Annotated in this window: 211 protein-coding genes, 7 pseudogenes and 1 other annotated feature (2 of these 219 running past the window's edge); of the genes and pseudogenes, 109 read left to right on the plus strand and 109 right to left on the minus strand. The window is 65.2% G+C overall.

All coding sequences use genetic code 11. From position 1 onward, the window contains the following. From THIARS_RS02490 to THIARS_RS02515, 6 genes are all read right to left on the minus strand, one after another. Positions 1-1499 carry the 5' end (the start) of a transglutaminase family protein gene (locus tag THIARS_RS02490; protein ID WP_094159321.1) on the minus strand. Its footprint begins 1936 nt before the window's first position, so 1499 of the gene's 3435 nt are visible here — the first part of the coding sequence; its start codon is at positions 1497-1499; the stop codon falls past the left edge of the window. A 55-nt stretch (positions 1500-1554) separates the two neighbouring features. Continuing rightward, positions 1555-2505: an alpha-E domain-containing protein gene (locus tag THIARS_RS02495; RefSeq protein WP_094159322.1), complete on the minus strand. Its 951-nt coding sequence runs from the start codon at positions 2503-2505 to the stop codon at positions 1555-1557. Further along, positions 2506-3927 (minus strand): circularly permuted type 2 ATP-grasp protein, encoded by a 1422-nt coding sequence (locus THIARS_RS02500; RefSeq protein WP_094159323.1) that lies wholly within the window; start codon positions 3925-3927, stop codon positions 2506-2508. Positions 3928-4140: 213 nt separating this feature from the next. After that, positions 4141-6429: a primosomal protein N' gene (locus THIARS_RS02505; RefSeq protein ID WP_094159324.1), complete on the minus strand. Its 2289-nt coding sequence runs from the start codon at positions 6427-6429 to the stop codon at positions 4141-4143. Between the two features lie 429 nt (positions 6430-6858). Next, positions 6859-7947 carry a uroporphyrinogen decarboxylase gene (gene hemE, locus THIARS_RS02510; protein WP_094159325.1) on the minus strand — a complete coding sequence of 363 codons (1089 nt, stop codon included), beginning with the start codon at positions 7945-7947 and terminating at the stop codon, positions 6859-6861. A gap of 53 nt (positions 7948-8000) precedes the next feature. Then, positions 8001-8627 carry a hypothetical protein gene (locus THIARS_RS02515; protein ID WP_245845452.1) on the minus strand — a complete coding sequence of 209 codons (627 nt, stop codon included), beginning with the start codon at positions 8625-8627 and terminating at the stop codon, positions 8001-8003. A 156-nt stretch (positions 8628-8783) separates the two neighbouring features. Here THIARS_RS02515 and THIARS_RS02520 point away from each other — a divergent pair, with 156 nt between their 5' ends. The 4 genes from THIARS_RS02520 to THIARS_RS02535 are packed head-to-tail and all read left to right on the plus strand — an operon-like array spanning position 8784 to position 11761. Continuing rightward, the gene (locus tag THIARS_RS02520) at positions 8784-9665 is read left to right on the plus strand and encodes a metal ABC transporter solute-binding protein, Zn/Mn family (protein ID WP_094159326.1); all 882 of its coding nucleotides are present in this window, start codon (positions 8784-8786) and stop codon (positions 9663-9665) included. Continuing rightward, entirely contained in the window at positions 9662-10522 is an 861-nt protein-coding gene (locus tag THIARS_RS02525; protein WP_094159327.1) for a metal ABC transporter ATP-binding protein, read from the plus strand. The genes THIARS_RS02520 and THIARS_RS02525 overlap by 4 nt, the downstream gene beginning before the upstream one ends. Next, positions 10519-11334 carry a metal ABC transporter permease gene (locus THIARS_RS02530; protein WP_094159328.1) on the plus strand — a complete coding sequence of 272 codons (816 nt, stop codon included), beginning with the start codon at positions 10519-10521 and terminating at the stop codon, positions 11332-11334. The genes THIARS_RS02525 and THIARS_RS02530 overlap by 4 nt, the downstream gene beginning before the upstream one ends. Beyond that, positions 11294-11761, plus strand: a complete 468-nt coding sequence (locus THIARS_RS02535) for a Fur family transcriptional regulator (protein WP_094159329.1) — start codon at positions 11294-11296, stop codon at positions 11759-11761. Before THIARS_RS02530 ends, THIARS_RS02535 begins: the two co-directional genes overlap by 41 nt. A 1-nt stretch (position 11762) precedes the next feature. On the opposite strand, the gene THIARS_RS18160 is transcribed toward THIARS_RS02535, so the two are convergent. Together THIARS_RS18160 and THIARS_RS02540 are read right to left on the minus strand one after the other, a co-directional pair. Beyond that, positions 11763-11969 (minus strand): hypothetical protein, encoded by a 207-nt coding sequence (locus THIARS_RS18160; RefSeq protein WP_141202316.1) that lies wholly within the window; start codon positions 11967-11969, stop codon positions 11763-11765. A 39-nt stretch (positions 11970-12008) separates the two neighbouring features. Next, positions 12009-12965, minus strand: a complete 957-nt coding sequence (locus THIARS_RS02540) for a LysR family transcriptional regulator (RefSeq protein WP_094159330.1) — start codon at positions 12963-12965, stop codon at positions 12009-12011. A gap of 283 nt (positions 12966-13248) precedes the next feature. On the opposite strand from THIARS_RS02540, the gene aceB reads away from it, so the two are divergent. Beyond that, a complete protein-coding gene (aceB, locus tag THIARS_RS02545) occupies positions 13249-14835 on the plus strand; it encodes a malate synthase A (RefSeq protein WP_094159331.1) in 1587 nt (528 codons plus the stop codon). Between the two features lie 175 nt (positions 14836-15010). Next, entirely contained in the window at positions 15011-15745 is a 735-nt protein-coding gene (locus THIARS_RS02550) for an SDR family oxidoreductase (protein ID WP_094159332.1), read from the plus strand. Positions 15746-15796: 51 nt separating this feature from the next. Here the strand turns inward: THIARS_RS02550 and THIARS_RS02555 are convergent, their stop codons facing one another. The 6 genes from THIARS_RS02555 to THIARS_RS02580 all read right to left on the minus strand — a co-directional run bounded on the left by THIARS_RS02555 (position 15797) and on the right by THIARS_RS02580 (position 19604). Beyond that, the gene (locus THIARS_RS02555) at positions 15797-15979 is read right to left on the minus strand and encodes a hypothetical protein (RefSeq protein ID WP_094159333.1); all 183 of its coding nucleotides are present in this window, start codon (positions 15977-15979) and stop codon (positions 15797-15799) included. 26 nt (positions 15980-16005) lie between these two features. Then, the gene (gene lipA, locus THIARS_RS02560; RefSeq protein WP_094159334.1) at positions 16006-16965 is read right to left on the minus strand and encodes a lipoyl synthase; all 960 of its coding nucleotides are present in this window, start codon (positions 16963-16965) and stop codon (positions 16006-16008) included. A 22-nt stretch (positions 16966-16987) separates the two neighbouring features. Further along, complete coding sequence (gene lipB / locus THIARS_RS02565) at positions 16988-17761, minus strand: lipoyl(octanoyl) transferase LipB (protein ID WP_094159335.1); 774 nt, start codon at positions 17759-17761, stop codon at positions 16988-16990. A gap of 87 nt (positions 17762-17848) precedes the next feature. Then, positions 17849-18373 carry a peroxiredoxin family protein gene (locus tag THIARS_RS02570; RefSeq protein ID WP_094159336.1) on the minus strand — a complete coding sequence of 175 codons (525 nt, stop codon included), beginning with the start codon at positions 18371-18373 and terminating at the stop codon, positions 17849-17851. A gap of 200 nt (positions 18374-18573) precedes the next feature. Beyond that, complete coding sequence (locus THIARS_RS02575; protein ID WP_094160585.1) at positions 18574-19182, minus strand: phospholipase D family nuclease; 609 nt, start codon at positions 19180-19182, stop codon at positions 18574-18576. 122 nt (positions 19183-19304) lie between these two features. After that, positions 19305-19604, minus strand: a complete 300-nt coding sequence (locus THIARS_RS02580) for an SWIB/MDM2 domain-containing protein (RefSeq protein WP_094159337.1) — start codon at positions 19602-19604, stop codon at positions 19305-19307. Between the two features lie 386 nt (positions 19605-19990). On the opposite strand from THIARS_RS02580, the gene THIARS_RS02585 reads away from it, so the two are divergent. Next, positions 19991-20446, plus strand: a complete 456-nt coding sequence (locus THIARS_RS02585; RefSeq protein WP_094159338.1) for a c-type cytochrome — start codon at positions 19991-19993, stop codon at positions 20444-20446. Positions 20447-20550: 104 nt separating this feature from the next. On the opposite strand, the gene THIARS_RS02590 is transcribed toward THIARS_RS02585, so the two are convergent. The 3 genes from THIARS_RS02590 to THIARS_RS02600 are packed head-to-tail and all read right to left on the minus strand — an operon-like array spanning position 20551 to position 23604. Further along, complete coding sequence (locus THIARS_RS02590) at positions 20551-21414, minus strand: PhzF family phenazine biosynthesis protein (protein ID WP_094159339.1); 864 nt, start codon at positions 21412-21414, stop codon at positions 20551-20553. Beyond that, entirely contained in the window at positions 21389-22606 is a 1218-nt protein-coding gene (locus tag THIARS_RS02595; protein ID WP_094159340.1) for an aminotransferase-like domain-containing protein, read from the minus strand. The genes THIARS_RS02590 and THIARS_RS02595 overlap by 26 nt, the downstream gene beginning before the upstream one ends. Beyond that, positions 22603-23604: a DMT family transporter gene (locus THIARS_RS02600; protein WP_342747717.1), complete on the minus strand. Its 1002-nt coding sequence runs from the start codon at positions 23602-23604 to the stop codon at positions 22603-22605. Before THIARS_RS02600 ends, THIARS_RS02595 begins: the two co-directional genes overlap by 4 nt. Positions 23605-23706: 102 nt before the next feature. On the opposite strand from THIARS_RS02600, the gene THIARS_RS02605 reads away from it, so the two are divergent. Continuing rightward, positions 23707-25164 carry an aminotransferase-like domain-containing protein gene (locus THIARS_RS02605; protein WP_094159342.1) on the plus strand — a complete coding sequence of 486 codons (1458 nt, stop codon included), beginning with the start codon at positions 23707-23709 and terminating at the stop codon, positions 25162-25164. On the opposite strand, the gene THIARS_RS02610 is transcribed toward THIARS_RS02605, so the two are convergent. Then, positions 25161-25697: a DUF3429 family protein gene (locus tag THIARS_RS02610; protein WP_094160586.1), complete on the minus strand. Its 537-nt coding sequence runs from the start codon at positions 25695-25697 to the stop codon at positions 25161-25163. The two genes, THIARS_RS02605 and THIARS_RS02610, sit on opposite strands and share 4 nt — an antisense overlap. A gap of 183 nt (positions 25698-25880) precedes the next feature. Between THIARS_RS02610 and THIARS_RS02615 the strand changes: the two genes are divergently transcribed. From THIARS_RS02615 to THIARS_RS02625, 3 genes and pseudogenes are all read left to right on the plus strand, one after another. Further along, positions 25881-26891, plus strand: coding sequence for a TRAP transporter substrate-binding protein (locus THIARS_RS02615; RefSeq protein ID WP_094159343.1), 1011 nt, complete (start codon positions 25881-25883; stop codon positions 26889-26891). Between the two features lie 79 nt (positions 26892-26970). Next, positions 26971-27534: pseudogene (locus THIARS_RS02620) on the plus strand (TRAP transporter small permease); the annotation flags it as partial. A gap of 152 nt (positions 27535-27686) precedes the next feature. Next, on the plus strand, positions 27687-28973 hold the full coding sequence (locus tag THIARS_RS02625) for a TRAP transporter large permease (RefSeq protein WP_094159345.1): 1287 nt from the start codon (positions 27687-27689) through the stop codon (positions 28971-28973). A 53-nt stretch (positions 28974-29026) separates the two neighbouring features. Here the strand turns inward: THIARS_RS02625 and THIARS_RS02630 are convergent, their stop codons facing one another. From THIARS_RS02630 to trxC, 3 genes are all read right to left on the minus strand, one after another. Further along, positions 29027-29302 carry a hypothetical protein gene (locus THIARS_RS02630; protein WP_094159346.1) on the minus strand — a complete coding sequence of 92 codons (276 nt, stop codon included), beginning with the start codon at positions 29300-29302 and terminating at the stop codon, positions 29027-29029. 203 nt (positions 29303-29505) lie between these two features. Next, the gene (locus tag THIARS_RS02635) at positions 29506-30825 is read right to left on the minus strand and encodes a cytochrome c1 protein (protein ID WP_245845456.1); all 1320 of its coding nucleotides are present in this window, start codon (positions 30823-30825) and stop codon (positions 29506-29508) included. A gap of 189 nt (positions 30826-31014) precedes the next feature. Then, positions 31015-31431 carry a thioredoxin TrxC gene (gene trxC, locus THIARS_RS02640; RefSeq protein WP_094160588.1) on the minus strand — a complete coding sequence of 139 codons (417 nt, stop codon included), beginning with the start codon at positions 31429-31431 and terminating at the stop codon, positions 31015-31017. A gap of 188 nt (positions 31432-31619) precedes the next feature. Here trxC and THIARS_RS02645 point away from each other — a divergent pair, with 188 nt between their 5' ends. Both THIARS_RS02645 and THIARS_RS02650 read left to right on the plus strand, forming a co-directional pair. Continuing rightward, complete coding sequence (locus THIARS_RS02645) at positions 31620-32231, plus strand: carboxymuconolactone decarboxylase family protein (protein ID WP_094159347.1); 612 nt, start codon at positions 31620-31622, stop codon at positions 32229-32231. A 79-nt stretch (positions 32232-32310) separates the two neighbouring features. Next, positions 32311-32844 carry a DUF6790 family protein gene (locus tag THIARS_RS02650; protein WP_141202317.1) on the plus strand — a complete coding sequence of 178 codons (534 nt, stop codon included), beginning with the start codon at positions 32311-32313 and terminating at the stop codon, positions 32842-32844. A gap of 3 nt (positions 32845-32847) precedes the next feature. On the opposite strand, the gene THIARS_RS02655 is transcribed toward THIARS_RS02650, so the two are convergent. The 6 genes from THIARS_RS02655 to THIARS_RS02680 are packed head-to-tail and all read right to left on the minus strand — an operon-like array spanning position 32848 to position 38260. Beyond that, positions 32848-33720, minus strand: coding sequence for a helical backbone metal receptor (locus tag THIARS_RS02655; RefSeq protein WP_094159349.1), 873 nt, complete (start codon positions 33718-33720; stop codon positions 32848-32850). A gap of 29 nt (positions 33721-33749) precedes the next feature. Next, complete coding sequence (locus THIARS_RS02660; RefSeq protein ID WP_094159350.1) at positions 33750-34586, minus strand: SDR family oxidoreductase; 837 nt, start codon at positions 34584-34586, stop codon at positions 33750-33752. 58 nt (positions 34587-34644) lie between these two features. Continuing rightward, positions 34645-35241 (minus strand): LPS export ABC transporter periplasmic protein LptC, encoded by a 597-nt coding sequence (lptC, locus tag THIARS_RS02665; protein ID WP_245845458.1) that lies wholly within the window; start codon positions 35239-35241, stop codon positions 34645-34647. 7 nt (positions 35242-35248) lie between these two features. Continuing rightward, positions 35249-35833 (minus strand): KdsC family phosphatase, encoded by a 585-nt coding sequence (locus THIARS_RS02670; protein WP_094159352.1) that lies wholly within the window; start codon positions 35831-35833, stop codon positions 35249-35251. Further along, the gene (locus tag THIARS_RS02675; RefSeq protein WP_094159353.1) at positions 35833-36831 is read right to left on the minus strand and encodes a KpsF/GutQ family sugar-phosphate isomerase; all 999 of its coding nucleotides are present in this window, start codon (positions 36829-36831) and stop codon (positions 35833-35835) included. The genes THIARS_RS02670 and THIARS_RS02675 overlap by 1 nt, the downstream gene beginning before the upstream one ends. A gap of 52 nt (positions 36832-36883) precedes the next feature. Then, entirely contained in the window at positions 36884-38260 is a 1377-nt protein-coding gene (locus THIARS_RS02680; RefSeq protein ID WP_094159354.1) for an MFS transporter, read from the minus strand. Between the two features lie 89 nt (positions 38261-38349). Between THIARS_RS02680 and pyrE the strand changes: the two genes are divergently transcribed. The 4 genes from pyrE to THIARS_RS02700 all read left to right on the plus strand — a co-directional run bounded on the left by pyrE (position 38350) and on the right by THIARS_RS02700 (position 40900). Beyond that, positions 38350-39045, plus strand: coding sequence for an orotate phosphoribosyltransferase (gene pyrE, locus THIARS_RS02685; RefSeq protein ID WP_094159355.1), 696 nt, complete (start codon positions 38350-38352; stop codon positions 39043-39045). 277 nt (positions 39046-39322) lie between these two features. Next, a complete protein-coding gene (locus tag THIARS_RS02690) occupies positions 39323-39721 on the plus strand; it encodes a BON domain-containing protein (protein ID WP_094159356.1) in 399 nt (132 codons plus the stop codon). A 194-nt stretch (positions 39722-39915) separates the two neighbouring features. Beyond that, complete coding sequence (locus THIARS_RS02695; protein WP_094159357.1) at positions 39916-40206, plus strand: PepSY domain-containing protein; 291 nt, start codon at positions 39916-39918, stop codon at positions 40204-40206. Positions 40207-40399: 193 nt separating this feature from the next. Next, positions 40400-40900 carry a cytochrome b/b6 domain-containing protein gene (locus THIARS_RS02700; RefSeq protein ID WP_245845460.1) on the plus strand — a complete coding sequence of 167 codons (501 nt, stop codon included), beginning with the start codon at positions 40400-40402 and terminating at the stop codon, positions 40898-40900. An 8-nt stretch (positions 40901-40908) separates the two neighbouring features. Here THIARS_RS02700 and THIARS_RS02705 read toward each other — a convergent pair whose 3' ends face one another. Next, entirely contained in the window at positions 40909-41547 is a 639-nt protein-coding gene (locus THIARS_RS02705) for an MBL fold metallo-hydrolase (RefSeq protein WP_094159359.1), read from the minus strand. 320 nt (positions 41548-41867) lie between these two features. On the opposite strand from THIARS_RS02705, the gene THIARS_RS02710 reads away from it, so the two are divergent. From THIARS_RS02710 to THIARS_RS02730, 5 genes and pseudogenes are all read left to right on the plus strand, one after another. Continuing rightward, a complete protein-coding gene (locus THIARS_RS02710) occupies positions 41868-42236 on the plus strand; it encodes a DNA-binding protein (RefSeq protein ID WP_094160589.1) in 369 nt (122 codons plus the stop codon). Between the two features lie 574 nt (positions 42237-42810). Beyond that, complete coding sequence (relB, locus tag THIARS_RS02715; RefSeq protein WP_094159103.1) at positions 42811-43008, plus strand: type II toxin-antitoxin system RelB family antitoxin; 198 nt, start codon at positions 42811-42813, stop codon at positions 43006-43008. Next, a complete protein-coding gene (locus THIARS_RS02720) occupies positions 43005-43265 on the plus strand; it encodes a type II toxin-antitoxin system RelE/ParE family toxin (RefSeq protein ID WP_094159360.1) in 261 nt (86 codons plus the stop codon). The genes relB (THIARS_RS02715) and THIARS_RS02720 overlap by 4 nt, the downstream gene beginning before the upstream one ends. A gap of 179 nt (positions 43266-43444) precedes the next feature. Beyond that, positions 43445-43606, plus strand: a pseudogene (relB, locus tag THIARS_RS19165) (type II toxin-antitoxin system RelB family antitoxin); the annotation flags it as partial. Continuing rightward, positions 43603-43863 (plus strand): type II toxin-antitoxin system RelE/ParE family toxin, encoded by a 261-nt coding sequence (locus THIARS_RS02730; protein ID WP_094159360.1) that lies wholly within the window; start codon positions 43603-43605, stop codon positions 43861-43863. The pseudogene relB (THIARS_RS19165) and the gene THIARS_RS02730, both read left to right, overlap by 4 nt. Positions 43864-44050: 187 nt before the next feature. Here the strand turns inward: THIARS_RS02730 and THIARS_RS02735 are convergent, their stop codons facing one another. The 3 genes from THIARS_RS02735 to THIARS_RS02745 all read right to left on the minus strand — a co-directional run bounded on the left by THIARS_RS02735 (position 44051) and on the right by THIARS_RS02745 (position 45845). Then, positions 44051-44419 carry a hypothetical protein gene (locus THIARS_RS02735; protein ID WP_094159361.1) on the minus strand — a complete coding sequence of 123 codons (369 nt, stop codon included), beginning with the start codon at positions 44417-44419 and terminating at the stop codon, positions 44051-44053. Between the two features lie 288 nt (positions 44420-44707). After that, a complete protein-coding gene (locus tag THIARS_RS02740) occupies positions 44708-45277 on the minus strand; it encodes an HAD domain-containing protein (protein ID WP_245845462.1) in 570 nt (189 codons plus the stop codon). A gap of 100 nt (positions 45278-45377) precedes the next feature. Continuing rightward, positions 45378-45845 (minus strand): HAD domain-containing protein, encoded by a 468-nt coding sequence (locus tag THIARS_RS02745; protein WP_094159362.1) that lies wholly within the window; start codon positions 45843-45845, stop codon positions 45378-45380. 409 nt (positions 45846-46254) lie between these two features. On the opposite strand from THIARS_RS02745, the gene THIARS_RS02750 reads away from it, so the two are divergent. The 3 genes from THIARS_RS02750 (at position 46255) to THIARS_RS02760 (ending at position 48941) form a co-directional block, all read left to right on the plus strand. After that, positions 46255-47418, plus strand: a complete 1164-nt coding sequence (locus tag THIARS_RS02750) for a TniQ family protein (protein WP_094159363.1) — start codon at positions 46255-46257, stop codon at positions 47416-47418. Between the two features lie 142 nt (positions 47419-47560). Then, on the plus strand, positions 47561-48511 hold the full coding sequence (locus tag THIARS_RS02755) for a hypothetical protein (RefSeq protein ID WP_094159364.1): 951 nt from the start codon (positions 47561-47563) through the stop codon (positions 48509-48511). 67 nt (positions 48512-48578) lie between these two features. After that, a complete protein-coding gene (locus THIARS_RS02760) occupies positions 48579-48941 on the plus strand; it encodes a hypothetical protein (protein WP_141202320.1) in 363 nt (120 codons plus the stop codon). 10 nt (positions 48942-48951) lie between these two features. Here THIARS_RS02760 and THIARS_RS02765 read toward each other — a convergent pair. Further along, positions 48952-50177, minus strand: a protein-coding gene (locus THIARS_RS02765) for an IS3 family transposase (RefSeq protein ID WP_094159366.1) whose coding sequence is annotated in 2 segments (ribosomal slippage) — positions 48952-49898 and positions 49898-50177 — 1227 coding nt in all. Because the reading frame shifts where the segments join, the coding sequence is not laid out codon by codon here. Further along, positions 49783-49899: a sequence feature (AL1L pseudoknot), on the minus strand. (Overlaps the previous gene by 117 nt.) On the opposite strand from THIARS_RS02765, the gene THIARS_RS02770 reads away from it, so the two are divergent. The 6 genes from THIARS_RS02770 to THIARS_RS02795 all read left to right on the plus strand — a co-directional run bounded on the left by THIARS_RS02770 (position 50176) and on the right by THIARS_RS02795 (position 57786). Continuing rightward, positions 50176-50982 (plus strand): PDDEXK family nuclease, encoded by an 807-nt coding sequence (locus THIARS_RS02770; RefSeq protein WP_141202321.1) that lies wholly within the window; start codon positions 50176-50178, stop codon positions 50980-50982. The two genes, THIARS_RS02765 and THIARS_RS02770, sit on opposite strands and share 2 nt — an antisense overlap. Further along, on the plus strand, positions 50975-53296 hold the full coding sequence (locus THIARS_RS02775) for a hypothetical protein (protein WP_094159368.1): 2322 nt from the start codon (positions 50975-50977) through the stop codon (positions 53294-53296). Before THIARS_RS02770 ends, THIARS_RS02775 begins: the two co-directional genes overlap by 8 nt. A gap of 5 nt (positions 53297-53301) precedes the next feature. Continuing rightward, positions 53302-54786 (plus strand): ATP-binding protein, encoded by a 1485-nt coding sequence (locus tag THIARS_RS02780; RefSeq protein ID WP_094159369.1) that lies wholly within the window; start codon positions 53302-53304, stop codon positions 54784-54786. Between the two features lie 16 nt (positions 54787-54802). Next, on the plus strand, positions 54803-56137 hold the full coding sequence (locus THIARS_RS02785) for a TniQ family protein (protein WP_186436541.1): 1335 nt from the start codon (positions 54803-54805) through the stop codon (positions 56135-56137). A 293-nt stretch (positions 56138-56430) separates the two neighbouring features. Continuing rightward, positions 56431-56709 (plus strand): hypothetical protein, encoded by a 279-nt coding sequence (locus tag THIARS_RS02790; RefSeq protein ID WP_141202322.1) that lies wholly within the window; start codon positions 56431-56433, stop codon positions 56707-56709. A 30-nt stretch (positions 56710-56739) separates the two neighbouring features. Further along, positions 56740-57786 (plus strand): IS630 family transposase, encoded by a 1047-nt coding sequence (locus THIARS_RS02795; RefSeq protein WP_094159372.1) that lies wholly within the window; start codon positions 56740-56742, stop codon positions 57784-57786. Between the two features lie 182 nt (positions 57787-57968). On the opposite strand, the gene THIARS_RS02800 is transcribed toward THIARS_RS02795, so the two are convergent. Then, entirely contained in the window at positions 57969-58421 is a 453-nt protein-coding gene (locus tag THIARS_RS02800; protein ID WP_094159373.1) for a MarR family winged helix-turn-helix transcriptional regulator, read from the minus strand. A gap of 305 nt (positions 58422-58726) precedes the next feature. Here THIARS_RS02800 and THIARS_RS02805 point away from each other — a divergent pair, with 305 nt between their 5' ends. After that, positions 58727-59761 carry an IS630 family transposase gene (locus tag THIARS_RS02805; protein ID WP_094159374.1) on the plus strand — a complete coding sequence of 345 codons (1035 nt, stop codon included), beginning with the start codon at positions 58727-58729 and terminating at the stop codon, positions 59759-59761. A gap of 45 nt (positions 59762-59806) precedes the next feature. Here THIARS_RS02805 and THIARS_RS02810 read toward each other — a convergent pair whose 3' ends face one another. Beyond that, positions 59807-60187 carry a transposase gene (locus THIARS_RS02810; protein ID WP_079668510.1) on the minus strand — a complete coding sequence of 127 codons (381 nt, stop codon included), beginning with the start codon at positions 60185-60187 and terminating at the stop codon, positions 59807-59809. Between the two features lie 2 nt (positions 60188-60189). Between THIARS_RS02810 and THIARS_RS02815 the strand changes: the two are divergent. Next, positions 60190-61155, plus strand: a pseudogene (locus THIARS_RS02815) (IS5 family transposase); the annotation flags it as partial. Between the two features lie 136 nt (positions 61156-61291). On the opposite strand, the gene THIARS_RS02820 reads toward THIARS_RS02815, so the two are convergent. From THIARS_RS02820 to THIARS_RS02840, 5 genes are read right to left on the minus strand one after another with little or no spacing between them, the layout of a single operon-like run. Further along, on the minus strand, positions 61292-62461 hold the full coding sequence (locus THIARS_RS02820; protein WP_094159375.1) for a Gfo/Idh/MocA family protein: 1170 nt from the start codon (positions 62459-62461) through the stop codon (positions 61292-61294). After that, positions 62458-63429: a PDR/VanB family oxidoreductase gene (locus tag THIARS_RS02825; RefSeq protein ID WP_425444234.1), complete on the minus strand. Its 972-nt coding sequence runs from the start codon at positions 63427-63429 to the stop codon at positions 62458-62460. Before THIARS_RS02825 ends, THIARS_RS02820 begins: the two co-directional genes overlap by 4 nt. Further along, the gene (gene nadC / locus THIARS_RS02830) at positions 63419-64300 is read right to left on the minus strand and encodes a carboxylating nicotinate-nucleotide diphosphorylase (protein WP_094159377.1); all 882 of its coding nucleotides are present in this window, start codon (positions 64298-64300) and stop codon (positions 63419-63421) included. Before nadC ends, THIARS_RS02825 begins: the two co-directional genes overlap by 11 nt. A gap of 48 nt (positions 64301-64348) precedes the next feature. Beyond that, positions 64349-65338, minus strand: coding sequence for a substrate-binding domain-containing protein (locus THIARS_RS02835; protein WP_094160590.1), 990 nt, complete (start codon positions 65336-65338; stop codon positions 64349-64351). A 25-nt stretch (positions 65339-65363) separates the two neighbouring features. Next, the gene (locus THIARS_RS02840; RefSeq protein WP_094159378.1) at positions 65364-66695 is read right to left on the minus strand and encodes a Rieske 2Fe-2S domain-containing protein; all 1332 of its coding nucleotides are present in this window, start codon (positions 66693-66695) and stop codon (positions 65364-65366) included. A gap of 86 nt (positions 66696-66781) precedes the next feature. On the opposite strand from THIARS_RS02840, the gene THIARS_RS18760 reads away from it, so the two are divergent. Next, entirely contained in the window at positions 66782-66985 is a 204-nt protein-coding gene (locus tag THIARS_RS18760; protein WP_141202324.1) for a hemerythrin domain-containing protein, read from the plus strand. Between the two features lie 374 nt (positions 66986-67359). Next, positions 67360-67731 carry a LysR family transcriptional regulator gene (locus THIARS_RS02845; protein WP_094159379.1) on the plus strand — a complete coding sequence of 124 codons (372 nt, stop codon included), beginning with the start codon at positions 67360-67362 and terminating at the stop codon, positions 67729-67731. 3 nt (positions 67732-67734) lie between these two features. Here the strand turns inward: THIARS_RS02845 and THIARS_RS02850 are convergent, their stop codons facing one another. The 8 genes and pseudogenes from THIARS_RS02850 to THIARS_RS18765 all read right to left on the minus strand — a co-directional run bounded on the left by THIARS_RS02850 (position 67735) and on the right by THIARS_RS18765 (position 75190). Continuing rightward, positions 67735-68919, minus strand: coding sequence for a porin (locus THIARS_RS02850; RefSeq protein ID WP_094159380.1), 1185 nt, complete (start codon positions 68917-68919; stop codon positions 67735-67737). Positions 68920-68990: 71 nt separating this feature from the next. Continuing rightward, positions 68991-69791: an ABC transporter ATP-binding protein gene (locus THIARS_RS02855; RefSeq protein WP_245845465.1), complete on the minus strand. Its 801-nt coding sequence runs from the start codon at positions 69789-69791 to the stop codon at positions 68991-68993. Further along, complete coding sequence (locus THIARS_RS02860; RefSeq protein ID WP_094159382.1) at positions 69788-70564, minus strand: ABC transporter ATP-binding protein; 777 nt, start codon at positions 70562-70564, stop codon at positions 69788-69790. The genes THIARS_RS02855 and THIARS_RS02860 overlap by 4 nt, the downstream gene beginning before the upstream one ends. A gap of 2 nt (positions 70565-70566) precedes the next feature. After that, on the minus strand, positions 70567-72465 hold the full coding sequence (locus THIARS_RS02865; RefSeq protein ID WP_094159383.1) for an ABC transporter permease: 1899 nt from the start codon (positions 72463-72465) through the stop codon (positions 70567-70569). A 15-nt stretch (positions 72466-72480) separates the two neighbouring features. Then, positions 72481-73662, minus strand: a complete 1182-nt coding sequence (locus THIARS_RS02870; protein ID WP_094159384.1) for an ABC transporter substrate-binding protein — start codon at positions 73660-73662, stop codon at positions 72481-72483. 336 nt (positions 73663-73998) lie between these two features. After that, positions 73999-74573 (minus strand): annotated as a pseudogene (locus THIARS_RS02875) (hypothetical protein). Next, entirely contained in the window at positions 74546-74824 is a 279-nt protein-coding gene (locus THIARS_RS19225; protein WP_425444218.1) for a hypothetical protein, read from the minus strand. Before THIARS_RS19225 ends, THIARS_RS02875 begins: the two are co-directional and overlap by 28 nt. Further along, on the minus strand, positions 74825-75190 hold the full coding sequence (locus THIARS_RS18765) for a hypothetical protein (RefSeq protein WP_222423021.1): 366 nt from the start codon (positions 75188-75190) through the stop codon (positions 74825-74827). Positions 75191-75224: 34 nt separating this feature from the next. Between THIARS_RS18765 and THIARS_RS02880 the strand changes: the two genes are divergently transcribed. Next, positions 75225-75686, plus strand: coding sequence for a c-type cytochrome (locus tag THIARS_RS02880; RefSeq protein ID WP_222423022.1), 462 nt, complete (start codon positions 75225-75227; stop codon positions 75684-75686). Between the two features lie 71 nt (positions 75687-75757). On the opposite strand, the gene THIARS_RS02885 is transcribed toward THIARS_RS02880, so the two are convergent. Next, positions 75758-76417, minus strand: a complete 660-nt coding sequence (locus THIARS_RS02885) for a peroxiredoxin (protein ID WP_094159386.1) — start codon at positions 76415-76417, stop codon at positions 75758-75760. A 255-nt stretch (positions 76418-76672) separates the two neighbouring features. On the opposite strand from THIARS_RS02885, the gene THIARS_RS02890 reads away from it, so the two are divergent. From THIARS_RS02890 to THIARS_RS02935, 10 genes are all read left to right on the plus strand, one after another. Continuing rightward, on the plus strand, positions 76673-77614 hold the full coding sequence (locus THIARS_RS02890) for a LysR family transcriptional regulator (RefSeq protein WP_094159387.1): 942 nt from the start codon (positions 76673-76675) through the stop codon (positions 77612-77614). Positions 77615-77708: 94 nt separating this feature from the next. Further along, entirely contained in the window at positions 77709-78839 is a 1131-nt protein-coding gene (locus THIARS_RS02895; protein WP_094160591.1) for a 4-oxalomesaconate tautomerase, read from the plus strand. 289 nt (positions 78840-79128) lie between these two features. After that, positions 79129-80154, plus strand: coding sequence for an amidohydrolase family protein (locus THIARS_RS02900; protein ID WP_094159388.1), 1026 nt, complete (start codon positions 79129-79131; stop codon positions 80152-80154). A gap of 42 nt (positions 80155-80196) precedes the next feature. Beyond that, positions 80197-80892: a 4-carboxy-4-hydroxy-2-oxoadipate aldolase/oxaloacetate decarboxylase gene (gene ligK / locus THIARS_RS02905; RefSeq protein WP_094159389.1), complete on the plus strand. Its 696-nt coding sequence runs from the start codon at positions 80197-80199 to the stop codon at positions 80890-80892. 1 nt (position 80893) lies between these two features. Then, complete coding sequence (locus tag THIARS_RS02910) at positions 80894-81844, plus strand: NAD(P)-dependent oxidoreductase (RefSeq protein ID WP_094159390.1); 951 nt, start codon at positions 80894-80896, stop codon at positions 81842-81844. After that, entirely contained in the window at positions 81841-82761 is a 921-nt protein-coding gene (locus THIARS_RS02915; RefSeq protein WP_094159391.1) for an amidohydrolase family protein, read from the plus strand. Before THIARS_RS02910 ends, THIARS_RS02915 begins: the two co-directional genes overlap by 4 nt. A gap of 2 nt (positions 82762-82763) precedes the next feature. Then, on the plus strand, positions 82764-83159 hold the full coding sequence (ligA, locus tag THIARS_RS02920) for a protocatechuate 4,5-dioxygenase subunit alpha (protein WP_094159392.1): 396 nt from the start codon (positions 82764-82766) through the stop codon (positions 83157-83159). Next, complete coding sequence (locus THIARS_RS02925; RefSeq protein WP_094159393.1) at positions 83159-84016, plus strand: class III extradiol dioxygenase subunit beta; 858 nt, start codon at positions 83159-83161, stop codon at positions 84014-84016. Before ligA ends, THIARS_RS02925 begins: the two co-directional genes overlap by 1 nt. Before the next feature lies 1 nt (position 84017). Further along, complete coding sequence (locus THIARS_RS02930; RefSeq protein ID WP_094159394.1) at positions 84018-84983, plus strand: Gfo/Idh/MocA family oxidoreductase; 966 nt, start codon at positions 84018-84020, stop codon at positions 84981-84983. 47 nt (positions 84984-85030) lie between these two features. Beyond that, positions 85031-86044 (plus strand): aldo/keto reductase, encoded by a 1014-nt coding sequence (locus THIARS_RS02935; RefSeq protein ID WP_094159395.1) that lies wholly within the window; start codon positions 85031-85033, stop codon positions 86042-86044. Between the two features lie 54 nt (positions 86045-86098). Here the strand turns inward: THIARS_RS02935 and THIARS_RS18505 are convergent, their stop codons facing one another. Next, entirely contained in the window at positions 86099-86245 is a 147-nt protein-coding gene (locus tag THIARS_RS18505) for a hypothetical protein (protein ID WP_186436636.1), read from the minus strand. Positions 86246-86598: 353 nt separating this feature from the next. Here THIARS_RS18505 and THIARS_RS02940 point away from each other — a divergent pair, with 353 nt between their 5' ends. From THIARS_RS02940 to THIARS_RS02950, 3 genes are all read left to right on the plus strand, one after another. Next, the gene (locus THIARS_RS02940; RefSeq protein ID WP_141202326.1) at positions 86599-87372 is read left to right on the plus strand and encodes a hypothetical protein; all 774 of its coding nucleotides are present in this window, start codon (positions 86599-86601) and stop codon (positions 87370-87372) included. 269 nt (positions 87373-87641) lie between these two features. Next, the gene (locus tag THIARS_RS02945; protein WP_141202327.1) at positions 87642-90464 is read left to right on the plus strand and encodes a sensor domain-containing diguanylate cyclase; all 2823 of its coding nucleotides are present in this window, start codon (positions 87642-87644) and stop codon (positions 90462-90464) included. Further along, complete coding sequence (locus THIARS_RS02950; protein WP_094159398.1) at positions 90449-93697, plus strand: bifunctional diguanylate cyclase/phosphodiesterase; 3249 nt, start codon at positions 90449-90451, stop codon at positions 93695-93697. The genes THIARS_RS02945 and THIARS_RS02950 overlap by 16 nt, the downstream gene beginning before the upstream one ends. Positions 93698-93757: 60 nt before the next feature. Here the strand turns inward: THIARS_RS02950 and THIARS_RS18510 are convergent, their stop codons facing one another. The 6 genes from THIARS_RS18510 to THIARS_RS02975 all read right to left on the minus strand — a co-directional run bounded on the left by THIARS_RS18510 (position 93758) and on the right by THIARS_RS02975 (position 99131). After that, complete coding sequence (locus tag THIARS_RS18510) at positions 93758-93901, minus strand: DUF262 domain-containing protein (protein WP_186436637.1); 144 nt, start codon at positions 93899-93901, stop codon at positions 93758-93760. Positions 93902-93904: 3 nt separating this feature from the next. After that, positions 93905-94168 (minus strand): hypothetical protein, encoded by a 264-nt coding sequence (locus tag THIARS_RS18515; protein WP_186436544.1) that lies wholly within the window; start codon positions 94166-94168, stop codon positions 93905-93907. An 18-nt stretch (positions 94169-94186) separates the two neighbouring features. After that, positions 94187-95368, minus strand: coding sequence for a HoxN/HupN/NixA family nickel/cobalt transporter (locus tag THIARS_RS02960; protein WP_094159400.1), 1182 nt, complete (start codon positions 95366-95368; stop codon positions 94187-94189). A 69-nt stretch (positions 95369-95437) separates the two neighbouring features. After that, entirely contained in the window at positions 95438-96157 is a 720-nt protein-coding gene (gene cybH, locus THIARS_RS02965) for a Ni/Fe-hydrogenase, b-type cytochrome subunit (RefSeq protein ID WP_094159401.1), read from the minus strand. 59 nt (positions 96158-96216) lie between these two features. Further along, the gene (locus tag THIARS_RS02970; protein WP_094159402.1) at positions 96217-98034 is read right to left on the minus strand and encodes a nickel-dependent hydrogenase large subunit; all 1818 of its coding nucleotides are present in this window, start codon (positions 98032-98034) and stop codon (positions 96217-96219) included. Continuing rightward, positions 98031-99131, minus strand: coding sequence for a hydrogenase small subunit (locus THIARS_RS02975; RefSeq protein WP_094159403.1), 1101 nt, complete (start codon positions 99129-99131; stop codon positions 98031-98033). Before THIARS_RS02975 ends, THIARS_RS02970 begins: the two co-directional genes overlap by 4 nt. A gap of 439 nt (positions 99132-99570) precedes the next feature. On the opposite strand from THIARS_RS02975, the gene THIARS_RS02980 reads away from it, so the two are divergent. The 22 genes from THIARS_RS02980 to THIARS_RS03085 all read left to right on the plus strand — a co-directional run bounded on the left by THIARS_RS02980 (position 99571) and on the right by THIARS_RS03085 (position 119462). Beyond that, a complete protein-coding gene (locus THIARS_RS02980; protein ID WP_094159404.1) occupies positions 99571-100272 on the plus strand; it encodes a HyaD/HybD family hydrogenase maturation endopeptidase in 702 nt (233 codons plus the stop codon). A 2-nt stretch (positions 100273-100274) separates the two neighbouring features. Next, positions 100275-100592 (plus strand): HypC/HybG/HupF family hydrogenase formation chaperone, encoded by a 318-nt coding sequence (locus THIARS_RS02985; RefSeq protein ID WP_094159405.1) that lies wholly within the window; start codon positions 100275-100277, stop codon positions 100590-100592. Positions 100593-100615: 23 nt separating this feature from the next. After that, positions 100616-101026, plus strand: coding sequence for a thioredoxin domain-containing protein (locus THIARS_RS02990; RefSeq protein ID WP_094159406.1), 411 nt, complete (start codon positions 100616-100618; stop codon positions 101024-101026). Positions 101027-101036: 10 nt separating this feature from the next. Beyond that, on the plus strand, positions 101037-101900 hold the full coding sequence (locus THIARS_RS02995) for a hydrogenase expression/formation protein (protein ID WP_094159407.1): 864 nt from the start codon (positions 101037-101039) through the stop codon (positions 101898-101900). Then, complete coding sequence (locus THIARS_RS03000) at positions 101897-102118, plus strand: rubredoxin (protein ID WP_094159408.1); 222 nt, start codon at positions 101897-101899, stop codon at positions 102116-102118. Before THIARS_RS02995 ends, THIARS_RS03000 begins: the two co-directional genes overlap by 4 nt. Further along, positions 102115-102618: a [NiFe]-hydrogenase assembly chaperone HybE gene (hybE, locus tag THIARS_RS03005; RefSeq protein ID WP_186436545.1), complete on the plus strand. Its 504-nt coding sequence runs from the start codon at positions 102115-102117 to the stop codon at positions 102616-102618. Before THIARS_RS03000 ends, hybE begins: the two co-directional genes overlap by 4 nt. Positions 102619-102626: 8 nt before the next feature. Further along, positions 102627-103721 (plus strand): nickel-dependent hydrogenase large subunit, encoded by a 1095-nt coding sequence (locus THIARS_RS03010; RefSeq protein ID WP_094159410.1) that lies wholly within the window; start codon positions 102627-102629, stop codon positions 103719-103721. Beyond that, entirely contained in the window at positions 103714-104055 is a 342-nt protein-coding gene (hypA, locus tag THIARS_RS03015; RefSeq protein WP_094159411.1) for a hydrogenase maturation nickel metallochaperone HypA, read from the plus strand. The genes THIARS_RS03010 and hypA overlap by 8 nt, the downstream gene beginning before the upstream one ends. Before the next feature lies 1 nt (position 104056). Further along, the gene (gene hypB, locus THIARS_RS03020; RefSeq protein WP_094159412.1) at positions 104057-105004 is read left to right on the plus strand and encodes a hydrogenase nickel incorporation protein HypB; all 948 of its coding nucleotides are present in this window, start codon (positions 104057-104059) and stop codon (positions 105002-105004) included. 8 nt (positions 105005-105012) lie between these two features. Beyond that, positions 105013-106488, plus strand: a complete 1476-nt coding sequence (locus tag THIARS_RS03025) for a sigma-54-dependent transcriptional regulator (RefSeq protein ID WP_094159413.1) — start codon at positions 105013-105015, stop codon at positions 106486-106488. After that, entirely contained in the window at positions 106481-107845 is a 1365-nt protein-coding gene (locus tag THIARS_RS03030) for a PAS domain-containing sensor histidine kinase (RefSeq protein ID WP_094159414.1), read from the plus strand. The genes THIARS_RS03025 and THIARS_RS03030 overlap by 8 nt, the downstream gene beginning before the upstream one ends. Then, a complete protein-coding gene (locus THIARS_RS03035) occupies positions 107838-108839 on the plus strand; it encodes an NADH-quinone oxidoreductase subunit B family protein (protein ID WP_094159415.1) in 1002 nt (333 codons plus the stop codon). Before THIARS_RS03030 ends, THIARS_RS03035 begins: the two co-directional genes overlap by 8 nt. A gap of 39 nt (positions 108840-108878) precedes the next feature. After that, complete coding sequence (locus THIARS_RS03040) at positions 108879-110318, plus strand: nickel-dependent hydrogenase large subunit (protein WP_094159416.1); 1440 nt, start codon at positions 108879-108881, stop codon at positions 110316-110318. Between the two features lie 9 nt (positions 110319-110327). Beyond that, positions 110328-112643, plus strand: a complete 2316-nt coding sequence (gene hypF, locus THIARS_RS03045; RefSeq protein WP_094159417.1) for a carbamoyltransferase HypF — start codon at positions 110328-110330, stop codon at positions 112641-112643. Position 112644: 1 nt separating this feature from the next. Continuing rightward, entirely contained in the window at positions 112645-112881 is a 237-nt protein-coding gene (locus tag THIARS_RS03050; protein WP_094159418.1) for a HypC/HybG/HupF family hydrogenase formation chaperone, read from the plus strand. After that, complete coding sequence (gene hypD / locus THIARS_RS03055; RefSeq protein ID WP_094159419.1) at positions 112878-114017, plus strand: hydrogenase formation protein HypD; 1140 nt, start codon at positions 112878-112880, stop codon at positions 114015-114017. The genes THIARS_RS03050 and hypD overlap by 4 nt, the downstream gene beginning before the upstream one ends. Further along, positions 114014-115063, plus strand: a complete 1050-nt coding sequence (gene hypE, locus THIARS_RS03060) for a hydrogenase expression/formation protein HypE (RefSeq protein WP_094159420.1) — start codon at positions 114014-114016, stop codon at positions 115061-115063. The genes hypD and hypE overlap by 4 nt, the downstream gene beginning before the upstream one ends. An 8-nt stretch (positions 115064-115071) precedes the next feature. Continuing rightward, complete coding sequence (locus THIARS_RS03065; RefSeq protein ID WP_094159421.1) at positions 115072-116784, plus strand: hydrogenase maturation protein; 1713 nt, start codon at positions 115072-115074, stop codon at positions 116782-116784. A 100-nt stretch (positions 116785-116884) separates the two neighbouring features. After that, the gene (locus tag THIARS_RS03070; protein WP_094159422.1) at positions 116885-117130 is read left to right on the plus strand and encodes a 6-pyruvoyl trahydropterin synthase family protein; all 246 of its coding nucleotides are present in this window, start codon (positions 116885-116887) and stop codon (positions 117128-117130) included. A gap of 249 nt (positions 117131-117379) precedes the next feature. Further along, positions 117380-117694: a BrnT family toxin gene (locus THIARS_RS03075; RefSeq protein WP_094160592.1), complete on the plus strand. Its 315-nt coding sequence runs from the start codon at positions 117380-117382 to the stop codon at positions 117692-117694. Further along, complete coding sequence (locus THIARS_RS03080; protein WP_094159423.1) at positions 117598-117840, plus strand: BrnA antitoxin family protein; 243 nt, start codon at positions 117598-117600, stop codon at positions 117838-117840. Before THIARS_RS03075 ends, THIARS_RS03080 begins: the two co-directional genes overlap by 97 nt. 467 nt (positions 117841-118307) lie before the next feature. Further along, positions 118308-119462: an ATP-binding protein gene (locus THIARS_RS03085; protein ID WP_094159424.1), complete on the plus strand. Its 1155-nt coding sequence runs from the start codon at positions 118308-118310 to the stop codon at positions 119460-119462. Positions 119463-119630: 168 nt separating this feature from the next. Here the strand turns inward: THIARS_RS03085 and THIARS_RS03090 are convergent. The 3 genes and pseudogenes from THIARS_RS03090 to THIARS_RS03100 form a co-directional block, all read right to left on the minus strand. Beyond that, positions 119631-119940 (minus strand): annotated as a pseudogene (locus THIARS_RS03090) (IS5/IS1182 family transposase); the annotation flags it as partial. 1130 nt (positions 119941-121070) lie between these two features. Next, complete coding sequence (locus THIARS_RS03095; RefSeq protein ID WP_094159425.1) at positions 121071-121565, minus strand: DsrE family protein; 495 nt, start codon at positions 121563-121565, stop codon at positions 121071-121073. A gap of 147 nt (positions 121566-121712) precedes the next feature. Continuing rightward, positions 121713-122462, minus strand: a complete 750-nt coding sequence (locus THIARS_RS03100; protein WP_222423023.1) for a haloacid dehalogenase type II — start codon at positions 122460-122462, stop codon at positions 121713-121715. A 92-nt stretch (positions 122463-122554) separates the two neighbouring features. Here THIARS_RS03100 and THIARS_RS03105 point away from each other — a divergent pair, with 92 nt between their 5' ends. Beyond that, positions 122555-123439, plus strand: a complete 885-nt coding sequence (locus THIARS_RS03105) for a LysR family transcriptional regulator (RefSeq protein WP_094159427.1) — start codon at positions 122555-122557, stop codon at positions 123437-123439. A gap of 775 nt (positions 123440-124214) precedes the next feature. On the opposite strand, the gene gyrB is transcribed toward THIARS_RS03105, so the two are convergent. From gyrB to dnaA, 3 genes are all read right to left on the minus strand, one after another. Next, the gene (gene gyrB / locus THIARS_RS03110) at positions 124215-126710 is read right to left on the minus strand and encodes a DNA topoisomerase (ATP-hydrolyzing) subunit B (protein WP_094159428.1); all 2496 of its coding nucleotides are present in this window, start codon (positions 126708-126710) and stop codon (positions 124215-124217) included. Positions 126711-126831: 121 nt separating this feature from the next. After that, the gene (gene dnaN, locus THIARS_RS03115) at positions 126832-127950 is read right to left on the minus strand and encodes a DNA polymerase III subunit beta (RefSeq protein ID WP_094159429.1); all 1119 of its coding nucleotides are present in this window, start codon (positions 127948-127950) and stop codon (positions 126832-126834) included. Between the two features lie 211 nt (positions 127951-128161). After that, positions 128162-129595, minus strand: coding sequence for a chromosomal replication initiator protein DnaA (gene dnaA / locus THIARS_RS03120; protein WP_222423024.1), 1434 nt, complete (start codon positions 129593-129595; stop codon positions 128162-128164). 461 nt (positions 129596-130056) lie between these two features. On the opposite strand from dnaA, the gene rpmH reads away from it, so the two are divergent. The 6 genes from rpmH (at position 130057) to tatA (ending at position 134743) form a co-directional block, all read left to right on the plus strand. Next, positions 130057-130191 carry a 50S ribosomal protein L34 gene (rpmH, locus tag THIARS_RS03125; protein WP_094159431.1) on the plus strand — a complete coding sequence of 45 codons (135 nt, stop codon included), beginning with the start codon at positions 130057-130059 and terminating at the stop codon, positions 130189-130191. A gap of 197 nt (positions 130192-130388) precedes the next feature. Next, entirely contained in the window at positions 130389-130820 is a 432-nt protein-coding gene (locus THIARS_RS03130) for a ribonuclease P protein component (protein WP_186436546.1), read from the plus strand. Further along, on the plus strand, positions 130817-131176 hold the full coding sequence (gene yidD, locus THIARS_RS03135) for a membrane protein insertion efficiency factor YidD (protein WP_094159433.1): 360 nt from the start codon (positions 130817-130819) through the stop codon (positions 131174-131176). Before THIARS_RS03130 ends, yidD begins: the two co-directional genes overlap by 4 nt. Before the next feature lie 69 nt (positions 131177-131245). After that, positions 131246-132919: a membrane protein insertase YidC gene (gene yidC / locus THIARS_RS03140; RefSeq protein ID WP_094159434.1), complete on the plus strand. Its 1674-nt coding sequence runs from the start codon at positions 131246-131248 to the stop codon at positions 132917-132919. Between the two features lie 45 nt (positions 132920-132964). Continuing rightward, positions 132965-134398, plus strand: a complete 1434-nt coding sequence (gene mnmE / locus THIARS_RS03145; protein ID WP_094159435.1) for a tRNA uridine-5-carboxymethylaminomethyl(34) synthesis GTPase MnmE — start codon at positions 132965-132967, stop codon at positions 134396-134398. 87 nt (positions 134399-134485) lie between these two features. After that, a complete protein-coding gene (gene tatA, locus THIARS_RS19230; protein WP_094159436.1) occupies positions 134486-134743 on the plus strand; it encodes a Sec-independent protein translocase subunit TatA in 258 nt (85 codons plus the stop codon). Positions 134744-134785: 42 nt separating this feature from the next. On the opposite strand, the gene THIARS_RS03155 is transcribed toward tatA, so the two are convergent. Then, positions 134786-135793, minus strand: coding sequence for a D-2-hydroxyacid dehydrogenase family protein (locus tag THIARS_RS03155; RefSeq protein ID WP_094160593.1), 1008 nt, complete (start codon positions 135791-135793; stop codon positions 134786-134788). 202 nt (positions 135794-135995) lie between these two features. Here THIARS_RS03155 and THIARS_RS03160 point away from each other — a divergent pair, with 202 nt between their 5' ends. Continuing rightward, positions 135996-136562, plus strand: a complete 567-nt coding sequence (locus THIARS_RS03160; RefSeq protein WP_094159437.1) for an SRPBCC family protein — start codon at positions 135996-135998, stop codon at positions 136560-136562. 87 nt (positions 136563-136649) lie between these two features. Here the strand turns inward: THIARS_RS03160 and THIARS_RS03165 are convergent, their stop codons facing one another. Beyond that, positions 136650-137003 carry an ArsR/SmtB family transcription factor gene (locus THIARS_RS03165; RefSeq protein WP_094159438.1) on the minus strand — a complete coding sequence of 118 codons (354 nt, stop codon included), beginning with the start codon at positions 137001-137003 and terminating at the stop codon, positions 136650-136652. Positions 137004-137258: 255 nt separating this feature from the next. On the opposite strand from THIARS_RS03165, the gene THIARS_RS03170 reads away from it, so the two are divergent. Then, positions 137259-138530 (plus strand): MFS transporter, encoded by a 1272-nt coding sequence (locus THIARS_RS03170; RefSeq protein WP_245845469.1) that lies wholly within the window; start codon positions 137259-137261, stop codon positions 138528-138530. A gap of 9 nt (positions 138531-138539) precedes the next feature. Here THIARS_RS03170 and THIARS_RS03175 read toward each other — a convergent pair whose 3' ends face one another. Beyond that, positions 138540-138824, minus strand: a complete 285-nt coding sequence (locus THIARS_RS03175) for a BTH_I0359 family protein (RefSeq protein ID WP_094160594.1) — start codon at positions 138822-138824, stop codon at positions 138540-138542. A 454-nt stretch (positions 138825-139278) separates the two neighbouring features. Here THIARS_RS03175 and THIARS_RS03180 point away from each other — a divergent pair, with 454 nt between their 5' ends. Continuing rightward, on the plus strand, positions 139279-140928 hold the full coding sequence (locus THIARS_RS03180; protein WP_094159440.1) for an L-lactate permease: 1650 nt from the start codon (positions 139279-139281) through the stop codon (positions 140926-140928). 118 nt (positions 140929-141046) lie between these two features. Continuing rightward, positions 141047-141361, plus strand: coding sequence for a hypothetical protein (locus tag THIARS_RS03185; RefSeq protein ID WP_094159441.1), 315 nt, complete (start codon positions 141047-141049; stop codon positions 141359-141361). 37 nt (positions 141362-141398) lie between these two features. Here the strand turns inward: THIARS_RS03185 and THIARS_RS03190 are convergent, their stop codons facing one another. Then, complete coding sequence (locus THIARS_RS03190; RefSeq protein ID WP_094160595.1) at positions 141399-142403, minus strand: LLM class flavin-dependent oxidoreductase; 1005 nt, start codon at positions 142401-142403, stop codon at positions 141399-141401. 273 nt (positions 142404-142676) lie between these two features. Here THIARS_RS03190 and THIARS_RS19085 point away from each other — a divergent pair. From THIARS_RS19085 to THIARS_RS03205, 3 genes and pseudogenes are all read left to right on the plus strand, one after another. Continuing rightward, positions 142677-143399, plus strand: a pseudogene (locus THIARS_RS19085) (cbb3-type cytochrome c oxidase subunit I); the annotation flags it as partial. 29 nt (positions 143400-143428) lie between these two features. Continuing rightward, positions 143429-144457: pseudogene (locus tag THIARS_RS19090) on the plus strand (cbb3-type cytochrome c oxidase subunit I); the annotation flags it as partial. Positions 144458-144609: 152 nt separating this feature from the next. After that, complete coding sequence (locus THIARS_RS03205) at positions 144610-145245, plus strand: Crp/Fnr family transcriptional regulator (protein WP_186436547.1); 636 nt, start codon at positions 144610-144612, stop codon at positions 145243-145245. A gap of 19 nt (positions 145246-145264) precedes the next feature. Here THIARS_RS03205 and THIARS_RS03210 read toward each other — a convergent pair whose 3' ends face one another. Beyond that, entirely contained in the window at positions 145265-146611 is a 1347-nt protein-coding gene (locus THIARS_RS03210) for a DUF3108 domain-containing protein (RefSeq protein WP_094159443.1), read from the minus strand. Positions 146612-146829: 218 nt separating this feature from the next. On the opposite strand from THIARS_RS03210, the gene THIARS_RS03215 reads away from it, so the two are divergent. The 3 genes from THIARS_RS03215 to THIARS_RS03225 all read left to right on the plus strand — a co-directional run bounded on the left by THIARS_RS03215 (position 146830) and on the right by THIARS_RS03225 (position 150010). Next, complete coding sequence (locus THIARS_RS03215; RefSeq protein WP_094159444.1) at positions 146830-147810, plus strand: fumarylacetoacetate hydrolase family protein; 981 nt, start codon at positions 146830-146832, stop codon at positions 147808-147810. Between the two features lie 124 nt (positions 147811-147934). Beyond that, entirely contained in the window at positions 147935-148621 is a 687-nt protein-coding gene (locus THIARS_RS03220; RefSeq protein WP_094159445.1) for a PhaM family polyhydroxyalkanoate granule multifunctional regulatory protein, read from the plus strand. Positions 148622-148789: 168 nt separating this feature from the next. Beyond that, entirely contained in the window at positions 148790-150010 is a 1221-nt protein-coding gene (locus THIARS_RS03225) for an FIST signal transduction protein (RefSeq protein WP_094159446.1), read from the plus strand. Positions 150011-150027: 17 nt separating this feature from the next. On the opposite strand, the gene THIARS_RS03230 is transcribed toward THIARS_RS03225, so the two are convergent. The 6 genes from THIARS_RS03230 to mnmG form a co-directional block, all read right to left on the minus strand. After that, complete coding sequence (locus THIARS_RS03230; protein WP_186436548.1) at positions 150028-151701, minus strand: sensor domain-containing diguanylate cyclase; 1674 nt, start codon at positions 151699-151701, stop codon at positions 150028-150030. A gap of 365 nt (positions 151702-152066) precedes the next feature. Continuing rightward, positions 152067-152978, minus strand: a complete 912-nt coding sequence (locus tag THIARS_RS03235; RefSeq protein ID WP_094159448.1) for a ParB/RepB/Spo0J family partition protein — start codon at positions 152976-152978, stop codon at positions 152067-152069. Further along, a complete protein-coding gene (locus THIARS_RS03240; protein ID WP_094159449.1) occupies positions 152975-153562 on the minus strand; it encodes an RBBP9/YdeN family alpha/beta hydrolase in 588 nt (195 codons plus the stop codon). The genes THIARS_RS03235 and THIARS_RS03240 overlap by 4 nt, the downstream gene beginning before the upstream one ends. After that, entirely contained in the window at positions 153559-154362 is an 804-nt protein-coding gene (locus tag THIARS_RS03245) for a ParA family protein (RefSeq protein WP_094159450.1), read from the minus strand. Before THIARS_RS03245 ends, THIARS_RS03240 begins: the two co-directional genes overlap by 4 nt. An 8-nt stretch (positions 154363-154370) precedes the next feature. After that, positions 154371-155090 carry a 16S rRNA (guanine(527)-N(7))-methyltransferase RsmG gene (gene rsmG / locus THIARS_RS03250; RefSeq protein WP_094159451.1) on the minus strand — a complete coding sequence of 240 codons (720 nt, stop codon included), beginning with the start codon at positions 155088-155090 and terminating at the stop codon, positions 154371-154373. Between the two features lie 34 nt (positions 155091-155124). After that, positions 155125-157050 (minus strand): tRNA uridine-5-carboxymethylaminomethyl(34) synthesis enzyme MnmG, encoded by a 1926-nt coding sequence (gene mnmG, locus THIARS_RS03255; RefSeq protein ID WP_094159452.1) that lies wholly within the window; start codon positions 157048-157050, stop codon positions 155125-155127. 642 nt (positions 157051-157692) lie between these two features. On the opposite strand from mnmG, the gene THIARS_RS03260 reads away from it, so the two are divergent. After that, entirely contained in the window at positions 157693-158556 is an 864-nt protein-coding gene (locus tag THIARS_RS03260) for an MBL fold metallo-hydrolase (protein WP_245845471.1), read from the plus strand. Between the two features lie 269 nt (positions 158557-158825). On the opposite strand, the gene THIARS_RS03265 is transcribed toward THIARS_RS03260, so the two are convergent. The 3 genes from THIARS_RS03265 to THIARS_RS03275 form a co-directional block, all read right to left on the minus strand. Next, positions 158826-159449 carry a MarC family protein gene (locus tag THIARS_RS03265; RefSeq protein ID WP_094160596.1) on the minus strand — a complete coding sequence of 208 codons (624 nt, stop codon included), beginning with the start codon at positions 159447-159449 and terminating at the stop codon, positions 158826-158828. A 145-nt stretch (positions 159450-159594) separates the two neighbouring features. Then, complete coding sequence (locus THIARS_RS03270; RefSeq protein ID WP_094159454.1) at positions 159595-160554, minus strand: AAA family ATPase; 960 nt, start codon at positions 160552-160554, stop codon at positions 159595-159597. 139 nt (positions 160555-160693) lie between these two features. Next, the gene (locus THIARS_RS03275; RefSeq protein ID WP_094159455.1) at positions 160694-162580 is read right to left on the minus strand and encodes a potassium transporter Kup; all 1887 of its coding nucleotides are present in this window, start codon (positions 162578-162580) and stop codon (positions 160694-160696) included. A 180-nt stretch (positions 162581-162760) separates the two neighbouring features. Between THIARS_RS03275 and hemN the strand changes: the two genes are divergently transcribed. Further along, a complete protein-coding gene (hemN, locus tag THIARS_RS03280) occupies positions 162761-164158 on the plus strand; it encodes an oxygen-independent coproporphyrinogen III oxidase (protein WP_094160597.1) in 1398 nt (465 codons plus the stop codon). On the opposite strand, the gene THIARS_RS03285 is transcribed toward hemN, so the two are convergent. The 10 genes from THIARS_RS03285 to THIARS_RS03330 all read right to left on the minus strand — a co-directional run bounded on the left by THIARS_RS03285 (position 164144) and on the right by THIARS_RS03330 (position 174710). After that, the gene (locus THIARS_RS03285; RefSeq protein ID WP_094159456.1) at positions 164144-164632 is read right to left on the minus strand and encodes an HIT family protein; all 489 of its coding nucleotides are present in this window, start codon (positions 164630-164632) and stop codon (positions 164144-164146) included. The two genes, hemN and THIARS_RS03285, sit on opposite strands and share 15 nt — an antisense overlap. A gap of 14 nt (positions 164633-164646) precedes the next feature. Beyond that, positions 164647-165420: an anti-sigma factor gene (locus THIARS_RS03290; protein WP_186436549.1), complete on the minus strand. Its 774-nt coding sequence runs from the start codon at positions 165418-165420 to the stop codon at positions 164647-164649. Next, positions 165417-165974, minus strand: a complete 558-nt coding sequence (locus THIARS_RS03295) for a sigma-70 family RNA polymerase sigma factor (protein ID WP_094159458.1) — start codon at positions 165972-165974, stop codon at positions 165417-165419. The genes THIARS_RS03290 and THIARS_RS03295 overlap by 4 nt, the downstream gene beginning before the upstream one ends. Before the next feature lie 237 nt (positions 165975-166211). Next, entirely contained in the window at positions 166212-166796 is a 585-nt protein-coding gene (locus THIARS_RS03300) for a ferritin-like domain-containing protein (RefSeq protein ID WP_094159459.1), read from the minus strand. Between the two features lie 110 nt (positions 166797-166906). After that, a complete protein-coding gene (locus THIARS_RS03305) occupies positions 166907-170905 on the minus strand; it encodes a DUF3683 domain-containing protein (protein WP_094160599.1) in 3999 nt (1332 codons plus the stop codon). 119 nt (positions 170906-171024) lie between these two features. Continuing rightward, entirely contained in the window at positions 171025-171510 is a 486-nt protein-coding gene (locus THIARS_RS03310; protein ID WP_094160598.1) for a TlpA disulfide reductase family protein, read from the minus strand. A gap of 100 nt (positions 171511-171610) precedes the next feature. Further along, positions 171611-172159: a copper chaperone PCu(A)C gene (locus tag THIARS_RS03315; protein WP_094159460.1), complete on the minus strand. Its 549-nt coding sequence runs from the start codon at positions 172157-172159 to the stop codon at positions 171611-171613. Positions 172160-172257: 98 nt separating this feature from the next. After that, positions 172258-173316, minus strand: coding sequence for a transporter family protein (locus THIARS_RS03320; protein WP_094159461.1), 1059 nt, complete (start codon positions 173314-173316; stop codon positions 172258-172260). Between the two features lie 116 nt (positions 173317-173432). Next, positions 173433-173840, minus strand: a complete 408-nt coding sequence (locus THIARS_RS03325; RefSeq protein ID WP_094159462.1) for a hypothetical protein — start codon at positions 173838-173840, stop codon at positions 173433-173435. 108 nt (positions 173841-173948) lie between these two features. After that, positions 173949-174710, minus strand: coding sequence for a class I SAM-dependent methyltransferase (locus THIARS_RS03330; RefSeq protein ID WP_094159463.1), 762 nt, complete (start codon positions 174708-174710; stop codon positions 173949-173951). Positions 174711-174862: 152 nt separating this feature from the next. Here THIARS_RS03330 and THIARS_RS03335 point away from each other — a divergent pair, with 152 nt between their 5' ends. The 3 genes from THIARS_RS03335 (at position 174863) to THIARS_RS03345 (ending at position 178255) form a co-directional block, all read left to right on the plus strand. Further along, a complete protein-coding gene (locus tag THIARS_RS03335) occupies positions 174863-175678 on the plus strand; it encodes a helix-turn-helix transcriptional regulator (RefSeq protein WP_094160600.1) in 816 nt (271 codons plus the stop codon). Positions 175679-175749: 71 nt separating this feature from the next. After that, positions 175750-176952: an IS4 family transposase gene (locus THIARS_RS03340; RefSeq protein WP_094159105.1), complete on the plus strand. Its 1203-nt coding sequence runs from the start codon at positions 175750-175752 to the stop codon at positions 176950-176952. 232 nt (positions 176953-177184) lie between these two features. Beyond that, complete coding sequence (locus THIARS_RS03345; RefSeq protein WP_094159464.1) at positions 177185-178255, plus strand: homocysteine S-methyltransferase family protein; 1071 nt, start codon at positions 177185-177187, stop codon at positions 178253-178255. 12 nt (positions 178256-178267) lie between these two features. Here the strand turns inward: THIARS_RS03345 and THIARS_RS03350 are convergent, their stop codons facing one another. The 6 genes from THIARS_RS03350 to THIARS_RS03375 form a co-directional block, all read right to left on the minus strand. After that, entirely contained in the window at positions 178268-178723 is a 456-nt protein-coding gene (locus THIARS_RS03350) for a DMT family transporter (RefSeq protein ID WP_094160601.1), read from the minus strand. 169 nt (positions 178724-178892) lie between these two features. Beyond that, positions 178893-179780: a DMT family transporter gene (locus THIARS_RS03355; protein WP_094159465.1), complete on the minus strand. Its 888-nt coding sequence runs from the start codon at positions 179778-179780 to the stop codon at positions 178893-178895. Next, on the minus strand, positions 179777-180316 hold the full coding sequence (locus THIARS_RS03360) for a methylated-DNA--[protein]-cysteine S-methyltransferase (RefSeq protein WP_094159466.1): 540 nt from the start codon (positions 180314-180316) through the stop codon (positions 179777-179779). Before THIARS_RS03360 ends, THIARS_RS03355 begins: the two co-directional genes overlap by 4 nt. Next, positions 180301-181758 (minus strand): AlkA N-terminal domain-containing protein, encoded by a 1458-nt coding sequence (locus tag THIARS_RS03365; RefSeq protein WP_094159467.1) that lies wholly within the window; start codon positions 181756-181758, stop codon positions 180301-180303. The genes THIARS_RS03360 and THIARS_RS03365 overlap by 16 nt, the downstream gene beginning before the upstream one ends. A gap of 88 nt (positions 181759-181846) precedes the next feature. After that, positions 181847-183634 carry a patatin-like phospholipase family protein gene (locus THIARS_RS03370; protein ID WP_186436552.1) on the minus strand — a complete coding sequence of 596 codons (1788 nt, stop codon included), beginning with the start codon at positions 183632-183634 and terminating at the stop codon, positions 181847-181849. A gap of 211 nt (positions 183635-183845) precedes the next feature. Continuing rightward, positions 183846-184442: a cyclic nucleotide-binding domain-containing protein gene (locus THIARS_RS03375; protein ID WP_186436553.1), complete on the minus strand. Its 597-nt coding sequence runs from the start codon at positions 184440-184442 to the stop codon at positions 183846-183848. A gap of 199 nt (positions 184443-184641) precedes the next feature. Between THIARS_RS03375 and metH the strand changes: the two genes are divergently transcribed. Continuing rightward, positions 184642-187398, plus strand: a complete 2757-nt coding sequence (gene metH / locus THIARS_RS03380; protein ID WP_094159470.1) for a methionine synthase — start codon at positions 184642-184644, stop codon at positions 187396-187398. Between the two features lie 73 nt (positions 187399-187471). On the opposite strand, the gene THIARS_RS03385 is transcribed toward metH, so the two are convergent. The 3 genes from THIARS_RS03385 to THIARS_RS03395 all read right to left on the minus strand — a co-directional run bounded on the left by THIARS_RS03385 (position 187472) and on the right by THIARS_RS03395 (position 193318). Then, positions 187472-190597, minus strand: coding sequence for an efflux RND transporter permease subunit (locus THIARS_RS03385; protein ID WP_094159471.1), 3126 nt, complete (start codon positions 190595-190597; stop codon positions 187472-187474). A 25-nt stretch (positions 190598-190622) separates the two neighbouring features. Further along, positions 190623-191765, minus strand: coding sequence for an efflux RND transporter periplasmic adaptor subunit (locus tag THIARS_RS03390; RefSeq protein ID WP_094159472.1), 1143 nt, complete (start codon positions 191763-191765; stop codon positions 190623-190625). Positions 191766-191869: 104 nt separating this feature from the next. Further along, entirely contained in the window at positions 191870-193318 is a 1449-nt protein-coding gene (locus THIARS_RS03395; protein WP_094160602.1) for an efflux transporter outer membrane subunit, read from the minus strand. A gap of 511 nt (positions 193319-193829) precedes the next feature. Here THIARS_RS03395 and THIARS_RS03400 point away from each other — a divergent pair. Next, positions 193830-194606, plus strand: a complete 777-nt coding sequence (locus THIARS_RS03400) for a glycine zipper 2TM domain-containing protein (protein ID WP_094159473.1) — start codon at positions 193830-193832, stop codon at positions 194604-194606. 32 nt (positions 194607-194638) lie between these two features. Here THIARS_RS03400 and THIARS_RS03405 read toward each other — a convergent pair whose 3' ends face one another. After that, positions 194639-196165 (minus strand): YifB family Mg chelatase-like AAA ATPase, encoded by a 1527-nt coding sequence (locus THIARS_RS03405; protein WP_094159474.1) that lies wholly within the window; start codon positions 196163-196165, stop codon positions 194639-194641. 5 nt (positions 196166-196170) lie between these two features. Beyond that, positions 196171-196440, minus strand: coding sequence for an accessory factor UbiK family protein (locus tag THIARS_RS03410; RefSeq protein WP_094159475.1), 270 nt, complete (start codon positions 196438-196440; stop codon positions 196171-196173). Between the two features lie 408 nt (positions 196441-196848). Between THIARS_RS03410 and THIARS_RS03415 the strand changes: the two genes are divergently transcribed. The 6 genes from THIARS_RS03415 (at position 196849) to THIARS_RS03440 (ending at position 204766) form a co-directional block, all read left to right on the plus strand. Next, on the plus strand, positions 196849-198021 hold the full coding sequence (locus tag THIARS_RS03415; RefSeq protein ID WP_094159476.1) for an outer membrane beta-barrel protein: 1173 nt from the start codon (positions 196849-196851) through the stop codon (positions 198019-198021). Between the two features lie 32 nt (positions 198022-198053). Next, the gene (locus tag THIARS_RS03420) at positions 198054-198392 is read left to right on the plus strand and encodes a P-II family nitrogen regulator (protein ID WP_094159477.1); all 339 of its coding nucleotides are present in this window, start codon (positions 198054-198056) and stop codon (positions 198390-198392) included. Between the two features lie 28 nt (positions 198393-198420). After that, positions 198421-199812, plus strand: a complete 1392-nt coding sequence (locus THIARS_RS03425; RefSeq protein ID WP_094159478.1) for an ammonium transporter — start codon at positions 198421-198423, stop codon at positions 199810-199812. Between the two features lie 216 nt (positions 199813-200028). Next, a complete protein-coding gene (gene gshA / locus THIARS_RS03430; RefSeq protein WP_094159479.1) occupies positions 200029-201321 on the plus strand; it encodes a glutamate--cysteine ligase in 1293 nt (430 codons plus the stop codon). A gap of 30 nt (positions 201322-201351) precedes the next feature. Next, positions 201352-202326, plus strand: coding sequence for a glutathione synthase (gshB, locus tag THIARS_RS03435; RefSeq protein ID WP_094159480.1), 975 nt, complete (start codon positions 201352-201354; stop codon positions 202324-202326). A gap of 130 nt (positions 202327-202456) precedes the next feature. After that, positions 202457-204766 carry a sensor histidine kinase gene (locus tag THIARS_RS03440; protein ID WP_186436554.1) on the plus strand — a complete coding sequence of 770 codons (2310 nt, stop codon included), beginning with the start codon at positions 202457-202459 and terminating at the stop codon, positions 204764-204766. 32 nt (positions 204767-204798) lie between these two features. Here the strand turns inward: THIARS_RS03440 and THIARS_RS03445 are convergent, their stop codons facing one another. Then, a complete protein-coding gene (locus tag THIARS_RS03445; RefSeq protein ID WP_141202328.1) occupies positions 204799-205737 on the minus strand; it encodes a substrate-binding domain-containing protein in 939 nt (312 codons plus the stop codon). A 312-nt stretch (positions 205738-206049) separates the two neighbouring features. Between THIARS_RS03445 and THIARS_RS03450 the strand changes: the two genes are divergently transcribed. Beyond that, positions 206050-207252, plus strand: coding sequence for a THUMP domain-containing class I SAM-dependent RNA methyltransferase (locus tag THIARS_RS03450; RefSeq protein WP_094159483.1), 1203 nt, complete (start codon positions 206050-206052; stop codon positions 207250-207252). Between the two features lie 9 nt (positions 207253-207261). Here THIARS_RS03450 and THIARS_RS03455 read toward each other — a convergent pair whose 3' ends face one another. Next, positions 207262-208038, minus strand: a complete 777-nt coding sequence (locus THIARS_RS03455) for a 5'-methylthioadenosine/adenosylhomocysteine nucleosidase (RefSeq protein WP_094159484.1) — start codon at positions 208036-208038, stop codon at positions 207262-207264. Between the two features lie 33 nt (positions 208039-208071). Continuing rightward, positions 208072-208821: a glycerophosphodiester phosphodiesterase family protein gene (locus THIARS_RS03460; RefSeq protein WP_094159485.1), complete on the minus strand. Its 750-nt coding sequence runs from the start codon at positions 208819-208821 to the stop codon at positions 208072-208074. 379 nt (positions 208822-209200) lie between these two features. Here THIARS_RS03460 and THIARS_RS03465 point away from each other — a divergent pair, with 379 nt between their 5' ends. Further along, positions 209201-210442 (plus strand): molybdopterin-dependent oxidoreductase, encoded by a 1242-nt coding sequence (locus tag THIARS_RS03465; RefSeq protein ID WP_094159486.1) that lies wholly within the window; start codon positions 209201-209203, stop codon positions 210440-210442. A 14-nt stretch (positions 210443-210456) separates the two neighbouring features. Further along, positions 210457-210807, plus strand: a complete 351-nt coding sequence (locus THIARS_RS03470; protein ID WP_094159487.1) for a c-type cytochrome — start codon at positions 210457-210459, stop codon at positions 210805-210807. Between the two features lie 34 nt (positions 210808-210841). Here the strand turns inward: THIARS_RS03470 and THIARS_RS03475 are convergent, their stop codons facing one another. The 3 genes from THIARS_RS03475 to THIARS_RS03485 form a co-directional block, all read right to left on the minus strand. Beyond that, the gene (locus THIARS_RS03475) at positions 210842-211102 is read right to left on the minus strand and encodes a hypothetical protein (RefSeq protein ID WP_094159488.1); all 261 of its coding nucleotides are present in this window, start codon (positions 211100-211102) and stop codon (positions 210842-210844) included. Between the two features lie 70 nt (positions 211103-211172). Then, positions 211173-211811 carry a YbhB/YbcL family Raf kinase inhibitor-like protein gene (locus THIARS_RS03480; RefSeq protein WP_094159489.1) on the minus strand — a complete coding sequence of 213 codons (639 nt, stop codon included), beginning with the start codon at positions 211809-211811 and terminating at the stop codon, positions 211173-211175. A 155-nt stretch (positions 211812-211966) separates the two neighbouring features. Next, positions 211967-212878, minus strand: coding sequence for a cation diffusion facilitator family transporter (locus THIARS_RS03485; RefSeq protein ID WP_094160603.1), 912 nt, complete (start codon positions 212876-212878; stop codon positions 211967-211969). A 203-nt stretch (positions 212879-213081) separates the two neighbouring features. Here THIARS_RS03485 and THIARS_RS03490 point away from each other — a divergent pair, with 203 nt between their 5' ends. The 3 genes from THIARS_RS03490 to THIARS_RS03500 are packed head-to-tail and all read left to right on the plus strand — an operon-like array spanning position 213082 to position 217423. Further along, a complete protein-coding gene (locus THIARS_RS03490; RefSeq protein ID WP_094160604.1) occupies positions 213082-214800 on the plus strand; it encodes an ABC transporter permease in 1719 nt (572 codons plus the stop codon). 19 nt (positions 214801-214819) lie between these two features. Beyond that, a complete protein-coding gene (locus THIARS_RS03495) occupies positions 214820-216214 on the plus strand; it encodes an ABC transporter ATP-binding protein (protein WP_222423025.1) in 1395 nt (464 codons plus the stop codon). A gap of 42 nt (positions 216215-216256) precedes the next feature. Further along, on the plus strand, positions 216257-217423 hold the full coding sequence (locus THIARS_RS03500) for a glycosyltransferase (protein ID WP_094159490.1): 1167 nt from the start codon (positions 216257-216259) through the stop codon (positions 217421-217423). A 78-nt stretch (positions 217424-217501) separates the two neighbouring features. On the opposite strand, the gene THIARS_RS03505 is transcribed toward THIARS_RS03500, so the two are convergent. The 6 genes from THIARS_RS03505 to THIARS_RS03530 all read right to left on the minus strand — a co-directional run bounded on the left by THIARS_RS03505 (position 217502) and on the right by THIARS_RS03530 (position 222960). Then, positions 217502-217762, minus strand: a complete 261-nt coding sequence (locus tag THIARS_RS03505) for a hypothetical protein (RefSeq protein WP_245845473.1) — start codon at positions 217760-217762, stop codon at positions 217502-217504. A gap of 45 nt (positions 217763-217807) precedes the next feature. Further along, the gene (locus THIARS_RS03510) at positions 217808-218113 is read right to left on the minus strand and encodes a MoaD/ThiS family protein (protein WP_094159492.1); all 306 of its coding nucleotides are present in this window, start codon (positions 218111-218113) and stop codon (positions 217808-217810) included. Between the two features lie 32 nt (positions 218114-218145). After that, complete coding sequence (locus THIARS_RS03515) at positions 218146-219429, minus strand: NAD(P)/FAD-dependent oxidoreductase (RefSeq protein WP_094159493.1); 1284 nt, start codon at positions 219427-219429, stop codon at positions 218146-218148. Between the two features lie 82 nt (positions 219430-219511). Then, entirely contained in the window at positions 219512-221359 is a 1848-nt protein-coding gene (locus THIARS_RS03520) for an aldehyde ferredoxin oxidoreductase family protein (protein ID WP_094160606.1), read from the minus strand. Positions 221360-221385: 26 nt separating this feature from the next. Then, entirely contained in the window at positions 221386-221859 is a 474-nt protein-coding gene (locus THIARS_RS03525) for a 4Fe-4S dicluster domain-containing protein (protein ID WP_094160607.1), read from the minus strand. Between the two features lie 273 nt (positions 221860-222132). After that, on the minus strand, positions 222133-222960 hold the full coding sequence (locus tag THIARS_RS03530) for a ferritin-like domain-containing protein (RefSeq protein WP_094159494.1): 828 nt from the start codon (positions 222958-222960) through the stop codon (positions 222133-222135). A gap of 228 nt (positions 222961-223188) precedes the next feature. Here THIARS_RS03530 and THIARS_RS03535 point away from each other — a divergent pair, with 228 nt between their 5' ends. Next, positions 223189-223845: a YiaD family glycine zipper/OmpA-like lipoprotein gene (locus tag THIARS_RS03535; protein ID WP_186436555.1), complete on the plus strand. Its 657-nt coding sequence runs from the start codon at positions 223189-223191 to the stop codon at positions 223843-223845. Between the two features lie 46 nt (positions 223846-223891). On the opposite strand, the gene THIARS_RS03540 is transcribed toward THIARS_RS03535, so the two are convergent. After that, positions 223892-224728, minus strand: coding sequence for a DUF3014 domain-containing protein (locus THIARS_RS03540; RefSeq protein ID WP_094159495.1), 837 nt, complete (start codon positions 224726-224728; stop codon positions 223892-223894). Between the two features lie 244 nt (positions 224729-224972). On the opposite strand from THIARS_RS03540, the gene THIARS_RS03545 reads away from it, so the two are divergent. After that, positions 224973-225011, plus strand: the 5' portion of a protein-coding gene (locus tag THIARS_RS03545; protein WP_094159496.1) for a PhoX family protein. 1920 nt of this gene lie beyond the right edge of the window; 39 of the gene's 1959 nt are visible here — the first part of the coding sequence; it begins with the start codon at positions 224973-224975; its stop codon lies beyond the right edge, outside the window.

A 225011-nucleotide genomic window follows, 5' to 3' on the forward strand; every position in this document is an offset into this window, starting at 1 on the left:
TGAAGCGGAAGCGCGTAGCCGACAGGGGTTTTCAGGCCCTGGTCGAACACCCGTCGAAGCCGGGCGCGTTCGAGCTCGTCGTCCACGTGCGAATCGAAGGGGTCGACGTTCACCGGCAGGCGACGCTCGCGCCACAGGTAATACCAGGTGTCTTCGAAGCCGGCCTGCACGTGCGCCGGGTTCACGCCCAGCGCGTCGACCAGGGCGAGCATGAAGGTGTGGGCGTCATCACTGGTGGCGTTGTCCGGCACGCGTTCGTCGGCGAACAGGGCCGGGTCGTGCCAGCATGGCTGTCCGTCACGTCGCCAGTAGGCGGACAGCGCCCAGCGCGGAAGCTGTTCGCCCGGGTACCACTTGCCTTGGCCGAAGTGCAGAAAACCGCCGGGGCCATAGCGCTTGGCCAAGCGTTGTATCAGTTCGCCAGCGTAGCCGCGTTTGGTGGGGCCTACGGCATCGGTATTCCATTCCGGTGCGTCGCGGTCGGTCACGGCGACGAAGGTCGGCTCACCGCCTTGGGTGAGGCGCACATCGCCCGCTTCCAGATGCTGGTCGACTTGCGCCCCTAGCAGCAGCACGGCCTGCCACTGATCGTCGGTGTAGGGCTTGGTCACGCGCGGGGACTCGTAGATGCGGGTGACGCCCATGTGGTGGCTGAACTCGACTTCGCACTCGTCTATCAGCCCTTCCACAGGCGCGGCGCTGGATGGCTGCGGGGTACAGGCCAGTGGAATATGGCCTTCCCCGGCGAGCAGGCCGGAGGTGGGATCCAGGCCGATCCAGCCGGCGCCTGGCAGGTAGACCTCGCACCAGGCGTGCAAGTCGGTGAAGTCGTGTTCGGCGCCGCCGGGGCCGTCAAGCGATTTCACGTCGGGCGTGAGCTGGATGAGATAGCCAGAGACGAAGCGAGCGGCCAGGCCCAGGTGGCGCAGCACCTGCACCATCAGCCAGCCAGTGTCGCGGCAGGATCCCGAGCACAATTCCAGCGTCTGCTCCGGGGTCTGCACGCCCGGCTCCATGCGAACGAGATAGGCGATGTCGTGCTGCAGGCGCTGATTGACGTCGACCAGGAAGTCGATGGTTCGTCGCGGTGTGATGTCGATGCTGTCGAGCAGAGCCGCCAACAGTGGCGTGCGGGCGACGGTTGCCAGGTAGGGCGTGAGTTCTCCGCGCAACTCGGCGCTGTAGGCGAAGGGGAACTTCTCGGCCTCGGGTTCGAGAAAAAAATCGAACGGGTTGTAGACCGACATCTCGGCCACCAGATCGATCGTGATCTGCAGCAAGGTGGTCTTTTCCGGAAACGTCAGTCGTGCCTGATAGTTGGCAAAAGGGTCCTGTTGCCAATTGATGAAATGCTCGGCCGGGTCGACCCGCTGACTGTAGGACAGAATCGGGGTGCGGCAATGCGGCGCCGGGCGCAAGCGCACCATGTGCGGCGAGAGATTCACGGGCCTGTCGAAACGGTAGGTGGTGGTGTGGCTGAGGGCGACGTGAAGGGCCATGGGGCACCTGTGGAGGGAATCGAGAGGCGGTGAAGCGGGGCTGGCGAGGGCGGCGTCAGGCGGCGAGAAAATCCTGGCTGATGCGTTCGCCGAGGTCGTTGATGCGATCCAGAAAACGCGTGAGCCAGGCGTGCAGTCCGGTGGACATGATCTCGGCCGTGCGCCCGAATTGCAATTCGGCATTGAGCAGGCCGGCTCTGCGCAGGGTTTCGTGCGAACGCGGGTTAGCCACCGCACGCAGATGGGCCGTGGCCTCCGACATGCACGCGGCAAGCGAGCGCGGCATGTCGGGACGCAAGATGAGCAACTCGGCCACGCGTTCGGGGGTGATGGCGTCACGGTAGACCTTGCGGTACACCTCGAAGCCCGACACCGAGCGCAGCACGCTGGACCAGTAATAAAAGTCGTACTCGTGCACGCGTCCGTTGCCGGAGCCATAGAAATCGGACTGTAGCGCGTGGAACTTCACGTCCAGCAGCCGCGCGGTGTTGTCGGCGCGTTCGAGAAAAGTGCCGATGCGCAGGAAGTGGAAGGCTTCGTCTTGCAGCAAGGTTCCCGAGGTGACGCCGCGCGAGAGATGCGAGCGGTTTTTCACCCATTCAAAATACTCGCCTGGATCGCGTTCGAAGCGCCCGTCGAGCAGCGGGCGTTGCGACTCCAGCCAAGTCTGGTTGATGGTTTCCCAGACCTCGGTGGTGATGGTGCCGCGCACGGCGCGTGCGTTCTCGCGCGCCGCGCGCAGATTGCGCTGGATGGACGAGACGTTGCCCATGTCGCGCACCATGAAGTCGAGCACCTTGCCCGCCTCGATTTCGCCGTGCCGCGCGGTGTAGTCGGCGGTAAGTTCGAAGATGCCCAGCAGACCCGTCCAGCCGAGTTGCTCCACCGCACCCGGTTGGGGCAGCAGCGAGGACTGTTGCTGCACGTCGAGCATGCGTGCGGTGTTTTCCGCCCTCTCGGTGTAGCGGGCCATCCAGAACAGGTGATCGGCGGTGCGGCTGAGCATCTAGCGCTCCAAGACCCAGGTGTCTTTGGTCCCGCCGCCCTGCGAGGAGTTGACCACCAGCGAGCCTTCGCCCAGCGCCACGCGGGTCAGCCCGCCCGGCACCAAGGATACGGACTTGCCCGAGAGCACGAAGGGCCGCAGGTCGATATGGCGTGGCGCGATGCCGGCTTCCACCAGAATGGGGCAGGTCGACAGTGCCAACGTGGGTTGAGCGATGTAGCGTTCAGGGTGGATTTCGATCTTCTCGGCGAAGTCTGCGATCTCCGCCTTGCTCGCCGCCGGCCCCACCAGCATGCCGTAGCCGCCCGCGCCGTGCACCTCCTTGACCACCAACTCGGGTAGGTGGTCAAGCACGTAGCGCAAACTCTCGGGTTCGCGGCACAAGTGGGTGGGTACGTTGCTGAGGAGGGGTTCTTGGCCGAGGTAGAACCGGATCATGTCCGGCACGTAGGGGTAGATGGATTTGTCGTCGGCCACGCCGGTACCGATGGCGTTGGCTAGGTTGACGTTGCCGGCTCGGTAGGCCTGCATGAGTCCGGGGCAGCCCAGCGTGGATTCGGGGCGGAACGCCAGCGGGTCGAGAAAGTCGTCGTCGACGCGGCGGTAGATCACGTCCACGCGTTGGGGGCCCTGAGTGGTGCGCATGTAGACGAAATCGTTCTCCACGTACAAGTCTTGGCCTTCCACCAACTCCACACCCATCTGCTGGGCGAGGAAGGCATGCTCGAAGTAGGCGGAGTTGTACATGCCGGGCGTGAGCACGACCACGGTCGGCTCGTTGAGCGCGGGCGGTGCCACGTCACGCAGCTTTTCCAGCAGCAGATCCGGATAGTGCGCCACAGGCGCCACCGCGTGACGCGCGAACAGGTTGGGGAACAAACGCATCATCATGCGGCGGTTTTCCAGCATATAGCTCACGCCTGATGGCACGCGCAGGTTGTCTTCCAGCACGTAGAACTCGCCCTTGCCCTCGGCGCTCTCCGCGCGCACCACGTCAACGCCCGCGATATGCGCATACACCTGCTGGGGCAGGGTGACGCCATGCATCTGAGGCCGGTATTGCGCGTTGTCGAGCACCTGGTCGGGAGGGACCTTGCCGGCACGCAGGATGTCCTGGTCGTGATAAATGTCGTGCAGGAAGTGGTTGAGCGCCGTGACGCGCTGCTTGAGCCCGGCTTCCAGGTGTCGCCATTCGTCGGACGGGATGATGCGCGGAATCATGTCGAACGGAATCAGCCGCTCGGTTCCGGCGTCGTCGCCGTACACGGCGAAGGTGATGCCCACGCGGCGGAAAATGAGCTCGGCCTCCTCGCGCTTGGCTTGCAGCGCAGAAGGCGGCTGTTGCTCCAGCCATTGCGCATAGCCCGCGTAGTGGGCTCGCACGGCGTGATCGGCCGTATGCATTTCGTCGTAGTGGTGCATGGTTCTCGCTCAAGGCCGGCAAAGGCGTCGGTTCTGGACGGTTCCAGCTTGCTTTGCAAAAAACAGGCCAATGTTCGCCCGGTAGGCATGACGGAGGGTCTGCCTTTTGCTTTTTGTTCGACCATCGGTTGTGACAGAGCGCCGTGATACTCGGCCCGCAAGGCCTTCAAGCGTTCGGCCCCATCGCCGTTGCCGCACGTGCTGATGTGTGTGTCAGAATTCGGTCGGATCGACGTCAATGGCCCAGCGCACCCGGGCCTTGGCCTGCACCAAGGCGCTATGCCAGATGGTCAGGAAGTCTTGCAGCATGCTGCGGTTGGGGCCTTCGACCAGGATGTGCTGGCGATGCATGCCGGCCAGGCGCGCCAGGCTGGCCGGCACCGGCGGGTAGACCATCAGGCCGGCCTCGCGGGCCGGCTGCGCGGCCAGTTCGGCGGCCTGGGCGAGAAAGGCTTCCAGCACCTCGGGCTTCTTGTGCTCGGCGCGCAGCAGGGCCTGGAAGGAAAACGGCGGCATGCCGGCGCGCCGGCGCTCGATCAGCTCCTGCGCGGCAAAGCCGGGGTAGTCGTGCGCCACCAGGGCGCGGTAGAGCATGTGTTCAGGGTAGGCGGTCTGCACCAGCATCGCGGGTGCCGTCCCGCCCTCGGCGGCGTCGGCCCGCCCCGCCCGGCCGGCGGCCTGCATGAGTTGGGCGAACAGGCGCTCGGGGGCGCGCAGGTCGTGCGTGAACAGCCCGGCGTCCGGGTTGAGCGCGGCCACCAGGGTCACGCGCTGGAAGTCGTGGCCCTTGGTGATCATCTGCGTGCCGACGAGGATGTCCACCTCGCCCGCGTGCATTTGCGCGAAGCCGCTTTGCGCCGCGCCCTTGCGCCGGGCTGTATCGGCGTCGATGCGGGCGATGCGCGCCTGCGGGAACAGTTCGGCCAGTGCCTCCTCCGCGCGCTGTGTGCCGCGTCCCAGCGGCTGCAGGTCGAGGCTGCCGCATTCGGGGCAGGCGCGCGGGATCGCGGCGCGGTGGCCGCAGTGATGGCAGCGCAGGCTGCGGTCGGTGCGGTGGTAGACCAAGTGGGCATCGCAGTGCGGGCAGTCCGACAGCCAGCCGCAGTCCGGGCAACGGATCACCGGGGCGTAGCCGCGCCGATTGAGGAACAGCAGGCTTTGCTCGCCGCGTGCCAGGCGCGCGGCGATGGCCTCGTGCAGCGCCTGACCGATCAGCCCGCCGGCCCGCAGCAGGGGGTCCTGCCCGGCGTGCAGCAGGCGCACTTCGGGCATGCTGCCGCTGGCGCGGGCGGGCAGTTCCAGCAAGCGGTAGCGGCCGCGCTGCGCGGCGCGCCAGCTTTCCAGCGACGGCGTCGCCGATCCCAGCACCACCGGGATGTCGCGCTGGCGTGCGCGCCACACCGCGAGGTCGCGCGCCGAATAGCGCGCGCCTTCCTGCTGCTTGTAGGAGGCATCGTGTTCCTCGTCGACCACGATGAGGGCCAGGTTTGGCAGCGAGGCCAGCGCCGCCAGGCGCGTGCCCAGCACGATGCGCGCCCGGCCGCTGTGCGCGGCAAGCCAATGGTCGAAGCGCTCGGCCTCGGCCAGGCCGCTGTGCAGCACGGCGAGCATCGCGTCTGGAAAGCGCGCGGCGAAGCGCTGCACGAGCTGGGGCGTGAGGTTGATCTCCGGCGTGAGCACCAGCACCTGCGCTTGCGGATTGCGGGCCAGCGCATGCTGGGCCAGATGCAGGTAGACCTCGGTCTTGCCGCTGCCGGTGACGCCGAACAGCAGGAAGGGCGCGTAGCCGCGCGCCGCGCGCACGGCTTCGACGGCGGCCTGTTGCGCAGCTTGCAGAACGGGCGGACGGGCCGGCGCGCCGGGCTGTTCGGCAGCGCGGCAAGGCTCGGGCACGCGTTCGACCCAGCCCTGCATCTCCCACGCGCGCAGCTGAGCCGCGGCCTTCGGGTGCAGTGCGCGCGCGGCCTGGACGGACAAGCGGGGAGGCGCGCCTTGATCCATGGCCGAGCTTGAGTCAGCCGGCCGTGCCGGGTGGAGTCCGAGCGCCCCGGCCAGGCGCCACAAGGCGGCGTGGCGGGACGACAGGGTCCGCGGCATTTGCTCCCGCCCGGCCGGTGTGAGGCGAAAGGCCGTGCCGGCCTGGCGTTGTCGCCAGTCGGCTACGCGCTTGGCGACGGCCGCGGCGCCGCGCTCGCGCAGCCAGGTCGGCAGCGCCGCGGCCATCAGTTCGCCCAACGGGCGCTGGTAGTAGCCGGCGGCGAACCGCAGCAAGTCCAGCCAGTCGCTTCCAAGCGGCGGCAGGGCGTCGAACACGCCCTCCAGCGGCCGCAGGGCCGAGGCGGCGGTTGCCGAATCCCCTTGCGCCGGGCCCAGCACCACGCCGCAAACGGTTTGCCGGCCTAAGGGGGCGCGCACCAGGCTACCGGGCGGTAGGGGCTCGGCATGCAGGTAATCCAGGGCGTCCCAGAGCGGGGCATCCACCGCGACGCGGAGCAGGGTCATGGTCGGGTTGCGGGACGCGGGCTTCGATCATTCTGAGCAGGGTTTTCCATGACGAGCAGGCGCATCGTTGAAGGTTAAGTGAGCGTTGACTCGCTTGGCCTGTGCGGATTTTTCAATGCCATTCACGTTTGCACAGATGTCAAGCCGGCCTGTGAATAACTTTGTGCATAGTTGGCTGCCGGCACCAATTCAACCCTGTGGATAATCATGTGTATAGAATTTAAGAATCCATTAGACTTCGCTAATAATCCTTAAATATCAACAAGTTGAGGTTGGTATCTTCATGTTCTGCCTGTGATTTGCTTGCTGCGGTGCATGAGGTCGAGAAGTGTGCATAAGCATGCACCGAGCTTGACATCTGGCCCCGATTCGGATGCGGGGGACCCGGCCCGGCACGCCCCGGGTCGCGCCTCGCACCGCGGCGTCGCGTCAGCGGTGCAGACCGCGGCTATGGCGATGCACGGCTTCGACCAGCGCCGCGACATGCTCCGCAGGCGTGAACTGGGAAATGCCGTGCCCGAGATTGAACACATGGCCGACCGCTTCCCCGGGCGCGATGGGGCCGAAGCTGTCGAGCACGGCGCGCGCCTGTTCGGCCACTTGCTGCGGCGGCGCGAACAGGATGCTGGGGTCGAGATTACCCTGCAGCGCCACGCGGTGGCCGACCTGGGCGCGCGCCTGCCCGAGGTTCACGGTCCAGTCCACGCCGAGCGCGTCCGCGCCGCTGTGGCTCATGGCGTCCAGCCACAATCCGCCGCCCTTGGTGAACAGAATGACCGGCACCTTGCGGCCTTCGTGCTCGCGCTTGAGCTGGGCGATGACGCGGCGGCTGTAGGCCAGGGAGAATTCCTGGAACGCGCCGTCGGCCAGCGTGCCGCCCCAGGAGTCGAACACCATCGCCGCTTGCGCGCCGGCGTCGATCTGGGCGTTGAGATAGGCGGCCACGGCATCGGCGTTGACCGCCAGGATGCGGTGCATCAAATCCGGGCGCGAATACAGCAGGGTCTTGGTGGCGCGCCAGTCGTCGCTGCCGCGGCCTTCCACCATGTAGCAGGCCAGGGTCCAGGGGCTGCCGGAAAAACCGATCAGCGGCACGCGCTGGGTGCCATCCTGCACCAGGGCGCGGCGAATCTGGGCCACGGCGTCGAACACGTAGCGCAGCTGGTTCAGGTCCGGCACGCGCAGGGCGAGGATGTCGGCTTCGGTGCGCAGCGGGCGCTCGAAGCGTGGCCCTTCGCCGGCCTCGAAGCGCAGCTCCAGGCCCATGGCGTCGGGCACGGTGAGGATGTCCGAGAACAAGATGGCCGCGTCGAGCGGGAAGCGATCGAGCGGTTGCAGCGTGACTTCGGTGGCGAAATCGGGGTTCTGCGCCAGCCCCAGGAAACTGCCGGCGCGCGCGCGGGTGGCGTTGTACTCAGGCAGGTAGCGCCCGGCCTGGCGCATCAGCCACAGGGGGGTGTAGTCGGTGGGCTGGCGCAGCAGGGCGCGTAGAAAAGTGTCGTTGGCGAGGGCGGTCATCCGGCTATTGTCGCAAACCGCCGCTGCCGCGCCGCGGGGTCGTGCAAGCCGCGTCAGGCGCGCAGGCGGTTGAGCGATTGCAGCTCGTATTGCACGCGCACGCGCGAGTCGTTGATCTTGGCCAGCGTGTCCTCGATGCCCTTGACCGCGCGCCCGGCCGCGGGGGCGTACCAGTAGTGCGTGGTCACCGTGGCGTTGGGCGTGGTGTAGCGGCCCAGCAGGCGCAGGGTTTTGAAGGTTCCGGCGGGAACCTGCACGATGTCCTCGGCCTCCACCGTCACGTCCACCCCGATCTGCGCGTGCAGCTCCCATTCCGGCTGGCTTTGCGTGATGGTTTGCGCCCAGGCCTCGCCCGGGCTCATGGGAAAGCGGAACTGCGGAAAGGCCGGGGTGTAGGTGATGGCTTCGCCGGGCACCATCTCGCGCGAGAGCAGGTCGAACTGGTCGCTGTAAATGTTCTTCAGCCAGGGCGTGTCGGCGGCGTCGCCGTTTTTGACTTCGATCTGGATCCGCCCCGCGTCGAGCATGGCCACCACGCGGCTGCGCATGAGCAGGCCGGCGTCCTTGGCGTCGCTGTCGTCCAGCGTGCGGGTGAGGAACAGCCATTCGTCGCCGACGCGGATGTCGGGTTTGGGCAGCTTGCCGAATGCTGCGGCGAGGCTCGGCGTGGTGGTGTTCATGGTTCGGGGCGTGGGCATGCAGACGCAAGCATAGCTGCTGCGCGCGTGAACCGGCCCTAACGCAACTGGGTTGCGATAAATCTTCCGGCGCGGGTACGATGCCGCTTGCGGGCCAAGCGGCCTGCCCCACGCGACCAACCCTCGATTCAATCCTCCATGCGCAAGAACATCGCGGTTGCAGCCGGCCTCTGGCTGGCCGGCGCCCTGCTCGCCCTGGCCCAGGCGGCACCCATTGCGGTGGTGGCCGCCGAGAGCACCTACGGCGTGATCGCCGAGGCAATCGGCGGGCCGTACGTGCGGGTCACCAGCATCATCCGCAACCCCAATGTCGATCCGCACCAGTTCGAGGCCTCACCGGCCACGGCGCGCACGGTGGCGCGGGCCGCCATCGTCGTGATGAACGGCCTGGGCTATGACGACTGGATGCGCAAGCTGCTCGCCGCCAACCCCGCGCCCGGGCGCGCGGTGGTCGTCGCTGCCGCGCTTGCGCCCGCGCTGGTGATGGCCGATCGCAATCCGCATCTGTTCTACGACCCGCGGGTGGGCAACCTCGTCGCGTCGGGGCTGGCGGCGCTGCTTGCGAAGCGGGACCCGGCTCACGCCGCCGACTTCGCGCGCAATCTGCAGACCTTCGAGCAAGGCACCCTGCAGGTCGAGACGGCCGCGCGGCGCCTGTCGGCCCAGCATCCAAAACTGGCGGTGACCGCCACCGAGCCGGTGTACGGCTACATGCTGCGCCTGCTGGGCTGGCGCAGCGCGGGCGAGGCCTTCCAGTTCAACGTGATGAACGGCACCGAGCCCTCGCCGAGCGTGGTCGCGCGCTACCAGGACGCCCTGCGACAGCGCCGCGTCGCGCTGCTGATCTACAACAAGCAGGTCAGCGAGCCCCTCACCCAGCGCATGCGCGACATCGCCCGCCAGGCGGGGGTGCCCACGGTGGGCGTGGATGAATTCGTGCCGCCCGGCACCGGCTATGCGGCCTGGTTGCTCGACTCGCTGCAGGCGGTGCGGCAGGCCCTGGCGAAGGGTGCGCGATGAACGGGCAACCACAACCCGAGACCTGGGCCGTCGAAGCCAGCGCACTGCGCTGCATGCGCGGCGACCGCGCCGTCATCACGGGGCTGGACCTGCGCATCGCCGAGGGCAGCCTGGTCGGCGTGTTCGGCAGCAACGGTTCGGGCAAGACCACCCTGCTGCAGACGCTGGCGGGCATCCTGGGCGAAGGTGGCGGCACCCTGCGCCTGCTCGGGCGGCCGCTGGCACAGGCGCGCACCGAGGTGGGCTATGTGGCGCAGGCCGTGCCCGAGGGCGCGTATGGGGGCATCGACGCGCGCAGTTTCGTCGGCGCGGCTTGGCGCGGCGAGCGCTGGGGCCTGGGCTGGCGCGACGCCGCGCCGCGCACGCAGGCGGTGGATGCCGCGCTGCAAAGCGTGGACGCCTCGCATCTGGCGGGCCGGCCGATGGAGGCGCTGTCCGGCGGCGAGCGCCAGCGCGTGTGCATCGCCCAGGCGCTGGTCAATCCGGTGCGGCTGTTGCTGCTGGACGAGCCGCTGTCCAACCTCGACCCGCGCGCGCAGCAAGGCGTGTTGGAACTGGTGCGGCGGCTCTGCCGCGAACAGGCCCTGACCGTGCTGCTCACCGCGCACGACATCAACCCCCTGCTGCCGGTGATGGACCGGGTGCTGTACCTGGCGGCCGGGCGCGGGCGCATCGGCACGGTGGACGAGGTCGTCAACGCCGCGTCGCTCTCCGAGCTCTACGGCCTGCCGATGGCGGTGGCGCGGCACGACGGCTATGTGTTCATCCATCCCGCGCGCGGTTTCATGCCCGAGGTGTCGCCGCACTGCGGCCACGGCCACGACCATGCGCACGACCCCCTCGGGGGGGCGCGATGATCCTCGGCCTCGAATACGGTTTCATGCGCCACGCCCTGCTGGCCGGCAGCAGCATCGCCGTGGCCAGCGCGGCCGTGGGCTATTTCGTCACCTTGCGGCGCCAGGCCTTCGCCGCGCACGCGCTGTCGCATGTCGGCTTCACCGGCGCGGCGGGTGCCATCCTGCTGGGCTTGAGCCCGTATCTGGGGTTGTTCGCCTTCACCGTGAGCACCGGCATCGGCCTGTCGCTGGCCGGTGCGCGGCTGCGCCAGCGCGACATCGGCATCGGCATGGTGCTCATGTTCGCGCTCGGCCTGGGCGTGTTGTTCCTCAACCTCTACACCGCCAACGCCCAGGCGGCGATGAGCATCCTGTTCGGCAGCATCGTGGGCATCACGGCATGGCAGGCGGGTTTGTCGGTGGCGGTGGCGTTGGCCTGCCTGCTGGCGCTGGCCGCCATCTTCCGGCCGTTGTGCCTGGCCAGCGTCAATCCCGAGGCGGCGCGTGCGCGCGGCGTGCCGGTGGGGCTGCTCGACCTGTTGTTCCTCGGCCTGGTGGCCGTGACGGTGGCCATCGCCGTGCCGGTGATCGGCGCATTGCTCATCTTCGCCTTTCTCATCGGTCCGGCGGCCGCGGCCCAGGCCCTGGCGCGCAGCCTGGGGCGCGGCGTGCTGCTGGCCATGTTGCTGGGCCTGCTGCTGACCTGGGCGGGGCTGGCGGCGGCCTACTACATCGGCTATCCGGCCAGCACCTGGATCGCCTCGCTCAGTTTCGCGCTGTACGTCGCGGCGCATGTCGCGGGCAAAGGCCGTGGTCAAGGCGCGCCGAATTGAGTCGGCCGACTTGCTGCGCGCGCATGGGCTGCGCGCGACGCCGGCGGCGCTGGCCGTGCTCGCCACGCTCGATGCCAGCTCGGCGCCCCTGACGCACGAGGCCATCGCCGCCCGCCTGCCGCAGACCACGCCCGTGGCCCGGATCGACCGGGTCACGCTGTACCGGGTGCTCGAGCGCATGACTCGTTGCGGCCTGTTGCACCGCTTTCAGGGGCAGGACCGCATCTGGCGCTTCGCCCTCGGCGCCGAGGGCGGACTGGCCGGCATGTTCGAGTGCACCCGCTGCCACAGCGTCGCGCCGCTTCCCGGCGACCCCGCGCTTCCCGGCCTGCTCGCCCAGGTTCAGCGCAAGTTGCGCGACCAGGGCCTGGAGGGCATGGCCGCGGAACTGACCGTGCATGGCCTTTGCAAGGGCTGCAGGACTTGAGTCAAAGATGGCCGGCCGCGGTGCCCGCCAGCCACGACACCACGCTGGCCATCAGAAAGACCAGGAACTTGGTGTTGGTCTCCAGTCCCAGGTTCTCGAACAGGCGCTTGAAGCCCCAGACCGCAAAAGGGTAGGACACGAAAGAAACGACCAGGCCGAACATGGCGACGCGCTTGCGGGATGGGGTGATGGTGCGGATTATGAGCAAGCCGTCCGAGCCAGGCTGTGTGCGCCTGTAACAGCGCGTTCAGGCGCTTCGGGCGGCCACGGCGGGGGGCGTGACCGCCAGCGCTGCGCGCGACCAGGGCCACTGCGCCGGATTGGCGAAGCAGTCCTTCAGGTAGTCGATCCACAATCGCTGGCGCAGCGGCATGTGCTTGCGCTGCGCGAACACGATATGGATGCCCACCGGCGGCGCGGCGAAATCGGCCAGCACTTCCACCAGCCGGCCGGCGGCCAGATCCTCTCCCACTTCCCACATCGAGCGCCAGGCCAGACCATGGCCCTCCAGGCACCATTGATGCAGAACCGCGCCGTCGGTGCAGTCCAGCGCGCCGCTGACGCGCAGGTGCAGGGGTTCGCCGTCGACCTGGAACACCCAGCCGCGCGGCTGGCTGGCCACCGACGAATAGGGCAGGCAGCGATGGCGCTGGAGATCCTGCGGATTTTGCGGCGCGCCGTGGCGGCGGATATAGGCGGGCGAGGCCACGCAGGCGCGGCGGCTTTCCCCCAGGCGCACGCTGACCAGCGACGAATCGGCCAGCGCGCCCACGCGCACGGCGCAGTCGTAGCCCTCGTTGACCAGATCGACCAGGCGGTCCGTCAGGTCGAGCGACAGCGTGACCTCCGGGTTGCGCTGCAGGAATTCCGGCACCAGCGGCGCCACATGTTTGCGGCCGAACCCGGCCGGGGCGGTGATGCGCAGGTGGCCGCTCGCCTTGACCCCGCCCGCGGTGACGCTGGATTCGGCGCTTTGCAGCTCCGCCAGCAGCCGCTGGCAGTCCTCCAGGAAGGAAACGCCCTCGTGCGTGAGGGTGATGCGGCGGGTGGTCCGCACCAGCAGCTTGACGCCCAGGCGCGCTTCGAGCGCGTCGATGCGCCGGCCGATGATGGCTGGGGCCACCCCTTCGGCATGCGCCGCGGCGGTCAGGCTGCCCCGGTTGGCCACGGCGACGAAGGTTTCCATCTGTTTGAGGCGATCCACGGAATCTCCAGGGCTGGTCCAGACCAAACCGGCATTTAGCTAGTGTATTAAAGACGAATTTGGCTTTATTACATGCATGCATGTCAATAGTGATTTGCCCCGGGTTGGCGGCCGCGCGGCCCCAAGGGTCGCGATTCCTCCTAAACTTTGCAGTGCAACATCGGCGCGACGTTTTTTCCCATGCGCTGCCCTTGCCGCGAGGCTGGGCCGAGCAGGGATGGCGTTTCGGTGATTACCGCGCCGCACAATTCCAGACATCGACTGCAATTTCCAGGAGAACCGCATGAAGGCTAGCGATCTGCCACAGGGCATCCGCATCACCGCTTCACACAAGCCCGCGTTCGACATCGTCCTGACGCCCGAGGCACTGGGTTTCGTGGCGCAATTGCACCGTGCCTTTGAACCGCGCCGCCAGGAATTGCTCGCCGCGCGCGTGGCGCGCACCAAACGCCTGGACGCGGGCGAAAAGCCGGACTTCCTGCCGGAAACGAAGGCCATTCGCGAAGGCGACTGGACCATCGCCCCGCTGCCCAAGGCGCTGGAGCGCCGCCGCGTCGAAATCACCGGGCCGGTCGACCGCAAGATGGTCATCAACGCCTTCAACTCCGGCGCCGACAGCTATATGGCCGACTTCGAGGACGCCAACACCCCGGACTGGGACAATCAGATCCAGGGCCAGATCAATCTCTACGAAGCCGTGCGGCGCACGATCAGCCTGGAGCAGAACGGCAAGACCTACCGGCTCAACGACGCCATCGCCACCCTGCAGGTACGCCCCCGCGGCTGGCATCTGGACGAGAAGCACATGCAGGTGGACGGTCAGCGCGTCAGCGGCGCGCTGTTCGACTTCGGCCTGTTCTTGTTCCACAACGCCAAGGAACAGCTCGCGCGCGGCGCCGGCCCCTATTTCTACCTGCCCAAGCTCGAAAGCCACCTCGAGGCGCGGCTGTGGAACGATGTGTTCGTGCTGGCGCAGCGCGAACTGGGCATCCCCCAGGGTTCCATCAAGGCCACGGTGCTGGTCGAGACCATCCTCGCGGCGTTCGAGATGGACGAAATCCTCTACGGACTGCGCGAACACAGCGCCGGCCTCAACGCCGGGCGCTGGGATTACATTTTCAGCGCGATCAAGAAGTTCAAGGTCGACCGCGATTTCTGTCTCGCCGACCGCGCGCAGATCACCATGAACGTGCCGTTCATGCGCGCCTACGGCCTGCTGCTGCTCAAGACCTGCCACAAGCGCAAGGCGCCCGCGATCGGCGGGATGAGCGCGCTCATCCCGATCAAGAACGATCCGGAGAAGAACGCCAAGGCGATGGAGGGCATCCGCGCCGACAAGCGCAGGGACGCCAGCGACGGCTACGACGGCGGCTGGGTGGCCCACCCCGGGCTGGTGCAGCCGGCGATGGAAGAGTTCGTCGCCGTGCTCGGCGACAAGCCCAACCAGATCGTCAAGACCCGCGACGACGTGCACGTGAGCGGGGCCGACCTGCTGAACTTCCAGCCCGAGCAGCCGATCACCGAGGCAGGTCTGCGCAACAACATCAACGTCGGCATCCACTACCTCGGCGCCTGGCTGTCGGGCAGCGGCGCCGTTCCCATTCACAACCTGATGGAAGACGCCGCCACCGCCGAGATTTCGCGCAGCCAGGTCTGGCAGTGGATCCACAGCCCCAAGGGCGTCTTGACCGATGGCCGCAAGGTCAGCGCCGAGCTGGTGCGCGGGTTGATTCCCGAGGAACTGGCCAAGGTCAAGTCCACCGGCGCCGAAGGCCAGTTCGACAAGGCGGCGCAGATTTTCGAGCGCATGGCCACGGGCGAGGCGTTCGTCGAATTCCTCACCTTGCCGCTGTACGAGGAGTTGGGCTGACCCGATACGGGCTCGGCGGGCGTGACGACGGGCAGGGGGCCAGCCGCCGCCTGCGCCTTCGCGTCAGCGGCGTGCGCCGCCCGATAGGATCTCCACCTCGGAAGCGATTCCGGGGTTTTTCTTTTTGTGCCATGCAGGATCGGCACGTTCATCGCACCATTTCCGAGGAGTAGAGATGAAGATTCGCGATCTGTCCGGACAAATTGCCGTCATCACCGGGGCGTCGAGCGGCATTGGCGCCGCCGCCGCGCGGGCGCTGGTTGCCGAGGGCATGCAGGTGGTGCTCGCGGCGCGTTCGGTGACCAAGCTGGAGGCGCTGGCCAAGGAACTCGGGGAACGCGCCCTGGCGGTGCCGACCGATGTCGGCGACGAAGCCCAGGTGCGTCGCTTGTTCGACACCGTGAAGGATCGCTTCGGCGGCCTCGACCTGCTGTTCAACAATGCCGGGGTGGGCTATCACGGCCCTTTGGAGCATGGCAAGACGGCCGAATGGAAGGCGACCATCGACGCCAATCTATGGGGCGTGCTGTTCTGCACGCGCGCGGCCATTCCACTCTTGCGTGGGCGCCCGGGGGCGATGATCAATACCGTGTCCAGCGTGGGCGGGCGGCGGGGCATTGAGGGCTGGGCGGTGTACAACGCCACCAAGTTCGCCGTGGTCGGCATGCACGACGCCTTGCGCAAGGAACTGGGGCCGGAGGGCATCCGGGTCTCGCTGATCGAGCCCGGAGCGGTCTATACCGATTGGGGCTACAACGTGCCGCCGGAACAGATGAAAGCGCGGCGCGATTCGCTCGAGGCGCTGCATGCGGAGGACGTCGCGCAGGCGCTGGTCTATGCTTTTGCCCAGCCCGCGCACGTCAACCCGCAGGAATTGCTGATCCTGCCGACGCGCCAGACCGCGCCCTGAGTGGGCAGTCCGTTTCGGGGGCCGCCGTTGCGCGGGCCCCGGGTCGACGGATCAACTGGCGGGGTTCTGGGTCGGCGCGGCGCCGCTCGCCGGCTGGGTGGCGGAGGACTGTTCTGCTTCGCCAGCCTGGGGCTCGTCGTGCTTGTGAACCTTGCGCTGCAGCTTTTCCTGCTTCTTGCGCTGCTTGGCCAGTTCTTTCTGGCGTTTTTCGTAGGAGTAATTCGGCTTGGCCAATGTCGGTCCTGGTCGGGTTGTGAAAATCAGCCGCTGAAATAGCCGCCGTCGCGGGCTTGCTGGTCAGCGTGATAGCTCGAGCGTACCAGCGGACCGACGGCGGCATGGCGAAATCCCATGGCGCGCGCCTCGCGCTCGAACATCGCAAAGGTTTCGGGCGAGACGTAGCGCGCCACCGGCAGGTGGTGGCCCGAGGGGGCGAGGTATTGGCCGATGGTGAGCATGTCGATCCGGTGGGCGCGCATGTCGCGCAGGGTATCCAGGATTTCGTCGTCGGTTTCGCCCAGGCCGACCATCAGCCCGCTCTTGGTGGGGATGCTGGGATGGCGCGCCTTGAAATCGGCCAGGAGCTTGAGCGAATGGGCGTAATCGGCACCGGGACGCGCCTGCTTGTACAGGCGCGGCACGGTTTCCAGGTTGTGGTTCATCACGTCGGGCAGAGCGGCGGCGAAAATGTCCAGCGCCTTGTCGAGCCGGCCGCGGAAATCCGGCACCAGCACCTCGATTTGCGTCGTGGGTGAGGCGGCGCGCGTGGCCCGGATGCAGTCGACGAAATGCTGGGCACCGCCGTCGCGCAGGTCGTCGCGGTCCACGCTGGTGACCACCACGTAGCGCAGCTTGAGCGCGGCGATCGCCTGGGCGAGGTTGCGCGGTTCGTCGGCGTCGAGCGGGTCGGGGCGGCCATGGCCGACGTCACAGAACGGGCAGCGGCGCGTGCATTTGTCGCCCATGATCATGAAGGTGGCCGTGCCGTGGCCGAAACATTCGCCGATGTTCGGGCAGGAGGCTTCCTCGCAGACGGTGGCGAGCTTGTGCTCGCGCAGCAGGTGCTTGATTTCGTAGAAGCGTGAGGACAGCGCGGCAGCCTTGACGCGAATCCACTCCGGTTTCTTGAGCGCCGGCCCCTCGGCCACGATCTTGATCGGGATGCGTGCGGTCTTGGATTGGCCTTTTTGCTTGAGAGTCGGGTCGAGGGGGGTGCTCATGGCGAGGGTGTGGGGTGTTCAGTCAGCGGCGGTTGGGGCTGGCCGCGGCGAGCATGGCGAGTTCGGTGGCGAAGCACATGCCCACCGCATCGGCGCGCGTGTGCACGCCGATGCCGGCCAGATCCACCGTGTCCAGCCCGGCATAGCCGCAGGGGTTGATGCCGGTGAAGGGCGCAAGGTCCATGTCCACGTTGATGGCCACGCCATGATAGGTGCAGCCGTTGCGCACCTTCAGGCCCAGGGCCGAGATCTTGGCTCCGGCGCGGGTGTGCGGCGCGCCTAGATAGATGCCCGGCGCGCCCGGCCTGCGCACGCCGACCACGCCGAGACGCGCCAGGGTGCGGATGACGGCATCCTCGAGCCGTGTCACGGTTTCGCGCACCATCCAGTGCCGGCGGCGGATGTCCAGCAGCACGTAGGCCACGGCCTGGCCTGGTCCGTGGTAGGTGACTTGCCCGCCGCGATCGCTGCGCACCACCGGAATGCCGCGCGCGTTCAGCACATGCTCGGGTTTTCCGGCCTGGCCCAGGGTGTAGACGGGCCAGTGCTCGACCAGCCAGATTTCGTCGGGGGTGGACGCATCGCGCGCCGCAGTGAAGGCGCGCATCGCATCCCAGGCATGCTGGTAGGGCTGCAGACCCAGATTGCGCAACAGGATCCCGCCGGGCAAGTCCTGCGCGGGCAGTTCGAGGGCCAGATCCAGCGAGGACGGATCCGCGCCGCAACGCGCGAACTCCGCGACTTCGGGGGGGCTGGTTTCGCAAGGCGCCGGCTGCGGGCGGATGATGGCATCCATCCGGCTATCCTAGCGGGTGGCGAGGGTTTTCCCTGATTTCGGGGCAGGAACCCTGCCGGCCATGGGGAATCGCCTGTGTCGGCGGCATCAGGCCTGTTGCGCGAGCAGCTGGCCGATCAGGGTGTGCAGTTCGTTGAAATTCGGTGGGCCGACATACTGCTTGACGATGTGGCCCGACTTGTCGATCAGGAAACTCGTGGGCGTCAGGCGCACGTCGCCGAACGATTTGGCGATGCTGCCGCTGGTGTCCATCGCCACCGGGAACGGCAAGGCGCCCAGCGGGCCGGCCGTGGCGAAATTCTTCACGTAGTCGGGGCGGTCGTAGTTCATCGACACCGCCACGAGGTCGAAGCCCTTGGGCGCGAACTGGTCGAAGGTCTTCACCATCTCCGGCATTTCACCGATGCATGTCGTGCAGCTCGTGGCCCAGAAGTTCACCAGCACCACCTTGCCGCGCAAGTCCTGCGGAGTGAGCGTTTTGCCGTTCAGTAGCGAATAACTGATCTCGGGCGCCTTCGGGTTGCGGCCCAGGGCCTGCCAGGTGAGGTAGCCGGCCAATGCCACGGCAGCCAGGACAATCAAGGCCGACCATTTTTTCAAGGAAGCTTGCATCGCGGTTCCAGCTTGCGCATTTGCGCGTTCGAGAAGGGCATTCTAGGCGCTGGCCGCACTCCTTTGCGGAGCCCGGCAGCAGCACCCGATTCGACGCGGACCGGTCGGAAAAGTTCGCGGCGCCGGTTTCAAGAAAACGCCGGGCCGCTCCCGAGATCTCCATTGGGGGCGGGCTGGGCGCAGCCCTGCCCTGGGGGTGCTCAGAGGCCCTGCGGCACCGGACGCCCAAGGCGCCAGTTGGTGTCCCAGTCGCGCGCATAGGCCTTGGCCACGGCCGGGTCGTTCCACACCACCAGCACGTTCTCGGCGTTGTAGCGGGCGGCGGCCACCGTGTAGTTGTAGCTGCCCGTTTGTACCGTGCGGTCGTCGATCACCATGAACTTGTCGTGGAAGATCGGGTAAGCGTCGATCGCGCGCACCGCCACCCCGGCCAGTTGCAATGCGCCAATGGCGTGCCGGGCATAGCGCCGGTCCTCCTCGAAGTTGGCGCGCCAGTCGACGAGCACCTGTACCGCGACGCCGCGCCTGTGCGCGGCGATCAGCGCTTTCGCCACGGCCGAGGCCGTGAAACCGTAGGCGGCCACGCGGATGCTGTGCCGTGCGCCGGCGATGGCGCCGAGCACCAGTCGCTCGGCGCCGCCGTCCGGCGAGAAGCCCACCGAGATGCCGCTGTGCCGCGCCTGCGGGACCGCAGCAGCAGGCTTCGGCCAGGCTTCAGGCGTGGCGTGCGCGAACTGCGGCGCGCACGGCAGCAGCGCGAGGGCGAGCGCCAGGGCGCGCAATGTCGGGGCGAACGAAGGGACGGGCATGGCGATCAACGGGCGTGGCGGAACCTGGCGCGCCGAAGCGGGCGGTGCAAAAGCACGCAGCCGGCAACGACCTTCATCGATGCCGGCTGCGCGCGACAAGACGCCAGGGTGAGAAAGGGCGCTTATTTCAGGTGCGCATTGAGCAGCTTGGTCATTTCAAACATCGTCACCTGCGGTTTGCCGAACACGGCCTTGAGCTTGTCGTCCGCATTGATCATGCGCTTGTTGGCGGCGTCTTGCAGATTGGCGGCCTTGATGTGCGCCCAGACCTTCTTCACCACCTCGGTGCGCGGCAGCGGGGCTGAGCCCACCACGGCGGCGAGCGCGGCGCTGGGGGTCAGCGGTTTCATGAAGGCGGGGTTGGGCGCGCGTGCTGGTTTGGCGGGGGCCTTCTTGGCTGCGGCCGGTTTTGCAGTTGCCATATTCAAACTCCATCGATTGCTAGGGAGGGGGAGCACTCGGCTTGCGGCCGCTGGTGCTCGTTCGGTGTGCTGGTCGGCACAGGCGGTGCTGGTGAGCCCCGAGCCCGCATCTTAAAGCCCCGCAGCCCGCGGGCAAGCGCAGACGCGCCCGCGCGGCCCAAGTGGGCGTGATGATCCGGCCCCTTGTGGCGCCGACCCCACAGCCCGCGTCGCGTCCGTGCTGGTGCGCGGGCGCCGGGTTTTGCCTACACTCGCAGCGGCTTCGTGCCTTGGTGCATGAGCCCAGCAAGCGGCGGCTTCGGCGTTCGAGGCGAACAGCCGGAACATGCCGCTTGCGCGACGTCTCCCCTGCGTTGTACCCACCCTTCAGACTCAGGAGTTTTCGCATGCGTCAAACCACTCTCGCTCTCGGCCTGGCCGCGGTTTTGCTGACGGCCGCGCCGGCCTATGCCCAGTTCGCCAAGCCCCTGGACGCCGTGAAATATCGCCAGTCCGCCTTCATCATCATGGCCACCAGCTTCGGTCGCCTCGGCGCCATGGTGCAGGGCAAGGCGCCGTTCGACGCCAAGGCCGCGCTGGAAAACGCCAAGATCGTCGAGTTCATGTCTCACCTGCCCTGGCAGGCGTTCCAGCCCGGCACCGATCTGCCGGACTCGCACGCCAAGCCCGAGATCTGGAAGGAAATGGACAAGTTCAAGGCCGACGCCGGCAAGCTGCAGGAGATGACACCCAAGCTCGTGGCCGCCGCACAGACCGGCAAGCTCGACGAGATCAAGGTGGTGTTCGGTCAGACCGCCAAGACCTGCAAGGCCTGCCACGACAGCTTCCGCGAGGAGCTTTGACCGGCAGGGCCTTGTTCTGCCCGGGCGAGGTCGACGTTTCGGCCCGCGCCCAACCACCCCGCGCAGCGCGCAGCGATGCAGCCGCGGACTCGGGGTGGCTGCGATCAAAGGCTCAGCTGCCCCTGCACGACCACCCGCACATCGCCGCCGACCCACACCTGGCCCTGCGCGTCCTGCGCGATATGCACCCGACCGCTGCGGCCCAGGCGTGAGCCTTGCGCGGCGACGTACCGGGCAGGCAGGGCGCCGTTGCCGATCAGCCATTGGGCGAGGCTGGCATTGAGGCTGCCGGTCACGGGGTCTTCGGGAACGCCGAGGTTGGAGACGAAGGCGCGCACCTCGATGGCGGTTTCGGCGCCGGCGCCGTGCGGACCCGCCACGCCGACTTTCACGCCCAGGGCCTTGAGCGTCGAGTGATCGGGGTTCAGCCCGAGCACGGTCTCGGCGGCGTCCAGCCACAGCGTCAGCCAGCGCGGGCCGTTGTCCAGCCAGGCGCTGTCGCGCACCGCGCCGGATTGCAGCCCCAATGCGGCGATGACCTTGCGCAGCAATGGCGCATCGACGGCCTCGCTGCGAAACGGCGGCGCCGCGAAAGCCAGGCGCGTCGCGGCGGTGTTCGCGTTGTCCTCCGGCGCGCGCCGGATCGGCACCAGCCCGATCGCGGATTGCTGCACGATGCGCTGTGCGTCGGCCGGCTTGCCGCCGCGCAGCAGCCACGCTGCGCAGGTGCCGAGGGTGGGATGCCCGGCGAAAGGCAGTTCGCCGCCGGGGGTGAAGATGCGCACCCGGTAGTCGGCGCCGGGCTCGGTGGGTCGCAGCAGGAAGGTGGTTTCCGAGAGATTCAGCCACGACGTGACCTGCTGCATTTGCGCGGCGGAGAGTGCGTCGGCATCGAACACCACCGCCAGCGGGTTGCCGCTGAACGGGCTGGGGGCGAAGACGTCAAGCTGAACGAAGGGCAGGTTCATGGCGCATGGTTTCGTGGATGAGCGCGGCGAGTCGCGCGACCGCGCCGCGGATCGTGGGCGCGTCCACAGTGGAATAGGACAGGCGCAGGGTGTTGCGGGCCGGTGCGCCGACGTTGAAGGTCTCGCCCGGGACATAGGCCACGCCGCGCGCAATGGCCTGCGGCAGCAGGGCCGCAGCATCCAGCTGCGGCGGCAGCGTGACCCAGACGAACAGGCCGCCGTCGGGCTTCGTCCAGGCGATGCCTTCGGGCATGTTCGCGTCGAGGGCACTCAGCATGGCGTCGCGCCGCTCGCGGTAAATCCGGCGCAGGACCGGCAGGCCGCGCTCGATCACGCCGGCGCGCAGGACTTCGGCCACCAGCATCTGGTTGAAGCTCGCCGTGTGCAGGTCGGCGGCCTGCTTGGCCTGCACCAGCTTGTCGATCAGCCCCTGCGGGCCGGCGACCCAGCCCAGGCGCAGGCCGGGGGCGAGCATCTTGGAGAAGGTGCCCAGATGGACGCCCTGGGGCACGCCGCGCGCGATCAACCCCGGCGCGGGCGGGGCGCCGAACCAGAGTTCGCCGTAAGGGTCGTCTTCCACCAGCCAGGCGTCGGCGGCGCGCAGCAGCGCGGCCAGAGCGTCGGCCCGCTCCGGCGCGATGCTGCGCCCGGCCGGGTTGGAGAAGCGCGGCTGGAGATAGGCCATGCGCGCGCCGGGCAGTGCTGCGGCGAGGGCTTCGGGCAGAGGGCCGGAGACGTCGGCCTCGATGCCGACGAATTCGGGGGCGTACAGCGTGAACGCCTGCAGCGCGCCGAGATAGCTCGGCCGCTCCACGACCACGCGGCTGCCGGGGTCGATCAGCACCTTGCCGAGCAGGTCCAGTCCTTGTTGCGAGCCGCTGGTGATCAGCACCTGGTCCGGCGTGAAGTCCATGCCCTGCGCGCGCAGATGTGCCGCGACCCATGCGCGCAGCGGCGCGATGCCCTCGGTCGGCCCATACTGCAGCGCAGCGTGCGACTGTTCGCGCAGCACGCGGTCCGACGCCTCGCGCAGGGCGTCCGCCGGGAAGCTGGCGGCGTCGGGCAGGCCGCCGGCGAGCGACACGACATCGGCGCGGTTCGCCAGCTGCAGCAGATCGTGGATGGCCGAGGTGCGCAAACGCTGCGCGCGTTGGGCGATGGCCGGCAACGGCCGTGCGGAAGGTGGGATCATTGAGGGCTCTCCTCTGGGGTGGAACCAGGCGTGGTTGGCGCGGGCGCAGGATGCACGCGGGCCCGCCGGCCCGCCAGCACGGTGGCCATCACCGCCGCGGCGAACAACAGCGTCGCGCCGTCCAGATGTTCGCCGAGCAGCGCCGCGGCGGCAAGCATGGACAGAAAAGGCTGCAGCAGTTGGATTTGCGAGATGCGCACCGTGCCACCCAGCGCCAGCGCGCGATACCAGGCGAAAAACCCCAGCCACATCGAGATCACGCCGAGATACGCCAGCGCGCCCCAGGCCGAAGCGGCGACCGCATGCTGCGGCCACAGCCACAGCGTGGCCGGCAGGGTCAGCGGCAGGCTGCACACGACCGCCCAGCTGATGACCTGCTCGGCCGGCAGGCTGCCGGCCAGGCGCGCACCCTGCGCATAGCCCCAGCCCCCGGCCAGCATCGCCGCGATCAACAGGATGTCGGCCGGCTGCAGCCGCAAGCCGTGCATGCCAGGTTGCACGACGTGGGCCTGGCGCAGGGCGTAGGCGCACACCAGCACGCTGCCGGCCGCTGCCCAGAACCAGAACGCCTTGCTGGGACGCTGGCGCGCCAGCAAAGCGCCAATCGCGGCGGTGGTCAACGGCAGCAGGCCCAGCATCAGCGAGGCATGCACGGCATCGACCTGGCGCAGCGCGAGGCTGGTCAAAACCGGGAAACCAAACACCACCCCAGCCGCCACTCCCGCGATCGCCGGCCACAGCCGGCGCGACGGCAGCGCCGCGCCGCGCCAGAACAGCCAGGCTGCGGCAAGCAGGCCCGCGATCACGGCGCGCGCCATCGCCACGAACAACGGCGCCAGCTCCGGCATGGCGGGCGTGCCGACCGCCATGCGCGTGGCCGGCAGGCTGAAGGCGAACAGCGCCACGCCGAGCCCGCCCAGGACCCAGGCCCGCATGGGCGTTGCTGAGCGTGCGGCGCCAAACGCGGCGTCATGGACGGCAAGGGGCTCTTGTTTCATGCTGGCGAGGGGCGATGGCATGCCAGCAGCTTAGGCCGCAAGACAGTACAGAACCAATACACTTGAGCAAGCAGAAACTTCAACTGTATTGGTGGAACGACCATGACAGAAACCGAGACGGCGATCTTCCAACCCGGCGCCGCGGGCCGCGGCCAGACCCTGCAGACGCAGATCGCCGCGCGTTTCGCCCAGCAGATTCATGCCCAGCTCTTGGCGCAAGGCAGCCGCCTGCCCTCGGTGCGCGCCTGCGCCCGGCAGCAGGGCGTGAGTCCGCAGACCGTGGTGGCCGCCTACGACCTGCTGCAGGCGCAAGGGCTGGTCGAGGCCAGGCCCAAACGCGGATTCTTCGTGCGCACGCCCAGGCACCAGCCGCCTGTCGCCGCTGCGCAGGCCGGCCCGCCGCCCCTGCCCACCCATGCCACGGCGTTGATGCGCGGCATGTTCGCGCAGATGCATGCCGTCGGTTCGCCGGGATTGCGCGGCATGCCCGGGGCCGGCACCCTGCCTGCGGCCTGGCTGCAGACGCCGGCGCTGACCCAGGCCGTGCGCCGGCTGCTGCGCCGCGACGGGGTCGACGCCATCAGCCTGGAATACGGCCACCCGCAGGGCGACCCGCAGCTGCGCGACGCGCTGTGCCAGTTGCTCGCCGCGCTCGACGTGCGCGCGCAACCGGGCCAGATCATGACCTGCATGGGCGCCACGCAGGCGCTGGACCTGATCACCCGCGCGTTCGCCCGCCCCGGCGACGCGGTGCTGGTGGAACAGCCGGGATGGTCGGCTCAATTCGCGCAGCTCGCCCAGAGCGGGCTGCAACTCCTGCCCGTGCCGCGCGGCGCCGACGGGCCGGATCTGGAACGCGTGGCGCATTGGGCGCGCGTGCGCAAGCCGCGGCTCATGGTGGTGGTGAGCCGGCTGCACAACCCCACGGGCCACAGCATGAGCATGGCCAGCGCGCACCGCCTGCTGCAACTGGCGCGCGAGCATGGCTTCCTGATCGTGGAGGACGATGTGTACGGGCCCTTGTGCGAACAGCCGTCGCCGCTGTTGTCGGCCATGGACGCGCTGGAGCACACCTTGTTCATCAGCGGATTCTCCAAGCTGCTCGCGCCGGGCTGGCGGGTCGGCATGGTGGCCGCCTCGCGCGAGCGTATCGAGCTGCTGACCGATCAGAAGCTGCTTGCCAATCTCACCTCGCCCGTGCTTACCGAGCGCGCCGTGGCCTTCTTGCTGAACCAGGGCGCGTTGCGCCGGCAGGGCCAGCACTTGCGCGAGCGCCTGGCGCGGGCGCGCAAGCAGGCGGTGCGTCTGGCGCTGGAAAGCGGCTGCCGCTTCGAGTCGCCGCCGCAGGGCCTGTTCGGCTGGCTGGACACCGGGGTGGACGCCGATCTGCTGGCCCAGCGCCTGCTGGACCGCGGCTATCTGCTCGCCCCCGGCAGGCTGTTCGACCCGCAGGGCATGTCCACCACCCGCATGCGACTGAACTTTCCGCATGCGCTGGATGCGGCTTTTTGGAAGGCCTATGCGGCCGAGACAGCCGCGCTGCGCAAGTCGCGCGGTTAGCCGCCGAACTGCGCCGAGGCCCATCCGGCGGCCAGGCACAGCACCACCACTGCGGTGAGCCTGGTGCGCAGCACCAGCCAGGCGGCGGCCAGTCGGGTCCAGCGCTCGGCGTCGGGCCAGCCGGCCTGGTGGGCGGCGCGGGCGTAGGCCGGCCACAGCAGGCCGTCCATGGCGCGGGCGAGGATGACGATCAGCGCCAGCGCGAGCAGCCCCCAGGCGCGCGGCATGACCAGGGCGCCCAGCGCCAGCAGCGCGGGCGCCGCGCCCCACAACAGCGCCAGGCGCTGCAATTTCGCGTCGTGCAGCGGCCGCGCCAGAATCATGCCCCAATGCAGCGCACCCAGGAAGCTGACGACAAGCGCGGCATAGGCGCCGAGCATGCCCAGGGCGAAGGGGCGCACCAGGGCGTCGGCCGGGCTGGCCCAGGCCGCGGCGGCCAGCGCCGCGAACGGCAGCAGACCGGCCAGGGCGAGCCCGGTGGTCGGAGCAGGCAGTTCGGCGCCCGAAGGAAAAAGCGGGGAGGGAGTGGACATGGTTTGGCTGGGGCGGCAGGGAATGAGGCAGCGGCGATTGTTCCAGATACGGCGCGCGGAGTCGGGCGATGACATACCCCCGGTAGTGGGAAAGCCCGAGGTGGGGGCGCCGAGGGCCGAAGCTATAGTCACAAAACGAAACACAATGTTCGTTTGCGAAACAACACGTTCACAACCTCCATCATGCCCATCTCACGCCGCCAAATCATCGCCTCCGCACCGCTGCTGCTCGCCCCGGTCTTCGTGCGCGCCCAGCAGCCCATCGTCATCAAGTTCAGCCATGTGGTCGCGCCCAACACGCCCAAGGGCCAGGCCGCCGAATACTTCAAGAAACTCGCCGAGCAGCGCACCCAGGGGCGCGTGAAGGTTGAGGTCTACCCCAACAGCCAGTTGTACAAGGACAAGGAGGAACTCGAGGCCCTGCAGCTCGGCTCGGTGCAGATGCTGGCGCCCTCGCTGGCCAAATTCGGGCCCTTGGGCGCCAAGGAATTCGAGCTGTTCGATCTGCCTTACATCTTTGACAATTACGAGGCGCTGCACAAGATCACTCAAGGGCCGATCGGGCAGGGCCTGCTCAAGAAGTTGGAGAGCAAGGGCATTCTCGGCCTGGCCTATTGGGACAACGGCTTCAAGGACATGAGCGCGAACAAGCCGCTGCGCGACCCCACAGAGGCCAAGGGCCTGAAGATGCGCATCCAGTCGAGCAAGATCCTCGAAATGGAAATGCGCGCCATCGGCGCCATTCCGCAAGTGCTGGCGTTTTCCGAGGTCTATCAGGCGCTGCAGACCGGGGTGGTGGACGGCACGGAAAACCCGCCGTCGAATTTCTACACCCAGAAGTTCTACGAGGTGCAGAAGTTCATGACCCAGACTCAGCATGGCTATCTGGGCTATGCGGTCATCGTCAACCAAAAATTCTGGAGCGGTCTGCCGGCTGACATCCGCAAGGTGCTCGACCAGGCCATGAAGGAAGCCACCGATCATGCCAACGGCCTTGCGAAGAAAGAGAACGACGACGCCGTCGAAGCGGTACGCAAATCGGGCCGCTGCCAGGTGCTGGCGCTGAACGCCCAGGAGCGCGCTGCGTGGAAAAAAGCCATGGTGCCGGTGTATCGTGAAGCGCAGTCGCGCGTGCCCAAGGCGCTGATGGACGAGGTATTCAAGGCCACTGGCTTCGACCCCGAGAAACGCTGACCACAGCCTGAAGCGTCGCCATCCCACACTGCCGCGACCGTGGACACGGTGGCGCGGCAACGCGTTTTCAGGAGCTCCCATGACCCCTGTTTTGCGTATGGCCGGACGCGTGCTCGACCGGCTGGAAGAAGTTCTCATTGCCGCGCTGATGGCCGCGGCGACCTTGCTGATTTTCGTCGCGGTGGTGCACCGCTATCTGGCCGGCATCGCCATCCCCGGCCTGCAGGACTGGCTGCTGCACATCCATCTGAGCTGGGCGCAGGAATTGTGCATCTTCATGTTCGTCTGGATGGCCAAGTTCGGCGCGGCCTATGGCGTGCGCACCGGCATCCACGTGGGCGTGGACGTGCTGGTCAACCGTCTGAAGCCGGAGCAGCGCAAGGCCTTGATCCTGTTCGGCCTGCTGGCGGGTGCCGTGTTCACCGGGGTGATCGCCACGCTGGGCGCCATCATGGTGTGGAATATCGCCCACACCACGCAGGTGTCGGCCGATCTGGAGGTGCCGATGTGGCTCGTCTATCTGGCGATTCCGCTCGGCTCGGGTCTGATGTGCTTTCGCTTCCTGCAGGTGGCCTGGCGCTTCAACCGTGACGGCGAGTTGCCGCGCCACGACCCGGGCCAGGTCGAGGGGCTGGACGAGCCGCTGGACGTCGACTCCAGGGCTGACAACATTCATCCGCACGCGCGCGCACAGACTTTGAACGAGAGCGCGCCGAGCCCGCCGCCGAGCGGCCTCAAGGTTGGGGCGCACCGCCTTGAGGGGCTGGCACATGTGGCGCCGTGCGGGCTCGCGCCATGAGCGCCGCCATCATCTTCGGGCTGCTCATTGCCCTCATGCTCACCGGCATGCCCATTTCCATCGCGCTGGGCCTGACCGTACTTACTTTCCTGTTCACGCTGACCGATGTGCCGATACAGGCCGTGGCGATGAAACTGTTCACGGGGCTCGAAAGCTTCGAGATCATGGCCATCCCGTTCTTCATCCTGGCCGGCAATTTCCTCACCCATGGCGGCGTGGCACGGCGCATGATCGTCTTCGCCGCCAGCATGGTCGGTCATTGGCCGGGTGGACTCGGCCTGGCCGCGGTGCTGGCTTGCGCGCTGTTCGCCGCGGTGTCGGGGTCGAGCCCGGCCACGGTGGTGGCCATCGGTTCGATCCTGATCCCGGCCATGCTCAAGGCTGGCTACCCGCCACGTTTCGGCGCTGGCGTGGTCACTACCTCGGGTGCGCTCGGCATTCTCATTCCGCCGTCCATCGTCATGGTGTTGTATGCGGTGTCCACCAACGCGTCGGTCGGCGCGCTGTTCATGGCCGGCGTGGTGCCCGGCTTGATGCTGGCCACCATGCTGGGTGTGACGACATGGTGGCGGGCTTGGCGCGGCGGGTATCCACGCAGTCCGCGCGCGAGTTGGGCGCAGCGCTGGAAAGCACTGCGCGAAAGCCTCTGGGGCCTGCTGCTCATCGTGCTCGTGCTGGGCGGCATCTACTCCGGCCTGTTCACGCCCACCGAGGCCGCCGCCGTCAGCGCCGTGTATGCCTTCGTGATCGCGGTGTTCGTCTACAGGGACATGAGGCTGCGCGATGTGCCGCGCGTGCTGCTGGCGTCGGCCAATATGAGCGCGATGCTGCTCTACATCATCACCAACGCGGTGCTGTTCTCGTTCCTGATGACGTCCGAGCACATTCCGCAGACGATGGCGCAGTGGCTGCTGGATGCGGGGGTCGGCCCGCTGTTGTTCCTGCTGCTGGTCAACATCCTGCTGCTGGTGGCCGGCAATGTGATGGAGCCCTCGTCGATCACGCTGATCATGGCGCCCATTCTGTTCCCGGTGGCGATGAAGCTTGGCATTGACCCCATCCACTTCGGCATCCTGATGGTGGTGAACATGGAGGTCGGCATGTGCCACCCGCCGGTGGGACTGAACCTCTACGTGGCCAGCGGCATCGCCAAGATGGGCATCACGGAACTGACCCTTGCGGTCTGGCCCTGGCTGCTCACCATGTTGGCCTTTCTCGGTCTGGTGACCTACTGGCCCGCGCTATCGCTGGCGCTTCCCCGCGCGCTGGGCATGCTGCACTGAACACCGGGGCGGCAGGCATGCCGCCCCGGATGTCAGCCGTCAGCTGCCGGCGTTCAGGCGGCCTGCTTGCTGGTGCGCTGGCCGTCGATCCAACGTTCCCCCATGTTCGAGCCGAAGTAGTTCACGAGGTGAAGATGCTCTTGCATGGGGGCGTCGAGTTCAACCAGGTAGACGGCGATGCCGTATTCGCCTTCCTGCCTGGCGTGCTCGACGCGGGCCAGGGTTTCGACGCGGTCTCTGTGGCCGATGGCCACGACATAGCTATGGCGCTCGGGCTCGCCGTGGTGGAAGGCCTGGGCGAAATACAGATCGTTGGGCGTTGAGGACATGATGGTTTCCTTGCTTGCGGAGGGATTCCAGAGGTAGAAGCAAGCGTGTTTCTGTCGCTGGTGTGGGTCTTGTGTCTTGTCGTGACGTTGAGATTGTGCAATGCACCAATCGCTTTGTCACGGAGCTGTGTCATTTCCGCAACCCATTCCATTCGGGCATTCAAGCCCGAATGGAATCGGATGATTTTCATGTGTCGATCACGTTATATAGCGAACCACATGTACAGATAAAGGCTGTTATTGGCGCTGGCATTGAGACTGGTGCCATTGAGCTTGTTATAAGTCGTGTATTGAAGGCCCAGGCGGAGATTCTTTTCCGGGTTCGCCCAGTTTTGCCCGAACGGGTTCCAGTCGAGCTCCCAGACCACGCCATTGCTTTGAACATTGGATCCGAGATATGCCGTGCCATTGACGTTGAAATATTGAATGGTCGCGCCATAGGTGTTGCGAATCCAGTAAGCCACGTTCAAATTCAAGGTTTTCGCAGTATCGCTTGGATAAACCCCGAGTGACTGGTCATAATTCGCCTTCTCCTGCATGTAAAGGCCATTGACCGTGACGCTGTGAACATCGCCATTGATGAACTGGTAGGTCCCGTCGATGCCGAGATCGTTCACACGATCCGTCCCCGAGCTGCCCGTCGCGGAGGGCGGCTTCATGCTCATTCCAATGAGTCCGCCTTCATAGGTACTTTGGCCGACGGTGGTCGAGTAATTGGCTCGCAGGTATGGTGCGTATCCCGTGATCCCCCCGTAGCCGCCATGCAGCAAATTGCCCCAATAGGGTGATAGGGAGTGATAGGCGCCACCTTCGATATACCAATGGTTGTCGATCAGCGTGTAGGCGGTCGTTCCAAGAACGGTACTGCCTAAACCAGCCATCATGGGTGTAAATGGAACACCGCCACTGATCGGACTGGTCATAAACCCATATTGCCATGCGGGCACCGTGTTCCAGACGTCGGAAACGGTCGGGTTGTTGTTCACGGACACGCCAAAAATTCCCGAGGTGCCGCCCAAGGTGTAGTTGTGGGCATAGCGAATATCCGTGTTATCCCACGCCAGGTTGGCCGGTTCCGCGGTTTGCGCGTAGGTGGCTTGCCCCATCATCCCGATGTGGTCGGTCAAGCGTCCAGCGAGAAATATGGAGGCTTGTTGCAGCGCGACGAAATTATCGTTGCCATGCATGCCGTTGTAGAAGGGCGTCTGATCCTCGGTCGTGTGCGTGAAAGACGACACCAACATCGCAGACAACGGGATGTGACTCTTCCCATCGCTGAGGGTGTAGCCGTCGAGCTTGAAGGCGCGGCCGAAGGGCGTCAGTTGCGGCCCGAAGCCGCCGACGTGACAGGCAATACAAGCTTGACCGGTTTGCCGGGCGAAAGCCGGTACGGCTTGGGCCGGGGTGCTCAGCAGGCCGAGGCCCAACAGTGACAGCAAAGTCAAAAAGACGCTGCGCCACCCGCGATGGATCGCCCTGAGCGTGGCGAACAAGCGTGTGAGCGCGGATACGGACGGTTCCATGATGGGTCCTTTCTTGATGGTGTGTACGGGTTTTCCCCGAAACCATTCTCGGACCAGGGTCAAGTAAAAAACTTGACCCGCATCAAACATCGATGACGCCCTATATCAAGCGCGCCCCGTCACGTTGCGACGCAGCAACGCATTGGACGAAAGTTTTCCGCTCCCCGCTGCAGGCGGTGAACCTCGGCGTCAAACTCCGGCCCAGCGCACCAATTCCTGGGCCGGCATCACGCCCGACTGACGCTTGGCTTCTTGGCCGCCGCGGAACATCAGCAGGGTTGGAATGCTGCGGATCCGGTGGCGCACCGAAGCCTGCGGGTTGTCGTCCGAATTCACCTTGGCTAGCACGGCGCGGCCCTTGAGGAGCGCTGCGGCCTGTTCGAACTGCGGCGCCATCATGCGGCAGGGGCCGCACCAGGGCGCCCAGAAATCGACGATCACCGGCAACTCGGACTTGGCGACGAAGCGCTCGAAATGGGCGTCGCTCAACTCCACGGGATGGCCGGTGAACAACGCCTGGTGGCAGCTGCCGCATTGCGGGTCGTGCTGGAGGCGTTCGGGCGGGACGCGGTTGAGGCTGGCGCAATGGGGGCAGACGATGAGCATGATGACTCCAGGGGCAATGTCGGAAGACCTGTGCCGGCTGCGGCTGTCGCGCACCGGCTCAGCAGCAGTTGGGGCTTGCGCGGCGAAGTTCAAGCCGAGGTCGGCGCAGGCGGCTTGCCGTGCGCCGCGCTTGGACTTGGACCGTGCTGCCATTACAGTGTGCGCAAACAGGAAGGAGCACGATCGTCATGCCACGCATCGCCTACACCCCGGCCGATCTGGAGCAGCCCGCGGATCTGGTGGACGCCATTCGCAGCAGGCGCGGCGGCAAGCTGCTGAATCTGGACCGCATGCTGCTCCACAGCCCGGCCTTCGCGCGCGGCTGGAACGGCTTCCTCGGCGCGGTGCGCAGCGAACTGGACCTGGACCCGCTGCTGCGCGAGTTGGCCATCTGTGCCGTGGCGCTGCTCAACCACGCCCAATACGAATTCGCGCACCATGCGCCCGAGTTTCTCGCCGCCGGCGGCACGGCCATGCAACTGGCGGCACTGGCCGATGTGCCGGCCGCGGTGGACGACGCCGTGCTGTTCTCGCCCGCGCAGCGCGTGACCCTGGCGATCGCCTACGAGATGACCCGCCGCGTGAAGGTCAACGAGGCGTATTTCGCCGCGGCGCGCGCCGCGCTGCCCCCGCAGCAGGTGGTCGAGCTGGTGGGCGTCATCGCCACCTACAACATGGTGTCGCGCTTTCTGGTGGCGTTGGGGGTGGACATCGAAACGACGCTCGCCAAGGATCCGGAGGATGGGGGCGGCATCACCCCCGAAGCGCTGGCCGCGCTGCGGCCGGCGGGAAGCGCCTGAGCGGGCCGAGGCGACCGCACTCGGCATTGGGCGTGCGCCCGGCGGATTCACAAACAACCTCGAACAGGAGTCATCGCTCATGGCGTCATTCATCCAAATGGCGTTGGACCATTTCCCCATCACCCTGCTGCTACTGGGTTTCCTGGCCGCATTCGTATCCCTGCTGTCGACGCGGCGACAGCGCAACGCCGAGCGCGTGGCGTCCACCCTCTTGCGCTGGTTCCTGGTGTTCTCCGTCGGGTTGAGCTTTCTGACCAGCTTCGTCATGCACAGTTTTTTCGGCGCCACGGTGGCGCACGCCATCGGCTGGGCGCCCAGCCCGTTCCAGTTCGAGGTGGGCACAGCCAGCCTGGGCTACGCGCTGGTGGCTTTTCTCGCCGCTTTCGGCAGCCTGAGCCTGCGGCTGGCCGCCCTCGTCGGCCCGGCCGCCTTTCTCTGGGGCGGCGCGGCCGGACGTCTGATCCAGGCCCAGCATGTGCCAGCGCAGATCCCTGGCTACCTGGATTCCATGCTCGCCGCCAATCTGTTCATTCCGCTCGTCGGCTTCGTCCTGCTGGCCTGGCAGGCCAAGGCGCAAAGCCGTCGCAGCGTGTTTGCGCGGTCGCGCCTGTAGGCGCTAGCCGAGTGTCCGGGCCAGCGCCGCGAGGCGCGGCAGACTGCGCACGGCGCGGCTGCCGTACCAGGCGCACCATTCGCCATCGATGAGTCTGACCTCGGCGTGCGAGCCGCGCGCATCCAGCAGGCGGCGGACTTCGCCGGCGTGGCTCGGGCCGAAGCGGTAGGGCTCGGTGGACAGCAGCACCAGGTCGACGTCGCGTATCCAGGGCGCATCCCAGCTGAACGCGGGGTAGCGCAAGGCGCCAGGCGCTTGCAGCCCATCGCCGCCGGTGGTCTGCGGCAGCGTCTGCCAGCCCACGCTGGCCAGGGTGCGTGAAATATAGGTGTCGCGCGCCACGGTCATCCAGGGTTCGCGCCAGATCAGGTAAAGCACGCGCCTCGGCGTCCAGGACTGGGTTTGACAGGTCTGCAAGACGGCGCGCAGGGCATCGCCTTGCGCGCGGGCCCGCGCGCGCACGCCGGGCGCGGCTCCGAACACGCCTCCGAGCAAGTCGAACAGCGCCAGGTTGTCGTGCGGATCCTGCGGGTGCGTCACCAACACCTGCGGCACGAATTCGCGCAAGGCCTGCACGGTGTCGCGCGTGTTCTCGTCCACGTTGACCAAGACATGGGTGGGCGCCAGTCGCCGCAGGCGGGCGAGGTTGACGTCCTTGGTGCCGCCGACCTTGGGCACGTCGCGCACGGCGTCTGCAGGGTGCACGCAGAACCCGGTGCGCGCCACGATCTGCGGGCCCAGTCCGAGGTCGAATAAGGTTTCGGTCAGGCTGGGCACCAGGCTGGCGATGCGCGCGTCCTGTCCCGCCGGGGCGAAGGACTGGCCCAGGGCGTCCGTGAAGGCGGGATCCTGGCCGGGGTTTTGCGGTGCGGTCACGATGTGCTCGGGGCGTCGTGCCGCCACCGTCAGGTGCGTGACTTGCGCGGCTTGCGGCCCTGGCCGGCGAGGATGGGGTCGTACCAGGCGCGCGGCAGGACGTGCAGCAGCTTGCTGGCCGCGGCCATCGGCCATGGGATGGTGGCATAGGCGCGGCCGGCGTCGATGGCGCGCAGCGCGCGCCGGGCGAAATCATCGGGCTCGATGATGAAGGGCATGGGGAAGGGGTTGCCTGCGGTCATCGGCGTGGCGATGTAGCCGGGGCTGAGGGTCAGCACCTTCACGCCAGAGCCGCGCAGTTCCACGCGCAGGCTTTCCAGCGAGCTGATGAGGGCGGCCTTGCTCGCGCTGTAGGCGGCATGCCCCGGCAGGCCACGCACTCCGGCGACGCTGGCGATGCCCACCAGCGCACCGCTGCCGCGAGCGCGCATCGGCGCGATGAAGGGCGACAGCGTGGCCAGCGCGCCGAGCCAGTTGATGTCCATCACTTCGCGCGCATGGGCCAGGTCTTCCTGGTGGGACAAGTCCACGCCCTGGCTGATGCCGGCGTTGGCAACGACCACTTGCGGACAACCCCAAGCGTGCAGCAGGGCGCCGGCGTGCTCGCACCACGCGGCGGTTTGCTGCAGGTCGGCGGCAAGCACGCGTATGCGGTCGGGCTCAACCTCCCGCCGCCCCTGGGCGCGCGCGCAGGCCAATGCGGTGTCCTGGAGGGCGTCAGGCCGGCGTCCGACCAGCACCAGGCGCCAGCCGCGCCCGGCATAGGCGCGGGCGAGCGCCGCGCCGATGCCGCTCGAGGCGCCGGTGACGAGCGCGATCGGCGCATGCCCGCTGCGGGATTGTGGGTGGCGTGTTGGAGCTTGCATGCGGGTGGCCTGCTGAAGGTTGGTGCGTGCCGCCGGGTCGGTCTGCGGGCGTGCCGCTTCAAGGGCCCGGCCGCGTCACGCTGCCGCTGACCTTGCCTTGCATCGCGAACGTGCCGTCGAGCCCGTTCATGTCCAGGCTTGCGCCGGAAAACACGGACGTGCCGCGCTGCACCGTGCTGGGCTGGTTGGAGCTGATGCGCTGCGCGTTGGGAAAAATGTTGAGGAAGTTGCTGCGTATCGTGAGCTCGGGCACCCCCGGGGCGATGCGGTGCACGACGGCATCGCCCAGCAATTGCACATTGCTGCCGTCGGCGTTGCTGATGCCGGTCTGCGCCCGCGCGGTGGTCACCACGCCCTGGGGATTGCGGGATTGCAGGTCGGGCCGGGTGATGCGCACGGTGTCGTTGCCGGGAATGTGCTGCATGGCCTGGCCGCTGAGCTGGGCCGTGGGCTGTCCCTGGGCGTCGAAGCTGCGCGTGTGGAAGTCATGCAGGAAATAATCGGGCTTTTGCGGCGGCTCGGCCGTGCTGCCCCCGCCGTGCATGGCGCGCATGGCTTCCTGCGCCACCCACCAGCTGAAGGCCGCCAGCAGCACCATCAGCAGCGGCGGCAGGAAGGCGGAGGCGCGGCGCCAGAGCCGCATCCAGCGTGACATGGCGGCCTCAGTCCCCGGCGATGGCCTGTTCCAGGAGGCCGCGGTATGCGCCTTGCGCCACCAGCAGAAGATCGCACAGCTCGCGCACGGCGCCGAAGCCGGCTGCCGCCTGCGTACGGTAATGCACCCGCGCCAACACTTCGGCGTGGGCCACTGGCGGACACGCGGCGAGATGCGCGCGCACCAGCAGCGGCAGGTCGGGCCAGTCATCGCCGATCACGGCGGCCCGCTCCCAGGGCATGCCCAGATCGCGAAGCATGGTCTCGGCGCCCGGCAGCTTGCTGGAGCGGCCGAGCACGGAGTGTTCCAGCAGGCCGAGTTCGCGCAGACGCGCGCGCAAGGCGGGGCTGTCGCGTCCGGACACGACCACCGGCTGCACGCCACAGGCGGCGAGCAACTTCAGGCCGTGGCCGTCGAGCGTGGAAAAGCGCTTGAGCTGTTCGCCGTCTTCGCCCACCAGCAGGTCGCCCGGGGTGAGCACGCCGTCGACGTCGAGCAGCAGCACGCGAACGTCCTGCGCGCGCAGCAGGATTTCAGGGGCGAAGTTCAGGTGCGGCCGGGTGTCGAAGGGCGTCATGGAAAGCGGGTTCATCAAACCACCTTGGCGGCGAACAGGTCGTGCATGTTGAGCGCGCCGATCGGCTGCTTGTTCGCATCCACCACCAGCATCTGATTGATGCGGTACTGCTCCATCATCTGCACCGCCTCCACCGCCAGCGCGTCGGGGCGAATCGTGCGCGGGTCGGGATGCATGGCCTGACCGGCGGTAAGGGCGCGCAGGTCGACACCGCGTTCGAGCAGGCGGCGCAGGTCGCCATCGGTGATCACGCCTCGCAGCGCGCCGGCGTCGTCCACCACGGCCGTCATGCCCAGGCCCTTGCGGGTCATTTCCAGCAGGGCGGCCGGGAACGGCGCGCTGCCGGCCACGCGCGGCACGGCGTCGCCCACGCGCATGACGTCGGCCACGTGGGTGAGCAGCTTGCGCCCCAGCACGCCGCCGGGATGGGTGCGAGCGAAGTCGTCGGGGCCGAAACCGCGCGCGTCGAGCAGGGCCACGGCGAGGGCGTCGCCCAGCGCGAGCTGGGCCGTGGTGCTGGCGGTGGGCGCGAGATTGAGCGGGCAGGCTTCCTGTTCCACCGCGCAGTCGAGGTGGAGGTCGGCGTGTCGGGCCAGGGTGGAGTCGGCGCGGCCGGTGATGGCGATGAGCTTGGCGCCCAGGCGTTTGACCAGCGGCACGATGCGGGTGAGTTCCTCCACCTCGCCCGAGTTGGACAGGGCGACGAACACGTCGGCGTCGGTCACCATGCCCAGGTCGCCGTGGCTGGCCTCGGCCGGATGCACGAAATAGGCCGGCGTGCCGGTGGAGGCCAGCGTGGCGGCGAGCTTGCGCGCGATATGCCCGCTCTTGCCCATGCCCGACACCACGACCCGCCCGCGGCAGGCCAGAATGCACTGCACGGCCTGGGTGAACGCCACGGCCAGCGGCGGCTGACCGATGCGCTCGGCCAGCGCCAGCACGGCGGCGGCCTCAATCTGCAGGGTGTTGCGGCCCAGCTGCAGGGCTTGTTCGGGGTTGAAAGCGGTGCTCATCGGGCGGCAGTATAGGCAGGCGGGGCAGGCCGCGCCCGGCCGGGGAGGCGTCTCAGGCCGCGGGCGGGGCGTGGGCCCGCTCCTGGGTCTCGACAACCTGGCGCAGCCATACCAGCATCAGGACCCCCGGCGCCGAGGCCAGCACGGTGAACAAATAGAAATGGGGCCAGCCCCAGGCCTCCACCAGATAGCCGGTGGCTGGCCCCACGTAGACCCGGCCCACCGCGGACAGCGCCGACAGCAGAGCGAATTGCGTGGCCGAGAAGCGCGCGTCGCACAGGGCGGAGAGAAACGCGACGAAGGCCGCCGTGCCCATGCCGCCGGTGAAGTTCTCCACGCCGACCGCCGCACCCATCAGCAGCAGGTTGGACGGCAGCACCGACAGCCCCCAATAGGCCAGGTTGGACAGCCCCTGGCCGATGCCGAACCACACCAGCGCGCGCCACAGCCCGAGGCGCGCGAGCAAGGCACCCCCCAGCAGCGCGCCGACGATGGTCGTGGCCAGGCCCATGGTCTTGTACACCAGCCCCACCTCGGCCGGGCTGTAGCCGGCGCCGCGGATCAGGAAGGTGGTGGACAGCGCGCCGGCGAATGCGTCGCCCAGCTTGTACAGCACGATGGCCACCAGCAGCGCCACCGCGCCGCGGCGCGAGAAGAACTCGCGGGCCGGCTCGACCACCGCTGCGCGCAAGCTGCGCGGCGCGGCGACGTGGCCGGGCGTGGGCGGGGCGAACAGCGTGGCCAGCGTCAACGTGGCCATCAGCGCGGCCATCAGCGCATACATGCCGCGCCAGCCGAGGTATTCGGCCGCGAGCCACAAGGCCAGCCCGCCCGACACCAGCATCGCGAGACGGTAACCCAGCACGGCCACCGCCGCGCCCGCGCCGCGCTCCTCGGGCGGCAGCAGGTCGGTCCGGTAGGCGTCGATGACGATGTCCTGCGAGGCCGAGAAAAACGCCACGGCCACCGCCAGCAGCCCCACCGGCAACAGGCGCGCGTCGGCGCTGGAGAGCCCCAGCGTCGCGCCGAAGTGGTCCAAGCCGGGCCAGGCCGCGAGGCCGTCCGACGCGGGAATGCCCACCAGCGCCATTGCGCCCAGGCTGGCGGCGAGCATGGCCTGCATCAGCAGCAGCCAGCCGCGCCGCCGCCCCAGCCAGCGCCACAGGCCGGGTGGGCGGATGCGGTCCATGCCCGGCGCCCAGATGAACTTGAACACATAGGCCTGTCCGATCAGCGTGGCGAAGCCGATGGCCTTCAGGCTGACGCCTTCCACCGTCAGCCAGGCCTGCAGGGTGCCGGCGGTGAGCGCCAGCGGCAGTCCCGACGAGAAGCCCAGCAGCAGCAGCGCCGCCATGCGCCGGTTGCCGAACACCTGGCGCAACAACTGCAAGTTCGGCGTGGTGTCGGAGCGGGCGGGGGCGGCGGGCATCGGCGGACGAAGGCGGCTGGTCGGTTTCCAGGGAAGCCTTAGCATAGCCCCCGGCCGCGCCGCCGCGCGGGTCCAGCCCCTTGCACGCCATGACCGATTCTTCCCCAAACGCGCAGGATTTCGTGCGCTTCGCCGTCGACAGCGGCGTGATCCGCTTCGGCGCCTTCGTCACCAAGGCCGGGCGCGACACGCCTTATTTTTTCAACGCCGGGCTGTTCAACGACGGTGCCAAGCTCGGTCGTCTGGCCGGCTTTTATGCCGACGCCCTGCTGGCCAGCGGCATTGCATTCGACATGCTGTTCGGCCCCGCGTACAAGGGCATCGGCCTGGCCGCGGCGCTGGCCGTGGAGCTGGCCCGGCGCGGGCGCAACGTCGGCTTCGCCTACAACCGCAAGGAAGCCAAGGATCATGGCGAGGGCGGCAGCCTGGTCGGCGCGCCGATGGCCGGGCGGGTGGTGATCGTCGACGACGTCATTTCCGCCGGCACCGCCATCGGCGAGTCGGTGCGCCTGATCCGGCAGGCCGGGGCCGAACCGGTGGCCGTGCTCATCGCGCTCGACCGCCAGGAAAAAGCCGCCATCGCCGGGCAGACCCTGGAGCAGTCCGCCGTGCAGCATGTGCAGGCCCTGCATGGCGTACCGGTGGTGTCCATCGCCAATCTCGACGCCCTGCTCGCCATGCTGGCACGGGCGCAAGATCCCCAGCTCGCGCAGTGGCTGCCTCAAGTGCGCGCCTACCGTGCGCGTTACGGCGTCGGTTCTTCTGCCGCGGATGTGAGGCCTTAGCCGCCAGCGCATTACATGTCGCCATGCGGCGACATGTAGACCTCCATGCATTCAACGCTCTGCGGCCTTGTTCCCGCCGCTTGTCGGGCATGGGCGACGTTTCCGGGCGCAAACCGCGGCATGCAGCCTCCGGCGCGGTCCAAGCAACGCCGGCGGGCGTTGCTTGGACACGCAACCCCTTGATCGGCCTTGGGTTCCGGGCCTCTGGCACGCGCATTGCAAAACGAGGCGGGGCAGCGATGCAGTTGCTGCCCATTCCGACCATCAAGGAGCATGCATGAACACCAACTCCCGCCTCGGCAGAATTCTTCCCGCCACTGGGGCCACCTTGTTTTTATTGGCCATGGGCAGCATGCGCGCCCAAGCCGCCGGACTGCAGGGCGAGACGGAAGCGTCACCAGCCACCGTCACCCAGCCTGAAGCCCCGCCGGAGCGGGCCGCCGCGCACCGCGCCGCCAAGCTCGTGGACGATTCGGTCATCACCGCCAAGGTCAAGACCGTGCTGTTCAGGGACGAGGCGCTCAAGAGCCTCAAGATCCATGTCGAGACCCGCAAAGGCGTCGTGCGCCTGAGCGGGGATGTCGACAATGCGTCCGAGGCGGCCCGCGCCGTGCGTGATGCGCAGGCCGTGAAAGGCGTGAAGCTGGTGATGAGCGATTTGCGCGTGCGGGGTTGACCGGCCGCGCGCCCCGCATTCGCGAGGTAGCCGCGGGCCAGGCATCTCGTCCTGGCTTGGCGGGCTGCCGTGCCGGCGGTTCGCCGAAATGGCGTGAACAGGCCTTAGAGCCCTACAAATTATGGGGGCATCGTTTGGTTACGAATAAGAATGTTTATCATTTGATAACCATACGTTACCAAGGATGACACGCCATGAAGCGCCTCACCGTCTTTTCCGGCCGCCGCGCACTGCTTGCTGCGGCTCTGGGTTTGTGTTCCGCGACGGCCTGGGCCGGTCCGCAGTGCACCCGGGAGCCTGAGTCGAAGTGGATGGACGCGGCCAAGTTCCAGGCCCAACTCAAGCAGCAGGGTTATGTCGTCGCAAAGTTCAAGACCACGGCAGGCCATTGCTACGAAATCTATGGCAAAGACAAAACCGGGGCCAAGGTCGAGATCTACTTCGATCCGGTGCATGGGAAGATCGTGAAAGAGGAGCGCCACTGAGCGCCCTAGGGTCGGCACACGGTTCACCCCGCCCGTGGGGGTCAAGAAAACCTGGGGAGCGACCCGGCGTCTTCTTGAGGGGGCCATCCGATCTCCTCCCGAGATGAAGCGGAAGCAGCAAACCCGAGCCGGGCGAAGCCGCGTTCGAAGCGCGGTTTCCGATGTGCGGCGCCCGGCGTCAAGCGCGGCCCTCGTGCCTTGGCCGATTCGGGTTTATCACTGGGCGCTGGCTGGCAGTTGGACGGCAGCCTGGTTGGTCGAACCGGTCTGGCGTCAGCCGCATCAATGGCTGGGGTATGGTTTGGCGGCGCTGCTGGCGTGGCGTCTGGCCTATGGCGTCATCGGTCCGCGCGAATGGCGTTTCGCGAGCTTCGTCGTGTCCCCGCGCCGGGCGTTGCGTTACGCACGGCAACTGGTGCGAGGCGATGCTCCGCTGAGCCCTGGCTACAACCCACTCGCGGCCTGGGCCATCGTGGCCATGATGAGCCTGCTCGGCGGCGTGGCGCTCAGTGGTCATCTACTGACCCTGGAACGCTTCTGGGGCGATGAAACCCTGGAAAGCCTGCATGCCGGGCTCGTGAATTCGATGTGGCTCCTGGTGGGCCTGCACCTGTCAGGCGTCGCCCTGGCGAGCTTGCGCAGCCGGCAGTGGTTGCCGCTTGCGATGATCACCGGGCGCAGGCGGCCGCATTGAGCGGCGGCTCAGGTGCCGCCGACGAAAGGATTGCTGCGGCGCTCCTCGCCAAAAGTGGACTCGGGGCCGTGGCCCGGGATGAACACGGTGTCGTCCCCCATCGGCCAGAGCTTGTGCGTGATGCTGTCGATCAGTTGCTGGTGGTTGCCGCCCGGAAAGTCGGTGCGGCCGATGGAGCCGGCGAACAGCACGTCCCCCACCCAGCAGCGCCGCGCCTCCGCTTGGTGGAACACCACGTGGCCCGGCGTGTGGCCGGGGCAGTGGCGCACGTCGAAGTGCAGTGTGCCGAGTCGGAGCTGGTCGCCATCGTGCAGCCAGCGGTCCGGCGTGAAGGTTTCGGCGCGAGGAAAACCGAACATCTTGGATTGTTCCGGGAGCGCGTCGATCCAGAACTGGTCGCCGGGGTGCGGGCCGATGATGGGCACGCTCATGCGGCGAGCGACCTCGGCCGCCGCCCCGGCATGATCGATGTGGGCATGCGTGAGCCAGACAGCTTCCAGTCTGACGCCTTCCTGGGCCACGATGCCCAGCACGCGTTCGAGGTCGCCGCCCGGGTCGGTGAGCACCGCTTCGCGCATGGCATCGTCCCAGAGAAGACAACAGTTTTGTGCGAAGGGCGTGACGGGAATGATGCGGTAGCGCAGCATGGATGGGAGAGGAGGTTTGGCATAACAAAGTGTCGAAACCGAGAACAAAGTGTCAAACGACTCCGGTGGCTCCGCCTGCAGGCGGAGAACAAAGTGTTGAAGCGCCTTGTTCGACCAGGGCATTTTGCCTGTCGAGCGCCGCGGATGCCCGATCCCCTCGCTGATGACGAATTCGATACGGCCGTGGGCGGCTGCGCACCCGCGCCGACATCGGTAGAACACACCGCCAGCCGCAGTGCCATCCAATGTTCGAACAGGGTTACGATGTGCGCATACTGTGCGCGATATGTTCGCGCAACGTCCCATCGGGAAACGTCACCATGGCAGCCCTCTCAGCCGATATGCTCGAGTCCCTGCGCGAGCCTGGCACCTCGCGGATCTCCCCCTCGAAGCTCGCAGCCCTTCTGGACATGCAGCAGCAGGATCTGGCCCTCCTCGCGGGCGTCCATCGAAACACCGTACGACTGCACCCGGAGTCGCCCCGCTTACAAGCTGCACTGCGTGACCTGGTGCGGCTGCTATCGGCCGCCTCGGCCGTTCAGCCGGATTTGCAGCGACTCATCTTTTTCATCAAGAATGAACCGGTTCCTGCGTTCAGCTACAAAACGCTGCTGCAGGTCGTTCAGGAGGCCCGGACGGATGACGCGATCGCCTATCTTGAGTCCGTCGCCTCTGGTTTCGTCGGATGAAAGCATGTCAGCTTCGCGTCACCGGCGATGCCTCAGCTGGTCGCGATCCGAACGGCGCGGATTCGATTCCACGTCGAAGCTGTGCGCAAATCCAGCGCACCTTTTGCATCCACGTAGCCACCACTGACTACCTCGAAGTTGAACACGCCCAAGAGCTAGCAACCGAGGACCGTTGATCGGCCTGAGCGGGCGTTGGGCGCAGCCGGTGCCGGCGGCCGCAATGGTGCGGGCAGCGGTCGCCCAGATCACCGGCCCCCCGAGCGGCAGGTTCCAGCGCAGGCGAATTGGTGCTCTCGACCCCAAGCAGTCCTACAGCTCGCCTGGTTCAGTGCAACAAAGCGGGCCGCTACAAGCGAGACACTGGCGACGGGAGTTGCACCTGCGACTGCCGCAGAAACCCGGTTTACCAAGGCCTCGACCTTCGCGCCATTATGTGTCTGTTGCACATACCAACTCAGGAATGTGTGCTCGCGGCTCCTTGACCATGAGGGCCGGCCGTTCGACGTCCACGCCCAAGGCCCTGCACCCGGCAGGCAGATGGCTTCGCAGGCGACTTTGCATTACGCTACCCTCCATGAACACGATTCTCTCCCCGATTGAGTCCGAATTCGGCACCCAGCAGGAAGCCCAGGCGCATGACGCCTGGTTCCGCAGCCGTGTGCTGGAAAGCATGGCCGACACACGACCAGCCGTGCCACATGACCAAGTTGTGGCCGAGACGGAGGCCATCATCCAGGCTGCCGAGCAAAGGCAGTCGGTCCGGCGGCGTTGACGCTGCCCATCCATTGGTCGCAGCAGGCGCGCGCCGACCTGCTCGCGATTGTCCGCTACATCAGCGAGCGCGATCCGGACGCCGCGCGCAGAGTGCGTGACTGCATCGTAAGCGCCGTGGCCACCACGGGCGATCATCCCTACCTGTACAAGCCCGGCAGGATCGCTGGAACGCGCGAGCTCATAGCCCATCCGAACTACATCGTTGTCTACAAGGCCAATCCGGCTGAAGCGCCGAGGCGGCCGATGTTCGCGTGATGCGTGGAAAAACCATGGAAATGGCCGCCCCGAATGCCAGCGAGGTGTCAATTCTGGCCGGAATCTGGCTCCCTGCCCAGAAATTGAGCAGCGGGTGAGCGCCATCATGCGATTCCGAAAGCAGGAGTGCGTGCGTTCATTGGGTTCTTCAACAGACTAAGTGTGNTGAGTCCGAATTCGGCACCCAGCAGGAAGCCCAGGCGCATGACGCCTGGTTCCGCAGCCGTGTGCTGGAAAGCATGGCCGACACACGACCAGCCGTGCCACATGACCAAGTTGTGGCCGAGACGGAGGCCATCATCCAGGCTGCCGAGCAAAGGCAGTCGGTCCGGCGGCGTTGACGCTGCCCATCCATTGGTCGCAGCAGGCGCGCGCCGACCTGCTCGCGATTGTCCGCTACATCAGCGAGCGCGATCCGGACGCCGCGCGCAGAGTGCGTGACTGCATCGTAAGCGCCGTGGCCACCACGGGCGATCATCCCTACCTGTACAAGCCCGGCAGGATCGCTGGAACGCGCGAGCTCATAGCCCATCCGAACTACATCGTTGTCTACAAGGCCAATCCGGCTGAAGCGCCGAGGCGGCCGATGTTCGCGTGATGCGTGGAAAAACCATGGAAATGGCCGCCCCGAATGCCAGCGAGGTGTCAATTCTGGCCGGAATCTGGCTCCCTGCCCAGAAATTGAGCAGCGGGTGAGCGCCATCATGCGATTCCGAAAGCAGGAGTGCGTGCGTTCATTGGGTTCTTCAACAGACTAAGTGTGACCAATGGCTTACGCGCGCACCTCACGAACGCATGGTGGCTTCAAAATCGCGGCTCTGCAGGGGTTGTAGCTCTGCGATGTATTTTTGGAAATTTCGCTCAAAGCTGGTGCCTTTGTCCGCAGGGCGCACGACCGTTCGGAGTTTTTGCACGAGACGCTTGAGGGCTTTCTTGCGCGCTAGCGGGACCACGTTGTAATACGACAGGCGCTCGACGAGTGCTACGGCCTCATCAAGGTGGGGCCCGCGAACGGCGTCAAACGTCGGATCCTCCTGCCCGTACCACACCATCAAGGCGGCGGCACGCACATCGGCGAGTTCAACATTCCCAAGCCCGACACGCGCGACTTTGGCAAACGCGGTGTTGGCTGCGGTCGTATCAACTGCTGCCATCCTAAGCTCCTCTCTCATGCTTTCTAAGATATGGGCTGCTGCCGGTTTCGTAGACACCTTTCCCCTTCTGCGACTGCGGGGTGCAGGACGCCGTCGAAGTCAAGGAACAACGCTGTGTCAGTGTGTGGGGCCATGACTAGCTTTGGATGGCGGCGAACGAGGTGAGTCGTGCTGGCGTTGGAGGCTCCACGGCGGCACTGAGGCGCTGAAGAAATTCCAAGTGCAGGTCGCTGGCGTTTTGAACTTTCATGACATCGTGCGGTGTACGTGTGCAATGCTGAGGCGGCATCAAGCTGTTGATGCGCACATCGCTGCGAGCTTGTCGCGCAATTCAGCGTGCACCGCGGGTTCGCTCAAGCCCGCGTGCTCGTGCGTGTGAACAAGTCGGTCACGGCACCAATCGGGCCAATCTTGCGCGTCGTCATCGAGCGCGAGCCAGTCCCGCGGTTGACGGCGCTGGACGTCATCCCAGACCTGGTACCCGCGCGGCATCGCCGCGAAGGCTTGGGGGTTCATGATGCTGTGATACGTCGCCCCTATCACCCGTGCCCGCAGCGCGGGTGTGAGGCGCTTTGCTGCGCGGCTGTAACTGAACACCCTGACCCACGACGTGCTCAACACGATGCGCACCGCTGGGTATGGAGCCAGCAGGGTCTCAAGCAGCGCCGCATGCTGGAACAGCGAGTAGCCCTCCGGTGCGTCCAGATAGGCCCCTTTCCTGGGATGCCAATGCACGTTTTCGTGATGCAAAACGCCGTCAAAATCAAGATAAAGGACGAGCTCCCCGCGGCCAGTTGGACGTTTCATAGCTTGCATCCCACCGGTTTCATGAGAGAGGTTGGCCCCATCAGAAAACATCGTTCGGGACCGAGGCGATACTGGCTGTTAATGGAAAATACCGTTAGTTAACAAGGATATAGGACATTTTGATTGTCACCCTGAATATAGCCAACTACAGTCATTGCGTCCAGTCGACGTGGAGGCGCAGACGATGGAAGTGAGGCCAGTCTGTTGNCTGACGGCGCTGGACGTCATCCCAGACCTGGTACCCGCGCGGCATCGCCGCAAAATCCTGGGCCCTCATGGTGCTGTGGTACGTGGCGCCAATGACCCGTGCCCGCAGCGCGGGTGTGAGGCGCTTTGCTGCGCGGCTGTAACTGAACACCCTGACCCACGACGTGCTCAACACGATGCGCACCGCTGGGTATGGAGCCAGCAGGGTCTCAAGCAGCGCCGCATGCTGGAACAGCGAGTAGCCCTCCGGTGCGTCCAGATAGGCCCCTTTCCTGGGATGCCAATGCACGTTTTCGTGATGCAAAACGCCGTCAAAATCAAGATAAAGGACGAGCTCCCCGCGGCCAGTTGGACGTTTCATAGCTTGCATCCCACCGGTTTCATGAGAGAGGTTGGCCCCATCAGAAAACATCGTTCGGGACCGAGGCGATACTGGCTGTTAATGGAAAATACCGTTAGTTAACAAGGATATAGGACATTTTGATTGTCACCCTGAATATAGCCAACTACAGTCATTGCGTCCAGTCGACGTGGAGGCGCAGACGATGGAAGTGAGGCCAGTCTGTTGGCGCCGATGCCGATTTGAGCCACATGCCGATCGGCGGCTGGGCCATGGAAAACGAGCTGCGCGCGGCGTCAGGCTTGAATTTCGTCGCGCTCTAACCGGCTCACCGCAGACCCGGCGCATGGCTCAAATCGGCATCGGCGCCAACACAGAAGACCTCCGTTGTTAAGCTAAGCCGCCGCCGCACCAGCGCCGTTCTGACTATCCAGGTGAATATCTCTTGAGAGACAACGGCGCTCGCACGAGGCCGTGAGCCATGATTCCGAACTTTCCTGCAGGCGCCACGATCGGCGCCATCCACGCGTCGTGTGTCCATATGGGACGCTTTGTCTCGGTAGCGAAGTCCGCACCGAACATCTATGGCATGCGTACTGATCCCGCCAATCGATTCGGTCTTATGGCCGATGCGTTTGCGAACACCGCACTCGAAGGCACGATCACGGGCGACGAGCTGATCGAGTGCCATACGGCGCTGCCGATCTTCGGCTCCCTGCTGACGCCCGAGTCTCGCGCCCTGTGGAAAGCAGCTCAACTGGCTGGCGATACGAATGCGTGGATGCGTTACTTTCCGCCGAATACGAGCGGGAATATCTTCGCCGAGACGCCCAGGATGTGCTCGTCCTGCGTGGACGAGGACGTCGCTCGCTTCGGCGTGCCGTACTGGCGGGTGCAGCATCAGTTGTCGTGGGTCGCGTCCTGTCACGATCATGGTCAAGCTCTGCATGACCGATGCGAGGAATGCGGTGCCCCGTTCCCGCACGGCCTCAAGATGCTGATTCCCGGCTCGTCCTGTGTGGCCTGCAAGTCCACCAGGACGCGCCCGCTGGAAGCCGTGACCCCCAGCTCCGGTCGTACGGCCCTGGAGGGAGTGCTTGCGAGGGCCTTCCGCTCGCAAGCGCCGGAGCTGGCCCCTGAGGTGCGGGTCCACCTGCTCCGAGAGGCCTTCGCCGGAAAGGATGCCGCCGCCATCGTGAAGCGCTTCATGGCTTTCTGGAGGGCCAAGGGGATGACAGGCCTGGAGCGGACGCTCGGGTGCGCGATCCCGCAGAAGGGGCTGACGCGGCTGATCGCTTCAGGGGCGGGGCAGGTGCCGGTTGCTGTGCTGTTGTCGTTGGTCACCTTCGCTGCCTTGGAGGTCGGCGAGAAGGGGGTGGCCAAGGCGATCGACTTGGCGCGCGAGCAGGAGGCCCGCCTGCTCAGGGCCGACGCCGACACGCGTCATTCCGACGTCCTCTCCGAGGCCCTGGCGGCGCAAGCTCGGGCGCTGTCGATGCCGCCCGAGGTGGTGGAGTTGTTGCTGCGCGACGATCTGTCTGGTGCCTACATCCTGGTCGGCGGACTCAACGTGGCGTCCATGGTTGATCGGCTGCCTGCGCAGCATCGTTCGGCATTTCGCTTTGCGCTTCGTTCGCAGGGGTGACTATGTCCGGTTCGGCCACGGGATTGGCGTTTGACAAGACCGGATTAGCCGCTAAAATACATGTTTTGACATTCATGTCAACCTTCCAAACCCTCGGTTTTCCGCCCAATCCATGCGCCGCTCAGACGTCTCGCGCAGAGCAATGGAGAGCCTGCTTGCTGAAGGGCAGGCGGCGGCACGGCCCTGGCACCGGATCGGGGCGCTGCTCGACGAGATCGACAAGACACAAGCCTGGCGGGAAAACGCGAGCACTTTCACCGAGTGGATACAAAAGACTGCACCCATGCTTGGACTGAAGGAGTCCAGCCTGTGGCGATTCCTGCGATCCTGTCGAATCTACGCCAATCTGCGCAAGGAGATGGCCGCACGGGGGCACGAACTTCCAGAGCCCGAGGCGCTGCCGCCCCAGGTCAGCGCGGAAAGCCTGGAGCTCTTCGACAAGCTCCGCAGAGCAGCCCCCGAGCGTGTTACCGACCCGATCGCTTTTGGGCTCGTCCGTGGTGAGGTCACGCGCACGCAGCTGCGCACCATCTGGCTGGACTACCGTCCTGCCCTGGCAGGGCGAACGGCGCGCGGATATGGCATTGTTTCGGCTCCCCGCGTCGATCGCAGGGATCCTGACGCTGCAGAGTCGCTGGGAGAGGCTGAGGCGCTGCTTGCGCTGCGCGGTGGGGATCGTGCGTGGACGGGGACTCCGGATGCCGACATCTATGCGGTGTTCAGCCGTGTGGGGCTTTCGATTCGCCGCACCAAACCGGGTGTGATGCGGCGCGTGCTGGATGCGGTAGTCGCCGTACGCGCAGGGGAAGGCGCTGACCTCGAGTTCCATGCTTTCGAGGTGCGAGGGCGCAATTTCGGTGAAGAATGCGGCCAGTGGTTCGAGGAAATTGCTCCCTACGTGGACTATGCATGGATTGCCGCGGTTGGGCCTCTCGGGGCCGATGTTGTGGCAAGTGCCCCGGCCGGACTCGGAATTGCGGAGATCCGAGCCGAACAGGTGAGGGTGCGGCGGCCGCCAGAGCGTGTCACCCGTGGCGGTCACTTGAGTGGTGACCTTGCCAAGCAGCTGCTGATGTCCGCGCTGCGCCATTGAAGGCGCGAATTTTTTGCAACATTCACATTAGCGGTCTACACTGCAACTCCTTTTGGGAATCCTCATCGTGTCTCAATCTGCCCAGCTGAACTCGGTGCCTACCGATCTCTCCCTGCGTGACCACTTCGAGCGCCGACCGGCCAACGATGTGGTCGTGCAGGAGGGCTACAGCGCACCCTATCTCTATCTCCTGGAGGAAGACGCGACGGACCGTGGTACTCCAGCTGGGCTGTCGAAGCGTGCAAGCCGATACACGCTGAGAAAACTCGGCCAGGTCGAGCGCGCGCTACGAGCGGGCGCCGGGCAGGGGCGCGGCGACGCCTACCAACCCTGGATCCGGATCCGCCGCGGCTTCTCGAGCCCGGTGAGCCATCAGGTCTTCGAGTCCGTCGGGGTCAATCTGAACCGCCCCGGGTTTCGTGGAGGCTAGTTGGTTTAAGTCATGCCGGAATGGCGTGTTGACTGGCTTGTTGGCGCCAGTAGTTTGCCTCAGCTTCTGCCGGAGGGATACCCCCAATCGGTTTGAGCAGTCGGGTGTGGTTGAACCAGTGCACCCATTGCAGGGTGGCCAGTTCGACGGCTTCCCTGGTTTTCCAGGGTCCGCGGCGGTGAATCAATTCGGCCTTATACAGCCCGTTGATGGTCTCGGCCAGGGCGTTGTCATAGGAGTCTCCTTTGCTGCCCACGGAGGGCTGGATGCCTGCCTGCGCCAAGCGTTCGGTGTACTTGACGCTGACGTATTGCACGCCTCTGTCCGAATGGTGGACCAAGGCATGGGCAGCGGGCCGACGCGCGTACAAAGCCTGCTCCAGCGCGTCCATCACGAAATCGGTCTGCATGGATGTGCTCACGCGCCAGCCCACGATGCGTCGGGCAAACACGTCGATGACGAACGCCACGTACAGCCAGCCCTGCCAGGTGCTCACATAGGTGAAGTCCGACACCCAGAGCTGGTTGGGTCGCTCGGCTTTGAACACCCGGTTGACGTGGTCCTGCGGACACGGCGTGCAAGTGTCGGGGACCGTGGTTCGCACCTTCTTGCTCCGCCGCGCACCCTGCAGCCCCAGGCGTTTCATCAGCCGCTCGACCGTGCAGCGCGCCACCCGGTTGCCCTCGCGGTTCATCTGCAACCAAACCTTGTCAGCTCCATACACCTGCCAGTTGGCGTGCCACACACGCTGGATGTCGGCAGCCAGCGCATCGTCGCGCTGAGCACGGGCGCTGCGCAACTCGGGGTTGCGATGACGCGCGGCATGGCGCCAGTAACACGACGGGGCCATCTGCAGCACTTTGCAGATGGGCTCGACCCCGTGCATGGGGCGGTGCTGGTCGATGAATCGCTTCAACTCTTCAAACGGCGGTCGAGCTCCGCCTGGGCGAAAAAAGCACTCGCCGCTTTGAGGATGTCATTGGCCCGGCGCAATTCCTTGTTCTCGCGCTCGAGTTGTTTGAGGCGTTCACGCTCGCTGCTCGTCAGGCCGTCGCGCTGGCCTGTATCGACTTCCTCGCGCTTGACCCACTCCAGCAGCGTCTGTGGCACGCAGCCAATCTTGGGGGCCATGGATTCGACTGCGGCCCACAGCGAGGGGTACTCGCCTCGGTGCTCCTGCACCATGCGTACCGCGCGCTCGCGCACTTCGGGGGAAAACTTGTTCGTCTTGTTCATGGCTCCATCTTCTCAAAGGTTGGAGCCTCCTCAAAACCCGGGGCGGTTCAATCGGCGCAATCATCACTTCCTCAGCCTGCTCGAGTTCCACACCGCGCTGGTCACCGCTTACCTGGGCTCGGAGGAACTGCGGGAGTGCCTGCCGATGTGGCCGTACGAGCATCCGCACCCGAACTCCGACGACGGTGCGCCGCAGCGCCTGGCGCCAGAGTACGTACCCGGGCTTTTGGACATCGCAGCTGAGGCCGGCATCGAGCATGGCACGTTCATCGGCACCAAGATTCCGTACGTCGGAACCATCGACCTGATGCACAAGCTGTCCTCGCGCAGCGGACTGCAGTACGTCGGCATCAGCTGCAAGCCCCGCGACATCATCGATCGAAGCGAGCGCGCCCAAGAGCGGTTGAAGCTCGATGAACGTTACTGCCTGGCCATCGGAGCCCGACATGTCGTCGAGGATGGGCGCGGTCTCCATCCGGTGGTGCTGAAGAACCTGCGGTGGCTCTGCCCCCTCACCAGTGAGATCCGTGAGTACCGCAGTACCACCCAGTTGCTGGAGTTCTCCGGGTACTTCGACGAGTGCGCGGATGCCATGCCGCTGCTCGATGCTGCGCTTGCGGCCGGTGCCAGGTGTGGACTGAACGAGCGTGAAGACGTCTTCCTGTTCCTGCGTCTGGGCATCTGGACGCACCTGGTCGACATCGATCTGAGCCAGACCATCCGGATGACGCAGCCCATGCACAGGGGTGCGGAAAACGTCCTGGCGCCATTGCGCCGACGCTATCTGGGAGAAGCCCATGTCTGAAATCTATTCCGGATGCATGCTCATCCAGTACGACAAGAACGAGAAGGTCGTACCCGTCGCGCGCGTGGTCGCCTGCGATGCGCGCATGGGCGAGGCGGTCGTCGTGCCACTGCGCGAAAAACCCAAGGTGGGCAGGCGGGTGCACTACATCAAGTCGCCGGCGCGAGTCAGCCTGGAGGCGCTTCGCGCGGACATCGCCAAGAAGGAGTTGGTCGTGGCGCGCTACGAGGCGCCCTCCCACCAGTTGCTTCGCCCCGAGCAGCTCGTCAGAGACAAAAAAGAGGATCAGGCTCCCGACCTGAATCGCCGAACACGTCGCACGCTTCGGAGCTGGTATGCAAGGGCGATGGAACTCTACGAGCTGATACGGCCTTTCGTGGAGGGGAGAACGATCGAGGAGATCGCGTTCGACCCGAAACGCCGCGGGTGGCCGAAGCGGAGGGCCGAGGAACTCGAGCGCAAATGCGCCCCGAAGATCGCCCGCACTCTCAACGCCTACATCCTGGGCATGGGGGAAATGCCGGGAGCGCTCCTGCCGGGCTATGCGTTTTCCGGGGCTCCCGGACGACGCAAGCTGTCCAGGCGAAAGACAGGCAAGCCGCGTGACCCATCGTTGAGGCCAGCGTCAGAAGCGGTCGGTCGAAACTGCGACGAGGAGGTGCGCAAGCTCTTTGCACTGGGCTGGAAGAAATTTCGCAAGGCCGGTGTGTCCATCACAGAGGCGTTCCATGAAACGAAGCATCGCTATTTCGTGGACAGCGTCTCATACGACGGCGTCACTGCCACCGTCGAGCTGAAGAAGGAAGCGAAGGATTACACCGTCGAGCAGTTCCAGTACTGGGGTGAGCGCGCTGATGAGGTTCTCGAAACCAAGGGAACGCCGCTGGTCCTTTCGCCCGATGCGATCCGGCGCGCTGCGCGCATGGGCAGCATGAAGGGCCGGTTTCCCGCCTACAACGACGAGGCTTTCGTCGACAGCACCAGCACGGATCAGACGCTGGTGTCCTGCGCCTCACGCCTCAAGATCCTCGGATCTCCCTGGCGCACCGTGGTCATGGGCGGCGCCGTGAACTACATCTTCGGCGTGCACGTCGGGTTCGAAAACGTCGCCAGCATGACGACCCTTCTGGCCATTCTCCACGCGGCCGAGGACAAGGTGGACTTCTGTGCTCGTTACGGCATCCACATCGAACCCGACGACTGGTTGGCCACGACCTTCCACCGACATCCGGGCGACAACGGCGAACCCAAGGGAAACGATGCCATGGAGGCCCTGCAGGAGATGGAAGCGGGAGCATCCTTCGGGCCCGCGTACATCGCGCTGAACAAGTCACCGCTGGAATCGGACCACCAAAAGAAACACCGCCGGGTGGATCATCGCACACCGGGTTCGACGATGGGGCGAGTCAGCAAGCGCGGCGAGCCCTCGCGGGCGGAACTGGCCCGACTGAACTTCCCCGAGTACATGGCCCTCCTCATCAAGGACATCCTCTACCACAACAACGAGGAAATCATCGAGCTCCCGACGCTCGAGATGCGCCGAGCCGGCGTCGAGCCGACCCGGCGGGGCGTCATCCTCTGGATGAAGCAAAACGGCTACGTCGCCTCGGCCCCGCGCACTCTCGACAACCTGCGTGTGCGCTGCCTGCCCGCCCTGAAAGGCGTGATTCACCAGGATGGCGTGCATCTGCTCGATCCCACGACGAAAACGAGGCGCCTCATTCCCAACCTCGTCTACCGCAGCGAATGGCTGAACAGGCATGTCCTGTCAACCCACAAGGCGGCCAAGAACGTCACGCTGCATCTGGACCCCTCAAACCCCAGCGAGTCGTGGATCCACCTCGAGGGGCTCCACAAGATCGAGCTCATCACCCACGATCCAGAAATGCGTGAGCTGACGCTGCTCGACTGGCTCACGCTGATGCACGACGACCGCCTGAATGGCTATCTCGGCCGCGTAGCGCGCACGCAAGCCGCGGTGAATCGCATCGAGGAAGTGCGACGTGCAACGGCCCGCGCCGACAAGGAACGCAAGGCCGAAATGCACGCACTGGCCGAGGACGGGAAGGTTCCCAGCAAGACGGCCCTGCGAAAGGGCATCAGCAAGAACAAGGCCGAGGAGCTTGCCGCCATGACCGGCATACCGAAACTCACCGAATCCCTCCAGGGCGAGGCTTCCGCGCGCGGAGCCACGCAGGAGGCCTCCCGCATGGTCGTCCGGCCACCGTCCGAGCATGCTCTGCTTGATCCCTTCGAGGCTCTGGTCAACCAGTCCCTGCGGCAGGGATCTGAACCCACCGTTTCCCAGGAGTAGTCCCGATGAGTATTCTCCAACAGATGCTGCAATCCATGCAATCCAACCCTCTCGTCGCGGGATTGCCCCCGCGCATGAGCGATGCGCAGCTCTACGAAAAGCTACGCGTGAGCCCGATCACTCCGGAGGACGTTGCAGAGATTCCGATCGGATTGCGCCAGGATCTGGTTCACGTCTACAAGCAGATCCTGGTACCCACCCCCCAGGCCCTGAAGATCGCGTCGCATATCCAGGACATGCTCTACACGGGATTGCACCACCGCGACCCTCGCGAAGAAAGGAACCGCCGGTTCATCTTCGAGTCGGGAAGCCAGAAGGGACAGGCGATCCAGGAAGCTCGCTGGTGGGCGTCCTATGCCAACGGCGCCGTGATCCAGGGCATCACCGGAACCGGCAAGTCGCATGCCATTGACGCGTTCTTGCGCCTGCACCACCAGGTCATCGAGCATGGGCCGAACGAGGATGCCGGCTGGAGATCGCTCAAGCAGCTGGTCTGGCTCAAGGTCCACATGCCGTCCGACGGCACCCGCGGTGGGTTTCTGCAGGGTGCCTTCCTCGAGCTCGACAAGGCTCTCGGCGAGAACTATTCCGAACAGTACAAGGGATCGAACTGGACTGTGGAGAAGCGCCTGGTGGTGTTCCTGCACCTGCTTGCTGTCCATCGCTGCGGCCTTCTCGTGATCGAAGAAGCGCAGGAGCGCAACCTCGCCGTCAACGAATATGGGCCTGACTTCCTGACCTTCTTCCTTCGCCTGCTGAACTGGGGGGTGCCGACCCTGCTCATCGGAAATCCCCTTGCCTTCAAGGTGCTTCGTACGTTCAGCCAGGATGTCGACCGATTCTCCGAGAGTGGCTGGTTCGAGACGCATCCGATCCCCAGCCACGACAACGAGACCTGGAAGAATCAGTGGATCCCTTTCTTGTGGTTGCCGACGCTCCTGAACGAGCCGGACGAACCCTATCGGCCGTTTTCCGATCACCCGTTGGACCAGACCCTGGAGGGCTTCATCTGGCGGCGCACGGCAGGATTCCCTCGGTACGTCTCCCGACTTCGCCGCGCCGTGCAGATGCATGCGCTCCGGTGTGGCCACCGACGCGTCACGGCGGAACTCGTAGATACCGTATACCGGAGCAGCGAGATGCTGACGCCCATTCGCCCGCGGATCGAGGCGTTTGTTCGTCGCGACGCCACGGCCCTGGCGGCCTACGTGGACATTCCCACAGCCGTCTACAGGACGCTATGGGCCGCTGACGCGAATCCTTCGGCGGCAAGCGCGGCAGCCGCTTCGCCGCGGAGCAGCCCAGTCGGAGGGGGTGATGAACAGGGCCAGCGGCAAGGGGCTTCCGCGAAAGCCAAGGCCAGGCGGCCATCTTCGAAAGGAAAGGCTCAACCCACCGGTGAAATGAACCCGTCCGACAATCGATCGCAGGAGTGGAGAGGCAATCTCCTTGCAAGCATGCGCACCGCGAGCGGCGCAGATTCCCAGTAGCGCGAGATTCCGAGCCGTGTCGCCCATCGCATTCTTGCCCGGCTGGCAGGGAGATGAGAGCCTGTACTCGTGGTGCGCGCGCTTTCACCAGGTTTGCGGCAACGGCTCGGCGCGCAGGACATCGTCCGTTCTGTTCGGAGGCGAGCATGCCGTGCGGGAGCGAGACGCTCCGATGCAACTTCGGCATTTTGTCGACGCTACCCATGGTGCCCTTGGCTCGGTCGAGTCGATACTCCGTACCCGCACGGCAACCGGCCTGTATTGGCCCTTCCTGCATCCTCGTCGGCGCGAACAGATCAGGAGGTATTTCGATAGCACCGCTGGCAGTGGATGGGTGACCCGGATCGGCATGCCGGCCAGCGCGCTTGCCGTGCGGGAGCTGCGCTACTGCAACGAATGTGTGGTCGAGGACGTCTCGAGGATCGGAATTCCCCGGTGGCGCTTGGCCCACCAGATCAGCTGCGCCCACGTATGCCTCGACCACGAAAATCCGCTGAGGACGTTGAAGCTCAGGGCCTCGACCTGGCTTCTGCCCCCAGAGGCCAAGGCGGCCATCGGCCGAACCGAGGAGGCCACTTGGTCACCTGCCGCGGGTCGAATCCTTCAGCGTCTTGCACATCTTGCCTGGAAGTGCATTGGCGTTGAGGCCATCGAACTGGATCTTGTCCGTGCTGCAGTCCTGCATCGCTTGCGCGAGGACGGTATCGCCAGCTGGCAGTTTCCGGTTGACGGGGTCCGGCTGGCCCGCTGGTTCAGAGGTACCGATCTCGCGAGCGCCATTCGCGAAGCGCACTCGTCGCCAGCGCGGCTCGCGGATGGGCTTTGGGTGCACGCGCTATTGCGACGGCGCCGGGAGGAACACCCCGTGCTATGGCTCATGTTGTGGTGCGCCATCCACCCCGAGTATTCGCTGGATGCCCTGACGAGCGGCTTCCTCGCGCCTGCCGCGTGCCCGGTTATCTGGGATGAGCGCGGGCAAGGGTGCCTCTGGTCGACCCCACGCTTCGCGCTTCCGCCCAACGTCATGGATCTGATCCTCAGGCACGATTCGCTCAAGAGCGCAGCCCGGGTGCTCGGGATCTCGATTGTCACGTTGCGAAGGCATCTGGAACTCGAAGGGTGTCATGGCGGTGAGTTCTTCGCAGAAGCGCGCGCATCGCAGCGACGACATGATGCTCTCGAGGTCATCCGCCAGTACGTCGCCCAACATCCTGGATGCTCGAGAACAGCGGTGCACCACGATTGCAAGACGGCTGTCGCTTGGCTGAGCCGGAACTCGAAGGATGATCTTGCGCGCCTGCTGGCAACGATTCCCGAGCGCCGGCCCCGGCAGCTGGACCTTCTCCGCTAGGCACTCCCGGCCTTTTTCGTTAGAAGGAGATTCAGAAAATGACAAGCTATGCTCGACGTCACGCCTCGATGGGCGTGCTTGCCATGTTCGCGCTGGTTGTCGCGGGTGTGGCGCGGCATGCGTCCCCGAGCTACTACGTCTTGCTTGCAACCGTCGGTGTGCTGCAAGCCGCTGTTGTTCGGGCATTCAACCGCAGGCTCCGGAAGCACGGCAAGTAGCTTCAATCCGGTTGCCGCTTTCGATGGCGGGGCCCTCGAACCTGCAAGTGAGCTTCGGCCGCAATGAAAAGCCCCGTGCATCCAGACGTTGCTTCGATGCCACTCGGTGATGAGCCTATGGGCGGCGAGGAACGCCGGCTGCGGCGTGCCGGCGCGCTGCTTGGTTGCGGTAAGCTTTTCAAGCAAACTGTCCACAGTAAAGCAGACCTTCACTCAGCGATCATGGCAGGTGCGTTTCCCAACGCCTATCTGGTCCTTCTGATCTCCAAAGCAGAGGGCCTGGAACTAGCCGACATCGTTCGCGCTCTTGGGATCAGTAAACGTCTGTTATTGATTCGGCACGTTGATGAGTAAACTTTTTCGGTTGTCGTGCGTTGAAGATTCATGGACAAGGAAGACGCCCGATTTCAGAAACTCGAACAACTGCACGAGAGGCGCAAGCAGGTTGTGCGGCTGCATCGAGCAGGCCACGGGGTGATGGCCATCATTGCGCTGACGGGTCTGAGCTATCCGGCGGTCAGGCGCGCGATCGACCTGTACGAGAGTGGCGGAGTTGCGGCGCTGAAACCGACCCGACGAGGCCGCAGCGCGGGCCAGGGGCGCAGCCTGCGCCCCGAGCAGGAGCAGGCGATCAGGCGCACGATCTGCGAGAAGCGACCTGAGCAGTTGAAGATGGAGTTCGCGCTTTGGACGCGCGCAGCGGTCATGCAATTGATCGAACAGCAGTGCGGCATCAAGCTGTCGGTGCGGGCGGTGGGGAACTACCTGGCGCGCTGGGGCTTCACGCCGCAAAAGCCGATCAAGCGCGCCTACGAACAGCGCCCCGAGGCGGTGCAACAGTGGCTTGAGCAGGAGTGCCCCGCGATCGAAAAGCGCGCCCAAGCCGAGGGTGGCGAGATCCATTGGGGTGACGAGACGGCGCTGGTCAATACCGACGTGCGCGGACGCAGCGACTCGCCGCGTGGTCACACACCGGTGACGATGGCCGTGGGCGGCACCCGCCAGAAGCTCTCGATGATCTCGACCGTCACCAATCGAGGCAGGGCCAACTGGATGATCATCGAGGGTTCGTTCAATCATGAACGACTCATCGAGTTTCTGCGCGCTCTCGTGGAAGACGGCAAGCGTGCGGGGCGAAAGGTCTTCCTGATCCTCGACAACCTGGGCGTGCACCACTGCAAGCCGGTGAAGGCCTGGATCGCCGAGCACAAGGCTGACATCGAGGTCTTCTTCCTGCCAAGTTATAGCCCCGAGTTGAACCCCGACGAGCGCCTGAACGCCGACCTCAAGCACGCGATCGGCACGAAGGTCCCGGTGCGAACCAAGGCAAAGCTGCACGCGGCCGCGAGCGAACACATGACTTTCATCGAGGCTTATCCAGAACGCGTCCTGTCCTACTTCCAGGACCCGCTCGTCAAGTACGCGGCATGATGACTTCATCGTGCCGGATCAATAACTGCACAAACAGCCCGGATGTAAGGCAGCAAACCTTTCAAACTCTCACTACGCTAAAACTTGCTCTCCTTGGGCGGACAATGTAGGCGGTTCACTTCCTTGAGCAATACCCCCGCTCATCCGGCGAACTTCGTGGATCCCGCACTCCTGGCCTCGGCTCACCCTGCGAGGCGCTGCTCCTCGTCCTTTGCCAGATTGCGGATCATGCTCAGCACGGCACGTCGTGTGACATCGACTTCAGTGTTCGACAGGCCGTGCAATGCGATCGCATTGACTTCCTCGGCCAACGGCACGAGACGCCGTTCGAGCCTGCGTCCGAGCGGGGTTAGATACACATAGATGTTCTTGCGGTTGTCGGGCCTGTGCTCCAGACGCACGTAGCCGAGGCCCTCCATGGCACGCAGCGCCACGACCGTCGTCGGCTCCATCACGCCGGCTTCCATGCTCAACTCACGCTTGGTCAGCCCTTCCTGCTGCCAGAGAATGCGCAGGAAAGTCCAATGACCCAGTTGTACGTCGTGCTTCGCCAGGCGCCATTGCAGCGAGCGCAAGAAGCCACGCGTAGCATCCTTCACCAAGTGCGCCATGCGGTCCTCGGGGACCGCCTCCATCCAATGGCGCAACACGCGGTCGGAGATTTCCTGACCCCGTTTGGGTTCGGTCTTCGCCAATGTCCCCTCACTTTCTTGCTTGCGTAACGTCAACTGGGATTGTCGCAGGTCGACAGCAAGCGCGTCGAGGCGCTTGGTCTGAGCATCGGCACCGGAACCGGCGCTGCGCGCGCGGCCTTAGGGATGGTCTGCAAAACCTTGGCACCCGGCGCCTGATGTGAGACAGTATCGGCATGGAACAAATGAGCCTATTGATCCGGCACTAAACATTTGAACTTATTGCAAGTCGTAGAGTCAGATCGAGCATGGAAAAGATCGACTCCCGAACGCTGCCGGTGGATGCGCTCAACGAGCGCCGCCGACGTGCGGTGAAGATGCGGCTGGACGGCGCGAGTCTGAAGGACACGGCGGCGCAATGCGAGATGTCGCGCACGACGGTGATCGCGGCGGTGAAGGCCTTTGAGGCCGGCGGTTGGAAGGCGGTCGACGTCGACCGCGGCGGCAGACCGGTGGGCAGCGGCCGCACCCTCAACGCCGAGCAGGAGCGCGAGGTTCAGCGACTGATCCGCGACCGCACGCCCGACCAGTTGAAGATGGTCTACGCGCTGTGGACGCGCCAGGCCGTCGCCGAGCTCATCCGGGACCGCTACGGCATCAAGCTGGCCGTGCGCACGATGGGTCTGTATCTCGAGCGCTGGGGCTTCACGCCGCAGAAGCCCATGAAGAAGGCCTACGAGCAGTCGCCGGCGGCGGTCAAGAAGTGGCTCGACGAGGAATACCCGGTCATCGCCGCGTGCGCCAAGGTCGAGGGCGCCGAGATCCACTGGGGCGACGAGACCGGCCTGCGCAGCGACGACGTGCGCGGCCGCAGCTACGCACCCCAAGGCCAGACGCCGGTGATCCGGGTGAACAACAAGCGCCACGGCCTGTCGGTCATCTCCACCGTCACCAACAAGGGCCAGATGCGGTGGAAGGCCTTCGACGGGGCTCTGAACTCGGACATTCTGATCGACTTCCTGCGCCGGCTCGTCAAGGACGCGGGCCGCAAGATCTACCTGATCCTGGACAACCTGCGAGTGCATCACAGCAAGCCCGTGAAGGACTGGCTGGTCGAGCACAAGCACCAGATCGAGGTCTTCTACCTGCCCAGTTACAGCCCCGAGCTCAACCCCAACGAGATGGCCAACGCCGACCTCAAGCAGGCGGTCACGAAACTGGCTCCGGCGCGGACCAAGCTGCAACTCGTCAAGGCCACCGCCAGACACCTCAGCAGCGTCCAGCGGCAGCCCGAGCGGATCAAGAGCTACTTCCAGCATGCTCCGGTTCGGTATGCGGCTTGAGTTCAATGCTTCAATGCCGGGTCAATAGCTCGACCATCGTTTGCGTCACGATGATGGCCGGTAGCACTGGAATAGCACCGGGCACCGCCAGGGCAGGGTGCTCTTGGTCATGCGCGCAGCGTTGGCGCACTCGCACAGGATGTAGCGAATGGCGTTGTTGCCGTGCCGGGTGCGGCCGGACTTGCGCTTGCCTGCGCTCTCGTGGTTGCCGGGGCTCAGCGCGGCCCAGCAGGCCAGGCGCTCAGGCGCGCCGAAGCGGGCCATGTCGTCGTCGATCTCGATGAGGATCAGCGCGGCGGCGGTCTCGTCAATGCCGGGGATGGTCTGCAGCAGGCTGTGAGCCCAGGCGTAGGGCTGCATGGCGCGCATCAGGTAGGCGTCGATGTCGGCCAGTTGGCGCTGCAGCGCGTCGATGCTGTCGCTCAAGNAGCGAGAGCGGATTCGAGCGCAAGACCAAGCGGACGCGCAAGCGCGAGTTTCTCGATGAAATGAACCGGGTGGTGTCTTGGTCCGAGCTGGTTTCGTTGATCGCCCCGCACGCGCCGACACCGGGCGCCAAGGGGGGACGCCCGCCGTTTGCCGTCGAGACCCTGCTGCGCATTCACTTTCTGCAGCAGTGGTTCAACCTGTCGGACCCGACCATGGAAGAGGCGCTGTACGACACGCCGATGTTTCGCGAGTTCGCGGGACTGGATGCCGGTGAGGACAACCTGCCCGACGAGAGCACCATCCTGCGGTTTCGTCACCTGCTCGAAGCCCACAACCTCAGTCTTCAGATCCTGGGCACCGTCAACGCCACACTGGCGGCCAAGGGCCTGTTGCTCAAGAGCGGCACGGTGGTCGATGCCACGCTGATTGCAGCACCGAGTTCGACCAAGAACAGCAGCGGCCAGCGCGATCCCGAGATGCATCAGACCAAGAAGGGCAACCAGTGGCACTTCGGCATGAAGGCACACATCGGGGTCGATGCGGACTCGGGCTTGGTGCACACGGTGGTGGGCACAGCGGCCAACGTTAACGACCTGACGCAAGCGCACGCGCTGGTGCACGGAGAGGAAACAGACGTCTTTGCCGACACGGGTTACCAGGGCGTGGGCAAGCGGGATGAAACGCAAGACATCGCAGTGAACTGGCACGTGGCCATGCGACCGGGCAAGCGCAAGGCGCTGGAGAAGGACACGCCGATCGGCGCAATCATGGGCCAGTTGGAGCAGGTCAAGGCGCGCATCCGGGTCAAGGTTGAACACCCGCTCCGGGTGATCAAGCGCCAGTTCGGGCACGTGAAGGTGCGCTACCGGGGACTGGCCAAGAACACGGCGCAGTTGTACACGCTGTTTGCGCTGTCCAACCTCTGGATGGTGCGACGCACGTTGCTGCAGGAGAGGCGGGCATGAGTGCGCCTGCAAACGGGCAAAGGGCCATCAAGCCGGGCGAAATCGGCCGCAAAACGAACCTCGCGAGCCAGAAAACGCCACGATTTGATATCAAACGCGTCAACTCCCGCGTCAGCGTGGGTTGTGCAGACCTTCCTTAGCTCAGAGAAATCTCTTCCATGCTGCCGGCCGATTGCAGCATAGCAAGGCACACGGTCAAGGTATCGCGCGCCCATTTCCCATCGTGGATCGGCGCACGCTCCCCGCGCACCGCGGCCTCGAGTTCGTCGATGACTTCGAATCGAGGGGATGGCCCCAGTGGCAGGTCGATGCTCGACATCTTGGCATCGCCGTAGACAATGACTTTGTCGGGCAACGGCCGCAGGTCGGCGTGCTCGCAGCAGACGATGACCGGGCCGAAGTGCTGATGGGCATGCGCCGGAACCTGCGAGGCCGCCTGGTAATGCGAACCTCCGTACGTGCCGTTGGCCTTCAGGCTCGCTTCGGCCTTCATCGAACCGATTTGCTGCAAGCGCCGCCTCGCGCTGCCGTACGAATCCGGCACCTTGGCCTGTCCCATCTCGCCGATTCCCCCGCACCATTCGTCACTGTCGAAATGGCCGTAGCCACTGTAGGAGAGGTTGGCGAAGGCACCGGACTGGAACCAGAGCAAGGCGCTGTAGGCCCCCTCGGTCGGGCGTTCCGGGTCCCAGCGACCCAGCACGGAACTCACCCGGATCACGCTCGATCCAGCCAGCAGCCGGACCACGTCGACCTGATGAGTCGCCTGGCTGAACACCACGCCGCCCCCGTCCTCCGTGCGGAGCTCCTCCGGTCGACGTGGCCTGTACAGGAAGTCGGTGTAATTCAAGGCCTGGATCATGCGCACATCGCCGAAGCGCCCCGACTCGATCAGCTTGCGCGTTTGCAGGTAGGGGGTATCGAAACTGTGGCAATGACCGACCACGAGCACGACGCCGGCAGCGTGGCACGCTCGAAGCATGCTGTCGCATTCCTCGCGCGATAGTGCCATCGGCTTCTCGACCAACACGTGCTTGCCTGCCGCGGCCGCCAGCTCGACATGCTCCGCGTGAAACTGGTGTGGACTGGCTACGTACACCACCTCCACCTCTGGGTCACGCACCATGTCGGCGACCTCGGCGTAGGCAGGGGCGCCAAAATCCGCAGTGAATCGTTCGCGAGCCGCCTCGCGGGGGTCGCATGCCGCCACCAGGCGCACTCGTTGCTCCGCGAGGAAAGTGGGCAGCATCAATGTAAACGCCCGCCCCAGCCCGATCACCCCAAGACGCAGCGCGGATGGCCTCATAGATCGATCACCAGCAGTTCACTGCGAGCGCGCGACACGCAGGTCATGATTTGCGTGTCGGTCTCCTCAGGAAGCAGAACCATGTCTCGATGGTCGGCAACCCCTTCCACCAGACGCGTGCGACAAGTTCCGCAAGTCCCGCTCTCGCACGACGACGCGGCCTTGATGCCATTTCGATGCAATACCTGCAGGATCGTGTCTCCCACCGGCACCTCGAACTCCTGTCCCGTCGAGGCCAGCCGCACCCGGAAGGGCCGATCGTCGGGACGTGCCTGCCCGCCCTCGACGAAGCTCTCGAAATGCATCTGTCGGCTCGACCAGTGCCCCGCCATGTCCTTGACCGCGGACATGAGCCGCTGCGATCCGCAGCAATAGATGTGCTGTCCCGGCTTGGGCTGCTCCAGCAGCGGCCAAAGATCGAAGCTTCGGCGCGGATCCCCCTCGCTATGGTGAATGGTCACGCGGCTGCGCAATTCCCTCGCCTGCAGCTCATCGAGAAAGGCCGTTGCCTCACGATGGCGCGAAAGATAGACGAGCTTCCACGCTGCGAGCGGCATGTCCCCGAAGCTTCGGATCATCGACAGGATGGGAGTGATCCCGATACCGCCGGCGATGAACGCGTAGCTCTTGGCGGCCGGATCCAGTGCGAACGCATTGTCCGGCAGCGAGACGTCGATTGGATCACCCTCCCCGAGCTCATCGCAAAGACTACGAGACCCTCCTCGGCCGCTTTCTTCGCGCTTGACCGCGATGCAGTACCGCGTCTGGTCAGCAGGATCGCTGCAAATCGAATACTTGCGCAACATGCCATTCGGCGCACGCACACGGATATGCGATCCCGCGGTGAACGCAGGCAGCTTCGCAGCAGCGTCCATCGGCACCAGTTCGAAGCCCTTGATTCCGCGAGCAAGGTCACGAGCTGACGCGACCCGAAGCCGCAGAGGAAGTTCCACCTGCTCAGCGTCCATCATTTCCGTCCTCGACATGCAAGCGAATCGACAGGTCCACAGCCTGCACATCCTTGGTGAGTCTGCCAATCGAAATCCGGTCGACTCCGGTCGCTGCGATCGTGCGAATCGTGGCCAGGTTCACGCCACCCGAGACTTCCAACTCGGCGTGGTTAGCGTTGATTTCGCAGGCCAGCGTCATCGCATCCAGCGTAAAGTCGTCGAGCAGGATGTGCTCGGCGCCTGCATCCAGGGCCTCGCGCAATTCGTTCAAATCTTCCACTTCGATCTGCAAAGGCACGTTCGCCGAGAGGCTTCGCGCCGCCTCCAAGGCCTTGCCGACGCCTCCGGCGGCGGCGATGTGGTTCTCCTTGATCAGCATGGCGTCCCACAGGCCCATGCGATGGTTCATGCCGCCCCCAACCCTCACGGCGTACTTTTGCGCATGGCGCAATCCCGGCAGGGTCTTGCGCGTATCCAGGATCCGGCAACCCCGCGGATTCGGCGAGACTCCTTGGATCTCATCGACGTAGCGCTTGGTCGTCGTCGCAACCGACGAAAGCATCTGGAGAAAGTTCAAGGCCGAACGCTCCGCAGACAGGAGTGCGCGGGCATTGCCACGAAAGCGACAGATTTCCGCCCCGGCTACCGTCCGATCGCCCTCGGCGGTCAACCACTCGATCTCCACTTCTGGATCGCAGTAGCGCAGGCAATCGTCAAACCAAGAGCGACCCGCCAGAACGGCGGATTCCTTGGCGATGACCGTGCCTGTCACGCGACGGGCTTGCGGCACCAGGCGCGCCGTCCAATCCACCGGCCCCAAGTCCTCGATCAGGGCGTCGCGCACATTGCGTGCTCGCGCCTGTTCAAGCGTTTCGTGAGATTCATGCATAGGCTTGCGCTGGATCGACGGCAGGACACGTAAGGGCCTTGCGGCCTCTCAAATGCTGTAGGACTCATAGGTCGCCGGGTGGAACAGCTGGTCGATCCGCATGCGCGATGCCGAAAGCCCCTGCGCGTAGTGCGCATCCAGGAAGGTCTCCAGGGTCTCCCTGTTCGAATCGACGCCGTAGGACCAGAAGTCCTGCCCCATGAGTTCCCTGGCGGACTTCAGCTGCTCCTCCACGAATGGCAGTGTGACCTTGGTCGCCGAAGTGTCCGACAGCATCTGTAGTGCCACGGACTTCGACTGTGTGAAGGCCTTCACCAGCGTGGCCGGCAGCCAGGGATGGGCTCGCGCGAGTTCCTGGCGCAAGCCCAGCACATGCATGATCGGGAAAACCTTCGTGCGCTGGTAATAGGCCTTGGCCTCGGCCGTCGGGTCATCGAATAGCCAGCCGACATTCGGATTGGCCATCGCGGCTAGGGCCGGGGTGCGTGGCGCGATGAATCCGTCGATGTCGCCTCGGTCGAGCATCGCAGAGATCGTCTCCCCAGCTGGCGCCTGTTCGATCCGGATGTCGGCCGGGAGCTGCAGCTTGATCTTCTCGGGGCGCCCCGGGGTCTCAATACCGCCGCGCACCCAGACCACGTCCTCGGCGCGAATTCCGAATTCGCTCTGCAGCAGTGCACGCGCCCAGACGATGGCCGTGAGCTGATACTCGGGCACACCAATTCGTCGTCCCTTGAGGTCCTGGGGCCGGGCAACCCGGTCCTTCCGCACGTAGATCGAGGTATGTCGAAAGGCCCTGGAGAGAAAGACCGGCAGCGCGATGTAGGGGCTCTCGGCACGCGAGTGCTTGACGAGGTAACTCGAAAAGGAAAGTTCGCAGACATCGAAATCCTGCGAGCGCATGGCCCGAAAGAACATCTCCTCGGGGTTGAGAAACATATAGACCGGGTCGACGCCGTCGATGAGAACCCGGCCATCGTACAAGGCCCGCGTCCGGTCGTAGTCACCCATTGCGACAGAGAGCTGCAGCTTTGCCATGTGCTTGATCACCTTCAGCTTTGGATCAACGGGAATTCACTTGATAGGCCCCCTCCGCCTCTGCGAGGCGGGGCTTGGATTGGTCTACGTCCCAGACGTAGCGCGCAGCAAAGGCGCGCCAATCCTGCTCTTTTGGAATAACACACTGGAAGGAACAGACGCCGGCCGGCGGCGCAGATTCGCCCGCGCCGATGGGCGTACTTCCGCTGTCGAATTCAGCAAGCGCGTCGAGCATGCGTTGCCGGAAGGCGACGACCGCCATGTCACTTGCGCCGAGTCGATCGCGGCTTCGATCGGCGATGCTGCCCATGGTCACCCACATCGCGATATCTTGGTTGGGAAAGCCCTTGATGCCCGTGAAGTTCCCGGCACGCATCGCCTGACGATCCTGCCAGAACCGGTTCTCATGGTTGCGGTAGGGCCGATAGCGCTCATCCAGGTCGATGCCAACGGTGTTGCCGAGGAATTTGCGCCACGTCTGGGTCTCCGGTGTCGTGCTTGGATGGCCCCATGCAATGAAATAGAAGGACGTGTTCGTGTCGTCCATCGGGATGTTCACGTTGGCCACGTTGTACAAGTTGTTCGGCGGAATCAGGACCGTGTAGGGCGCGACGAACACGGTACAACGCGCGTAGACATGCGTGGCCGCATCCTTGATCGGCCGGCGCAGCGCAGCGTAGCGAAACCCGTACGGCGTGCGCTCGACCTGCATGCGAGGGGCCTTGTCCGTCGATGGGCGCAGCCAGAGATTCGACGTGGCTTCTGCGCCGCCTACTCGAGCCGGCACCATGTCCGAGCTATGCAGGCTCGAGCTGTGCGCGCTGTCGATGGCTCCCTCCAGCACTTGCGCCCAATTGCAGGGCAGAATGGCCTTGACAATGGAAACTCGAGTATCGGCCGTCGGAGCCCACAGCGGCGGTCGGAACTCGGGGACCTGGTCGGCTGCGCCGAAATAGGCCCAGACCATTCCGCCCCACTCCTTGACGGGATAGGCCTTGTGCTTAACCTTCTCGCACAGGCCGCTTTCAGGAGGCTCGGATGGCATTTCCATGACGTTGCCGTCAACGTCCATCTTCCAGCCGTGATACAGGCACCGCAAGCCACCTTCCTCGTTGCGCCCATAGACGAGCGACACGCGGCGATGCGGACAGCTTTCCTCCAGGACGCCGACGCGCCCCTCGCTATCGCGAAACACCACGACATCCTCACCCAACACACGCGCCTTCACCGGATCACCATCGGGCTCGGCCACTTCCTCGGTCAGACAAACGGGCGTCCAGTGCTTGCGCATCAGCCGCCCCATGGGCACATCACCCTCGACGCGGCAGAGCATTTCATTTTGTTCGCGGGTCAACATAGGTTGCCTCCTTGCGCATTTCGTGGTTGAATCCGGTCACGCCTATTTGATTAGGCATCTAAGTATCATAATGCGCGAATGGCCCGATGCGCAACACGTCTAGTACAAACCCTGATGTCCCGCCTTTCCGCTGGAGCGATGCGCTGCTGCTGGGACACGGCACCATGGGTGCCACGCACAGCGAGTTCGTGGACCTTGTGGCAGCCTTGAGTCGCGCCGAGGATCGAAGACTGCCCGGCCTGCTGGGCGCGTTCATCGCGCACACGGAGGAACACTTTTCCGCCGAATAACGCTGGATGCTTCAGAGTGCCTTCCCGGCCGCGGACTGTCATCGCGACGAGCATGCTGCCGTGCTTGCCACGGTACGCACCGCTAGGCGCAAGCTTGCTGAAGGCAATGCGACCCTTTGCCGACGTGTCGTATCGGAATTGATCCACTGGTTCCTCGCCCACGTTGACCAGCTAGATTCGGCTCTGGCCCAGTGACTTTGCAAACGCCAGCACGACGCCGTGCCTCTCGTGCTCCGCCACAGCGTGGCGTGCAGCGTATTCGTCGCACCCCAGAGCAACGCACCAGAAGACCCCGGGTCGCCCCAGGTGTTCTCGCCTCATCCGGGGAGCGGACTCACAAACCGCGGCGACTGGCACAGCGCTACCGATCCAGCATGAACCTGCGCCAACTCGAATACTTCGTCCAGGTCGTCAAGGCCGGCAGCATCAACAAGGCCGCCGGCGAACTCGCCGCTTCGCAATCCGCGCTGAGCCGCCAAGTCCGCTTGCTCGAGGAGAGCCTGTCCACGACACTGCTCAAGCGCTCGCTGCGTGGAACGCATCTCACCGCCGAAGGGGGAGCGCTTGCTAGCCTACGGAACGACGATTCTCGGGCTCGTTGCAGAATCCAAGCGCAATCTACGCGGCGACGCTCAATAGCCACGTCCGACGACGGCGACCGCCCGGAGCCCACTCCCGGCGCCTGCTGGTACAACCGCAAGCAACGGGACCCTACGCGAAGCACGGCCGGCATCGAGTCGCCGTGAACCTCAGAACAGGTGGCGAAGCCCGACCGCAATCCCCGTGGAACTCTGCCCCGGCACCCCTCTGAACACGTCTGTGGCGGATCCGATGGCCAACGCCATGTGCGCATCGTTGGTCATGCGGGAATACGAAGCGTAGAGATCCGTGGCTTTCGAAAGGCTGTAGGAGTATCCGAGCGCCATCTGATGCGAAGACCCATAGACCGTGCTCGGCTGCAACACCGAATTCTGGTCGGCCCTGGTATCCGCATACGAGACCATGACTTCCCCCCGCCCCACGGGCACGGTCGCTCCCAGCATCCAGTAGATGTTGTTGCTCGCACTCGTTCCGTTCGTCGTTCCGTATGCATAGTCGCCACTGGATCGCTCATACAACGCATGAAGCGCGGCGACCCCGAAGTTATAGCTCCCGAAGACCTGGGCAACCTGGACCTTGCCGTCATTGGTCCCCCCAGCATTGGTGGTCCACGTCGAATTGGTCATCTGCAGGTAGGTCAAACCAGCGGTCAGAGGTCCGGCCGCATATTTGCCCTGCAGCGACCAGGCCCGCGGCACCTGGGATCCGCTGGCCGTGCTTGTCGGAACAGTACCTGTCAACGGCGCGAACGAGTACGCCACGGCGCCGGTGAAACCGCCGAGATGCGGAGTCGTGTACTGCACCTGCTGGGACGCGCGCAGGAACGCGAAGCCGCTCTGGATACCCGCCAACGACAGGTTGGTCATCGCGCCCGTGGTACCGTACGAAAAGGGATCCGTGGCCCCCTCGGCATCGGCGATCAGGGTGTACATGCGGCCGGCTTGCAGGGTACCGAAGTCCCCGCTCAGCCCGACCCACGCCTGACGCTGCATGAAGCCGCCCCCCGTGCAGAAACCATTGGACGGACCGACTCCGCTGTACGTCGTCGCCTGGTCCTGATTCGTGCCCGCGGCGCAAAACCCTGTCTCGACATCAAACAGCGTCGACAAGCCTCCGCCCAGATTCTCCCGTCCCTTCAACCCGATGCGAGAGCCGGATTGCACGCCCGAGCTCAACCCCGTCGACGACGTCGTGCCCCCGGCGCCATTGTTGACGCCGGTGAAATGGGCCACGCCCAGATCAATGATGCCGTAGAGCTGCACGCTCGCTCCTTGCGCATGCGCAGTTGCGGCGAACGCCGCGCCTACGGCGATGGCGAGCAAATGTCGTTTCATTTCAAGTGTCTCCTTCAGTGGATTCAATGCCCCGTGCGGGGCCGGATAAAACGCGTACCAATGCACACGCGCTACGTCTCGGCGTCAGCGCCGATGCACATGGCCATGTCCTTCGCCAACCTCCTCGCGCGCTCGCGAGAAAAGCGCGCATCAGCACCCACGCCCAGATATCGCTCCGCGACCTCGCTTGATGCGAGAAGGTCGGCCCCCCGACCAGACATTGCCACGCGCCCGTTTTCTATGACGTAGCCCCGGTCGGCGACGCTCAAGGCTGCGCGGGCATTTTGTTCCGCCAGCAGCACCGACACACCTGCGCCTCGAAGTTGCCTGATCAACTGGAACAATTCGCCGACCAGCTTCGGCGACAGACCGAGCGACGGCTCATCCAGAAGCAAGAATCTAGGGTTCGACATCAGGCCCCGAGCTATGGCGAGAATTTGCTGCTGCCCCCCGGAGAAATTGCCCACCATGTCGCCCATGCGTTCGCGCAGAACCGAGTACTGCTCGCATAGATCGTGCATGCGCTTTCGAATGGTTCCACGATCCGCTTTCTGCACCGCGTAAGCCCCGAGCATCAAGTTCTCAGCGACCGTCATCCCTGCGAAGACCTGGCGTCCTTCCGGGACATGTGCCAATCCCAGGCGAAGACGTTGCAGCGGCGTGCATGCATCGATGCGCCGGTCCATGAAAAAGATCTCCCCATGGGTTGGACGAAGCAGCCCCGAGATGACCTTCAACAACGTGGATTTGCCCGCGCCGTTCGCCCCGACGAGCGTGACGATCTCGCCTTGCCGGACTTCCAGCGAGACTTCGCTCAGTACCGGAGACGACGACGCGTATCCGGCGCTTACCACACGGCATTGCAGCATCATGCGGGCACTTCCTCACCCAGGTACGCTCGCAGGACCTGAGGATGCGTTTGAATTTCCTGGGCAGTGCCACAGGCCACAACGGCGCCTGCCTCCAGCGCCACGACGGCATCGGCAATTCCCATCACCAGGGGCATGTTGTGCTCCACGATGAGTACCGTGACGCCAGTATCTCGGATTGCAAGCAGCAGTTCAGCCAGTTCCGTCGTCTCGCTGTCGTTCAACCCAGCCGCCGGTTCGTCCAGAAGCAGTAAGCGTGGCTTCGCCATCAATGCGCGCAAGACATCGAGCAGCTTCTGGGCTCCCATCGGAAGATCCTGCGCCTCTTGATTTCGCAGATGCCCCAGGCCGACGAGATCGAGAAGCTCCGTTGCACACTTGCGAAGCTCGCGCTCTTCAGCCCTCACCGCAGGCGACCAAGCCAACTGCGCAAGCAAGCCCTGTTGAAGCCGGCGGTGCCGACCCACCATGAGGTTGTCCAGCACGGTCATTCCCGGAAAGACTCGTGCGGTCTGAAAGGTCCGAATCAAGCCCATCTGCGCGATACGCACGGGTGCCAGCCCGTCGATGCGCTGGCCGTCATAGATGACCCGTCCGCTGTCCGGTCGGATCAAACTCGTGATCAGATTGAACAGGGTCGTCTTGCCAGCTCCGTTCGGACCGATCAAGGCAGTAATCTCCCCACGACGTACTCCGAACGAAACGTCGACGGTCGCTCGCAGCCCGCCGAAGGCAAGATTCAGGTCGTGCACGTCAAGCAGATTGGATGCAATCATGATCAAGCCACGAGGTTCGCAATACGGGAGGTGGGGGTGCGTCGGCACGGCCGCCAAGTCACGAAATGCATCACGGAGCCGAAGATTCCCTCGGGCAGGTAAAGAAAGCACAGCATGAGCAGTACGCCGTCGGCAAAGGTCTTCCACTGCGCCAACGGCTGGAAGAGCGCAGGCAATAGCGTCAGCAGCGTCGCGCCGAAGATCGGTCCGATGAGCGTCCCCTCGCCACCGATGACCATCATCGCGACCAGTTCGATCGAACGCGAGGTCCCGACCATGTCGGGTGACAGGAAGTGGAACTCGAAGGCATACAGGCTTCCCGCCAGGGACGCCAGCGCTGCGCTGATCGAGAAGGCGATCAACTTGCATCGAACCACATCGATCCCCAGCGCCGCCGCAGCGGTCTGGTCGGTTCGGATGGCCTTCAGGGCGCGCCCGAAACCCGATCGTGCCAAACCTCCGAGCAGGATCGTCACGAGCATGCCGAGCGATGCCACGAGGCCATACATCGCGATCGGGCTCCCAAAATCCCAGGCCCCGACGCTGAAGGAAGGAATTCCGACCATTCCCGAAGGCCCGCCCGTGATGTCGTTGAGCCCGACCGCCGCGGAGTGAATTAGGAGTCCGAAAGCCAACGTGGCCAGCGCCAGATACAGTCCGCGCAGGCGCAAAGTGACGACGGACAGAATCAACGCGGCGGCAACCGAAAGGGCAATGCCCGCGAGCACGCCGATGAGCGGTGACCATCCATGCTGAATGACGAGATATCCGGCTGCGTAGCCCCCGATCGCCATGAAGCCGGCCTGCCCCAGACTGACCTGGCCTGCATACCCCATCAGCAAGTCCAACCCGGCCAACGCGATATAGAGTATGCCGGCGATGATCAGACTGCTCATCACGAGCCCTTGGCCCACCACGAACGGCAACAGGACCAGGACAAGGAACCCGAGAGTGCCGCCAGCCACGAGACCACGACGCGAAAGATGAACGGCACGCCTCCAGAGGCGGTGCTCCTCTGCCGAATCCTGCCTCTTCGACGGCCCGGAGCGGATCAACCCCGTGGGGCGCCAGACCAGGACCGCCAGCAAGAGCGCCAATGCGATGGCATTGCTGTACAGCGACGACAGGTAGGCCGTGGCCAACTGTTCGACGATGCCCAGCAAGAGCCCGCCCACGATCGCGCCGGGCAGCGAGCCCAGGCCCCCGATCACCGCGGCAATGAAACCGGAGATCGTGAACAGACGCCCGGTGTCGAACTGCAATGACGTCGTCGGCGCGATCACGATGCCGGCGACGGCCCCGATCAGCGCCGCGATGACAAAGCTCATGCCTTGCACGCGCCGCACGCTGATGCCCATCAGCAGCGCCGCAGTAGGATTCTGGGCGCAGGCGCGTAGCGCCTTGCCAAAGGGCGTGCGATACAAGGCCCAACCGAGCACCCCGACGATGACGAATGCGCTGGCGATCACCCAGACTCCCTGCACCGGCATCGAGACCCCCCCAAGGCTCAGCGGCGGGTGGTCGGAGAACGCGGGCGAGGCGTAGGGCTGGCTACCCCAGACCACGAGCGTCACACCCTCGAAAAACGTCAACATGCCCAGCGTGAGCATGAGCATGTTGGCGTGGGAAAGACGCTGCAGCCCCGGGACGAACGCGACGACGGCGAGCAGCGCGCTGATGGCTGCGGTGGCAACCAGGGCGGCCAGCGCCGCCGCGGAAAGCTGCCACCCGTGATCGACCTGCAGGCTGTACGTCATCAGTGCAGCCAGCACGCAGAACGCCCCCTGCGCCAGGCTCACGATATTCGTCACCCTGTAGATCAGGGAAAATCCCAGCCCGATCAAGGCGTATATCACCCCGACTTGGATCCCGCCGAGCGTGATCTGCAAGAATTCCGTCATCGCGTCGACCTGCCCTCAAGACAACGGCTTGCCGCCCGGGGCGCTCACCGGCTTCCAGGTTCCAGCCGCCGCATCCCATTCTGTGATGTAGACGTTCTTGTCGCCCAGGCCGCGCTGCGGGAACACCTTGAAGTCATAGCGTCCGTTGACGCCGTAGATTTCCTTCTGCGAGGCGAGATACGCACGCACTTGCTCGGCGGTTGCAGTCGGGCCGAGCTTGCGCAGAGCCTTGACCACCAGCAGGGCGGGATCCCACGCGAACGTTGCTGCGGCATCCGGCTTCATGCCGGCTTCCCGGAAGGACCCGAACAGCCTGGCCTTAGCCACGACCTGACCCTGCGGCGCGTTGGACGGTGCCCCCGGGAGCCATTCCGGCGAAGGGATAAGCAACTGATTGGGCAGGAAGCTTGCATACTGCTTCATCTGCGCATAGGTCATATTGCCGTCGGTGGTCGCCACGGGGATGTTCAGGCCGGCATCGGCCAGGCCCTTGAACACGGTTCCGATCGCCGAGCCGGTCGACCAAGCGATCAGCGCCTGCGGCTTGCTCGCCTTGATACGCTCGATCTGCGCGCTGGCGCTGACGTCCGTCGGGTTGAACGAGGCCTTGGCGACGATGTCGATGCGATTGAATTCAGGCAGCGGCAGGAGTGCGGAAAGGTTGTGCCGCACATCCTCGCCCGAGGCGTCCGTGCTGTTGATCACGGCCACGCGCGTCCAGCCCTTGGCGAGAAAGTAGCGAAGCTGGGCAGCGAGCAAGTCCCGGGTTGCGATGCTGGAGGAGAAGACGTAGCCACCTGATCGGGGATGAATTCCCGGCGAGAAGCAGTACATCACCGGGCCATGGCTCATCAGCGGCGACATGGCGTTGCACAGCGCCACCACGGCCGAGCCCAGGACGACCGCCGGATGCGAGACAACCAGTTGCGACGCCAATTGCACGGCGGTCTGCGGGCTGGACTGGTCGTCGTGGAACACGAAGTGCACGGAGCGCCCCCCGATTCCGTTCGCCCCCTGCAACTGCGTCTGCATGCGCTCCAATGCAATTTGCTCGGCCTTGCCGAGGAAGGCGACCGGACCCGTCAAGGGCAAGACCACATTGATGTCGTACGGCTGCGTGCCGGCCTGCGCGGCGGATGCAATCCCCAGAGCGCCCAGCGCCAGCGCAGCGACTCCAGCCCATGACTTGATACCCATATATCCTCCTCCTGAAATGACTCTTCCCCGGACCCTCACGCGGCTGCGGGGCCTCGAGACTTCGACGTGCAATGCCTCGGATCAGCGCCTGTGCGGCGCCCCTATTTATTAGTCGACTAAGTTTTATCCTAGATCAAGGACAGAAGTCCGGCAACGTAGTAATTACCCGGAGCAACGTGCGATTCCTGCGGTATCAGGCGTCTGCAGAGCCAGCAAATCCCGTCGCCGAACCCCACGATGGAGCGCGGTCATACGGGCTCCGCGACACCGCGAGTAGCCCGGAGGCAAGACGCACGTCGGGCTGCTCGCCGCCTTGGCGCGCAGCCGCAGCGTGGGTCAGGCTGGCCGCGCGGCAGGCTCCGACTGTGCCTGCGTGCCCGCATCGCTGCCCCACACGTAGCAAGCGTCGTGGGCGCGCCAATTACGCTCCTTGGGCAGAATCGCCTGGAACGAGCAGACACTGGCGGGAACCGCGGCCACCCCGACCCCGATGGGCACGTCGCCGGCCTCGAAGGCTGCAATGCGTCCAGCGTGCGCTGCCGGAATTCGACGATCGCCAAATCGCTGGCACCGAGTCGGTCCCGGGAGCGATCTGCGATCGGCCCCATGGTCACCCACATCGCGAAATCCTGATTGGGAATGCCGTAAATGCCGGTGAAATTGCCGGCCTTCATCGCCTGGCGGTCCTAGCGGTTGTCGTGGTTGCGCAGCAGGCGATAGCGCTCGTCGAGATCGACGCCACGCACATTGCCCAGGAACTGGCGCCACGTGGCCGTCTCTGGCGTGGTGGCAGGGTGTCCCCATGCGATGAAGTAGAAGGCGGCCGTCGTGTCATCCATGGGAACGTTGACGTTGGCAACGTTGTAGAGATTGTTCGGAGGAATCAACACGGTATACGGCGCCACGAACACAGTGCAGCGGCTATAGACATGACATGCGATGCCGCATGGTTGATGGGGCGTCGCATGTCGGCGTAGCGGAACCCGTAGGCGGTACGCTCGACCTGCATGCGCGGAGCCTTGTCGGTAGACGGGCGCAGCCAGCGCGTGCCGGTTGCCTCGGCACCGTCGACCCGCGCCGAAACCATGTCGGAACTGTGAAGGTTCGAGCTATGCGTGCTGTCGATCTCGCGCCTTCGAGAATCTGTGCCGCGGTCGGGCATCTACAGGATGCGCTTCGCGCCGGAAGTCTCTCGAAATTTGAGGTTGCCGCCTCGCGGGCGCTGGAAAACCTGGAGATGGCGCAAGGCCGGACGGACGAATACGACGCTCTGGGCGGCATGGCCGGCACGCTCGCCAACACCGAACTGGCTGTGCCCGCCGGAGCAACCATGCTCGACGGCTGCATGAGGCCGCGAAAACCTGGCTACGGCGTCTATCAAGGGTATCTCGTATATCAGGCTGTGTCCCTCGACAACGGTGGAACGCTTCTCACCAACCCAGGCGGACGATACATCAAAAGGAATGGCAATATGCTTATTTTTTACACGGCTGCAGCACCTGTTGTGCAGCAGCATTGCGCCGAGCATGCGGTGGCGGCAACGGTTCGCACAACGCCCGCACTTGTCAAGGTGGCCCAGGCCCGCGCCCAAGCGCGCCCAAGCGCGCCCAAGCACGCTGATCAAGGCGACGAACGGCGCGATCTATACGACAGCGCAGGCCAAGCAGGGAGAAGCGATTTACACGCAGAGTTGCGCGAGCTGCCACGGGACGAACCTGCAAGGTGTCGCCGCGCCAGCAATCGCAGGCAAGGACTTTCTGGGCACGGCGCAGAAGAACGGCTGGACCATCGGAATCCTGCGCACGATTGTGACCGAGAACATGCCGTTCAACAATCCAGGGTCACTCACGGCCGGCCAGTATGCCGAGGTCTTGGCCTATCTCCTCGCCGCAAATTGTTACCCAGCCGGCACGACGCCCTTCCCCGAGCATGCAACGGCGAACCTGGCTCATTTGAAGATTACCGAACCATCGCATCTGGCCGGCACGCCGGATCGATTTGGCGTGTGCTCTGTCGTCCCGTAAACCGCCAGAGCGATGGTGGTGCGGGGTGGCCCGTTGTCCTCCAACACCAATCGCGCGGCAGTCCATCGGCATCATTTGGGCTGGGGCGTGAACCGCAGATAAGGCTTCGGCGCTCTCCACCCACCCGGAAATTTTTGCTTGGCGGCCTCGTCGCTGACCGACGTCGGAATGATGACATCATCTCCAGGGCGCCAATTCACGGGTGTGGCCACGCCATGCTTCGCGGTCAACTGCAACCCGTCGAGCAGCCGCAGAACCTCGTCGAAATTGCGTCCGTTGCTCATCGGATAGACCAGGATGGCTTTGATCTTCTTGTCCGGGCCGATGAAAAACACCGATCGCACCGTCGCATTGTCCGCAGCCGTCCTGCCATCGGCTGCGCCCGCCTCGGACGCCGGCAGCATGTCGTACAGCTTGGCGACTTCGAGCTTCGTGTCGCCGATGATCGGGTAGTTCGGCGCGATTCCCTGGGTTTCAGCAATGTCTTGCGCCCAAACCCGGTGTTCGGCCACGGGGTCAACAGACAGGCCAATGATCTTGCAGCCTCGCCTATCGAACTCCGGTTTCAGCTTGGCCATGTTGCCGAGTTCCGTGGTGCAGATGGGGGTAAAGTCCTTCGGATGGGAAAACAAAATGGCCCAGCTATCCCCAATCCACGCATGGAAGCGGATAGGACCCTCGGTTGTCTCGGCCGTAAAGTCGGGGGCGATGTGACCCAGTCGCAAGCTCATCGTTGGTCTCCTTGCTAGCCGCCACCGGATTGGTGGCATGTCTGCAAGCTTAGGAGCCTTGCGCAGCATGATGAAGGAATGGTTTCTTATGCCGCCATAACAAAAAGAAGTTTGGATCGCGCGGCGTCACGCCTCATTTGCCTCAAACTGTCTGCCAGCGGTTTCCGCCGACTCTGAAAGAATGCAGACCACAGGATCGCCTCGTTGCTTTGCGTCGCAAGACCCGTCCATCCAACCCTATAGGTGCAACAAACGATGAACCTCAGGCAACTCGAGTACTTCATCCGTGTCGCAGAACTAGGCAGTCTGAGCAAGGCTGCGCTCATCCTCAATGTCGCCCAACCGGCGCTCAGTCGGCAGATTCGGCTGCTGGAAACGGATCTGCGCACCAGCTTGCTTCAAAGAACAGGGCGAGGCGTGGTCCTGACCGACGCCGGGAAACGGCTGTTCGATCACAGCATCGGGATCCTGCAACTTGTGGCCCAGGCACGCGAGGGCCTGGAGGCCACCCGCAATGAGCCCACCGGTCATGTCGTGATTGGTCTTCCGCCGAGCATAGGCCGCATCTTGACCCTGCCCCTAGTGGAAGCGTTCCGTGATTCGCTGACGAAGGCTCGATTGACAATCGTCGAAGGTCTGTCGACGCACATCACCGAATGGATTTCAACAGGACGTGTGGACGTCGGCTTCGTGCACAATCCCGAATCGCAACTGGCAATCGAGACGCGGCCGGTTCTAGACGAACCGCTTTGCCTCGTCAGTCCCGCAAAAATACCGCTCCCGGTGGGCAGGAACGGGCGCGAAAAAACGGACAAAACCCTTCCGTTCAACGAACTGCCCAATTATCCGCTGGTCATTCCCGAGCGCACCCACGCCATCCGCAAGCTACTTGAAACACAGGCCGCACTGGCGGGGATCAAGCTACAGATTGCATGGGAAGTCTCGAGCGTGCAGTCCATACTGGAACTTGTGCGCACAGGCCATGGTTACGCGGTGCTTACACACAGTGCGGTCCTCGCTACGGGCAACCCCAGGGACTACTGTGCCTACCCACTGTCAGACCCCAAGATCATCAGCAAGTTGAGCCTTGCCAACTCGGCCTACAAGCCCATGACACCTCTGGTCAGCCACATGATGCAATTGCTCAGCACGCTCGTGATCCAGCGCGTCACCGGCGACGCCCATATCAATTCGTGATAGCTGCTAGCGCGCTAATCCCCCTTGGTGTCCAAGTTTCGGCTCGCCATAATTAGGCTCCTCCACGTCGGCCTCGATGGGCAAGAGTCCAGTCATGCAAATACAAATCCCATGCCTGTTCATGCGCGGCGGCACCTCGCGCGGGCCATTCTTCAACGAGGAGGATCTGCCGACTGACATCCCCACGCGCGACCGGGTACTCCTGGCCGTGATGGGCTCGCCCGATAAAAGGCAGATCAACGGACTGGGAGGAGCCCACCCGCTCACGAGCAAGGTCGGCATCGTGCGCAGGAGCGAGGTCGTCGGCGTTGACGTCGATTTCCTGTTCGCCCAGCTGCAACCCGATCGGGACACTGTCGATACCACACCGAACTGCGGCAACATGCTGGCTGCGGTCGTTCCCTTCGCCTTGGAAACAGGCATGGTCCACGCCAAGGGCGAGGTCAGCACCTTCCGCGTGCTCACCCGCAACACGGGCATGCAGTGCGACATCACGGTGCAAACTCCCGGTGGCAGGGTCAACTATGAAGGAAACGCGCGCATCGACGGTGTACCGGGAACCGCCGCCCCAATCAAGATCAACTTTCTCGACACCGCAGGATCGGTCTGCGCAGGACTGCTGCCGACCGGGCACGTGCGCGACACCGTGACCGTGGACGGCGCCGGTTTCGCAACCTTCACCATCGATGTCACCTGCATCGACAACGGCATGCCGCTGGTCATCATGCGCGCGGTCGACCTGGACCGCACAGGCTACGAAACGGTTTCCGAACTCAATAACGACGAAGTACTCAAAGCCAGGCTCGAAGCCCTGCGCCTGAAGTGCGGAACCCTGATGGGCCTGGGTGACGTGACGGCCAAGAACTACCCGAAGATGTGCCTGATCTCCTCACCCAAGCACGGCGGCAGCATTTCCACGCGCTGTTTCATTCCCCATGTCTGTCACGATGCCATTGGCGTGCTCGCAGCAGTCACGGTCGGCACCGCCTGCGTCATGCAAGGCTCGGTAACGACGGGGATCGCGGAAGTTCCACCGTCGTCCCCGAAAACCATTTCGGTCGAACACCCCACGGGTGAGTTCAGTGTTGAGCTCGAAATCGATCCGCACAACGCCCAGAACGTCACCAGCGCGGCACTGCTGCGAACAGCGCGCCTGATCATGCGCGGCGATGTGATGATTCCCGCTGCCGCGTGGCCCTCCCGGGATGACCAGGAGACGGCGTGATGCCCACCGCAAGCCCTTTCATGACAAGAATCGAGGCGCGACAAGACCTCGTGCATGGACGAACGTTCGCCCCCTTTGCACGAGCCGGGGCCGGGTGCCTGCGCGACATTCACACGGAATGCGCATGAGATCCGAACAGCGGTACCAGCCAACACGCGTATGCGGTTCGAGGCGGCATCTCCGTCTTTGAAGACACCTGCATCAAGCGCCGACAAGGGCCCGGGCACACGAAAGAATCCGGGCCGCCAGACAACGAGACAAACCCAACGCACATACGGGAGGCATTTCCATGATCATCGACTGCCATGGCCACTACACCACGGCACCCAAGGCACTGGAGGACTGGCGCAAGCGACAGATTGACAATCTGACCACGCCCGAGCTCGGCCCAAAGCCGGCGGAGCTGAATATCAGCGACGACGAACTGCGCGAGAGCATTGAGGCGAACCAGCTCAAGCTGATGCGGCAGCGTGGCAGCGACCTCACCATCTTCTCCCCGCGCGCCAGCTTCATGGCGCACCACATCGGCGACTTCAAGGTCTCCAGCACATGGGCGGCGATCTGCAACGAGCTGTGCTACCGCGTCTCGCAACTCTTCCCGGACCATTTCATTCCAGCCGCGATGCTGCCTCAGAGCCCGGGCGTCGATCCGGCAACCTGCATCCCCGAGCTGGTCAAGTGCGTCGAACAGTACGGGAATGTCGCGATCAACCTGAACCCCGACCCCTCAGGTGGCCACTGGAAGGAACCGCCGCTCACCGACCGCCACTGGTACCCCATCTACGAGAAGATGGTTGAGTACGACATCCCGGCGATGATCCATGTCAGCACCAGTTGCAATGCCTGCTTCCACACCACTGGCGCGCACTACATCAACGCCGACACCACGGCAGTGATGCAACTGATCCAGGGCGATTTGTTCAGGGATTTTCCAACGCTGAGGTTCGTGATCCCACATGGCGGCGGCGCGGCGCCCTACCACTGGGGCCGCTACCGAGGCTTGGCGCAGGAACTCAAGAAGCCGCTGCTCAAAGACCACCTGCTGAACAACGTCTTTTTTGACACCTGCGTCTACCACCAACCCGGCCTTGACCTGCTGATCAAGGTGATCCCGGTCGACAACATCCTGTTCGCCTCCGAGATGATCGGCGCGGTGCGTGGCATCGACCCCGAAACCGGCCATTACTACGACGATACCAAGCGCTACATCGAAGCCGCGGCCATCGACCCCGTACAGCGCGACAAAATTTTTGAAGGCAACGCCCGCCGCGTCTACCCGCGCCTGGACGCAGCGCTGAAAGCACGCGGTCGCTAGCCAATCCAGCCTCCACACCCAAGACAAACCGACACACGCACCATGAGCACGCCATTGAACAACCTGGGCATCGTCAAACGCAACATCATGCGCGCCGACAAGGCGGCAGTGGACAGGCTGTACGACTTCGGCACGGCAACCGTACACGAGGCCATGGGCCGCGTCGGGCTGATGAAACCTTACATGCGCCCGATCTATCCCGGCGCGAAGCTTTGCGGAACCGCGGTCACCGTGCTGTTGCAACCCGGTGACAACTGGATGCTGCACGTCGTGGCCGAGCAGATCCGAGGCGGCGATGTGGTCGTTGCGGCCTGCACGACCGACAACGAGGACGGCTTCTTCGGCGACCTGCTGGCGACCTCGTTCAAGGCCCGTGGCGCGAATGGACTGGTCATCGACGGTGGCGTGCGGGACGTGCGCGATCTCACCACCATGCAGTTTCCGGTGTTCAGCCGCGCCATCAGCGCCAAGGGCACGGTCAAGGCCACGCTGGGATCGGTCAACATTCCCGTAGTGTGCGCGGGAGCGCTGGTCCAGCCCGGTGATGTCGTCGTGGCCGATGACGACGGCGTGGTCATCGTGCCAGCCGCGTTGGCCCACCAGGTCGCCGATGCCGCCGCCGCGCGCGAAGCCAACGAAGCCGACAAGCGCCAGAAGCTGGCCTCCGGCGTACTCGGGCTCGACATGTACAAGATGCGTGAGCCGCTCGAAAAACTCGGGTTGAAGTACATCGATTGAGATGAGCAGCACAGAACAACCCCTCCAATGGCGTATCGGTCTCATCGGCTATGGCGAAGTCGGTCGCATCCTGGCCGAAGACCTGCGCCAGCAAAACATCGTGGTCAGCGCTTATGACGTGAAACTCGGAACCGCTGCCGAGTCCCCCCTGCGGGAACACGCATCCAGATTCGGCGTAACCCTGGCCGCCAGTGTCACAGAATTGGCCGTCACGGCCGACCTGATCATTTCAGCGGTCACAGCGAGCCAGGCCATGGCGGTGGCCGCAGACTGCGCTGACGCGATCCGCGCCAACGCCTGGTTTCTCGATTTCAACTCTGCCTCGCCAGGCGCCAAGATCCGTGCTGCGGAAAGCGTCGAGGCGGCCGGCGGCCGCTATGTCGAGGGCGCCGTGATGACCTCGGTTCCGCCGCACCGCATCCGCGTCCCGCTGCTCCTCGGCGGCCCGCACGCGCGGACACTGGAGCCGCTGCTCAAGGCCGTGGGCTTTCAGGCGCAGGTCACATCGGAGAAACTCGGTGTCGCATCGGCCACGAAAATGTGCCGCAGCGTCATGATCAAGGGTCTGGAAGCCATGGTCATCGAAAGCCTCACCACATCCCGCGCCTACGGAGTTGAAGACCGCGTGCTGGAATCGCTGGCTGAGACATTTCCCGGGATCGACTGGGAAAGGCAGGCGACCTATTTTTTCCAGCGTGTGATCGAACATGGCCGGCGCCGCAGCGAGGAGGTTCGTGAAGTGGCCGAGACGGTCCGCGAGGCCGGCCTGACGCCGTGGTCGTCGAGCGGTACCGCAGAACGCCAGTCGTGGGTCGCCGATCTTGCCGATCAGGGCGTCTTTGGAGCACGCGGCGAACCCGCTTTCGCCCGCAGCCCGGACTGGCGCACCGAAGCCGACCGCATTCTGGCGCGCATCGACAACGAGAACTCCAACAAGGACCGCATGGCATGAGCTTCGAAAAAACACCCGGCTGGCTCGACTGGTATCCAGGCCCATCCAGACCTGCCTTCCGGCTTCCGCCAGGAAGCGTGGACGCGCACTGCCACGTTTTCGGCCCCGGCGCTGAATTCCCCTATGCGCCGGAACGCAAGTACACCCCCTGCGATGCCAGCAAGCATCAGCTCTACGCGCTGCGCGATCACCTCGGTTTTGCCCGCAACGTGGTCGTGCAGGCGACCTGCCACGGCGCCGACAATCGGGCCATGATCGATGCTCTGATCCACTCCGGCGGCAAGGCTCGCGGCGTCGCAACCGTGCGGCGCGCGGTCACGGATGATGAACTGCGGCAGATGCACGCCGCGGGGGTTCGGGGCGTGCGCTTCAATTTCGTCAAGCGCCTGGTCGACTTCACGCCGAAGGACGAGCTGCTGGAAATCGCCAGCCGCATCGCACCGCTGGGTTGGCATGTGGTGATTTATTTCGAGGCCGTGGACCTGCCTGAGCTGTGGGACTTCTTCACCGCGCTTCCGACCACCGTGGTGGTCGATCACATGGGCCGCCCCGATGTGACCAAGCCGGTAGACGGTCCCGAGTTTGCGCTGTTCCTGCAATTCATGCGGGATCACACTAATGTCTGGAGCAAGGTGAGTTGCCCCGAACGCCTGTCGGTCAGCGGGCCGCCTGCGCTGGGCGGCGAGCGAAACGCCTATCGCGACGTCGTGCCCTTCGCACGGCGTGTGGTGGAGTCTTTCCCCGATCGCGTGTTGTGGGGAACCGACTGGCCGCATCCGAACCTGAAAAGCCATATGCCGGATGACGGCCTGCTGGTTGATTTCATTCCACACATCGCGGTGACACCGGAACTGCAGACGAAGTTGTTGGTCACCAATCCGATGCGCTTGTACTGGCCCGAACAGGAAGGAGCTTGAACATGGCCCTCGACAAACCCTATAAGGACGTCCCCGGTACGACGATCTTCGACGCGGAGCAATCGCGCAAGGGCTATTGGCTGAATCAATTCTGCATGTCGCTGATGAAGGCAGAAAACCGCGCGCGTTTCAAGGCCGACGAACGCGCCTACCTGGATGAATGGCCGATGACCGAGGAGCAGAAGCAGGCTGTACTGGCCCGCGACCTCAACCGCTGCATCGCCCTGGGTGGCAACATTTATTTCCTGGCCAAGATCGGTGCCACGGACGGCAAGAGTTTCCAACAGATGGCCGGCAGCATGACCGGCATGACCGAAGAGGAATACCGCAACATGATGATCCATGGTGGACGCTCGCCGGATGGCAACCGCTACACCCGCGAATGGGAGGACAGGTGATGGCCCGGATCACCGCCAGTGTCTACACCTCGCACGTCCCGGCCATCGGCGCCGCCATCGATCTGGGCAAGACCGCCGAGCCATATTGGCAGCCGGTCTTCGCCGGTTATGAAAAATCGAAGCAATGGATGAGGGACAACACGCCGGATGTCATCTTCCTCGTCTACAACGATCATGCCACCGCGTTCAGCCTGGAGATGATTCCGACGTTCGCGATTGGCTGCGCTGCGGAATTCCAGCCCGCAGACGAAGGCTGGGGGCCACGCCCGGTGCCGAAGGTGATCGGCCATCCTGAATTGGCCTCGCACATCGCGCAATCGGTGATCCAGGATGACTTCGACCTGACCATCGTCAACAAAATGGACGTCGACCACGGCCTGACAGTTCCCCTGTCGCTCATGTGCGGTCAACCCGCGGCCTGGCCTTGTCCGGTGATCCCCTTCGCGGTCAATGTCGTGCAGTATCCAGTACCTTCCGGCCGACGTTGTTTCATGCTCGGACAGGCGATCCGCAAGGCCATCGCGTCCTTCGACGCGCCGCTGAAGGTACAGATCTGGGGCACCGGTGGCATGAGCCATCAGCTGCAAGGGCCACGCGCGGGGCTGATCAACCAGGAATTCGACAACGCCTTCCTCGATCAATTGATCGCAGATCCCGCGGCTCTGTCAAACAAGCCGCACATCGACTACGTGCGCGAAGCTGGTTCGGAAGGCATCGAGCTGGTCATGTGGCTGATCGCGCGTGGAGCCATGGCCGACGTCAACGGTGCCGGCGCCAAACCGACGGTCAGGCACCGTTTCTACCATGTTCCGGCCTCGAATACGGCCGTTGGACACCTGATTCTGGAGAACAACTGACATGACGACCACCATCAAGGTTGCGCTGGCCGGAGCTGGCGCGTTCGGCATCAAACACCTCGAGGCCATCCGGCAGATCGAGGGCGTGGATGTCGTTTCGCTCATCGGACGCACCCTGGAGTCAACGCGCGAGGTCGCCGCGCGCTTCGACATCGCCCACGTGACGACCGAACTCGACGAAAGCCTCGCACGTCCAGACATCGACGCCGTGATCCTGTGCACCCCGACCCAGATCCATGCGTCCCAGGCCATCGCCTGCCTGAAGGCCGGCAAGCACGTGCAGGTGGAGATCCCACTGGCCGATTCGCTGGCCGACGCCGAAGCCGTCGTTCGCGCACAGAACGAGTCAGGGCGCGTCGCCATGGTCGGCCATACGCGGCGCTTCAACCCCAGCCATCAATGGATGCACAAGAGCATCGAAGCCGGCGAGCGCCGGATTCTGCAGATGGACGTGCAAACCTACTTTTTCCGCCGCAAGAATCTCAATGCGCTGGGACAGCCGCGCTCCTGGACCGACCATCTGCTGTGGCACCACGCTGCGCACACCGTGGATCTGTTCGCCTACCAGACAGGCGGCGAAATCATTGCAGCCAACGCTGTCCAGGGCCCCATCCATCCGGAACTGGGCATCGCGATGGACATGTCCATCCAACTCAAAAGCAGCACCGGAGCCATCTGCACGCTCTCGCTGTCATTCAACAACGACGGGCCTCTCGGCACGTTCTTCCGCTACATCTGCGACAACGGCACCTACATCGCGCGCTACGACGATTTGGTGGACGGCAAGGACAACAGCATCGACGTCGGCAAGGTCGACGTGTCGATGAATGGCATCGAACTCCAGGACCGCGAATTCTTCGCCGCCATCCAGGAGGGCCGCGAACCCAACGCTAGCGTCTCCAAGGTTCTACCCTGCTACCGTGTCCTCGCCATGCTGGAAAAACAACTGGCGGCGCAGCCCGCCTGAGAACACCGAGGCAGACACGAACCCGCACGCCGAGCGGCAATCGACGCATGACCAACACCACTTCTCCCACAAGCACGCCCAAACGCCGCATTGGCCCGTTCAACGTCACCGCCATCGGGCTGGGCTGCATGAACCTCAGCCATGCCTACGGCGTCCCGCCCTCGGCGGATGTTGCCGAGGCTTTGCTGCTGGCAGCGCTCGACCTCGGCGTCGATTATTTCGACACGGCAGCCCTCTACGGCTTCGGCGCCAACGAGGAACTCGTCGGCCGTGTGCTGTCGCCGCATCGTTCACGCTTCATGCTCGGTAGCAAGGGCGGCATGACCGGCGTGGACGGCAAGCGCGTCATCGACGGCCGCCCCGAAACCCTCAAGCGCAATTGCGAGGACAGCCTGCGCCGTTTGCGTACCGATGTGATCGACCTGTATTACCTGCACCGCTGGGACAAGCGGGTGCCGATCGAGGACAGCGTGGGCGCCATGGCTGACCTCGTGCGCGAAGGCAAGGTCCGAACCCTCGGTCTGTCCGAGGTTTCAGCTGACACCCTGCGCCGCGCGCATGCCGTACACCCGATCACGGCGCTGCAGAACGAATACTCGTTATGGACGCGCAATCCCGAAATCGCATCGCTGGACGCCTGCAGGAGTCTCGGCGTGGCCTTCGTCGCCTTCAGTCCGCTCGGCCGCGGATTCCTGTCTGGCAAGCTGCGTGATGTCTCCAGCTTCGAACCGAAGGACATTCGCCGCACCATGCCGCGCTTTGAACCCAGCCACTACGCTGCCAACCTGAAGCTTCTGGACGCCTATGCGTCGGTCGCCCAGGAAGTCGGCTGCACCCAGGCCCAACTGGCCTTGGCCTGGCTGCTGGCCAAGGGCGAGCACATCGTGCCCATTCCAGGCACGACCAGCGTGGCCCATTTGCGCGAAGACATGGCGGCGCTGCGTGTCAGCCTCGACGCCGACATCGTCGATCGGCTCGATACGCTGATCAACCAGAACAGGGTGAGCGGCTCACGCTACAACGCGGCGACTCAAACCGAGATCGACACCGAAGAGTTCTGAACCTGGGGGCTGTCATGCGCCAGCCCCCAGACAACGCTGCGTGAATGGCCACGCTTAGCCGGCGACGCCTTCCGCCATCTTCGAACCGACCCTCTCCGACTCGATCAGGCGGTCGAGAATACGTCTGGCCTGAACACCACCTCCTGCATCGATGTTCAGCTTGACGACTGTTCGTGGCGACAGCTGCTGTGCGGTGGCCATCGGGCACCGGCAGCATCGATTCCTCGAGTATCGGCTTGGCGGGTTCCTGCGCGATCAGCACTGCGCGGCGGGGGATGGGCCTGTGAAGTGATTGCGCTGGAGGCGTTGGCCGCGAACCCGCACATCATTTTGGAAGCCGTCCGGACGTCGGACTTGCTTGGGTCCCCACGTTCTCTTCTCTTGTCTACGGTCTCCGGCAGCGGCCAACCGGTCGGTGTAGGTGCGTGGATCTGGACATGCGCGCCCTGAATCGCCATGCATCGCGACATTGACAGAGTCATCTCAATAAATAACAATGATTCGCATTACTACAATGGAGGGCAAGAATGCGAGTCAAACGGTGGATCTGGACCTTGGCATGGATGGGCGGCTTGATGCTCGAGGCGCAGGCGCAGGCTCAGTCATGGCCGGTACAGCCTTGCGATGTGGACGACTACATCACCAAGGCCATCGGTATCGAGGAACCCTGGCTGGAAAACGCGGCCTATCTCTTTGCCCAGGCCAACACCAATGGCTCGCCACGGTCGTTGACGTTTTCCCCCGAGATCGAGGGCCAGTTCAGTGAGCGGGTGGGCATGGAACTTGACCTCCCGGCGTATACCGCCAACACGCCGCTCGGGAGTGGCCAGAGTGCCGTTGGCCCAGTCGCGGCTGGGCTGAAGTTGGCTGCTTTGCATACTTGTGATCTGACTGAAGGTCGCGCCAGCCTGCTGACGGCAGAGGTGGAAGGCCAGTATTGGGCCAACCCGCGCCCGAGCGTGCTGCCAGGCCAAGGCAATGCGGTCACTGCACAGGTGATGTGGGCGCAGCTCTGGTATCCCTGGTTCACCCAGGGGGAGGCTGGCTATACCCAACGCATCGGGGCGGGCATCACCAGCGGCTGGTTCGTCAATACGAGCCTAGGACATGCCATAGGGGCAGCCTATGCTGCGCAACTAGAGGTGGAAGTCGACAACCAGTTGACCCTGGACAACGGGCAGCGGGGATTGGAGGGAAGTGTGATGCCTCAGTTTGCCTACCACCTCACGCAACAGTGGCTGCTGGCCATCGGTGAGCAAGCGTCTTTCCAACAAGGCACATCGCATCCGCAATGGTCAACTTGGTTGATGACCGAACGGGATTTCTAACACGCCTTGAACCCGCGCGACTATTGACCGCCAGCTTCGCCTTCTGCTTCGCGACGAAGGCGTCCGGGTCCGCCCGCAGATTCAGCATGTCCGCATACGCGCAGATTTCGGCGTCGAGCTCATCCCAGTTGTTGACCAGATGGTCGCAATAGTCGTCGTACTGGGCACTGTTCTCGGCGTAGAGATCGCCCGAATGCGTGAATTTGTTCACGCATTCGGGCGATCTCTAGCTCTCGCGTTCTTGCTTTCCGAGGAGCTTTCAACCTAGATTGCAACCACTTCAGAATGCCGGCGCATGGCTCGATGAGGCCCCAACCTTCCCATCCCGAGATTGGGGCAAGGTCATTCATGCGCACCCTCCCATGCTCCTCATGGACGCCACCCGTCAAAGAACGCCACACCAAAGCCGCAACGCATTCTGGTCTTTCGTGTCCATGGGGTTCATCGTCTGGTCAACCGCCGCGTTTGGGTACGGTTTTCAGAGCTGGCGTGCTGTTGCGGACCAGGTGTGGCTGCAACTCGACGCCACCTCGGTGCTGGCCAAATCCGTCACCCAGCAGAACCTGAAACAATATTTTCGCGGATTCAATTTCCTGGATCATCACCTCAAGGCAGATGCTCCGGCTTTTGAGCACGCCGACCCACAGGCGATCTTCGCCTTGCTGCGGCAGTTCCGCCGGATGTATCCGGATTTCGATGTCATCGACGTCATCCTGCCGGACGGTCAGGTCGTGGCCGATGCATCCAAGCAAGATCAGCGTGCAGTCCAGCCCATCACCGAAGCCTATTTGCGCGAGCTGCGCCAGCGCCAGGACTTACATACGACCTTTCCCAAAGATGCCGCGTCGGCCGCTGGCTTGGCTGTCGTCCGCTTGGGTTTCGCGCAGCGCAGTGCAAGCGGCGCCATTGCGTACGACCTCGTCGCCGACATCGATCTACACCGACAGATCGTGAGCTGGCTGCGTCCGGAACTGGCCTCGGACATGGCGCGACACCTGCAGATGGGCCTGGTCACCCGACAGGGCGATCTCCTGGGGCTGTGGCCCGAGCCCACCGGGCCGACGATCTACGCCGCACGCCTTGCTGCCTGGTTTAGGCTCCATGCCTTGTCTCCATCCCCGAGGCATCCGCTGGTGGTAACGCCCGCGCATGGCGTCGGCCCGATCTATGTGGATGACTCCGGCACGGACCGCATAGCTTGGAGTGCCCTTGCTCCGCTGAAGGGGGTGCCCCTCGAGACCTTCGTGTCCGTTCCGCGTGCGACAGTCTGGGATGCCTGGTGGCAGCAGGTGCGTCTGCCCTTGCTGGAATGGGCGCTACTGGGTGTGCTCCTCGCACTGATGGCCTTGCGCCTGAACAAGCTCCAGCGGCTGGAGCGTCAACGCACCTTGCGCCTGGAGCAAGCAGAACGCACGGCACGCCAATCATCGCTGTTCTATGCCGCCCTGGCCCAGACGACTCAGGCACTGATGGGGCATAAGGCGGGTGATGTGTCGGCCACATTCCAAGATCTGGCGACCAGCCTTTGCGTCTTGTTGCAAGCACGCCTCGTCTGCGTGGGACGATTACCTCCGGAGCGGAGTTGGGTCGATATGGCCGCCTGCGCAGGCCCCGCCAGCGACTTCGCCCAACACTTGCAGCGCAACATCGACGGCAATCGTCCGGAAGGCTGGAATCCTGGCAGCCAGGCCATCACGACAGGAAAGCCCCAACATGCCACGATCGAGTCCCCGGAGTTCGCCCCCTGGCGACAGCGTGCGCAAGCCTGCGGGATTGCAGGCGTTCTGTCGGCCGCTGCAGGGACTCAGTGTGGAGAGGCCGTTCTCGTCTGCGCGTATTACTCCAGCGAAAGCGTGATAGGCCCGGAGGCGGGCCAAGTCTTCCAGCGCATGGCCGACGCCTTTGCCGAATGCATCGACCGGCAAGCGAATATCGTCAAGTTGGAACGCATCGAGCGTTACCGCTCGGCGCGGCGCAAGATCCAGCGCGGTTTGCTGGAAGCCACCGAGGCAGCGGGCGTGTATAGGATCCTTGCGCAAACGCTGGCCGCGGAGACAGGAGCCGACGTCGTCGAAGTCTTCGCTCCCGAAGGGGACATGCTCAAGCGCCGCGTCATTGCCGGGCCCCTTGAGCAGGCGCTGAGTCATTTGACGGACGTGTCGCTGCAAGCGCTTGCCAGGGGAGAAGGCGCTTACATGCGCGCGCGTGTCTGGAACGCGCGCGCTCCCGTCCTCATTCAGACCCCGTCGGCCGATCCCAAGTTGTCGCCACGCTGGCGTGAACCGGCCCTGTGTGACATGGGTCTGCTCGCGGGCTGGCCCATCTTGGCGGTTGACTCTGGAGAGCCGATGGGTGTGGTCATTCTGGTGGCCCGAGATCCGCACGCCATCGACGAGGAACTCCAGCATCTGGTCACCAACATCCTGGAGAGTGCGGCTATTGCTCTGCGCCAGGTGCGCGACCGTCAGCGGATTGAAACGTTGGCCTTAACGGACGCCCTGACGGGGCTACCCAACCGCCGATCCATCCTGGAGCACATTCCTCAAGCTCTTGCCCGGGCGCGAAACCGCCATAGGCAAATGGCCATCGGTATTTTGGATCTGGACGATTTCAAGACCATCAATGACACCTGGGGCCATGCCGCCGGTGATGCGTTGCTCTGCGAAGTGAGTCGGCGCTTGCAGATCACGCTACGGGGTGCCGATGCGATCGCAAGGCTCGGTGGCGATGAGTTTGTCGTTGTCCTTGAAGATCTCGTAGGCCCCCATGACCTTTCAATGGTGCTGGACCGTCTGGAAACCGAGCTGACGGCGCCGTACACGCTGCCCGGGGGACAATCGACCCCCATGCGGATCAGCCTGGGGCTGACGATTTACCCTTCGGATGACTCCACGCCCGATCTCTTGCTCGGTCATGCCGATGAGGCGCTTTATGACGTCAAAGCGCGCAAAGGTTCACGTCGATGCGGTTGGCAGCTCTGGAATCCGGGCGCGTCATCCGACGACCACAGCGACCGCTGCCCCGCTGCCCATGACGGCCCGGCGCATGACTCGCTGAACCTCGAAAACGATACAGCATGCAACGCAACTTGAACATCAACCTCGACAGGTATCTCGATATCAGTGTTTTGCTCATCGCTGCACTTGCGGCGTCAGTGACGCTGCTCAGACTTCCCGAGTACCAAGCCGGCCTCATTCGCACTCAGGAATTCCTGCCAACGCCGGTTGTGTTCCTTGTCTTCGCAGGCATTGTGATGGCGCTCTTCAGCCGATTCGCTTGGTTGCGCCGGCTTCTGCGGGAACGCATGGATCGCAAAATTCTGGTCGCCGCAGGGCTGGCGCTGGTGTTTGCAGGGGTCGGCTCTGGATTGCTGGCGACGACCCTCATGGGAAGGCACGCCCAGCGCGTCCTGAGAACACGTTTGCGACACGACAATGACCGGCTTGCACTCACACTGAGCCGAGAGATACGCAATCGCGGTCAGGACGTCGCCGCGTTAGCGGAAGATCAGCGCGTCATGAGCCTTCTGGATGCTTCGTCAGGCATCGACTCACAACGCAGCGGGCTCGAGGACGCCGTGGAAGATCGCGCTCAGCAAATTTCCCCTGAATGGCTTGTCCTGCGCAATGTCCAAGGGCAGATTGTGTATCGGATCGGGCGTTTCACGGCGACCGATGCCGGGTTGCCCGTGCAGTGGCCGTATCCGGGCCAGGCATGGCTGCTGCGCGACCCGCATAGTTTGCAGTTCATCGTTCGCGTCCTCATGCCGATCCGCAAGAACGGACGTGTTTTGGGCCATCTTGAAGCGGTACTGCCCCTGCAGTCCGATTACTTTTCCGAGCTTGCGCTCCATGAGAACGATCCAGGGCATACGGTTGTGGTCTGCGCCCGGCAGCAGGGTGGAGCATTGTGTTTGCCGGGCCATGCGAATGAACACCCCCAGTTTATGACTGAGCCCCAACGACCAACAGACGCTCCCGAGTTCATGGCCTTGCACGCCGAACATGGAGTGGTGATCCGCCCGACGCGCCGTCAAAACGGGAACGAGGACGCGATGATCGTGGCCTATGCCCCGGTGGGTAGCACTGGACTGGGCATGGTCAGTCAGATATCCGCAAGAGAATTGTTTAGTTCCTTGATCACGACCTCCCGCACGGTGCTCTTGCTGATCCCTGTCTTGTTGTTGGCGGGGCTGGCATTCCTGCGCTGGCAACTGCGTCCGATGGTGCGCCGGCTGCATGACAGCCAACAACGCGTGCGCATCGGTCTCGATTATTCCGGCGTGGGCATGGCGATCTTTGGGCGGGACGGACGCATCCTGGAAGCCAATGGCGCCCTGGTCGACATACTTGGATACTCCGAAGAGGAGTTGCGCCGACTGCCCAGTGTTTTGAGTCTGCTTCATCCCGAAGATCTGGAGCAAGCCACCAGGAGTGTGGCCGATATCTTTACGGATCTAAGCGGCGCCTACTGCGCGCAGCGCCGCTATCGCCGCAAGTCCGGCGATTTTATTTGGGTACGTCTGCATGTCGCCCCGGTTCTTGGCGAGCGCGGCAGCGTGACCATGGCCATTGCGTTCGTTCAGGACGTCAGTGAACTCCTGGCCAAGGCTGATGCTTTACGCCGCAGCCATACCTTCTTGCAAGCGGTTTTGGACAACATGACCGACGGCGTGGTGGCTTGCGATGAGCAGGGCCAAATTCAATATACAAACGCCCTCATTGATTGCCAGCGTGAGCCTACCGAACGTCCGATGGACCTTGACGAGTGGGCCCGCGACCACGCGCTGCTCCACCCGAATCGACGCCCAGCTTCGTTCGCGGAGCGGCCACTGTCGCGAGCCTTTCGGGGTGAGGTTGTTGCTGGAGCCGAGTTCCTGGCGTACAGCGGGACAGGCGAGTTACGGCAGATCCAGATCTCCAGCTATCCCTTGCACGATGCGCAGCAGACTTTCATGGGGGCGGTGGCCATTTCGCGCGACCTGACGGAAATCCGGACTGCGCATGCGCATGCGCAATGGCTGGCCTATCACGACCCTTTGACCGAACTGCCCAATCGCAACAAACTCCTGGAGCACACGGAACATGCGATAGCCAGGGCTCGCCGAACCAGGAAAGAAATAGTGTTGTTCATACTCGAAATCAACCGTTTCAAGGCAATCAACGACACCTTGGGACATATGGTCGGAGACCAGGTTCTGGTTCAAGTGGCGGCACGGTTGCGTTCAAGCCTGCGTGGCGCCGAGACGCTGGGGCATGTCGGCGATGACGAGTTCGCGGTGGTCTCGGAGCACATGCCCAATATGCAGGCCGTCACCGAGCGCGCGGAGCAGTTGCGCCAAGCGCTCAAGGCCCCGCTGCTGTTGGGGACGAAAGAGATCCACGTCAGCGCCAGCATGGGCATCGCTCGCTACCCCGCCGACGGCGACGATGTCAGTGCACTGTTCAGTCGCGCCGACATCGCCATGCACGAGGCCAAGAAAAAGGGGGCCGGACAATGGGCACTGTATGAACGGGGTTTGTATGCGCGCCAGCGTCAGATGTTCGAGATGGAGGGGGGCCTGCGCAAGGCGCTGGATGCGACGGAATTCGTTCCTTATTACCAACCCAAGGTCGACGTCGCCACGGGGCGGATTGTCGGGGCCGAAGCACTGCTGCGGTGGAAACATCCTGAACAAGGGCTTGTGGCGCCAGCCGAGTTCATCCCAATTCTCGAGGACACCGGGCTGATCGTTCCAGTGGGCACATGGTTGCTCAACACGGTGTGCGCGCAGCAAGCGCATTGGCGGAAAGATGGCATCTCGATCGTCCCCGTTGCGGTGAACTGTGCCGTGGCGCAGTTGCAAAACGATGGTGTTCTCGGTGTCGTCCAAGATGCCCTTGCCGCGCACGCGTTGGATCCCAGAATGCTGGAACTCGAAATCACCGAGAGTGTCCTGATGCAAGCGCCCGAACGTGTTGCGGCATTGATCGCGCAATTGAGGGTGATGGGTGTGGATACGGCGATCGACGACTTCGGTACGGGTTATTCGTCACTGGCCTACCTTAAACGTCTGCCGGCCTCCGCTCTCAAAATTGATCGCGCCTTCATCAAAGATTTGCCGAATGACGCTGAAGATATCGCGATCACCAAGGCTGTGCTCTTGCTGGCAAGGGAGTTGGGGTTGCGTGTTGTGGCCGAAGGTGTGGAAACCGCAGAGCAGTTGGAATTTCTGCGGTCCCATGGTTGTGACGCCTACCAAGGCTACTTCTGCAGCCGGCCTGTGCCAGCGGATGAATTTGCGTCGTTGCTCCGTAAGCAGGATCGTCTGATTTCCATGTCCTGACCTATCAAGACGACATCGGCAGTTTGGTTCGGCTGCAATTTTTTATTATTGATCCGGCCCTCAAACAGTGTCATGCGGCGTACTTGACGAACACAGAGCGATCTGCGGGTTCTCCCGCCACGAATATTGGCGCTGATAAAGCGGAATCAGATAGCGACGCTTGCCATCGAACAGGTCGATGATTGATCGGGTGAATGGCTTCATGACTTACAGGCATGCCTTCTGTGTTGGCGCCGATGCCCAAAAAACGGGCAGGGTAGGTCGAACACCCTGGTCAATTTTCAATCGGCATCCCGCAATCGCGCTGGTCAATATTGATCGGCGCGCACACTGAACGACGGCATCCTCGATTTGGTTGTCGGCCTTTACCTCGACAATCACGTACTTCGGGCTGCCATCTGGCTCTTCGCGTTGGAAGATGAAGTCGAGGGACCCAATCTTGTCCGCCATCAGCACTCCGGACAGCTTCACCGATTTCTGCCGCCCAGGCTAGGCGCTTGTCGGATTTTTCGGGCCTTCGAACGCGGAGATGATCCTGTGGCTGTTCCCTTCGTCGTGGGCATGCTCGTGCGGGTGCAGCGTCGGCTCGGCAACCGCCTCGGTCGCTCGCCGCTTGCGGCCCAGTTCCCACGCGGTCAACGACGACAGCCATGCGACCAGAAACAGGCCGACGATCAGATAGCCCAGATCACCGAAGTCTAGGTTCACGATGCCGTCGGCCACTCTACCCTGCCAGCCGATGGCGGGGATGATCACCTGCAGCAACTCAATGCCACCCAGCGCGAAGGCGACCAGCACCGACAACAAGGTGGTGCTGATGTTGTAGAAAATTCGACGTAGCGGGTTGGCCAGCGCCCAGCCGTAGGCCTTGGTCATCAGAACACCGTCCGTGGTATCCATCGCGGACATCCCCGCGGTGAACAGAATAGGTAGCGACAGCACGGCCGGAACCGGTAGGTTGCCCGTGGCAGCGCCTGCGGTCATGGCCAGCAGGCCGATCTCGGACGCCGTATCGAACCCCAAGCCAAACAAGAACCCCACTGGATACATCTCCCAGCTTTGCTTGATGACCCGCTGCAACCGTCCGCCGAACAGCCGGTAGAACAAGCCGCGCTTGGCCAGCAAGGTATTCACGTGATGATGGTCGTGCGCCCCGCGTCGCGCTCCGTTCCATACCTTGAGCAGGTCGAGCAGGATCAACAGGTTGAGCGTCCCGATAATCACCAGGAAGATGCCGGACACGCCCGTACCCAGGACGCCGCCAATGTGCTGCATCTCCGGCATTTGAATCTTCATGGCGCTCACCATAGATGCGGTGAACACCGTCAGCAGGAAGACCACCGTGGAATGGCCCAGAGAAAAGAAAAAGCCGACGCCCAGGGGCTTGCGGCCCTCCTGCACGAGCAGCCGCACCGTGTCGTCGACAGCGGCGATATGGTCGGCATCGAAGGCGTGGCGCAACCCGAAGAGGTAGGCCGTCAGCCCCAGACCGATCATCGCCGGATAGCGCTCGGCGTAATAAAGGTAGAGCCCCCATCCGGCCAGGTGCAGCACGGCGATGAAGCCGTAGTAGCCGGCGAGCTGCACCCATTCATCTCGATCAAACCTCAAGGCACCCAGCCCGCGCGCATGTGGGCGGGGCGTCAGCACGGCTGTTGCGTCGTAGTTCATGCATCAATCCCTGAATGTCGGTCGTGTGACAGGACGGGTCAACATGAACTCCGCCCTGCGGAGAGTTACTCAGAACTCGTCACCCTTGACACGGCGTGTGTCCTTGAAGGTCCGCCAGCCGCTGATCATCGAACTGACGATGGACTGGCGCGACATGATGTCCTCACGAATAGCCACGTAGATGTGCACGAGGATGAATGTGATCAGGTACCACATCGCTAAATGGTGCGCGGTGCGCACAGCCTGGGGCTGTCCGAAGATCGGGGTGATCCATGAGGAAAACCAGTCATATTGCCATGAACCTTCCTGCGTTCCCTCACCGAATAGGGCGAGCCCGGTGAGGATGATGAAGATCGATCCCCACACAAACATGACGTGCATCGCCAGGATGGCGAGCGGGTTGTGCCCCGAATACTTGTTCGGCTCGCGGGCGAGAAACAGGTACCACTTAATCTCATGCCAAACACCGCGCCAGTACTCGCCCCTGAAGATGGGCGGCAGGAAGATCTCGCGGGCATGCAAATTGCCCGCGAAGGCCCAGTAAATGCGAAACAAAAAGCCAATGATGAAGATGTACGCTGCCGTGAAATGGGTGAACCGGATGTAGCCCATCAGGAAGTGGTCGTAGGGCTGGCCCGGCTGACTGGGCAACGGATGGCCGATAAAAAACCCTGTCACGCACAACGTCGCGATGGCGAAGAACTGGATCCAGTGCCATAGCCGGATCGGTGCCTCATAGACATACACCGCCGGCTCGACATGGGTTTGATGCGTGGACTGCGCGCTCATGCTTGTCTCCTGATTCGTCAATGGCGCGGGGCCCGGCCAAAGGCGCAGGCCCCGCTGCGTCAGCGCACCTTCACCCGGGTGAGTTCACTGCCGTCCTCGCTCATCACGTGAGTGGAGCAGGCCAGGCAGGGGTCGAAGCTGTGCAGGGTGCGCAAGATCTCGACCGGCTCGTCCGGACGCTCCATCTTGGTATTCATCAGGCTAGCCTCGAAAGCGCCAATGTTCCCCGCCGGATCGCGCGGCGATCCGTTCCAGGTGGTGGGCACCACCGCCTGGTAGTTCTCGATGCGACCGTCTTTGATGCGCACCCAGTGGCCCAGCGCGCCACGCGGGGCGGCGACGGTCGCAACACCTTTGGCCTCCCTGGGCCAGGTGCTCGGGTCCCACTTCTCCATGTTGGCGGTCGCCGTGTCGCCCGCCTTGATGTTGGCGATCAGGTCGTTCCAGTCGTCCACCATCATGTCGGCGCAATACTCCGCTTCCAGGGCGCGCGCCAAAGTGCGGCCGATCGTGGTCTGCAAGGCGGACTTTGCGTCCAAATTCGTGCCGGCAAGTTGGTTGAAGAACGCCACACTGCGGTCCACCTGTTCGCGTTGATGCGGGAACTTCTTGGCGTACGCCAGCGTATAGCGAGACAGCGGCCCAACCTCCACCGCATGACCTTTCCAGCGTGGCGCCTTAATCCATGAGTACTTGGCCGACTCGTCGATCTCCTGAATATTGGTCTTGGTGCCTTTGGTGTTGGGGCCGAGCTCGAACTTCGGCTCGGTCACGCCGTCCCATGGATGGAGCCCCTTGTTCTCCTGCCCCGGGTAGGTGTACCAGGAGTGGGTCACGAACTCCTGGACCTGGGTCGGATCGCGCGGATCGACCTCGAACACCTCATCCCAGTTGCCGTTGAGAATGACACCGCCCGGCATCTGGTCGGTTGACTTGTCGTATGGCACCTTGGCATAGTCTCCGTAGTCCATCACGCTCTTGGCTCCCAGTCCACCGCCGTACAGCCAGTCCTTGTAGAAGCTGGCGATGGCAATCACGTCGGGCACGTAGACGTTCTTGCAGAAGTCCACCATCTCGTGGATGCGGCTGCGCACGAACTCAAGGCGCTCCATATTCAATGGAGCGCCGGCGGCGAGGTCGCCGTCCATATTGATGGCGCAGGGCACGCCGCCCACTAGGTAGTTGGGGTGTGGGTTTTTGCCGCCAAAGATGGTGTGCACCTTCACAAACTCACGCTGCATGTCCAGCGCTTCGAGGTAATGTGTGACACCCATCAGATCGGCCTCGGGCGACAGCTTGTAGGCCGGGTTGCTCCAGTAGCCATTCTTGAACGGCCCAAGCTGGCCCGAGTCCACGAACTTCTTGATGCGCGACTGAATGTCTCGGAAGTAGCCGGGGCTGGATTGCGGATGGTTCGGCGACACCGTCTGCTGCAGCACCGACGTTGCCTTCGGGTCAGCTTTGAGGGCGTTCAAAGGGTTCACCCAGTCCAGCGCGTGCAGGTGATAGAAGTGCACCACGTGGTCGTGGACCTGCAGGGTCTTGGCCATCATCTCGCGAATGAGATAGGCGTTCTTTGGAATCTTGATATTTAGCGCGTCTTCGACCGCACGCACCGATGCCAGCGCGTGGCAGCCGGTACAGACGCCGCAAATGCGCTCCACGAAGGCCCAGACGTCGCGCGGGTCACGACCCTTGACGATCACTTCCAGGCCCCGCCACATGGTGCCGGTGGACACCGCGTTGCGAATCACGTTGTCCTGGTCGACGTTGACCTCGCAGCGCATGTGGCCCTCGATCCGGGTCACCGGATCGACCACCACGCGCCGTCCCGAGGTGTCCAGCGTGTAGCCGTTGGGGGTGGTCACCGTGCTCATTCGTTGTCTCCCTTGTGTTGCGTCTCGCTCTGCTTGCCGCTGCGCAGACGTTTCACTGCGCTGGCTACGGCGTGCACCGCCACGGCTCCGCCCACCACACCGGCGACAGCCGCTCCGATTTCATCGGCATTGGCTTCGACGCCGAAGGGCTTGATGTCGGTGAGGTGGGCGTACCAGGAGCCCTTGTCCCAGAAGCCGTCTTCCGAGCAACCGATGCAGCCGTGCCCCGACTGAATGGGGAACGACACGCCATCGTTCCAGCGTGTGGTGGAGCAGGCGTTATAGGTGGTCGGGCCCTTGCAGCCAACCTTGTAAAGACAGTAGCCCTTGCGCGCGTTCTCGTCGTCAAAAGTCTCGACGAACTGGCCCGCGTCGAAGTGCGGCCGGCGATAGCACTTGTCGTGTATGCGCTGGCTGTAGAACATCTTCGGCCTGCCCTGGCGATCCAGTTCGGGCATACGGTCGAAGGTAAGCATGTAGGTGATGACCGCCGTCATCACCTCGGCGATGGGCGGGCAACCCGGCACCTTGATGAGCGGCTTGTCGGTGATGACCTTGTGCACCGGCGTGGCACGGGTGGGGTTGGGCTTGGCCGCCTGCACACAGCCCCAGGAGGCGCAGGAACCCCAGGAGATGATGGCCTTGGCGTTGCTCGCCGCGTAGCGCAGTTTCTCCACGAAGGGCTGACCGGCGATGATGCAGTACATGCCGTCCTCATTCAGCGGCGGGTTGCCTTCCACCGCGAGGATGTAGTTGCCCTTGTATTTAGTTACAACCTCCTCGACGATGGCCTCGGCCTGGTGGCCGGCGGCTGCCATCAAGGTGTCGTCGTAGTCCAGCGAAATCATGGACAGAATCACATCCTTGGCCAACGGGTGCCCCGAGCGGATGAACGACTCCGAGCAACAGGTGCATTCCAGCCCGTGGAGCCAGAGAACTGGCAAGCGGGGTTTGTTCTCCATCGCGTAGGCGATTTCACTCGCGTATTGCGGGCCCAGGCCCAGCGCTGCCGCAGTCAGGCTGCAGTACTTGAGAAAACTGCGCCGTGAAATACCTTGGCGCCGCATGACTTCATAGAACGTTTCAGTGACCGGCATGGTCCGCCTCCTCATGACTTTGTGGCTTCACCGGAAGCCCTTTATGCAATCAGTCAACTGCAAGTCGTGTGCCAGTGCATTACCCCTAGATAAATCAAAGAATTAGCTGTGCAACACCCTAAATTTCATGGTTTACCCCAGGTCGCCGCATAGCCGGCGTCGATGTGGCGGTGGAAACCAGCTATCCGCTCCTGTCCTTCTGGCGACTATCGTCATTTCAGTGCATGCTTGGTTTCCATTGCAGTCGTATTTATGGAAACTTGTTTTGCAGTTTTTCCAGGCAGCGCTGGAAAGGCCGCGTCAGATCTGAATGCAATCAGGCACTTGGCGTGACCGGCGGAGGCTGGCATTGCATTTGCTGAGTTCAATGGAAAGCGCGTCCCGGCAGGCCGGTTTCCACCCCTGACCGCGGAGCAGCCAGACGCAAGGAGACAACGCCATGCTGGACAACCCGCCGTCGGTGCTCATCCTAGGCATCGGCAACCTGCTTTGGGCCGATGAAGGATTCGGAGTGCGTGCCGTGGAGTACCTGCACCACACCTACACCTTCGGTGACAACGTACGCCTGATGGACGGCGGCACGCAGGGCCTCTATCTCATCCACCACGTGCAGGACGCCGATGTCCTGCTGGTGTTCGACGCGGTCGACTACGGCCTGGAGCCCGGCTCCCTGCATTGCGTGATCGGCGACGACGTGCCCCGCTTCATGGGTGCGAAGAAGATGAGCCTGCACCAGACTGGCTTCCAGGAAGTGCTCATGACGGCCGAACTGCTGGGCTGCATGCCGCGCCACCTCGCGCTGGTCGGCGTGCAGCCCCACACTCTGGAGGACTTCGGCGGCAGCCTTACCCAGTTGGTCAAGGCGAAGATCGAGCCGGCTATCGCCGCAGGCCTGCGCTGGCTAGCCGGGCTTGGCGTGGAGGCCACCCGCCGCGACACGCCGCTGCCCGAGCCCGAACGGCTGGGCGCGCAGGCACTGGACCTCGCCCCCTACGAGGCCGGACGTCCCGACCCCGAGTCCGCGCCACGCACCGGCGACTTGCGGATACTTGCCGACCCGGACGTGCGCTTCGACCCCAAACCCCTGCCCGACGCTTGGCCGCGCCTGAGCGTTAACGTCGACAGCCGTCGCCCCTTTTGACCATGTGCATCGGCCGCCCCCTTCGCCTCGTCGAAATGTTTGAGTTCTCCGCCCTGTGCGCCGGACCCGATGGCGCCCAGGAATCCGTCGATATGACCCTCGTCGGCCCGCAGCCCGCGGGTACTTGGGTGCTGGTCTTCCTGGGCCATGCACGCAGCCTGCTCGAAACCGAAGAGGCCCTACGCATCCAGGACGCCCTCGTCGCACTGGAGGGCGTGATGCGCGGCGAGACTCCCAATATCGACCGCCTGTTTGCCGACCTCGTGAACCGCGAACCCGAACTGCCCGACCATCTGCGCGGCCCCGCCGCCCTGTCCTGAAAGGCTGAAAGGAACCCTTCCCAATGTCATCCCCACTGATCGACCGTCTGACCGACGAGCTCGGCTATCCGCGCGTGACCATAAAGACGCTCGATGCCGTGCTGCACGCAGCCGACAACGCCGTGCTGTTCTTCACCGCGGACCCTGCCAATACCCCCGAGGCCAACGACGTGGCCGTGGTGCTGCCCGAGTTGGTCAAGCATTTCAACGGACGCATTACGCCGGCCGTCGTCGCACGGGAAGACGAGCGCACCCTGCAGGCGATGTACGGCTTTGAACTGTGGCCTGCACTTGTTTTTCTCCGCAAGAACCAGTATCTCGGCACCATCTCCAAGATCCGGGACTGGACCGACTACCTGGAGCAAATTCAGGGCTTTCTCGACGCCGGCCCGGTGCGCCCGCCAGCCCCGCGCATTCCCATCATTCCCGCCTGAGCACACGACCATGCAGAAATCCATCGACATCCCCATCGTCACCATCGGCCCCGGCAGTCAGCCGGTGGAAGACGACACCCTCGAATACATGGCCATGCCCAAGGAGATGTACACGCACGACTCCATCTCCCTGCCCGAGCCCGAAGACCTGCGCCATAGGCACCGCATACGCGATTTGCTTGAGGACATGCTCGCCACCGCCCGCGCCTACGCGCCCGGCGAGGATGAGGCCATCGTCCACGACATCTCCCATCTCGACCCGGACGACCTCGCCTGCATCAACCAGATCCTCGGCGTGGGCGAAGTCAGCGTCACCATAGACCAGCTCGGCGGCGCCATCCTGGCGCAGGAAGCCGTGCTCACCGGCGTGTGGCGCGTTCGCCGAGTCGACGCTGCGCAAAACGTGCTGGACGACCGCATCGAGATCGCCGACGTACCGCAGGCGGTGCGCACCAGCAGCTTTGTCGCGCTATCTGAGAACCGGCTCGACCCCAACGCCGCGCCTATCCCCGGCGTACAGAATGCACCGGCGCTACTGAGCGAGATCGCGGATAAGATGGTCCGCTACACGCCCGGCGATCCCTCGCACGTCATCAATCTCACCCTGCTACCTCTCACCCGCGAAGACCTCATCTACCTCGGGACCGCCCTGGGCGTGGGCCCGGCCACCATCCTCTCGCGCGGCTACGGCAACTGCCGCATCGGCGCAACCCGCCTGCCCAACGTGTGGTGGGTCAAGTACTTCAACTCGCAGGACGCGCTGATCCTCAACACTATCGAGATCGTCGACGTGCCGGAAGTCGCCCTCGCCGCGCCGGAAGACTTCGCCGACACCGCCGACCGCCTGCGCGAAATCCTCACCCTGTTCCAATGAACACTTTCGAAGGCTCCTACATGGGCGACGCCTCTCGCCTACGCGACCACGCCTGTCTGGAGTGCCGCATCTGCTGGTACGTATACGACCCCACCGTGGGCGACCCGGTATGGCAAATTGCACCGGGCACCCCGTTCAGCCAACTGCCACAGCACTGGCGCTGCCCCGAATGCGACGGCGAGGCCATGCACTTCATGGTGGTGCAGGACGAACAATGAGCGCCAATGCCCACATCGGCCCCATCGGCCGTTCGCTGGAGAATGCATACAGTCACGTCCAGAACACGCACATGCTGGGCCTGCCCATCGTCAACCCCGCGCTGCGGGTCGAGGCCGTCGGCCTGCGTGAATGGGATGGGTTGTGCGTCGGCGTGATCGTCACCCCCTGGTGCATGAACGTGTTTGCCCTGTCGCTGCCCGGCGGGCGGGAACTGCCACCCGCCCAGGTTGGCACTACGCGGGCGATGGATCTACCCACCGGCAGCTACGGCCTGCTCACAGCCCATCTGCCGCAGGTCGGACACCACCTCACCGGCTCGCTCTTCTCGCCGATGGACGCATTCGTCAGCCAGGAGCAAGCCGTGGCCGCCGCACGCGACGCGCTCGCGCTAATGTTCGATACCGACACCGACGGCAAGCCCGCAGCAGCGCGACCCGAAGCGGCGCCCGCAGGTATCGCCTCGCGTCGCGGCTTCCTGCTCGGCCGCTCCTCGCGCTGAGCCACGCCATGCACGTCGCGCAACAGCATCTGCACATTCACATCGGGGCCACCGCCCCGGGCGGACGCACCGTGCGCATCGACAACCAACGCCCGCTGCAGGCCATGCGCCTCCTCGAAGGGCGCACCGCCGCCCAGGCCGTGCAGCTTCTGCCCCTGCTGTTCAGCCTGTGCGGGCACGCCCAGGTCGCCGCCGCGCGTGATGCTCTGCGAGATTCGCTACCGCCGATGAATGCCGCCCAGCGCCGCTCCCTGCATCGCCGTGTACAGATTGAAACCGTGCGCGAACACCTGCTGCATGTCCACCGCGATTGGGCGGCGCTCTGCGAGGTGCTGCCTCATCCCCCCAGCCTCGGCGAGATCGTCCGCCTTACCGACGCTGCGGCCGATGACTCTGCCGCGCTGCAGGCCCTGGTCGACTGGGTGGGCCAGAACACCCTGGGTCTACCTCCGTCCGAATTTCTCGAGTTCGACACGGTCGATGCGCTGCGTCACTGGGCTCGTGCGACCGAGGCCGCCGCGCCACGCGGACTGTGCACCCTATACGGGCGCGCCGCGTCGGTACGGGCCGTCGACCTACACGCGCTCGAATCCCTGCCACCCGGACAGCTGCGCGAGCCGCTTGAGGCCGATGCCGCGCTGCGCTTTGTGAGCCAGCCCACCCATGCCGGGACCTGCCTGGAAACCGGCCCGGCTGCCCGCCACCGCGGCCACCCCCTGGTCCAGGCCGCGGCCGGCTATGGCCTGCTCGCCCGCCTCGCCGCGCGACTGGTGGATCTGTGCGCTGTGCTCGTCGCCCTACAGCGGGGCGACAGCGCGCCTCCCGCTGCAGAGGCTGCCGGCCTGGGCTGGGTCGACAGCGCCCGCGGCCGGCTCTTCCACCATGCCGAGCTGGACGCGCAGCAGCGCATCGCGCGCTACCGTATCCTGGCGCCTACAGAATGGAATGCACACCCGCGCGGACTGGCCGCGCAACTGCTCGCCGGCATCGGCCATGGCACTCCAGCGACCACGCGCAGGCAGGCGCGACTGGTTCTCCAAGCCGTCGATCCTTGCGTGCAGGTTACCCTGCATCTCGCCATGCCGGAGCCCGCCCATGCATGAAATGTCGCTGTGCGAAAGCATCGTGCAAATCATCGAGGATCAGGCCCGCGCCCAGCAGTTCAGCAAGGTGCGGCGGGTGGTGCTCGATATTGGCGCGCTGTCGTCGGTGGACGTGGGCGCGCTGCGATTCTGCTTCGACGTGGTCGCCGCGCACGGCGTGGCGCAAGGTGCCGCGCTGGACATTCACACGTCACCCGCGCAGGCTTGGTGCATGCCCTGCGCCACGCGGGTGGACGTCACCCGACGCGCCGATCCCTGTCCGCTCTGCGGCAACCACCAAGTGGTGGTCGAGGGTGGCGACGCCATGCGCATCAAGGAACTGGAGGTCGACTGATATGTGTACCGTTTGCGGTTGTTCCGAGGGCGAAGCCCGGGTCAGCGGTCAGGCCCTCGCCGGCACCGGTGCTGTGCATCACCCGCATCATCATCACGATCACGACGGCCATGGCCACGATCACGACCATCCGCACGATCATGCCCAGGACCATCATGACCACACCCACGCGGTCAAGGGGATGGCGGGCGGAGCCAACCACCACTACGGCAACGGCCCCGCTGGCGCCCACGCGCCGGGGCTGAGCCAATCGCGCATGGTGCAAATCGAGCAGGACATTCTGAGCAAGAACGACAGCTACGCCCGCGACAACCGACGGCTGTTCCAGCAACGCGGCATCCTCGCTCTGAATCTCGTCTCCAGCCCTGGGTCCGGAAAGACCACGCTGCTCACCCGCACCCTCACCCACTTGCGCGGCGAGTTCGGTCTCGCGGTGATCGAGGGTGACCAGGAAACCTCGCTCGACGCTGAGCGCATCCGTGCGACCGGTGTGCCCAGCGTGCAGGTCAATACCGGCAAGGGCTGCCACCTGGATGCGCATATGGTCGGCCACGCCATCTCCGAACTCGACCCGCAGCAGGGATCGGTACTATTCATCGAGAATGTGGGCAACTTAGTCTGCCCCGCCGCGTTCGACCTTGGCGAGGCGCACAAGGTGGCCATCCTCTCGGTGACCGAGGGCGAGGACAAGCCGCTGAAATACCCAGACATGTTCCACGCCGCTGACGTCATGCTGATCAACAAGATCGACCTCCTCCCCCACCTGGATTTCGACGTCGAGCGCTGCATCGACGCCGCGTTGCAGATCAATCCTGATCTGCAGATCCTGCTGATCTCGGCGCGCAACGGCGAGGGGCTGGACGCATGGCACGAATGGCTGCGCCTGTCGCGCCGTACCCGCCTGATCGGCCGCCCGCTGCCTCTGCGTGCCGACGCCCCCACCGCTTGAACCGGCCCATGGCCACCAAGCCCACCATCCTGGTCGTCGATGACGAAGTGCGCTCGGTCGAGGCGCTGACGCGCGTGCTCGAGGACGACTTCGACGTGCTGCGCGCAACCAGCGCCGCGGCGGCGGAAGCGCTGCTGGAAAAGGAGTGGGTCCAGGTCATCCTGTGCGACCAGCGCATGCCCGAGACCACCGGAGTGGAGTTCCTCTCCCGGGTGCGGCAGCAGTGGCCGGAGGTGATCCGCATGATCATCTCCGGCTACACCGACTCGGAAGACATCATCGAGGCGATCAACGAAGCCGGCATCTACCAGTTCATCAGCAAGCCGTGGACACCCTCGGACCTTCTGCTCAAGTTGCACAACGCGGTGGACCTGTTCCGCCTGCAGCGCGAAAACGAGCAACTCTCCATCGAGTTGAAGCTCAAACCCGCCACCCTGAGCGACAGCCTGCAGGAGAAGCGCCGCGTACTACAGGCCCGCTTCGACTGGGACCAGGGCATCGTACGCGCGCCCGACAGCCCGCTCAACGCGGTGTGTGACACGGTGCGCACCGTCTCCACCTACGACGTCAACGTGATGGTGTGCGGCGAGTCCGGCACAGGCAAGGAACTGTTCGCGCGCGCCCTGCACTACAACAGCCTGCGCGGCGACAAGCCCTTCGTCGCCGAGAACTGCGGCGCCCTGCCCGACGACCTGCTCGAAAGTGAACTCTTCGGCCACAAACGCGGTGCCTTCACCGGCGCGGTGGAAGACCGCATCGGCCTGTTCGAGCGTGCCAACGGCGGCACGATCTTCCTCGACGAAGTGGGCGACATTTCCCCCGCCTTCCAGGTCAAGCTGCTGCGGGTGCTGCAGGAGGGCGAGATTCGCCCGCTGGGCAGCAACACCCGCCGCTCGGTCGACGTGCGGGTGCTGGCCGCCACGCACCGCGACCTCAAGGAGGAGGTGCGGTCGGGCCGCTTTCGGCAGGATCTGTTCTTCCGGCTGGCCACCTTCAGCATCGCCATTCCGCCGCTGCGCGAGCGCCGCACCGATATCCCGGTGCTGGCGCAGTCGCTGCTGCAGGAGGCCATGCGCACCCTGGGAAAGACGGTGCGCGGTATCACGCACGAAGCCCTGGCCTGCTTGCAGGCCTACGACTGGCCTGGCAATGTGCGCGAACTGCAGAACGAGATCAAACGCATGCTCGTGCTGGCACCCACCGATCAGCTCGGCGCCGAGCTGATTTCCCCGCACATCCTGCGTGGCACCACCGAGGAGGCGGCCGAGGCGCTCGACCTGCTCGCCGGCATCGACGGCTCGCTCAAGGAGCGAATGGAGTCGCTGGAGGCGCGCATCGTGAAGGAAACCCTCATCCGCCATCGTTGGAACAAGACCCGCGCGGCGCAAGAGCTAGGGCTGTCGCGCGTTGGCCTGCGCAGCAAGCTCGAGCGCTACGGACTGGAGAAGATCGAGCAGATCGAGGAGTGGGTCGACCATGGCTGATCTTCGCCACCTCGATCTGCGCGGCGAAGCGGCGGCACCACCGGGACCCGCCGCGCCGCTTGGCATGAGCGAAGACGCGTGGATCGAGGTCATCCACCGCATGGACGAGATCTACGCCGATCTGGTGCGCTACCAGGTGGACCTGGAAGAGAAGAACGCCGCGCTGGAAGAGGCGCAACGCTTCATCGACAGCGTGCTGTCATCCATGTCGGACGTGCTGGTTGTTGCGAACGTGCAGGGCCGCATTCAGCGGGCGAACAAAGCGATGGTCAACCTGCTCGGCCGCAGCGAGGCGGAACTCGTCGGTACCGAATTGTCGGCGCTGTTCGCGCTGTCCGCCGCGCCGATGATCGCCAACTTCCCCGACCACATCCGCACCGGCGGCATCCTCGATTGCGAAATCGAGATCCTTGCAGCCAACGGCGAGGCCGTGCCACTGGCGGTGAACTGTAGCCCCCGCTATGACAACGAGGGGACGCTATCGGGCATGGTGGTCACCGGCCGCCCGCTTGGCGAACTGCGGCGCGCCTACCGTGATCTACAGGAAACCCACAAGCAGCTCAAAACCGCGCAGCAGCACCTTGTACAGTCGGAGAAGATGGCCTCGCTCGGCCGTCTGGTGGCCGGCGTGGCACACGAACTGAACAACCCGATCAGCTTCGTGTTCGGCAACATGCACACCCTGCAACGCTATGGCGAACGCCTGCAGGACTACCTGGACCTGGTGCAACGCGGCGCCCCGCCCGACCTCCTGGAACAGGCGCGCAAGAGCAACCGTATCGACCGCATCCTCAAGGATCTCGGGCCGCTGATCGCCGGCTCGCTCGAAGGCGCGGAGCGGGTGAGCGACATCGTTCAGAACCTGCGCCACTTCGCCACCCCGCAGCACCAGAAGTGCAGCACCTTCGACCTCTGTCGCCTCGTCGAGTCCAGTCTGGCCTGGGTCAGCAAGGCCGTCCGCCAGCAGGCACAGATCCGCCTCGACATGCCCGCCGAGCTGCCCGTGCACAACAGCGAGGGCCATGTGCAGCAGATCCTAATCAACCTGATCCAGAACGCATTCGACGCCATGAACGGCATGGACCAGCCCCGGCTGGACCTGCGCGTCTCGGCTACGGACGGCCACGCTCGCGTCCAGGTGCGCGACCACGGCAGCGGCATCTCCGAGGACAACCTGTTGCGGGTGTTCGACCCTTTCTTCACCACCAAGGCTGTGGGCAAAGGCACCGGTCTGGGCCTGTACATCAGTTATGGCCTGGCAGCCGAGCAGTGCGCCGGTGCGCTCAGCGTGCGCAATCACCCTGATGGCGGCGCCGAGTTCACTCTTGAAATCCCGATGGAAGCCCCGCATGGCTGAACGCCTGAGTCTGCTTTGGTTGCAATCCGGCGGCTGCGGCGGCTGCAGCATGTCGCTGCTCAACGCAGAAGGGCCGGACCTCTACACTGCATTCGACCTTGCGGGCATCGACCTGCTCTGGCACCCCTCGCTCAGCGAGGCCAGCAACGGCGAACTGATCGCACTGCTGCAGGCCGTGGTGGATGGTACGCAGCGGTTGGACATCCTCTGCCTCGAAGGCGCGGTGATGCACGGCCCCGCCGGCACTGGACGCTTCCATATGCTGGCCGGCACCGGCCGCCCGGCGCGCGACTGGCTGGCCGACCTCGCAGCCAAGGCCCGCTACACCGTAGCCATCGGCAGTTGCGCGGCCTTCGGCGGCATCACCGCTGCGGGCGACAACACGCCCGAGGCCACCGGCCTGCAGTACGACGGAACCCGCAGCGGCGCCCTTTTGCCCGCGCTGTGGACCTCGCCCGGCGGCCTGCCGGTGGTCAATGTCGCCGGCTGTCCGGTGCATCCCGGCTGGGTGACCGACACCTTGGCCCAGCTCGCCCAGGGCGAACTGGGCCAGGCCGCGCTGGACGAACTCGCCCGCCCCCGCAGCTATACCGACCATCTGGTGCATCACGGCTGCGCGCGCAACGAGTTCTACGAGTTCAAGGCCAGCGCCGAAAAGCCCTCCGACCAGGGTTGCATGATGGAGCACATGGGCTGCCTCGGAACCCAGGCGCGGGCGGACTGCAACCTGCGCCCCTGGAATGGCGGCGGCTCCTGCCTCAAGGGCGGCTATGCCTGCATCAACTGCACCGCTCCGCGCTTCGAGGAGCCGGGCCGTCCGTTCACCGAAACGCGCAAGATCGGCGGCATCCCGGTCGGCCTGCCCAGCGACATGCCCAAGGCCTGGTTCGTCGCGCTGGCCTCGCTGTCCAAGGCTGCCACACCCGACCGCCTGCGCCAGAACGCGGTGGCCGACCACATCAAGGTGCGCCCCTCGATCAAGCGAAGGAAGTGAGATGCGCGTGATTGTCAACCATACCGAGGACCAACGCACATGAGCAGGCGCATCTTTGGGCCGTTCAACCGCGTCGAGGGTGACCTCGAGGTGCAGGTGGAGATCACCGACGGCGCTGTATCCGCCGCCTGGGTGAACTCGCCGCTATACCGCGGCTTCGAGCAGATCCTGCATGGCAAGGATCCGCGCGACGCCCTGGTCTACACCCCGCGCATCTGCGGGATCTGCTCGGTGTCGCAGTCGATGGCCGCCGCCGCCGCACTGCGCGCTGCCATGGGTGTGACCGAGGCCGACAACGGCGCGCTGGCCGCCAACCTGGTGCTGGCCTGCGAAAACCTCAGCGACCACCTCACCCATTTCTACCTGTTCTTCATGCCGGACTTCGCGCGCGAGGAATACGCCGATCATCCCGATTTTCCGGTCACCGCCGCGCGCTTCAAGGCGCAGACCGGCACCGCCTCGCGCGACATGCTGCCCGCGCGCGCCGCCTTCCTGCATCTCACGGGCATCCTCGCCGGCAAGTGGCCGCACAGCCTGGCGCTGCAGCCCGGCGGCACCACCCGCGCCATCGAGCCGCAGGAAAAAGCGCAGCTGCGCACCATCGTCGCGTTGTTCCGCCGCTTTCTCGAAACCACCCTGTTCGCCGACCGGCTGGAGCGGGTTGCCGCGATCGACTCTGCCGCCGCATTGCAGGCATGGGCGCAGGTCCATCCACAAAGCGACTTCGCCCATTTCCTGCGCCTGTCGTCCGCGCTCGGGCTCGACCGGCTCGGACGCGGCGGCGGCCGATTTCTGAGCTACGGTGCCTATGCCTTGCATGGCAGTCACCTGTTCGCACCTGGCATCTGGGACGGCGGGCCCAAGCCGCTCGACACCAACGCAATTACCGAGGACATCTCCCACGCCTGGCTGCACGGCCAGACGGAGCCGATGCACCCACTGCACGGCTGCACTCTCGCGAGTCTGGACAACCCCGGCGCTTATACCTGGTGCAAGGCCCCGCGGTTGGACGGTGCGGTGATGGAGACCGGCGCCCTGGCCCGCCAGGTGGTGGACGATCATCCCCTGGCGCGCGACCTCGCGGCCAATGGCAGCAGCGTGCATTCCCGCGTGGTGGCTCGCCTGCTCGAACTCGCCCGTGTGATTCCGGTGATGGAGCAGTGGATTGCCGCCCTGGAGCCCGGCGCGCCGTTCTGCAACGTTGCCGACGTTCCCGACGAGGCGGACGGAGCCGGCCTGGTAGAAGCCGCGCGCGGCAGCCTCGGCCACTGGCTGCGTATCCGCAAAGGGCGCATCCTTAACTACCAGATCATTGCCCCGACCACCTGGAACTTCTCACCGCGCGACGCCGCCGGCACACCGGGAGCTCTGGAGCAGGCGTTGGTGGGCACGCCCGTGAGCGCGCGCGGCGCCGAAAGCGCCGCCGTGCAGCACGTTGTGCGCTCCTTCGATCCGTGCATGGTCTGCACCGTGCACTGAAAGATCACCATGATTGTGCCCGCCGATACTGCTCCTGAACGCCGCTGCATCCGCGTCGCCGGCGTAGTGCAGGGCGTGGGCTTCCGACCTTTCGTCTGGCGACTGGCGCGGGAGCTGGGGCTGGCCGGTTGGGTGCGCAACGACGCCGCCGGTGTCGAGATCGAAGTGGAGGGCGAGACGGCGCGGTTGGCAGCTTTTGCCGAGCGGCTGCGACGCGACGCGCCGAGTTTGGCGCGGGTCGACTCGGTGGATGCGGCCGACGCGCCGCTGCGGGGCGGGAGCCAGTTCGCCATCCTGCCGTCCGCCGGCGGGGCCGCCGCGACCGCCATCCCGCCCGACGTGGCTACCTGCGCGGATTGCTTGGCCGACCTGTTCGACCCAGCCGACCGGCGCTGGCGCTATGCCTTCACCAACTGCACCCAGTGCGGCCCGCGCTATACCATCACCCGGCATCTGCCCTACGACCGTGCACAGACCAGCATGGCTGCGTTCACGCTCTGCCCGGACTGCGCCGCCGAGTACCACGACCCGGCATCGCGGCGCTTCCATGCCGAGCCCGACGCTTGCCCGGCCTGCGGGCCGCGGTTGGACTTGCGCGACGCCGCTGGCGAACCGATCCTCGGCGATCCGATCGCCCAAACGCTGCGGCTGCTGTCGGACGGCGCCCTCGTCGCCCTCAAGGGACTTGGCGGTTTTCACTTGGCGTGCGACGCGCGCAACGCGTCGTCCGTCGCCCGGCTGCGCGCGCGTAAGTCCCGCGAGGAGAAGCCCTTCGCCGTGATGTTCGCCAACCTCGCCAGCACCCGCGCGTTCGTTACGGCGGGCGACGCCGAGGCGGCGCTGCTGGAGTCGCCCGAACGCCCCATCGTGCTGCTCCGCAAGCGTCCCGGCTGCGACGACGCGCTGCCCGGCGTCGCCCCAGGCATCGCCTGGCTGGGCGCGATGCTGCCCGCCACCCCGCTGCAATGGCTACTGTTTCACGACGCCGCCGGCCGGCACGCCGGGAGGGCCTGGACCACCGAGCCGCAGGCCCTGACACTAGTGATGACCAGTGCCAACCCCGGCAGTGAGCCGCTGGTCGCCGACAATGACGAAGCGCGCACGCGTCTGGCGGGCATCGCCGACGCTCTGTTGATGCACAACCGCAACATCGTGATCCGCTGCGACGACTCGGTGATGCGCGTCGCCGCCGACGGCCCACGCTTTCTGCGCCGCGCTCGCGGCCACGTGCCGCGCGCCATACGCTTGCCCGCCGCCGGGCCGAGCGTGCTCGCCGTAGGCGGCTGGTTCAAGAACACCGTCTGCGTCACGCGCGGCAGCGAAGCCTTCGTGTCGCAGCACATCGGCGACCTCGACAACGCCCCGACGCGCGCCGCGCTGGGGGCGGCGGTCGAGCACCTGTGTGACATCCTCGACGTCGAACCAGCCATCGTCGCGCACGACCTGCACCCCGACTACTTCAGCAGCCGCTACGCGGCCGAATTCGCCGCGCGCCGCGGACTGCGCGCAGTCGCGGTGCAACACCACCACGCCCATGTCGCCGCCGTGCTGGCGGAGCACGGTATGACCCGGCCAGTGATCGGCCTGGCGCTCGACGGCGTCGGACTGGGAACCGACGGCAGCGCCTGGGGCGGCGAGCTGCTTCGCGTCGACGGCGCATGCTGTACCCGGCTAGGTCACCTGCGCCAGCTAGCGCTGCCCGGCGGCGATCGCGCCGCGCGCCAGCCCTGGCGATTGGGCGCCGCGGCGCTGTCTTCGCTGGGCCGCGGCGATGAGATCGCGACACGTTTTGCCGATCAGCCCGGCGCAGCCACGGTGGCGAAGATGCTCGCGCGCGGCCTCAATACCCCGCCGACCTCCAGCGCCGGGCGGCTGTTCGACGCGGCCGCCGCGCTCCTGGGCGTGCGCGCCGTCTGCTCCTTCGAGGCACAGGCGGCGATGCTGCTCGAAGGGCTGGCCGAACGCCACGGCGCGGTCGCGCCGCTGGCCGGCGGGTGGCGCCTCGACCCGGACGGCACGCTGGATCTGCGGCCACTGCTAGCGGCGATCGCCGACTGCCGAGACACAGGTTTCGGCGCCGCGCTGTTCCACCACACGCTGGCCGAGGCGCTGGCCGACTGGGCGGCTTTGGCCGCGCAGCGGCTGGGCCTCAACACTGTCGCGGCCGCCGGCGGCTGCCTGCTCAACGCCGTGCTGTCGCAGGGACTGCACGACCGCTTGGCCGCGCGTGACCTGCGGCTGCTGCAGGCAAACCAACTGCCGCCCAACGATGGCGGACTCAGCCTCGGGCAAGCTTGGGTGGCGATCAACGAAGGAGATCACTGACATGTGCCTAGCAATTCCCGCGCGCATCGCGCAAGTGAACGGTGACCAGGGCGTGGTCGACATGGGCGGAGTGCGTAAGGACGTATCGCTTGCGCTGCTTGACGAGGTTGTCATAGGCGACTACGTCATCGTCCACGTCGGCTTTGCGTTGAGCAAGCTCGATCCCGCCGAAGCCGAGCGCACCCTGGCACTGTTCGCCGAACTCGGCGCAGCGGCGATGCCAGAGGAGCGGACATGAGGTACGTCGACGAGTTCCGCGACGGCCGGCTAGCGCAGGGTATCGCGGCGGCCATTGCCCGAGAGGCCGATTCGGAGCGCAGCTACAGCTTCATGGAGTTCTGCGGCGGCCACACCCACGCCATCTCACGCTATGGTGTTACCGATCTTCTGCCGGCCAACGTGCGCATGATCCACGGCCCCGGCTGCCCTGTCTGCGTGCTACCCATTGGTCGCGTCGACATGGCCATCGAACTCGTACTGCAGCACGGCGTGACCCTGTGCACCTATGCCGACACCGTGCGCATTCCTGCCTCGAAGGGCCTGTCGCTGCTCAAGGCCAAGGCGGCAGCGGACGCGGGCGGCGGCGAGGTGCGGTTGATGTATTCGGCCGCCGACGCGCTGGCGCTGGCGCGCGAGCGGCACGACCGCCAAGTGGTGTTCTTCGCCATCGGCTTCGAAACCACCACCCCTCCGACCGCCGTGGTGCTCAAGCAGGCGCAGGCGCTCGGTCTGAACAACTTCTCAGTGCTGTGCTGCCACGTGCTGACCCCCTCGGCGATCGCCACAATCCTGGAATCGCCCGAGGTTCGCCAGTACGGCACCGTGCCGCTCGACGGTTTCGTCGGCCCCGCGCACGTATCGACCGTGATCGGCAGCCGGCCCTACGAGTTCTTCGCCGAGGAATACCGCAAACCCGTGGTGATTGCCGGGTTCGAGCCGCTGGACGTGATGCAGGCCATCCTGATGCTCGTGCGTCAGGTCAACGACGGCCGCGCCGAGGTCGAGAACGAGTTCAGCCGCGCCGTCAACCGCGACGGCAATGTTAAGGCGCAGAACCTGGTGGCCGAGGTGTTCGAGCTGCGCCGCGAGTTCGAGTGGCGGGGCCTGAACATCGTTCCGTACTCGGCGCTGCGCATCCGCGATGCCTATGCCGCATTCGATGCCGAGCGCCGCTTCTCGCTGGCCTACCGGCCGGTGGCCGACAACAAGGCCTGCGAGTGCGGCGCAATCCTTCGCGGGGTCAAGCGGCCCTGGGACTGCAAAGTGTTCGGCACCGTCTGCACACCGGAGACACCGTTGGGATCGTGCATGGTGTCGTCCGAAGGCGCCTGCGCGGCGCACTACACCTACGGCCGATATCGGCAAGTGACATGAAAACCATCAAACGCGACTACGTGCGCCCCTTGGACGTGAAGACCGGCCGGGTGGACCTGAGCCACGGCAGCGGCGGCCGGGCGATGGCTCAGCTGATCGAGGAACTGTTCGCGCGCGCCTTCGACAACGCTTTCCTGCGCCAAGGCAATGACGGCGCGCTGCTGCCGCCAGCCGGCGGCCGGCTGGTGATGGCCACCGACGCGCACGTGGTCTCGCCGCTGTTCTTTCCTGGCGGCGACATCGGCTGCCTGGCTGTGCACGGCACCATCAACGACGTGGCAATGATGGGCGCTACGCCGCTGTATCTGGCGGCGAGCTTCATCCTGGAGGAAGGTTACCCGCTAGCGGACCTGCGGCGTATCGTCGAATCGATGGCGGCTGCGGCGAAGACGGCGGGCGTGCCCGTGGTCACCGGCGACACCAAGGTCGTCGAGCGCGGCAAGGGTGATGGGGTGTTCATCGCCACCACAGGCATTGGGGTGGTACCCGAAGGAGTAAACGTCGGCGGCGACCGTGCCCGGCCGGGCGATTGCATCCTGCTCTCGGGCACACTGGGCGACCATGGCATGGCCATCATGGCGCAGCGCGAGAGCCTGGGATTCTCCTCCCCCATTGTCTCCGACACCGCGGCGCTGCACGCACTCACCGCCGCGATGCTCGCCACCGGAGTGGACATTCACGTGCTGCGCGACCCGACACGCGGCGGGCTAGCCACGACGCTGAACGAAATCGCCCGCCAGTCCGGAGTCGGCATGGCCATCGACGAGCCGGCCATCCCCGTCGACCCCGCTGTGGCCGCGGCGTGCGAGTTCCTCGGCCTAGATGCACTGTACGTCGCCAACGAGGGCAAGCTGGTCGCGATCGTCGCGCCTCAGGACGCCGACAGGGTGCTGGCGTCGATGCGTGCGCATCCGCTAGGCGCGCGCGCAGCCATCATTGGCAGCGTGGTCGAGGACGCGCACCACTTCGTACAGATGACCACCGGCTTCGGCGGCCGGCGCATCGTCGACTGGCTCTCCGGCGAGCAGCTGCCGCGCATTTGCTGAAGACCGTCATGCGCATCCTGTTCCTCACACATGCCTTCAATAGCCTGACGCAGCGGCTGTACGCCGAACTGACCGCGCTTGGCCACGAGATCTCGATCGAGTTCGACATCGCCGACGCGGTGGCGGAGGAAGCGGTGGCCCTGTTCCGCCCCGAACTGATCGTCGCGCCCTACCTGAGGCGGGCGATTCCCGCGTCGATCTGGCAAAACCATGTCTGCCTGGTGGTGCATCCGGGCGTCATTGGCGACCGTGGCCCCTCGGCGCTGGACTGGGCGATCCAGGAGGGCGAGGCCGACTGGGGCGTGACCGTGTTGCAGGCCGAAGCGGAGATGGACGCCGGCCCAGTCTGGGCCGCCGACACCTTCCCGATGCGCGCCGGGCGTAAGGCGAGCCTGTACCGCAACGAGGTAACCGAGGCAGCATGCCGCGCGGTGCGCGAGGCGGTCGAGCGCTTCGCTTCGGGGAGCTATCGCCCGGTACCGCCGGCTGCGGCTGGCTGCCGCGGCCGGCTGCGACCGCTGATGCGGCAAGACGATCGCCGCATCGACTGGGCGCGCGACACCACGGCCACGGTGCTACGCAAGCTCAATGCGGCCGACGGCTTCCCCGGCGTGGCCGATGTGCTGTTCGACCAGCCCTGCCGGCTCTACGACGCCTGGCCTGAGGCCGAGTTGCGCGGCGGCCGCCCTGGCGAAATCCTCGGCCGGCGCGAGACCGCGCTGCTGCGAGCGACGACTGACGGTGCGGTGTGGATCGGTCATGTGCGCCGCAGCGACGCGGACTTGGCGGTCAAGCTGCCGGCGGCGATGGCCCTCGCCGCCGAATCGGCCGTGCTGCCCGAGCTACCGCTGCCGGGCTGGTGGGCGGTGACACACGCCACCTGGCAGGACATCGCCTACAGCGAGGCCGACGGCGTGGGACTGCTGGCGTTCGAGTTCTACAACGGCGCAATGGGCACCCACCAATGCCACCGGTTGCTGCAGGCCTACCGCTGGGCGTGCACGCAGCCGACCCGGGTGATCGTGTTAGCGGGTGGCACCGATTTCTGGTCCAACGGCATCCACCTCAACCTGATCGAGGCAGCCGAAAGTCCGGCCGACGAGTCGTGGCGCAACATCAACGCCATCGACGACTTGGCCGAGGCCATCATCACCACTGGCTCGCACCTGACGGTGGCGGCGCTGCGTGGCAATGCAGGCGCGGGCGGCGCCTTCCTCGCCCGCGCCGCCGATCTAGTGTGGGCGCGCGCCGGCGTGCTGCTTAACCCACACTACAAAAACATGGGCAACCTCTACGGCTCGGAGTACTGGACCTACCTGCTTCCGCCGCGCGTGGGCGAGGCCGGCGCTCGCGCCATCATGCGGAACCGGCTGCCGCTGACGGCGCAGGCGGCGTTCGACCAGGGTCTGATCGATGCCTGCCTGACCGTCAATCCAGCAGGTTACGACGCGGAGGTGGCGCGCCGCGTTGCGGCGCTGGCGGCCGGACCGGACTTCGCGCAACTGATTGAGGCAAAGCATCGGCGCCGCGTCCGCGACGAGGCGGCCAAGCCGTTGGCGCGCTACCGCGAGGAGGAACTGGTGATGATGCGGCGCAACTTCTACGGCTTCGACCCCAGCTATCACGTTGCGCGTTACCACTTCGTGCGTAAGTCGCCGCACTCCTGGACGCCGCGACACCTCGCACGCCATCGCGACTTGCGGCCGGACACGGCGGCGTGAGCCAAGGTTCGCGCGGGAGCGTGGGGCCACGTCGACTGGAAACTGCCTACAGTGTTGGCACCTTCGCTACACGGACCTGTCGCCGACCGGACCCCCGGCAATGGGATGGACTGTGGACTTCGGTGACGTCAAACAGATCTTCGAACCCATCTTCAAATCGATCGATCACCACCCACTGTTCGAAGTCGAAGGCATTCGAGATGGCGACACGGCAAGCATCGCCGCCTGGGTTTTTGAGAATGCAGCGAGGAAACCCCCCGAACTGACACAAGTTGATCTGTACGAAACACCGGGCTGCGGATCCATATTGGCGATAGATAAGGATGGACCAATCTTGCCCATCTGATGACGGCGTACACGTATGTGCTGCGTGCCACAGCATCGTGGGGCAGCTGTGATGGGGTACCCCAGAAAAACCCGGCTAGCGGCGAATCGGCGGGAGTGATTGAAGAACTATCCCAACTTCGCCGCCAGCTTCTCCGTCTCGACGTGGGTGTACCGCCTGAGCGCCTGGGTCTCGCATTTTTAGGTCGCGTTGAGAAAGCATGCGTGAGGCAGCTTTCCCCGTATGCATTTTATATGTATAATTGCAACAATGGGCGTTGAGTTCGATCCGGCCAAGGCGCGCAGCAATCTACGCAAGCATGGTGTGAGCTTCGCCCACGCCGAGGATGCTTTGCACGACGGCATGGCGCTGACCATCGAAGACCCGGACGCGCGCGGCGAGCAGCGGTTTGTCACCCTGGGGATGGACTCGCTCGGGCGCGTGCTCGTCGTGGTGCATACCCAGCCCGGGCGAAACGGAGAAATACCATGCGTGAAGACTACGATTTCAGCAAAGGCAAGCGCGGCGCGGTCATCGCCACGCCAGGCAAGAAGCGCATCACCATTTATCTGGATGCCGACGTGATCGACAGCTTTCAGAAACAGGCCGAGCAAAAAGGCGTGGGCTACCAAACACTGATCAATGCGGCGTTGCGCGAGGCATCCAGCAAGGAGCCGGTCACGCTCGACGCGCTGCGGCGTGTCATCCGCGAGGAACTGCACGCGGCGTAGGGCGGCAAGGTCGCGATCCCACACCGACCCAGCCAAGGCTGGGTTTTTTGAGATGCCCGCCATGATGTCTCTGATGCACAAAGGCCCCGGCCAGGGCGTCAGCACGCTGGCCAGCGCGGGTTCGAGCGGCCTCGAGCGGCCTGTGCAGTCCGGGCACCCGTTCGCACTCGCGAGGACCATGCCCTGCAGCTCGCACGGTGCCACGAGCTTTTTGGCGGTGCGCTCGTAGCGCTCCCGGATGCCTTGGGCCGGCAGCTGCGCAGGGTCAACCACGGCCACGCTCAGGACTTCGGACACGCGAGGCACCAGGGTCACGATCGGTATAGAGCACCATAAAACACCCTAACTCGCGCCGGTGGTCGCGGCCACTTCCTTGATGTCAACCACCTTCGAATCAACCATAGGGCTGTATATAGAGGTATAAAATGCCATAATCGCCATCCCCATTCGTTCTGCAGACTTCTGACATGGCTACCGACCCGTTCTTCCATCGCCCCGACTTGGCCAACGAGTTGGCCAACGTCATCCTCAACGAGGCAGCTCTCGCGCCGGCGCGTTCCGGCCTGTTCCTGGCCGCACCGCGGCGCACTGGCAAGTCGACGTTCCTTCGCGAAGACCTGATGCCCGCGCTCGAGAAGCGCGGCGCAGCCGTGCTCTACGTCGACCTATGGGCCGACAAGACGATCGAACCCGGTTCGGCGATTGTCGCGCTCGTGCGCAGCGCGTTTGCACAGGATGACGGCTTCGTGCTCAAGATGGCGCGCAAAGCCGGTATGGACAAGGTCAACGTCGGGGGGCTGAGCTTCGATGTGGCCAAGGTGGGCTTAGGTACCGGTGTGAGCCTGAGCCAGGCGCTGGGCGCCCTGTCCGATCGCGTCAAGGCGCCCATCGTCCTGATGATCGACGAGGCTCAGCAAGCCGCGACCACCGACGAAGGCAACAACGCGCTGTTCGCATTGAAGGCGGCTCGCGATGAGCTCAACAGCACCCATCACTTTGGTCTGCGCATCGTGGCCACGGGCTCTAGCCGCTCCAAGCTGGCCATCCTGCGCGCCAGCAAGGACCAGGCGTTCTACAAGGCCATGCTGCGCGCCTTTCCGCCGTTGGGCGTCGACTATGTGAGGTGGTTTGTAGACAACGCCGGCCTGCCCACCCAGCTGGACGTAGACCGCACCCTGCGCAGCTTCGAGCGCGCCGCTTGGCGCCCGGAAGTGCTCATGCAGGCGCTCGGCGACCTGCCCGATGACAACGGCGTGCTGCCCCCCGCCGAGCGCCTGGACGACGCCTTCGAGGTCGCCGTGGCCGCGGCGATCGAGGAATCGGACGAGGCCATGCTCAAGGTCGTGCGGGCGCTCACGCCACTACAGGGTGCGGTGTTGCGCGTGTTGGCGATTCAGGGAGACGGCTACACCCCTTACGCGGCTGCGTCGCTCAAGGCGTACTCCGAGCAGCTGGCCCAGCTGGATCCGGATAGCGTGGACAAAGTCAATGTCCCCAACGTTCAGAGCACCCTCGAAGCTCTGCAGGCGAAATCGCTCGTGTGGCGAGCCGCGCACGGGGAGTACGCCCTCGAGGAGCAAGGCCTCGTCGATCTCATGCGCAGCAAGGGCCTGCTGGCTTGAGTTCCACCGTCGGCTTAGTTGCGCGTATAAGTCACTGATTTTGCTCTATGTGCATCAGAGCCATCATGGCGTGAGATGCCTTTTATGTTCAATGACTTGCGCGCGCTCATGGGCGGCAGTCTAGGTGTCCTGCCGGATTGAGACGCCCACAGCTAAATCCGGATACCCGTCTTTGGGCACGCCGAAGTCGCGCGCGTAGCGTCCCCCGCGCGGTTTGCCGTCGGGTCCGCGAGGGCGGCGATCATCATCGCCACCGCGCGTCGGCCTCGCGCTGGCGTTGCTCCAGGCGTTCGCGCGCCTGGCGGATCGCATCAAGTCGCGCCTGGCGCCGCTCGATCTCGGCCGGGATGTCCAGCACCGGCTCCTGCGCCTCGGCCTCGTCGGTGGCCTTCGCTCGCGCCAGCAGCGCGTCGATCTGCTTCTTGAGCTCGGCCTCGGTGTGCTGCATGCGCGCATAGCTCATCGTCTTGTGGCGGCTCCGTAAGCTCCCACCATCAAGTAGGCAGGTCAGAGGTAGAGACGCGTGGGACCTGATCCGGTGCTGCACGTTCAATCGAGGGTCGATTTACATGACCTCGAACGGGAAAAGGTGAACGTTGGCCCGCGGTTTTGACACTATGTTCCATCGGCGTTGGCATCCGGGACTGATGCGACGCCTCAACTGCTGACGCCGAGCATGTCAGCAACCGTGCCGAAGATGCTCAGGACTACCACTTTGGGCGTCACCCTTCCCGGGAAACCCCCTGTCGAGCCGGCCCAATTTGCCTGCAGATCTGCCCCGAAAAACTTCTACGGTGGCGCGGCCATTTGACACACTGTTCTTGGGCTAAAGTGGCTCCACCAGCATCGAGGGCGCCAAATTTCTACACTCTGCCATGCCCTGGGCTAGCGTCGATCGGCGCCTTCCACTCTGGCGCGGTTTTCACACTTTGTTATGCGGATCCTAGAGGAGGGAGCTGGGAACAAACTCTCAAAAGCGAAACAAAGTCTCAAAATCCGGACGGAGACTAGCTCCGAAGTGGGAAACAAAGTTTCAAACAATCGACAATGATTGAATAAAAACAGCAACTTAGCAAGCCAAGAAAGCGCACGCAACCCAACCCCTCACGCCGCGACAATGCAAGGGAAGACAACTCCGCTCCCCAGTGGGCTGTCACGCCCCTGGCCCGGGCCCGACGGCGCAGCGAATCAAATAGTTGCCGCGCAAACGCTCGTCGGTGGTGAGCCCCCGACGGGTAAGTTAAGGGTAAGAGCTGCCACGGGAGGGCGGCACTTGGAGACGAGAAGTAGCCGAGCGCGGGGTGGTGAGCGACAGCAGTTCGGCCTAAGCGGTCTGTCGCACAATCGGGCCGGGTGGCTGTAGTCGGCCATGAGCCGACATCGGCGAATGTCGGCTATCGAAAGGATGTGCCCTACGCCACCCATCGAAAGGACTACGCACGGCGCTCCCATCCAGCAGAGAGTCCTTGGCTGACTGGCAAGCACGTCGTTGCGCAGCAAGGGCATAACCTCGCTTGCCCAAACCTCGCTCAGCGGATCCTCGCGGGTACGCAAGCCTCGTGGACCGTGTTGCGACGGCAAGCCGTCCTACGGCACAGTACCCATGGATTAGGGCTTGATGTAAGCGAACTCAGCTTTTTCGAGTTGCATGATGCGCGCAACGCCGGCCGGTACCACCACCGCCTGCGGCACCAGTTCTGGCATATGGCCAAGCTTCTTGGCCATACCTTCCATGGTCGTATGGCAGGCGTCGAACTCCACACCCTCGATGTCCAGCGATGCGATGCGCTGCGCCACCGAGCTGTTCTTGAGCAACATGGGCAGGCCAGGGCCATAGGCCACGATGACGATCCGCACTTTTTCCTGGCCAAAGTAGTCGAGCAGATTCTGCGCATTGTTGAGCGCCAGATTCCACAGCGCCGGGTCGTCCTGGCTCACCTGCATCACCACCTTGTATTGGGCAAACGGCAGGTCGTGGATGAACGCGGGCTTGTCGAAGTTGAAGTCTTTCAACATCGACGGGTTGGCCGCCTGGGCCAGGCCAGTGCAGCCTAGCACCAGCGTCAGGCTCAGCAAGGCGCTCTTGAATGGCGATGTGTTCATGTTGTCTCCTCATGAGTGGGGTGGTGAGCCGCGTTCTACGATAAGGCGACGGGAAGAAGCCTGCCGATGCGCTGCGGATGCGGCGCACCTCTAAATGGATAAATATTTTCAAAGTTTGATCACAGCCGGGCCAGTCGGAACGACTCGCTATCCTCGCCGGTCGACGAAGCTTGATAGGGCCGCAAACGACGAAGCAATCTTGTCAGGCATTTGGCCGAGTTGCTCAACCGGCATGCCCATACGATTAACCCAAATGGTTGGGAAACCAAATATTTTTGCCCCTGCCGCATCCCAGCCAGCAAAAGCCACAAAGGCGATTTCGTCGCGCTGCAGCTTGAAGGCATCTACTGCCATCTGGTAGGTTCGTGGATCCGGCTTATACACCCGCACTGCGTCGGTAGACAGCAAGTGATCAAATACGCCGGCAAGATCGGAATTTTTAATGCCAGCCTCCAACATCGGCACCGTGAAATCGTTCAGGGGCGCCAGCCCCAACCCGCGGTTTTTTAATCTTTTTAGGACTGGCACAACATCCGGCCATGTTTTCATATCCATGAAACCAGCCATCAATCGTTGGCGTTTATCGCTCGGAAGTGCGATTTTTTCAGAATTCGCAGCAAAAATTAGCGCATCTTCAGCTACGCGCAAGAAATCGGCGTAATTTCCCATAATCGTGCGCAACCATGTATATTCGAATAAGTGTGTGCGCCACGATGCCACCAAAGCCGCACCTCTATCAGGAAACATTTTTTCAGCCGTTGAGAAAATCGGTCGCGGGTCAAAGAGTGCAAGCCCATCGAAAGCGACAGCCTTGATGCGACGACTGGCTGCCCAAGCGGGCATCATTTGAGCTGCCGAGGTTGCCATGGCGGCGCCTACGAATCCACGTCGATTCATAACATTCTCCATCGATCTGTGGTAGTGTAGAAGATGGCAACTAAATATACTATTGATCGATTTTGCAATTCATCATTCATTATTCTTGAATTATGGACAAGCTAGACGAGTTAGCGCTGCTTATCGCCATTTTGGACGAGGGTACGTTGATCGCCGCAGCGCACAAAACAGGGCGCTCCCCAGCCTCGGTTACGCATATTCTCAACGAGATGGAAACGCGGATCGGCGTGCGCCTGATTGAACGAACAACGCGCAAGCTGGCCCCGACCGAGGCTGGGCGTCGCTTGGCTGATAGTGGCCGCCGCATACTTAGCGACTACGATGAGTCGCTCCATGAAGCAATGGGCCAAGCCGTCAGTCCGACCGGATTGTTGCGCGTGTCAGCGCCGCTCATGTTTGGGCGCCGCCACTTGGCACCAATTGCCACGCGCTACCTTGACATGTACCCACAAGTGTCGATCGAATTGCTATTGTCGAATGAAATGGTGGATCTCATCGATCATAAAATCGACGTCGCCTTACGCATTGGCGCACTTAACGATTCGCGCCTGACCGTGCGCCAAATCGGTGAGGTTCGGCGCATCATTGTCGCCAGCCCGGATTATCTGAGTAAGCACGGATTGCCGACAAACCCCGACTCACTAGCCCAGCATACGCTCGTTATGATGTCGATTCGAGGTGAAGTACAACCTTGGAATTTGACTGCTCAGGCGCATAGCCGTTTCGTCGTAAACCAAGCAGAGACCATGATCGATGCCGCCATTTCTGGTATCGGGCTGGCGCGTCCGCTATCGTATCAAGTGATCGACGAGATAAAATCAGGAAAATTAGTTCGAGTCCTGAGTCAATTCGAGCCTGCGCCAATTCCGGTGAGCTTGGTATTCACTAGCCGCAAGCACATTCCTATGCGAACTCGTGCCTTCCTTGACATCGCTGTAGGAGCGCTCAAACAAGTGGAAGGCATTCAGTACAGCTAGCTGGCCTTTGAAATACCACGATTCACAGTGTGGTGTCATTCAAAATGCTTATATCCATCAGATAAAGGCGATTTCTCCCGCCTCGATAAAGCGAGTCAGGTGCATCTGAATGTCATGGAGATAGGCCCTGTCGATGGGGCGAAGGCCAGAAAACAATATTTCAACAACTTGCTAACGAACGCCTGCGCGGAACACCGGCTTTAGCTCATTAATCGGCGCCTTATGGCGCACGATTAGCGTCGTGCGGGCAATGGCTGAGAAGTGCCGTTTATCTTTCGATCTAGACATATCTTCAATGACCAAGGGTTTCTCCAAAATCCCATGTGTCCGCTTTGAATCAGTGATTCTTGGATATTGAGTGACTGGTGAGGGTCGGCACCGGCCCTTGCGCGACGCGGCTTCGATGACCGCCCTGGCCGAGGAGTGGACGCCCACAATCCCTTAGTGCGTTGGAACGAGCGGCGCCCCCGCGCGGGACGAGTCCCGTGCGATCCCGGGATGCCTCCCGAAGGGATCGGGAGCCGCGCCAAGAGGAACATCCCCTGCAGAGCGCTTCAAGCTCGCTGCCTTCAACTTCCAGACCGGCACACCCCGACGTTCCATCCAGCTCGAGGCGGGACAGGTCTTATCTGCACGGGACAGCCTTTAACTGCAAGTTCAATGGCGAAGGACTCACGCATAACCTATTGATCAAAAAGAAAAATCCCCAAACCTTGGGGCCGGGGATTTTTTGGCAAGTGTGAGAATTTTTGCAAGTCAGATGAGAACCTACAGCCTACACGTCGAGGTTCGCCGCGCGCAGGGCGTTGGTTTCGATGAAGTCGCGCCGGGGTTCCACTTCGTCCCCCATGAGCATGGTGAACACGCGGTCGGCCTCGATGGCGTCGTCGATCTGCACGCGCAGCATGCGCCGCACGGCGGGGTCCATGGTGGTTTCCCAGAGCTGGCTGGGGTTCATTTCACCGAGGCCCTTGTAGCGCTGGCGGCCCACGCTGGCTTCGGCCAGGCGCAGCAACCAGGTCATGGCTTCGCGGAAGTCGGCCACGGCGGCTTGTTTCGCGTTGTCGCCCTGGCCCTTGCTGACCTGGGCGCCGGTGCCCAGCAGGCCCTTGAAGGTTTGCGCGGTTTGCGCCAGCACGGCGTAGTCGGCGCCATGCGTGAAGTCGGCGGTGATGACGCTGCTGCGCACGTTGCCGTGGTGGTGGCGCGCGATGCGCAGGAGTTGCTTGTCGCTGCGCGGATCGGTTTCGGCGCGCACCACGGGCACCACGCCGTTGGCGTGCGCGGCGAGCAGCGCGGCCTGCAGTTTCTCGGCCGAGGCCTGCGCCTGCTCGGGGGTGTCGAGGGCGATGTCGACCCCGCCGGCGATGGCGCGCAAGCCTTCTTCGTCCATGAAGGCGGACAGGCGCGCGATCACGCCCTCGGCCAGCATGTACTGGCGGGCCAGTTGTTGCAGGGCCTCGCCGCTGAGGGTGGCGGCGCCGGGCTGGCTGCTGGTGAGCACGGCGGCGTCGCGCAAGGCTACTTGCAGCAGGTAGGCGTCGAGTTCGTGCGCGTCCTTCAGGTACTGCTCGTCCTTGCCGTGCTTGACCTTGTAGAGCGGCGGCTGGGCGATGTAGATATGCCCGCGCTCGACGAGTTCGGGCATCTGGCGGTAGAGGAAGGTGAGCAGCAGGGTGCGGATGTGGGCGCCGTCGACGTCGGCGTCGGTCATGATGATGATGCGGTGGTAGCGCAGCTTGGCGACGTTGAAGTCGTCCTTGCCGATGCCGGTGCCCAGCGCGGTGATGAGGGTAAGGATTTCGTTGCTGGTGAGCAGCTTCTCGTAGCGCGCTTTCTCGACGTTGAGAATCTTGCCGCGCAGGGGAAGAATGGCCTGGAACTTGCGGTCGCGGCCTTGTTTGGCGCTGCCGCCGGCGGAGTCGCCCTCGACGATGTAGATCTCGCACAAGGCGGGGTCCTTCTCCTGGCAGTCGGCCAGTTTGCCGGGCAGGCCCATGCCGTCGAGCACGCCCTTGCGGCGGGTGAGTTCGCGCGCCTTGCGCGCGGCCTCGCGGGCGCGCGCGGAGTCGACGATCTTGCTGCAGATGATCTTGGCGTCGTTGGGGTTCTCGAGCAGGAAGTCGGTGAGCGCCTTGGCCACCACCTCTTCCACCGGAGCGCGAACCTCGCTGGAGACGAGCTTGTCCTTGGTCTGGCTGGAAAACTTCGGGTCCGGCACTTTCACCGACAGCACGCAGGTCAGGCCTTCGCGCATGTCGTCGCCGGTGACCTCGACCTTGGCCTTCTTGGCCAGCTCGTTGTCGTCGATGTATTTGTTGATCACCCGGGTCATGGCCGCGCGCAGGCCGGTGAGGTGGGTGCCGCCGTCGCGCTGGGGAATGTTGTTGGTGAAGCAGAGCACGTTCTCGGCGTAGCCGTCGTTCCACTGCATGGACACTTCGCTGATGATGGGCGAACCCTGCTCGGTCATTTTCTCGCCCGAGGCGTAGAAGATGTTGGGGTGCAGGACGCTCTTGCCGCGGTTGATGTACTCCACGAAGCCCTTGACCCCGCCGGTGTAGGCGAAGTTGTCTTCCTTGCCCTGGCGCTCGTCGAGCAAACGGATTTTCACGCCGTTGTTGAGGAAGGACAGTTCGCGCAGGCGCTTGGCCAGCACGTCGTAGTGGAAGTCGATGTTCTCGAAGATCTCGGCATCGGGCAGGAAATGCACCTCGGTCCCGCGTTTGTCGGTCTTGCCCAGCACGCGCATGGGCGAGATTTCGATGCCGTCGCGCTGCTCCACGATGCGGTTCTGCACGGTGCCGCGCGCGAATTCCAGCACATGCACTTCGCCATCGTGCCGCACCGTCAGGCGCAACCACTGCGAAAGCGCGTTGACGCAGCTCACGCCCACACCATGCAAGCCGCCCGAAACCTTGTAGCTGTTCTGGTTGAACTTGCCGCCGGCATGCAGTTCGGTGAGAGCGATTTCGGCTGCGCTGCGCTTGGGCTCGTGCTTGTCGTCGAGCTTGATGCCGATCGGGATTCCGCGACCGTTGTCCGACACGCTGATGGAGTTGTCGGAATGGATGGTGACCACGATGTCGTCGCAGTACCCGGCCAGCGCCTCGTCAATCGAGTTGTCCACCACCTCGAACACGAGATGATGCAGTCCCGTGCCGTCCGAGGTGTCGCCGATGTACATCCCCGGACGCTTGCGTACCGCCTCCAGGCCCTCGAGGATTTGGATGGACGATTCGTTGTAACTATTGCTGGGTGTGTCGCTCATAGGGAAAACTCGATCAGAACATCACATGGGCCGGCAGTTGCCGGCCCACGGTTTTCGGGAAAACCAGGTGGAAAATCTGTGGATTGACTGTGGTTGACGCCAATGGAAACCGTCGATCGCGTCAGATGCGCATCGGCATCACCACGTATTTGAACGAGGCATCGTCGGGTAGCGTCATCAGCACGCTGCTGTTGCCGTCCTGCAAGTCCAACCGGACGGTTTCGCCGGGCAGGTTCGACAGCACGTCGATGAGATAGGCGACGTTGAACCCGATCTCGATGGGATCGCCACTGTAGTCCACATCGAGTTCCTCCTGCGCCTCTTCCTGTTCCGCATTGGTCGAGGAGATGCGCAAGGCGCCGGGTTCGAGATTGATGCGCACGCCCTTGAACTTGTCGCTGGTGAGAATCGCCACGCGCTGCAGGGCCGCCAGCAAAGTCTGCCGCGACAGTTGCAAATGGTTCTTGTGTCCCTTGGGAACCACGCGCTGGTAGTCTGGAAACTTCCCTTCGACGAGCTTGCTCACGAGTTCCATGTCGCCGAAGCTCAGTTTCGCCTGATTCGACGCGAACCGCATCGCAATGGGCTCTTCGCCGTCGGCCAACAGGCGGAGCAATTCCATGACGGTCTTGCGCGGCAGGATGACTTCCCGCTTCTCGGCCAGGCCTTCGACCTGGGCACTGACCAGGGCAAGGCGGTGGCCGTCCGTCGACACCAGGGTGAGTTGGTGCCCGTCGGCGACCAGCAGAAGGCCGTTGAGGTAGTAGCGGATGTCATGCTGGGCCATGGCGAAGTGCACCAGCGCGAGCATGCGCTTGAACTGACCCTGGCCGATGACCAAGGGCTGCGCAGAATAGTCCGCGGCTTCCTTGACCAGAGGAAAGTCCTCCGCGGGCAGGGTTTGCAGTGAAAACCTGGACTTGCCGCAACGAACCGTGAACTTGCCGTCGGCCCATTCCAGCGCCGCTTCGGGCGCCGGCGCCGCGCGCAGGATGTCGATCAGCTTGCGCGCATTCACGGTGGTGGCTTGCAAGTCCGCCGTCGCGGCATGGCCTTCCCCCAGGGTCGTGCGCATGCGCATCTGGATTTCCATATCGCTGGTGGTCAACGCGAGATCGGCGTCCACCGGCTGCATCAACACATTGGCCAACACAGGCAGTGTTTGGCGCCTCTCCACGATGCCGGCCACGCCCCCCAGTCCCTTGAGCAGGGCCTCACGCGATACGGTCAATCTGTTCATTATGAATATTCCTTTTCAGAATAGGACTAGTAACAGGAGGAGGCTGTTTTGTGCGGATAAGTCATTTTTCTTTTATTTTTCAACAGCTTATACGTTATTTTCGTTGGGGACAAAACAGCCAGTTTAGGCGAGCGGAACAGAACAACTTGGGTCATGCCGATGTTTGGCATGACTTGTTCAACTTGGGCTCACAAACCATCCACAGCGTTGTTCAGCCTTTCAGCGTTTGCTCCAGGACGTGCAACTGCTGGTTGAGTTCCTGCAGACGTGTGCGTTCCTGTCCGACCTTGCGCACCGCGTGCAGCACGGTGGTGTGATCGCGCCCGCCGAACAACTCGCCGATCTCGGGCAGGCTTTTCTGCGTCAGTTCCTTGGCCAGGTACATGGCGATCTGGCGCGGCCGTGCGATGGAAGCCGGACGCCTCTTGGAGTACATGTCGGCCACCTTGATCTTGTAGAAGTCGGCCACGGTTTTTTGGATATTTTCGACCGAGACCTGGCGGTTCTGTAGCGAGAGCAGATCCTTGAGCGCCTCGCGCGCCAGTGCGATCGTGATCTCCTCGCCGGAAAAGCGGGCGTACGCCAGGATCTTGCGCAGCGCGCCTTCGAGTTCACGAACGTTGGAACGGACGTTTTTCGCCACGAAGAACGCGACATCCTCGCCCAGATTGACCATTTCGGCTTCCGCCTTGCGCAGCAGAATGGCCACGCGCATCTCGAGTTCGGGGGGTTCCAGCGCCACGGTCAAGCCGGAATCGAAACGCGACGTCAAGCGCGCGTCGATTTCCTGCAACTCCTTGGGATAAGTGTCGCTGGTGAGGATGATTTGCGAGCGTTTTGCCGTGAGGGCCTCGAAGGTGTAGAAAAACTCTTCTTGGGTTTTTTCCTTGCCGGCGAAGAACTGCACGTCGTCGATCAACAGCAGATCCAGGGAGTGGTAGTAGCGTTTGAATTCGTCGAAGGTCTTGCGCTGATAGGCCTTGACCACTTCGCTCACGAATTGTTCGGCCTGCAAGTAGCGGATGCGCGCTCCCGGGCGCGCGGCGAGCAGCGCGTTGCCGACTGCCTGCACGAGGTGGGTCTTGCCCAGGCCGACGCCGCCGTAGAGAAATAGCGGGTTGTAGGACTTGCCAGGGTTTTCCGAAACCTGAAGCGCCGCAGCGCGCGCCAGTTGGTTGGCCTTGCCGGGAACCAGGCTCTCGAAGGTCAGGCCGGGATTCAGGCGCGAGCGTTCGAGGGCCTCGATTTCGGGTGACGCGGCAGCGCCGCGGCCATCCTGACCCTGGTCGGCGGCCTTGTCTTGCGCTTGCTTGGCGCCGGCAAGGCTTTGGGAGGGGTCGCTTCCCGGCTGTCCATGACTGGCTTTGGCATCGGCCTTGGCTGCTTTCGGCACCGGCTTGTGGATGGTGAATTCCAGTTGCACCGGCCTTCCTGCAGCGCTTGCCAGAGCTTCGGCGATGCGGCTGCTGTATTGCGACCGCAGCCAGTCCATCTTGAAGCGGTTGGGAACTGACAGGATGGCCGTGGAATGGTCTTCGCTCCAGTTAGGCGGGGCGAGGGGTTTGATCCAGGCGGTGAATTGCTGGACGGGAATTTCGCTGGCGAGTTGTGTACAACAGGCTTGCCAGATGTGTTCGTGCGGCATGTGGAATCGTCGGATGTTGTGATTCGCCAGCGTCGAAGACTGTTTCGGCGCTGCGCCGGCTCTCGGTGCAGCGCTGTGCCGGGCCGTTCCAAGGCGTGAAGCGATGCTGGAACGGTGGCGCAAACTTGGCCTTGAGCAGGAATTATGGCTCTCCATTTTAGTCCAACACGCCAAGTTATCCACAGATTGGAGCCGTCGATGGAGGCTCAATTTTCCCTCGACCATTCGGCGGTTTCGCGTTTTCCGGGAGGCAGGAACGTCCTGGATCGGGCTGGGCCTAGAACACGCGAGCGCTCGCCGCCAACGCGGGCTGGATTGACATGGGGAGCTTAATTTGTTGAAATCGCATGTTTTTCGCAAAATCCTCGCGGCCGAACCGGCTTTGGGCGGGGTGAGCCAATGTCGTGCTGCGGCCTGGACCGACGGGCTACAGTACCGAGCAGCGCCCACAGAGCACCATCATGAAACGTACCTATCAACCTTCCAAGACGCGCCGCAAGCGCACCCACGGTTTTCTGGTGCGCATGCGCACCGTTGGCGGCCGCGCCGTCATCAAGGCACGGCGTGCCAAGGGTCGCAAGCGCCTGGCGGTCTGAGTTTTCCGGCGTCAGGCCGTCGCACATGCCACCCAGGGTTCATGCGGGGTGGTTTTTGCGCTTGTGCTTCGTCTCCATCTGATCGAGAGCGGCCGCGCATGGCGCATCCCCCCCACCATGTGTTGGCAGAGCCTGAAACCCTGCTGTTGCCCCTGAACCGGCCGGAGTCGTTTTCGGCCAGTTTGCGCGGGCCAAGCGTGCATGCCGAGGAATTTCGGCTTCACTTCCGCGACGCGCGTGAGCCCGACGTCGCAAACGAGGTCTTGCAGTCTTGCGGCCCGGCGGGGCGGATTTGCGTGTTGGGTTTCGTCCTGCCGAAGCGCTTGTGCAAGCATGCCGTGCGGCGCAACCTGATTCGTCGCGCGACGCGCGATGGCTTGCGCGAACATCTGCGCACGGTGCCGGATTGGCCCTCGGCACCGCCGCCCGTCCTGGTGCTCAAGTTGACGCGAAAATTGCCGGAAACCTTCGTCAGCGCCAGTTCGCCGGCTTTGAGCCGGTACGTGAAGGCTCGCATACAGGCGCTGCTGAATCTTTATGCACGACGTGGACGACTTTCCGCGACGTCCGCGCGGCCCGGGTTTGCGGACCAGGGGCCTTCGCAGATTCAGGCGGAGACGCGGCCATGAGATTCTTGCTCGTCGCCTTGGTGCGGGGTTACCAGCTGCTGTTCAGTTCTTGGGTGGGCGGCCAGTGCCGGTTCACGCCAACCTGTTCGCAGTTCGCCATCGAGGCCTTGCGTGAGCATGGCGCAGCGCGTGGAAGTTATCTCGGCGCCTTGCGCATCGCGCGCTGCAATCCGTGGTGCGATGGCGGACATGATCCTGTGCCGGGCGTGTTTCATTGGGCTGCTTGGCGGCGTTCGAATGCGCCGGACACAATGAACGAGGCAATGGATTTCGCGGCGGCTTCGAAGCCCGCCGAGCCTTGTTCCGAACCCGCGACGCCGCCGGCGCAAGATGCTGTCACACCGTCTCAGGTCTAATACACCGTTTGCCGCCGCGGCCAGCGCCGCGGCGGTCGCTATTCCAACTCCACTCCCGCAGGATTTCGCATGGACTTTCGCCGCTCCGTTTTGTGGGTGATTTTCACCATCTCGGTGATTTTTCTGTACAACTCCTGGCTGCGTTACAACGGCCAGAGCGGCTTGTTCGGCGAACCGGCGGCCGTCACGGCCAAGGCGCCCGCGACGGCAGGCCGCGCTGGAGACGTACCGACTCCGGCGCTGCAAACCCCGGTCGCCCTTCCAGGCGGAGCGACAGCCGCGTCCGTCGCTCCCGGAGTTGCTTCGGCACCGAAGGCGACGCTGACTTCCATCCGCACCGACGTGTTGGACATGAAGGTGTCGAGCGAGGGCGGGAACTTGGTCTATGCCAAGCTGCTGAAATATGCCAGCCACGCCGATGCCCAGGACGATCTGGTGTTGCTCGACAACAGCCCGAACAACATCTACATGGCGCAAAGCGGCCTTGTGGGGGGCGATTTCCCCAACCACAAGACGCCGATGACCTTGTTGCCCGGCCCGACCCAGATGGGAGGGGCCGATACGCTGACCGTGCGCATGCAGTCGCCGGTCGTGGGCGGCCTGCAACTCACGCGTAGCTACACCTTCAAGCGCGGCAGTTACGTGATTGCGGTGAGCAACGAGATCGTCAACAAGGGGACCACCCCAGCGACGCCGCAGCTCTACCTGCAACTGGTGCGTGACGGCAACGACCCGAGCACCGGCACGCACTTCTATCACACGTTTACCGGCCCGGCGATCTACGATAGCAAGGACAAGTTCCAGAAGTTCGAATTCAAGGACATCGGCGACCAGACCAAAATCATCAAGAGCGACGATGGTTGGCTGGCGATGGTGCAGCATTACTTCGTCTCGGCCTGGCTGCCCCATCCCGACAAGGGGCCGCGCGAGTTCTACCTGCGCAAGCTCGAACCCAACCTCTACGCCACAGGGGTGATGCTGCCGCTTCCCACGCTGGCGCCCGGGGCGCGAACGGTGCAGACCGACACGCTTTATGTCGGTCCGGAGATCGAGAGCCAGCTCCAGGGCCTCGCCCCGGGCTTCGAACTGGTGAAGGACTACGGCTGGGTGACCATCATCGCCAAGCCGCTGTTCTGGGTGCTGGAGCAGATTCACGCCGTGCTGCGCAACTGGGGCTGGTCCATCATCGCGTTGACGGTGCTGCTCAAGCTGCTGTTTTTCCCACTCACCGCGGCGAGCTACCGTTCGATGGCGCGCATGAAGGCGGTGGCTCCGCGCCTGAACGCGCTGCGCGAACGCCACAAGAACGACCAGGCGGCGATGAACGCGGCCATGGTGGAGATGTATCGCAAGGAAAAGATCAACCCGCTGGGGGGATGCCTGCCCATCGTCATCCAGATCCCGGTGTTCATCGCGCTGTACTGGGTGCTGCTTTCCAGCGTGGAACTTCGCGGCGCGCCCTGGCTGGGCTGGATTCACGACCTTTCGGCCAAGGATCCGTACTACATCCTTCCCGCCATCATGACCGCGACGTCTTTCCTGCAGGTCAAGCTCAATCCCACGCCGCCCGACCCGATGCAGGCGCGACTGATGTGGATCATGCCGGCGGCATTCTCGGTGATGTTCTTCTTCTTTCCGGCCGGCCTCGTGCTGTACTGGCTGACCAACAACTTGATCTCCATTGCCCAGCAGTGGTTCATCAACAAGAAGATGGGCGTGCCGGAATTCTCGGATCCCAAGTAAGCACGGCTTGACGACGCGGCTGCGCCGCGCGTCGTCATCGCTGCCATGAACCCGCTGGCCCGCCAGTCCGATCCGATCGCCGCCGTGGCGACGGCGCCAGGGCGCGGCGCCGTCGGCATCGTGCGTGCTTCCGGGCAGGATCTGTCCGCCTTGGTCCGCGCCTTGTGTGGCCGCGCCCTCGAACCCCGCCATGCGACCTTGCTGACGTTTCGCGATGCCCAGAACGGCATCATCGATACAGGGCTTGCGCTGTATTTTCCGGCGCCGCATTCCTATACCGGCGAGGACGTCCTGGAACTGCAGGTGCATGGCGGTCCGGTGGTTCTGCACCTGCTGTTGGGCCGGCTGTTGGCGTTGGGCCGTGCCATCGGCCTGCGTGCGGCGGAACCGGGCGAATTCACGCAGCGCGCATTTCTCAATGGCAAGCTTGACCTGGCACAGGCCGAAGCCGTGGCCGACCTGATCGACGCCACCACCGAAACTGCGGCTCGCGGCGCCGGCCGTGCGCTGGCCGGCGAACTGTCGAACCGTGTGCATGCGCTTGCCGAGGCCTTGCGCGAACTTCGCGCCCTGGTCGAGGCCACGCTGGATTTTCCCGAGGAGGACATCGACTTCATCCGCGCCGCAGGTGTCGCCGCGCGGGTGCAGGCCTTGGAGGCCCAGGTCGCCGAGGTCCTGGCGCGCACGCGTCAAGGCGCCTTGCTGCGTGAAGGCATCCGGGTGGTGCTGGCGGGTCAGCCGAACGTGGGCAAGAGTTCGTTGCTCAACGCCTTGGCGGGCGCCGAACTGGCGATTGTCACGGACGTTCCGGGCACCACGCGGGACCGCGTCAGCCAGGCCATCCAAATCGGCGGGGTGCCTTTGCACATTGTCGACACGGCGGGCCTGCGCGAGACGAGCGACACGGTCGAGAGCATCGGCGTGGCGCGCAGCTGGGACGCCATCGCCGAGGCCGATGCGGTGCTGTTCCTGCACGACCTGACGCGTTTGGAGAGTCCCGCCTATGCGCAAGCCGAGGCGCAGATCGCGCAAGCCGTGGCAGGGCATGCGCCGCGAGGCGCCACCTTGCTTCATGTGTGGAACAAGTCGGACGCGCTCGACGAGGCCGAGGCTAGAAAGCGTTGCCGCGACTTTGCGGCCGCCCAGGCTTGGGATGAAGCAGCGCAACCGGGTTTGCTGCTGTCGACGCGCACTCAGGCTGGGCTGGACGATTTGCGCCAAGCGCTCTTGGCGGCTTGTGGCTGGCAAGCGCTTCCCGAGGGGGTTTTTCTCGCCCGCACGCGGCATGTGCAGGCGCTGGCCGGGTGTGCCGAGCATTTGCAAACGGCCCGTAGGCTGCTTGGCGCGTCCTGCCCAGCGCTCGACCTCTTGGCCGAGGAACTGCGCCTTGCGCATCAGGATCTGATGGCGATCACCGGCGAAGTGACTGCCGATGCGCTGCTGGGCGACATTTTCGGCCGCTTCTGTATCGGCAAGTAAGACCCTGGAATTTGTGGGTTTTGCTGCGCTCTAATCAGGACCTGGGCCTTCGTCGAAAGGCGATTCTTCCCGAGGTGGGAGGCAACAATGGGTGAATTCAGTATTTGGCATTGGCTGATTGTTCTGGTGATCGTGGCGATGGTTTTCGGCACGAAAAAACTCAAGAACATCGGGACGGATCTGGGCCAGGCGGTGAAAGGCTTCAAGGACGGTATGCGAGACGCCGACCTTGCGGCAAATCCACCCGAACAAACGGCGGAGGCGCCGCGTCAAAGGCTCGTCCACGAACGCGACGGCGGAGCGAGCCGCGATCCCCAAGACACCAGCGTGAACGCGCCACACTAGGCGTCTGGTGGCGGCGGTCCGGGGTGGCTTGCGCAGACCGACTCAGCGCATGCGCTCGGCGGCTTTGGGGTTGATCAGACCGTCTGTATGTCCGTCGGCGAAACGCTTGATCGCTTCGAATGCCTGACCGAACAGGTATTCGTAGTTTTCCAGTTCCACATAGCCCACATGCGGGGTGCAGATGGCGTTTTCGAGCCGCAGCAAGGGATTGCCGCGCATGATGGGTTCGGACTCGAAGACGTCCACCGCAGCCATGCCGGGCCGACCCCGGTTCAGGGCCGCCACCAGGGCATCGGGCGCAATCAATTCGGCGCGCGCGGTATTCACGAGCACGGCCTGTGGCTTCATCAGCGTCAGATCCGCCAGGGTGATGAGGTTGCGGGTGTCTTCGTTGAGGCGCAGATGCAAGCTGAGAACGTCGCTATGCGTAAAGAGCGCTTCGCGGCTCTCGGCGATGTCCATGCCGTCCTCGGCCGCAGCGCGGCGCGAGGCGTCGCGTCCCCAGACCATCACGCGCATGCCGAACGCCTGACCATAACGGCTCACGATGCGCCCGATGCGACCGTATCCCCAAATCCCCAGGGTCTTGCCAGCCAAGCGCTGTCCGAGACCGAAATTCACCGGCATGGACAGTGACTTCAAGCCAGGCTGTTGCCACGCCCCTTGCTTGAGGCTGGCGACATATTGCGGAATGCGGCGCATGGCAGCCATGATCAGCGCCCAGGTGAATTCTGCGGCCGGAGCCGGATCTCCGCTGCCTTCGATGACGCCGATGCCAAGTTTTGTGCAGGCCTCGACGTCCAGGTGGGGGCCGGCGCGGCCGGTCTGCACGACCAATTTAAGTTTTGGGCATTTGTCCAAAACCGCGCGGTTGAGGGCGGTGCGCTCGCGGTTGAGCACCACGACCTGCGCATCGCGCAGGCGCACGGCAAGCTGGCCGGCGCCCTTGACGTTGTTATTGAAGACTTTGACGTCGTGACCGGCTAGATTGGTGAAACAGGCCAGCTTGCGCACGGCGTCCTGATAGTCGTCCAGGATCACGATGTTCATGGCGCAACTGTAGCGCGGTACGTGGCCCGGCGGTGGAATCATGGGCGCGATGGGCGATGCAAAACGCAACCCCATAAGCCCTGACAGGTTTTTCCCGAATTTTGCTGCACTGCAGCTTGAATGTTGAGATCCCCAGGGAATATAAGTACAAAACGATATTGCAGCACCCGCTGCACGCAACCCCAAGACTATCGAGGCCAACATGGACGTCCAAGGCAAACGCAACATTCCACTTACACCGGCCCAAACTTGGGAGGCGCTCAATGCGACGCAGATGCTGAAAGCCTGCATTCCTGGGTGCGAGTCCGTGACCCAAATCGGCGAAGGACAGTTCGAGGTCGTGCAGGTTCTCGATATCGCCGGCTACAAAACGCGCTTTTCGAGCACGTTGACGCTGGAGGACGTGAATCCGCCGCACAGCTATGTGCTGCGCTTCGAGGGCAATGGCGGCAACGCCGGGTTCGGCATCGGGCGTGCGCTCATCGCCCTGCAGCCCAACGATGGCGGCACGCAGATGAACTATCAGGCGAGTGCCGAGGTTGGCGGCGCGATCGCGCAGATGGGCCAGGCCGCTGTGGATCAGGCCGTCAAGGGCCTGATCGAGGATTTTTTCAACCGTTTTGAGCGCAATGTGCGCGGGGAAGCGGGCGTGCAGGCGCCGGGCAGCGTGGTCGAACGCCTGTGGTTCATGATGCCGCCATGGGCGTGGGCGATTTCAACCCTTGTCGCCGTTTTCATCATTTATTGGGGCTTGCACGGGACTTGGTAAGCGCCTTTCGAATGGGCTTCGACGCGCCGGTGATTCCCGCCCCGGCGGCGGCTGGCGCAGGACGCGTTGGGGTTGGGCGGCGTCGCGTCAGTCGGTCAACTCGCTGCACAACGCCTGCACGACGGTCCGTACCTGCGGCGTCTTGATGCGGTAGAGCATGAAGCGACCGCGCCGCTGCGCCGCAACGATGTTTTCGGTGCGCAGGCGCGAGAGTTGCTGGGATAGCGCGGCTTGACGCATGCCCACCTCGCGCTCCAGGTCGCGCACGCACATTTCACCGTCCATCAACAGGCATAGGATGGCCAGCCGCTCGCGGTGCGCCATGGCCTTGAGTACCCGCACGGCCGTGGCACCGGCATCTCCCCGCAAGATCTCGGCGCGGTGTGTGCCTGGGGACGACAGGTCGAGAACGTGTCCGGCGGATGTGACTGCAGTTTCCATGCGTCCTAGTCTATGGATTCGGCGCGCCGATGTTTTGATGCAGCACAAAGCTCATGCCCGGCCAGGGCATGATCCGTGCTTGACACAAGACGTTTCGCATGGCGCCGGATCGATGGCTGGGCGCCCGAAGGCCGGCATGGGGAGGCTGTCTGCAGCACAGGGCTCGCGCTGCTAGAGTGGACGGTGCCATCCTTGTCGTGTATGTCCAGTCCTCCAAACGCCACATCTCATCCGCCCTTGCGCCTTTCGTTGTCGATGTGGGCACTCGCGGCGGCGGCTTATCTGGCAGGGTTTTTCCTGCGTGTGACGCCAGGGGTGCTCAACGTGCCGTTGATGCGCGATTTCCACCTCAACGCGGCCCAACTAGGCAATCTGGCCTCGTTTTATTTTTATTTCTACGCCGCATCCCAGATTCCAACCGGGGTTGCGAACGATCGCTGGGGGCCGAAAAAGCTCATCGTATTCGGCACCTTCCTGACCGCCGTGGGGACGCTCCTGTTCGCCATGGCGCCCAACTACGCGGTGGCATTGTTGGCGCGCGGCATGATCGGCCTAGGGCATGGGGTGGCTTGGGTTTCTCTGCTGGAAATCGCGGCACGATGGTTTGCACCGCGCGTCTTCGGCACCATGTCGGGCTTGTCGCTGGGTGCTGGCACCTTGGGTGCCGTGCTTGCGCAGGCACCGCTGCTGGCAATGAGCCGCTGGTGGGGTTGGCGCGAATCCCTGGCCGGTGTCGGACTGGTTTGCCTGCTCCTGGCGCTGCTGGCTTGGCGTGTGATCCGCAATTCCCCGCATGAGCTTGGGTTTCGCGATTACCTCCCGGAGCGGACCCCAAGCTCGCTGGCCCAGGTTCTGCGTGGCTTGCGTGATGTCTGGGGTTGGCGCAACACAGCCTTGCTGTTCGTCGCCCCGAGCGGGATTTGCGGGGCCTTTCTCACCTTCACCACGCTTTGGGGAACGCCTTTCCTGGAGCAGCATCGGGGGATGAGCGGCCCGCAGGCTTCGTGGATGATTGCCGCGATGCTGGTGGCGTTCTCGGTGGGCGGCATGGCCTGGGGGCGTTTTTCGGATCGCCTCCATCGACGCAAGCTACCTTATGTCGTGGGCGGGGGCATGACCCTGGCTGGATTCGCGCTGCTCAGCTTATGGCCCCAGGCGCCGGGCGTGCTTCTGTTCGGCGTCCTGCTGGCCAGCGCCCTGGGTGCGGGCGCGATGGTGGTGGGGTTTGCCTGGGCCAAGGAGTCCGTTCCGCAGCATCTGGCCGGCACGGCAACCGGCGTGCACAACACGGGGGTGATGATCGGCGCGCTCGTCCAACTCCCTTTGCTGGGCTGGGTGCTCGATGCCCTGTGGGCGGGGCGTGCGTTGGGCGGCGTGCGCCAGTACGACGAACACGCCTTTCAGGTGGCTTTCGGCGTCTTGATGGTTTGGGTCGCTGTTGCGCTGGCGTGCGTGCTGGCGGCTCGGGAAACCCATGCCCGCCCCTACGCGAACCTGGTTCCGGTCCGTACCGAAGGGGCGGTTTGAACGCGACGCTCAGTGGGCGTGCAGATTCTGGCGCGACAAGGCCGAAAAACTGTCGAGGAATTCATCAATGTCGTCGGTGGTCGGCGACCCCGCCATCAGGTTTTGCACGCGCTGACGAAACCCGTCGGCAACCGGGCCTTCGATGAAAATTTCCTTCTGGGCAAATTTATCCACAATCTCGAAGCCACCATGCTGGGCGTCGGCGGCGCCGTCTTCGAAGGGCTGCTCGTTGTGGTGGGCCCAGTTGAGCTGAAAGACGCTGAATGCGTCGGAGTCATAGATCATGGTTTGCATGGCGAGCCTCGCGTTGAGATTTGCGGCAAAGTCCGAACGGTTCATGCACTGCGACGAAACCCGCCAATCAGCCCGATGAACATTCGTTTTCGAGTTTGATCAGCAGATAGGGACGAACTAGCAAGAATCAAGCCCGATCCGGATGGGGGCGCCGGCCAGTGTCTTTGTGCCCATAACGCAGTCGGCGACCCCCAGGTGCACAGACCGAGCGAGATCCATCGACATAACGACACAACAGCCATGTGTGTAATGCTGTGAATGGAGTTACTAAGTGTAAATACTGGTGCATTGTCTGACATCAGGTTGCCAGCGGACATTCTGGGGGGAACAATCTGCAACAACTGCCCATGGTTCAGCGCGCCAACACCCATTGGGGCCGAACCAAGATTCGGGCACGAGAACAATCAGGCACCCAGACCACGCCGGCCTTTCGAGCCGCCATCAGGAGACTTCATTGAACCCTTCGACCGCCTTGCCCGCGGGCATCGTTTTCACGCAACCGCTCACCCCCATTGCGGGCTCGCTACTGTTGTCCTTTCTGGTCGCGGCGATTCCCATCGCCGTGGCCCTGATCATGCTTGGCGTGCTGCGCCGGCCCGCCTGGCAGGCCTCGCTGGCCGGGCTGGTCACGGGCCTGGTCATTGCCGTCGGGGCCTGGGGCATGCCGGTCGGCCTAGCCCTCAACTCGGTGGCCGCGGGCATGGCGCTGGCGCTGATGCCGGTGATGTGGATCGTGTTCAATGCCTTGTTGCTCTACAACGTGGCCGTGAAGTCGGGTCGTTTCGAGCAGTTCCGGCAATGGATGCTCGATCACCTGCCGGACGACCGCCGCCTGGTGCTGCTGGTGGTGGCGTTTTCCTTCGGCTGCCTGCTGGAGGGGATCTCGGGTTTCGGCACGCCGGTGGCCATCACCAGCGCGCTGCTCATCGGCCTCGGTTTTCCGGCCCTCGAGGCCCTGACCTACACCCTGATCTTCAACACCGCTCCGGTGGCTTTCGGCGCCCTGGGCGTGCCCATCACGGTGCTGGGCGCCGTCACCAGCATGCACCCGGACACGCTGGGGGCGATGGTGGGGCGGCAATTGCCGTTCTTCGCGTTCCTGCTGCCGTTCTACGTGGTGGGGCTGTATGGCGGGGTCAAGTCCATCGCCAAGCTGTCGCCGGCCCTGGTGGTGTCGGGCGGCAGCTTCGCGCTCACCCAGTTCGCCACCTCCAACTTCATCAGCTACCAACTTACCGACGTGCTGGCCTCGCTGGTGTCGCTGATCGTCACGGTGGGTTTCCTGAAGGTCTGGAAGCCGGAGCCGGACCCCGCCTACACCGTGGTGCGCAGCCAGGCGCAGGCCAGTGGCGCGCAGCGCGTGGGCTATGGCGGCTGGATGCCGTGGGTGGTGGTCTCGGTGGTGGTGATCGTTTGGGTCAATCTCAAGCTGTTCACCATCGGCGAGGCCAAGGTGCTGTGGCCCGGGCTCGACAAGGCGGTCTTCATCAGTCTCTATAAAAAGCCTTACGTGGCGCTGTGGGATTTCCAGCCCATGGGTACCGGCACGGCCATCCTGCTGGCGGCCATCATCACCGCCGCATGGACCCGCACATCGGTGGCGGATTTCTTCGGCTGCGTCTGGAAGACCTGGGTGCAGACCCGCATCGCCATCATCACGGTGATGATGATCGTCGGCCTGGCCTTCCTGCTGAACTACTCGGGCATGAGCTACACCCTGGGGCTGGGCGTGGCGTCCGCCGGCGCGCTGTTCCCGCTGGTCTCGGCCTTCCTGGGCTGGATTGCGGTGTTTCTTTCCGGCAGCGACACCTCCGGCAATGCCCTGTTTGGCAACCTGCAGGTGGTGGCGGCCAAACAGCTGGGCCTCGACCCGGTGCTGATGGCGGCGACGAATTCCTCCGGTGGCGTGATGGGCAAGATGATCTCGCCGCAAAACATCGCCACCGGCGTGTCCACCACCGAACTCAAGGGCAAGGAAGGCCTGGTGTTCGCCCGCACCTTCTGGCACAGCGTGTTTCTCACGGCGCTGCTGGGAATCCTGGTGGTGTTGCAGCAGCATGTGATGCCCTGGATGATCCCCGCCCTGCCGACGCTGCATCACTGAGATGGGCGCCGGTTTGCCGGCGCCGGCGGGTCCGTGCTTCGGCCGGGTGGCGCCACGCGCGGGGTGGGCCGCTTGGCGGCGCGGATCGCGCAACCCAACCCGCGCAAGGAGAGTCGGCATGACGGACAAGGCGCAGGCGAAGGCCTCGGCGGAGATCATTGATGGCTGGCAATGCATCGGATGCGGCAAGATCGACGTGGATCGGCCTTGCCTTGGCGTCTGCCAGGACCGGCGCGTCAGGCTGGTTTACGCCGAGGATTACCTCGCCTTGGCGGCCAGGCTGGATCATCTGGAAGCGCGCAACAAGCGGCTGGAATCCCTGGCCAGGCGGGTCAAGCTGGCCAAGCCCAAGCCCTCGGCGTGGGAGCACTCCTACCGCGCGCTGCAGGAAGAGGCCATCCGTGTTCTGGCCGAGGACGATAGGCGTTCATGATGCCGGGCTTCAAAACCGGACCGGTGCGTCGTTGAAATCAGCCTGACCTCGCCGCCGCTGCGGCAATGTCGAGCGCGCGCAGCCGCAGGGCCGGGTCGAAGACGTCGCACACCAGCATGAATTCGTCGGCCTGGGTCGCCTCGGCCAAGGCGGCAAAGCCTTGGCGTACCGTGGCGGGACTGCCGATCACCGCGGCAGCCAGGAAGTCAGCGATGGCGGCGCGCTCCTGCGGCGGCAAGCGGGTCAGGAAATCCTGAGACGGCGGCTGCAGGCGGCGCCGTTCGCCCCGCAGAATGCCAAGAACGCGCTGGTAGGTGCTGCTGGCGAGGTATTCGGCTTCATCGTCGGTGGGGGCCGCGATCAGCGGCACGCCGATCATCACGTAAGGCTTGTCGAGCACGCTGGAAGGCTGAAAGCGCTGCCGGTAGAGCGCGATCGCCTGCAGTAAAAGACGCGGCGCGAAGTGCGACGCGAAGGCATAGGGCAACCCGCGCGCGGCCGCCAGCTGGGCGGAAAACAGGCTAGAACCCAGCAGCCAGATGGGGACGTTGGTCCCTGCCCCCGGCGTGGCCACCAGGCGCTGGCCGGGCTGCGCCGGGCCGAGCAGATGCTGGAGTTCGGCCACATCGCGCGGGAAGTCGTCTTCGGTTTCCACCCGGTCGCGGCGCAAGGCACGCATGGTCAGCCCGTCGGTTCCCGGGGCACGGCCCAGGCCGAGATCGATGCGGCCTGGATACAGCTCGGCCAGGGTGCCGAACGCTTCCGCGACGACCAGCGGCGCGTGGTTCGGCAACATGATGCCGCCTGAGCCGACCCGGATCTGCCGGGTGCCGCCGGCGATATGGCCGACCAGCACCGCGGTGGCGGAACTCGCGATGCCGGGTATGTTGTGATGCTCGGCCAGCCAGTAGCGCTTGAAGCCCAGCGATTCGGCATGACGGGCCGTGCGCAGGGCAAGGGACAGCGCTTCGCCGACCGTGCCGTTCTCGCGCACGGCAACCAGGTCGAGCATGGAAAGTGTGAGGTTCAAGGAGGTTTGCATGCGCGCCATTTTCATGCGTTGCCGCCGATCCTGCTCGTGGCGGCTGTTCCGGGCCTGGGCCGCAACGTCAAATTCCACAACTCTTTGATCTGGGTCACCCGGATCAGGCCTAACCCTTAGGCGGCAGCTGCGGGCGGACAACTACAAAGCTGGGAACCCTGCGCATGGCTGTGGCGTGGCAGCGGTGTCGCGCCATCTGCGCGATCGTCCGTGCGCAGCCAGCCGATGACTGTCCGTTTCCCGCCGCCATTAAATTAAAACGAGGAGTGCCCGATGAGCGCAGTGCTTGAGCCCGCCCACGCCCCGGCCCATGGTGCCGACCATGCCCACGACCACCCGCACGGGTGGCGGCGTTGGCTGTTCTCGACTAACCACAAAGACATCGGAACGATGTACTTGGTGTTCGCCCTTGCGATGTTGTTCGTCGGGGGCGCTTTGGCGATGCTCATGCGCGCCGAGTTGTTCGAACCGGGGATCCAGTTTCTGAATCCCCAGCTCTATCTGTCCTTTGCCACCATGCACGGCCTGATCATGATTTTTCTGGCCGTCATGCCCGCGTTGACGGGTCTGGCCAACTGGATGATTCCGCTGCAGATCGGCGCGCCCGACATGGCCTTCCCGCGCATGAACAACCTCAGTTTCTGGCTGCTCATCCCCGCTGCACTCCTTGGGGTGACGGCCCTTTTCGTTCCAGGCGGCGCTCCCGATACAGGTTGGACGCTCTACGCGCCGCTGACCATCCAGCAGGGCATGGGCATGGACCTGGTGATCTTCGCCGTTCACCTGCTGGGCGCATCGAGCATCATGGGCTCGATCAACATCATCGTCACCATCCTGAACATGCGCGCGCCGGGCATGACGCTGATGAAGATGCCGATGTTCGCCTGGACCTGGCTGATCACGGCCTATCTGCTGATCGCCATCATGCCGGTGCTGGCCGGGGCGGTGACCATGACGCTGACCGACCGTCATTTCGGCACCAGCTTCTTCAACGCCGCCGGCGGCGGCGACCCGGTGCTGTANCGATGTTCGCCTGGACCTGGCTGATCACGGCCTATCTGCTGATCGCCATCATGCCGGTGCTGGCCGGGGCGGTGACCATGACGCTGACCGACCGTCATTTCGGCACCAGCTTCTTCAATGCCGCCGGCGGCGGCGACCCGGTGCTGTATCAGCACATCTTCTGGTTCATGGGCCACCCCGAGGTGTATGTGCTGATCCTGCCCTCGTTCGGCATCATCAGCATGGTGGTGCCCACCTTCGCGCGCAAACCCCTGTTTGGCTACAGCTCGATGGTCTACGCCACGGCGTCGATCGCCATCCTGTCCTTCATCGTGTGGGCGCACCACATGTTCACGGCGGGCATGCCGGTCACGGGACAGCTGTTTTTCATGTACGCCACGATGCTCATCGCCGTACCCACCGGAGTGAAGATCTTTAACTGGCTGGCGACGATGTGGCGCGGCTCGATGACCTTCGAGACACCGATGCTCTGGGCCGTCGGCTTCATCAGCATGTTCCTGATCGGGGGCTTCTCGGGGGTTGCGGAAGCCGTGGCGCCGGTCGATACCCAGTTTCACAATACCTACCAAGTGATCGCGCACTTTCACTACACCATGGCGATCGGCGTGCTGTTTGCCATTTTCATGGCCTTCTACTATTGGTCGCCGAAGTGGACCGGCACCATGTACAACGAACGCGCCGGGCAGATCCATTTCTGGCTGACGATGATCGGCGCCAACCTCACGTTCTTCCCGCAGTTCTTCCTCGGTGCAGGCGGCATGGTGCGCCGCTATGCCGACTATCCGGTGCAGTTCGCCGACTTCAACATGATTTCGTCGATCGGATCGTTCATCTTCGGCCTGGCGCAGGCGTATTTCCTGTTCGCCGTGGTCCTGCCCGTGATCCGCCGGCATGGCCGGCCGGCGCCTCAGCGCCCCTGGGAGGGTGCGCATGGCCTGGAATGGGAAGTGCCGTCGCCGGCTCCTTTCCATACTTTCTCCACGTCTCCGCGCCTGGACGAAACGGCCACGAGGGTCCTCCACATCGAATGAATCGGCGGCGATGGTCGTCGCACGCCCCGGCCGCCTCGTCGAGCCGGGGTGTGCGCGTTCTTGCCGCGAAGCCCCGAGCCGCAGCGGCAATTTCCATCATGGCACCATCGCCCCAGGTTTGCACACGCTGCCCAATACGGACGGACTGTGAGTTGTCCAGCCTGCTGCGCGAAATGCGTCACGGCTGTGAGCCCGCCATCGCGGTTGACGACGTTTCCGCCGGGGCCCAGCTCCCCATCCATGCGGGCAGGCTGTATGCGCTGCGGTCCGGTGTCGTCAAGGAAATCTGGGCGGACGCCGCCGGTCGGGGCAGGGTTGTGGATTTCTGTTTTCCGGGCCATTTGATCGGCCTTGAGGCAAGCCTGGGTTTCGGCAGCCCGCAAAAGACGTATGCCAGCGTGCAGCGCGCCCGTCTTTGCAGCGCGACTTGCGCAAGGCCGGTGGGAGATCCGGGCAGCTTTCCGCAGGCGTTGTTGTCGTCCGTGCTTGCGCGCAGGATCGTGCCGGTCTATGCGCTGTCGTGGATGATCCAGGCCGATGCCGCGACGCGCGTGGCGCATTACATCGTCAAGGCCACCGGGCTGCATGGCGCCGGTCCGGGTGGGGGTCGTCATGTGTTGCCGCATATCCCGCGTCCCGATATCGCCGACTACCTGGGCTTGCGCCCGGAGTCGGTGAGTCGCGTGCTTTCGCGGTTTCGCAGCGCGGGGTGGATACGCGGAAAGATTGAGCGCATCGAGGTGACGAATCTGGATGCGCTCAAAGCCGTGAGTGTGCGGTCGGGCTGAGCGCGCGCGGCATCAGGGATTACTGACGTGCCTGGCTCAAGGTGAACAGCAGGAAGGTCTCGGCGTCTTGCTGCAGGCGGATTTGCACCGGCAGGTTCTGCAGGGCCGGGGCCAGCCAGACCTCGGCGCCCAGTTCGCCGTCGCGCGACGCATGGTCGAGGTGCCAGCAGCTCAAGGCGCCGATACCGGTCTTCACCGTTTCCTGGCCGGTGATGGTGAAGTCCCAGATGGTGGTGCCGCTGGGCCGCGCGACCTGGAACGCCAGGGTCTGGCCGGCGCTGAAGTGGGTGGGTTGGGTGCTGAGCAGATGGGCGAGCTGCATGAAGATGCTGGCGCTGTCCTGCAGATGGGCGGGTAGCGGCATCACGGTGCTGATGGCCGAGAAGCTGAGCGTGCCTTGATCGCGGTTGAAGTCGACCTCCTTGCGGCGGGTGAACACGCGTTCGACGTAGCGATCGGGTGCCAGCCAGTTGTGATCGATGCGTCCCGTGCTGGTGTATGCGAAGCTCACGAGCGCGGCGCCGGAGAGTTCGACGCGATAGCGATCGCCGTCGCGCACCCATTCCAGGGCGCCGTCGCCATGCAGTGGGCCGCGGTAATTTCCGGTGAGCACGTAGCGCAGCTCCGTGGATGGCGGCCAGCCGTAGGCATCGGGCTGCTGCGCTGCGGTTGAAGCCGAGGCGGGCGGCGCCGAAGCCGTCGGCGCCTGTGCGCGCGGCGAGGACCCGGGTGCGTATCCCGCTGGGGCGCCCGATGCCGCGCCCGCCCCGGCTTGCGCGCCGGAGGCGGCCTGCGTCTTGGGGCCGCCGGATGTCGCGGCCGACGGGATGCCCACCGCATGCCCTTCCGGCATGCGCGAGACGGCGACCTGGCCCGATGCATCATCTCCGCTGAGCGAATGGGCTTGAGGTTTCGGCGCCGAAAGAGGCATGGCCGGGCCCATGCCGGCGGTGGCTTGCGAGGAGGGCGGTCCGGGCCGGGCCGGTCGGGGCGCCGAGGCCGACGGCCGCGGCGGGCTTGGGGCTTGGGCGGGGGCCGATGCGGGGCGGGCTTGAGGGGTGTCGCTGAGGCGAAGCGCGGGCCTGTCGGAGGCCGCTGGCCGTCCGGCCGCCGGCGGGTGCTGGGGCGCGGCTTGCATGGCCGGTGCGGTCGGCTGAGGATGGGTCGTCGTCGGCTGCAAGAGGCGGGCGTAAATCGGCCGGGGCAGGCGGCCCGGCTCGATAGGCGTGAAGGCCTGGCCCAGCGCATGCAAGGCCAGGGCATGAAGCAAGAGCGCCAAGGCTGCCCAGAGCAAGGCCTGTTGCCAACCCGGCCCGGCTGGCGGCAGGGGGCGCGCAGGTGTCGCTGGCATCTTGCGTTTGGGCATGCCGCATTGTGCCGCGCCGCGCTCACGGCGCTTGACCTCGCGGGTTTTCGAAGCCCTCGCGCCATGCTGCGAGCGGCAACCCGTCCTGTGGCGAGTCGGACGGGCCCTAGCGGAACTCCGAGTTGCGCGCGAATGCAAGGGTGCCCGGAGCCGATCGGTTCGCCTTCCTACAATCGTCCGCGTTCCCCGCGCCCGGGGCCAGCCCCTTTCCCTCGCCCATGAAACTCGCAAGCCTCAAGGATGGTTCCCGCGACGGCCAGCTCGCCGTGGTGTCGCGCGATCTGAAGTACGCCGTGTATGTCCAGGGATTCACGCGCTTGCAGCAAGCGCTTGACGACTGGTCGTTCGCTTCCTCGGTGCTGCAGGATCTGTCCGACGCCCTCAACGCCGGGCGCGCCCAGCATGCTTTCGACTTCGACCCTGGGCAGTGCATGGCGCCCTTGCCGCGCGCCTACCAATGGGCCGATGGTTCGGCCTATCTCAATCATGTGGAGTTGGTGCGCAAGGCCCGGGGCGCCGACATGCCTGCGAGCTTTTCCAGCGAGCCGCTGATGTACCAGGGCGCGAGCGACGCCATGCTGGGTGCGCGAGATCCCATCCTGGCGGTGAGCGAGGATTGGGGTATCGATTTCGAAGCCGAGGTCGCCGTGGTCACCGATGACGTGGCGATGGGGGTCGACGCCGAGACGGCCTTGAATCATGTTCGCCTCGTCATGCTGGCCAACGACGTGAGCTTGCGCGACCTCATCCCCGCCGAACTGGCCAAGGGTTTCGGCTTTTTCCAGAGCAAGCCGGCCAGCAGTTTCAGCCCTGTTGCCGTCACGCCGGACGAATTGGGTGGGGCCTGGCGCGCAGGCCGGCTGCACCTGGACATGCAGGTGCAGTGGAATCGCCGCGTCGTGGGCACGGCCAATGCCGGGCCCGAAATGCACTTCCACTTCGGCCAGCTCATCGCCCATGCGGCCAAGACGCGGCGGCTTGCCGCCGGCAGCATCGTCGGGTCGGGCACGGTGTCGAGCCGTGATCGAAGCCGAGGCTATTCCTGCATTGCGGAGCAGCGTGCGCTGGAGATGATCGAGCACGGCGAGGCGCGCACGGCATTCATGCGCTTTGGTGACACCGTGCGCATCGAGATGCTGGATGCGCAAGGCCGAAGCGTGTTCGGCGCCATCGAGCAGACCGTGGTGCGCGCGCCTTGACGCGCCAGACGCGGACCCTGGCAGGCACAAGAGAATCGGCCGCGGCCTTGGGGGCTGAGGTTTCAGCGCTTTGCAGTACGGATGTGCGGCGCTATGCTGGCCTCCACACGCGTGAGGTCAAACCATGAACCCCTATGCACAAGGCCATGCCATCCCGGGCATGGAGTTTTTCCAGTCCATGCTCAAGGGCGCCGGCCTGCCCACGGGATTCGCCAGCTGGATGGCCCCGACCATGGATCCGCAGGAACTGGAGCAGAAGATCACGGAGCTGAAGGCCGTGCTGCAATGGCTTGAGGCCAACGCGCGCTTGACGCAAGCGACCATCCAGGCGTTGGAGGTGCAGCGCATGACCTTGGCGGCGTTGAAATCCATGAACGTCGATCTGGGCGATCTGGCCGGACGTATGGCCGAGGCCATGCAGGCCGGCGCCCAGGACATGGCCGCCTCGTCCGCCGCCGAGCCCGAAGCGCGTGCCGGGGAGGCCTCATCGCCAGCGCCGGACGCGGAGACCGCGGCCAAGGCGGCATCGGGGCCGGCATCCCCCTTGCCCGGAATGATGGATCCGATGCAGTGGTGGAACGCCGTGAGCCAGCAGTTCAGTCAGGTCGCGACCCAGGCCCTGCGCGAGAGCCCATGGCCCATGCCCGAGAGCAGCGATGTCGGCGCCGGTGCGGAGGAGCAAGCGGGGACGCCCCGGGCCGCAAGGCCCGCCGCGCACAAGACCGCGGCGAAACCCGCCGGCAAGACGGCGAGCCGCAAAGCCCCGGGTTCGGCGAGCGGCGCGAAAGGCAGCAAACCGACGCGGACGTAGGCGTGGTGTGAACAGGCCCGAACAGGCCGGCTGGGTTCGCCCCGCGCCGGATCAAACCCATCGCAAGCCCATCGGTTTCTAGGGGTCGTGGGCGGGCGTTAGGATGGGCGCGTCCGATGCCTTCCAGGGAAGGCGTTTCTGGTTTCCCGGCTTGCGGTTTTTGTCACGATGCGTTTCATCACGGCCCATTCGTCCCATCCCAACTGGAGCACGGCGCTCGAACAGGCGCTTGCGCAGCTTGCTGCGGCGCGCGCCCAGCCCGACACCATCGCGCGTCCGAACCTGGGCCTCGTGTATTTCACGGATGCGTATGCGCCAGCCGCCGGGGCCTTGTTCGCGGCGTTGCGCGAGCGCACCGGCATTGCGCACTGGGTCGGTGGCGTGGGGGTGGGCATTGCGGCCGGGGCTCAGGAATATTTCGATCAGCCGGCGCTCGCGCTGATGCTGATGCAGATTCCGCTGCGCGATTTTCGCGTTTTTTCAGGTCTCAAACCCCTGCCGGCAGCGTCCACCGGCTGGCGCGGGGCGCAGACGGCCATGGTGCACGGCGATCCCGCCACACCCGAGATGGACGGCCTGGTGCTCGACATGGCGGCGCGCACGGCGTCGCGGCATGTCTGGGGCGGTCTGGTGTCATCGCGGCAGGAGGCGGTGCAGATCGCCGACGGGGTTTTCCATGGCGGCTTGTCGGGGGTCGCGTTTTCCTCGCGCGTGGCGCTGGCCGGGGGTTTGACCCAGGGATGTGAACCGGTGGGTCCGCCGCGTGCGATCACGCGCTGTTCGCAAAACGTGATCTATGCCCTCGACGGCGAGCCGGCGCTGGGCGTCCTGCTCCAGGATCTTGGCGAGGCTGAATTCGAGTTGCCGCGCCTGGCGCCGCGGCTGCGATCCACCTTGGCCGGGCTGTCGCCGGCGACGTCGGCGTCGCCATTCCAAACCCGGCATCTCGGTGCCGAGACCTCGGTGCGGCATCTGATCGGGGTCGACCCGGCCGGCCGGGGCGTGGCCATCGCCGGGGCTCCCGAAACGGGCATGCGTCTGCGTTTTTGCCGGCGTGACCTGCAGGCCGCACGACGCGACCTGATCCGCCTATGCGCCGAGGTGCGCGACGAACTGGAGCAGCGGCGCGAAGTGCGCATCGCGGCGACGCAACCCGGCACCACCCTCGCCTACCCGGGGCCCGTACCCGCGCGCGGAGCCGTGTATGTGTCGTGCACCGGGCGAGGCGGGCCCCATTTCGGCGGGCCTTCTGCCGAACTCGCCTTGGTGCGGCAGCATCTGGGCGACATTCCGCTGGTCGGTTTCTTCGCCGCAGGCGAGATCGCGGGCGACCGTCTTTATGGCTATACGGGCGTTCTCACGGTTTTCGCCGAGGATCCCGTCATGTAAGACGCGTCCGGTTCGCCTCACGGCGAATTGGAAGGCCAGATCGCCGGCCGGGTGAACTGGAACAGGGGCGTTTGTTCACCCTCACCCTGGGCGTGCGCTTCGGTCCAGATGACGTAGGTGTCGCGGCCTTGCGATTTCGCCCGGTACATCGCGGTGTCGGCGCGCAGCATCAAGGTTTCAAGCGGGCATGGCGAGGCGGGGTCGTCGCTGGCAATGCCGATGCTGGCGCTCGAGCGCAGGGGCTGACCATGCAGTCCTTGCAGGACATAAGGGGCGCGCAGGCGTTCCAGCAAATGCGCGGCCAGATCCTCGGCCAGACGCGGCGACGGGAGGTTGGGCAACAGGACGGCGAATTCGTCGCCGCCGAGCCTGGCACAGACCGCGTCCCGTCCCGCTGCCGCCTCGATGCGCTGCGCGGCGGCCTGAATGAGCGCATCGCCGGCGGCGTGCCCGAACACGTCGTTGATGCGCTTGAGACCGTCCAGATCCAGCCACAGCACAGCCAGTGTGGCACCGCTGCGGTGGGTGCGCTCAAGCGCTTTCGAGCCGGCGTCGAACAAGCCCGTTCGATTGTTGAGCCCGGTCAGCGGATCCTGCATGGTCAGGGCTTGTAGACGAAGTGTGCGCTCACGCATTTGCGCGATGCGGATGGATAGGCCGAAGCTCAGCAACAGGGCGAGCAGCACGGCGACCCATTCGAACGCGTCCGTGGTCCAGACGTTTTCGGGAAACAGCCCGGCGCTACGCCCCAAGGTGGCAAAGCCGCTGGCGAGCATGAGCACGCTGCTCACCAGGAGGATTCCCGCAGGCACGAACTGGTGGCGTGTGCGCAGCGCGGCGGTCAGGGTGATGGCGACCGCGCTGATGGCGATGAGCAAGAGGGAGGGCAGCAAGATCCATGTGGTGCCGGGAATCAGCCTAACCAGAGCGAGCGCGACGCAGAACCACTGCAGCAGCGCGAGCGCAAGATCGGCGTAGGGCAGGCGCTGCGCCAGCAGGAGATAGATGCGAACGAAGAACAGGCCTCCCGCGCACATGAGCAGGGAAGCGGTGACGGGCAGCAGGGCCTGGATGGCGTATTGCCCTGGCCAGACGTAGAGCTGGCCGATGCCGGTGACCGCGGCGAGATACAGCATCGTGCCTGCCTGCCACAGCACGTAGGCGGCGTAGGCCGGGTCGCGGGAACTGAGGAACAGCGCTCCGTTGTAGAGAAGCAGCGCGAGCAGCAGGCCGAAAAAGAGACCCTGGACGAGGGCGTCGTGATGCGTGCGCGCCTCGTAGGCCGATGGCTGCCACAGGCGCACCACGGGCGCGATGGCCTCGTGCTGTTCCAGTCTCAGCAGGAGTGTGGAAGGGGTTGTCACGCGCGGCAGCTTGAAGGCGGTATGGCGCTGGTCGTACAGGCGCTTGAGCGGAGCCGGTTCCACTCCTTGGGCTGGCGCGCCGTCTTTCCCCTCGATGACGAGGAAGGCTTGGGCATGCGTCCAGATCGGTCGGCCCAGTTCGAGCACGAGGGGGCCCGGGGCGTCGGGGTCGGGCTGCAGCCGGATTCGCACCCACACGGCGTGGTTGATCAAGCCGAGATTGTTTCCCGCGGGGCGGGTGAACACATGATCGGGGACCGTGGACGCCTGGGCGGCGGTAAGTTTCTCGGCGTCCGCTTGCCGCCAGACGCCGAAACGCAGGCCCACGTCGATGTGGCTGGCCTGGGCCGACAGGCGGACGCGGGGAAGCTCTGTGGACGCGCGCGACTCGACAGTCGGGGATCTGGGTGCTGGGGTTGTCGAAGTAGGGTTTGCGCTTGAGATGGCGGTTCGCGGCCCCGCTCCAGGCGCGTTTGCCGGCAACGCGGGCTGGGCATGGGGCCGCTCTCCGGCGAGCACGCCGACACAAATCGAAATGGCCAGCGGCCACAAGACGCGCAGAGCATGGTCCATCTTGCATGGACTCCCCGGGGTTCAGGCCGGAAGGCCTGCCATGGACAGGCAGTGTAGGCGCGCGGCAGCGCGCCGCCATCGCTTGTTCGGGGGTAGGAAGAGGCGTCGCCGCGCGGGGTTCAGCCTTTCGGACGCAGCAAGGCGATCAAGCCGTTGAGTTCGTCGAGCGAATGAAAACCCAGGCTGATCTCACCGCGCAAAGCCTTTCCGCCCTTCTTGACGCGGATCTGCACGGGCGCGGCGAGATGCTCGGACAGTTCGGTGGCGAGGCGTTCGAGATCCCTTGCGTCGCGATCGGGCCGGGCCGCGGGGCGGTGCTTCGAGCCGTCTGCTTGCGCGGCGCGGGCGCAGAGGCGCTCGGTTTCGCGGACCGACAGCTGCTTGGCATGGACTTGTTGCGCGACCTGGATCTGACCCGCGGCATCCAGCGCCAGCAGGGCGCGGGCATGGCCCATGTCGAGGTCGCCCGCCAGCAGCATGGCCTGGACGGGCTCGACGAGATTGATCAATCGCAGCAGATTGCTCACGGCCGCGCGCGAGCGGCCGACGGCCTGCGCCGCTTGCTCATGCGTGAAATGAAATTCGGCGATCAGGCGCTGGATGCCTTGGGCTTCCTCGAGCGGGTTGAGGTCTTCGCGCTGGATGTTTTCGATCAAGGCCATGGCCAGCGCGGCCTGGTCGGGCACTTCGCGCACCAGCACCGGGACGCTGTCGAGCCCGGCCAGGCGCGCAGCGCGGCTGCGGCGCTCGCCGGCGATGATCTCGTAGCGCCCTTCCCCCAGCGGCCGCACCAGGATCGGCTGCATCACGCCTTGCGCCTTGATGCTCTCGGCCAGCTCGTACAGCGCGCCTTCGTCCATGCGGGTGCGAGGCTGGTATTTGCCCGGCACCAGCGCGTCGAGCGGGAGGGTCGTGGGGCTGCCCGCCGGCCCGATGTCCGCGCCTTGCGCGCCGAGCAGGGCTTCAAGCCCGAGGCCCAGGCCTTTTCGTTTCTTGCCGGTGGAGGGGGTTGGGGATGGATTCGCGCTCATGGATGGCGTGCCGCTTGGTTGGGGGTGGATGAAGCGATGGCCGGAGTGGCGAGTTCGAGCAGCCAGGCCCGCCCTTGCGGCCAGTCGCCCAGTTCGCTGTCGGTATTGATGTGCCCGAGCGGCCCGGCATCGGTCTGCCGCGCGCCCCAGGCGCTAGCCAGCCGGGAGGCGGCGGAGATGGTGCAGAACGGATCGTTGCTGCTGTAGACGAGGTGGGCAGGGAACGGCAGCGGCCGTGCTGTTGCGGGCCTCCAGCTGTGCAAGGCCGCGGGCAGCGTCGGCTGATCGAGGTCGGGAGGTGCGACCAGCAGCGCGCCGCAGACGCGGCCGGTATGCCGGCTGGCGTTTGCCCAGGCGCTGACGAGATGGCAGCCGAGGCTGTGGGCAGCCAGGAGGACGGGCTCCCGCGCCTCCAGCACGGCGGTTTCGAGCTGGCAGAGCCAGTCACCACGCAGCGGGGTGTCCCAGTCATGCTGTTGCACGCGCCGGTCGCCATGGCGCTGTTCCCACAGGCTTTGCCAATGCCGGGGCCCCGAGCCTTGCCAGCCCGGCAGAAGCAGAACGGTGAGGTCGGCGGGCGTCATGGTTCGACCGCGGCGGCCGGCGTCCTCGCCGCTGGAGCTTGCACCCGGCGGACCATTTCCTCGGCGAATTCGATGTAGGCCTGGGCGCCGCGGCTTGATTTGTCGAAGACGACCCCCGGTTGGCCGTAGCTCGGGGCTTCCGCCAGGCGCACATTGCGCGGAATCACGCTTTCGAACACCTTGGCGCCGAAGTGGGTCTTGAGTTGTTCGCTGACCTGCTGTTGCAGGGTGATGCGCGGGTCGAACATCACGCGCAGCAGGCCGATCAGGATGAGGTCGGGGTTCAGCTTGGTGTGGACTTGGCGCACGGTGTTGACCAGATCCGACAAACCTTCGAGCGCGAAGTACTCGCACTGCATGGGCACGACGACGCCATGCGCTGCGCACAGGCCGTTGAGCGTGAGCAGCCCGAGCGATGGAGGTGAGTCGATGAGGACGAAGTCATAATCCGCTTGCACGGCCTTGAGCGCGTCCTTGAGCCGATGTTCGCGCCGCTCCAGATCCACCAGTTCCACTTCGGCGCCAGCCAGTTCGCGGTTGGCGCCGAGCACGTCGTATCCCGCAATGTCGCTGTGACGCCGGGCTTCGGCGATGGAGGCCAGGCCGAGCAGGACTTGGTAGACGCTGGGGGCGAGGGCGCGCTTGTCGATTCCGGAGCCCATGGTCGCGTTGCCCTGCGGATCGAGGTCGACAAGCAGGACGCGCTGCCCGACCTGAGCCAGTCCGGCGGCGAGATTGACACTGGTGGTGGTCTTCCCGACTCCGCCCTTCTGATTGGCGACGCAAAATACCGATGCCATCCTATCTCCTAGCGTGAGCCTTGGTCTTGGGTTGAAATGGTGCGACGCAGCATCCAAACCACGCAGCGCTGCGCTTGCAATCCCGGTACGTCCAGGGTTTGCACCTGGGTTTCGATCTCGGCGGGCAGCGCCGCGAGTTCCTCCCGCGGCGGGAGCCCCTTCATGGCGGCCCAGCGGCCTTCTTGCGCCAGAAGGCGCTCGGTCAGTTTCACCAGCGTGGCCAAGTCGCTGAAGGCCCGGCTGGTGATGCAATCGTAGGTCTGGCCTTCGAGTTGTTCGACGCGGCCATGCTGGACTTCGACGTTTTGCAGGCGCAGTTCGACGGCGGCTTGCTGCATGAAGGCGCATTTCTTCTGCACGGCATCGTTCAGTGTGACCTGTATGTCAGGCCGCATGATGGCCAGAACGAGCCCCGGCAGGCCGCCCCCTGAGCCCACGTCAAGCAGGCGCCGCGGGGACTGCTCGGCCAAGGTTGGCAGCAGGGCCAGGCAGTCGGCCAGATGCAGGGTGAGCATTTGTTGCGGTTCGCGCACGGCCGTGAGGTTGTAGACGCGGTTCCAGCGCTCCAGGAGGTCGAGATAGGCGAGAAGTTGCCCGCGCTGCTGCTCCGAGGACGCCAGCTTCAAGGCGTCAAGCAGCTGAAGCAGTTGCACTGAGCGCGTGGAGGCCGCCTCCGCTGTGTCGTTGCCGCGCGCGTGTTGCGGGGTTCCGGTGTGGCGCGCGCTCATCGGGCAGACTCTTCCAGCAGGCTCGGGATGGGCTTCATGCCGCCTGCGGCGTGCTGGCCGGGCGCAGGCGTTTCTTGCGCAAGTGAACCAGCAGCAGGGAAATGGCCGCCGGCGTCACGCCCGAAATGCGCGAGGCCTGGCCCAGCGTCTGCGGACGGGCGCGGCTCAGCTTTTGCTGCACCTCGATCGAGAGGCCGCGCACGGCGCTGTAATCCAGGTCCGCTGGCAGGGCTAGTTGTTCGTAGTCGGCGGCGCGCTGGACGTCGAGTTGCTGGCGGTCGATGTAGCCGGCGTATTTCACGCCGATTTGCACTTGTTCGGCCTGTTCGGGTGTGAGGGGTTCGGGCGCCGCGTAGCGCCCTTGCAGCGCCGTTGTCAGTCGCGTGTAATCGACTTCCGGGCGGCGCAGCAAATCTTCCAGGCGGTATTCCCGCTCGATAGCCTGCCCCACGAGTTGCAAGGCCTCGGCTGGCGGCAGCGTTTCGGGCTGAACCCAGGTCAGGCGCAGTCGCTGGCGTTCGCGCTCGATCGCGTCACGCTTGCGGCAGAAATGGTCCCAGCGGGCATCGTCGACCAGGCCCAGGCGGCGACCGGTTTCGGTGAGGCGCAAATCGGCGTTGTCTTCGCGCAGACTCAGGCGGTACTCGGCCCGGCTGGTAAACATCCGATAAGGTTCGCTGACCCCCTTGGTGATGAGATCGTCCACCAGCACGCCGAGGTAGGCGCTGTCGCGCCGCGGGCACCAGGGTTCGCGGCCGAGAACTTTGAGCGCGGCGTTGGCGCCGGCCAGCAGGCCTTGGGCCGCGGCTTCCTCATAGCCCGTCGTGCCGTTGATTTGGCCGGCGAAGAACAGGCCTTCGATGGCGCGTGTTTCCAATGAACTGTTCAATGCGCGCGGATCGAAGTAGTCGTATTCGATCGCATAGCCCGGGCGCAGCAGATGGGCTTGTTCCAGGCCTTGAATCGAGTGGACGAGTTCGAGTTGGATGTCGAAAGGCAGGCTGGTTGAAATGCCGTTCGGATAGAACTCATGCGTGGTGAGCCCTTCGGGCTCGAGGAAGATTTGGTGCGCGCCCTTCGTCGCGAAGCGGTGAATCTTGTCTTCGATGCTGGGGCAGTAGCGAGGCCCCACGCCTTCGATCACGCCGGTATACATCGGACTGCGGTCGAGTCCACGCCGGATGATGTCATGCGTCCGGGCATTGGTGTGGGTGATCCAGCAGGGCAATTGCGCAGGATGCTGCTCGGCCCGGCCGAGAAAACTGAAGACCGGTACTGGATCGAGATCGCCGGGCTGCTCCTCCATTTTGCTGAAGTCGATGCTGCGCCCGTCGATGCGCGGCGGGGTTCCCGTCTTGAGACGGCCCTGGGGTAGTTTCAGCTCGCGCAGGCGTTGGCCGAGGGTCGTGGCTGGCGGGTCTCCGGCTCGCCCGGCGGCGTAATGCTCAAGGCCGATGTGGATCTTGCCGTTGAGAAAAGTCCCTGCAGTCAGGACGACGGTGCGGCCCCGAAAATGGATCCCGCTTTGCGTGACGGCACCGCAAACACGCTCGCCAAGCCCATTGGTTTCGAGTAGAAGATCGTCGACCCCCTGTTGAAACATCCAGAGGTCGGGTTGATTCTCCAGTCTGCGCCTGATGGCTGCCTTGTAGAGAATCCGGTCGGCTTGGGCCCTGGTGGCACGAACGGCGGGGCCCTTGCTGCCGTTGAGGACGCGGAATTGGATGCCAGCCTCGTCGGTGGCCATCGCCATCGCACCGCCCAAGGCATCCAGTTCTTTCACCAAGTGGCCCTTGCCAATGCCGCCGATGGATGGATTACAGGACATCTGGCCGAGGGTTTCGATGTTGTGCGTGAGCAGGAGCGTTTTGGCGCCCATGCGCGCGGCGGCCAGGGCCGCCTCGGTGCCGGCGTGCCCTCCGCCAATGACGATGACGTCGAAAATTTTTGGGTAATCCATCCTGGGGAACCTCTTCTGACCGCAATGATTGTAGTTCTGCCAAGGCGTCAGCCGCTTCCATGTTTCACGTGGAACATCGGCAGGCGTCTGATGCGAGGGGCGCGGCTGCTTCAGAATTGAGGTTGACTGTGGTTTGCATTCGTGTGAAGCGGAGAAATGTGGAAATCATTTTGATCTTCGAGCGCTAAACAACTCTGGGATCGGTGGACGATGAGTCAAGCGGATTATGCTAAGGCTCCATCCCGTATCCGAAATGGCAGCACATCAAGGAGACAAGACAGCTTCCGAAAGAGATTTTGCTGCATGAGCCACAAACGCCCGATACGACCATCATGATGCACGTCGCCAAATTGGAGAAAACGGCCGAAGAGGCGAAGGCGCAATGATTTGAGCGACGCCGCGGCTGAGGCCGAAGCGCCGATTCGACGGGTGTTCCACGTGGAACACCCGTTTTATTTTGTGCGTTGCCGCTAGGGTTGCGGCCCAGGGGGCGTCTACACTTGGTTACATCAGACCTCGGGTAGATAGATGGAAGCGAACGCACAACATGGGCCGCCGCGGTGGAAGTTTTGGCTCCTGGTCATCCTATGGGTATGGCCCAGCCTTTCAGGTGCGAGGGCCCAAGGGCTTGCGCCACTGCCATTGCAGCAATTGACAGCGCATGTCTACGCTGTCATTGGGGACAGCGGACCAGCGAGTTCAGCCAATCGGGGTTTCAACGCGAACGCCGGCTTTGTCGTGACCCCGGCCGGAGTCGTCGTATTCGACAGTTTGGGCACCGCGCCACTCGGCGAAGCTTTGGTGCAAGCCATTCGTCGCGTGACCCGACAACCGATCAAGCTGGTCGTCATCAGCCACTATCACGCCGACCATTTTTATGGATTGCAGGCTTTCAAGGCCCAGGGCGCCGAAGTTTGGGCGCAATCACATGCAAAACAGGAACTCGCGTCGGATCTGATCCAACAGAGGTTGGCGCAGCGGCAGCGCGATCTCTATCCCGATGTCGACGACAAGCAGCGCATCGTCCCGGCCGACAAGTGGATTGACGGGGATCATGCTTTTGAATTGGGTGGAATTCATTTCAAGATCATCACAGCCGGGCCGGCGCATACAGCCGAAGACATCATGCTGTGGGTGCAGGAGCCCAGGGTTTTGTTCGCCGGCGATTTGTTCTTCCAGGGGCGGGTGCCCTATGTCGTCGGCGCCAATCTCAAGGGATGGCTCGCTTCGCTCGGCAAGATGTCGACGCTTGAAGCGGATTGGGTCGTCCCCGGTCATGGACAGCCTTCGCGCGACCCCAAGCCGGGCATCGCGTTGACGCGGGACTATCTGCAATCCTTGATGGCATCGATGGGAAAGGGCGCGGAGGAGATGCTCACCTTCGACGAGGCCTATGCCCGAGTCGACTGGGGGCCCTGGGTATCGATGCCTGCATTCGAGGCGGCCAATCGCCTCAATGCCTATACGGCCTACCTGGAAATGCAGCAGGAACTCTTGAACAAATAGCGCGAGGCCGCAGGTCGCATGATCCGGCGCGAAGTCAAAAAAGAAAAGGCGCCGGAACAAGTGTTCAGGCGCCCTGGTTTCAGCATTTGCCGCTGATGGCTGTGGGGTTTTGCGGTTGCCCGTGATCCCCTTGGATTGTCTCCTCAGTGCTCACCCTTGGACTGCTGCGCGCAAGCATTGCGAATGCTCAAGATTATTGAGGTGGAATCAGGATTTCGCACGCGGGAAAACCCTCGGCTCGCGGGCAGGGCGCCGGGGCGGCGACGTTTTCAACGTCCAAGCCCGGGAAACAGCTTGAGCAGGCCATCGCTCATCATTTCGACGGACAACGCGGCCAGGATCAACCCCATCAGGCGGGTCATCACATTGATGCCCGTCTTGCCCAGAAAGCCGGCGATGCGCTCCGCGGCGCGAAAGGACAGCGCGGCGGCCAACGCAATGACGACGCCGTACGACACCAACACGAGCAGATCCGTCCAGTGCCGCGCCTTGTTGGCATAAATGATGACCGTGCTGATCGTCGCGGGTCCCGTCAGCAGCGGAATGGTCAGCGGAACGACGGCAACGCTGGCGCGCGCAGCGGCTTCATCCACTTCTTCCGGGGTCGAGCGCACCGCGCCGGTGCGAGCGTTCAGCATGCTGATCGAGGAGATGAGCAGCAACATGCCGCCCCCGACCTGGAAAGAGGCCAGGGAAATACCAAAGAAATGCAGCAACTCGATGCCAACCAGGGCGCTGATTGCAATCACCAGAAAAGCGGAGAAGGCGCTGATGTAAATTGTTCTCTTGCGCTGTTCTACCGTGAAATTTTCGGTAAACATGATAAAAAATGGAATCGCACCCAGCGGATTGACGATCGCCAGCAACGCAACAAGGGGTTTGATCAGATTCATAAGGCGAGGCGGGTGTGGCGAGTAGGCGAGCAACGCCCGGGGATCAAGACGCGGCTGGGCGGCAATCTTGCGCAGCTGCATATCATCACACACAAGCCAAAAAAGGGACAGGAAAGCCCCCCCGATTCCGGTTCGGCCTTCTCTTCTATTGCACGAAACCTATGCGCGCATGGCGTTTGGAGGTGTGAGGGATGAAGTCCTGGCGCCGTAGCGTGCGTCGTCCGTCAAGCTTGGCCGCGCCGAAAGCGCCTGTGATCAGGCGGCGCAATTCACGGGGTTTGAACTGCGCGAGAAAATCGAGGACGTCGTCATCCAGGTAGGCGGGGAATTCGGCGCCCCAGTCATGGCCGTCGCGAATCGCGCTGTAGAGGCGTGCCGCGATGGCGCGCAGGCCCGCTTCGTCAGGGGGCTCGATCTCGTAGACATTGAGCCGGTTGAGTATGGGCTCCGGGATGCCCGAAGCGTCATTGGCCGTGGCGACCCAGACCACCGCGCTGCAATCGATGGGTATTTCAGCGAACTCGTCGGTGAAATGCCGAGCCGTGTCGAACTCCAGCAAGCTATAGAGGGCGCCGAGCGGATCGTATTGCGCGGCCGAAGCCGCCTTGTCGATTTCGTCGATGACCACCACGGGGTTGGCGAACTCACCCTGGACCAGGGTTTCAAACACCTTGCCTGGGCGCGCGCCCTTCCATTGCGACGACGAGCCCGAGAGAATCCACCCGGCAGTCAGCGCATTCATCGGGGCGAGTGCCCAAGACGTGCCGAGAAGCTCGGCGACGCGGCGGGCAAAGTGGGTCTTGCCGATGCCTGGCTCGCCCAGGAGCAGCATGGGCGTGATCTCGATGGCGTCACGGCTGTCGGCCGCGAGGGCCACCGAGCGGCGAATGTCCTCCAGGGGCTCCTCGAAGTTGGGCAACTCCTGGTGGAGGGCGCCCATATCGGGCAACTCCGCGGGCTTGATCGCCAGCCGCTGACCGCCGGCCTCGATCATCTGCGCATAGGTATGGCGGAGCTGGTCGTGAGCCTCGGGCTGCAAGCCCTTGAGCTTGCGCTCGACATCCTCGACAGCATAGACGGACTTGTAGGCGGCAACGGCAAACATGAAGCACCTCCAATGGCGAACGACGGCATCAACCCCGTCATGCATCAATCATGCCTACGAAGAGCCGGTTTGCAAGCGGGTGATGGACGAATCCTGGGCGAAGCCGTGAATTTCAGCACATCTGCGCGAAATTTTTCGCTCAGATCTCGATCTGCGTGCCCAGTTCCACAACCCGGTTGGGCGGAATGCGGAAGTAGTCGGAGGCTTCTTGGGCGTTTCGGCTCATCCAGGAGAACAGCACTTCGCGCCACGGCGCCATACCCGGCAGCTTGGAGGGAATGATGGTCTGGCGTGCCAGGAAGAAAGAGGTCTCCATCAGGTGGAACTCCAGCCCGTGCATGCGCTCGCATTCCTTCAGCAGACTCTGGATGTCCGGCTCGTCCTTGAAGCCAAAGTCCACATGCAGCAGGTAGATGCCCTCCTCCATGGTGGTGAGCTGCACGCCTTGCTCGGGGGGCACATGGGGCACGTCAGCCGTTTGCGCCGAGAGGAAGATCACCCGCTCGTGCAGCACCTTGTTGTGCTTGAGGTTGTGCAGCAGCGCGTGCGGCACGGTGTTGGCGTCGGGCGTGAGATAGATGGCCGTGCCTTCCACCCGCGTGGGCGGGTAGGTGGACAGGCTATGGACGAAATCCTTGAGGTTGAGCGCATGCTCCTGCAGTTGGCGCTTGAGCAGGGTGCGGCCACGCTTCCATGTTGACAGCAGAATGTAGAACGCCGTGCCGAACACCAGCGGGAACCAGCCGCCATGGTCGATCTTCAGCGAATTGGAGGCGAGGAACAGCGTCTCGACCAGCACCAAGGGCAGGAACACCAGGTTGGTGCGCCGCGCGCTCCAATTCCAGCGCTTGGGCGCCACCATCCATAGAAAGATGGTGGTGGTGACCATGGTGATGTTGACGGCGATGCCGTAGGCCGCGGCCAGGTTGTCCGAGGTGCGGAAGGCCAGCACCAGGAGGACGACGAAGATCAGCAGCATCCAGTTAATGAATGGCACGTAGATCTGGCCTTGATTGCGCTCGTTGGTGAACTGCACCTTCATGCGCGGCAGATAGCCCAGCTTGATGGCCTGGGTGGTCATGGAATAGGCGCCCGAGATCACCGCTTGCGACGCAATGACCGTCGCCATCGCGGACAGAATCACCAGGGGCCACAGCGCCCAGTCGGGAGCCAGGTAGAAGAACGGGTTTTTCACCGTCTCGGGATGCGCCAGCACCAGCGCGCCCTGGCCGAAGTAATTCAGCAGCAGGCCGGGCATCACCACGGCCAGCCAAGCCCTGCGGATGGGTTGGCGGCCGAAATGGCCCATGTCGGCATAGAGCGCCTCGCCGCCCGTCAGCGTGAGGAACACGGCGCCGAGCAGGAACAACGCCAGCCCCGGCTCGCGGATGAACATGTCCACGCCCCACCATGGATTCAAGGCGAGCAGAACCGTGGGGTTGCGTACGATCTGCATCAACCCGAGCACACCCAAGGCGGCGAACCAGACCATCATGACGGGACCGAAATAAGCCCCGACCAGCGCCGTGCCGCGCTTTTGCACCAGAAACAGGCCGATGAGGATGAGCACCGTGAGCGGCACCACGGCATCGTGCAGCAAGGGGGTCGCCACCGTCGTGCCCTCGATCGCCGACAGCACCGAGATGGCCGGCGTGATGATGCTGTCGCCATAGAACATCGAAGCCCCGATCAGGCCGAGCGACACCGCGATCGTGCGCCCGCGCGTGCGCGGCGCATAGCGGCGCATCACCAGGGCCATCAGCGCCAGGATGCCGCCCTCGCCCTGGTTGTCGGCGCGCAGCGCCAGCATCACGTATTTCACCGTGACGATGATGGTCAGCGCCCAGAAGATGAGCGACAGCACGCCGTAAATATTCGGCGCGCTGTAGCCGAGATCGTGTGCGGGATTGAAAGCCTCCTTGAAGGCGTAGAGCGGGCTCGTGCCGATATCGCCATACACCACCCCAAGAGCCCCCAGGCTGAGCGCAGCCATCGAACCCTTGTGTTGTATTTCGCTGTTTTGCATAGGTGAAACCCGGTGCGGCAAGATTCCCGCACTGCGGCCCGGAATGGAAAGAACAGGCATCTTAGAGCGATTTTGCGTTGCAGCATGAGGACGATTCCCCCCTATTGCCAGGGAGGTGTGCCCTTGCTCGTTGCGCTAGATCAAAGACGTGGTGACGGCGAACCCGCATAGTGCATGCTCATGATGCCCACGAATCTCGATTTCCAGCCCGACCTCATCCGCCGCTTCGACGTGGCCGGTCCGCGCTACACCTCCTATCCCACGGCCGACCGCTTTCGCCAGGATTTCCGGGCCGCCGACTATGCCGCGGCCCTGCGCGAGCGCGGCCAGGATACGGCCACGCCGCTGTCGCTCTACGCGCACATCCCGTTTTGCGAGACCCTGTGCTACTACTGCGGCTGCAACAAGATCCCGACCAAGAACCACGCGCGCAGCGGCCCTTACCTCGACCAGGTCGAGCGGGAAATGGAGCGTGTGGCCTCCTTGCTGGGCGCGCGCCTGCGGGCGACGCAGCTGCACTGGGGCGGCGGCACGCCGACCTTCCTGTCCGACCAGGAGGCCGGGCGGCTGATGGAGATGACGCACCGTTATTTCGCCCTCCAACCCGGGGGCGAGTACTCCATCGAGATCGACCCGCGCAAGGTCGGCAAGGACCGTGTCGCGCATCTGGCCGCGCTGGGCTTCAACCGGATGAGCGTGGGCGTGCAGGATTTCGATCCCGCCGTGCAGCAGGCGGTCAACCGCATCCAGAGTGTCGAGGAGACCCGGGACGTCATCCAGGCGGCCCGCGCCAACGGTTTCGCCTCGGTCAGCATCGACCTGATCTACGGGTTGCCGCGCCAGAATCCTTTCAATTTCGCCGCCACGCTGGAGCAGGTGGTCGATCTGCGCCCCGACCGCGTCGCGCTGTACAGCTATGCGCACCTGCCGCAGCGTTTCACGCCGCAACGGCGCATCGACGCGGCCGATCTGCCCGAGCCGCAGGCCAAGCTGGTCTTGCTGGGCCTGGCCATCCGCAGGCTGGCGCACGCCGGCTATGTCTACATCGGCATGGACCACTTCGCGCTGCCCGATGACGAACTCGCGCGGGCGCAACGCGAAGGCCAGCTGCACCGCAATTTCCAGGGCTATTCCACCCAGGCCGACCTCGACCTGCTGGCCTTCGGCGTCTCGGGCATTTCCAAGCTCGGGCGCCACTACATCCAGAACGCCAAGTCGCTGGAGGCCTATGGCGCCGCGCTCGCCGCAGGCGAGCTTCCGGTCGATCGCGGCCTGACCCTCGGCGACGACGACCTCATGCGCCGCGACGCCATCCAGCGCCTGATGTGCGATTTCGCGCTCGACCTGCAGGACCTCGCGCAGCGGCACGGCCTGCGCGATGCCCAGACTTATTTCGCGGCCGACCTCAAGCGCCTGGAACCGCTGGAGCAGGCGGGGCTGCTGCAACGCGACGGCCTCGCCCTGCGCGTCACCCCGCAGGGGCGTTTGCTGGTGCGCGTCATCGCCATGCAGTTCGACCGGCATTTGCACGATGCCGCCAGCCTGCTGCAGGCGCCGCGCTATTCAAGAGTGATCTGACCCTTCCGCTGCCTCGGGCGGCGGAGCGAAGCGCGCGCGCAATGCCGTGCGCAGGCGCGCATCCAATGCCGGAAGCGCGGCGCGCAGCGCGTCCAGGCGCGCGACGTCGGCCTCGCGCTGCGGCGGCGCCCACACCGGCTGCGGCCAATGCGCGTCCCGGTTCCAGCGGGCGACGAGATGCCAGTGCAGGTGCGGCACGACATTGCCCAGGCTGGCAAGATTGATCTTGTGTGCGCCGAGCGCGGTGCGCATCTCGCGCTCGACCAAGGCCACCGCGTCCATGCATACGCCGCGCTGCAAGGGGTCCAGGTCGGTGAACTCGGCCGCATGCGTCTGCCACACCAGGCGATAGGTGGCCGGGTGCAGCGCCTCCTCGGCGCGGATCAGGCGCATCCAGCGCCCATTCCACACCGGCAGTCCGCCGGCCCCGGTGCACAGCGGGCAGTCCTGCGCTTGTGTGGCGGCCGTCGTCATGGTGCGCGAGGCAACTATTCGTAGAACCCGCCACCGCCCTGACCGCGCAGGATCTGTGGCTGAGGAGGCTGGTAGTTGGACATCGCCACCACTTTGCCCTGGTAGGTGATGGGGCCGGTCGGCTGCCCGGTGGGAGAACCACCGGCAGGCTCCACGCTGATCGCAAAGCCCTTGGCCTGGGTCAGCGCTTCCAGCGCCGGCACGGGAAGCCGCAGGGTTTCGGCCGTGCGCAGATGCACCACCCCCACCGCTTGCGGCTTGCCGTGCTCCGGGAGCATCCACAATTCGTACGACTTGCCGCTCGGCACGGCAACCGCGCCCACCGCGGTCAGCACGAGCCGGTCCTGGTGCACGGTGATGACCGCCGCATGTCCGTCCGGGCCTTGCAGCAGCGCGGCCATTTGCGCCGCCGCCGGCGGCGGCGGGCCTGGCTCCTGCAGCACCGCGACCAGCGACATCAAGAGCGAGGCGGCCAGCACGCCCATGCCCAGCGCCAGGCCTTGCCAAGTGCGTTTGGCCCAGCCCCGAGGCGCCGGCGCGGACGCCGCAGCAGTTGACGCAGCACCGGCGAGGCGCTGTTGCACGGCCGTCCAGACGCCGGCGGGGGCGTCCTCGCCAAGCAAGCCGTCGTCCAATTTCCGGCGCCACCGCTGCATCGCCAGCAGCACGGCGGGCCGGTCCTGCATCAAGGTCTCGAAGCGGCGGCGCGCGGCCGGGTTCATGCCGCCGGTAAGGTAGTCGGCAGTCAGCCGTTCGATGAGTTCGGGGTGGTCGTAGCGCTTCATCATGATGCGACCCCTTCTCCAAGGCATTCGCGCAGCGCGATGACGGCACGCCGAATGACCGTCTTGATCGTGCCCAGCGCCATGCCGCTTCGCGACGCCAGCTCGCGATGTGAATGACCCATCACATACGTTTGCGTGAGCAGTTCACGCTGCTGCGGCTTGAGCGCGCCGAAACAGCGCTCCAACGTGCCATGCGACATGCTGCGCTCCAGAAGTTGCTCGGGACCGGGCGCCGCGTCGGCCGGATCGAGCGGCGTATCCATCGCATCCATGCTCTCCACCGGCTCGCGTCCAAGCGCGCGCAGCTTGTCCAGACAGGTGTTGCGCACCACCGTGTTCAACCAGGCCTCCGCCGTGCCCTGCGCGGGTCGGTAGCTGGCGGCCTGATGCCAGAGCTTCACATAGGCGTCCTGCATGGCGTCTTCGGCCGCGGACGGGTCGCGCAGCAGACGCAGGCAGATGGCCCAGGCACGACGCTGCGTGGCCTGATACAGCGCGGCGAACGCCTGCTGGTCGGCCAGCGCGGTGTAGGCCAGGAGTTTTTCAAGATCGGGCATCGCAAAAGGCAAGACAAGTGGCTGGTATGACACGCCGCGGCGGGCCGGCGCGTCAAGTTCCTTGGCCCCGTGCGGCGCAGCCCCATGCGATGCAAAGGACCCGGGCCAGCCACAGGCGCCGAGGTGTCTCGGCATCTTAATGGCTGGCTTGCGGCTTGCGCAGGTAGTGTGAAACCGGCCATGACAAAGGCGTGAAACGGTATCCGCCAGAGCCTTCGGCCGGCGCCCCTGCAAGGTTCAGGCGATGAACGCCGCCGGCACCGGGTTCTCGCCCAGAGCGTTGAGCAGAATGGCCCAGTGCATGGTCTCGTCGCCCAGGATGCTGGCCGCAGCCTTGGCCAAGTCGCGGTTGTGGAATTGCGGCACCGTGCCCAGGTAAGCGCTGGCGGCGCCCTTTTCCAGTCCGGCGGCAAAGCGCAGCACATCGGCTTGGTTCTTCAACTGGTCGGTGGGGAAACCGTAGGCCGCCGGCTTCATCGCCATCACCGGCGTGCCGCCCAGTTTGTGGATGGTCGACTCCAGCACACCGGCGTGTGCCTTGTGCTGGCCCTGGAACGATACGGCGACCGCCAGCACCGGCTTTTGCAGCAGGCCGGATTCGGCCCCCACCTGGTAGGCGGCGATGGCCTGGTACTCCAGTCCCAGCGCGACGTTGAGCATCTTGATGTCGTCGTCGTTCGACATCGACGCGGCGAAGCTGCGTGCGGGCAACGCCAGCGTGCCCGCGGCGGTGAGCCCGGCGACGAACAGGCCGCCTTGCTTGAACCAGTTGCGGCGGCCGAGTTCGGGTGTGGAGGTGCGGGTGGTGGTGGAAGCATCCATGGTCGTGTCCTTGGTGAAAGGGGTTGGGTCAACAGGCCGCGAATCCGTGGCCTTGCAACTCCTTACGCCGGGCACGCCGGATTGGATTCAAACCCTGCGTCGCAACCCCATCACACCAGCACGCGCTCGATGCCGCCGGCGTTGGCGGCCTTCACATAGGCGGCCATCCAATCCTCGCCGAGGATATGGCGGGCCATTTCGATCACGATGTAGTCGGCCTCGAGCAGCCCGTGCTGCAGGTCGTTCTTGTAGCGCAGCAGGCCCTGCAGGCAGCTCGGGCAGGAGGTGAGGATCTTGACGTCGCCGGTATGACCCTGCGCGCGCAGCGCGGTCTCGTCGGCGCGCAGCTCCTCTTCCTTGCGAAAGCGCACCTGGGTGGCGATGTCGGGCCGGCTCACCCCCAGCGTGCCGCTTTCGCCGCAGCAGCGCTCGCTCTTGCGCACGCCCTCGCCCAGCAGGGCGCGCACGGTCTTCATCGGCTCCTGCTGTTTCATCGGCGTGTGGCAGGGGTCGTGGTAGAGGTAGGCGGTGCCGGTGCTGGGCAGCGTCACCCCTTTTTCGAGCAGGAATTCGTGGATGTCGACGATGCGGCAGCCGGGGAAGATCTTGTCGAAGGCATAGCCTTGCAGCTGGTCGAAACAGGTACCGCAGCTCACCACCACGGTCTTGATGTCGAGGTAGTTCAGCGTGTTGGCGACGCGGTGGAACAGCACGCGGTTGTCGGTGATGATCTTCTCGGCGCGGTCGTACTGACCCGAACCGCGCTGCGGGTAGCCGCAGCACAGATAGCCTGGCGGGAGCACGGTTTGCACGCCGATCTGCCAGAGCATGGCCTGGGTGGCCAGGCCGACCTGCGAGAACAGGCGCTCGGAGCCGCAGCCGGGGAAATAGAACACCGCCTCGCTGTCCACCGTGGTGGTGGCGGGGTTGCGGATGATGGGGACGAAATTCTTGTCCTCGATGTCCAGCAGCGCGCGCGCCGTCTTCTTCGGCAGCCCGCCGGGCATGGGCTTGTTGACGAAGTGGACGACCTGTTCGCGCAGCACCGGCTTGCCGGTGCTGGCGGGCGGCGCGGCGGTCTGCCGGCGGCCCAGGCCGCGCAGCAGCTTGACGCCCACGTTCTGCGCCTTGAAGCCCCACTGCATCATGCCGGTGCGCACGGTCTTGATGGTGCGCGGGTCGGTGGCGTTGAGGAAGAACATGGCCGCCGCGTTGACGGGGTTGAAGCTTTTCTTGCCCATCTTGCGCAGCAGGTTGCGCATGTTCATGGACACGTCGCCGAAGTCGATGTCCACCGGGCAGGGAGACAGGCATTTGTGGCAGACCGTGCAATGGTCGGCCACGTCCTCGAACTCCTCCCAGTGGTGGATGCTCACGCCGCGCCGGGTCTGTTCCTCGTACAGGAAGGCCTCGACCAGCAGCGAGGTGGCGAGGATCTTGTTGCGCGGCGAATAGAGCAGGTTGGCGCGCGGCACGTGGGTGGCGCACACCGGCTTGCACTTGCCGCAGCGCAGGCAGTCCTTCACCGAGTTGGAGATGGCGCCGATGTCGCTTTGCTGCATGATCAGCGACTCGTGCCCCATCAGCCCGAAGCTGGGCGTGTAGGCGTTGGTGAGGTCGGCGGGCAGCGCGGGGTCGTTCAGCAGCTTGCCCTTGTTGAAGCGGCCTTCGGGGTCGACGCGCAGCTTGTAGTCGCGGAACGGGCCGATCTCGGCCTCGGTCAGGAACTCCAGCTTGGTGATGCCGATGCCGTGCTCGCCGGAGATCACGCCGTCGAGGTCGCGCGCAAGCCGCATGATGCGCGCCACCGCATCGTGCGCGGCCTGCAGCATGGCGTAATCGTCGGAGTTCACCGGGATGTTGGTGTGCACATTGCCGTCGCCGGCGTGCATGTGCAGCGCCACCCAGACGCGGCCCTTGAGCACGCGCTTGTGGAGGGCGTCGAGTTCGCGGCGCAGCGGCTCGAACGCGCCGCCAGCGAACAGCGCGTGCAGCGGCCGGCGCAGCTCGGCTTTCCACGAGGCGCGCAGGGCATGCTCCTGCAGCAGGTGGAACAGCGCGGCGCGCGGCTGGCGGTGCAGCATCTGCGCGGCCGCGGTCTGCGCCGAGGCCAGGCCCATCTCGGCGAGTCGCGGCATGGCCGCGGACAAGGGTGCGTCCAGATGTTCGAGCAGGAAGCTCCAGCGCGCATGCACCTGGGCCAGGAGATCCAGCGCCTGGACACGCAGGCTCTCCAGCTCGGCGGCGTCCACCGGCGGCTCGCCTTCTCCGAGTTCCTCGTTCTTCGCCAGCGGCAGGCGCCCGCGCAACAGATGGTCGAGTTCGGCGGCGAGCTGCAGCTTGTTCTTCAGCGACAGCTCGATGTTGATGCGCTCGACGCCGTCGACATACTCGCCCATGCGCGGCAGCGGAATCACCACGTCCTCGTTGATCTTGAAGGCGTTGGTGTGGCGGGCGATGGCGGCGGTGCGTTTGCGGTCCAGCCAGAACTTCTTGCGCGCCTCTGCGCTCACCGCGACGAAGCCTTCGCCGACGCGGGCGTTGGCCATGCGCACGACGTCGGCCGTGGCGCGTGCGACGGCGTCGTCGTCCTCGCCGACGATGTCACCGAACAGCACCATCTTCGGGAACGCGCCGCGCTTGCTCTTGGGCGCGTAGCCCACGGCCTTGAGATAGCGTTCGTCCAGGTGTTCGAGCCCGGCGAGAATGGCGCCGCCCGGGCGATCTTCCAGATGGTTCTTGATCTCGACGATGGACGGGATGGCTTCGCGCGCCTGGCCGAAGAACTCCAGGCAGAAGGTGCGCACGTGCGGCGGCATGCGGTGCAGCACCCAGCGCGCGCTGGTGATGAGCCCGTCGCAGCCCTCCTTCTGGATGCCGGGCAGGCCGGCGAGGAACTTGTCGGTCACGTCCTTGCCCAGGCCGGCCTTGCGAAAGCGCGCGCCTTCGATCTCCAGCACCTCGGTGTTCAGCAAGGTGCTGCTGTCCGCGGCGAAGGTGTCGATGCGAAAGCGCGCCACCGGGGCGTCGTGGATCTTGCCCAGGTTGTGGTCCAGGCGCGTGACCTCGACCCAGCGCCCCTGCGGATCCACCAGGCGCCACCAGGCCAGGTTGTCGATCGCCGTGCCCCACAGCACGGCTTTCTTGCCGCCGGCGTTCATCGCGATATTGCCGCCGACGCACGAGGCGTCGGCCGAGGTGGGATCGACCGCGAACACCAGGCCGGCACGGTCGGCGGCGTCGGCCACGCGCTGGGTCACCACGCCCGCGCCGGTGCGGATGGTGGGCACGGGGTGCCCGACACCCGGCAGATCGATCATTTCCACCGCGCCCAGGTCTTCGAGCTTCTCGGTGTTGATCACCGCGCTGTTCCACACCAGCGGCACCGCGCCGCCGGTGTAGCCGGTGCCGCCGCCGCGCGGCACGATGGTCAGGCCCAGCGAGACGCAGGCCTGCACCAGCGGCGCCATCTCGGCCTCGGTGTCGGGGCAGAGCACGACGAAGGGAACCTCCACGCGCCAATCGGTGGCGTCGGTCATGTGCGAAACGCGCGCCAGGCCGTCGAAACGGATGTTGTCGCGTCGCGTGTGGCGGGCGAATTCGCGCAGCGCGCGCCGGCGCAGGGCGGCGACGTCGTCGAACCAGGCGGCGAAGGTGGTCACGGCCGCGCGCGCGCGCTCCAGCAACTGCACCACCAGGGCGTCGCGCGCGCCGGCGTGCGCATCCTGCGTGTCGGTGCCGTGCCTGCGCTTGTCGACCTCGTGCAGGCGGTGCCACAGCGCGTCGATCAAGGCGCGGCGGCGCTTGCCCGAATGCAGCAGGTCGTCCTGCAGGTAGGGATTGCGCTTGAGCACCCAGATATCGCCCAGCACCTCGTACAGCATGCGCGCGCTGCGTCCGGTGCGGCGTTCCTGGCGCAGCTGGGACAGCCAGTCCCAGGCGTCGGCGCCGAGCAGGCGGATGACGATTTCGCGGTCGGAGAACGAGGTGTAGTTGTAGGGAATTTCGCGCAGGCGCGCCGGGGCGTCCGCCAGCGACAGGGCCGCGGCAGGCGCGGCGTCGGGAGTTGGCGCGGGAACTTCGAGCGGCGGAATTTGAGGGGCGTTCATGGCGGGCACCGAAACCGGCATTGTAGAAACTGGGGTTTCTCCTGGGGCGGCAGGGGCTGTCCCAGGAGTGACGGGTCCCGTTGCCCGCCCGCACCGCGGCCGGGGTCTGCGCCGCGGCGCTATGCCTTGCCCGCCAGCAGCGGTGCGACCACGCGACGCAGCCGCGCCTCGCTCCAGGCCGGCTGCTCGTCGTCCCAGCCGTTGTCGGCGAGCTTGCCGGCGCGGTCGATGGTGAAGCTCACCGGAATGCGCCAGACGCGGCCGTAAGCCCCCGCATAGGCGCTGCCCAGCAGGCCAATGGGAAAGCTCAGCGTGGCGGCCACGTCGCGCACCTTGGGCAGGTCGGCCGGCGCGTCCAGGCTGAAGCCCAGCACCTGCAGGCCCTGCGCGGCGTGCCGCTTCGCGTACGCGGAGAGGATGGGCAGCTCCTCGCGGCAGGGTCCGCACCAGGTGGCCCAGAACGTCGCGATCACCACCTGGCCAAGCAGGTCCCGCGTGGCGATGTCGCGTCCGTCCAGCGTGTGCAGCACCAGGGGCGGTGCCGGCTGCCCGAGCCTGAGCGCGTCGGCCCGGGCCGGCTGGGCGAGCAGGCCCCCCGCCGCCATGCCGAGCCCGGCGACTCTGCGTATCAGGGTGCGCCGCGACGGGTCGGCAAGCCCCTGCGGCGGCGTCCCGGCGCCGCGGCTTTCGGGCTGGCGTGCCATGTCAGGGCTTTTGCGGGTGCATGTCGTGCATGCCGCCCATGTCCATGCCCTTCATGCTGCCGGGGCCGCTGGCGCCGGGCTTGCGCACCTCGAAGTCCACGGTCAGCGTCTTGCCGCCTTCGAACCGGAAGGTGATGGGCACCTTGTCGCCGGGCTTGACCTCCTTCTTCGGCTGCATCAGCATGATGTGATAGCCGCCGGGCGAGAAGGCCATGTGGCCGTGCGCGGGGATGGTGATCTTGTCGACGTGGATCATCTCGCTCACGCCGCCTTTGCTGACGGTCTGGTGCAGCATGGTGTTGCCATAGTCCGGGCTTTCGGCGCCCAGCAGCACCACGGGCTTGTCGCCGGTGTTGCCGAGTTCGACATAGCCGCCCGCCGGCAGATTGGCCGGCAGCCAGCGGATCCAGGCGCCCTTGGCCTGCACGGTGGCGAGGCCGGTGGCGAAGGCCGGCGCGATGGCCATGGCCGCGGCGGCGAAGCAGGACGCCAGCAGGGCGCGGCGCGCGAGGCCGTGGGACTTGTGGTGTGGGGTCGGCAGGCTGCTCATCTCAACTCTCCTTCAGGATCGAAACAACAAAGCGGGCACGGCGGCCCGCGGACATGCTGCCGCGTGCCCAGGATGCGGACCCGGGCACGCGGCGGGCATCAAAAGGCGTAGCTCATGCCCGCACTGGCGGTCCATCGCGGGAACAGCTGGTAGCCGTCGAGCTTGCTGTAGACCGGCAGCTGGACGAAACCATACAGCTGCATGTTCCGCATCAGGCTCACGCTCACGCCGGGGCTGAGGTAGGCCACGGTGCCGGCGGTGTCCAAAGTATCGGCCAGCGCGCCCTGGTCATGGCTCTTGCGGCTGATGTTGACCTGCAGCTGCGGCACGATGGTCGGATTTTTCTCGTAGCGCAGCCCGAAACTCACCGTGGCCAGATTGCCCGGCCGATAGTCCGCGCCGGGTTGATCGAGCTTGTGCAGCATCGCGGCCTGGAATTGGCCGTTGACGAAAGCGTCGAAGTTCTGGCTGACCGCCTGGTAGTAGTAGGCGCCGACGATGAGATCGGTGCTGCCGGTGCCGGGCTGCAGACTGGTGTCGAGCAACTGCCCGGCGCTCGGTCCGCTGGAGAAGGCCACGGGGCTGTTGCCCACCACCCCGGTGCCCGCCGCGTTCGGCCCGCCATAGCGCCCGGTGGGCAGCTTCACGCCCAGTTGCAGACCCAGGGCGTGGGTCGGCAGCAAGCCCTGCCAGCTGCCGATGAGCTTGACGTCGCCCAGGCTTGAACTGTGCGAGCCGCTGAGGTTGGCCGCGTTCAGCTGCGCGCTGTCGAACGGCGCCGAGGTCGTGTCGGTGTAGCTGGTGTGGCTGCGGTCGACATACGGAATCTGCAGGTTGATGTTCCAGTCCGCGTCGGGGCTGTAGCTCAGGCCCAGGGTCGTGTAGCGGCTGATGGTGTCGTGCTCCAGTTCGCCGGTGGTCGGGTCGTTCACCACTTGAGCCGGCGAAACCGTGCGCGTGCCGCCGCGAAGCTGGTTTTGGTTGATGTAGTCGTACTGCAGGCTGATGCGCCAGCCGGAGGCGGCCGAATAGCCCATGGCTGCGTCGCTGGACAGCGAGCAGCCGCAGGTGGCGCAGGCGAAGGCCGACACCGGAGCGGCGGCCAGGAACAAGCCGGCCAGCGCGGCGCGCGGCAGGCGGACAACAGGGTGTTGCATCGATGGACTCCCGCGCCTTGCGCATCGCGGCTTCGGGCACATGGCCCGCAGGGATGGCGTGCGCAAAGCGCCGCAGGAAAGGAACAGGCATGGCCCACGGGGCCCGCCACGGTCGATCAGGCTGCGGTGTTTTCTGCGGGAGGTGCGCGCGTCTGCGGCCGCGAATAGGCCAGCGCGGCGGGTTTGGGAGTGTCTTGCCGGGGCGTGGCGCAGGCCGCGCAAGGTGTGACGGCGGGCAGGAAGGCGGCGCCGGTCGGCAACGCCGCCTGCGGGCCTGATCCCGCCGGGCAGGCGTTGGGCGTGAACAGCACCAGCAGGTGGGCATGCGCCGGGCCATGGCCGGCAGCTTCGGCCTGCTGCGCCGAGGTTGCGCTGACGGCGCCTGCGCAATACGGCATCTCGACCCATTGCGCCTGCGGCTGCAGCGCCTGCGCCAGTGGCATGGCCGCATAGGCCAGCGCCAGCAGCCAGATCAGGCTGGCTTGGCGGCGGGCCCACAGGCGCAGGCGGGGTAGCAAGGACATGGGTGGCGGGGATGTGCGAAGCAGGCGGGCAATCTTAGTCCGGCATCGCGCGCAGGGGCTGATTTTGCGTCAAGGCAAAAATCAGCCCCTGCGTGTCGCGTCCCTTCGTCACGCCCGCGGCCGCGCCTGCAGCCAGGCCACGTCCAGGCGGAACGAGCCGTCGGGCTTCACGTCGAAGTGCTGCCGCGCTTCCTGCGCCGCGTGGGCGAGCACGTCGCGCACCGCGTCGGCGCGCAGCGCCGGGGTGCGCATGCGCGCGGTCCAACCGGCGAACTCCATCGGCAGCGTCCAACTGTCCGATGCGGGCGCCGCGAAGCCGGCGGCCTGCAGCATGGCACCCCATTCGGACACCCGGTAGTCGCGCACATGCGAGGCGTCGCGCAGGATTTCCACGGCCTGCAGCACGGTGTCGAACAGGGGGTTCTCCGGCGCGACCACGTCGATCACCACCAGGGTGCCGTTCGTTTTCAGCACCCGGCGCGCCTCGGCCAGCGCCGCGCGTACGTCCAGCCAGTGGTGCGCCGAGAAGCGCGTGGCCACGAGATCGAACGTGGCGTCCGCGAACGGCAGGCGTTCCGCCGGCCCCAGTTGCGTGCGCAGGTTCGGAAGGCCGCGTTGACGTGCCTCGGCGGCCACCACGTCGAGCATGGCCTGGGAGAGGTCATAGGCCGTCACCTGCGCCCCGCTCTCGGCCAGCGCATAGCTGGCGTGGCCGGCGCCGCAGCCCAGGTCGAGCGCGTCCTGGCAGCCCAGCTCGCGCGCCAGGCGGCCCAGGCGCTGCAAATCGGCGCCTTGCGAGTGCACGCTACTGGTGAGGTAGGACTGGGCGGTGGCGCCGAACTGCGCGGCGGCGAGGTTTTGCTGTTTCATGGCGTTTTTCGGGGTTGAAGGAAGGGGCGTGGCGCATGTGCGGTGTCCACCCAGGCGAACATAGTCCGCCGTTCATCCTGGTACAAGATGAGAAAATATCCTGGTATAAGAGCTGCCAACCCCAGCGCAAAGCGCCTGGCTTCCCCATGCCCATGTCCGATGCCGAACCACAACCCGCAGACCCGGATCCCGCGCTGCGGCGCGAACATCTCGGCGCCTTCATCCGCCTGCGCCGCGAGCGCCTGCAGCCGCAGTCGGCCGGCCTCGCCGGCACGGCGCGCCGGCGCACGCCTGGGTTGCGCCGCGAGGAGCTGGCCCAGCTCTGCGGGGTGAGCGCCACCTGGATCACCTGGCTCGAACAGGGGCGGCCGGTGGCCGCGTCCGCCGCCATGCTCGCGCGTCTGGCGCAGGCTTTGCAATTGTCAGTCGCCGAGCGCGCCTATCTGTTCGAGCTCGCCGGGCGGCTGGACCACGCCGCACCCGGCGCGCAGCCTCGCCCCGTGGACGCCGTGCTGCGCAGCGTGCGGCACATGACCTGCCCCGCCTATGTGCTCGACCGCCGCTGGGACGTCGTCGCCAGCAATCCGCAGGCCGCCGAGCTTTTCCTCGATTGGGGCGCGGCGGGGGCATCTCCGCCACCGAACCTGCTGCGGTTTTTGTTTCTCGATCCCGCCGCGCGCAAGCTGATCCACGATTGGGACGCCCGCAGCCACCGCCTGGTGGCCGAATTCCGCGCCGACTGCGGTCTGCAGATCGACTCGCCGCCCTTGCGCGCGCAGGTGGAGGCGCTGGCCGCCGAAAGCGCCGATTTCGCCCGTTGCTGGGGGCGTCACGACGTGCTCGCGCGCGAAGGCGGCGAGCGTCGTTTCCGCCATCCCCGGCGCGGCGAGCTGACGTTCGAGCAGATCACGCTGCGCCCCGCGCTGCATGGCGACATCAAGCTCGTGATGTTGCTGCCGCAGCCCTAAGCGCAATACTGTTCAGATAGCAGGCAATCAGTCATAATTCATCCTCATCGAGGTGTCGATGAGGATGAGGCATGGCCAGGACACGCAAGGCGTTACCGGCCCAGGTTGACGTGGCACACCTGATCAGCGCGGGGGTTTTGGCCAGCGTTTGTCCGCGGGCGCTGATCGAGGAGGTGCTAAGCGAGACAGGCCGAGCAAGCCAGCGCGAGCGTCTTCTTCCAGCGCCGGCGGTGGTGTACTACGTGATGGCGTTGGCGCTGTGGCGGGAGGCGCCGCTGGAGGAGGTTCTGCGCGTCGTTTGCGAGGGCCTGCAATGGCTCGGCGATAGCCGGGCTGGTGCAGTCCAGGCCAGCAAGTCGGCGATTTCGCAGGCGCGCACGCGGCTCGGTGCCGAGGTCATGCATCAACTGGCTGATCGGGTGTTGCGGCCGCTTGCAGCGCCCGGGGCACCTGGAGCTTGGTATCGCGGGCTGCGCGTGATGGCTTTGGATGGCAGCGGCATGGACGTGGCGGACGAGGCGGCCAACGCCTCTTACTTCGGCTACCCGAGTGCCACACGCGGACAGAGCGCCTTTCCACAGGCCCGGCTGCTGGGCTTGGTCGAGTGCGGCACCCACGCCGTTGTGGCCGCCGACATCGGCCCCTACAGCCAGAGCGAACGCGTCATGGCGAGCCGACTGCTGCCCCAGAAGTTGACAGCAAACATGCTCGTGCTTGCCGACCGCGGCTTCTACGGATTCAAGCTCTGGCAGATCGCGTGCGCCACCGGTGCCAAACTGGCATGGCGAGTGCCGTCTACGAGCAAACTGCCGATTGAAAAAGCGCTGCCGGACGGCTCCTATCTCAGTACGGTGTTCGACAGCGACGATCGCAGGAGCGAGCGCGTCGGGCAAACGATTCGGATCGTCGAGTACCTGTTGACCAACTCCGCCACGCCAACACAGGACAGCTACCGATTGGTCACCAACATCCTGGATCCCGAGGATGCTCCGGCGCTCGAGCTGGCGGCGCTCTACCACGAACGCTGGGAAGTCGAGAGCGTCTTCGCCGAATTCAAGACGCACCTGCGAGCCAACAGCACCGTCCTGCGAAGCAAGACACCGGAACTGGTGAGGCAGGAACTTTGGGGACTGCTTCTGGCGCACTTCGCGATTCGCCAAATCATGGCGCAAGCCGCCTGGCCACGCGGACTCGATCCGGATCGCTTGAGCTTCACCCACGCAGTGCGAGTGATCAAGCGAAAAATGCCGCAGGCCGCGGCCATTCCCCCCTGAGCGACTGCCTTGCTGGCGCGACGCCTTGTTCGAGGAAATCGCCCGCGGTCGCTGCGTGAGCAGCCGAGGTCGGACCAACCCGCGCGGCGTCAAACGCAAAATGAGCAACTACAACCTCCGACATCGCGGAGAGGTACTCCATCAACACCATCAGCCAACACCAATCCTACGTATCTGAACAGTATTGGCCCTAAGCGTGCCGCGTGAACCCCTCCACTCCTAGAATCCGCGCATGACCTCCGCCACCCCCGCACAGCCCGAGCCCGCCTACACGCGCGGCGCGCAACTGCCGGCGCTGCTGCGCCGGCGCATCCTCATTCTCGACGGCGCCATGGGCACCATGATCCAGCGCTTCAAGCTCAGCGAGGCGCAGTACCGCGGCGAACGCTTCAAAGCATGGCCGAAAGACGTCAAGGGCAACAACGAGCTGCTCAACCTGACGCAGCCGCAGATCATCCGCGACATTCACGACGGCTATTTCGCCGCCGGCGCCGACATCGTCGAGACCAACACCTTCGGCGCCACCACCATCGCGCAGGAGGACTACGGCATGGCCGAGCTGGCCGATGAGATGAACCGCGCCGCCGCGCGCATCGCCCGCGCCAGCGCCGACGCGCACGCCGCGCCGGACAAGCCGCGTTTCGTCGCCGGCGCCTTCGGCCCCACGCCCAAGACAGCCAGCATCAGCCCCGACGTCAACGACCCCGGCGCGCGCAACGTCACCTTCGAGCAGTTGCGCGCGGCCTATTACGCCCAGGCGCAGGCGCTCGGCGAGGAAGGCGTGGACCTGTTCCTGGTGGAAACCATTTTCGACACCCTCAACGCCAAGGCCGCGCTGTTCGCCATCGACGAATGGTTCGAGGCCAGCGGGCAGCGCCTGCCCATCATCATCAGCGGCACCGTGACCGACGCCTCCGGGCGCATTCTCTCCGGCCAGACCGTGCCGGCCTTCTGGGCCAGCGTGCGCCACGCCAAGCCCTTGGCCGTGGGCCTGAACTGCGCCCTCGGCGCCGCGCTCATGCGGCCCTATCTGCAGGAGCTGGCCAAGGCGGCGCCCGACACCTTCATCAGCTGCTACCCCAACGCCGGCCTGCCCAACCCGATGAGCGACACCGGCTTCGACGAAACCCCCGAGGTCACCTCGCGGCTGCTGCACGAGTTCGCCGCCGAAGGGCTGGTGAACATCGTCGGCGGCTGCTGCGGCACCACGCCCGAGCACATCGCCGCCATCGGCCGCGCCGTCAACCACGAAACCCCGCGCCTGCTGGCCGGACGCGGTCCGTTCTACGCCCAGGCGGCGTAGCGTGCGCTGACCCTACAGCCGCACCAGGACGACCCCGGCGACGAGGAACGCCGCGCCCGTGAGACGGTACAGGTCGGCAGGATGACGCGGCACGCCGAACAGGCCGTAGTGGTCAAACACGAGCGAAGCCAGCATCTGGCCCGCGACCAGCAGGGTGACGAACGTGGCGGTCCCGAGTCGCGGCACGAGCATGATGGAGATGCCGATATAGACGGCGCCGAACAGGCCGCCGCTCCAGGCCCACCAGTTGCTCCTGGCGATGGCGTCGGCCTGCGGCGCAGGGTCGCGCAACGCCAGCGCCAGCAGCAGCATGCAGACCGTGCCGCCGAGATAACTCACGAACCCGGCCCAGGCCGCCGACCCCAGGCTTGCGCGCAGGTTCGCGTTCACCGCCTGCTGCATGACGAAGCTCAGCCCCGCAGTGACGGCGAGCAGGCTGACCCCGATGAGAGTGAAAAGTTGAGGCATGAAATGATCCTTGCGTGTGTCCGTGGCCGGCCGTCTCTCCCTGCCGCGTCTCGCCAAGTCGGCCTTGCCGGGCAGGGGCGGCCGATGGAGCATTATCCGCCCGGATCGACGGGAAAAAGCGTGGCCCGAGGCGTCGGCAAGACCCCGTTTGCCGGGGCAGGCATGCACCTCACATGGCCTTCACGTCCCGCTTGCGTCCCGGCAAACCCTTGAGCCTTCCGCTGGCCAGGGCGATGCCGAACAGAATGATGGCGCAGCCCGCCACCGTGGCGAGGGTGATGTTCTCGGCCAGGAATAAGGCGCCCCAGAGCACGCCGAAGATGGGAATGAGGAAGGTGACCGAGGCGGCATACGCCGCGCCGACGTGCTCGACCAACCGGAAATACAGCACATAGGCAAAGCCCGTGCAGACGATGCCCAGCGCGGCGACGCTGGCCCAGACCCCAGGCGCGATGGCGTGCCCCGGCCACAGGAACAGCGCCGGCGGCAACAGCACGACTGCGGCGAAGAACTGGCTGCCGAAAGCCACGACATAGGGCTTGACGCCCGCCAGGTGGCGCTTGGAGTAGTTCACGGCGAAACCGTAGAACAGTGCCGCGAGCAAGGCTGCGGCGACCGCCGATGGCACGCCCGCGCCGCCGGCGTCGAGCGTGGGCCACACCAGCACGACGACGCCCAGCATGCCGAACAGCAGGCCGGCGATCTGCTGGCGGCCCATCGGGACCTGGAATCCGGCCGCGGCGATGAGCGCGGCCCACAGCGGGGTGGTGGCGTTGAGGATGGAGTCGAGGCCGGCGTGGACGTAGAGCGTCGAGTAGGCGAACAGGCTGAACGGAATCGCCGAATTGGTGATGCCGACGACGAACAGGGGCCAGGCCTTGGCGCGGAACTGGCTGCGCAAGGCCGCCGTGCGCAACGCCGGGGCCAGCACGATGGCGGCGATGCCCACGCGCAGGGCGATCAGCGGGATGGGGCCGAGTTCGGGCGCCGCGATGCGCATGAACAGAAACGAGGCGCCCCAGATGGAGGCCAGCAGGAAGAGTTCAGCCAGATTCATTGCGGTGTGCTCGCGTACGGTGTTTGGGGGGGTGCGGGGCGCGCCAGCTCCGGCGCGCGCGTGCCGTGCTCCAGCGCAAGCAGCGCCTGTTTGCGGCCTAGGCCTGCGGCATAGCCGGCCAGGCCGCCGCCGCCGGCCAGCACGCGGTGGCAGGGCACGACGATCGAAACCGGGTTCCGGCCGATGGCGCCGCCCACGGCGCGCGCATGCTCGGGGCCCAGGCCCATGCGCGCGGCGATGGCGCCGTAGGACGTCACCGCGCCGTAGGGAATGGCCGACAACTCGCGCCAGACGCGGAGCTGGAAGGCGGTGCCGGACAGGCGCAGCGGAAGGTCGAAGGCCTGCAGCGTGCCGTCGAAGTAGGCGGCGAGCTGCTTCCGTGCCTGGACCACGACGCTTGGCGCGCCGTGGTCCAGCCGCCCGAGCGCGAGGGCCGGAAAGAACTTCTGGCCGACGAAGAACAGCCCGGTCAGGGCGTTGCCGTCGGCGCGCAGGGCGATGTCGCCGAGCGGGCTGGTGATCAGATAGCCGTGCATGAGGGCTGACTCCTTTCGTCTTGCCGCCACAGGTGCAGCACCGCATAGGCGCGCCAGGGTTCCCAGCGGGCGGCATGCCGTCTCAGCGCCGAGGCACTGGCGCAGCCGAGCCGCCGCTTGAGCACGGCGTCGCCGTCCGGGAAGGCGTTCGGCCAGGCCAGCGCGCGCATGGCGATGTACTGGACCGTCCACTCCCCGATGCCGGGTATGCCGCGCAGCGCCGCCAGTGTCGCGTCCAACGGGGCGCGCGGATCCAGCGCGATGCGGCCCGTGGCGACGGCGTCCGCCACCGCGATGATGGCGCCGGCCCGCATGCGCGTGATGCCGGTGTCCTGCAAGGCCGCCGCATCGGCGCCGGCGAGCACGCTGGCGCGCGGGAAGGTGGTGGCGAGGCCGCAGGGCGCCGCCTCGACGCGGGTGCCGAACGCTTGCGCGATGCGCCCCAGCACGGCGCGCGCATGCGCCACCGAGATCTGTTGCCCGACGATGGCGCGCACGGCGACCTCGAAGCCGTCGAACGCGCCGGGCACGCGCAGGCCCGGCTGTCCGGCGGCAAGGGCGCCCAGATGCAAGTCGATCAGGTCGGGGCTGGCGCCGAGGTCGAGCAGCCGCCGCACGCGTGCCAGGATGGGGGCCACTACCGGCGTGAGCGTCACGGGCAGCGTGACCTCGACCACGAAGCGCGCGGGCGCGTGCGCGACCGCGATCCAGCCGATGAAGTCGTGCCCGCCATGCTGCAGTTCGAGGGTGCGCGCATACCGGCCGCGCTCGACATGCTCGACCCCGGCGATGCACCGTTGCGCCAGGAAGCCGAGCAGTTCGGCCCACGCCAGCGGCGGGCGATAGCCCAGCGCGAACGTCAGGGTCTGCGCGGGCACGCCATCGGCCGCCTTGCGCAGGCGGCGCGGGTTCATGCCGTAGCGTTGCAGGAACAGGTGGTTGAATCGTCTGACGCTGCCGAACCCGGCGGCGAGCGCCACGTCGGTGACCGGAAGGTCGGTTTCGGTCAGCAGGCGCTTGGCCAAGAGCAGGCGCTGGGTCTGGGCCAGGTCGAGCATGGACACACCGAACTCGGCGCCGAAGATGCGCCGCAGGTGCCGTTCGGTGACGCCGACGCGGCGCGCCAGCGCGGCGACGCTCGCCGTGTTCAGGAAACCCTCGTCGATCAACCCCGCCGCGGCCTGGGCCAGGCGGCTGCACATGTCCGGCAGGCCGTGGCCCGGCGCCAGCTCGGGGCGGCAGCGCAGGCAGGGCCGGAATCCGGCTTTCTCGGCGGCTGCTGGGCTCGCGAAAAACGTGCAGTTGCGGCGCATCGGCGAGCGCACCGCGCAAACCGGCCGGCAGTAGATGCCGGTCGTGCGCACGCCGACGAAAAACCGGCCGTCGAAACGCCGGTCGCGCGACAGCAGAGCTTCGTAGCAGGTGTCCGGGTCGAGGTCCATGCGCTTACTCTAAGGCATGCCGCTGCGATATTCCGGCCGGATTCGGACATGTGCATCCGGCCCCGAAACCAGGACGCGGCGTCGCGCCTCAGGCCGGTGGGCCGTGCGGTGCGGGGGCGACGTCTTGGCTTGCGGCGAGCTGCTGCGCGAAGTTGTCGAGCGTGTAGCGGTGGGCGCGCTCGATGACTTGCTCGTAGGCCTTCCAATTGAGCAGGCCGACCGCGCCGTGCGGCGGCGTCAGCAGATGGCTGGCCAGCTTGCGCCGATTGCGGCTTCCGGCGTCGCTGTACGCCATGGCCGAGCGCGCCAGGATGGCGAACAGGCTGGGCCATTGCCGGCCGTTCAGCCATTCCCAGGTCAGTCGCGGCAGGGTCGGCAGGGCGACGTCTTCGAAGTTCGCGGGCAGGGCGTCGTCGCCGCTGATGTCCACGGCGATCACCTGATGCACGCCGCGGTCGCGCATCACGTCGGTCGGCAAATTGTTCACCACGGCGCCGTCCACATGCACCATGCCGGCGTCCAGCAGCGGAGGCAGCAGGCCGGGGATGGCGGCGCCGGCGCGCAGCCATTTCCAGAGCGGGCCCAGAGTGTGCACGTCGGCGCAGCCGCGCGTGAGGTTGGCCGAAACGCAGAAGAACGGCAGGGCGAGGTCCTCGATCTGGCGTTCGCCGAACGTGCGGCGCAGCAGCCGCGTGGTGCGCGCGCCCCGCGTCAGGGCGATCAGCGGCACGGTGAGGTCGCGCAGGGGATGGCCACGGATGAAGGCCTGACGCATGTAGTCCAGCAACTCGGCGTCGTCCCACTCGCAGGCCACGCCGGCGCCGATGATGGCGCCGATGCTCGTGCCGCCGACGGCATCGATCGGCTGGCCGAGTTCGCGCAGCGCGCGCACCACGCCGATGTGGCCAAAGCCGCGTGCGCCGCCGCCGGACAGCACCAGGCCGACGGCGCGGTGGGCGAGGTGGCGCCCCAGCCGCGCGTAATCCGGCGTGCCGCGCAGGTGGTGGGGCGAGACCGGCCCTTCGAATTGCGCCATCCAGGGTCCCGTGCTTCCCGGGCGCGGCGCGCCCGCAGCGCCCAGCAGGAGCAGCCGGCGTACCCGGTGCAGGGCATCGGCGCCGGACTGGCAGACCGCGTCCGGCCAGGGTCCGGCGTGGGCATCGGCGCGCGCCAGCATCAGAAATTGGTCGGCTTGGCGCACGCAGGTCGCGCGCCAGGCGGCATCGCCGGCGTCCGCGACATAGAGCAGGAAGCGGTGTTCCTGTTCGCGCGCGCTGTGCCAGTCGGCGTCGCGGTTGCGGCCCAGCGCGGCATCGATCACCAGGACCCGCCCGTGGTCGGACAGCGCGGCGGCCAGGCTCGCGGCCGTCTCGCGCACGGGAACGCCGTCATCGAAAGGCAGCAGCGCGAAGGTGCGCGGCGGCGTGAGGGCCTCGCCCATATCGCGTCGCAACAGTCTCTCGAGCACGTAGCGCAGGGTTCCGACGAGGGCCTGGGGATAAGCGCCGATCAGCCTCAGCAGCATGTCGCCACGCGACAGCTTCAGCAGGGTGCAGTCGCGCAGCGCGCGCACCGTGGCGCTGCGCGACTGCTCGGTCAGCAGCCCGAGTTCGCCCACCGTTTCCCCGGGCGCGATCACGCCGAGCAGGCGTTCTTGCTCGCTGGACAGGCCCGGGCCGAACGCGCCCAGGCTGCCGGAGCACAGCACGTACAAGGCGTCGGAGACGTCGCCGCGGCGGCACAGGGTCTCGCCGCCCGCGAGGTGGCACGGCTCCAAATACGGCAGCAGCGCCTCCCGCGCATCCGGACCGAGCGCGCCGAAAACGGCGGTGCGCTCGATCATGGTCATCAAGCTGGCGCGCTCTGTGCTGTCCATGTTCCCCGTGCCCTTTGCGGATGTGTCCTCAATCCTTGACAGCCCGAACTCCTGCCCCGTCCCGACCCGCCCCATGCCTGGGCAGGGCGAGCTGCCGCCAGCGGGGGCGTCCGGGAGGGGCATTTCTCACGCTCGCACAGCGCCGCACTCACCTCCCCCGCCTCGTGGGGGAGGCAGGGAGGGGGAGATCTCCTTCACGGCGCGTTCCATGTCATCCCTTCCGTGTCTTGCTGCGCTTGAGTCCGCCGGCAAGGGTGGAGGCGTCCAGCGTGGGGTGCATCGCCGCGGTCACCTGCGACAGGGTGGACAGCTTGCTGGAGGTGGAGCGCAGGCGTTCGGCCAGGCGCGAAGCGATGCCCAGCGCCAGCTTGGCGGCGACCTGGGGGAATTCGGTCACCAGGCGCTCCAGCGCGTCGCGCGTGAGCAGGGCCAGCACGGCGTCGGTGTAGGCCACGCAGCTCGCCGAGCGCGGGGCGTCGTTCAGGATGCCCATCTCGCCGAGCAGCGCGCCCGGCTGGGCGATGGACACCACCAGGCTGTCCGAGGTCTGGCTGGCGCTTTTCTCGACGCTGACCTCGCCGTCCAGCAGCAGCATCATGCCGTCGGTCTGGCTGGGGTCGTCCTGGCGGATGAAGACGAGGCCGGACGGCACGAACTGGATCTCCATGTATCCGGCGAGCAGGGCCGCTTCGGATTTGGACAGGCGCAGCCACGCCGGCATGCGCAGCAGCACCTCGACGATGCGCGGGGTCCAGTCGCGCAGGGCGAAGGAGGTCAGGGCTGGACGGGGGCGGCGAAACAGGGACATGGGGCGGTGCCTAAAATGCCAGGGCTGTTCGGGTCGGTCATGCCGGCATTCTCGCATTCGTCCAAGCCGGCACCGCGCGGGCGCAGGTTCGCGTCGCGCGGCCGGGTTTCCGCGGCATCCCGCCCGGCCTCCGGGTTTTCTCCGCACATGGGCGGCTCGTCCGCACAGCGTCCTTCACCCCGCATTCCAAGAACCCTCCATGACCACCAACCCTGACTCCGCCACCGATGCGTCCAGCACGGCCGCCGCGCCGCCGCCCCTGTTGTTGTCGGGGCTGGAACCGCTGGCCATCGGTCCGGGATCGCTGTTCGTCAACATCGGCGAGCGCACCAACGTCACCGGGTCGAAGGCTTTCGCCCGCATGATCCTGGCCGGCGAGTTCGACAAGGCCCTGGCGGTGGCGCGGCAGCAAGTGGAGAACGGGGCGCAGATCGTCGACGTGAACATGGACGAGGCCATGCTCGACAGCAAGGCGGCGATGGTGCGTTTTCTCAACCTGATGGCGTCCGAGCCCGACATCGCCCGCGTGCCGGTGATGATCGACAGCTCGAAGTGGGAGGTCATCGAGGCCGGCCTGCGCTGCGTGCAGGGCAAGGCCATCGTCAACTCCATTTCGATGAAGGAGGGCGAGGACGAATTCCGCCGCCAGGCCCGGCTGGTCAGGCGCTACGGCGCGGCCGCCGTGGTGATGGCGTTCGACGAGAAAGGCCAGGCCGACACCCTGCAGCGGCGCAAGGACATCTGCGCGCGCGCCTACCGCATCCTGGTGGACGAGGTGGGCTTCGCGCCCGAGGACATCATCTTCGATCCCAACATCTTCGCCATCGCCACTGGCATCGAGGAGCACAACCACTACGCGGTGGACTTCATCGACGCCACGCGCTGGATCAAGGCCAATCTGCCGGGCGCGAAGGTCAGCGGCGGCGTGTCCAACGTGAGCTTCTCCTTCCGCGGCAACGACGCCGTGCGCGAGGCCATCCACACCGTGTTCCTCTACCACGCCATCAAGGCCGGCATGGACATGGGCATCGTCAACGCCGGGCAGATGGGCGTCTACGACGATCTCGACCCCGAACTGCGCGAGGCCGTGGAAGACGTGGTGCTCGACCGCCGGCCCGACGCCGGCGAACGCCTGGTGGAGATGGCCGAGCGCGTGAAGGGCACCGTGCGCGACGAGGGCACCAAGAACGCCTGGCGCGCGCAGCCCGTGGAGCAGCGCCTGAGCCATGCCATGGTGCACGGCATCACCGATTTCATCACCGAAGACACCGAGGAGCTGCGCGCGCGCTTCGCCGCCGAGGGCAAGCGCCCGCTGGCCGTGATCGAGGGACCGCTGATGGAGGGCATGAACATCGTCGGCGACCTGTTCGGCCAGGGCAAGATGTTCCTGCCGCAGGTGGTCAAGAGCGCGCGGGTGATGAAGCAGGCCGTGGCCCACCTCATTCCCTACATCGAGGAGGAGAAGCGTCTCATCGAGGCCGCCGGCGGCGACGTCAAGCCGCGCGGCAAGATCGTCATCGCCACGGTCAAGGGCGATGTGCACGACATCGGCAAGAACATCGTGACGGTCGTGCTCCAGTGCAACAACTTCGACGTCGTCAACATGGGCGTGATGGTGCCCTGCCAGGACATCCTGGCGCGCGCCAAGGTGGAAGGCGCCGACGTCGTCGGCCTGTCGGGCCTGATCACGCCGAGCCTGGAGGAGATGCAGTTCGTCGCCGCGGAAATGCAGCGCGACGACTACTTCCGCGTCAAGAAAATTCCGCTGCTCATCGGCGGAGCCACCACCAGCCGCGTGCACACCGCGGTGAAGATCGCGCCGCATTACGAGGGTCCCGTGGTCTACGTGCCCGACGCCTCGCGCAGCGTGGGCATCGCGCAAAGCCTGCTGTCCGAGCAGGCGGCGGACTTCGTCGGCGAGCTGCGGGCGGACTATGACCGCATCCGCACCCAGCATGCCGGCAAGAAGCAGACGCCGCTGATCACGCTCGCCCAGGCGCGCGCCAACAAGCTGCGCATCGACTGGCCCGCGGGCCTTCCCCCCGCGCCCAAGTTCATCGGCAAGCGCCTGTTCCGCAATGTCGACCTGGGCGAGGTGGCGCACTTCATCGACTGGGGTCCCTACTTCCAGACCTGGGACCTAGCCGGCCCCTATCCGGCGATCCTGGACGACGCGGTGGTCGGCGAGCAGGCGCGGCAGGTCTACGCCGACGCGCAGGCCATGCTGAAGAAGATCGTCGAAGGACGCTGGCTGCAGGCGCACGCCGTGATCGGCCTGTGGCCCGCCAACAGCGTGGACGACGACGACATCGAGATCTACACCGACGAGACCCGCGCGCAAGTCCTGATGACCTGGCATGGCCTGCGCCAGCAGACCGAGCGTCCGGTGGTCGACGGCGTGCGCCGCCCCAGCCTGGCGCTGGCCGACTTCATCGCCCCGAAAGGCGTGGCGCCGGATCACATCGGCCTGTTCGCCGTGACCGCCGGCCTGGGCGTGGAGAAGAAGGTGGAGGAGTTTCTCGCCGCGCACGACGACTACCAGGCCATCATGCTCAAGGCCCTGGCCGATCGCTTGGCCGAAGCCTTGGCGGAATGGATGCATCTGCGTGTGCGCACCGATTTCTGGGGCTATGCCGCGGGCGAGCGTCTCGACAACGCCCAGCTCATCGCCGAGCAATACACCGGCATCCGCCCAGCGCCCGGCTACCCCGCCTGCCCCGAGCATTCGGTGAAAGAGGCCATGTTCTCGGTGCTGGGTGCGGGCGACGCCGAGATGTCGCTCACCGAAAGCTGGGCCATGCTGCCCGCGGCCAGCGTCAGCGGTTTTTACCTGGCGCATCCCCAGGCCCGCTATTTCCACGTCGGCCCGGTGGACCGGGATCAGGAAGCCGACTGGGAGCGCCGCAGCGGGCGCAAGCTGCAGGCGGTGCAAAAGGCGTCCGACAGATTGGTTTGACGGGGCGATTCCCGCCGCAAGGAAAAACAAAGGCCGGCATTGCCGGCCTTCGAGCGCGAGCGGCAGGCAAGGCTTAACTGTCTGCCGGCTTCGCGTGCGGTGCCGCGCCGGCAGCCTCCAGCGCTTCGGCTTCGCGCAAGGCCCTGGCCCGGGCCTCGTGGCTGTGATCCGCGCCCAGCATCATGTACATCGCCGGCACCACGAACAGGGTGAACAGCGTGCCGATGGACAGGCCGGTGGCGATGACCAGGCCCATGTTGAAACGACTCACCGCTCCCGCGCCGCTGGCGGTGATGAGCGGCATGACGCCCAGCACCATGGCCGCGGTGGTCATCAGGATGGGGCGCAGGCGCATGCCGGCGGCGTGCTCGATGGCCTCGCGCTTGGAGCGGCCCTCGCGCTGCAGGTTGTTGGCGAACTCCACGATCAGGATGCCGTGCTTGGAGATCAAGCCGATGAGCGTGACCAGTCCGACCTCGGTGTAGATGTTGAGCGTGGCGTGGCCGATGCCCAGATTGATGAACAGCAGCGCTCCGGAGATCGCCATGGGCACCGAGACCAGGATGATGATGGGGTCGCGGAAACTCTCGAACTGCGCGGCCAGGGCGAGGAAGATGATGACCAGCGCGAAGAAGAAGGTCAGCACCAGACCGCCCGACTCCTGCATGAACTGGCGCGAAGGGCCGGCGTAGTCGTAGCCATAACCGGCTGGCAGGGTGCGCTGCGCGAGTTGCCGCAAATCATCGAGTGCTTGACCTTGCGCGATGCCTGGCATGGCGACACCCTGGATGGTGGCTGAGTTGAGCTGCTGGAAGTGGTTGATGGTCTCGGGCTGCACCGTGGTCCTGAGATGGACCACGGTGGATAGTGGCACCATGCTGCCGCTCGACGTGCGCAGGTAGTAGTGCTTGAGTTGGTCCGGGTTGAGGCGGAAGCGCTGCTCCACCTGCGGAATGACCTTGTAGGACCGGCCGTCGAGTTCGAAGAAATTGACGTAGCCGCCACCCAGCATGGCCGACAGAGCCTGGCCAATGTCCTGCATGTTCAGGCCCAACTGCGCGGCCATATTGCGGTCGATGTCGATGCGGGTTTGCGGCAGGTCGATGCGCAGGTCCGACTGCAGGAAGATGAATTGCCCGCTCTTGAGCGCGTCCTGCAGGAACTTCTGCGACACCTCGTAGAGTTTGGAGAAGGGTTCGGTGGTCGTGAGCACGAACTGGATGGGCAGGCCGCGCGCGCCCGGCAGCGGCGGTGGCTGGAACACGGCGATCTGCGAGCCGGCGATGTGACTCAGGTCTTTTTGCAGAATCGGTTGCAACTGGGCCGTGGTCCGCTTGCGTTCGTCCCAGGGTTTGAGCACCATGCCTCCGATGACCTGGCTGGGTGAGTTGAGTTGGAACACGTGGTCGGTTTCCGGGAACGTCTTGTAGACGTCGTACACCTGATTGGCGGACAGTTGGCGCTGCGCCAGGGTGGCGGTGGGGTTGTTGAAAGCGATGGAAATGAGGATGCCCTGGTCTTCCTGCGGCGCGAGCTCGGACATCGACGTCGAATAGAGGTAGTAGATGGAGCCGAGAATGATGAGGGCCATGACCGCTGTCACCGGCAGATAGTTCAGCGAGCCGTGCAGGGTGCGCTCGTAGCGTTTGTGCAGGCGGTCGAAGCTGCGGTCCAGGAACAGCACCAGGCGGTCCTGCCAGTTGTGGCTCTGCGGGTCGGGCGCCTTGAGCAGGCGCGAGCACATCATCGGCGACAGGGTCAGCGCGATGATGGCCGACATGGTGACCGTGCCCACCAGGGTGAAGGCGAATTCGGTGAACAGCGCGCCGGTGAGGCCGCCCATGAAGCCGATGGGCACGTACACCGCGATCAGCACGATGGTCATCGCAATGATGGGGTTGGCCAGCTCGCGCGCGGCGCGCACGGCGGCATCCATCCGGCTCATGCCTTCCTCGAGGTGGCGGCTGACGTTTTCCACCACGATGATGGCGTCGTCCACCACCAAGCCGATGGCCAGCACGATGGCCAGCAGGGTCAGCAGGTTGATGGAGTAGCCCAGCGCCAGCATCACGGTGAAGGTGCCGATGATGGACAGCGGAATGGCCACCAGCGGGATGATGACCGAACGCAGCGAGCCGAGGAAGACGAACACCACCGCGGTGACGATGAGAATGGCCTCCAGCAGGGTCTTGACCACCTCGTCGATGGAGGCGTTGACGAATTTGGTCGAGTCATAGACGATGGCGCCCTTGAGCCCGGCCGGCAGTTGCGACTGGATTTCCGGGAACACCTTGCGCACGCGCGCGATCACGTCGAGCAGATTCGCGGCCGGCGCTACCTGGATGCCGACATACACCGCGGTCTTGCCGTCGAAGGCCACCGAGCTGTCGTAGTCGTCCGAACCGAGGGTGACGTTAGCCACGTCGTCCAGGCGCACCACCTGGCCGTTCACGGTCTTCACGATCATGCTCTTGAAGCCGGCGAGCGACTTCAGATCGGTATTGGCCGAGAGGTTGATCTGCACCATCTGGCCCTTGGCATTGCCGGTGGAGGCCAGGTAGTTGTTCGCCGCAAGCGCCGAATACACGTCGGCCGCGGTGAGCCCGTAGGCGGCGAGCTTCTGCGGGTTCAGCCAGGCGCGCAGCGCGAAGTTCTTGGCGCCCAGGATCTCGGCGGTCTGCACGCCGTCGACTGCCTGCAGCTTGGGTTGCACCGAGCGGATGATGTAGTCGGTGATCTGGTTCGGTTTGAGCACATCGCTGTAGAAGCCGATGTACATGGCGTCGATGGTCTGTCCAATGCTCACCGATAGCACTGGTTTTTGCGATTGCGGCGGCAGCTGGTTGATCACCGAGTTCACCTTGGTGTTGATCTCGGTGAGCGCCTTGTCCGGGTCGTAGTTCAGGCGCAGGTTGGCGGTGATGGTGCTCAAACCCTGCACGCTGGAGGACGTCATGTAATCGATGCCATTGGCCTGGGCGACGGCATTTTCCAGCGGCGTGGTGATGAAGCTGGCCACCAGGTTGGCGTCGGCGCCGGGATAGGCGGTCGTGATGGTCACCACGGCGTTCTGCGTATAGGGAAACTGCAACACGGGCAGCAAACCCATGGAGCGCAGGCCCAGCACCAGGATCACCAGGCTGACCACGGTGGCCAGCACCGGGCGCTCGATGAAGATGTCGGTGAATTTCTTGTTCATGCGCGGCTTCCGTTGAGGGCGGCGTTCAGGAGTTGGGCACTTGCGGATGGGCGCTGTCGCTCGGCTGCACGCTGTTGTTCACCAGAATCAGCGAGCCATTGCGCAGCTTGAGTTGCCCCGAGGTCACCACGGTTTCGCCGGCTTCGACGCCCTTGATCACGGCCACCTGGTCGCCGCGCGTGGGCCCGGTGGTGATGAATCGCTGCTGGGCGACGAGTTTGGGCTTGCCGTTGGCTTCCTTGCCCTCGTTCTTGACGATGTAGACGGTGGCGCCATACGGGTTGTACGTGACGGCGGCATTGGGCAGGGTGACGTACTGGTGCGGCGGACCCTCGCTGAGCGTGACCGTGGCGAACACCCCCGGCAGCAGCTCGTTCTTCGGGTTGGGCACACGCGCGCGCACCATCAGATTGCGCGTGGCTGTTTCGATCTGCGGTTCGACGGCGGTGATCGTGGCGGCAAAGGTTTTGCCCGGAACAGCGCTGGTCTTGAGTTCGGCCTTCATGCCGATATGGATCAGGTCGATCTGGTTCTGCGGCACGGTGAAGTCCACCTCCATCGGATCGAGTTTCTGCAGCGTGACCACGGGCGTGCCCGGCGCCAGATACTGGCCGAGGTTCACCTGGCGGATGCCGAGCTGGCCGGAGAACGGCGCCGAGATCGTTTTCTGCGCGATCAGCGCCTTCTGCGCCGCGACCTGCGCCTGCATGCTCTTGAGCGTGGCCGTGTCGGTGTCCACGACGGCCTGGCTGATGGCCTGAACCTGGAGCTGGGCCTTATCGCGCTTGAGATTGAGTTCGGCCAGCGCAGCTTGCGCCTGCAGCTGAGCCAGTTGCGCGCGCAGCGGCGAGGGGTTGAGTTCCACCAAAGGCTGTCCGGCGCGCACCTTCTCGCCGGACTTGAAGTGAATGGCCGTGACGAGCCCATTCACCTCGGGGCTCAGGCTGGCTTGTTCGCTGGCGCGCAGATTGCCCAGCGCCTCGATCGACGGCTGCCAGGCCGACGTCTGCGCCACGATGGTCGACACCGTCTGCGGGGGATTGGACTGGCCCTTGATCGCCTTGGCGATCATGGTCTTCTTGAAGTGCTGAAACCACACCACCCCACCGACGAGCACGGTGGCGATGATGAGCATGATGATCATGCGCTTGGTGGTGCCTTTAGCCATCGATAACTCCGTTCCAACTGGTTTGTCTGTGTCGATCGGTTCAAGCCGGCGTGCGTGCGGCACCGGCGTGGAAATTGAATCGCTGCGCCGTCAAGCCCGCCGCTTCACTGCGCGGTTGCCATGGGCGCAACGGGCGATGTGCCGTGCGTGTTCAGCACACCGCCGCCCATGGCCTGGTAGAGCGCGGCGCTGTCGGCCAGTCGCTGTCCCTGCGCCGCAATCAGCCCGATGCGCGTCTGCTGCGCCTGCTGCTGCGCCGTGAGCAACTGCAGGTAGCTGGCCGCGCCCAGTTGGTATTGCTGCGCGACGAGCTTGAGCGACTCCTGCGCCGAAGCGTCGGCGGCCGCCTGCGCCTGCAGGGTCTGGGCATCGTTATCCAGCGCGCGCAGCGCGTCGGCCACGTTGCGCAAGGCTTGCAGCACTGTCTGCTGGTAGTTGGCGCCGGCGGCCTGCAGGCTGGCCTGTGCCGCGTTGGCGCCGGCTTTCAGGCCGGCGTTGAACAAGGGCTGGGCAAGCTGCCCGGCCAGATTCCAGACGATGGAGCCCGGGCCGAACAGGGCGCTGGTGGTCAGGGCCTGGGTGCCCAGGCTGGCGCTCAGGTTGATCTGCGGATAGAGATTGGACACCGCCACGCCGTATTGCGCGGTGGCCGCATGCAGCAGCGCCGTGGACGCCTGGATGTCGGGCCGCTGGCGCACCAGATCGGAGGGCACGACCAGCGGCAGGTTGGAGGGCAGCGCGAAGTCGGTCAGCGTGAAGCGGGGGATGTCGGCTGCTCCCGGAGCCTGGCCGATGAGCACAGCCAGGAGATGGTTGGCCTGCTCCTGCTTGTTGCGCAGCGGCGGCAGGCTGGCACGTGTTTGCTCCACCTGGGTTTGCAGGGTCAGCACATCGGTTCTGGCGGCCGCGCCCAGCGCGAAGCGCTTGTGGGCAATGTCCAGCTGGCTTTCCTGGGCCTTGAGAATGGCCTCGGTCGCCTCGATCTGCGCGCCCAACTGGGCCTGGTTGAAGGCCGTGACGGCCACGTTCGCGGCCAGGGTCAGGCGTGCACCGGCGAGTTGGAAACTCTGGTAATCGGCCTGCGCCGCCAGCGCCTCGAGCGCGCGGCGGTTGCCACCGAACAGGTCGAGGTTGTAATTGACCGCGACGCTGGCGTTGTACAGGTTGAAGATATTGGTCGAGCCGCTATTTTGTCCGAAGCTCGAGCTACTGAAGGCGTTGCGGCTGACGCCGAGCTTGCCGTTGACCGTGGGGTAGAGCGTGGAACCCGCTTGTGCGGCGTAGGTCTGCTGCGCTTGCCGCAGGGTGGCTTCCGCGGCGGCCAGCGTGGGGCTGTTGCGCAGCGCCTGCTGAACCAAGTCGTCGAGCCGGGCCGAACCGAATTGCCGCCACCAGTCCGGCGCCACGGTCTGCGTGGCGCCAAAGCGTTGCGCCCCGCCCATGCTGCCCGGCGCGGAGGCCGTGCCGGCGGGAAGCGGGGCGCGGGTATAGCTTGCCACGGCGGGGGCGGGCGGAGTCTTGAAATTCGGCCCGACCGTGGTGCAGCCGGACATCGCGACGACGGCGAGCAAGGGCGCCAGAGGCAGCAAGCGCAAGCCTCGATGGGGGCGCGCGGCTGCCGGTTGAAGGTGGCCAGTTCCTCCGGTGTTGGGCGTACGCAGGTTTGAGTTGGGGCTCATGGAAAGTGCAAGGGCAGCATGAATGCGCGGAGGAACTCTGGCCGGCGGTGGCGCGAAGCGGAACTCTGGGCCATGGGGCTAAACATGATATGGGCAAGGTTCAAAGCCCGTAGGCATGCACGGCCCCTTATTTTGTGAACAAAAACCGCTGGACATTCGCGGGCAAAGTGGCGCCGTCTGGCGGTGGCCGTTGTCTCTGGATGACGGGAAGGCGCGCGCCGCCTTCCGCCGCAAGATTTTTGGGCGTGGCACGAGGGTCGCCCGAATGCGGTCTTGTCATCCATCGCGGAGTGTGCTCGTTAAATGGCAGACAATTCCCGGCGTGCCTTGTGCATTTCGGCACGAACATGCTCTTGCTCCAAGCGCACCCTTACTCTGGATCGCCATGCAAAACTCTCTTCCACCCCAATCGTCCTCAGGTTCGTCCATACCCAAGGGGGTCTGGATCGCCGGCGGCATCTTCGGCGCCATCATCGTGGTGCTGCTGGCCGCGGTGCTCTACAAGTTGAGCGTCCCGGCCGCGCCCACGGCCGGACCCCAGGCTGCCGGCATGGGCGCTTCGGCCGCGATGCCTTCCGGTGCGGCTTTGGGCGGCGGCAACAATCCGCAGTCTGCGGTGGCCGTGACCGGCGCGAATCCGGCAGCGCCGGGGGCCGCGCAATTCGCGCCCTTGCAATCCTCGACCGGACAGGCGAAGGCGCAACCCAGCCGTCGCGTTGCGGCCGGCGAACGGCGCGAACAGTCCGCGCAGTCCACGACGGCGCGCAGCGGCGCGCCGCAAACCTTTGCGCCGCAACCCGTGCAGACGCAGGCGCCGCAGCCACCGGCTTGTGCCAGTTGCGGCACCGTGGTGGCCGTGACGCCGGTGCAGGAGCAGGGCCAGGCCAATGGCGTGGGGGCCATCGTGGGCGGCCTGGTGGGCGGCTTGCTCGGCAACCAGATCGGGGGCGGCAATGGCCGCACCGCGGCCACGGTAGTCGGCGCTGTCGGCGGAGGCTTTGCCGGCAACGAAGTGCAAAAGCGCATGAATGCGCACACCGTTTATCGTGTCGAGGTGCGCATGGACGACGGGCAGGTGCGCACCACCACGCTGGGCGCCGCGCCGCCGGTGGGGCAGCGCGTGCAATTCAGTGCCAATGGCGGGCTGAACCCCATTCCGTGATCGTTTCGGGCGCCGCGTTCGCGCCCACCGCTTCAGCCTGAGATCACCCTGCGGTACTGCACCGCCTCGGCCAGGTGCGCCAGCGCGATGTTGTCTTGCCCGGCCAGATCGGCGATGGTGCGTCCCACCTTGAGCGTGCGATGCGCCGCGCGGGCCGACCAGCCCAGGCGCCTGAGCGCATCGGTTAGCCATTGCGCTGCCGCGTCGTCCAGCGCGCAATGCGAATCCAGCGCAGCACCCGACAGGGCGGCATTCGGGCAGCCTTGCCGGGCGAGCTGGCGTTGCATGGCGTCCCGCACCCGCGCGGCAATGGCGCCACTGGGCTCCCCCTGCGGCATGCGCAACAGTTCGTCCGGCGCCAGCGCGCCGACCTCCACCTGGATGTCGATGCGGTCGAGCAGCGGCCCGGAGATGCGTCCCTGGTAGCGGGCCACCTGCTCGGGCGTGCAGCGGCATGCGCGCGTGGCATGGCCGAGGTAGCCGCAGGGGCAGGGGTTCATCGCCCCGATGAACTGGAAGCGCGCCGGAAATTCCGCCTGCCGCGCTGCGCGCGAGATATGAATGCGCCCGGTTTCCAGCGGTTCGCGCAGGCTTTCCAGCACATTGCGGTCGAATTCGGGCAGCTCGTCGAGGAACAAGGTTCCCTGGTGGGCCAATGAAATTTCACCTGGGCGCAGGACAGCGCCTGCGCCGCCGCCGACCAGGGCCACGGCGGACGCGGTGTGGTGGGGGCTGCGGAATGGGCGCTGTCCCCAGCGCGACACGTCGAAACGCCCCGTCAGGCTCAGGACCGCAGCGCTTTGCAGCGCCTCCTCGGGCTGCATCGGCGGCAGCAGGCCGGCGAAACGTTGCGCCAACATCGACTTGCCGCTGCCGGGCGGTCCCACCATGAGGGCGTGGTGGCTGCCGGCGGCGGCGATTTCCAATGCGCGTTTGGCCGCCGCCTGGCCGCGGACGTCGGACATGTCGGGCGTATCGGCGGCCGCAATACTTGCGGGCGCCGCCGGGCGCAGGCTGGCGGCGTCGCGCTGTTTGCACAGATACGCGACGACATCGCTCAGGTGGCGGGCGCCGAGCACGGCCTCGGGGGCGACCAGCGCGGCTTCGGCGGCGCTGTCGGCGGGGAGTACGAAGCACGGCGCGATGCCATGCGCTGCGTCGCGGCGGCTGATGGCATAGGCCATGGCCAGGGCGCCGCGCACCGGGCGCAGTGCGCCCGACAGCGACAGCTCGCCCGCGAATTCATGCCCAAGCAGGGCCTGCATCGGAATGCTGCCTTCGGCGGCCAGCAGGCCCAGCGCAATGGGCAGATCGAACCGGCCGGACTCCTTGGGCAGGTCGGCAGGAGCCAGGTTCACGACGATGCGCCGCGAGGCCGGGAACGTAAAGCCGCTGTTGAGCAGCGCGCTGCGCACGCGGTCGCGCGACTCGCGGACTTCGGCCTCGGGCAGTCCGACGATGGAAAAGCTCGGCAGGCCGTTCCCCAGGTGAACCTCCACCTGGACCGGCGGCGCCTCCAGACCCAGCAGGGCGCGGCTGGCAACCAGGGCCAGGGCCATGCCGGTCAGGGCGAAGCGGGCGAATCGGTGTGCGGGGCCGCCTGCGCTTCCAGCGCGGCGACCTGGGCCTCCAGCTGGGCAATGCGGGCGCTGGCCGCGGCCAGTACGGCCTGCAGCGCGTCGAATTCATCGCGGCTGACGAGGTCCAGCCGCCCGGCGGCCGACTGCGCCAACGCGCGCGCATTGCGTTGCATGTCCTTGAGCGGCGATTTATCCAGTGCCTCGGCGGCGCGGCGCAGGAAGGCCTTGGGCGAGTTGGGTGCGGAGTCGTTCATGGTGAAGGGGTGACGCGTGGGAGCCAGGCCCTATTGTGGCGGCAATCGGCCGGCAGGCCAAAACAACCTGCGCCGGGAGCGGGCCGACAGCGGCACGCCGCGCTTGCAGCAGGACGCGTTGCGGGCGGTTTTTGTGCATGAACCGATGGGCAACCCAAGGATTGGCGCGCACCAAAACGGGCGTTTATTGCCATCATCGCCACGGCTGGTGCATGCCTGAAACGCTACATGCACTTTTTTGGTGCTCGTGACGCCAAATTTGGGCGCCTGGAGCACAGAAGCCCGATGAATCATTGTGTGACTGACATCGAGATCGGCTGGCATGAAATCTGCTGAGCAAGGCCAGGGTTGGGATCAGCTCCGCCCACTGTGTGCCACTCGCAAATCCAACGTTCCGGGAGAACCTTGATGAAAAAAATCGTGCTTGCCGCTTGCATTGCTGCTGCTTACGGATACACCGGTTTCGCCTGCGCCCAGACCGCCCCGGCAGCGCCCGCAGCCCCGAGCCTGGGCGCGGTGCTGGCGGCGACCCCGGGATTGAACATCACGGGCTATGTGGCGTCCACCTACACCCATTTCGACACCACCCCCGCACTGCGCGCTTTCGACACCAGCCAGAATGGTTTCAAGCTCAACCAGGCGGCCGTGACGTTGTCGTATCTACCGACGTCCGGCGCCGGGGCACAGGTGACGGCCATCGCCGGGTCGGATGCCAAGATCCTGCGTAATGGCGAGTGCTACCAAACTGCAACTGCAACTGTTTCATGCAATTCTGGCGGCCAGTTCGACCTCAACAACGCCTTCGTGCAATACGCCACCGGGCCGCTTACGGTGATGGCCGGCAAGTACTCCACCCTGGCTGGGGCCGAGGTGGTCAATCCCGCGGCCGACAACGAGATTTCCCGCTCGCTGCTGTTCTGGGACATGGAGCCCGGCACGCACACGGGTCTGCGCGCGGCTTACGCGGTTTCCGGCGCCTTGACCCTGACGGCAGGCGTCAACAACGGCTGGAACTTCACCAGTTCGCCCGCCGGCACCGCCAAGACGATCGAACTCGGCGCATCGGGCTCGCCGAGCAAGATGTTCTCGTACTCGGGTGCGTATTACCGCGGCCAGTCGCCCTTGTACACCGGCAGCGCGACAGGCGTGCTTCAGTTGCTCGACTTGGTCGGCACGTTCAATGCGACGGACGCGCTAAGTTTCGCCGCAAACGTGGATATTCTGTCGAAGGACAACGCCAGCCTTGCTAATGGTGCCACGGGCACCGGCAAGGCAAATGGCTTGGCGCTATATGCCAACTACGCAGTGACGAGTCAATGGATGATTTCTGCGCGAGGTGAGTACATCGACGACAAAAACGGCATTGTTACGGTGAACGCGGCACCAACTTTCAGTCCTGCGAATGGAACGCCAAACAAGCTCAAGGAACTGACGCTTGCCGTGAATTACACCCCCGTGACGAACTTCAAACTGTCTGCCGAAGTCCGTCAGGACAAATCGGATTTGGCAATCTTCTCCAAGGACGGCAACGCCACCACCAAGCAAACTTCACTCGAGTTGCAAGCCGTTTATTCGTTCTGAGCACACCCCACCCCATCAGGAAGGAGCAACCCATGAAAATGATCATGGCCATCATCAAGCCGTTCAAGCTCGACGAGGTGCGTGAAGCCTTGTCCGGCATCGGTGTGACGGGCATCACCGTCACCGAGGTCAAGGGCTTCGGGCGGCAGAAGGGACACACCGAGTTGTATCGCGGGGCTGAATATGTCGTCGATTTTCTGCCCAAGGTCAAGATCGAGGCCGCGGTTCCCGACACCCTGGTCGAACGCACCATCGAAGCCATCGAAAATTCCGCCCGCACCGGCAAGATCGGCGACGGCAAGATTTTCGTTTCCTCCATCGAGCAGGTCGTTCGCATCCGCACCGGCGAAACCGGCGGCGATGCACTCTGATCCCAGCCCTCACAGAAAGGTCATCGACATGAAAAAGTTTCTTGCCATTCTTGCGTTGTCCATGGCGGCCTTGGCCGGCCCGGGCAGCGCCTGGGCGCAAACGGCCAGCGCCCCGGCCGCGGCGACACCCGCAGCCGCCGCGCCCGCAGCTGCTCCGGCGCCAGCTGCAACACCCGCGGCGGCGGCGGCGCCCAATCCCGCGGCCTTCATCAATTCCGGCGACAACGCCTGGATGCTCACCTCCACCGCCCTGGTGCTGATGATGACCATCCCCGGCCTGGCACTGTTCTACGGCGGCATGGTGCGCAAGAAGAACGTGCTGGCCACGTTGATGCAAAGCTTCGCCATCACCTGCCTGGTCACGGTGCTGTGGATGATCGTCGGCTACAGCCTGGCGTTCACCTCGGGCAGCGGATTCATCGGGGGGCTGAGCCGGTTCTTCCTCTCCGGCATGGGGCTGGATAGCGCGAATGCCTTGGCGCCCACCATCCCCGAGACGACCTACATGACCTTCCAGATGACCTTCGCCATCATCACGCCGGCGCTCATCGTGGGGTCGTTCGCCGATCGCATGAAATTCTCCGCGCTGCTGTGGTTCATGGGCTGCTGGCTGCTGGCCGTGTATGCGCCCATCGCCCACATGGTCTGGGGCCCCGGCGGCTGGCTGGGCGGTGACGGCGTGCTCGACTACGCGGGCGGTACCGTGGTGCACATCAACGCCGGCGTCGCCGGCCTGGTGGCCGCCCTCGTGATGGGCAAGCGGGTGGGTTATGGCAAGGAGCCGATGCCCCCGCACAACCTGGTCCTGACCATGATCGGCGCCTCGCTGTTGTGGGTGGGCTGGTTCGGCTTCAACGCGGGTTCCGCAGTGGCTGCGAGCGACCGCGCCGGCATGGCCATGGCGGCCACGCAGATCGCCACCGCGGCAGCAGCCCTGGGCTGGATGTTCGCCGAGTGGATGTCGCGCGGCAAACCCACCATCCTGGGCATCTGCTCCGGTGCGGTGGCGGGCCTGGTGGCGATCACCCCGGCGTCCGGCTTCGTCGGCCCGACCGGCGCGCTGGCCATCGGCATCGCCGCTGGCGTGGTGTGCTTCTGGACCGCGGTGTACATGAAGGAAATGATCGGCTACGACGACTCGCTCGACGCTTTCGGCGTGCACGCCATCGGCGGCATTCTCGGCGCGCTGCTGACCGGCGTGTTCGCGGTCAAGGCCATCGGCGGTACCGCCGGCGTGCTCGAAGGCAATCCGGGCCAGCTCCTGATTCAGGCCAAGGGCGTCGCCGTGACCATCATCTACGATGCCATCGTCACGTTCATCATCCTCAAGCTCGTCGACATGACCATCGGCCTGCGCGTCAGCGAGGAGCAGGAGCGCGAGGGCCTCGACATCAGTCTGCATGGCGAGCAGGTGCTCTGAACCTGGTTTGATTGCAGGATGGTTTCACCGGGGTGATCCTCTCGCCCCGGCCGCATCTCCAGCGGAATCTTCAGCCCGGCCGAGCGCCGGGCTTTTTTCTGGGCGCTGCCGCCGGCAGGAATCACGCGGCTCTGTCACAATTTGCAGATTCCCGTCCGCCTTCGTGCCGCCGCGCGCGCTGCCGGCATGGCTTCAAACCACAACATCCGTCCACGCATGATTCCTCATCTCGTCTCCGCAGAAAACGGTCCGGTGCTCGAACTCGAGCAAAGGATTCTCGAAGCCCAGCCCGCCATCGAGCGTTGGTTCCGCCTGGAGTGGATGGAACACTCGCCGCCGTTCTACGCCTCGGTGGACCTGCGCAACGGTGGCTTCAAGCTGGCCCCGGTGGACACGAACCTGTTCCCAGGTGGATGGAACAACCTGTCCGACGAGATGCTTCCGCTGGCCGTGCAGGCGGCCATGGCCGCCATCGAGAAGATCTGCCCCGAGGCCAAGGGATTGCTGTTGATTCCCGAGAAGCACACCCGCAACACCTTCTATCTGGAGAATCTTGCGCGGCTGACCCAGATCTTCCACCAGGCCGGGTTGAAGGTGCACGTCGGCACGGTGGACGAGGCCATCACCGAGCCCACGTCGGTGCAACTGCCCAATGGCGACAGCCTGCTGCTCGAGCCCCTCGTGCGCGGCAAGCGCCGCTTGGGGACGAAGGACTTCGACCCCTGCACCATCCTGCTCAACAACGACCTCTCCTCCGGCGTGCCGGCCAGCCTGGAAGGCCTGTACGAGCAATACGTTCTGCCTCCCCTGCACGCGGGCTGGACCACGCGGCGCAAGACCACCCACTTCAAGAGCTATGACGATGTGGTGAAGCGCTTCGCCAAGCTCATTGGCGTGGACCCCTGGATGCTGAACCCGTATTTCGCGCATTGCGGCAACATCGACTTCCACGAGCGCCAGGGCGAGGACTGCCTGGCCGACGCCGTCGACACCGTGCTCGGCAAGGTGCGCAAGAAGTACAAGGAATACGGCATCCACGAAAAACCTTTCGTTGCCGTCAAGGCCGATGCCGGCACCTATGGCATGGGCGTGATGATGGTGCACGACGCCAGCGAGGTGAAGGACCTCAATCGCAAGACGCGCAACAAGATGAGCGTGGTCAAGGAGGGCATGGAAGTCCGGGACGTGATCATCCAGGAGGGCATTCCCAGCATCGAGCGCCTGCAGGAGGCGGTGTGCGAACCCGTGGTCTACATGATGGACCGCTATGTGGTGGGCGGCTTCTATCGCGTGCATGCCGAGCGCGGGCCGAGCGAGAACCTCAACTCGCCCGGCATGCATTTCGTGCCCCTGGCCTTCGACGAACAGTTCAACGTCACCCACCCCGACGCCAAGCCCGGCACCAATGGCCCGAACCGCTTCTACATGTACGGCGTGATTGCCCGCCTGGCGCTGGTGGCCGCGAGTTACGAACTCGAACGCACGGACCCCGAGACCGAGACGATCTGAAGTGATGCGAACCCATTTCCCCGCCGCGCGATGAACCTCCTCTTCGTCGCCGATCCGCTCGAGGCCTTCAACCCGAAGAAGGACTCGACCCTGGCCATGATGCGCGAGGCGCAGCGCCGCGGCTTCGCCGTCTGGGCCTGCGAGCCGCGGCAGCTGCACTGGCTGGGCGGCGCGGGCCAGGCCGAGGCGGGTCCGGTGCAGGCCCAGTGCCGCCATGTGCAGCTGCTCGATGGCGCCAAGCCCTGGTTCGGCGACATCGAGCATGTCGTGCGGCCGCTGCGCGAATTCGACGCGGTGTTGATGCGCAAGGACCCGCCGTTCGACAGCGAGTTCTTCTACGCCACGCATCTGCTGGAGCAGGCCGAGCGGGAGGGCGCGCGTGTGTTCAACCGCCCGCGCGCGTTGCGCGACCACCCGGAGAAGCTCGCCATCCTGGAGTGGCCGCAGTTCATCCCGGCAACCCTGGTGAGCCGCGACATGGCCGCCTTGCGCGCCTTCGCCGCCGAACATGGCGACATCATCGTCAAGCCGCTCGACGGCATGGGCGGGGCCGGCATTTTCCGCTTGCGCCAGGGGGGTGACGGCAGCCCGGACGTCAACCTGAATGTGGTGCTCGAAACCCTTACCGATTTCGGCCGGCGCACCATCATGGCCCAGCGCTTCATTCCCGAGATCGCGCAGGGAGACAAGCGTGTGCTGCTCATCGGCGGCGAGCCGGTTCCCTTCAGCCTGGCGCGGATTCCCCAAGGGGGCGAGACGCGCGGGAACCTGGCGGCCGGAGGCCTGGGCGTGGCTCAGGCGCTGACCCCGGCGGATCGCGCCATCGCCCAGGCCATCGGCGCCGAACTCGCCGCGCGCGGCCTGCTCCTGGTCGGCATCGACATCATCGGCGACCGCCTCACCGAGATCAACGTCACCAGCCCCACCTGTTTTGTTGAAATCAGCGAACAAACAGGTTTCGACGTCGCCGGGCGTTTCATCGACGCCATGCTGGCCCGGCTCTGACGTCCCCGGGGCGAGCCTTGCCCCGCGCGCAAGTCCTTTCGCCCTGCGCGGCGCAACACCCTAAGATATCGACGTAACGAAGAGTTACCGCCGGAGCCAGGCATCGAGCATGGCCCGGCCGGGGGAACGCATGCAAAGCTCAATGGCGCCCTCGCGCGTCATCATCATGGCGCTGTTCCTGGCGTTCGGCTTGAGCGTGGCCGCCGCCTGGACTGCGTTGCGGCAGCCTTGGCTGGGGCTCGAACTCGGGGTGGCCGCGCGCGTCGGGCAGACGTCAGCGCCCGCGCGCATCGTGGTCGACGGGGTCTCGCCCGGAGGGCCGGCTGCGGCCCTCCCCGCAGGGGTCTGGCTGTCGGCGATCGCCGCGGCCCCATCCGGCGCTGCGCCCGGACCTTTCATCCACCTCGTGCCCGAGGACTTGATCGAAGATCCGGATTTTTTCGACAGCTACGCCGACATGCGCAGATTGTTCGCGCGGCAATCGCAAATCGCCGACGTGTTGTCGGGGCCCGTGCTGCTGCGATGGACGGGGCCGGACGGAACGCGCGGCGAAACCCGAGTCAAGCCGGCTCCTTGGCGCCCCATGCGGACGCTGCCCGTCATGTTCTGGTTCCAGATTGCCGTGGGCGTGCTGGCGTGGCTGCTGGGCGCATGGGTGTGGGCGCTTCGCCCCCGCGACTGGGCTGCGCGCATGCTGGCCGCGGCGGGCTTGCTGCTGCTGGTCACGACGGCCGCCGCCGCGGTGTACAGCACGCGGGAGTTGGCCCTGCCGGGCGAGGTGTTCCGGGCGCTCTCTGCGCTCAACCATCTCGGCGCCATCAGCTTCGGCATGGCCATGGCCGGCCTGTTCATGATGTATCCGCGCCCCCTGGCGAACCCCGCCGCGCTGCTCGTCCTGCCCCTGGTATTCCTGCCCTGGTGGGGGCTTGATACCTGGCAGTTCGTGCCCAGCCAGAACTGGGGCGGGCGCTTGCCCATTCTGGTGGAGATGCTGCTGGCCATCAGTCTGGCGGTGGTGCAATGGCACCGCGCGCGCCTGCATCCCGCGGACCGGGCCGCGCTGCGCTGGTTCAACATGTCGGCCCTGTTCGGCAGCTTGCTGTTCGTGGTGGTCACCGCGGGATCCAATCTCCTGGCGGTGTTCCCGCCCATATCCCAGGGTTATGCCTTCGGTTTTTTTCTCGTGGTGTTCGGCGGCCTGGCCTTCGGCATCGGCCGCTACCGCCTGTTCGACCTCGACCGCTGGGCCTATCGGCTCTTGCTCTGGGCGCTCGGCGTGGTCGCGGTCGTCGCCCTGGATCTCATGCTGGCGCTGGCGGTGGGTTTCAATCCGGGACCGTCGCTGGTGGTCACGCTGTTGATCTGTGGTGCCCTGTACTTTCCGGTGCGCCAATGGTTGTGGGGCCGCATGGTGCAGAAACCCCCGGCGCCGATGCACGTGGTCTTGCCCCAGGTGGTGGAAGTCGCCTTCACGCCGGGCGCCATGGCGCGCGAGCAGCGTTGGCTCAATCTGCTGCAAAACCTGTTCAACCCCTTGCAGTCGAAGCCGCAAGAGGGCGGCGAGGGCAAGGAAGTGATCCTGGGCGCCGAGGGCCTGGAGCTTCAGGTGCCGTCCACGGGCGGGATGGCCGCGCGCCGGCTCGTGGGGCGCAATGGCGGGCTCAAATTGTTTTCGCCGCAGGACGTGGCGTTCGTGCGTTCGTTGTGCAGCCTGCTCGACCAGGCTGCGGGCGGGCGCGACGCCTTCGTGCAAGGCGTGGAGCAAGAACGCAGGCGCATCGCCCAGGATCTGCACGATGAGCTTGGTGCCAAGCTTCTCACCGCGCTGCACAGCACCGGCGACGCCCGGTTGCGCACGCTGCTCGAAGATGCCATCGCGCAGATGCGCATGGTCGTGCGGGGTCTGGCGCAGCCGGAATTGCCGCAGGCGGATTTCCTCGCCGACTTGCGGCACGATACCGCGCAGCGCCTTGCCGTGGCGGGCATTGCGCTGGACTGGCCGATCACGGGCCAAGACGCCGAAGCGGACGGGGCCGCATGGCAAGGCATGCACCTGGATGCCCTGCAGCAGTACCAGTTGCGTGGCCTGCTGCATGAAGCGATCACCAACGCCATCCGCCATGCCGGCGCGAAACGGGTGCAGGTACGCCTGAAGCGCGAAGGCGTGCATCTGCGTTTGCAGATCGGCGATGACGGCCGGGGTTTTGACCCCCTACGGGCGCCAGAGGGGCAGGGTCTGCGCAGCATGCGCACGCGCGCGCATGCCCTGGGCGGCGAAGTCCATTGGCATTCGCGCAGCGCTAGGTTCGATGCGACGGAGGGGACCATTTCTGGTGCGCCTGGCGAGCAGACGCCCGGCGGCACGCAAGTCGAGATCAACTGGCCGGCCCAGCCCGCGAGCGTCACGCCCGCTGCGCGCCTGATCCGAGACGGATGGTGAGCAAGGCGGCTGCAACCGCCCGCTCGCGCATCTCAAGGCTTGGCATCGAGCCAACGGAGCAGTTCGGCGTAGGTCTTCGGATTGCCGTTTTCCCAGCCGTCGATGTGCAGCGACTTGTTGAGAAAACTGTCACGTCCCGTGGCGACGAGCGCCGCGCGCACCTTGTCCACCGCATCGGGCGACGTGCCTGGCGCGGCCAGCAGCGCCCAAAACGGCAGCGCCTGATGCGCCAGGACCACGCCGCCTTCGGCCTTCCAGGTTTTGGAGATCATGGGCGTGACCGCGCCGATCACGGCCGCGCGCGTGGTCTGCATGAATCCGGTGATGGCGTTCTGGTACTCGACGTGGACGATCCGCGGCAGGGTGCTGGCGTGCTCAAGCCAGAGCTTGCTGGCGACCTTGTCGATCAAACTGCCCTTGGCCGGGGTCAGCAGGATGGCCGAGGGGGACTTCCAGATCTGGGCCACCGGGACGCAGGTGGCCGCAGGGGCGTCTTGAACCCCCAGGACTGCGAGCGTGGGGCCGCCCAGCAGCGCTTCGCCGGGTTTGCCCGGACAGGGCTGGGCGATGAAGTCCGTGCCGAACTCGATCGGAAGCTTCGCTACCGCGACCAGATGCCAGCCCTTGGCGAGCAGTGTCGCCGTCAGGTTGGCCGGTTTGCTGAACATGAAATCGAAGCCCTGGCCGCCGGCGCCATGGTTCGCGGCCGCGGTGGAGTAGCGGGCTTCCCAGATAACTTTGCGGCCCGTGGCGTTGCCGATCAGATCGGCAAGGCTTTGCGCCGTGGTGCCGACTTCGACGGCGCTTTCCTGCACCAGGCCGTTTTCGATGCCCAGGGTCAGATTGGCGCCGGCGGGCGCAGCCATTGCGGTGCCTGGCTGGGCCGCCAAGGCGAAGACCGCCACGAGCAGCAGGCCAAAGGAATGCAGCGAGGTGGCGCAGCGGTTCAGGACATTCCGTTTCAAAGCCATGGGGAACATGATGTGTTTCATTCAAGTGGCGGATTTTGAGTGCGGATGCCGGAGCCGCGCAACACACATGAATGAAGAAGGTTTGATCTTTGCATCTTGTAAACCCTCGGCGCCTATTGGCAGTGGACTAGGCGGCTTCACTATGCATCGGCAGGGTATGGCACACCCCCTGGAGAGGAAGGGTAGCAGGAAGGACGTGCCGCGGGCATGCCGCGCTGGGGGGGGCGCGCCGGGTCGATGGTGAGGGGGCGTGCCTGCGCGGCGGCGACGCCAGCGTCGCGCTAAGCTGCACGATTTGCCCGCGAGCCCATCATGTCTGAACTTCACAACCTGTTCCTGCCTTGCCCGCGCGGACTGGAGCCGGCGCTCGCGGCTGAAATGCAGGCGCTGGAAAGCCCAACATTGCGCACCGGTAAAGAGGTTCCAAGCGGCGTGCCCGCCCGTGGAACGCTCGAAGATGTAATGCGGCTGAACCTGCATAGCCGCATCGCATCCCGCGTCCTGCTGCGCTTGGGCCACGCCCCTGTCGAACAGGCGGACGATGTGTACCGGCTTGCCCTGAAGATGCCGTGGGAGCGCTGGTTTGCCCCGGACCAAACGCTGCGCGTGGACGTGACCGCCGACCACAGCCCGCTGGAAAGTCTGCACTTCGCCGCGTTGCGCGCCAAGGACGGGCTGTGCGACCGTTTTCGCATGCGCGGCATGGAGCGCCCCGACGTGGACCGCGAGCAGCCCGATGTGCGGGTGCACCTGCACCTGAGCGCGACCGAGGCACTGCTGTATCTGGACACCTCCGGCGAGCCGCTCTTCAAGCGCGGTTGGCGCACGGCGCATGGCGAGGCGCCCTTGAAGGAGAATCTCGCGGCCGGCTTGCTCGCACTCTCCGGTTGGACGCCCCAAGCCGTGCTGTTCGATCCGCTCTGTGGCGCCGGAACCCTGGTGGTGGAGGCGGCGCAGATGGCCTGCAACCTGGCGCCGGGACTGGGGCGCGGCTTCGGGTTCGAACGTTTGCGCGGTTTCGGCGCGCAGGCCTGGGAAGACATTCGCCAGGCCGCCCTGGCCGCGCGCCGCGCCGCGCAGGCGCCCATTTTCGCGGCGGACATCGACCCGCGCATGGTGGAGTTGACGCGCGCCAATGCGCAGCGCGCGGGGGTGGAGGCGGTGGTCCAGGTCAAGCAGGGCGACGTGATGGACGCGGTGCCGCCCATACAGCTGCAGCCCGGTCAGGCCGGCCATCTCGTCACCAACCCGCCCTACGCGGAACGCATCGAGGCCAAGGGCCGCGAGGCTGAAGAGTTCCTGCCGCGCCTGGGCGATGTGCTCAAGCAGCGCTTCACGGGCTGGAATGCCGCCCTGCTGCTGGCCGACCTGCAGGCCGATCGTGCGCTGCGCCTCAAGCCGGCGCGGCGGCACGTGGTCTACAACGGGCCGATCGAGTGCCGGCTTTTCACCTTTCAGCTCGTCGCCGGCCGGCCGCCGCGCAAGACCGCGGCCGGCGCTGGCGCCGGAGACTGATCCCGGCGGTCATGCACGGTTGAGGCTAGGCAGCGCCAGGCGCAAGACCTCGGCGCTGTAGTGCCGGGCCACCTGGATGTTGAAACGGTCGAAGTCGATGTGGGACGTGGCATCGGCACAGTCGGACACGCTGCGCACGGCGGCGAAGGGCACGCGGTAGTCCGCGCAGACCTGGGCCACCGCCGCGCTTTCCATGTCCACCGCCAGGGCGTCGGGCAGAACCTCGCGCAATTGCCGCACCTGGTCACCATGGTTGAAAAAGCGGTCGCCGCTGACCACCAATCCTTGATGCACCCGTGGCGCGACGATGCCCAGCGCCTGCAGCCGCGCATGGCCGGCCGCGCTGTGCAGGGTTGCGTCGACCACGGTGCGCGCGGCGTCCAGCAGGCGCGCTGCCCACTGCGGATCGGCTTTGAAGCGGCTCTTGCCGGTAAGCGGCACCTCGAAACGGGGAAAAAGCGGCGAGGCGTCGAGATCGTGCTGCAGCAGATCGTCGGCCACGACGATATCGCCGACTTTCACGTCTTGGTCGAGGCTACCCGCCGTGCCGGTGAACAGCAGGGTGCCGCAGGCAAATTCCGTGAGCAGGCTGGTGGCGGTGCAGGCGGCGGCCACCTTGCCGATGCCGCTGAGAACCATCACCACCTCGCGCCCGTACAGGCGGCCGCGGTGATAGCTGCGTTGACCATGCAGCTGGACCGGGTGCGTGGGGATCAAGGCCTGCAGCAACATCTGCTGCTCTTCCCTCATCGCACAGAGGATGCCGATACGGGAGGATTCGTGCATGGCTGGCGGGTTGGAACAGACGAAAGGCGCGGCTCAGGCAGCCAGGGCGTCGGTGAAGACGCCGACGCCTGCCGCCAGCAAGCGAGCGACTTCGCCGGGGTCGTCGACAGTGTAGGCGCGCAGTTGCAGTCCCTGCGCCTGAACTTCCGCGATCAGAGCGGGCGTGCATTGCGAGGCGTGCAGATGCAGGGCCGCCAGGTCCAGCGCCTGCGCCACTTCGCGCCAGCGCGCCGGCAACCGTTCGCATAGCCACGCGCGGACCAGCCCGGGTGCGGCTTGTTGCGCGCCCTGCAGGGCCGGAATCGAGAAGGAGGACAGGCAGGGTGGCTGCGGCGAGCCGGCCCACAGCCGGACCGCTTGCCGCGCGATGCGCAAGCCCCAGTCGGCCTGCCGCGCGGCGCTGGCGTCGGTGTCGGGCTTGAGTTCCAGATTCAGCCAGAGATCATGGCCGGCGACCAACCCGGCCAGATCGGCAAGGCTGGGTATGCGCTCGCCGCTGAAGCGCGCGCCGAACTTGCGACCCGCATCCACGCGCGCGAGCTGGGTCCACGGCTTCCAGCTCGCGCGGCCGCTGGCGGTGGTGGTGCGGTCAAGCCAATCGTCGTGCAGAAGGAAGGCAACGCCGTCGGCACTGAGTTTGACATCGCACTCGAACGCGGTCAGCCCGGCGTCCAGGCCGGCGCGAAATGCGGCGAGCGTGTTTTCGGGCGCCAGCGATCCACCGCCACGGTGGGCGATGCGCTGCGCGGGGTTTGGGCTGGATCCAGGCTCAGTACCAAGCATTGCGAAATGTGAAAGATGTGAATAAACGTGTCGGTATGCGCCTCTCGTTATATCCAGCAGAACCGTTCGAAATACCGGTCCGAGTAAGCAAGGCGCGAACCTGTCAGTCTGGCAGGGAGCCAGGCTGGACGTTCATGAAAGCGCGCATCGACTCGTTTATGCGTTTTTGCGCATAGGCCGAGCGTCGAGAAGGCGTTGTTTTTCATGCTCCGCTTGTCCTTCGATCAGAAGAAAAACAGATCAAGACCATCGAAAAGACCAATTTGCTTGCCGGGTTGAAACATCATGCAATAAGTCCATCGCGTGCGACGGAAAAGCATCGATCGCGCGGATTCGCGGCCCATCCGGACCGCGAGCGACCTTGGAGGAAGATTGCACCATGGCATCAAACAAGCCCCAAATCGACGCCGCCGTGCGGCGGCAATTGTTGCAGGCCGGCGTGCTCGGCCTTGGCGCGGCAGCGCTGGCGCCTCGCAGCTTTGCTGCGGACATGATCAAGCTGCCCTTGCCGGGCGGGCCGGATGAACGTCGGCTGACCTCGGCATTTCCGCAAAAGGGCACGATGATTCTGCAGCGGACCCGACCACCGCTGCTGGAAACGCCGTTTTCCGTGTTCGACAAGGGCGTGTTCACCCCGGTCAACCAGTTTTACGTGCGCTGGCACTGGGCCGATATCCCGACCCACATGGACCCCAAGACCCATACCGTGACCATCAGCGGGCATGTGAACAAGGAACTCAAGTTCACCGTGTTCGACCTGATGCGCAAGTTCAAGCATGTGGAACTGGCGGCGGTGAACCAGTGTTCCGGCAACTCGCGCGGCTACTTCCAGCCGCGCGTCGCGGGAGGCGAGTGGAGCAATGGCGCCATGGGTAACGCGCGCTGGGTCGGCGTGCGGCTGAAGGATGTCCTCGATGAAGCCGGCGTCAAGGCCGGCGCGGTGCAGGTGCAGTTCGAGGGCTCCGAGCGTCCGGTCATTCCCACCGCGCCCAATCTGAAAAAGTCCCTCAGCGTCGACCATGCGCGCGACGGCGACGTGATGATCGCCTGGGAAATGAACGGCCAAACCCTGCCGCTGCTCAACGGGTTCCCCTTCCGCTTGGTGGTCCCCGGCTGGTACGCCACCTACTGGACCAAGGCGCTCCAGCACATCAGGGTCCTGGATCACGAGGACACCAATTTCTGGATGCACCCGGCTTACACCATCCCCGACAACTGGCCGCACGCCAATATGACGCCAGGCGAGAAGGACGTGAAATTCGTGCCCATCAACCGCATGGTGCCGCGCTCGTTCATCACCAATCTCACCACCGGCGCCAAGGTTCCGGCCGGCCGGCCGGAGTTGGTGCGCGGCATCGCCTTCGGCGGCGATACGGGTGTGAAGACCGTCGAGTTGTCCACCGACGGCGGCAAGACCTGGACCCCCACGCAATTGGGCCGCGATTACGGCAAGTTCAGTTTCCGGCAGTGGAGCACCCATGTGAAGCTGGACAAGGGCGACCAGACCCTTATGGTCCGCTGCACCAACAGCGACGGCCTGCAGCAGCCCATGACGCCGAACTGGAACCCAGGCGGCTTCATGCGCAACGTGGTCGAGTCCACCTCCGTGCTGGCCGTTTGATCCTGGAGAACCACATGAAAACGCATCAAAGCATCTTTGCACTCGGCGCCGCCGTCACCGCCGCCTTCGGCCTGGCAGCTCTGCTGGCCAGCGGCCCCGCGCAGGCGATCACCCTGCATAACGAAAGCATCACACTGCCCACCAGCACCCGGGTGTTTCCCGGGGACACGGCGGGTGCCAAGGCCGCCAACAGCTATTGTCTGATGTGCCACTCGGTCGGCATGGTGATGAACCAGCCCGACCTGGGCAAGGCGGCCTGGCTGGTCGAGGTGAACAAGATGAAAAACGCGTTCAAGGCGCCGATCCCCGACGACCAGGTGGCGGTGATCGCCGATTACCTCGACAGCATCAAGGGCAAGAAGTGAGCTGAGCCATGCCGTGGCGCAGGCGCGCCACGGTTCACTCCCCGCAGCGGGTCTTCAACGTGTCGAGCTGGCTGTAGGTGATCGGCTTGCCGCCCGCGGTGGCCTTGGTGATGGCTTGCTGCATGCAGGGCGTCGAGGCGCTCATTTGCAGCTCGGCGGCATCCACCGGAAGGCTGTCGCGCCGCAGGCGCAGCAAGCCGAGGATGAGGGCCAGAACCAGAACGCCTACGCCGATGCCGATGAGGCCCTGCAACTGCACATTGAGCGGCTTCTTGGCGGTCGTTTCCTGGGTCATGGGAGATGGCGCGGCAAGGCCTGCCGCCTGGGCGATTGAGGATGGCGAAGTTTAAGGCCTGGCTTCGCCATCAGGCCTTAACCATGTTCAACAGCGTGGGGTTGAGGGTGTAGGTGCCCGTCAGGGAGGCTTGGGCCAGCACATGGCCGCCAATGGCCTGCCGCACCTGCTGCCCGGTGAAGGCGCCATCGACCGGGCAACGCGCGATAGACAGCGCATACAGGGTGAAGGTGTAGTGGTGCAGCCGTTCATCGTTCCATGGCGGACACGGGCCGTCGTAGCCGTGGTAGAGACCTTCCATGTCCTGATCGCCCTTGAACCAGGCCGTGTAATCGTTGATGCCGTGGCGTGGTCCGCCTGCCGGCAGCGGGCCTTTGCCGCGCGGGGTGACGTTGGCGCTCATCGCGCCCTCGGCGATTTCGTGCCAGCTGGCTGGAATGTCGACCAGCACCCAGTGGAAAAAATCCACGCGCGGCAGGTCGGCCGCAACGGTGTGGCCTTCGCGGTTCACATCGTCGGCGCGGCTGGGGACGTCCGGGTCGTGGCAGATGAGCGCGAAGCTTTGCGTGCCGGCGGGCGCACCCGACCAGGCCAGGTGCGGATTGCGGTTGTCCGAAAGCGCGACATGGCCCACGGCGGATGGCTTGCAAAACGCAAGCCGCGTCGGAACGGCTTGCTGGTCGTGGAAAGACGTGCTGCTGAGTTGCATGGCGAACTCCGGTTCTTGCGGCGGATGGGTTTGGGCGGGCTGCGCCGGCGTCGGCTCAAGGCGAGCCTGGGCTTCAATTTAGCGCAGCGGGCCATGCCGTGCACGCGTGCGAGTCAAGACCGATGCCGACGGCTCGCGCGTTGGGTGGCCGGGCGCTACTCGGGCAGATGCGCGCTGGCTTCGGGCTGACCGCACTCCTCCTGGTGGCTTTCCTCTCCCTGCGGCAGGGTTTCGATGGTGACGCCGATGCCTGGAATGGCGTCCATCAACGCTTTCTCCACGGCCAGTCGGCAGTGCGCGGCATGGCCCAGCGACCACTGCGACGGCATGTGCATGTGCATGCTGACGAAGCGGCGCGTGCCGGCGCGGCGCGTACGGACATGGTCGAAGCGCACGTCGGCGCTGCGGTAGCGTTCGAGCACTTTTTCCACGGCGGCGAGATCATCGTCGGGCAGGGATTTGTCCATCAGACCGTCCACCGAGCGCGCGACCAGACTGTAGGCCTCGCGCAGGATGTGCAGAGCCACGACGATACCCACCACCGGGTCCAGCCACAGCCAGCCGGTGAGCGGCACCAGCATGACTCCGATGATCACGCCCAGACTGGTCCACACGTCCGTCAGCAAATGGCGCGCATCGGCCTCCAGCGCGATGGAGCGCAGATTCCTGGACCCGCGCAGCATCCACCACGCCACCGCGGCGTTGACGACGGTGGCAAGTGCTGTCAGCACCACCCCCGCAGCAACCGCCTCGACCGGGCGCGGCGCCATCAGGCGGTTGGCCGCCTCGATGATGATGAGCACGGCGGCCAGACCCACCAGAAGGCCCTCGATGCCGCTGGAAAAGTATTCGGCCTTGGAATGACCATAGGGATGGTCGGCGTCGGGAGGGCGTCCCGCGATGCTGACCATCAGCAGCGCGAACCCGGCCGCCACCACGTTGACCAGCGATTCCATGGCGTCGGACAGGAAACCCACCGAGCCCGTGAGTTTCCATGCCAGCATCTTGAGTCCGATCACCACGAGCGCGGCGATCAGCGAAACATAGAGATAACGGCGTATGTGCATGGCTCGATTGTGCATGCGCGCAAAGGTGCGCGGCAGGGCACCGAGAAACAAGGGCCATTCGCTTTTGCATTCAACGGACCTCGCTCGGCACTGCTCGAATTCCAGCCATCTCGACGCCTGGGGCTTGTCACGATGGAGCCGATAGACTTGGAGGTTTACGCCACTTGCGCGCCGCGCGCACGGCCGCCCGACCTGCGTCCGCCATGACCCTCGATCTGCGCCGTCTGCCCCTGCCGCTGCCCGTGCCCAACCGGCGCGATCTGCTTGCGCTGCCGGTCATCATTGCGCTGTTTTTCATCGTCAGCCACGCCGGGCACCAGATGTCGGTGCCTTATCGCCTCGGGCAGCGGATTCCCATTTCGCTGTCCCCGCTCTATCTGCCGGAATACGGGCTGTACACCGTGTTGCGCATGCTCGCCGCGCTGGTGGTGTCTTTCGTGTTCACCCTCGGTTATGCCTGGCTGGCGGCGCACAACCGCTACGCCGAACGCTTGCTCGTGCCCGTGCTCGACGTGCTGCAGTCGGTGCCCATCCTCGGCTATTTGTCGATCACCGTCACCGGGTTCATGGCGTTGTTCCCGGACAGTCTGGTGGGCGTGCAACTGGCCGTGATCTTCGCCGTGTTCACCTCGCAGGCCTGGAACATGACTTTCAGCCTGTATCAGTCGCTCAAGACCGTGCCGCGCGACCTCCAGGAGGCCGCCACGCTGTACCGGCTCAACGCCTGGCAGCGCTTCTGGAAGCTGGAACTGCCTTTCGCCATGCCGGGACTGTTGTGGAACGCCATGATGTCGATGTCGGGCGGCTGGTTCTTCGTCGTCGCCTCCGAAGCCATCACGGTGGGGGGGCAGACGGTGACGGTGCCGGGCATCGGCTCCTACATCGCGCAGGCCATCGCCGACAAGGACCTCGGCGCCATCGCCTGGGCCATCGGCGCGATGATCGTCATCATCCTGCTCTACGACACCTTGCTGTTCCGCCCCATCGTGGCGTGGGCCGACAAGTTCAAGTTCGAGATGTCAGCCTCCGGCGAAGCGCCGCGTTCGGCCGTGCTCGACTTCATACGGCGAACGCGCGCGCTGCGCCAACTGGCGGTGATTCCCGCCGCCCTGTGGGATCTCTCGGTCCGCCTGGCGCCGCGCCTGCCCGAGCGGCCGCCCGCCCCGCCCGCGCGCAGGCGCTGGGGAGACGGATTGTTCTATACCGCCATCTTGGTCTTTTCCATTTGGGCGCTGGTCGGCCTGTTGCGCGTGCTGCCGCGGGACTTCGGCTGGCCGATGGTCGGCCATGTGCTGTGGCTGGGTTGCGTGACCGGATTCAAGGTGTTCGTCCTGGTGCTGCTGTCGGCGCTGATCTGGGTGCCCATCGGGGTGTGGGTGGGATTGCGCCCGCGCTGGGCGCAGGCGGTGCAGCCGTTGGCGCAGTTCCTCGCGGCGTTTCCGGCCAATCTCCTGTTCCCGCTCGTGGTCGTGGCCATCGTGCATTGGCACCTGAGCGTCAACGTGTTCACCGCGCCGTTGATGATCCTCGGCAGCATGTGGTACATCCTGTTCTCGGTGGTCGGCGCGGCGTCGGGCATTCCCACCGATATGCGCGAAGCCGCCCAAAACCTGGGCCTCAGGGGCTGGCTGCTGTGGAGGCGCCTGTACCTGCCGGCGATTTTTCCGGGTTTCATCACCGGGGCCATCACGGCCTCGGGCGGCGCGTGGAACGCCAGCATCGTCGCCGAGGTGGTGGCCTGGGGCGGCAAGACCCTAGTGGCCACGGGCCTCGGCGCCTTCATCAGCCAGGCCACGGCGCAGGGCCGCAGCGCACAGATCGCCCTCGGCGTGGGCGTGATGTCGCTGCTGGTCATTCTGGTCAACCGCCTGTTCTGGCATCGCCTGTATGAGCTGTCCGTGCGCCGCGTGCGCCTGGATTGAACACTTTCGAGGACGCCGCATGGCCGCAGATCCGCACCTCCTGCAACCCGACGCATCCGGGATTCGGCCCGCGCCGCAACCGCGCGCGGGAACAGACATTTTTCTCGCCGAACATGTGCGCAAGGCCTTCAAGGCGCCCGACGGCACCGAACTGCTCATCCTCGACGACGTGAACATGCGTCTGCGCGAGGGCGAGATTCTGGTGCTGCTGGGGCGCTCGGGGTCGGGCAAGTCCACCCTGCTGCGCATGCTGGCCGGACTCGTGCCGCCGAGCGACGGCACGCTGCTGCATCGCGGCCGCCCCATCGTGGCGCCTGTTGCGGGCCTGGCCATGGTGTTCCAGAGCTTCGCGCTGTTTCCCTGGCTCACCGTGCTGCAGAACGTGGAACTGGGGCTGGAGGCGCTGAAGGTGCCGCCGACCGAGCGCCGCCAGCGCGCGCTGGCGGCCATCGACCTCATCGGTCTCGACGGTTTCGAGTCGGCCTACCCGCGTGAACTCTCCGGCGGCATGCGCCAGCGCGTGGGCTTCGCCCGCGCCCTGGTCATCAACCCCGACGTGCTGCTGATGGACGAACCGTTCTCGGCCCTGGACGTGCTGACCGCCGAGACCATGCGCACCGATCTGCTCGATCTGTGGATCGAACGCAAGATCCCGACCCGGGGCATCCTGCTGGTGTCGCACAACATCGAGGAGGCGGCGCTGATGGCCGACCGCATTCTCATCCTCGGCTCCAACCCGGGGCGGGTGCGGGCGGAGATTCCGGTCGCGCTGCCGCATCCGCGCGACCGCGAGTCGCAGGAATTCCGCGACCTGGTCGAGCACATCTACGGCATCATGACCGCGCGCCCCGCGGCCAGCGTCAACGTCGCCCAGCGCGGCGCCATCAGCATCGGCCACCGCCTGCCGCACGTGTCGGTCAACCAGCTCGCCGGCCTGCTGGAGGAGCTTTCGGCGCTGGAGCAGAACACCGGCAACGCACGCATCAGCCTGCCCGAGCTGGCCGAGGACATGCACTTCTCGGTGGACGATCTGTTCCCCCTGATCGAGACCGTCGAATTGCTGGGTTTCGCCCAGGTGTCCGACGGGGAGATCGAATTGAGCCCGGCCGGCCGCCTGTTCGTGGAAGCCGACGTGCAGGAGCGCAAGCCGCTGTTCGCGCGCCATCTCACCGAGCGCGTGCCGTTGGCCGCGCGGATTCGCGCGGTGCTCGACGAACGGCACAACCACCGCGCGCCCGGCGCCCGATTCCGCACCGAACTGGAGGATCATTTCAGCGAGGAAGAGGCCGAGCACGTGCTCGACACCGCCATCGACTGGGGGCGCTACGCCGAGATTTACGCCTACGACGACAATGCCGATGTGTTCAGCCTCGACAACCCGGGCGCGGAAGAGGCCGAGGGCCTGGCGGGTTGAGTCCGCCAGCGACCATGCCGCAAACCCGACCAGCCGCATCCGATGACCACCATTGATCTCGTCTACTTCAACGCCGGCGGCGGCCACCGCGCTTCGGCCCTCGCCCTGCAGCAGGCCATCGCGCAAAGGGGGCTGGACTGGACCGTGCGGCTGGTCAACCTCACCGAGGTGCTCGATCCCCTGGGCAGTTTTCGCAAGTACGCCTTTTCACCCGAGGACTACTACAACGCCCGCCTGGCCCGCGGCCTGACCCTGGGGCTGCGCTCCGAGCTCAAGCTGCTGCAGGCGCTGATCCGGCTGCTCCACCCGACGTTGATGAAGGTGCTGCAGCAGCACTGGTTGCGCACCGAGCCGGACCTGGTGGTGTCGCTGATTCCCAATTTCAACAGAGCCTTGTACCAAAGCCTTGCCGCCTCGCTGCCGGGCGTGCCCTTTGTGACCGTGCTCACGGACATCGCCGACTACCCGCCGCATTTCTGGATCGAGCCCGACCAGGAGCAGCACTTCATCTGCGGCAGTCCGAGGGCCGTGCAGCAGGCGCTCGACGCGGGCCATGCGCCCGCGCGCATCCACGCCAGCTCGGGCATGATCATCAGGCCGGACTTCTACCGCGCATCCGACCTCGACCGCGCCGCGCGGCGCGCCGAACTCGGGCTCGATCCCGAGCGCCCCACCGGCGTGGTGATGTTCGGCGGCCACGGTTCGCGCAGCATGCTGTCGATCGCCAGCCGTTTGCCGGACACCCAGCTCATCCTCATGTGCGGCCACAACGCCAAGCTGGCCGGCAAGCTGCGCGCGCTGCCGGTCGTCGCGCCGCGCCTCGTGCTGGGCTTCACCCCCGACGTGGCCGACATCATGCGCCTGGGCGACTTTTTCATCGGCAAGCCGGGGCCGGGTTCCCTGAGCGAGGCACTGCACCTGGGGTTGCCGGTCGTCGTCACGCGCAATTCCTGGACCATGCCGCAGGAGCGCTACAACACGCAATGGGTGCGCGACAACGGCTATGGCCTGGTGCTGCCCAGCTTTCGCGTCGTCCAGCCCGCCGTGCAGGCGCTCATCGCGCAATTGCCGGATTTCCAGCGCAGGATCGGCGCGATGCGCAATCGCGCGGTATTCGAGATCCCGGACATCCTGGCTGACATCCTGCGGTCGAATGAGAAGCCAGGTTCGCTTGGCCTGGGCCGTCAACCGGTGCCGAGCACGTTCTGAGCGCCCCCCTTGGGGGTCAAGAAAACTTGGGAGCGGCCCGACGTTTTCTTGAGATCCGCGTCGCATCTCCTGCGGGAATCAGCCGCCGCCTTTCTGGAAATGCGTGGTGAATCGGTCCCACCAACGCGTTCGCGCCTCGGGTGTCGGCGCGGCGAGGTCGATGCGCACGGCCCAGCGCTCCAGCACGACCGAGCCCAACCGAGTCGGCGCCGCGGGTCGCAGCGCGATGCGCCATGCCCAGCCGTTGTGCCGGCCGGTGAAGACGTCGGGTTCCGGGTTGTGCGGGGGACCGAAAGCGGCCGTGAGCTGGCGTACGAATTCGGCGCGGGTGATGGCCATGTCCAGCCCTGCCGTTGCCGGCGCGCCGCGCCCGAACATGGGCCGTCAGCCTCCGGCCACGGGGGGCCAGATGGCGAGGGTCTCGCCGTCCTGCAGCACGCGCGTGCCGCGCTGTGCGGGATCGATGTAGACGCCGTCCACGAGCACCAGATGGACGAGCTTTTCCGGCAGGCGCATGCGCAGCACCACATCGTGAATCGTCGTGCCGGCCGGCAGATCCAGCAACACCTGATGTCCCTGCCGGGGCTGCGGCAGGTAATCGGTCAGCAGGGCCAGCAGTTTGAGGGTGATGCGGACGCTTGCCGGCGCGGGCGCCGGTGTTTGCGACGAGACAGCGGGGGCGGCGGACATCGAGACGCGGACGTGGATTAGGCGTGCCGGGCTCAGGCGGCGAGCAGCCCGCGCCGGCTTTGCCCCTGCGCTCCGGCGAGATAGGCTTCCATCAGGCGCGTCGGGTCTTCGAGAAGCCGGTCTTTCCAGACGCCGAGCCTGACGCGGCCTTCCACCAGGCCGCGCAGCACGCCGATGTGCTCGGTGGTGCCGATGCTGTGGCTGCCCACCATCACGTCGCCCTGGAACTGCAGGCTTAGATGCCTGAACGCGGCGCGGTCGGTGCGTTCCACGCCCTGCCCGCCGGGCACGCCCTGCCACTGGCCGAAGCTGCACGAAATCAGGCCCAGCGTGTCGAGCACGTTGATCTGGGTGACGCCGCGCAACTGCGCCGGCTTGCCCGCCATGTTCATCGCCGCGACATAGGCCTGGTCCACGGCATTGGGCTGGATGGCGCTGACGATGGACTTGCCGTAGACGACGTCGAACGCCTCGGCGCAGTCTCCCGCGGCGTAGATGCCGGGCATATTCGTCTGCATGCGCGCATCGGTCAGCACGCCTTGCAGGCACTGCACGCCGGAGTTTTCGAGGAAGTCGATCTTGGGTTTCACCCCGGCCGCGCTGATGACGAGATCGGCGGGCAGGCGCTGGCCGCTGGACAGGCGCACCGCCAGTGGCGCGGCCAAGTCGGCGGGGTTCGATTCGATGGACTCGATGCGGGCGGCCGTGTGCACCTGAACGCCCCTGGCCTGGACCCAGTCGCGGATCATGCCGCCGGCCACCTCGCCCATCATGCGCGGCACCATGCGGTCGCCCATTTCCACCACGCTGAGCTGCACGCGGCGGCGCACCAGCGATTCCATGATGATGCAGCCGATGAAGCCGGCGCCGAGCTGGATGACGCGCGCGCCGGGCACCGCGAGTTGCGCGATGGCGCGCGCGTCGTCCAGCGTCCAGCAGGTGTGCACGCGTTGGGCGTGAATGCCGGGGATGGGGGGCAGCGCGGGCCTGGAGCCGGTGGCGATGAGCAGGGTGTCGAAACCGAGCCGGCCTCCGGTTTCGAGCGCAAGGGTTTTCGTCCCGGCGTCCAGCGCCTTGACGCGGTCGCGCCGCAGGTCGATGCGAAGCGTCTTCCAGTGGTGCGCGTCCTTGCGCAGCCAGGTGCCGCGCTCGGTGATGTCGCCGTGCAGAAGATAGGGAATGGCCATGCGCGAATACGGCGGCGCGTCCTCGTCGCCGATCAGGGTGATGGTGTCGACCGCCGGCGTGTGCTTGCGCAGGGTCTCGGCCGCGACGACGCCGGCCGGGCCGTTGCCGATGATGACATGGTGCTTCATGGTCGTGTCCTTCGCCAGTGCGAGGTCGATGTTGGCGCCTCCCCACGCCAGTCCTCCCCGCGCGTGTGGGGAGGGGGCGGTTTCACAAGCCCAGGCGCGTGCGCGTTTCGGCTTTGAGCGTGCCCTCCGGCGTCCAGCCCCGAATCTCGTAGTACTTGGGCAGCATCTCCGGCAGCTTGTTGACCAGGCCCTTGGCGGGGCCGGTTTGCGCCGGCTCCTTGAGCAGGCGAGGCGGCAGCGTGTCGTCCTTGGCGGTGAACCCGGCGCGGTTGTTGTAGTCGCGCTCCGTGTTCCAGATGCGCTCGCCGATGAGGGCCAGGTTGTCCATGCTGAAGCCCTCGTCGCAGGCGGCGGCCAGCTGCGGCTGCAGGTCGGCCAGGGTCCAGGCGAAGGTGGTGAACACGCACACGCCGGCCGAGTCGAACACCGCCGTGGCGTCCTGGAAGGCTTTCACCAGCTCGGCCTTGCCCTCGGTGACCAGCGGATCGGTCTTCACCGGGATGCCCAGCACCTCCGAGGCCACGGTGTAGCCGCGCAGATGGCAGGCGCCGCGGTTGCTGGTGGCGTAGGCCAGGCCCATGCCCTGGATGCCACGCGAGTCGTAGGCCGGGAACTCCTGCCCCTTGACGCTCATGCTCAACTCGGGGTGGCCGTACTTGGCCGTCAGGCGCTTGCTGCCCAGGCCGATTTCCTTGCCGAAGCCTTCGCCGCGCGCGGTGATCTCGGCGAAGTAGGTCAGCGCCTTGGCCGAGCCGAACGGCGCCTCGATGCCGAGCTGCTCCTTGGTGATCAGGCCCATGTCGTACAGCTCCATCACCGCGCCCACCGTGGCGCCGAAGGTGATGGGGTCCATGCCGTCCTCGTTGCAGATGAAGTTGGCGTAGGTGAGCGCTTCCAGATCGTTGACGCCGTTGGCCGCGCCCAGCGCCCAGGCCGCCTCGTATTCCAGGCCGCCGGAGGCGCCCCAGTACTGCGGCTTGTTCTCGACCGAGAAATGGTGCGCGTCGATCTTGCTGATGCGCCCGCAGGCGATGGTGCAGCCGAAGCAGGCCTGGTTGGTGACGAGGTTGGGCTTGCCGTCGGTCTTGCGCGGCTCGTGCATGGCCTCGCCCGAAATGTCCTTGGCGCCGTCGAACTGCACCGCGCGGTGGTTGCGCGTGGGCAGGGCGCCGATTTCGTTGATCACGTTCATCAGCACCTGGGTGCCGTACTTGGGCAGGCCCTGGCCTGTCACGGCGTTGTCGTGCAGCACCTTCTTGCCGGCGTTCACCGCCGCCATGAAGGCCTTCGGGTCGCGCACATGGCCCACGCCTTGCGTGCCGCGCACGGCGATGGCCTTGAGGTTCTTGCTGCCCATCACCGTGCCGACGCCGGAGCGCCCGGCGGCGCGGTGCAGGTCGTTGACCACGGCGGCGTACATCACGCCGTTCTCGCCGGCGCGGCCGATGGAGTTGACGCGGATCAGCGGGTCCTGGTGATGGCTCCTGATCCAGGGTTCGGTCTCCCACACCGTCTTGCCCCAGATCGGCGCCGCGTCACGCAGCTCGGCCTTGTCGTTCTCGATGTAGAGGTAGACCGGCTTGGGCGACCTGCCCTCGACGACGATCATGTCCCAGCCCGCCATCTTGAGTTCGGCGCCGAAATAGCCGCCCGAATTCGAGCAGGCGATCGCGCCGGTCAGCGCCCCTTTGGTGATGACCGAGTACCGTCCGCCCGTCGACACCATGGTGCCGGTCAGCGGCCCGGTGGCGTAGATGATCTTGTTGTCGGGCGACAGCGGGTCGACCTTGGCGTCGACCTCCTCGACGAAATATTTGGTCGCCAGCCCGCGCTGGCCGATGTAGTCGCGCGCCCACTGCATGTTCAGCGGCTCGCTCTTGGTGGTGCCTTGCGTGAGGTTCACGCGCAGAATCTTTCCAGCCCAGGTCATGGTGGTGTCTCCTCGTGTGCGGCGCGTCAGGCGGCGTTCTGGTTGCCCAGCCGGGCGGCCCATTGCTGCATGCGCCCCAGGCCCGTCCAGTCGGCGTCGATATAGGTGATGGCCCCGGTGGGGCAGGCCTCGGCGCAGGCGGGCTCGCCGCCGCACAGATCGCATTTCTGCACCTTGCCGGTGTCAGCCACGTAGTTCACCGTGCCGAACGGGCAGGCGATGGTGCAGACCTTGCAACCCACGCAGCTGTCCTCCAGCACGATCTTGGCGCCGGTGGCGGCGTCGACCTTGATGGCTTCGACCGGGCAGGCGTGCAGGCACCAGGCTTCGTCGCACTGGGTGCAGGTGTAGGGAACCTTGCGCCCGGTTTCGTGGAAATCGAACACCTTGATGCGTGATTTGGCGGTGTTGAAGACGGCATAGTTCTCGTATGAGCATGCCATCTCGCATTGCAGGCAACCCGTGCACTGATCCGGGTCGATATGCAGGGACTTTTGCATCTTGCGTCTCCTCGTTGGCGTCGTCGCAGCCTCGATCTGCAGGCGGCGCGCCATGCCGATCGGCGTCGCAGGTTTGCCATTCACCTGGCCCCGCAACGCGCGGCTCCGAGCCCAATATAGGCCGCCTCGCCGCAGCTTGGAAACAAGGTTTTTCCGGTGTCCGAGCAAGGCGCTCGGGTATGCCGCCAGGCGTCATCCACCTGGCGTTCAACGTCTGGGGCACCGCGTGCCGACGCCTCCTCTGGAGGCGGGCCGGGCAGCGCGTCTGGCGCGTCAGTTCAGCAGGACGCGCCGGGCCACCGCGGCGAGCGGCCGCTCGGCCCAGCGTTGCATGCGCGCGCCGAGCAACAGGGGCTTGAGCGCCATGCGCACCGCCAGTTCGATGGGATATTGCGTACTCATGAGCTCGTAAATCTGCTTGCTCACGGCATCGATGGACGGCGGCTGCGCGCGCCCGCGGAAGCGCCACGCCGCGGCATGGCGCAGCGCGATGTCGGCGTCGCTCTGGCGCAGCTCGGCGACGCGGCGCCAGAGCGCGGCGATCACCTTGGGCCGGTGCAGCCCCTCCTGTTCCCGGTACTTGAGGAAATAGTGATAGAAGTGCTTGTAGTGCTGCACTTCGTCGGTGCGGATGCGCCAGGTCAGGTCGCGCAGCACGGGTTCGTCGCACACCGCGTTGAGCGCCTGGTAATAGGTGGTGGTGCCCATCTCCACGATGCAGCGCGCCACCATTTCCTGGCCGCGCGTGGGTTCGAGTTCGTCTGTGGTGCAGAGCTTGGAGTACTCCGTGAAAAAGTCGGCATAGGCGCCGTCCCAGTCGAAGTCGGGCCACACGTGCTCGATATAGGTTTTCAGCGCCAGGCCGTGCTGCAGTTCTTCGGGCTCCCAATGCTGGCTCAGCCAGTCGCCCACTTCGGCGTCGCCGGAGAAATAGTCGACCAGGTTGCGCGTGTAGGTGTCGGTTCCGCTCTCGATGAACGAGGCGCTGCACACCAGCAGGAACAAGTCATCGCGCTTGCGCAGGCGCACGGTGTCGATGGCGGTGAAATCCAGGTCTTCCAGGTGCCAGCGCAAATCTGCCGGGCGAGGATTGTCGTGCATTGCATTCTCCAGTGCTTGGATACGTCAGGGATCCGTTGCTCCAACCCCAAAGTGCGGCTCTTAGAGATGAATGGCCATGTTCGATGTCTCGTGAGACACTGTACGACTGAATTTGGTTCGGATTTTCCTGGGCCTTGTGCTCACGGGTCCACGCCGCGCGCGATGCCGGGACAAGTCGTTACACTTGCCGCGCAAATGTTTGCCATGTGTTATCCAAGGAGAACAGTCATGTTGAAACGCACGATCGCCTTCGCTGTCGTCGGCACCCTGGCCCTCGGGGGTTGCGCCGATATGAGTCAGTCGCAGAAAAGCACCGCACAAGGCGCGGGCATCGGCGCCGCGGCGGGCGCCGTCATCGGCGCGCTCACGGCGGGCGGCAATCCCGGCCGCAGCGCCGCCACGGGCGCCATCGCGGGCGCCGCAGTGGGCGCCGCGGGCGGATATCTCTGGAATCAGCACCTGGAAAAACAAAAGCAGCAGATGGAGCAGGCCACGGCCGGTACCGGCGTGCAGGTCACCAAGACGGCCGACAACCGCCTGAAAATCAATGTGCCGGCCGACGCCGGCTTCGCCACGGGCAGCGCGCAGCTCAACGGCAACCTCTACCCCGTGCTCAACCAGTTGGCCTCCGGCCTGGTGCAGAACCCGACCGAGTCCGTGCAGATCCTGGGCTACACCGACAGCACCGGCTCGGATGCCATCAACTATCCGCTGTCCGAAAACCGCGCCCTCAGCGTGAAGAACTATCTGGTGTCGCGCGGCGTGCAGCCGCAGCGCATCGCCACGCAGGGCATGGGTTCACAAAATCCCGTGGCTAGCAATAACACGGCACAGGGCCGGGCCATGAACCGCCGCGTCGAGATCTTCGTCGCCTCGGGGCAGTAAACCGCCCCCGCGCGCCGCAAGAAGCGGCGCCCTTGGGCTCGCGCGCTCAACTCGCCGGCGCGGCGGGGTGCATGTGGCGCGCGAGTTCCTGTTTGATGGCGCGCAGCTTGGCTTTCACCAAGGCTTCGTTGCGCCCCCCCATGCGCATGAGAATCTTCTGCCCGGCAGAAGCCGATTCCAGCGCGGGGTCGGCGTACTGGTACAGAACATGCGGCTGCGTCAGGCGGATGGGCGCCTGGGGTTCGGGCGCGGCCAGCAGGTTGTCGATGACCACCAGCAGGCGGGCGTTGAAGTCGCCCTGCGGGTAGCCGAGTTGCTTGTAGGCGCTTTCGAACAGCGGGTAGAACGCCAGATAGACATCGACCAGGCGTTTGGGCTCGACCGATTCCAGGATGCGCATGTCGTTCGCGTAGCGCTGCGCGTTGTCCGGGCTGATGGCCAGTTCGGCGCCGGTGCCCACGGTGCGGAACGCTCCGGGTACGGGCTTGACCGGCCAGGCCTTCGCGGGAACCTGGGCGCGGGGCAGGTTGTCGATGGTGGCGACGATATGCATGACTAGGCGATGCGGGATCACCCAGGCGAGGAAGGCCTGGTGGCCGATCAGTCCGGCGATGGCCTTGCCCATCGCGGCGTCGCTTTCGCCGAGCGCGGGAAGCGGCTGCGCCGATGACGCCGGCAAAGCCAGCTCGGGCGCGGAGGCGGGGGCCGGCTTGGGCGCGGACAAGGCCGGCGTGCTGGCCGGCGGCGTGGCCGAAGCCGGCGGTGCCACCGGCGCGCTGACCTGCCGCGGAGCTTCCGGATGCTCGCGCTGCCAGTCGAAATAGCCGAATGCGGCGATCAGGGCCACCAGCAGGACGACGATGAATCTCAGCGGGTTTTTCATGACGCTCCTCTCGGATCCGGAACACGCATTCTGACAGTGTTCCGTGCTGAGACGCCATCGCTCCGTCTTCGTTCTTCAGCGCGGAGCGCGGCGCGTCCGGCACGCTGTCAAATGCCTGTCACATCGGAAATGTAACTTGATGTTTGTCGTGTCATCACGTGTAACGCATGCTGGCCGGCTGATGCCCACCGCCACAGGCGGCGTCACCTCTTGCCATTCACCGACTGTGAAGGATTGCTCCATCATGACCCAAGTCTCCCAACTGTCGCGCCGGCAGGCGCTC

Origin of the sequence: Thiomonas delicata, assembly GCF_900088825.1 — a bacterium.
Lineage (GTDB): Bacteria > Pseudomonadota > Gammaproteobacteria > Burkholderiales > Burkholderiaceae_C > Thiomonas_A > Thiomonas_A delicata.

Excerpts from the sequence above, each read along its gene's own strand:
- THIARS_RS02495 (WP_094159322.1), bottom strand. The coding sequence starts at position 2,505 with ATGCTCAGCCGCACCGCCGATCACCTGTTCTGGATGGCCCGCTACACC.
- THIARS_RS02500 (WP_094159323.1), bottom strand. The coding sequence starts at position 3,927 with ATGCACCACTACGACGAAATGCATACGGCCGATCACGCCGTGCGAGCC.
- THIARS_RS02505 (WP_094159324.1), bottom strand. The coding sequence starts at position 6,429 with ATGACCCTGCTCCGCGTCGCGGTGGATGCCCCGCTCTGGGACGCCCTG.
- hemE (WP_094159325.1), bottom strand. The coding sequence starts at position 7,947 with ATGACCGCCCTCGCCAACGACACTTTTCTACGCGCCCTGCTGCGCCAG.
- THIARS_RS02515 (WP_245845452.1), bottom strand. The coding sequence starts at position 8,627 with ATGAACACCACCACGCCGAGCCTCGCCGCAGCATTCGGCAAGCTGCCC.
- THIARS_RS02520 (WP_094159326.1), top strand. The coding sequence starts at position 8,784 with ATGCGCAAGAACATCGCGGTTGCAGCCGGCCTCTGGCTGGCCGGCGCC.
- THIARS_RS02525 (WP_094159327.1), top strand. The coding sequence starts at position 9,662 with ATGAACGGGCAACCACAACCCGAGACCTGGGCCGTCGAAGCCAGCGCA.
- THIARS_RS02530 (WP_094159328.1), top strand. The coding sequence starts at position 10,519 with ATGATCCTCGGCCTCGAATACGGTTTCATGCGCCACGCCCTGCTGGCC.
- THIARS_RS02535 (WP_094159329.1), top strand. The coding sequence starts at position 11,294 with ATGTCGCGGGCAAAGGCCGTGGTCAAGGCGCGCCGAATTGAGTCGGCC.
- aceB (WP_094159331.1), top strand. The coding sequence starts at position 13,249 with ATGAAGGCTAGCGATCTGCCACAGGGCATCCGCATCACCGCTTCACAC.
- THIARS_RS02550 (WP_094159332.1), top strand. The coding sequence starts at position 15,011 with ATGAAGATTCGCGATCTGTCCGGACAAATTGCCGTCATCACCGGGGCG.
- lipA (WP_094159334.1), bottom strand. The coding sequence starts at position 16,965 with ATGAGCACCCCCCTCGACCCGACTCTCAAGCAAAAAGGCCAATCCAAG.
- lipB (WP_094159335.1), bottom strand. The coding sequence starts at position 17,761 with ATGGATGCCATCATCCGCCCGCAGCCGGCGCCTTGCGAAACCAGCCCC.
- THIARS_RS02570 (WP_094159336.1), bottom strand. The coding sequence starts at position 18,373 with ATGCAAGCTTCCTTGAAAAAATGGTCGGCCTTGATTGTCCTGGCTGCC.
- THIARS_RS02575 (WP_094160585.1), bottom strand. The coding sequence starts at position 19,182 with ATGCCCGTCCCTTCGTTCGCCCCGACATTGCGCGCCCTGGCGCTCGCC.
- THIARS_RS02580 (WP_094159337.1), bottom strand. The coding sequence starts at position 19,604 with ATGGCAACTGCAAAACCGGCCGCAGCCAAGAAGGCCCCCGCCAAACCA.
- THIARS_RS02585 (WP_094159338.1), top strand. The coding sequence starts at position 19,991 with ATGCGTCAAACCACTCTCGCTCTCGGCCTGGCCGCGGTTTTGCTGACG.
- THIARS_RS02590 (WP_094159339.1), bottom strand. The coding sequence starts at position 21,414 with ATGAACCTGCCCTTCGTTCAGCTTGACGTCTTCGCCCCCAGCCCGTTC.
- THIARS_RS02595 (WP_094159340.1), bottom strand. The coding sequence starts at position 22,606 with ATGATCCCACCTTCCGCACGGCCGTTGCCGGCCATCGCCCAACGCGCG.
- THIARS_RS02600 (WP_342747717.1), bottom strand. The coding sequence starts at position 23,604 with ATGAAACAAGAGCCCCTTGCCGTCCATGACGCCGCGTTTGGCGCCGCA.
- THIARS_RS02605 (WP_094159342.1), top strand. The coding sequence starts at position 23,707 with ATGACAGAAACCGAGACGGCGATCTTCCAACCCGGCGCCGCGGGCCGC.
- THIARS_RS02610 (WP_094160586.1), bottom strand. The coding sequence starts at position 25,697 with ATGTCCACTCCCTCCCCGCTTTTTCCTTCGGGCGCCGAACTGCCTGCT.
- THIARS_RS02615 (WP_094159343.1), top strand. The coding sequence starts at position 25,881 with ATGCCCATCTCACGCCGCCAAATCATCGCCTCCGCACCGCTGCTGCTC.
- THIARS_RS02625 (WP_094159345.1), top strand. The coding sequence starts at position 27,687 with ATGAGCGCCGCCATCATCTTCGGGCTGCTCATTGCCCTCATGCTCACC.
- THIARS_RS02630 (WP_094159346.1), bottom strand. The coding sequence starts at position 29,302 with ATGTCCTCAACGCCCAACGATCTGTATTTCGCCCAGGCCTTCCACCAC.
- THIARS_RS02635 (WP_245845456.1), bottom strand. The coding sequence starts at position 30,825 with ATGGAACCGTCCGTATCCGCGCTCACACGCTTGTTCGCCACGCTCAGG.
- trxC (WP_094160588.1), bottom strand. The coding sequence starts at position 31,431 with ATGCTCATCGTCTGCCCCCATTGCGCCAGCCTCAACCGCGTCCCGCCC.
- THIARS_RS02645 (WP_094159347.1), top strand. The coding sequence starts at position 31,620 with ATGCCACGCATCGCCTACACCCCGGCCGATCTGGAGCAGCCCGCGGAT.
- THIARS_RS02650 (WP_141202317.1), top strand. The coding sequence starts at position 32,311 with ATGGCGTCATTCATCCAAATGGCGTTGGACCATTTCCCCATCACCCTG.
- THIARS_RS02660 (WP_094159350.1), bottom strand. The coding sequence starts at position 34,586 with ATGCAAGCTCCAACACGCCACCCACAATCCCGCAGCGGGCATGCGCCG.
- lptC (WP_245845458.1), bottom strand. The coding sequence starts at position 35,241 with ATGTCACGCTGGATGCGGCTCTGGCGCCGCGCCTCCGCCTTCCTGCCG.
- THIARS_RS02670 (WP_094159352.1), bottom strand. The coding sequence starts at position 35,833 with ATGAACCCGCTTTCCATGACGCCCTTCGACACCCGGCCGCACCTGAAC.
- THIARS_RS02675 (WP_094159353.1), bottom strand. The coding sequence starts at position 36,831 with ATGAGCACCGCTTTCAACCCCGAACAAGCCCTGCAGCTGGGCCGCAAC.
- THIARS_RS02680 (WP_094159354.1), bottom strand. The coding sequence starts at position 38,260 with ATGCCCGCCGCCCCCGCCCGCTCCGACACCACGCCGAACTTGCAGTTG.
- pyrE (WP_094159355.1), top strand. The coding sequence starts at position 38,350 with ATGACCGATTCTTCCCCAAACGCGCAGGATTTCGTGCGCTTCGCCGTC.
- THIARS_RS02690 (WP_094159356.1), top strand. The coding sequence starts at position 39,323 with ATGAACACCAACTCCCGCCTCGGCAGAATTCTTCCCGCCACTGGGGCC.
- THIARS_RS02695 (WP_094159357.1), top strand. The coding sequence starts at position 39,916 with ATGAAGCGCCTCACCGTCTTTTCCGGCCGCCGCGCACTGCTTGCTGCG.
- THIARS_RS02705 (WP_094159359.1), bottom strand. The coding sequence starts at position 41,547 with ATGCTGCGCTACCGCATCATTCCCGTCACGCCCTTCGCACAAAACTGT.
- THIARS_RS02710 (WP_094160589.1), top strand. The coding sequence starts at position 41,868 with ATGGCAGCCCTCTCAGCCGATATGCTCGAGTCCCTGCGCGAGCCTGGC.
- relB (WP_094159103.1), top strand. The coding sequence starts at position 42,811 with ATGAACACGATTCTCTCCCCGATTGAGTCCGAATTCGGCACCCAGCAG.
- THIARS_RS02735 (WP_094159361.1), bottom strand. The coding sequence starts at position 44,419 with ATGGCAGCAGTTGATACGACCGCAGCCAACACCGCGTTTGCCAAAGTC.
- THIARS_RS02740 (WP_245845462.1), bottom strand. The coding sequence starts at position 45,277 with ATGTTTTCTGATGGGGCCAACCTCTCTCATGAAACCGGTGGGATGCAA.
- THIARS_RS02750 (WP_094159363.1), top strand. The coding sequence starts at position 46,255 with ATGATTCCGAACTTTCCTGCAGGCGCCACGATCGGCGCCATCCACGCG.
- THIARS_RS02755 (WP_094159364.1), top strand. The coding sequence starts at position 47,561 with ATGGAGAGCCTGCTTGCTGAAGGGCAGGCGGCGGCACGGCCCTGGCAC.
- THIARS_RS02770 (WP_141202321.1), top strand. The coding sequence starts at position 50,176 with ATGGCTCCATCTTCTCAAAGGTTGGAGCCTCCTCAAAACCCGGGGCGG.
- THIARS_RS02775 (WP_094159368.1), top strand. The coding sequence starts at position 50,975 with ATGTCTGAAATCTATTCCGGATGCATGCTCATCCAGTACGACAAGAAC.
- THIARS_RS02780 (WP_094159369.1), top strand. The coding sequence starts at position 53,302 with ATGAGTATTCTCCAACAGATGCTGCAATCCATGCAATCCAACCCTCTC.
- THIARS_RS02795 (WP_094159372.1), top strand. The coding sequence starts at position 56,740 with ATGGACAAGGAAGACGCCCGATTTCAGAAACTCGAACAACTGCACGAG.
- THIARS_RS02800 (WP_094159373.1), bottom strand. The coding sequence starts at position 58,421 with ATGGAGGCGGTCCCCGAGGACCGCATGGCGCACTTGGTGAAGGATGCT.
- THIARS_RS02805 (WP_094159374.1), top strand. The coding sequence starts at position 58,727 with ATGGAAAAGATCGACTCCCGAACGCTGCCGGTGGATGCGCTCAACGAG.
- THIARS_RS02820 (WP_094159375.1), bottom strand. The coding sequence starts at position 62,461 with ATGAGGCCATCCGCGCTGCGTCTTGGGGTGATCGGGCTGGGGCGGGCG.
- THIARS_RS02825 (WP_425444234.1), bottom strand. The coding sequence starts at position 63,429 with ATGGACGCTGAGCAGGTGGAACTTCCTCTGCGGCTTCGGGTCGCGTCA.
- nadC (WP_094159377.1), bottom strand. The coding sequence starts at position 64,300 with ATGCATGAATCTCACGAAACGCTTGAACAGGCGCGAGCACGCAATGTG.
- THIARS_RS02835 (WP_094160590.1), bottom strand. The coding sequence starts at position 65,338 with ATGGCAAAGCTGCAGCTCTCTGTCGCAATGGGTGACTACGACCGGACG.
- THIARS_RS02840 (WP_094159378.1), bottom strand. The coding sequence starts at position 66,695 with ATGTTGACCCGCGAACAAAATGAAATGCTCTGCCGCGTCGAGGGTGAT.
- THIARS_RS18760 (WP_141202324.1), top strand. The coding sequence starts at position 66,782 with ATGCGCAACACGTCTAGTACAAACCCTGATGTCCCGCCTTTCCGCTGG.
- THIARS_RS02845 (WP_094159379.1), top strand. The coding sequence starts at position 67,360 with ATGAACCTGCGCCAACTCGAATACTTCGTCCAGGTCGTCAAGGCCGGC.
- THIARS_RS02850 (WP_094159380.1), bottom strand. The coding sequence starts at position 68,919 with ATGAAACGACATTTGCTCGCCATCGCCGTAGGCGCGGCGTTCGCCGCA.
- THIARS_RS02855 (WP_245845465.1), bottom strand. The coding sequence starts at position 69,791 with ATGATGCTGCAATGCCGTGTGGTAAGCGCCGGATACGCGTCGTCGTCT.
- THIARS_RS02860 (WP_094159382.1), bottom strand. The coding sequence starts at position 70,564 with ATGATTGCATCCAATCTGCTTGACGTGCACGACCTGAATCTTGCCTTC.
- THIARS_RS02865 (WP_094159383.1), bottom strand. The coding sequence starts at position 72,465 with ATGACGGAATTCTTGCAGATCACGCTCGGCGGGATCCAAGTCGGGGTG.
- THIARS_RS02870 (WP_094159384.1), bottom strand. The coding sequence starts at position 73,662 with ATGGGTATCAAGTCATGGGCTGGAGTCGCTGCGCTGGCGCTGGGCGCT.
- THIARS_RS19225 (WP_425444218.1), bottom strand. The coding sequence starts at position 74,824 with ATGCCCGACCGCGGCACAGATTCTCGAAGGCGCGAGATCGACAGCACG.
- THIARS_RS18765 (WP_222423021.1), bottom strand. The coding sequence starts at position 75,190 with ATGCTCGGCGCAATGCTGCTGCACAACAGGTGCTGCAGCCGTGTAAAA.
- THIARS_RS02885 (WP_094159386.1), bottom strand. The coding sequence starts at position 76,417 with ATGAGCTTGCGACTGGGTCACATCGCCCCCGACTTTACGGCCGAGACA.
- THIARS_RS02890 (WP_094159387.1), top strand. The coding sequence starts at position 76,673 with ATGAACCTCAGGCAACTCGAGTACTTCATCCGTGTCGCAGAACTAGGC.
- THIARS_RS02895 (WP_094160591.1), top strand. The coding sequence starts at position 77,709 with ATGCAAATACAAATCCCATGCCTGTTCATGCGCGGCGGCACCTCGCGC.
- THIARS_RS02900 (WP_094159388.1), top strand. The coding sequence starts at position 79,129 with ATGATCATCGACTGCCATGGCCACTACACCACGGCACCCAAGGCACTG.
- ligK (WP_094159389.1), top strand. The coding sequence starts at position 80,197 with ATGAGCACGCCATTGAACAACCTGGGCATCGTCAAACGCAACATCATG.
- THIARS_RS02910 (WP_094159390.1), top strand. The coding sequence starts at position 80,894 with ATGAGCAGCACAGAACAACCCCTCCAATGGCGTATCGGTCTCATCGGC.
- THIARS_RS02915 (WP_094159391.1), top strand. The coding sequence starts at position 81,841 with ATGAGCTTCGAAAAAACACCCGGCTGGCTCGACTGGTATCCAGGCCCA.
- ligA (WP_094159392.1), top strand. The coding sequence starts at position 82,764 with ATGGCCCTCGACAAACCCTATAAGGACGTCCCCGGTACGACGATCTTC.
- THIARS_RS02925 (WP_094159393.1), top strand. The coding sequence starts at position 83,159 with ATGGCCCGGATCACCGCCAGTGTCTACACCTCGCACGTCCCGGCCATC.
- THIARS_RS02930 (WP_094159394.1), top strand. The coding sequence starts at position 84,018 with ATGACGACCACCATCAAGGTTGCGCTGGCCGGAGCTGGCGCGTTCGGC.
- THIARS_RS02935 (WP_094159395.1), top strand. The coding sequence starts at position 85,031 with ATGACCAACACCACTTCTCCCACAAGCACGCCCAAACGCCGCATTGGC.
- THIARS_RS18505 (WP_186436636.1), bottom strand. The coding sequence starts at position 86,245 with ATGGCCACCGCACAGCAGCTGTCGCCACGAACAGTCGTCAAGCTGAAC.
- THIARS_RS02950 (WP_094159398.1), top strand. The coding sequence starts at position 90,449 with ATGCAACGCAACTTGAACATCAACCTCGACAGGTATCTCGATATCAGT.
- THIARS_RS18510 (WP_186436637.1), bottom strand. The coding sequence starts at position 93,901 with ATGAAGCCATTCACCCGATCAATCATCGACCTGTTCGATGGCAAGCGT.
- THIARS_RS02960 (WP_094159400.1), bottom strand. The coding sequence starts at position 95,368 with ATGAACTACGACGCAACAGCCGTGCTGACGCCCCGCCCACATGCGCGC.
- cybH (WP_094159401.1), bottom strand. The coding sequence starts at position 96,157 with ATGAGCGCGCAGTCCACGCATCAAACCCATGTCGAGCCGGCGGTGTAT.
- THIARS_RS02970 (WP_094159402.1), bottom strand. The coding sequence starts at position 98,034 with ATGAGCACGGTGACCACCCCCAACGGCTACACGCTGGACACCTCGGGA.
- THIARS_RS02975 (WP_094159403.1), bottom strand. The coding sequence starts at position 99,131 with ATGCCGGTCACTGAAACGTTCTATGAAGTCATGCGGCGCCAAGGTATT.
- THIARS_RS02980 (WP_094159404.1), top strand. The coding sequence starts at position 99,571 with ATGCTGGACAACCCGCCGTCGGTGCTCATCCTAGGCATCGGCAACCTG.
- THIARS_RS02985 (WP_094159405.1), top strand. The coding sequence starts at position 100,275 with ATGTGCATCGGCCGCCCCCTTCGCCTCGTCGAAATGTTTGAGTTCTCC.
- THIARS_RS02990 (WP_094159406.1), top strand. The coding sequence starts at position 100,616 with ATGTCATCCCCACTGATCGACCGTCTGACCGACGAGCTCGGCTATCCG.
- THIARS_RS02995 (WP_094159407.1), top strand. The coding sequence starts at position 101,037 with ATGCAGAAATCCATCGACATCCCCATCGTCACCATCGGCCCCGGCAGT.
- THIARS_RS03000 (WP_094159408.1), top strand. The coding sequence starts at position 101,897 with ATGAACACTTTCGAAGGCTCCTACATGGGCGACGCCTCTCGCCTACGC.
- hybE (WP_186436545.1), top strand. The coding sequence starts at position 102,115 with ATGAGCGCCAATGCCCACATCGGCCCCATCGGCCGTTCGCTGGAGAAT.
- THIARS_RS03010 (WP_094159410.1), top strand. The coding sequence starts at position 102,627 with ATGCACGTCGCGCAACAGCATCTGCACATTCACATCGGGGCCACCGCC.
- hypA (WP_094159411.1), top strand. The coding sequence starts at position 103,714 with ATGCATGAAATGTCGCTGTGCGAAAGCATCGTGCAAATCATCGAGGAT.
- hypB (WP_094159412.1), top strand. The coding sequence starts at position 104,057 with ATGTGTACCGTTTGCGGTTGTTCCGAGGGCGAAGCCCGGGTCAGCGGT.
- THIARS_RS03025 (WP_094159413.1), top strand. The coding sequence starts at position 105,013 with ATGGCCACCAAGCCCACCATCCTGGTCGTCGATGACGAAGTGCGCTCG.
- THIARS_RS03030 (WP_094159414.1), top strand. The coding sequence starts at position 106,481 with ATGGCTGATCTTCGCCACCTCGATCTGCGCGGCGAAGCGGCGGCACCA.
- THIARS_RS03035 (WP_094159415.1), top strand. The coding sequence starts at position 107,838 with ATGGCTGAACGCCTGAGTCTGCTTTGGTTGCAATCCGGCGGCTGCGGC.
- THIARS_RS03040 (WP_094159416.1), top strand. The coding sequence starts at position 108,879 with ATGAGCAGGCGCATCTTTGGGCCGTTCAACCGCGTCGAGGGTGACCTC.
- hypF (WP_094159417.1), top strand. The coding sequence starts at position 110,328 with ATGATTGTGCCCGCCGATACTGCTCCTGAACGCCGCTGCATCCGCGTC.
- THIARS_RS03050 (WP_094159418.1), top strand. The coding sequence starts at position 112,645 with ATGTGCCTAGCAATTCCCGCGCGCATCGCGCAAGTGAACGGTGACCAG.
- hypD (WP_094159419.1), top strand. The coding sequence starts at position 112,878 with ATGAGGTACGTCGACGAGTTCCGCGACGGCCGGCTAGCGCAGGGTATC.
- hypE (WP_094159420.1), top strand. The coding sequence starts at position 114,014 with ATGAAAACCATCAAACGCGACTACGTGCGCCCCTTGGACGTGAAGACC.
- THIARS_RS03065 (WP_094159421.1), top strand. The coding sequence starts at position 115,072 with ATGCGCATCCTGTTCCTCACACATGCCTTCAATAGCCTGACGCAGCGG.
- THIARS_RS03070 (WP_094159422.1), top strand. The coding sequence starts at position 116,885 with ATGGGATGGACTGTGGACTTCGGTGACGTCAAACAGATCTTCGAACCC.
- THIARS_RS03075 (WP_094160592.1), top strand. The coding sequence starts at position 117,380 with ATGGGCGTTGAGTTCGATCCGGCCAAGGCGCGCAGCAATCTACGCAAG.
- THIARS_RS03080 (WP_094159423.1), top strand. The coding sequence starts at position 117,598 with ATGCGTGAAGACTACGATTTCAGCAAAGGCAAGCGCGGCGCGGTCATC.
- THIARS_RS03085 (WP_094159424.1), top strand. The coding sequence starts at position 118,308 with ATGGCTACCGACCCGTTCTTCCATCGCCCCGACTTGGCCAACGAGTTG.
- THIARS_RS03095 (WP_094159425.1), bottom strand. The coding sequence starts at position 121,565 with ATGAACACATCGCCATTCAAGAGCGCCTTGCTGAGCCTGACGCTGGTG.
- THIARS_RS03100 (WP_222423023.1), bottom strand. The coding sequence starts at position 122,462 with ATGAATCGACGTGGATTCGTAGGCGCCGCCATGGCAACCTCGGCAGCT.
- THIARS_RS03105 (WP_094159427.1), top strand. The coding sequence starts at position 122,555 with ATGGACAAGCTAGACGAGTTAGCGCTGCTTATCGCCATTTTGGACGAG.
- gyrB (WP_094159428.1), bottom strand. The coding sequence starts at position 126,710 with ATGAGCGACACACCCAGCAATAGTTACAACGAATCGTCCATCCAAATC.
- dnaN (WP_094159429.1), bottom strand. The coding sequence starts at position 127,950 with ATGAACAGATTGACCGTATCGCGTGAGGCCCTGCTCAAGGGACTGGGG.
- dnaA (WP_222423024.1), bottom strand. The coding sequence starts at position 129,595 with ATGCCGCACGAACACATCTGGCAAGCCTGTTGTACACAACTCGCCAGC.
- rpmH (WP_094159431.1), top strand. The coding sequence starts at position 130,057 with ATGAAACGTACCTATCAACCTTCCAAGACGCGCCGCAAGCGCACCCAC.
- yidD (WP_094159433.1), top strand. The coding sequence starts at position 130,817 with ATGAGATTCTTGCTCGTCGCCTTGGTGCGGGGTTACCAGCTGCTGTTC.
- yidC (WP_094159434.1), top strand. The coding sequence starts at position 131,246 with ATGGACTTTCGCCGCTCCGTTTTGTGGGTGATTTTCACCATCTCGGTG.
- mnmE (WP_094159435.1), top strand. The coding sequence starts at position 132,965 with ATGAACCCGCTGGCCCGCCAGTCCGATCCGATCGCCGCCGTGGCGACG.
- tatA (WP_094159436.1), top strand. The coding sequence starts at position 134,486 with ATGGGTGAATTCAGTATTTGGCATTGGCTGATTGTTCTGGTGATCGTG.
- THIARS_RS03155 (WP_094160593.1), bottom strand. The coding sequence starts at position 135,793 with ATGAACATCGTGATCCTGGACGACTATCAGGACGCCGTGCGCAAGCTG.
- THIARS_RS03160 (WP_094159437.1), top strand. The coding sequence starts at position 135,996 with ATGGACGTCCAAGGCAAACGCAACATTCCACTTACACCGGCCCAAACT.
- THIARS_RS03165 (WP_094159438.1), bottom strand. The coding sequence starts at position 137,003 with ATGGAAACTGCAGTCACATCCGCCGGACACGTTCTCGACCTGTCGTCC.
- THIARS_RS03170 (WP_245845469.1), top strand. The coding sequence starts at position 137,259 with ATGTGGGCACTCGCGGCGGCGGCTTATCTGGCAGGGTTTTTCCTGCGT.
- THIARS_RS03175 (WP_094160594.1), bottom strand. The coding sequence starts at position 138,824 with ATGCAAACCATGATCTATGACTCCGACGCATTCAGCGTCTTTCAGCTC.
- THIARS_RS03185 (WP_094159441.1), top strand. The coding sequence starts at position 141,047 with ATGACGGACAAGGCGCAGGCGAAGGCCTCGGCGGAGATCATTGATGGC.
- THIARS_RS03190 (WP_094160595.1), bottom strand. The coding sequence starts at position 142,403 with ATGCAAACCTCCTTGAACCTCACACTTTCCATGCTCGACCTGGTTGCC.
- THIARS_RS03210 (WP_094159443.1), bottom strand. The coding sequence starts at position 146,611 with ATGCCCAAACGCAAGATGCCAGCGACACCTGCGCGCCCCCTGCCGCCA.
- THIARS_RS03215 (WP_094159444.1), top strand. The coding sequence starts at position 146,830 with ATGAAACTCGCAAGCCTCAAGGATGGTTCCCGCGACGGCCAGCTCGCC.
- THIARS_RS03220 (WP_094159445.1), top strand. The coding sequence starts at position 147,935 with ATGAACCCCTATGCACAAGGCCATGCCATCCCGGGCATGGAGTTTTTC.
- THIARS_RS03225 (WP_094159446.1), top strand. The coding sequence starts at position 148,790 with ATGCGTTTCATCACGGCCCATTCGTCCCATCCCAACTGGAGCACGGCG.
- THIARS_RS03235 (WP_094159448.1), bottom strand. The coding sequence starts at position 152,978 with ATGAGCGCGAATCCATCCCCAACCCCCTCCACCGGCAAGAAACGAAAA.
- THIARS_RS03240 (WP_094159449.1), bottom strand. The coding sequence starts at position 153,562 with ATGACGCCCGCCGACCTCACCGTTCTGCTTCTGCCGGGCTGGCAAGGC.
- THIARS_RS03245 (WP_094159450.1), bottom strand. The coding sequence starts at position 154,362 with ATGGCATCGGTATTTTGCGTCGCCAATCAGAAGGGCGGAGTCGGGAAG.
- rsmG (WP_094159451.1), bottom strand. The coding sequence starts at position 155,090 with ATGAGCGCGCGCCACACCGGAACCCCGCAACACGCGCGCGGCAACGAC.
- mnmG (WP_094159452.1), bottom strand. The coding sequence starts at position 157,050 with ATGGATTACCCAAAAATTTTCGACGTCATCGTCATTGGCGGAGGGCAC.
- THIARS_RS03265 (WP_094160596.1), bottom strand. The coding sequence starts at position 159,449 with ATGAATCTGATCAAACCCCTTGTTGCGTTGCTGGCGATCGTCAATCCG.
- THIARS_RS03270 (WP_094159454.1), bottom strand. The coding sequence starts at position 160,554 with ATGTTTGCCGTTGCCGCCTACAAGTCCGTCTATGCTGTCGAGGATGTC.
- THIARS_RS03275 (WP_094159455.1), bottom strand. The coding sequence starts at position 162,580 with ATGCAAAACAGCGAAATACAACACAAGGGTTCGATGGCTGCGCTCAGC.
- hemN (WP_094160597.1), top strand. The coding sequence starts at position 162,761 with ATGATGCCCACGAATCTCGATTTCCAGCCCGACCTCATCCGCCGCTTC.
- THIARS_RS03285 (WP_094159456.1), bottom strand. The coding sequence starts at position 164,632 with ATGACGACGGCCGCCACACAAGCGCAGGACTGCCCGCTGTGCACCGGG.
- THIARS_RS03290 (WP_186436549.1), bottom strand. The coding sequence starts at position 165,420 with ATGATGAAGCGCTACGACCACCCCGAACTCATCGAACGGCTGACTGCC.
- THIARS_RS03295 (WP_094159458.1), bottom strand. The coding sequence starts at position 165,974 with ATGCCCGATCTTGAAAAACTCCTGGCCTACACCGCGCTGGCCGACCAG.
- THIARS_RS03300 (WP_094159459.1), bottom strand. The coding sequence starts at position 166,796 with ATGGATGCTTCCACCACCACCCGCACCTCCACACCCGAACTCGGCCGC.
- THIARS_RS03305 (WP_094160599.1), bottom strand. The coding sequence starts at position 170,905 with ATGAACGCCCCTCAAATTCCGCCGCTCGAAGTTCCCGCGCCAACTCCC.
- THIARS_RS03310 (WP_094160598.1), bottom strand. The coding sequence starts at position 171,510 with ATGGCGGCGGGGGGCCTGCTCGCCCAGCCGGCCCGGGCCGACGCGCTC.
- THIARS_RS03315 (WP_094159460.1), bottom strand. The coding sequence starts at position 172,159 with ATGAGCAGCCTGCCGACCCCACACCACAAGTCCCACGGCCTCGCGCGC.
- THIARS_RS03320 (WP_094159461.1), bottom strand. The coding sequence starts at position 173,316 with ATGCAACACCCTGTTGTCCGCCTGCCGCGCGCCGCGCTGGCCGGCTTG.
- THIARS_RS03325 (WP_094159462.1), bottom strand. The coding sequence starts at position 173,840 with ATGTCCTTGCTACCCCGCCTGCGCCTGTGGGCCCGCCGCCAAGCCAGC.
- THIARS_RS03330 (WP_094159463.1), bottom strand. The coding sequence starts at position 174,710 with ATGAAACAGCAAAACCTCGCCGCCGCGCAGTTCGGCGCCACCGCCCAG.
- THIARS_RS03335 (WP_094160600.1), top strand. The coding sequence starts at position 174,863 with ATGTCCGATGCCGAACCACAACCCGCAGACCCGGATCCCGCGCTGCGG.
- THIARS_RS03340 (WP_094159105.1), top strand. The coding sequence starts at position 175,750 with ATGGCCAGGACACGCAAGGCGTTACCGGCCCAGGTTGACGTGGCACAC.
- THIARS_RS03345 (WP_094159464.1), top strand. The coding sequence starts at position 177,185 with ATGACCTCCGCCACCCCCGCACAGCCCGAGCCCGCCTACACGCGCGGC.
- THIARS_RS03350 (WP_094160601.1), bottom strand. The coding sequence starts at position 178,723 with ATGCCTCAACTTTTCACTCTCATCGGGGTCAGCCTGCTCGCCGTCACT.
- THIARS_RS03355 (WP_094159465.1), bottom strand. The coding sequence starts at position 179,780 with ATGAATCTGGCTGAACTCTTCCTGCTGGCCTCCATCTGGGGCGCCTCG.
- THIARS_RS03360 (WP_094159466.1), bottom strand. The coding sequence starts at position 180,316 with ATGCACGGCTATCTGATCACCAGCCCGCTCGGCGACATCGCCCTGCGC.
- THIARS_RS03365 (WP_094159467.1), bottom strand. The coding sequence starts at position 181,758 with ATGGACCTCGACCCGGACACCTGCTACGAAGCTCTGCTGTCGCGCGAC.
- THIARS_RS03370 (WP_186436552.1), bottom strand. The coding sequence starts at position 183,634 with ATGGACAGCACAGAGCGCGCCAGCTTGATGACCATGATCGAGCGCACC.
- THIARS_RS03375 (WP_186436553.1), bottom strand. The coding sequence starts at position 184,442 with ATGTCCCTGTTTCGCCGCCCCCGTCCAGCCCTGACCTCCTTCGCCCTG.
- metH (WP_094159470.1), top strand. The coding sequence starts at position 184,642 with ATGACCACCAACCCTGACTCCGCCACCGATGCGTCCAGCACGGCCGCC.
- THIARS_RS03385 (WP_094159471.1), bottom strand. The coding sequence starts at position 190,597 with ATGAACAAGAAATTCACCGACATCTTCATCGAGCGCCCGGTGCTGGCC.
- THIARS_RS03390 (WP_094159472.1), bottom strand. The coding sequence starts at position 191,765 with ATGGCTAAAGGCACCACCAAGCGCATGATCATCATGCTCATCATCGCC.
- THIARS_RS03395 (WP_094160602.1), bottom strand. The coding sequence starts at position 193,318 with ATGTCCGGCTGCACCACGGTCGGGCCGAATTTCAAGACTCCGCCCGCC.
- THIARS_RS03400 (WP_094159473.1), top strand. The coding sequence starts at position 193,830 with ATGCAAAACTCTCTTCCACCCCAATCGTCCTCAGGTTCGTCCATACCC.
- THIARS_RS03405 (WP_094159474.1), bottom strand. The coding sequence starts at position 196,165 with ATGGCCCTGGCCCTGGTTGCCAGCCGCGCCCTGCTGGGTCTGGAGGCG.
- THIARS_RS03410 (WP_094159475.1), bottom strand. The coding sequence starts at position 196,440 with ATGAACGACTCCGCACCCAACTCGCCCAAGGCCTTCCTGCGCCGCGCC.
- THIARS_RS03415 (WP_094159476.1), top strand. The coding sequence starts at position 196,849 with ATGAAAAAAATCGTGCTTGCCGCTTGCATTGCTGCTGCTTACGGATAC.
- THIARS_RS03420 (WP_094159477.1), top strand. The coding sequence starts at position 198,054 with ATGAAAATGATCATGGCCATCATCAAGCCGTTCAAGCTCGACGAGGTG.
- THIARS_RS03425 (WP_094159478.1), top strand. The coding sequence starts at position 198,421 with ATGAAAAAGTTTCTTGCCATTCTTGCGTTGTCCATGGCGGCCTTGGCC.
- gshA (WP_094159479.1), top strand. The coding sequence starts at position 200,029 with ATGATTCCTCATCTCGTCTCCGCAGAAAACGGTCCGGTGCTCGAACTC.
- gshB (WP_094159480.1), top strand. The coding sequence starts at position 201,352 with ATGAACCTCCTCTTCGTCGCCGATCCGCTCGAGGCCTTCAACCCGAAG.
- THIARS_RS03440 (WP_186436554.1), top strand. The coding sequence starts at position 202,457 with ATGCAAAGCTCAATGGCGCCCTCGCGCGTCATCATCATGGCGCTGTTC.
- THIARS_RS03445 (WP_141202328.1), bottom strand. The coding sequence starts at position 205,737 with ATGGCTTTGAAACGGAATGTCCTGAACCGCTGCGCCACCTCGCTGCAT.
- THIARS_RS03450 (WP_094159483.1), top strand. The coding sequence starts at position 206,050 with ATGTCTGAACTTCACAACCTGTTCCTGCCTTGCCCGCGCGGACTGGAG.
- THIARS_RS03455 (WP_094159484.1), bottom strand. The coding sequence starts at position 208,038 with ATGCACGAATCCTCCCGTATCGGCATCCTCTGTGCGATGAGGGAAGAG.
- THIARS_RS03460 (WP_094159485.1), bottom strand. The coding sequence starts at position 208,821 with ATGCTTGGTACTGAGCCTGGATCCAGCCCAAACCCCGCGCAGCGCATC.
- THIARS_RS03465 (WP_094159486.1), top strand. The coding sequence starts at position 209,201 with ATGGCATCAAACAAGCCCCAAATCGACGCCGCCGTGCGGCGGCAATTG.
- THIARS_RS03470 (WP_094159487.1), top strand. The coding sequence starts at position 210,457 with ATGAAAACGCATCAAAGCATCTTTGCACTCGGCGCCGCCGTCACCGCC.
- THIARS_RS03475 (WP_094159488.1), bottom strand. The coding sequence starts at position 211,102 with ATGACCCAGGAAACGACCGCCAAGAAGCCGCTCAATGTGCAGTTGCAG.
- THIARS_RS03480 (WP_094159489.1), bottom strand. The coding sequence starts at position 211,811 with ATGCAACTCAGCAGCACGTCTTTCCACGACCAGCAAGCCGTTCCGACG.
- THIARS_RS03485 (WP_094160603.1), bottom strand. The coding sequence starts at position 212,878 with ATGCACATACGCCGTTATCTCTATGTTTCGCTGATCGCCGCGCTCGTG.
- THIARS_RS03490 (WP_094160604.1), top strand. The coding sequence starts at position 213,082 with ATGACCCTCGATCTGCGCCGTCTGCCCCTGCCGCTGCCCGTGCCCAAC.
- THIARS_RS03495 (WP_222423025.1), top strand. The coding sequence starts at position 214,820 with ATGGCCGCAGATCCGCACCTCCTGCAACCCGACGCATCCGGGATTCGG.
- THIARS_RS03500 (WP_094159490.1), top strand. The coding sequence starts at position 216,257 with ATGACCACCATTGATCTCGTCTACTTCAACGCCGGCGGCGGCCACCGC.
- THIARS_RS03505 (WP_245845473.1), bottom strand. The coding sequence starts at position 217,762 with ATGGCCATCACCCGCGCCGAATTCGTACGCCAGCTCACGGCCGCTTTC.
- THIARS_RS03510 (WP_094159492.1), bottom strand. The coding sequence starts at position 218,113 with ATGTCCGCCGCCCCCGCTGTCTCGTCGCAAACACCGGCGCCCGCGCCG.
- THIARS_RS03515 (WP_094159493.1), bottom strand. The coding sequence starts at position 219,429 with ATGAAGCACCATGTCATCATCGGCAACGGCCCGGCCGGCGTCGTCGCG.
- THIARS_RS03520 (WP_094160606.1), bottom strand. The coding sequence starts at position 221,359 with ATGACCTGGGCTGGAAAGATTCTGCGCGTGAACCTCACGCAAGGCACC.
- THIARS_RS03525 (WP_094160607.1), bottom strand. The coding sequence starts at position 221,859 with ATGCAAAAGTCCCTGCATATCGACCCGGATCAGTGCACGGGTTGCCTG.
- THIARS_RS03530 (WP_094159494.1), bottom strand. The coding sequence starts at position 222,960 with ATGCACGACAATCCTCGCCCGGCAGATTTGCGCTGGCACCTGGAAGAC.
- THIARS_RS03535 (WP_186436555.1), top strand. The coding sequence starts at position 223,189 with ATGTTGAAACGCACGATCGCCTTCGCTGTCGTCGGCACCCTGGCCCTC.
- THIARS_RS03540 (WP_094159495.1), bottom strand. The coding sequence starts at position 224,728 with ATGAAAAACCCGCTGAGATTCATCGTCGTCCTGCTGGTGGCCCTGATC.